At 68.1% G+C, this 230,686-nt stretch carries 193 protein-coding genes, 1 tRNA gene, 6 pseudogenes and 2 riboswitches (1 of these 202 running past the window's edge); of the genes and pseudogenes, 116 read left to right on the forward strand and 84 right to left on the reverse strand.

The annotated features are described in order from the left end of the window. Positions 1–579, reverse strand: the 5' portion of a protein-coding gene (locus tag GOY17_RS15030) for a TetR/AcrR family transcriptional regulator (protein WP_115843397.1). The gene continues 84 nt to the left of window position 1, outside the view; the window shows 579 of its 663 coding nt (coding positions 1–579); it begins with the start codon at positions 577–579; its stop codon lies off the left edge, out of view. Between the two features lie 272 nt (positions 580–851). Between GOY17_RS15030 and GOY17_RS15035 the strand changes: the two genes are divergently transcribed. Both GOY17_RS15035 and GOY17_RS15040 read left to right on the forward strand, forming a co-directional pair. Then, positions 852–3,320 (forward strand): acyl-CoA dehydrogenase, encoded by a 2,469-nt coding sequence (locus GOY17_RS15035; protein ID WP_115843399.1) that lies wholly within the window; start codon positions 852–854, stop codon positions 3,318–3,320. 73 nt (positions 3,321–3,393) lie between these two features. Further along, positions 3,394–3,861: a hotdog fold domain-containing protein gene (locus tag GOY17_RS15040; protein WP_157031007.1), complete on the forward strand. Its 468-nt coding sequence runs from the start codon at positions 3,394–3,396 to the stop codon at positions 3,859–3,861. Between the two features lie 10 nt (positions 3,862–3,871). Here the strand turns inward: GOY17_RS15040 and GOY17_RS15045 are convergent, their stop codons facing one another. Both GOY17_RS15045 and GOY17_RS15050 read right to left on the reverse strand, forming a co-directional pair. Then, on the reverse strand, positions 3,872–4,225 hold the full coding sequence (locus GOY17_RS15045) for a DUF1304 domain-containing protein (RefSeq protein ID WP_157031008.1): 354 nt from the start codon (positions 4,223–4,225) through the stop codon (positions 3,872–3,874). 230 nt (positions 4,226–4,455) lie between these two features. Then, entirely contained in the window at positions 4,456–5,763 is a 1,308-nt protein-coding gene (locus GOY17_RS15050; RefSeq protein ID WP_198173705.1) for an NTP/NDP exchange transporter, read from the reverse strand. Positions 5,764–5,983: 220 nt separating this feature from the next. Between GOY17_RS15050 and GOY17_RS15055 the strand changes: the two genes are divergently transcribed. From GOY17_RS15055 to GOY17_RS18995, 3 genes are all read left to right on the forward strand, one after another. After that, positions 5,984–7,564: a GMC family oxidoreductase gene (locus GOY17_RS15055; protein ID WP_157031010.1), complete on the forward strand. Its 1,581-nt coding sequence runs from the start codon at positions 5,984–5,986 to the stop codon at positions 7,562–7,564. Positions 7,565–8,051: 487 nt separating this feature from the next. Continuing rightward, positions 8,052–9,152: a serine hydrolase domain-containing protein gene (locus GOY17_RS15060; RefSeq protein WP_425482310.1), complete on the forward strand. Its 1,101-nt coding sequence runs from the start codon at positions 8,052–8,054 to the stop codon at positions 9,150–9,152. A 619-nt stretch (positions 9,153–9,771) separates the two neighbouring features. After that, a complete protein-coding gene (locus GOY17_RS18995; protein WP_386840412.1) occupies positions 9,772–10,230 on the forward strand; it encodes a hypothetical protein in 459 nt (152 codons plus the stop codon). A 1,019-nt stretch (positions 10,231–11,249) separates the two neighbouring features. On the opposite strand, the gene gcvH is transcribed toward GOY17_RS18995, so the two are convergent. The 5 genes from gcvH to GOY17_RS15090 all read right to left on the reverse strand — a co-directional run bounded on the left by gcvH (position 11,250) and on the right by GOY17_RS15090 (position 14,934). Beyond that, positions 11,250–11,645 (reverse strand): glycine cleavage system protein GcvH, encoded by a 396-nt coding sequence (gcvH, locus tag GOY17_RS15070; protein WP_115843413.1) that lies wholly within the window; start codon positions 11,643–11,645, stop codon positions 11,250–11,252. Between the two features lie 111 nt (positions 11,646–11,756). Further along, positions 11,757–12,878 carry a glycine cleavage system aminomethyltransferase GcvT gene (gene gcvT, locus GOY17_RS15075; RefSeq protein WP_157031012.1) on the reverse strand — a complete coding sequence of 374 codons (1,122 nt, stop codon included), beginning with the start codon at positions 12,876–12,878 and terminating at the stop codon, positions 11,757–11,759. Between the two features lie 122 nt (positions 12,879–13,000). Further along, positions 13,001–13,516 (reverse strand): hypothetical protein, encoded by a 516-nt coding sequence (locus GOY17_RS15080; RefSeq protein ID WP_157031013.1) that lies wholly within the window; start codon positions 13,514–13,516, stop codon positions 13,001–13,003. Beyond that, positions 13,513–13,953, reverse strand: a complete 441-nt coding sequence (locus tag GOY17_RS15085; RefSeq protein WP_157031014.1) for an NfeD family protein — start codon at positions 13,951–13,953, stop codon at positions 13,513–13,515. The genes GOY17_RS15080 and GOY17_RS15085 overlap by 4 nt, the downstream gene beginning before the upstream one ends. A 3-nt stretch (positions 13,954–13,956) precedes the next feature. Beyond that, positions 13,957–14,934, reverse strand: a complete 978-nt coding sequence (locus GOY17_RS15090; RefSeq protein ID WP_115843421.1) for an SPFH domain-containing protein — start codon at positions 14,932–14,934, stop codon at positions 13,957–13,959. 106 nt (positions 14,935–15,040) lie between these two features. Here GOY17_RS15090 and GOY17_RS15095 point away from each other — a divergent pair, with 106 nt between their 5' ends. The 3 genes from GOY17_RS15095 to GOY17_RS15105 are packed head-to-tail and all read left to right on the forward strand — an operon-like array spanning position 15,041 to position 17,672. Beyond that, positions 15,041–15,676, forward strand: coding sequence for an RNA polymerase sigma factor (locus tag GOY17_RS15095; RefSeq protein ID WP_157031015.1), 636 nt, complete (start codon positions 15,041–15,043; stop codon positions 15,674–15,676). After that, on the forward strand, positions 15,669–16,424 hold the full coding sequence (locus GOY17_RS15100) for a hypothetical protein (protein WP_157031016.1): 756 nt from the start codon (positions 15,669–15,671) through the stop codon (positions 16,422–16,424). Before GOY17_RS15095 ends, GOY17_RS15100 begins: the two co-directional genes overlap by 8 nt. A gap of 27 nt (positions 16,425–16,451) precedes the next feature. Continuing rightward, the gene (locus tag GOY17_RS15105) at positions 16,452–17,672 is read left to right on the forward strand and encodes a PDZ domain-containing protein (RefSeq protein WP_157031017.1); all 1,221 of its coding nucleotides are present in this window, start codon (positions 16,452–16,454) and stop codon (positions 17,670–17,672) included. A 239-nt stretch (positions 17,673–17,911) separates the two neighbouring features. On the opposite strand, the gene GOY17_RS15110 is transcribed toward GOY17_RS15105, so the two are convergent. The 4 genes from GOY17_RS15110 to GOY17_RS15125 form a co-directional block, all read right to left on the reverse strand. Then, the gene (locus tag GOY17_RS15110) at positions 17,912–18,859 is read right to left on the reverse strand and encodes a DUF6607 family protein (protein WP_157031018.1); all 948 of its coding nucleotides are present in this window, start codon (positions 18,857–18,859) and stop codon (positions 17,912–17,914) included. A 41-nt stretch (positions 18,860–18,900) separates the two neighbouring features. Next, positions 18,901–21,195, reverse strand: a complete 2,295-nt coding sequence (locus GOY17_RS15115) for a TonB-dependent hemoglobin/transferrin/lactoferrin family receptor (RefSeq protein WP_157031019.1) — start codon at positions 21,193–21,195, stop codon at positions 18,901–18,903. A gap of 187 nt (positions 21,196–21,382) precedes the next feature. Beyond that, positions 21,383–21,622, reverse strand: a complete 240-nt coding sequence (locus tag GOY17_RS15120; protein ID WP_157031020.1) for a hemin uptake protein HemP — start codon at positions 21,620–21,622, stop codon at positions 21,383–21,385. A gap of 74 nt (positions 21,623–21,696) precedes the next feature. Then, the gene (locus GOY17_RS15125) at positions 21,697–22,665 is read right to left on the reverse strand and encodes an aldo/keto reductase (RefSeq protein WP_157031021.1); all 969 of its coding nucleotides are present in this window, start codon (positions 22,663–22,665) and stop codon (positions 21,697–21,699) included. Between the two features lie 326 nt (positions 22,666–22,991). On the opposite strand from GOY17_RS15125, the gene GOY17_RS15130 reads away from it, so the two are divergent. The 9 genes from GOY17_RS15130 (at position 22,992) to GOY17_RS15170 (ending at position 33,196) form a co-directional block, all read left to right on the forward strand. Next, complete coding sequence (locus tag GOY17_RS15130; RefSeq protein WP_198173706.1) at positions 22,992–23,570, forward strand: TMEM165/GDT1 family protein; 579 nt, start codon at positions 22,992–22,994, stop codon at positions 23,568–23,570. 175 nt (positions 23,571–23,745) lie between these two features. Then, positions 23,746–24,816: a GGDEF domain-containing protein gene (locus GOY17_RS15135; protein ID WP_198173707.1), complete on the forward strand. Its 1,071-nt coding sequence runs from the start codon at positions 23,746–23,748 to the stop codon at positions 24,814–24,816. Between the two features lie 190 nt (positions 24,817–25,006). Beyond that, on the forward strand, positions 25,007–26,305 hold the full coding sequence (locus GOY17_RS15140; RefSeq protein ID WP_157031023.1) for a NupC/NupG family nucleoside CNT transporter: 1,299 nt from the start codon (positions 25,007–25,009) through the stop codon (positions 26,303–26,305). Between the two features lies 1 nt (position 26,306). Continuing rightward, entirely contained in the window at positions 26,307–27,275 is a 969-nt protein-coding gene (locus tag GOY17_RS15145) for a ribokinase (RefSeq protein ID WP_157031024.1), read from the forward strand. A gap of 142 nt (positions 27,276–27,417) precedes the next feature. Next, entirely contained in the window at positions 27,418–29,559 is a 2,142-nt protein-coding gene (locus GOY17_RS15150; RefSeq protein WP_198173708.1) for a TonB-dependent receptor, read from the forward strand. An 18-nt stretch (positions 29,560–29,577) separates the two neighbouring features. Continuing rightward, positions 29,578–30,660, forward strand: a complete 1,083-nt coding sequence (locus GOY17_RS15155) for a PepSY-associated TM helix domain-containing protein (protein ID WP_198173709.1) — start codon at positions 29,578–29,580, stop codon at positions 30,658–30,660. Between the two features lie 79 nt (positions 30,661–30,739). Then, positions 30,740–31,750 (forward strand): tRNA dihydrouridine synthase DusB, encoded by a 1,011-nt coding sequence (gene dusB / locus GOY17_RS15160; protein ID WP_157031027.1) that lies wholly within the window; start codon positions 30,740–30,742, stop codon positions 31,748–31,750. A gap of 78 nt (positions 31,751–31,828) precedes the next feature. Continuing rightward, the gene (locus GOY17_RS15165; protein WP_157031028.1) at positions 31,829–32,665 is read left to right on the forward strand and encodes a class I SAM-dependent methyltransferase; all 837 of its coding nucleotides are present in this window, start codon (positions 31,829–31,831) and stop codon (positions 32,663–32,665) included. 213 nt (positions 32,666–32,878) lie between these two features. After that, entirely contained in the window at positions 32,879–33,196 is a 318-nt protein-coding gene (locus GOY17_RS15170) for a hypothetical protein (protein ID WP_157031029.1), read from the forward strand. A gap of 143 nt (positions 33,197–33,339) precedes the next feature. On the opposite strand, the gene GOY17_RS15175 is transcribed toward GOY17_RS15170, so the two are convergent. Genes GOY17_RS15175 through olsF form a run of 3 tightly spaced genes read right to left on the reverse strand, consistent with a single transcriptional unit; the run spans position 33,340 to position 37,032 of the window. Continuing rightward, a complete protein-coding gene (locus tag GOY17_RS15175) occupies positions 33,340–34,413 on the reverse strand; it encodes a metal-dependent hydrolase (protein WP_157031030.1) in 1,074 nt (357 codons plus the stop codon). 55 nt (positions 34,414–34,468) lie between these two features. After that, positions 34,469–35,281: a UDP-2,3-diacylglucosamine diphosphatase gene (locus GOY17_RS15180; protein WP_425482311.1), complete on the reverse strand. Its 813-nt coding sequence runs from the start codon at positions 35,279–35,281 to the stop codon at positions 34,469–34,471. Positions 35,282–35,286: 5 nt separating this feature from the next. Further along, entirely contained in the window at positions 35,287–37,032 is a 1,746-nt protein-coding gene (gene olsF / locus GOY17_RS15185) for a bifunctional ornithine lipid synthase OlsF (RefSeq protein WP_198173710.1), read from the reverse strand. A 239-nt stretch (positions 37,033–37,271) separates the two neighbouring features. On the opposite strand from olsF, the gene metK reads away from it, so the two are divergent. The 6 genes from metK (at position 37,272) to GOY17_RS15215 (ending at position 43,579) form a co-directional block, all read left to right on the forward strand. Beyond that, on the forward strand, positions 37,272–38,492 hold the full coding sequence (metK, locus tag GOY17_RS15190; protein WP_115843457.1) for a methionine adenosyltransferase: 1,221 nt from the start codon (positions 37,272–37,274) through the stop codon (positions 38,490–38,492). A gap of 133 nt (positions 38,493–38,625) precedes the next feature. Continuing rightward, a riboswitch (S-adenosyl-L-homocysteine riboswitch) is annotated at positions 38,626–38,720 on the forward strand. A gap of 72 nt (positions 38,721–38,792) precedes the next feature. Beyond that, positions 38,793–40,238 (forward strand): adenosylhomocysteinase, encoded by a 1,446-nt coding sequence (ahcY, locus tag GOY17_RS15195; protein ID WP_115843459.1) that lies wholly within the window; start codon positions 38,793–38,795, stop codon positions 40,236–40,238. Between the two features lie 139 nt (positions 40,239–40,377). Next, positions 40,378–41,205 carry a methylenetetrahydrofolate reductase [NAD(P)H] gene (gene metF, locus GOY17_RS15200; protein WP_115843461.1) on the forward strand — a complete coding sequence of 276 codons (828 nt, stop codon included), beginning with the start codon at positions 40,378–40,380 and terminating at the stop codon, positions 41,203–41,205. Between the two features lie 86 nt (positions 41,206–41,291). Next, positions 41,292–41,909, forward strand: a complete 618-nt coding sequence (locus tag GOY17_RS15205) for a hypothetical protein (RefSeq protein WP_157031032.1) — start codon at positions 41,292–41,294, stop codon at positions 41,907–41,909. Positions 41,910–42,088: 179 nt separating this feature from the next. Beyond that, entirely contained in the window at positions 42,089–42,583 is a 495-nt protein-coding gene (locus GOY17_RS15210; protein WP_157031033.1) for a hypothetical protein, read from the forward strand. 84 nt (positions 42,584–42,667) lie between these two features. Next, entirely contained in the window at positions 42,668–43,579 is a 912-nt protein-coding gene (locus tag GOY17_RS15215) for a branched-chain amino acid transaminase (RefSeq protein ID WP_115843467.1), read from the forward strand. A 69-nt stretch (positions 43,580–43,648) separates the two neighbouring features. Here GOY17_RS15215 and GOY17_RS15220 read toward each other — a convergent pair whose 3' ends face one another. The 6 genes from GOY17_RS15220 to GOY17_RS15245 all read right to left on the reverse strand — a co-directional run bounded on the left by GOY17_RS15220 (position 43,649) and on the right by GOY17_RS15245 (position 49,640). Beyond that, positions 43,649–45,001 carry a sensor histidine kinase gene (locus GOY17_RS15220; RefSeq protein WP_232338448.1) on the reverse strand — a complete coding sequence of 451 codons (1,353 nt, stop codon included), beginning with the start codon at positions 44,999–45,001 and terminating at the stop codon, positions 43,649–43,651. 4 nt (positions 45,002–45,005) lie between these two features. Continuing rightward, positions 45,006–45,686 (reverse strand): response regulator transcription factor, encoded by a 681-nt coding sequence (locus GOY17_RS15225; RefSeq protein WP_115843471.1) that lies wholly within the window; start codon positions 45,684–45,686, stop codon positions 45,006–45,008. Positions 45,687–46,144: 458 nt separating this feature from the next. Beyond that, positions 46,145–47,050 carry a 30S ribosomal protein S6--L-glutamate ligase gene (rimK, locus tag GOY17_RS15230; RefSeq protein WP_115843473.1) on the reverse strand — a complete coding sequence of 302 codons (906 nt, stop codon included), beginning with the start codon at positions 47,048–47,050 and terminating at the stop codon, positions 46,145–46,147. Continuing rightward, complete coding sequence (locus GOY17_RS15235; RefSeq protein ID WP_325050585.1) at positions 47,047–47,661, reverse strand: ATP-dependent zinc protease family protein; 615 nt, start codon at positions 47,659–47,661, stop codon at positions 47,047–47,049. The genes rimK and GOY17_RS15235 overlap by 4 nt, the downstream gene beginning before the upstream one ends. Next, positions 47,634–47,707 (reverse strand) — tRNA-Gly (locus tag GOY17_RS15240). The genes GOY17_RS15235 and GOY17_RS15240 overlap by 28 nt, the downstream gene beginning before the upstream one ends. Positions 47,708–47,804: 97 nt before the next feature. After that, positions 47,805–49,640 (reverse strand): autotransporter domain-containing protein, encoded by a 1,836-nt coding sequence (locus GOY17_RS15245; RefSeq protein WP_157031035.1) that lies wholly within the window; start codon positions 49,638–49,640, stop codon positions 47,805–47,807. A gap of 182 nt (positions 49,641–49,822) precedes the next feature. Between GOY17_RS15245 and thiS the strand changes: the two genes are divergently transcribed. The 4 genes from thiS (at position 49,823) to GOY17_RS15265 (ending at position 53,700) form a co-directional block, all read left to right on the forward strand. Beyond that, complete coding sequence (gene thiS / locus GOY17_RS15250) at positions 49,823–50,023, forward strand: sulfur carrier protein ThiS (protein WP_115843562.1); 201 nt, start codon at positions 49,823–49,825, stop codon at positions 50,021–50,023. Positions 50,024–50,206: 183 nt separating this feature from the next. After that, positions 50,207–51,013, forward strand: coding sequence for a thiazole synthase (locus tag GOY17_RS15255; protein ID WP_157031036.1), 807 nt, complete (start codon positions 50,207–50,209; stop codon positions 51,011–51,013). Then, complete coding sequence (gene trmB / locus GOY17_RS15260; RefSeq protein ID WP_157031037.1) at positions 51,013–51,741, forward strand: tRNA (guanosine(46)-N7)-methyltransferase TrmB; 729 nt, start codon at positions 51,013–51,015, stop codon at positions 51,739–51,741. Before GOY17_RS15255 ends, trmB begins: the two co-directional genes overlap by 1 nt. A 117-nt stretch (positions 51,742–51,858) precedes the next feature. Continuing rightward, the gene (locus GOY17_RS15265) at positions 51,859–53,700 is read left to right on the forward strand and encodes an SLC13 family permease (RefSeq protein ID WP_157031038.1); all 1,842 of its coding nucleotides are present in this window, start codon (positions 51,859–51,861) and stop codon (positions 53,698–53,700) included. A gap of 325 nt (positions 53,701–54,025) precedes the next feature. On the opposite strand, the gene GOY17_RS15270 is transcribed toward GOY17_RS15265, so the two are convergent. Genes GOY17_RS15270 through GOY17_RS15280 form a run of 3 tightly spaced genes read right to left on the reverse strand, consistent with a single transcriptional unit; the run spans position 54,026 to position 55,314 of the window. Then, positions 54,026–54,406: an MAPEG family protein gene (locus GOY17_RS15270; RefSeq protein ID WP_198173711.1), complete on the reverse strand. Its 381-nt coding sequence runs from the start codon at positions 54,404–54,406 to the stop codon at positions 54,026–54,028. A gap of 52 nt (positions 54,407–54,458) precedes the next feature. Further along, positions 54,459–54,878, reverse strand: coding sequence for a hypothetical protein (locus tag GOY17_RS15275; protein ID WP_157031040.1), 420 nt, complete (start codon positions 54,876–54,878; stop codon positions 54,459–54,461). A gap of 52 nt (positions 54,879–54,930) precedes the next feature. Then, a complete protein-coding gene (locus GOY17_RS15280) occupies positions 54,931–55,314 on the reverse strand; it encodes a Rieske (2Fe-2S) protein (RefSeq protein WP_157031041.1) in 384 nt (127 codons plus the stop codon). 60 nt (positions 55,315–55,374) lie between these two features. Here GOY17_RS15280 and GOY17_RS15285 point away from each other — a divergent pair, with 60 nt between their 5' ends. From GOY17_RS15285 to GOY17_RS15310, 6 genes are all read left to right on the forward strand, one after another. Next, positions 55,375–55,692: a hypothetical protein gene (locus GOY17_RS15285; RefSeq protein WP_157031042.1), complete on the forward strand. Its 318-nt coding sequence runs from the start codon at positions 55,375–55,377 to the stop codon at positions 55,690–55,692. Between the two features lie 8 nt (positions 55,693–55,700). Continuing rightward, on the forward strand, positions 55,701–56,420 hold the full coding sequence (locus GOY17_RS15290) for a fumarylacetoacetate hydrolase family protein (protein ID WP_157031043.1): 720 nt from the start codon (positions 55,701–55,703) through the stop codon (positions 56,418–56,420). 57 nt (positions 56,421–56,477) lie between these two features. After that, a complete protein-coding gene (gene mscL / locus GOY17_RS15295) occupies positions 56,478–56,879 on the forward strand; it encodes a large-conductance mechanosensitive channel protein MscL (RefSeq protein WP_157031044.1) in 402 nt (133 codons plus the stop codon). A gap of 13 nt (positions 56,880–56,892) precedes the next feature. Next, positions 56,893–57,111: a hypothetical protein gene (locus tag GOY17_RS15300; RefSeq protein ID WP_157031045.1), complete on the forward strand. Its 219-nt coding sequence runs from the start codon at positions 56,893–56,895 to the stop codon at positions 57,109–57,111. Positions 57,112–57,252: 141 nt separating this feature from the next. Further along, complete coding sequence (locus GOY17_RS15305) at positions 57,253–58,680, forward strand: M28 family peptidase (RefSeq protein WP_198173951.1); 1,428 nt, start codon at positions 57,253–57,255, stop codon at positions 58,678–58,680. 9 nt (positions 58,681–58,689) lie between these two features. Further along, entirely contained in the window at positions 58,690–60,426 is a 1,737-nt protein-coding gene (locus GOY17_RS15310) for an EAL domain-containing protein (protein ID WP_115843501.1), read from the forward strand. A 4-nt stretch (positions 60,427–60,430) separates the two neighbouring features. On the opposite strand, the gene GOY17_RS15315 is transcribed toward GOY17_RS15310, so the two are convergent. Continuing rightward, entirely contained in the window at positions 60,431–62,431 is a 2,001-nt protein-coding gene (locus tag GOY17_RS15315; RefSeq protein ID WP_157031047.1) for a S9 family peptidase, read from the reverse strand. On the opposite strand from GOY17_RS15315, the gene GOY17_RS15320 reads away from it, so the two are divergent. Beyond that, complete coding sequence (locus GOY17_RS15320) at positions 62,396–62,992, forward strand: hypothetical protein (protein ID WP_157031048.1); 597 nt, start codon at positions 62,396–62,398, stop codon at positions 62,990–62,992. The genes GOY17_RS15315 and GOY17_RS15320 overlap by 36 nt on opposite strands. A 227-nt stretch (positions 62,993–63,219) precedes the next feature. Here the strand turns inward: GOY17_RS15320 and GOY17_RS15325 are convergent, their stop codons facing one another. The 5 genes from GOY17_RS15325 to GOY17_RS15345 all read right to left on the reverse strand — a co-directional run bounded on the left by GOY17_RS15325 (position 63,220) and on the right by GOY17_RS15345 (position 72,611). After that, positions 63,220–65,781 carry a glycoside hydrolase family 3 protein gene (locus GOY17_RS15325; protein WP_232338449.1) on the reverse strand — a complete coding sequence of 854 codons (2,562 nt, stop codon included), beginning with the start codon at positions 65,779–65,781 and terminating at the stop codon, positions 63,220–63,222. A gap of 31 nt (positions 65,782–65,812) precedes the next feature. Next, a complete protein-coding gene (locus tag GOY17_RS15330) occupies positions 65,813–67,333 on the reverse strand; it encodes a tryptophan halogenase family protein (protein WP_157031050.1) in 1,521 nt (506 codons plus the stop codon). Positions 67,334–67,372: 39 nt separating this feature from the next. Then, positions 67,373–68,404: a cupin-like domain-containing protein gene (locus tag GOY17_RS15335; protein WP_157031753.1), complete on the reverse strand. Its 1,032-nt coding sequence runs from the start codon at positions 68,402–68,404 to the stop codon at positions 67,373–67,375. A 23-nt stretch (positions 68,405–68,427) separates the two neighbouring features. Next, entirely contained in the window at positions 68,428–69,165 is a 738-nt protein-coding gene (locus GOY17_RS15340) for a SapC family protein (RefSeq protein ID WP_157031754.1), read from the reverse strand. A gap of 254 nt (positions 69,166–69,419) precedes the next feature. Continuing rightward, a complete protein-coding gene (locus GOY17_RS15345) occupies positions 69,420–72,611 on the reverse strand; it encodes a TonB-dependent receptor (RefSeq protein ID WP_157031051.1) in 3,192 nt (1,063 codons plus the stop codon). An 894-nt stretch (positions 72,612–73,505) separates the two neighbouring features. Between GOY17_RS15345 and GOY17_RS15350 the strand changes: the two genes are divergently transcribed. Then, entirely contained in the window at positions 73,506–74,168 is a 663-nt protein-coding gene (locus GOY17_RS15350) for a hypothetical protein (protein ID WP_157031052.1), read from the forward strand. Positions 74,169–74,176: 8 nt separating this feature from the next. Here the strand turns inward: GOY17_RS15350 and GOY17_RS15355 are convergent, their stop codons facing one another. The 4 genes from GOY17_RS15355 to flgA all read right to left on the reverse strand — a co-directional run bounded on the left by GOY17_RS15355 (position 74,177) and on the right by flgA (position 77,044). Then, positions 74,177–75,424 (reverse strand): ATP-binding protein, encoded by a 1,248-nt coding sequence (locus GOY17_RS15355; protein ID WP_232338450.1) that lies wholly within the window; start codon positions 75,422–75,424, stop codon positions 74,177–74,179. 202 nt (positions 75,425–75,626) lie between these two features. Continuing rightward, complete coding sequence (locus GOY17_RS15360) at positions 75,627–75,959, reverse strand: flagellar protein FlgN (protein WP_157031053.1); 333 nt, start codon at positions 75,957–75,959, stop codon at positions 75,627–75,629. A gap of 10 nt (positions 75,960–75,969) precedes the next feature. Further along, the gene (gene flgM / locus GOY17_RS15365; protein ID WP_115843515.1) at positions 75,970–76,287 is read right to left on the reverse strand and encodes a flagellar biosynthesis anti-sigma factor FlgM; all 318 of its coding nucleotides are present in this window, start codon (positions 76,285–76,287) and stop codon (positions 75,970–75,972) included. A gap of 88 nt (positions 76,288–76,375) precedes the next feature. Further along, positions 76,376–77,044: a flagellar basal body P-ring formation chaperone FlgA gene (flgA, locus tag GOY17_RS15370; RefSeq protein ID WP_157031054.1), complete on the reverse strand. Its 669-nt coding sequence runs from the start codon at positions 77,042–77,044 to the stop codon at positions 76,376–76,378. A gap of 160 nt (positions 77,045–77,204) precedes the next feature. Here flgA and GOY17_RS15375 point away from each other — a divergent pair, with 160 nt between their 5' ends. The 55 genes and pseudogenes from GOY17_RS15375 (at position 77,205) to GOY17_RS15640 (ending at position 136,884) form a co-directional block, all read left to right on the forward strand. Beyond that, complete coding sequence (locus tag GOY17_RS15375; RefSeq protein WP_115843519.1) at positions 77,205–78,131, forward strand: chemotaxis protein; 927 nt, start codon at positions 77,205–77,207, stop codon at positions 78,129–78,131. A 188-nt stretch (positions 78,132–78,319) separates the two neighbouring features. Continuing rightward, a pseudogene (gene flgB, locus GOY17_RS19155) lies at positions 78,320–78,385 on the forward strand (flagellar basal body rod protein FlgB); the annotation flags it as partial. Next, positions 78,380–78,679, forward strand: a complete 300-nt coding sequence (gene flgB, locus GOY17_RS15380) for a flagellar basal body rod protein FlgB (RefSeq protein WP_425477954.1) — start codon at positions 78,380–78,382, stop codon at positions 78,677–78,679. The pseudogene flgB (GOY17_RS19155) and the gene flgB (GOY17_RS15380), both read left to right, overlap by 6 nt. An 11-nt stretch (positions 78,680–78,690) precedes the next feature. Further along, positions 78,691–79,098, forward strand: coding sequence for a flagellar basal body rod protein FlgC (gene flgC / locus GOY17_RS15385; protein ID WP_115843523.1), 408 nt, complete (start codon positions 78,691–78,693; stop codon positions 79,096–79,098). A gap of 32 nt (positions 79,099–79,130) precedes the next feature. Continuing rightward, positions 79,131–79,793 carry a flagellar hook capping FlgD N-terminal domain-containing protein gene (locus GOY17_RS15390; protein WP_157031055.1) on the forward strand — a complete coding sequence of 221 codons (663 nt, stop codon included), beginning with the start codon at positions 79,131–79,133 and terminating at the stop codon, positions 79,791–79,793. 73 nt (positions 79,794–79,866) lie between these two features. Then, complete coding sequence (gene flgE / locus GOY17_RS15395) at positions 79,867–81,090, forward strand: flagellar hook protein FlgE (protein ID WP_115843527.1); 1,224 nt, start codon at positions 79,867–79,869, stop codon at positions 81,088–81,090. A 30-nt stretch (positions 81,091–81,120) separates the two neighbouring features. Then, on the forward strand, positions 81,121–81,864 hold the full coding sequence (locus tag GOY17_RS15400) for a flagellar basal-body rod protein FlgF (RefSeq protein WP_115843529.1): 744 nt from the start codon (positions 81,121–81,123) through the stop codon (positions 81,862–81,864). Positions 81,865–82,036: 172 nt separating this feature from the next. Beyond that, the gene (gene flgG / locus GOY17_RS15405; RefSeq protein WP_115843532.1) at positions 82,037–82,822 is read left to right on the forward strand and encodes a flagellar basal-body rod protein FlgG; all 786 of its coding nucleotides are present in this window, start codon (positions 82,037–82,039) and stop codon (positions 82,820–82,822) included. Positions 82,823–82,830: 8 nt separating this feature from the next. Beyond that, on the forward strand, positions 82,831–83,514 hold the full coding sequence (flgH, locus tag GOY17_RS15410; RefSeq protein WP_115843570.1) for a flagellar basal body L-ring protein FlgH: 684 nt from the start codon (positions 82,831–82,833) through the stop codon (positions 83,512–83,514). A 192-nt stretch (positions 83,515–83,706) separates the two neighbouring features. Continuing rightward, entirely contained in the window at positions 83,707–84,858 is a 1,152-nt protein-coding gene (locus GOY17_RS15415; protein ID WP_157031056.1) for a flagellar basal body P-ring protein FlgI, read from the forward strand. Between the two features lie 183 nt (positions 84,859–85,041). Next, positions 85,042–85,989, forward strand: a complete 948-nt coding sequence (gene flgJ, locus GOY17_RS15420; protein WP_157031057.1) for a flagellar assembly peptidoglycan hydrolase FlgJ — start codon at positions 85,042–85,044, stop codon at positions 85,987–85,989. A gap of 2 nt (positions 85,990–85,991) precedes the next feature. After that, positions 85,992–87,872 (forward strand): flagellar hook-associated protein FlgK, encoded by a 1,881-nt coding sequence (gene flgK / locus GOY17_RS15425; RefSeq protein WP_157031058.1) that lies wholly within the window; start codon positions 85,992–85,994, stop codon positions 87,870–87,872. Further along, positions 87,869–89,068: a flagellar hook-associated protein FlgL gene (gene flgL, locus GOY17_RS15430; protein ID WP_115843538.1), complete on the forward strand. Its 1,200-nt coding sequence runs from the start codon at positions 87,869–87,871 to the stop codon at positions 89,066–89,068. The genes flgK and flgL overlap by 4 nt, the downstream gene beginning before the upstream one ends. A gap of 324 nt (positions 89,069–89,392) precedes the next feature. After that, complete coding sequence (locus GOY17_RS15435) at positions 89,393–90,574, forward strand: flagellin (protein WP_115843540.1); 1,182 nt, start codon at positions 89,393–89,395, stop codon at positions 90,572–90,574. A gap of 168 nt (positions 90,575–90,742) precedes the next feature. Next, positions 90,743–92,065, forward strand: coding sequence for a flagellar filament capping protein FliD (gene fliD, locus GOY17_RS15440; RefSeq protein ID WP_157031059.1), 1,323 nt, complete (start codon positions 90,743–90,745; stop codon positions 92,063–92,065). A 24-nt stretch (positions 92,066–92,089) separates the two neighbouring features. Further along, positions 92,090–92,482 (forward strand): flagellar export chaperone FliS, encoded by a 393-nt coding sequence (gene fliS, locus GOY17_RS15445; protein WP_115843544.1) that lies wholly within the window; start codon positions 92,090–92,092, stop codon positions 92,480–92,482. Between the two features lie 8 nt (positions 92,483–92,490). Beyond that, positions 92,491–92,793, forward strand: a complete 303-nt coding sequence (locus tag GOY17_RS15450; RefSeq protein WP_157031060.1) for a hypothetical protein — start codon at positions 92,491–92,493, stop codon at positions 92,791–92,793. Continuing rightward, on the forward strand, positions 92,790–93,350 hold the full coding sequence (locus GOY17_RS15455) for a PilZ domain-containing protein (RefSeq protein ID WP_157031061.1): 561 nt from the start codon (positions 92,790–92,792) through the stop codon (positions 93,348–93,350). The genes GOY17_RS15450 and GOY17_RS15455 overlap by 4 nt, the downstream gene beginning before the upstream one ends. A gap of 238 nt (positions 93,351–93,588) precedes the next feature. Continuing rightward, positions 93,589–94,218: a response regulator transcription factor gene (locus GOY17_RS15460; protein ID WP_115843574.1), complete on the forward strand. Its 630-nt coding sequence runs from the start codon at positions 93,589–93,591 to the stop codon at positions 94,216–94,218. Positions 94,219–95,410: 1,192 nt separating this feature from the next. Beyond that, on the forward strand, positions 95,411–96,799 hold the full coding sequence (gene rpoN, locus GOY17_RS15465) for an RNA polymerase factor sigma-54 (RefSeq protein WP_115845004.1): 1,389 nt from the start codon (positions 95,411–95,413) through the stop codon (positions 96,797–96,799). Positions 96,800–96,806: 7 nt separating this feature from the next. Beyond that, complete coding sequence (locus GOY17_RS15470; RefSeq protein ID WP_115845006.1) at positions 96,807–97,190, forward strand: response regulator; 384 nt, start codon at positions 96,807–96,809, stop codon at positions 97,188–97,190. Continuing rightward, complete coding sequence (locus GOY17_RS15475) at positions 97,187–98,656, forward strand: sigma-54 dependent transcriptional regulator (RefSeq protein WP_157031062.1); 1,470 nt, start codon at positions 97,187–97,189, stop codon at positions 98,654–98,656. Before GOY17_RS15470 ends, GOY17_RS15475 begins: the two co-directional genes overlap by 4 nt. 1,674 nt (positions 98,657–100,330) lie before the next feature. Next, entirely contained in the window at positions 100,331–100,699 is a 369-nt protein-coding gene (gene fliE / locus GOY17_RS15480) for a flagellar hook-basal body complex protein FliE (protein ID WP_115844879.1), read from the forward strand. Between the two features lie 50 nt (positions 100,700–100,749). Further along, a complete protein-coding gene (gene fliF, locus GOY17_RS15485) occupies positions 100,750–102,447 on the forward strand; it encodes a flagellar basal-body MS-ring/collar protein FliF (protein WP_157031063.1) in 1,698 nt (565 codons plus the stop codon). Positions 102,448–102,457: 10 nt separating this feature from the next. Further along, positions 102,458–103,444 carry a flagellar motor switch protein FliG gene (gene fliG / locus GOY17_RS15490; protein ID WP_115844938.1) on the forward strand — a complete coding sequence of 329 codons (987 nt, stop codon included), beginning with the start codon at positions 102,458–102,460 and terminating at the stop codon, positions 103,442–103,444. A gap of 41 nt (positions 103,445–103,485) precedes the next feature. Beyond that, entirely contained in the window at positions 103,486–104,088 is a 603-nt protein-coding gene (locus GOY17_RS15495) for a FliH/SctL family protein (protein ID WP_115844940.1), read from the forward strand. A 222-nt stretch (positions 104,089–104,310) separates the two neighbouring features. Beyond that, on the forward strand, positions 104,311–105,708 hold the full coding sequence (gene fliI / locus GOY17_RS15500; RefSeq protein ID WP_115844883.1) for a flagellar protein export ATPase FliI: 1,398 nt from the start codon (positions 104,311–104,313) through the stop codon (positions 105,706–105,708). Beyond that, positions 105,705–106,148 carry a flagellar export protein FliJ gene (gene fliJ, locus GOY17_RS15505; RefSeq protein WP_157031064.1) on the forward strand — a complete coding sequence of 148 codons (444 nt, stop codon included), beginning with the start codon at positions 105,705–105,707 and terminating at the stop codon, positions 106,146–106,148. The genes fliI and fliJ overlap by 4 nt, the downstream gene beginning before the upstream one ends. Then, a complete protein-coding gene (locus GOY17_RS15510) occupies positions 106,148–107,449 on the forward strand; it encodes a flagellar hook-length control protein FliK (protein ID WP_157031065.1) in 1,302 nt (433 codons plus the stop codon). The genes fliJ and GOY17_RS15510 overlap by 1 nt, the downstream gene beginning before the upstream one ends. 428 nt (positions 107,450–107,877) lie before the next feature. Next, entirely contained in the window at positions 107,878–108,372 is a 495-nt protein-coding gene (locus tag GOY17_RS15515) for a flagellar basal body-associated FliL family protein (protein ID WP_157031066.1), read from the forward strand. Between the two features lie 25 nt (positions 108,373–108,397). After that, positions 108,398–109,429: a flagellar motor switch protein FliM gene (gene fliM, locus GOY17_RS15520; protein WP_115844891.1), complete on the forward strand. Its 1,032-nt coding sequence runs from the start codon at positions 108,398–108,400 to the stop codon at positions 109,427–109,429. Positions 109,430–109,434: 5 nt separating this feature from the next. Continuing rightward, a complete protein-coding gene (gene fliN, locus GOY17_RS15525) occupies positions 109,435–109,767 on the forward strand; it encodes a flagellar motor switch protein FliN (protein WP_115844942.1) in 333 nt (110 codons plus the stop codon). A gap of 275 nt (positions 109,768–110,042) precedes the next feature. Further along, entirely contained in the window at positions 110,043–110,432 is a 390-nt protein-coding gene (fliO, locus tag GOY17_RS19160; protein WP_425482312.1) for a flagellar biosynthetic protein FliO, read from the forward strand. Positions 110,433–110,557: 125 nt separating this feature from the next. Then, positions 110,558–111,424, forward strand: a complete 867-nt coding sequence (gene fliP, locus GOY17_RS15535) for a flagellar type III secretion system pore protein FliP (RefSeq protein ID WP_232338451.1) — start codon at positions 110,558–110,560, stop codon at positions 111,422–111,424. A 10-nt stretch (positions 111,425–111,434) separates the two neighbouring features. Next, positions 111,435–111,704, forward strand: a complete 270-nt coding sequence (locus GOY17_RS15540; protein WP_115844895.1) for a flagellar biosynthetic protein FliQ — start codon at positions 111,435–111,437, stop codon at positions 111,702–111,704. Between the two features lie 205 nt (positions 111,705–111,909). Continuing rightward, positions 111,910–112,698, forward strand: a complete 789-nt coding sequence (gene fliR, locus GOY17_RS15545) for a flagellar biosynthetic protein FliR (RefSeq protein WP_157031068.1) — start codon at positions 111,910–111,912, stop codon at positions 112,696–112,698. Positions 112,699–112,810: 112 nt separating this feature from the next. Beyond that, positions 112,811–113,968: a flagellar biosynthesis protein FlhB gene (flhB, locus tag GOY17_RS15550; protein ID WP_157031069.1), complete on the forward strand. Its 1,158-nt coding sequence runs from the start codon at positions 112,811–112,813 to the stop codon at positions 113,966–113,968. Between the two features lie 38 nt (positions 113,969–114,006). After that, a complete protein-coding gene (gene flhA / locus GOY17_RS15555; protein ID WP_232338618.1) occupies positions 114,007–116,043 on the forward strand; it encodes a flagellar biosynthesis protein FlhA in 2,037 nt (678 codons plus the stop codon). A 55-nt stretch (positions 116,044–116,098) separates the two neighbouring features. After that, positions 116,099–118,246 (forward strand): AAA family ATPase, encoded by a 2,148-nt coding sequence (locus GOY17_RS15560; protein ID WP_157031071.1) that lies wholly within the window; start codon positions 116,099–116,101, stop codon positions 118,244–118,246. Beyond that, positions 118,230–119,132 (forward strand): MinD/ParA family protein, encoded by a 903-nt coding sequence (locus tag GOY17_RS15565; protein ID WP_115844905.1) that lies wholly within the window; start codon positions 118,230–118,232, stop codon positions 119,130–119,132. Before GOY17_RS15560 ends, GOY17_RS15565 begins: the two co-directional genes overlap by 17 nt. Beyond that, positions 119,129–119,896 carry an RNA polymerase sigma factor FliA gene (locus GOY17_RS15570; RefSeq protein WP_115844907.1) on the forward strand — a complete coding sequence of 256 codons (768 nt, stop codon included), beginning with the start codon at positions 119,129–119,131 and terminating at the stop codon, positions 119,894–119,896. The genes GOY17_RS15565 and GOY17_RS15570 overlap by 4 nt, the downstream gene beginning before the upstream one ends. Before the next feature lie 52 nt (positions 119,897–119,948). After that, positions 119,949–120,341, forward strand: a complete 393-nt coding sequence (cheY, locus tag GOY17_RS15575) for a chemotaxis response regulator CheY (protein WP_115844909.1) — start codon at positions 119,949–119,951, stop codon at positions 120,339–120,341. After that, a complete protein-coding gene (locus GOY17_RS15580) occupies positions 120,338–120,970 on the forward strand; it encodes a protein phosphatase CheZ (protein WP_157031072.1) in 633 nt (210 codons plus the stop codon). The genes cheY and GOY17_RS15580 overlap by 4 nt, the downstream gene beginning before the upstream one ends. A gap of 129 nt (positions 120,971–121,099) precedes the next feature. After that, positions 121,100–122,857, forward strand: coding sequence for a chemotaxis protein CheA (locus tag GOY17_RS15585; protein ID WP_157031073.1), 1,758 nt, complete (start codon positions 121,100–121,102; stop codon positions 122,855–122,857). Between the two features lie 141 nt (positions 122,858–122,998). After that, positions 122,999–123,739, forward strand: a complete 741-nt coding sequence (locus GOY17_RS15590) for a flagellar motor protein (protein ID WP_115844916.1) — start codon at positions 122,999–123,001, stop codon at positions 123,737–123,739. Between the two features lie 16 nt (positions 123,740–123,755). Continuing rightward, positions 123,756–124,835 carry a flagellar motor protein MotD gene (motD, locus tag GOY17_RS15595; protein WP_157031074.1) on the forward strand — a complete coding sequence of 360 codons (1,080 nt, stop codon included), beginning with the start codon at positions 123,756–123,758 and terminating at the stop codon, positions 124,833–124,835. Beyond that, positions 124,835–125,614 carry a ParA family protein gene (locus tag GOY17_RS15600; RefSeq protein ID WP_115844918.1) on the forward strand — a complete coding sequence of 260 codons (780 nt, stop codon included), beginning with the start codon at positions 124,835–124,837 and terminating at the stop codon, positions 125,612–125,614. Before motD ends, GOY17_RS15600 begins: the two co-directional genes overlap by 1 nt. Before the next feature lie 123 nt (positions 125,615–125,737). Beyond that, positions 125,738–126,793, forward strand: a complete 1,056-nt coding sequence (locus tag GOY17_RS15605; RefSeq protein WP_157031075.1) for a chemotaxis protein CheW — start codon at positions 125,738–125,740, stop codon at positions 126,791–126,793. A gap of 212 nt (positions 126,794–127,005) precedes the next feature. Beyond that, positions 127,006–127,287, forward strand: a complete 282-nt coding sequence (locus GOY17_RS15610) for an STAS domain-containing protein (RefSeq protein WP_115844922.1) — start codon at positions 127,006–127,008, stop codon at positions 127,285–127,287. Between the two features lie 46 nt (positions 127,288–127,333). Continuing rightward, the gene (locus GOY17_RS15615; RefSeq protein WP_115844924.1) at positions 127,334–127,699 is read left to right on the forward strand and encodes a response regulator; all 366 of its coding nucleotides are present in this window, start codon (positions 127,334–127,336) and stop codon (positions 127,697–127,699) included. 45 nt (positions 127,700–127,744) lie between these two features. Next, positions 127,745–129,727, forward strand: coding sequence for a chemotaxis protein CheW (locus GOY17_RS15620; RefSeq protein WP_157031076.1), 1,983 nt, complete (start codon positions 127,745–127,747; stop codon positions 129,725–129,727). 38 nt (positions 129,728–129,765) lie between these two features. After that, a complete protein-coding gene (locus tag GOY17_RS15625; protein ID WP_115844928.1) occupies positions 129,766–130,248 on the forward strand; it encodes a chemotaxis protein CheW in 483 nt (160 codons plus the stop codon). Positions 130,249–130,619: 371 nt separating this feature from the next. Continuing rightward, complete coding sequence (locus tag GOY17_RS15630) at positions 130,620–132,428, forward strand: methyl-accepting chemotaxis protein (protein WP_157031077.1); 1,809 nt, start codon at positions 130,620–130,622, stop codon at positions 132,426–132,428. Between the two features lie 901 nt (positions 132,429–133,329). Next, positions 133,330–135,489 carry a methyl-accepting chemotaxis protein gene (locus GOY17_RS15635; RefSeq protein WP_157031078.1) on the forward strand — a complete coding sequence of 720 codons (2,160 nt, stop codon included), beginning with the start codon at positions 133,330–133,332 and terminating at the stop codon, positions 135,487–135,489. Between the two features lie 963 nt (positions 135,490–136,452). Beyond that, positions 136,453–136,884: a hypothetical protein gene (locus tag GOY17_RS15640; protein WP_157031079.1), complete on the forward strand. Its 432-nt coding sequence runs from the start codon at positions 136,453–136,455 to the stop codon at positions 136,882–136,884. A gap of 89 nt (positions 136,885–136,973) precedes the next feature. Here GOY17_RS15640 and GOY17_RS15645 read toward each other — a convergent pair whose 3' ends face one another. Beyond that, on the reverse strand, positions 136,974–137,285 hold the full coding sequence (locus tag GOY17_RS15645; protein ID WP_115844936.1) for an energy transducer TonB: 312 nt from the start codon (positions 137,283–137,285) through the stop codon (positions 136,974–136,976). Positions 137,286–137,614: 329 nt separating this feature from the next. Here GOY17_RS15645 and GOY17_RS19065 point away from each other — a divergent pair, with 329 nt between their 5' ends. The 6 genes from GOY17_RS19065 (at position 137,615) to GOY17_RS15675 (ending at position 145,491) form a co-directional block, all read left to right on the forward strand. Then, positions 137,615–140,296: a methyl-accepting chemotaxis protein gene (locus GOY17_RS19065; protein ID WP_269750030.1), complete on the forward strand. Its 2,682-nt coding sequence runs from the start codon at positions 137,615–137,617 to the stop codon at positions 140,294–140,296. Between the two features lie 184 nt (positions 140,297–140,480). After that, complete coding sequence (locus GOY17_RS15655) at positions 140,481–141,323, forward strand: CheR family methyltransferase (RefSeq protein ID WP_157031081.1); 843 nt, start codon at positions 140,481–140,483, stop codon at positions 141,321–141,323. 17 nt (positions 141,324–141,340) lie between these two features. Beyond that, the gene (cheD, locus tag GOY17_RS15660; RefSeq protein ID WP_386840401.1) at positions 141,341–141,934 is read left to right on the forward strand and encodes a chemoreceptor glutamine deamidase CheD; all 594 of its coding nucleotides are present in this window, start codon (positions 141,341–141,343) and stop codon (positions 141,932–141,934) included. Continuing rightward, a complete protein-coding gene (locus tag GOY17_RS15665) occupies positions 141,934–143,016 on the forward strand; it encodes a protein-glutamate methylesterase/protein-glutamine glutaminase (protein WP_157031082.1) in 1,083 nt (360 codons plus the stop codon). The genes cheD and GOY17_RS15665 overlap by 1 nt, the downstream gene beginning before the upstream one ends. 311 nt (positions 143,017–143,327) lie before the next feature. Next, on the forward strand, positions 143,328–144,500 hold the full coding sequence (locus GOY17_RS15670) for a methyl-accepting chemotaxis protein (RefSeq protein ID WP_157031083.1): 1,173 nt from the start codon (positions 143,328–143,330) through the stop codon (positions 144,498–144,500). 88 nt (positions 144,501–144,588) lie between these two features. Next, positions 144,589–145,491, forward strand: coding sequence for a sensor histidine kinase (locus GOY17_RS15675; RefSeq protein ID WP_198173712.1), 903 nt, complete (start codon positions 144,589–144,591; stop codon positions 145,489–145,491). 357 nt (positions 145,492–145,848) lie between these two features. On the opposite strand, the gene GOY17_RS15680 is transcribed toward GOY17_RS15675, so the two are convergent. From GOY17_RS15680 to GOY17_RS15695, 4 genes are all read right to left on the reverse strand, one after another. Beyond that, positions 145,849–146,850: a TrmH family RNA methyltransferase gene (locus GOY17_RS15680; protein WP_232338452.1), complete on the reverse strand. Its 1,002-nt coding sequence runs from the start codon at positions 146,848–146,850 to the stop codon at positions 145,849–145,851. Continuing rightward, entirely contained in the window at positions 146,837–147,406 is a 570-nt protein-coding gene (locus GOY17_RS15685; protein ID WP_157031757.1) for a GNAT family N-acetyltransferase, read from the reverse strand. Before GOY17_RS15685 ends, GOY17_RS15680 begins: the two co-directional genes overlap by 14 nt. Positions 147,407–147,540: 134 nt before the next feature. Beyond that, positions 147,541–150,681, reverse strand: a complete 3,141-nt coding sequence (locus tag GOY17_RS15690; protein ID WP_157031085.1) for an efflux RND transporter permease subunit — start codon at positions 150,679–150,681, stop codon at positions 147,541–147,543. 16 nt (positions 150,682–150,697) lie between these two features. Further along, a complete protein-coding gene (locus GOY17_RS15695; protein WP_115843988.1) occupies positions 150,698–151,822 on the reverse strand; it encodes an efflux RND transporter periplasmic adaptor subunit in 1,125 nt (374 codons plus the stop codon). A 328-nt stretch (positions 151,823–152,150) separates the two neighbouring features. Here GOY17_RS15695 and cysK point away from each other — a divergent pair, with 328 nt between their 5' ends. Continuing rightward, positions 152,151–153,107 carry a cysteine synthase A gene (gene cysK / locus GOY17_RS15700; protein WP_157031086.1) on the forward strand — a complete coding sequence of 319 codons (957 nt, stop codon included), beginning with the start codon at positions 152,151–152,153 and terminating at the stop codon, positions 153,105–153,107. Positions 153,108–153,333: 226 nt separating this feature from the next. Then, positions 153,334–153,855 (forward strand): O-acetyl-ADP-ribose deacetylase, encoded by a 522-nt coding sequence (locus tag GOY17_RS15705; protein ID WP_157031087.1) that lies wholly within the window; start codon positions 153,334–153,336, stop codon positions 153,853–153,855. 349 nt (positions 153,856–154,204) lie between these two features. On the opposite strand, the gene GOY17_RS15710 is transcribed toward GOY17_RS15705, so the two are convergent. From GOY17_RS15710 to GOY17_RS15755, 10 genes and pseudogenes are all read right to left on the reverse strand, one after another. Further along, a complete protein-coding gene (locus GOY17_RS15710) occupies positions 154,205–154,813 on the reverse strand; it encodes a cytochrome c3 family protein (RefSeq protein WP_157031088.1) in 609 nt (202 codons plus the stop codon). Further along, positions 154,813–155,430: a nitrate reductase cytochrome c-type subunit gene (locus GOY17_RS15715; protein ID WP_232338453.1), complete on the reverse strand. Its 618-nt coding sequence runs from the start codon at positions 155,428–155,430 to the stop codon at positions 154,813–154,815. The genes GOY17_RS15710 and GOY17_RS15715 overlap by 1 nt, the downstream gene beginning before the upstream one ends. A gap of 10 nt (positions 155,431–155,440) precedes the next feature. Beyond that, complete coding sequence (napA, locus tag GOY17_RS15720; RefSeq protein WP_157031089.1) at positions 155,441–157,933, reverse strand: periplasmic nitrate reductase subunit alpha; 2,493 nt, start codon at positions 157,931–157,933, stop codon at positions 155,441–155,443. Continuing rightward, positions 157,930–158,250: a chaperone NapD gene (locus GOY17_RS15725; protein WP_157031090.1), complete on the reverse strand. Its 321-nt coding sequence runs from the start codon at positions 158,248–158,250 to the stop codon at positions 157,930–157,932. Before GOY17_RS15725 ends, napA begins: the two co-directional genes overlap by 4 nt. Next, positions 158,247–158,747 carry a ferredoxin-type protein NapF gene (gene napF / locus GOY17_RS15730; protein WP_157031091.1) on the reverse strand — a complete coding sequence of 167 codons (501 nt, stop codon included), beginning with the start codon at positions 158,745–158,747 and terminating at the stop codon, positions 158,247–158,249. The genes GOY17_RS15725 and napF overlap by 4 nt, the downstream gene beginning before the upstream one ends. Before the next feature lies 1 nt (position 158,748). Continuing rightward, positions 158,749–158,913: a periplasmic nitrate reductase, NapE protein gene (locus GOY17_RS15735; RefSeq protein WP_115844003.1), complete on the reverse strand. Its 165-nt coding sequence runs from the start codon at positions 158,911–158,913 to the stop codon at positions 158,749–158,751. A gap of 260 nt (positions 158,914–159,173) precedes the next feature. Next, positions 159,174–160,184: a class I fructose-bisphosphate aldolase gene (locus GOY17_RS15740; RefSeq protein WP_115844005.1), complete on the reverse strand. Its 1,011-nt coding sequence runs from the start codon at positions 160,182–160,184 to the stop codon at positions 159,174–159,176. A 211-nt stretch (positions 160,185–160,395) separates the two neighbouring features. Further along, positions 160,396–161,862: a pyruvate kinase gene (gene pyk, locus GOY17_RS15745; RefSeq protein ID WP_115844007.1), complete on the reverse strand. Its 1,467-nt coding sequence runs from the start codon at positions 161,860–161,862 to the stop codon at positions 160,396–160,398. Positions 161,863–162,171: 309 nt separating this feature from the next. Then, a pseudogene (locus GOY17_RS15750) lies at positions 162,172–162,807 on the reverse strand (HAD hydrolase-like protein). Positions 162,808–162,914: 107 nt separating this feature from the next. Continuing rightward, positions 162,915–164,071 (reverse strand): annotated as a pseudogene (locus tag GOY17_RS15755) (phosphoglycerate kinase). Positions 164,072–164,255: 184 nt separating this feature from the next. Beyond that, positions 164,256–164,466, forward strand: a riboswitch (cobalamin riboswitch). A gap of 271 nt (positions 164,467–164,737) precedes the next feature. Here GOY17_RS15755 and GOY17_RS15760 point away from each other — a divergent pair. The 3 genes and pseudogenes from GOY17_RS15760 (at position 164,738) to GOY17_RS15770 (ending at position 168,946) form a co-directional block, all read left to right on the forward strand. After that, positions 164,738–167,147, forward strand: a pseudogene (locus GOY17_RS15760) (ribonucleoside-diphosphate reductase subunit alpha). A 194-nt stretch (positions 167,148–167,341) separates the two neighbouring features. Beyond that, a pseudogene (locus GOY17_RS15765) lies at positions 167,342–168,362 on the forward strand (ribonucleotide-diphosphate reductase subunit beta). 230 nt (positions 168,363–168,592) lie between these two features. Beyond that, positions 168,593–168,946 (forward strand): DUF4019 domain-containing protein, encoded by a 354-nt coding sequence (locus GOY17_RS15770; RefSeq protein ID WP_198173713.1) that lies wholly within the window; start codon positions 168,593–168,595, stop codon positions 168,944–168,946. 22 nt (positions 168,947–168,968) lie between these two features. Here GOY17_RS15770 and GOY17_RS15775 read toward each other — a convergent pair whose 3' ends face one another. The 4 genes from GOY17_RS15775 to gap form a co-directional block, all read right to left on the reverse strand. Further along, on the reverse strand, positions 168,969–170,312 hold the full coding sequence (locus GOY17_RS15775; protein WP_157031093.1) for a DUF3999 domain-containing protein: 1,344 nt from the start codon (positions 170,310–170,312) through the stop codon (positions 168,969–168,971). Further along, on the reverse strand, positions 170,309–173,014 hold the full coding sequence (locus tag GOY17_RS15780) for a DUF2339 domain-containing protein (protein ID WP_157031094.1): 2,706 nt from the start codon (positions 173,012–173,014) through the stop codon (positions 170,309–170,311). The genes GOY17_RS15775 and GOY17_RS15780 overlap by 4 nt, the downstream gene beginning before the upstream one ends. A 119-nt stretch (positions 173,015–173,133) precedes the next feature. Beyond that, a complete protein-coding gene (locus GOY17_RS15785; RefSeq protein WP_157031095.1) occupies positions 173,134–173,544 on the reverse strand; it encodes a group III truncated hemoglobin in 411 nt (136 codons plus the stop codon). A gap of 136 nt (positions 173,545–173,680) precedes the next feature. Further along, a complete protein-coding gene (gene gap, locus GOY17_RS15790; protein ID WP_157031096.1) occupies positions 173,681–174,682 on the reverse strand; it encodes a type I glyceraldehyde-3-phosphate dehydrogenase in 1,002 nt (333 codons plus the stop codon). Between the two features lie 227 nt (positions 174,683–174,909). Between gap and GOY17_RS15795 the strand changes: the two genes are divergently transcribed. The 4 genes from GOY17_RS15795 (at position 174,910) to GOY17_RS15810 (ending at position 179,376) form a co-directional block, all read left to right on the forward strand. Further along, the gene (locus GOY17_RS15795; RefSeq protein WP_157031097.1) at positions 174,910–175,533 is read left to right on the forward strand and encodes an OmpW/AlkL family protein; all 624 of its coding nucleotides are present in this window, start codon (positions 174,910–174,912) and stop codon (positions 175,531–175,533) included. Between the two features lie 82 nt (positions 175,534–175,615). Next, positions 175,616–176,416, forward strand: a complete 801-nt coding sequence (locus GOY17_RS15800; protein WP_157031098.1) for a S1/P1 nuclease — start codon at positions 175,616–175,618, stop codon at positions 176,414–176,416. A 111-nt stretch (positions 176,417–176,527) separates the two neighbouring features. Further along, on the forward strand, positions 176,528–177,394 hold the full coding sequence (locus GOY17_RS15805) for an MBL fold metallo-hydrolase (RefSeq protein WP_157031099.1): 867 nt from the start codon (positions 176,528–176,530) through the stop codon (positions 177,392–177,394). A gap of 38 nt (positions 177,395–177,432) precedes the next feature. Next, complete coding sequence (locus GOY17_RS15810; RefSeq protein WP_157031100.1) at positions 177,433–179,376, forward strand: acetyl-CoA hydrolase/transferase C-terminal domain-containing protein; 1,944 nt, start codon at positions 177,433–177,435, stop codon at positions 179,374–179,376. Positions 179,377–179,443: 67 nt separating this feature from the next. Here GOY17_RS15810 and tkt read toward each other — a convergent pair whose 3' ends face one another. The 14 genes from tkt to GOY17_RS15880 all read right to left on the reverse strand — a co-directional run bounded on the left by tkt (position 179,444) and on the right by GOY17_RS15880 (position 196,953). Next, entirely contained in the window at positions 179,444–181,429 is a 1,986-nt protein-coding gene (tkt, locus tag GOY17_RS15815) for a transketolase (RefSeq protein ID WP_157031101.1), read from the reverse strand. 121 nt (positions 181,430–181,550) lie between these two features. Then, complete coding sequence (locus GOY17_RS15820) at positions 181,551–182,882, reverse strand: dicarboxylate/amino acid:cation symporter (protein WP_232338454.1); 1,332 nt, start codon at positions 182,880–182,882, stop codon at positions 181,551–181,553. A 162-nt stretch (positions 182,883–183,044) separates the two neighbouring features. Then, entirely contained in the window at positions 183,045–184,394 is a 1,350-nt protein-coding gene (locus tag GOY17_RS15825) for a dicarboxylate/amino acid:cation symporter (protein ID WP_232338455.1), read from the reverse strand. A 53-nt stretch (positions 184,395–184,447) separates the two neighbouring features. Next, positions 184,448–186,136, reverse strand: coding sequence for a BatD family protein (locus tag GOY17_RS15830; RefSeq protein ID WP_157031102.1), 1,689 nt, complete (start codon positions 186,134–186,136; stop codon positions 184,448–184,450). Positions 186,137–186,189: 53 nt separating this feature from the next. Next, positions 186,190–187,923, reverse strand: coding sequence for a VWA domain-containing protein (locus GOY17_RS15835; RefSeq protein ID WP_157031103.1), 1,734 nt, complete (start codon positions 187,921–187,923; stop codon positions 186,190–186,192). Further along, positions 187,920–188,882, reverse strand: a complete 963-nt coding sequence (locus tag GOY17_RS15840) for a vWA domain-containing protein (protein ID WP_157031761.1) — start codon at positions 188,880–188,882, stop codon at positions 187,920–187,922. The genes GOY17_RS15835 and GOY17_RS15840 overlap by 4 nt, the downstream gene beginning before the upstream one ends. A 56-nt stretch (positions 188,883–188,938) precedes the next feature. Continuing rightward, positions 188,939–189,424: a DUF4381 domain-containing protein gene (locus tag GOY17_RS15845; protein ID WP_115844038.1), complete on the reverse strand. Its 486-nt coding sequence runs from the start codon at positions 189,422–189,424 to the stop codon at positions 188,939–188,941. Next, positions 189,424–190,404 carry a DUF58 domain-containing protein gene (locus GOY17_RS15850; protein ID WP_425477959.1) on the reverse strand — a complete coding sequence of 327 codons (981 nt, stop codon included), beginning with the start codon at positions 190,402–190,404 and terminating at the stop codon, positions 189,424–189,426. Before GOY17_RS15850 ends, GOY17_RS15845 begins: the two co-directional genes overlap by 1 nt. A 64-nt stretch (positions 190,405–190,468) precedes the next feature. Continuing rightward, positions 190,469–191,461: an AAA family ATPase gene (locus GOY17_RS15855; protein ID WP_115844042.1), complete on the reverse strand. Its 993-nt coding sequence runs from the start codon at positions 191,459–191,461 to the stop codon at positions 190,469–190,471. Between the two features lie 444 nt (positions 191,462–191,905). Beyond that, the gene (locus GOY17_RS15860) at positions 191,906–193,840 is read right to left on the reverse strand and encodes a type IV pilus secretin PilQ (RefSeq protein WP_157031104.1); all 1,935 of its coding nucleotides are present in this window, start codon (positions 193,838–193,840) and stop codon (positions 191,906–191,908) included. 18 nt (positions 193,841–193,858) lie between these two features. Next, complete coding sequence (locus GOY17_RS15865; RefSeq protein ID WP_157031105.1) at positions 193,859–194,410, reverse strand: pilus assembly protein PilP; 552 nt, start codon at positions 194,408–194,410, stop codon at positions 193,859–193,861. A 1-nt stretch (position 194,411) separates the two neighbouring features. Continuing rightward, positions 194,412–195,113 carry a type IV pilus inner membrane component PilO gene (locus GOY17_RS15870; protein WP_157031106.1) on the reverse strand — a complete coding sequence of 234 codons (702 nt, stop codon included), beginning with the start codon at positions 195,111–195,113 and terminating at the stop codon, positions 194,412–194,414. Beyond that, on the reverse strand, positions 195,110–195,895 hold the full coding sequence (locus GOY17_RS15875; protein ID WP_157031107.1) for a PilN domain-containing protein: 786 nt from the start codon (positions 195,893–195,895) through the stop codon (positions 195,110–195,112). Before GOY17_RS15875 ends, GOY17_RS15870 begins: the two co-directional genes overlap by 4 nt. Further along, entirely contained in the window at positions 195,895–196,953 is a 1,059-nt protein-coding gene (locus GOY17_RS15880) for a pilus assembly protein PilM (protein ID WP_115844053.1), read from the reverse strand. Before GOY17_RS15880 ends, GOY17_RS15875 begins: the two co-directional genes overlap by 1 nt. A 281-nt stretch (positions 196,954–197,234) precedes the next feature. Between GOY17_RS15880 and GOY17_RS15885 the strand changes: the two genes are divergently transcribed. Together GOY17_RS15885 and GOY17_RS15890 are read left to right on the forward strand one after the other, a co-directional pair. Beyond that, complete coding sequence (locus GOY17_RS15885) at positions 197,235–199,727, forward strand: penicillin-binding protein 1A (RefSeq protein WP_157031108.1); 2,493 nt, start codon at positions 197,235–197,237, stop codon at positions 199,725–199,727. Between the two features lie 222 nt (positions 199,728–199,949). Continuing rightward, the gene (locus tag GOY17_RS15890; RefSeq protein ID WP_157031109.1) at positions 199,950–200,603 is read left to right on the forward strand and encodes a hypothetical protein; all 654 of its coding nucleotides are present in this window, start codon (positions 199,950–199,952) and stop codon (positions 200,601–200,603) included. Positions 200,604–200,624: 21 nt separating this feature from the next. Here GOY17_RS15890 and GOY17_RS15895 read toward each other — a convergent pair whose 3' ends face one another. The 11 genes from GOY17_RS15895 to GOY17_RS15945 form a co-directional block, all read right to left on the reverse strand. After that, on the reverse strand, positions 200,625–201,236 hold the full coding sequence (locus GOY17_RS15895) for a hypothetical protein (RefSeq protein WP_157031110.1): 612 nt from the start codon (positions 201,234–201,236) through the stop codon (positions 200,625–200,627). A gap of 13 nt (positions 201,237–201,249) precedes the next feature. Beyond that, entirely contained in the window at positions 201,250–202,554 is a 1,305-nt protein-coding gene (locus GOY17_RS15900) for a citrate synthase (RefSeq protein ID WP_115844061.1), read from the reverse strand. A 555-nt stretch (positions 202,555–203,109) separates the two neighbouring features. Then, positions 203,110–203,355, reverse strand: coding sequence for a type B 50S ribosomal protein L31 (locus GOY17_RS15905; RefSeq protein WP_115844063.1), 246 nt, complete (start codon positions 203,353–203,355; stop codon positions 203,110–203,112). A gap of 82 nt (positions 203,356–203,437) precedes the next feature. Then, entirely contained in the window at positions 203,438–204,370 is a 933-nt protein-coding gene (locus GOY17_RS15910; RefSeq protein ID WP_157031111.1) for a nucleoside hydrolase, read from the reverse strand. A 36-nt stretch (positions 204,371–204,406) separates the two neighbouring features. Next, a complete protein-coding gene (locus tag GOY17_RS15915) occupies positions 204,407–205,132 on the reverse strand; it encodes a copper homeostasis protein CutC (protein ID WP_157031112.1) in 726 nt (241 codons plus the stop codon). Then, complete coding sequence (locus tag GOY17_RS15920) at positions 205,129–206,136, reverse strand: glycosylasparaginase (protein ID WP_157031113.1); 1,008 nt, start codon at positions 206,134–206,136, stop codon at positions 205,129–205,131. Before GOY17_RS15920 ends, GOY17_RS15915 begins: the two co-directional genes overlap by 4 nt. Positions 206,137–206,181: 45 nt before the next feature. After that, positions 206,182–207,201: a glucokinase gene (locus tag GOY17_RS15925; RefSeq protein WP_232338457.1), complete on the reverse strand. Its 1,020-nt coding sequence runs from the start codon at positions 207,199–207,201 to the stop codon at positions 206,182–206,184. A 103-nt stretch (positions 207,202–207,304) separates the two neighbouring features. Further along, positions 207,305–209,422, reverse strand: coding sequence for an ATP-dependent DNA helicase RecG (recG, locus tag GOY17_RS15930; RefSeq protein ID WP_157031114.1), 2,118 nt, complete (start codon positions 209,420–209,422; stop codon positions 207,305–207,307). A gap of 120 nt (positions 209,423–209,542) precedes the next feature. Further along, positions 209,543–211,957, reverse strand: a complete 2,415-nt coding sequence (locus tag GOY17_RS15935) for a TonB-dependent receptor (protein WP_157031115.1) — start codon at positions 211,955–211,957, stop codon at positions 209,543–209,545. 97 nt (positions 211,958–212,054) lie between these two features. Beyond that, on the reverse strand, positions 212,055–213,203 hold the full coding sequence (locus GOY17_RS15940) for an SO2930 family diheme c-type cytochrome (RefSeq protein WP_157031116.1): 1,149 nt from the start codon (positions 213,201–213,203) through the stop codon (positions 212,055–212,057). A gap of 2 nt (positions 213,204–213,205) precedes the next feature. Beyond that, positions 213,206–214,453, reverse strand: a complete 1,248-nt coding sequence (locus GOY17_RS15945) for a parallel beta-helix domain-containing protein (protein WP_157031117.1) — start codon at positions 214,451–214,453, stop codon at positions 213,206–213,208. 215 nt (positions 214,454–214,668) lie between these two features. Between GOY17_RS15945 and GOY17_RS15950 the strand changes: the two genes are divergently transcribed. Beyond that, positions 214,669–215,718 carry an AraC family transcriptional regulator gene (locus GOY17_RS15950; protein ID WP_232338458.1) on the forward strand — a complete coding sequence of 350 codons (1,050 nt, stop codon included), beginning with the start codon at positions 214,669–214,671 and terminating at the stop codon, positions 215,716–215,718. Between the two features lie 8 nt (positions 215,719–215,726). Further along, positions 215,727–216,104: a YkvA family protein gene (locus GOY17_RS15955; RefSeq protein ID WP_157031119.1), complete on the forward strand. Its 378-nt coding sequence runs from the start codon at positions 215,727–215,729 to the stop codon at positions 216,102–216,104. A gap of 52 nt (positions 216,105–216,156) precedes the next feature. Here the strand turns inward: GOY17_RS15955 and GOY17_RS15960 are convergent, their stop codons facing one another. From GOY17_RS15960 to GOY17_RS15980, 5 genes are all read right to left on the reverse strand, one after another. After that, positions 216,157–216,540, reverse strand: coding sequence for a RidA family protein (locus GOY17_RS15960; protein WP_115844085.1), 384 nt, complete (start codon positions 216,538–216,540; stop codon positions 216,157–216,159). A gap of 74 nt (positions 216,541–216,614) precedes the next feature. Then, complete coding sequence (locus tag GOY17_RS15965; RefSeq protein ID WP_115844087.1) at positions 216,615–218,807, reverse strand: RelA/SpoT family protein; 2,193 nt, start codon at positions 218,805–218,807, stop codon at positions 216,615–216,617. A 272-nt stretch (positions 218,808–219,079) separates the two neighbouring features. Beyond that, entirely contained in the window at positions 219,080–219,379 is a 300-nt protein-coding gene (rpoZ, locus tag GOY17_RS15970; RefSeq protein WP_115844089.1) for a DNA-directed RNA polymerase subunit omega, read from the reverse strand. A gap of 152 nt (positions 219,380–219,531) precedes the next feature. Next, on the reverse strand, positions 219,532–220,158 hold the full coding sequence (gene gmk, locus GOY17_RS15975; protein ID WP_157031764.1) for a guanylate kinase: 627 nt from the start codon (positions 220,156–220,158) through the stop codon (positions 219,532–219,534). Between the two features lie 127 nt (positions 220,159–220,285). Next, on the reverse strand, positions 220,286–221,146 hold the full coding sequence (locus GOY17_RS15980) for a YicC/YloC family endoribonuclease (protein ID WP_115844139.1): 861 nt from the start codon (positions 221,144–221,146) through the stop codon (positions 220,286–220,288). A 90-nt stretch (positions 221,147–221,236) separates the two neighbouring features. Between GOY17_RS15980 and rph the strand changes: the two genes are divergently transcribed. The 7 genes and pseudogenes from rph to pepQ all read left to right on the forward strand — a co-directional run bounded on the left by rph (position 221,237) and on the right by pepQ (position 228,650). Next, positions 221,237–222,001, forward strand: coding sequence for a ribonuclease PH (gene rph, locus GOY17_RS15985; RefSeq protein WP_157031120.1), 765 nt, complete (start codon positions 221,237–221,239; stop codon positions 221,999–222,001). 8 nt (positions 222,002–222,009) lie between these two features. Next, a complete protein-coding gene (locus GOY17_RS15990) occupies positions 222,010–222,399 on the forward strand; it encodes a VOC family protein (RefSeq protein ID WP_157031121.1) in 390 nt (129 codons plus the stop codon). Beyond that, complete coding sequence (gene rdgB / locus GOY17_RS15995; RefSeq protein WP_157031122.1) at positions 222,396–222,995, forward strand: RdgB/HAM1 family non-canonical purine NTP pyrophosphatase; 600 nt, start codon at positions 222,396–222,398, stop codon at positions 222,993–222,995. The genes GOY17_RS15990 and rdgB overlap by 4 nt, the downstream gene beginning before the upstream one ends. Before the next feature lie 175 nt (positions 222,996–223,170). Further along, a pseudogene (gene hemW / locus GOY17_RS16000) lies at positions 223,171–224,316 on the forward strand (radical SAM family heme chaperone HemW); the annotation flags it as partial. A gap of 252 nt (positions 224,317–224,568) precedes the next feature. After that, the gene (locus tag GOY17_RS16005; RefSeq protein WP_157031124.1) at positions 224,569–226,827 is read left to right on the forward strand and encodes a DUF1631 domain-containing protein; all 2,259 of its coding nucleotides are present in this window, start codon (positions 224,569–224,571) and stop codon (positions 226,825–226,827) included. A 13-nt stretch (positions 226,828–226,840) separates the two neighbouring features. Beyond that, positions 226,841–227,191 (forward strand): PilZ domain-containing protein, encoded by a 351-nt coding sequence (locus GOY17_RS16010; protein WP_115844103.1) that lies wholly within the window; start codon positions 226,841–226,843, stop codon positions 227,189–227,191. 136 nt (positions 227,192–227,327) lie between these two features. After that, positions 227,328–228,650, forward strand: coding sequence for a Xaa-Pro dipeptidase (gene pepQ / locus GOY17_RS16015; protein WP_425482277.1), 1,323 nt, complete (start codon positions 227,328–227,330; stop codon positions 228,648–228,650). A 645-nt stretch (positions 228,651–229,295) separates the two neighbouring features. Here the strand turns inward: pepQ and GOY17_RS16020 are convergent. Further along, positions 229,296–230,624 carry an aminopeptidase P N-terminal domain-containing protein gene (locus GOY17_RS16020; protein ID WP_157031125.1) on the reverse strand — a complete coding sequence of 443 codons (1,329 nt, stop codon included), beginning with the start codon at positions 230,622–230,624 and terminating at the stop codon, positions 229,296–229,298. Between the last annotated feature and the right edge of the window lie 62 nt (positions 230,625–230,686).

Below are 230,686 nucleotides of genomic sequence, written 5' to 3' on the forward strand. Positions count from 1 at the left end.
CAGGTTCAGCTGCAGGAAGCCGACATAGGCGGCGTACAGCAGGCGCGCGCGGTGCTGGGCGTCGGTGCGGCTGAGCCCCGCCTGGCGGAACGATGCGGTGAGGTACTCCAGGCGACGCTCGGACACGCGACCGATCACCGGCTGCACCGCCGGATGGTCCAGCGCCTTGAGCAGCTCGGAATAGATGACGTGCGACTTGAATTCGTGCGCGACCAGCGTGAACAGCGCGCGCAGGCGCTCGCGCGGGTCGGAAATGGGTTCGAGCTGGCCGAAGACGGTTTCCTGCTCGACCTTCTCCCAGCGCTCCAGCGCCGCGACGAGCAGCGCATCGCGGGACGGGAAATGCCAGTAGAAGCTGCCCTTCGTCACGCCGAGCCGGCGCGCGAGCGGTTCGACCGCGACCGCGGCGACGCCCTGCTCGGCAATGAGGTCCAGCGCGGCCTGGGCCCAGTCGTCGGCGCTCAGGCGGCCGGTGCGTTCAGGCGCGGATCGTGCCTGTGCCGTCCTCTCGCCGGTTGCGCGTTCGCCGGGACGGTCCTGTCCGGCTCCTTCGTGCTTGGTCTGGGCGTCTGAGCTCATGGTTTCCAGTTTAACCATACGCCAGCGGCGGGAACAGTATGCAGGCCGTCAAGAACCCCGAAAGAAGGCATGAAGGCGGGCCGGTCTGGCAAAGGTGCGGTTGACAGTAGCGCGGCGATCTTACCATACTCGCCCGTATGGCAAGCGTTTGATGCGCGCGCTTGAATGCCGAGCGGTAAACGGGATGTTCCCGGAAAGGCACCTGCGCATCGCCGCGACCCGACCACACTTACCTTTAATACGTACCGCCGCACCGCTGCTGGAGCGCTGTCATGAGCATCGCGATTCCCTTCATTGCCTTCCTGCTGGTCGGCGCCATCGCCGCCTACCACCGCCTGCGACTGCCGGTCTGGGCGGCGCTGACCGCCACCGCACTGGTCGCCTGCTGGCTGCTCGGCGCCAATGGCACGGCCACCGTCGTCGCCGCCATCGTCACCGCGGTGATCGCGGTGCCGCTGCTGCTGCCGCAGTTCCGCCTGCCGTTCATTACCAAGCCGCTGCTGGGCTTCTACACGAAGATCCTGCCGCCGCTGTCGGAAACCGAACGCGTCGCGCTGGAAGCCGGCACCGTCGGCTGGGAAGGCCAGCTGTTCTCCGGCAAGCCCGACTGGGACGTGCTGCACAACCAGCCGCGCCCGACGCTGAGCGCCGACGAGCAGGCCTTCCTCGATGGCCCGGTCGAAGAGCTGTGCAAGATGATCGACGACTGGCAGATCACCCACGTCGACGCCGACCTCTCGCCGGAGCTGTGGGATTTCATCAAGAAGAACAAGTTCTTCGGCATGATCGTGCCGAAGGAATACGGCGGCCTGGGCTTCACCGCGCTGGGCAACCACAAGGTGATCCAGAAGCTCGCTTCGATGTCCTCGGTGGTGTCCTCCACCGTTGGCGTGCCGAACTCGCTCGGCCCGGCCGAGCTGCTGATGCACTACGGCACGCAGGAACAGAAGGACCATTACCTGCCGCGCCTGGCCGACGGCCGTGAAGTACCGTGCTTCGGCCTGACTGGCCCGTGGGCCGGTTCGGACGCGACGTCGATCCCCGACTACGGCATCGTCTGCATGGGCGAATGGAACGGCGCGCGCGTGGTCGGCGTGAAGCTGACCTTCGACAAGCGCTACATCACGCTCGCCCCGGTCGCGACGCTGATCGGCCTGGCGTTCCGCATGTACGACCCGGAAGGCCTGATCGGCGACAAGCAGGACATCGGCATCACGCTGGCACTGCTGCCGCGCGACACCGCCGGCGTCGAGATCGGCCGCCGCGCGATGCCGCTCAACAGCCCGTTCCAGAACGGCCCGATCCGCGGCAAGGACGTCTTCATTCCGCTGAGCCAGCTCATCGGCGGCGAAGCCTACGCCGGCAAGGGCTGGCAGATGCTGGTCGAGTGCCTGTCGATCGGCCGCTCGATCACGCTGCCGTCCACCGCGTCGGGCGGCTCGAAGTTCGGTGCGGTCGTCACCGGTTCGTATGCGCGCATCCGCAAGCAGTTCGGCCTGTCGGTCGGCCGCTTCGAAGGCGTGGAAGAAGCGCTGGCCCGCATCGGCGGCAACGCGTACACCATCAGCGCGCTGGCCGAAGCCTCGGCCGCAGCCGTGGCGCGCGGCGAACTGCCGGCGGTGCCGTCGACCATCTCGAAGTACCACTGCACCGAGCTGGGCCGTGAAGTCGCGCGCGACACGATGGACATCATCGGCGGCAAGGGCATCATCCTCGGCCCGCGCAACTTCGCCGGCCGCAACTGGCAGGCCGCGCCGATCATGATCACGGTGGAAGGCGCGAACATCATGACGCGCTCGCTGATGATCTTCGGCCAGGGCGCGATCCTGTGCCATCCGTGGGTGCTGAAGGAAATGAAGGCGGCGACGCTGCCCGATCCGGCCGAGCGCCTGCGCGAGTTCGACCGCAATCTGTTCGGCCATATCGGGTTTGCGATCTCCAACGCCGTGCGTTCGTTCTGGTTCGGCCTGACGTCGGCGCGCCTGGGCAAGGCGCCGGGCGATGCGTATACCCGCCGCTACTACCGCAAGCTCAACCGCTATTCGGCGGCGCTGGCGCTGTGCGCGGACACCTCGATGCTGCTGCTCGGCGGCAAGCTAAAGTTCAAGGAATCGCTGTCGGGCCGCCTGGGCGACGTGCTGAGCAACCTGTACATCGCCAGCGCGCTGCTCAAGCGCTACCAGGACGAAGGCTGCCCGGTCACCGACCAGCCGCTGCTGGCGTGGTCGATCCACAACGCGACCTTCAAGATCGAGAAGGCGTTCTCCGGCGCGCTGCGCAACTTCCCGATCCGTCCGGTCGGCTGGCTGCTGTGGGCGCTGGTGTTCCCGCTGGGTCGTCGCGCGCAGTACCCGAGCGATCGCCTGGGCCACAAGGTCGCTTCCTTGCTGATGTCGCCGAACGAAGCGCGCGATCGCCTCGGCAAGGGCGTGTTCCTGACGCCGACCGCCAACAACCCGGGCGGCCGCATTGCCAGCTACCTGCAGAAGGCCGTGCTCGCCGAGCCGGTGGAGCGCAAGTTCCTCAAGGCGCTCAAGCAGAAGGGCATCGAGGCGCACGATTTCGCCTCGCAGCTCGAGGAAGGCGTGCGCGAAGGCTGGATCACCGCCGACGAGCGCCGCCAGCTCGAAGAGCTGCGTGAGCTGACGATCGACACGATCAGCGTCGACGACTTCGATCCGTCCGAGCTGCGTGCCGCCACCTCGGAGATCGGCAAGCGCGACAGCCGCTACGCCGCCTGACGCTGCGATCTGAAACCAACGACGGCGGGCATGTCCCGCCGTCGTCGTATCTGGCCACTGGAACACGTCCGCCATGTCCACGCCCCTGCTCTCGCTGTATCGCAAATTCATGCGCTGGCCCGCCGGCCACTGGCTGTTCTCGCGCGCGATCTGTTTCAAGGCGCCCTACTTCGGCACGATCTCGCCGCGCATCGTGTCGCTGGAGCCGAACCGCTGCGAGGTGCGCATCGCCGACCGCCGCCGCGTGCACAACCACATCGGCACGGTGCACGCGATCGCGCTGTGCAACCTGGCCGAACTCGCCGCCGGCGTGATGACGGACGCAACGCTGCCTGCGTCGATGCGCTGGATTCCCAAGGGCATGACGGTCGAATACCTGAAGAAGGCGACCGGCACGATGCACGGCGTCGCGACGCCGGATGTTCCGGTGGTCGAATCCACGTCGGGTTACGAACTGCCCGTCACCGTCATCGTGAAGAACGACGCCGGTGACGCGGTATTCCGCGCGTCGATCGCGATGTGGGTGTCGCCGCGGAAGTAAGTTTTCCGCGTCAGCCGACGAACCACAGCGCGGCCAGCGCAAGCAGCGCCGGCACGGCCTGCACGAAGAAGATCCGCTTGTTGACCGTCGCCGCGCCGTAGACGCCGGCTACGACAACGCACGCGAGGAAGAACGTCGCCACGTCTCGGCGCTCGCCGATGATCGACCACACCAGGCCCGCGGCGAGGAAACCGTTGTAGAGGCCCTGGTTCGCGGCAAGGACCTTCGTCGACTCGGCCTTCTCGCGCGTGAGGCGGAAGACCTTCATGCCGAGCGGGCGCGTCCAGAGGAACATTTCGAGCACGAGGAAGTACGCGTGCAGGAGTGCGACGAGGGCGATCAGCAGCAGCACAAGCATGGACATTCCGATTCTCCGCGTGACTGCTTCTGGAAGCCGTCATCCCGGCGAAGGCCGGGATCCAGGCTGGCAAGCGCACCGTAGCGTTTGCTGCGGCGTGATGCACGTGTTCGTTCCAGCGTGCCAGGCCTGAAGCGAAGCGATGCGGCGGACGGCGTGATGGCCTGGATCCCGGCTTTCGCCGGGATGACGTTGTCTCGAAGAATGCGGCGAGCCCGCTCGATCCTGGCTGAAACTTACGACGTCGCCGGCTGCGCCTCCGCCGCCGGCGTCGCTTCCACGCGTCGCGACATGCGCCAGCCGATCGTCGCCGCGCTGAGCGCCGCCAGCGCGCTGATGCTCGCGAAGCCGCCCGTGGTCACGCCCAGCGTGCGCAGGGCGTTCATTCCGAGCGCGATGGCCGTGTCGCCGAAACGCCACACCGCCGTGTCCACCGCGTTCTGGCCCTTGTAGCGGACGTTGCGCGGCACGCGCGCGTAAAGGCTGTGGCGTGCGGGTTCCGCCATGCCGTACGCAAGTCCGCGGCTGACGATCAGCGCCAGCGCCACGGCGGGCAGCCCGAAGGCCATCGGCGCGTGCGGATCGGGCGAGAAGACGACCAGCGACAACGCGAGCATGCTCACGACCGCCCACACCAGGATCACCGGCCCCGGCCCGCGACGCGGCAGGAGCCAGCGCGTCAGCGTGAGCTGGGTGATCGCGGTCAGCAGGTTCGCCACCTGGTCCACGCGCGCGGCGAAGGCGGTGCGCGAGACTGCATCGGTCAACGCCGTGCCGGAATAGTCGGCCACCAGCGCGTAATTCACGGTGCCGATGCCGTCGGCGAGCAGCAGCAGGATCGCCATGTTCCGCATGAACGGATCGGTGAACACCTGCTTCAGGCCATCGAGCATGCCGCCGCCGATGGGCGCCTCCTGCGCGGCTTCGAAGCGGCGTTCGCCATGCGTTCGCGCCCACCGCCCGAGCAGCACGATGCACACCACCGCCAGCCCGAGCAGCGACGCCGACACCAGCAGCAGCGGCGCGACGCCGATGATGTTCACCAGCGTCGCGGTGAGGGTCGGGCCCGACAGTGCGCCCGCGGTGCCCGCCACCGCGATGATCGGGAATAGGCGCTTGGCCTGCTCGACGTTCCAGATGTCGGACATGAAGATCCAGAACACCGACACGACGAACAGGTTGAACACGCTCACCCAGACGAAGAACACCGTGCCGAGAGCGCGCGGACCGACGAGCGCCGGGTCGGCGAACAGCGGCACGAACGCAAACAGGCAGCCGATGAAGAACAGGTACACCAGCGGCACGACGATGCGCCGCGAGTAGCGGGCGATCAGCCACGCGAACACGGGCGTGAGGATGAGCGTCGCGATGAACGTCGCGCCGTAGAACCACGGCAGCTGCGTCGAACCGACCGCGGCCACGAGCTGCTCGCGCAGCGGCCGGATCACGTAGTACGCCGCGAGCACGCAGAAGAAGTAGGCGAACGACAGCGCCACCGCGGGCCACTCGCCACCGCGGACGCGGGCGCCCGTTGCTGCGGGCACGCCTTCTTCGTGAGCCTGCGGCATCGCGGTGGGAACTCCGGGGACGATGGCGCGAGTCTAACCGGCCCCGATGACCGGGCTTTGCCTTGCTCGCCTGTCCGCCCTGCCTGCCACGCCCGAAGCGGGCTGGGCGCGGGAACGGGTGCGCACGGGGAGCATTTGCTCTAATGGCGCCACTTACGGTCGGCCGGCAACTCGGCGGTTCGGGACAAGGGCACACGTGTTCGACTACATCATCATCGGCGCCGGCTCGGCCGGCTGCGTGCTCGCCAACCGGCTCTCCGCCGATCCCGACGTCAAGGTCCTGCTGCTGGAAGCCGGCCCGCGCGACAGCCACCCCTTCATCCACATGCCCGCCGGCCTGGCGAAGCTGGTGAACAACCGGCGCGTGAACTGGGATTACCACACCGCGCCGGAGCCGGCGCTCGACGACCGCACGCTGTGGTGGCCGCGCGGCAAGGTGCTGGGCGGTTCCAGCTCGATCAACGCCATGTGCTACACGCGCGGCGTGCCCGGCGATTACGACGAGTGGGCGACGCGGGGCGCGACGGGCTGGGACTGGAATTCGGTGCTGCCCTGGTTCCGCCGCAGCGAACGCAACACGCGCGGCGCCGACGCGCTGCACGGCGACGACGGCCCGCTGTACGTGTCCGACCTTCGCTACAGCAATCCGCTTTCGCATGTCTTCATCGAAGCCGGCCGGCAGGCGGGTTTCGCGGTCAACGACGACTTCAACGGCCCGCGGCAGGACGGCTTCGGCCTCTACCAGGTCACGCAGAAGGACGGTGCGCGTTGTTCGAGTGCCGTCGCCTACCTCGACCCGGTGCGCCGTCGCCCCAACCTCACCATCGTCACCGGCGCACAGGCCAACCGCATCACCTTCCAGCACGGACGCGCCAACGGCGTGGTGTACCGGGCGAATGGGCGCGCCTTCCACCAGGCTGCGGCGCGCGAAGTGTTGCTGTGCGGCGGCGCGCTCAACTCGCCGCAGATGCTGATGTTGTCGGGCATCGGCCCGGCGATGCAGCTGCGCCGGCACGGCATCGACGTCGTGGTGGATGCGCCGCAGGTCGGCGAGAACCTGCAGGACCACCTGGACATCTGCACGCTGCGGCATTGCCCGAAGCCGATCACCTACGACCGCCTCAGCGACGCGCGCATCGCGTTCGACTATTACCTGCGCGGGCACAGCGGCATCGGCTCGAGCAACATCGCCGAAGCCGGCGGCTTCGTGCGTTCGCGCCTTGCGCCGGACGAACGCCCCGACATCCAGCTGCACTTCGTGCCGGCGATGCTGGACGATCACGGACGCCATCGCCTGCCCGGCGACGGCTACACCGTGCACGCCTGTTTCCTGCGGCCGCGCAGTCGTGGTCGCGTGCGCCTGATGAGCGCGCATGCCGGCGACCACGTGCGCATCGAGGCGAACTACCTCAGCGACACGGAGGGCTTCGACCTGAAGATGATGGTCGAGTGCGCGAAGCTCTCACGCGAACTGCTCGCGCAGCCCGCCTTCGACGAATACCGCGGCGCGCCGATCTTCCCGGCGCGCGACGACCTCGATGACGACGATCTCGTCGCCTTCATCCGCGCGAAGGCGGAAACCATCTACCACCCCGTCGGCACGTGCCGGATGGGTTCGGACGCGTTGTCGGTGGTCGATCCGCAGTTGCGCGTGCGCGGCGTCGAAGGCCTGCGCGTGGTCGATGCATCGGTGATGCCGACGCTCATTGGCGGCAACACCAACGCGCCGACGATGGCGATCGCCGAGCGCGCGGCTGACCTGATCCGCGCCGGCTGATGGGCGTCAGCCGCGCAAGCTGAACGCGCCGGTTCGCGCAGTCTTCACGCAGGTGGGCGCATCCACAAAAGTGAATACGAAAAAGGGCGGCTCGCGAACTGCGACACAGTCCACTAAAGCCTGAAAAATCAGCGCTGTGTTGCGGAGTGTTGCGCTGCCCCCTGAGATTGGCGCTATGATCCCGCGAGATCGTGAAGCAGGGGCGAAGGCCATGAAAAGCAACGTGAAAAAGCCTTCGCGCAGCCTGCGCCGCATCGGTGCCATCGCGCTGCTGTTGCCGCTCACGCTTGGCTCGACCGCGCAGACGCCGCAGCACTCGGGCGCGCCGGTCGCCATGCCCAATGCCTTCACCACGGCGAACGTCCGCCCGGTCGCGGCACCGCTTCCGCCTGCCGTGCCGCTGCCTGCCGGCTTCGACGTGCGCCAGTTCGAATCTATGGCGCAGCAGCTCGTCGCCGGCCAGCGCGTGCCGGGCCTTGCGATGGCGATGGTGCACAACGGTCGCATCCTCAGCGCGCGTGGGTACGGCATCACCGATACCAGCCGCGCGACGCCGGTCGATTCGCACACCGTATTCCGCCTGGCCTCGCTGTCCAAGAGCTTCGCCGGCACGATGACGGGCCTGCTCGTCAATGACGGCTCGCTCCGCTGGGACAGCAAGCTCGTCGATTACCTGCCCTCCTTCCGCCTGAGCAATCCGGCCGCGTCGCAGCAGCTCACCGTCGCCGACCTGCTCAGCCATCGCGTCGGCCTGACGCATAACGCATTCGATCGCGACCTCGAGCAGTACGTCGATTTCCGCACGCTCACGCAGAAGCTCGCCTACGCGCCGCTGCAATGCGCGCCGGGCACCTGCTACAGCTACCAGAACGTCGCCTTCAGCCTGGTCGGCGACATGGTGTTCGCCGCCACCGGCGACTTCTATGCGCAGGAAGTGCAGCGTCGCATCTTCAAGCCGCTGGGCATGAACGATGCGAGCCTGGGCCTTGAAGGTATCCAGGCCAGCCCGAGCTGGGCGCGCCCGCATGTGCGCGGTCGCGGCGGCTGGGTGTCGATGATGCCCAAGACCACCTACTACCAGGTGTTGCCGGCCGCGGGCGTCAACGCCAGCGCCAGCGACATGGCGCAGTACCTGCTCGCGCACACCGGCCATCGTCCCGACGTGCTGCCCGCGCCGCTGCTGGCCACGCTGCACCACCAGCTGGTCGACACGCCGAGCGAGATCCGCGGTTCGTCGTGGCGTCGCACGCGCCTGACCGGCGCCGGCTACGCACTCGGCTGGCGCACGTACAAGTACGCCGGACACGACGTGGTCTTCCACGGCGGCGCCGTGCAGGGCTATCGCGGCCTGATCGCGATGGTGCCGGAGCTCGATTTCGGCGTGGCGCTGATGTGGAACAGCGAGAGCTCGCTGCCCTCCGGCATGCTGCCGACCATCCTCGACACCGCCCTCGGGCTGCCGCCGGGCCAGTGGCTGGACGACGACATCGACCCGACGCTGTACGCCGAGGCGACCGACGACACGTCGCCCGATGCCCCGCACGCACCGGGCGCGCACGCGTCGGCTTCGACCGCCGCGCCGCAGTAAGCGGCTTCGCTTCGACCCGCGCGACTCGCGCGTCATGGACGCCGGTGTAGTTCCCGGCGTCGTTCCCGTTTGATCCTTGTTCGCCGTCGGGCGCCGAAGCGTTCCGCGTTGGCAGTGGTGCGCGCGTCGCGATGCGAGGCCATGCGGCCACTCCAGCCTTTGTAGCCCGGGTAAGCGCAGCGCACCCGGGGCAGGCGTGACAGCGCCTGGCCGCGCGCCCGCTTATCCGGGCTGCAACAGCGTTCGGTTTCGAGCGCAGTGCGTCGGTGACGTGGCGGCGGCACTGCCCGGCCTGGCGCCGCGATGAGAGCCGGCAACCACCTATCACTGGTCCAGGCTATGCGTAGGGCAACCTGCTGCCGATGACGGCAACCGCGCCGTCCTTGGAGCCAACGCACTAGGCAGGTTCGTGGCTGCCACTCGGCGGGAGACCGGCTGTCGCCCGATCGTTCCGCGACATCGCGCCTGCGGGAACGCGCTGCCGGGCGCGCACCTGTGACGGAAGAGCCACGGCCGACGATGCGTCGCCCGCGCCTTTCGACCTCCCAAAAAAAAACTCTCCCCCCGCCTGGGCTGCGGGGAGAGAGCTCGATTACGGTCTTCGGGGCTTTCTTAGATCATCGGCGCCGGGGTGGCCGGCATCGCCGTCACAGCCGCCTTCTTGGCGGTCTTCTTGCGGCTCGACTTCTTGGCAGCCTTCTTCGGAGCCGCCTTCTTGGTCGCCTTCTTGGCGGTCTTCTTCGCGCCAGCCTTCTTGGCGGTCTTGCGCGCGCCGGCCTTCTTGGTGGCCTTCTTCGCGGTCTTCTTGGCGGCGGTCTTGCGGGCGCCAGTCTTCTTGGTGGCCTTCTTGGCGGCGGTCTTGCGGGTCGCCTTCTTCGCGGTCTTGCGGGCGCCGGTCTTCTTGGCGGCCTTCTTCGCGACCTTCTTGGCCGGACGCTTGGTCGCCTTCTTGGCGGCCTTCTTCACGGTCTTCTTCGCGCCAGCCTTCTTGGCGACCTTCTTCGTCGCCTTCTTGGCGGCGGTCTTTTTCTTCGCAGCTTTCTTCATGGCCATGGTATGGCTCCTCGTCAGTGGTTGATCAGCATTGATCAGTGGTCGTGCAGGTCTATCGCCCAGTAGAACCTAAGCCGCGGGAGTCGGACCCGCGAGCAGCCGCCGACGCGCGGACGCGCCGGTACGGATTTGGTGCCGCCCGCATGTGCGGGCAAACAAAAACCCGGCGCGCCATGAGCGGACCGGGTTGGATGGAGTGCCTGGCCTGCGTGTGCACGGTGCGCGTTTTCGCGGGGGAAACGAACCCTGCGTCCACCGTTTCGACAGCCCGGTCGGAGGTTCGTTTTGTGCCGCGAGTTGTCGCGTTGTCTGTACTCACTCTCTTCCGCAGGAGACGCTGCTGGGCGAAACCTAATCACGCTTTTTCGCACTGTCAACAACTTCGCTCATTTTTTTTTCAGGCAGGTCGGCGTGGCGTCACGGCCATCGCCGGTCCGGACGACGCGTCGAACGACGACGACGACGATCGCTGTTCGTCTGCATCGCTAACATGCTTTTCGCAAACCGCTTTTTTTAAGGGGTTTGCGAAAACGCATCGACGCAACGGCATGTTCGACGACGCGTTCGCATCGACGCGTGGCGGTCGCGACAGCCACCCGGAAAGCCGGTTCGAGACGCCCGAAAAAAATCTTCGACCACGCCCTCGTTTCGCGTCGCACAAACCCGATTTGCGCGAAAGTGCGCGAACTCCGACGAGGTGCCGACGTCGCTTCGACGACCATCCGACGCGTTCGCGAACATCGCATCGGGCATGTCGGCGACGACCTTCGCGATGCAGTCGATGCACTTCGACGCGCCACCCGCATCGCACCCGACGAACCCGTCGACACGGTTCGACGCGCGCCCGGAACGTGTCGCCCGTCGCGTCGCGCGGGTCCACCGATGCGCTTGATCCGGTGTTTTTCGCGGAGGCGTGCGATGGGTTGCTCACCGGACCGTCACTTTCCGCAACGCGCTTCGCGTGCCGCAAAAACAAAACCGGCCGCACGAGGCGGCCGGTCGGTGATCGCTTGCTCCCGCGCGTGGCGGGAATGCGCAGTTCGATCAGTGGTCTTCTTCTTCCAGCAGCTCGGCGTAGTCGTCCGGAGCGAGCAGCTCGTTGAGCTGGTCGGCGTCCTCGATCTCCAGCGTGTAGATCCAGCCTTCGCCGTAGGCGTCCTCGTTGATGGTCTCCGGCTTGTCGGTCAGCGCGGTGTTGACCGAGACGACCTTGCCGGTGACCGGTGCGTAGACGTCGGAAGCGGCCTTGACCGACTCGACGACGGCGGAAGCGGCGCCGGCTTCGACGCGGTCGCCGACGTTCGGCAGCTCGACGTACACCAGGTCGCCGAGCAGGCCCTGTGCGTGGTCGGAGATGCCGACGGTCACCTTGCCGTCGCCATCGACGCGGGCCCACTCATGGGACTTCATGAACTTCAGATCGCCGGGAATTTCACTCATGACGGGAGCCTCGAAACGTTTGCGGGGGCACGGGACAGCGGTTGTCGGCGCCTAGTCTAACGGCGCCGGATGGGGCGTGCGACAGGGGGCTTCCGTCGCGGAACATGGCACTCAGGCGAGCACGCCTTCCTGCGGCTGGCCATCGCGCACGAACGGGAACTTCACGACGCGAACCGGCACTTCCTTGCCGCGGATGTCGACGCGCACGTTGCCTGCCGTGCCCAGCGCGATCTTGCCCGCCGGCACGCGGGCGAACGCGATCGCCTTGCCGAGCGTCGGCGAGAAGGTGCCCGAGAGGATTTCGCCATCGCCGTGCTCGGTGATCACCTTCTGGCCGTGACGCAGCACGCCCTTCTCGTCCATCACCAGCGCGATCATCTGGCGCGGCGCACCGCCGGCCTTCTGCGCTTCGAGCACGTCGCGGCCGATGAAGTCCCGCCCTTCGTCGAGCGCCACCGTCCACGCGAGCGCGGCTTCATACGGCGAGACCGTGTCGTCCATGTCCTGCCCGTAGAGATTCATGCCGGCCTCGAGTCGCAGCGTGTCGCGCGCGCCCAGGCCCGCCGGCTTCACGCCCGCATCGAGCAGCGCGTTCCAGAACGCGACCGTCTGCGCTTCCGGAACCACGACTTCGAAACCGTCCTCCCCCGTGTAGCCGGTGCGCGCGACGAACACGTCGATGCCGCCGGTCGTCTTCGCTTCGCCGGCGGCGAACTTGCCGAGCTTGCCGATCGCGTCGCGGTCTTCCTCGCGCAGCAGGCCCAGCACCTTCGCGCGGGCGTTCGGGCCCTGCACGGCGATCATGCCGAAGTCGGGACGTTCGGTGACGGTCACGTCGAAGGCCTTCGCCTGCTCGGTGATCCACGCCAGGTCCTTCTCGCGCGTGGCGGCGTTGACGACCAGGCGGAAGAAGTCCTCGGCGCGGTAATAAATGATGAGGTCGTCGATCACGCCGCCCTGCGGGTTGAGCATGCAGGTGTACAGCGCCTTGCCCGGCACCTTGAGCTTGTCGACCGAGTTGGCGACCAGGCGACGCAGGAAGTCGCGCACCTTCGCGCCACGCAGGTCGACCACCGTCATGTGGCTCACGTCGAACATGCCGGCGTCGCGACGCACCTGGTGGTGTTCCTCGATCTGCGAGCCGTAGTGGATCGGCATGTCCCAGCCACCGAAGTCGACCATCTTGGCGCCGAGGTCGCGGTGGGTCTGGTTGAGGATGGTCTTCTGGGTCATGGCGCTGGGAACCTGTCTGCGGGAGCGAGCCCGCGATTATCCCAGAACCCGGCGGCGCCGGCTTTCGTGCGGACTCTGCTCGCGCCTACGCCGGCGAATGGTCGCCGTCGAAAACGGTTCCGCTACTCGCTCAGGCCTTCGTTGTAGCAGCGCACGCTCGACGGCGTGACACGCAGGAACTTGCCGGTACCGCGATCCAGCCGCATCGCCCAGCGCACGGCGGGGAGCATCTCCAGTCCGGACGCGCCGTCGGCACCGGTGTCGATGATCGCGACCACGCCGGTGTCGTCCACGCCGTTGCGCTGGCAGGTGGCGATGGCGACGAGCTCGTCGCGACGCAACGCCGGATACGGGACCGAATCGGTGATGCGCCAGCGCGGCTGGTCGCCCACGCGGTCGACGAACTGCGCGGCGAGCAGCTGGACCGTGCGGTCCTCCTCGTCGTCGAGCGTGGCGATGCTGCGTGCGCACAACTGGTCGATGCCGGTGCCCACGCCCACGCAACTGCCGGTGTTGGACCGGAAGCCTTCGGGATACGGCGGCACGACTTTGCCGATCATCATCGGATTGCCGCCCGCCCACGCGCTGCCCGCGACGCACAGCGTCGCGAGCCAGCATGCAGCGGACGTTCGCGTCATACGGCGGGCTCGACCAGCAGGCTCATGCCGCGACTGGAGACGATGCGCACCACCGTGCCGGCGGGAAGTTCGGGGCCGGTGACGTCCCAGAACGCGTCGGCGATCTGCACGCGACCGTGTCCGTTGACGATCGCGCGCTCCAGCGGCACGACCTGCCCGACCAGCGCCTCGGTGCGGCGGTTGAGCGTGGGTTTGTCGCTGCGCGGTTCGCGGCCGCGGAACCAGCTGCGGTACACCTGGATCGACACGAAGCTGAGCACGACGAATGCCGCCACCTGCGCGAGCACCGGCACGTTCGGGAGCAGCAGCACTATGGCGAACACCGCGGCCGCCGCGAAGCCGAGCCACAGCATGAAGGCGCCCGGCGCCATCGCCTCGGCGGCGAACAGCAGCAGCGCCACCACCGCCCAGGTCACCGTTTCGGTGTTCCATTGCATGGGTCAGCCTCCCGGGCGCGGCGACGGCGGCGGCGTGCGCGTGGTCGATGCCTGCGCGGCGAGCGCGTCGCTGCCCAGCGCGTTCTTCGCCAGTTCGGCGATGCCGGCGAGCGAGCCGATCACGCCGGTGGCTTCCATCGGCATCATCACGAACTTCTGGTTCGGCGCCTCGGCCAGCGCCTTGAACGCCTCGATGTACTTCTGCGCCACGAAATAGTTGATGGCGTTGACGTTGCCGCCGGCGATGGCGTCGGACACCAGCTGCGTCGCCTTGGCTTCGGCTTCGGCCAGGCGCTCGCGCGCCTCGGCTTCGCGGAACGCGGCTTCGCGCTTGCCTTCGGCTTCCAGGATCGCCGCCTGCTTGTCGCCTTCGGCGCGCAGGATTTCCGACTGCCGGTGACCCTCGGCTTCCAGGATGTTGGCGCGCTTCTCGCGCTCGGCCTTCATCTGGCGCGCCATCGAGTCGACCAGGTCGCGCGGCGGCTGGATGTCCTTGAGCTCGATGCGATTGACCTTCAGGCCCCACGGGTGCGTGGCCTGGTCCACGGCGACGAGCACCTTCGCGTTGATCTCGTCGCGCTTGGACAACGATTCGTCCAGGTCGAGCGAGCCGATCGCGGTGCGGATGTTGGTCATCACGAGGTTGAGGATGGCGACCTCGAGCTGCGCGACCTCGTAGGCGGCCTTGGCGGCGTCGAGCACCTGGAAGTAGACGATGCCGTCGACCTTCACCACGGCGTTGTCCTTGGTGATGACGTCCTGGCTGGGGACCTCCATCACCTGCTCCATCATGTTGATCTTGCGGCCCACGCCGTAGACGATCGGGATCAGGAAATGCAGGCCCGGGTCCATGGTGTGGGTGTAGCGGCCGAACCGCTCCACCGTCCATTCATAACCCTGCGGCACCATCCGCACGGCCTTCAGCACCAGGATGACGCCCGCGAACAGCAGGACGACGCTCAGCACCGCACTCAGTCCCATGATCCCCTCCTTGTTGTCGAGCCGAGTATAGGCCGACGGCTGCGACGGTTTCCGCGCCCCCTGCATCTAGGGGAAGGACGATCCAACAAACGCAGGACGCGAGCCCTTGCCCACCAGCGTGCCAACCGCCACCGACGCGCCCCGGAGCAGCTTCGCCATCGACGTCCCCGAGGCGTTGCTGGCGCGCGTTCGCGCCGGCGAACGGGCGGCATTCGAACAGATCTACCGCCGCTTCGAGCGGCCCGTGTTCAACCTGGCGCTGCGCATGCTCGGCGGCGCGCACGGGCCCGACGGCGTCGAGGAGGCGGCCGACGTGCTGCAGGAAACCATGCTCAAGGTGTTCAACAAGATCGGCGACTTCCGCGGCGCGGCGAGCGGCGGCAACGGCGACGGCGCCAGTCCGTTCTGGGGCTGGGTGCGGCAGATCGCCGTGAACGAAGCGTTGATGCGCCTGCGCGGCCAGCGTCGGCACCTGCACGACGTCGCGCTGGAAGACGACGAGTTCGCCGTCGACACCGGCCCGCTGCCCAGCGCGGCGGCCGACGCGGCCGCACTGAACCGTGCCCTCGCCCGCCTGCCCGCCGCCACGCGCAGCGTGCTGTGGCTGTACCACGCCGAGGGCTACACCCACGAGGAGATCGCGTCGCTGATGCAGCGCACGGCGAGCTTCTCGAAATCCCAGCTCGCACGCGGCGGTCGCCGCCTGCGAGAGCTACTCGAACCGGAGAAGGCCCATGCCTGACACCGACCGCAACGATTCGCCCGCCGACTGGAGCGGCGCCTTCGCCTCGCTGCCGATGGAAACGCCGCCGGCCGGCGGATGGCAGCGCATGCAGCGCGCGCTCGATGCGACGCCCACCCGCCGCACGCGACGCCAGTGGCCGATGTGGCTCGCCGCCGCCGCGATCGGCGCCGTCGCGCTCGTGCCGGTGCTTCGTCTCGCCGATCGCCAGGCTCCGTCGGAATCCACCGAACTGGCCGCCCGCAAGCGCGCGCCGATCGACACCTCGCGCCCGCCGCTTGCGGCGTCGAAGCGTCCGGAAACGCGCGTGGCGGACACGACCGAACCCGCGCCGTCCAACGACACCAAGCCCGCCGAAAGCGCACCGCCCGCCTCGAAGCCGGACGACGCGACCCGCGTCGCGACCACCACGAAGGACGACGCCGAGCGCGATGCACGCGCCGCGCAACTTCGCGACCACGTCGCCGCGCTGCAGTCCGAGTCGGCGCAGCTGGAAGCGCTGCTGGCCATTGCGCGCGACGACCGCGTCGCCTCGGCGAGCGGCGCGGCGCTCGCGGTCGAGTTCGATCGCCGCATCGGCCGCATCGACGCTTCGCTCTCGCAGCCGGGCCTGGACGACGTCGATCGCGCGGCGCTCTGGCAGGCGCGCGTGTCGACGATGCGCGAACTGGCCGGCATCGAAACCACCCAGCGCTGGCTGCAGTCCAGCGGCGAACGCTACGACGGCGCCCTCGTGAGCGTCGACTGACACCTTTCACCCGCAGGACCCACGCCCATGATCCGTACCCGCAACACGACGCGCCTGACCGCGACGATCGCCCTGCTCCTGATGTGCATGGGCGCCGGCGCGCAGACGCCGAAGGCCGATGCCGAACGTGCGCGCCAGGACGCCGCGAAGGCGCGGCAGGAAGCCGAGCACGCCCGGCAGGACGCCAGCAAGGCGCGACAGGATGCCGAACGCACGCGACAGATCGAAGCCGCACGCGCCGACCTCAACCGCGCCGCACAGCGCTACGCCGAACTCACGCGGCGCCACGCGGACTTCGACCGCGCGCAGTTCGAGCGCGAATTCGAAAAGCGCTTCGCACGCCAACCCGTGCTTGGCGTGGTGCTGTCACCCGATACGAAGTCCGGCGTGCGCATCGCGGCCGTGACGCCCGACAGCGCGGCGGCGAAGGCCGGCCTGCGCGCGGGCGACGTCCTCACCTCGATCGGCGACACACGGCTGGATACCGGCAGTCCGACAGCGCGCCTGGAGAAGGCGCGTTCGCGGCTGCGCCAGCTGGAAACCGGCAAGACGGTCGCGCTGAGCTACACGCGCGACGGCCGCACCGCGACCGCACGCGCCACGCCGATGCTTGGCGATCGCCTGGTGGTCGCACGCGATGCCGACGGCAACCCGCTCGCACGCTCGATGCCGATGGTCGCGCCGCAGGTGCGAAACGAACTCATCCGGCTGGATTGCGAAGACGGCGACAGCGACTGCCGCCTGCCGCTGCTGTCGGAGGCGTTCCGCTGGAACGGACTGAACCTGGCGACCGTCGACGCGCAGCTGGGCCGCTACTTCGGGGCCGATCGCGGCGTGCTGGTGCTGAGCACCGGACCGGACCTCGCCGGCCTGCAGACAGGCGACGTGATCCAGCGCATCGACGGCAAGCCGGTGAAGTCGCCGCGCGAGGCGATGGCCGCATTGCGCGACAAGCCGGCCGACAGCCGCGTCGCGGTGACCTACCTGCGCGATCGCAAGAGTGCGACGACGCAGATCACCGTGCCGAAGACCGCGATGCTGCGCATTCCGCGTCCGCCGATGCCGCCGGCGCCGCCCGCCGCGCCGAAGGCACCGGGCGCTCCGGCTGTGCCCACACCGCCTGCCGCTCCGGCCGCACCGCCCGCGCTCCCCAAACCCGCGCAGGTGATGACGCCGCCGGCGCCGCCCGCGCCACCGAAGGCGCCGGAGCCGCCGCAGGAGCTCGTGAATTACGCGATCTCGCTGTGAGCGGAGCGCAGCAATACACCGCACCAATAAGTAGTGAATAAAAAAGCCCTCCCCGCAGCGCGGGAGAGGGTTGGGGTGAGGGAGGGAGCCCGCAAGTTGTTCGGCGTCGATCGCGATTGCTGTCGGAGAGAGAAGCAGCGAGATCGGACGATGACGCCGTGAGTTCGAAAGGCGTGACGGCCTGGATCCCGGCCTTCCCCGGGATGACGGCTTCTTGAAGATGTAGGCTTACCTCGCGATCACCGCTGCGCCGAAGCCTCCGCCGGCGCGCGCTCGACCCACTTGTCGAACACCGCATCGATCTGCGCATCGCGCACCTTCCTGCCCTCTTCCAGCGAGCCGGCCTGTTCGAACAGCGGAATGATCATCGCCATGCCGTCGACCTTCGTCTTCAGGCGCACGCCCGGCGGCTGGCCGAGGTAACGCTCCCAGCGCGCGCGCACCTTCGCCCAGTAGTCCTTCGTCGCCGTCCAGTAGGTATAGGCCGGCTTGAAGTCGACTTCGGTGGTCTTCTGGTAGTCGTTGAAACCGAACTCACGCGCCAGTTCCACGTGCGTGCCGTCCGGCTTGCGCAGCACCTTGGAGTTGAACTGCTCGTGCGTCCAGCCGTTCGGCGTCAGCGTGTGGCGGTTGACTGCGCTGATGGCGTTGTAGTCGCTGCGCCTGGTGTATTCGCGACGCGGCAGCGGTCGCCAGCTCGTGTCGCTGGTCCACGTCGGCACGTTGTTGTCGTAAGTCCACCTGCCCGTGCCGCAATAGCGCGGCGCGTCGCTGACCTCGTACACGCACTGCGTCCACGCGCCACGCGTGAGTTCTGCCGGAATCGCGCGGACCTGCCAGGTCTGGTCGTCGCTGAACTCGAAACGCGTCGGCGCCTCGAACGTCCAGTCCTGCCGCCAGTGTTTGGTCACGTGGCCGCTCTTCCCGTCCACGAGGATGTGCTGCAGGACGATCTTCGTCGGCGTGTCCTGCACGACGATCACCGTCTCGTTGCCGCCGCTGCGCATCGCCGGATGGCGCTCGTAGCCCGGTTGCAGCAGCACGGTTTCATCGAAGGCGAAATCGACGATGTATTCGCCCTGCATCGCCAGGATCGAATCGTGGTCGCGCGAGGTGTCTGCGAACGCGGCTGGTGAAACGGCAGCGGCGAGGAGGCCCAGGTTCAGGGCGAGCGTGCGGATCTTCATGGCTGGCTCGTTTGGGTTGGTCGGAAGGAAGGAAAGACGGCTCACCAGCTGACCGCCAGGCTGACGCCGACGTTGCGACCCGAACTGGTGTAGCGGTCCAGCACCGTGCTCGACGCGAGTGTTCCGGACGGCACGTCCGCGGCGTCCCAGTACTTGCGGTCGGCCAGGTTGAACACGCCCACGTCGAACACCGCGCCCGGCGCGAAATTCCAGTGTGCGAGCAGGTCGAAGACGCCGTAGCCCGGCACTTCGAACTGGTTGGCTGCGGGCAGATCATCCTTGCGTGCGGCGAAGCGACCGGCGAGTTCGACACCCCACGCGTCGGCGTCGTACGCCACGCCAAACGTGGCGCGCAGCGGATCGATCGACGGTAACGGCTCGTTCGTCGTGCGGTCCTCGCCATTCGACCACGCGGCGGCGCCGCGAATGGACCAGCCCGCCAGCGCGTCGCTGTACGCGCCCAGGTCCACGCCCGCGCGCGCTTCGATGCCGTGGATTTCAGCATCCTCGATGTTCTGCGACTGGAACACGATCAACGGCGTCTGCGGCGGCGCGCTCACCTGCACGGACGATTCGATGAAGTCGTCGTAGCGGTTGTAGTAACCCGATACCTCGGCGTACACCGCCGCGTTCGAGAAGCGCAGGCCGAGTTCGACGCCATTGCTTTTCTCCGGCTTCAGGTCCGGATTCGGAATCGCGGTATAGCCGAACTGCAGATTGGTGAAGCCGAGGTTGACGTCGCTGTAGGGCGGCGCGCGGAAGCCATGCTGGTAGCCGCCGTAGAGCGACCAGCCCTCGCTGAAGTGCCAGACCGCGCCGAGCTTGGGCGACACGCTGGTCTCGCTGAGCTCCGCCACTTCGACGCCGGGGTTGTCGTCGGTGAAGATCGCGTCGGGCTTGGGTTCGAGCTTGTAGTAATCCACGCGCACGGCCGGGATCAGGCGGAACGTGCCGCCGGCGAACAACATCTCGTCCTGCACGAAGAGCGCGGCCTGCGTCGTGTCGCTGACGGGGAAGTCGCGCACCGGGAAGGTGTCGGGCGAAATCACGTTCGTCACGGTGCCGGCCAGCAGGTTGGTCGCGCGGCCGTCGCGCTTCTGCCTGAACTCGGTGCGCGTGAGTTCCACACCGTAGGTGATGGCGTGGTCGACCTGGCCGCTCGTGGCCTCCTTGTGCAGCACGGCGTCGAAACCGGTGAGGCGCTGGTCGAAGTTGAATTCGCGTTCGCGCAGCACCGGATTGATGGCAACGCCGTTGCGCAGCGTGGCGCGTTCCTCGCGCGTGCGCTGCGTGGTTTCGCTGTCCTGACGATAGAGCTGCCACTGCAGCGAATCGGCGAACGCGGCATCCAGCGCATCGACCTCATGCGAGAACGCAACGCGCGCCCGGGTCTGCTTGTCGTCGCCGGTCTGCGAGGCGACGCGCACCGACGGCGGCGTGCCGGGAATCGTCGAAGTGTCGCCGAGCGCGGAGAGTACGTCGGTATCGACATTGTCCTCGTTGCCTTCGACGGTCAGCTTGAAACGCTGGTTTTCACTGGTTTCGAACACCAGCTTCGCCAGCAGGCTGCGGCCGTCGTACTCCTGCGGGTTGGGCGCGGTGCGCGAAGAACCGCTGCTTCGGTTCTCGCCCATGTTCTCGCGCTCCTGGCCCTGGTGATGCCCGACCGCGACCAGGCCCGACCAGCGCTCGCCACCGAACGCCGCCGTCGCGCCGCCGAACAGGCCGTTGTCCTCGCCGAAGTAACCGAATTTCAGGCCGAAATAGGCGTCCTTTCCGTCCGTCAGGTAGTCCGACGGATCCTTCGTGACGAACGAAACCACGCCGCCCAGCGCGTCGGAACCGTACAGCGCGCTGCCCGGGCCGCGCACGACTTCGACGGCCTTGAGCGTGTCGAGATCAACGAAGTTGCGGTTCGCGCTGGAGAAGCTGCCGATCGAGAACGCGTCCGGCACCGCGATGCCGTCGGTTTCGATGCGCACGCGGTTGCCGCCGAGGCCGCGGATGCGGATGTCGCCCAGTCCGCCGAAACGTCCCGAACCGCCCGACACGGTGATGCCCGGCTCGTAGCGGAACAGGTCCTTCAGGTCGCGCACGAGGTTGCGGTCCATCTCGTCGCGATCGATCGCGGTGACGACGTTCGGCACGTCGTCCAGCGCACGCTCGGTGAGCGTGGCGGTGACGACGATGCGGTCGAATTCGTTGGCGGCGATGACGCCCGTGGCGGCGGCAGCAATCGAGGGATCGCTACCGTCAGGCGCTGCGTCGTTGGCGATCGCGACGGTTGGAATAGCCAGCATCAGGGCAAGGGCCAGGGTGTTGCGTACAGGGTGCATGCGCGGTCTCGGAGTGATTCCGAGGCGGCTGGCAGCCGTTGCCGGCGGGCTTGCTTGCCTTGGGAGAGAGAGTTGGATTGAGAGAGAGGGTTGAGCCGCCGGGTGCGGCCGTGCGCGGCGTCCTTCCCCAAGGATCGCCGCGCGGTCGTGCATTGCGGCGGCCGCAGGGGCCGCCGTCAGGGAAGGATTACTTGGTGAGGATCAGCTTGTCGTTGCGCGTGTGGCGCAGGCGATAGACCTCGTCGCCGTGGCGGATCAGCACTTCACGGCCACCGCGCAGCAGGTCGTCGCTGTCGAGCAGGCCCTGCGCGAACGGTGCGCTGGCGGGCATGGACGGGGCCGACGGGATCGCGGCTACGGACGCGATGGGCGGCGACAGGCGTTGGGTTCGGGGCTTGAGCTGCAGCAGCGTGGGGCGCGTCGACATGGGCGTGGCTCGTTCGAGGGCTCGCCACGAATGATAATGATTCTCATTTGCCAGTCAACCCGCCCCGCGACCGCTCATCCGACGGCGGCTTCGACCCGCTGCCAGTCGCCTTCGGCCAGGCGTTCGGCCAGCTCCAGCGCCTCAAGGTTCTGGATCAGCTGCTCCGGCCGGCTCGCACCGAGGATCACGCTCGACACATGCGGGTTGCGCAGGCACCACGCGATGGCGAGCGGCGCCGGCGCGACGCCGAGTTCCTGCGCGGTAGCGACGAAACGACGCGCGCGTTCGACGCGTGCGCCCTCCTCGCCGAGCACCGAACGCTGCAGCCAGCCGAGGCCTTCGCGCCCCAGGCGCGCTTCGGTCGGAACGCCGGCGTTGTACTTGCCCGTCAGCAGGCCCGACGCGAGCGGCGACCAGATCGTCGTACCCAGTCCGTATTCGGCGTACAGCGGCGCGTACTCGAGTTCGACGCGCTCGCGATGCAGCAGGTTGTACTGCGGCTGTTCCATCGTCGGCGCGTACCAGTTGCGCGCGTGCGCGATGCGGTGCGCGTCGCGGATCTGCGCCGCAGTCCATTCCGAGGTGCCCCAGTACAGCACCTTGCCCTGGCGGATCAGCGCGTCCATCGCGCCGACGGTTTCCTCGATGGGCGTGTCCGGATCGGGACGATGGCAGTAGTACAGATCGAGCGTCTCCACGCGCAGCCGCTTGAGCGCCGCGTGGCAGGCGTCGGTGACGTGCTTGCGCGACAGGCCGCGCTGCGTCGGGCCCGGAGCATCGACCGCGCCGAAGAACACTTTGCTTGAAACGCAGAAGCCGTCGCGCGGCAGGCGGAGGTCGGCGATCACGTCGCCCATGACCTTCTCGGCCTCGCCGTTGGCGTAGGTCTCGGCGTTGTCGAAGAAGTTGACGCCGTTGTCCCAGGCGGCGGCGACCAGGTCGCGCGCGGTCGAGCGCCCGATCTGCGCGCCGAAGGTGAGCCAGGCGCCGAAGGACAGCGCCGAAAGTTGCAGGCCGGATGAACCGAGGCGGCGGTATTGCATGTGGGGTGCTCCGGATTGGGGCTGGCGGGCGGAGTCGTTCAGTTTAGCCCTGCCGCCGTGCGCGTCCGGTCGGTACAATGCGCGCACTTCCTCCTCCGGGGAGTAGCCCCTCCGCCCGCGACACGCCGGCGGGGACCCGCGTCAACACACTTGGCCCACAGGCCATGGCGCGGGAGCGGCAGCCAGCCGGACGCCTTCGGGCACGGCCAGCGACCACGGGCAAGACCGAAGGCAGGCGTCGCACGCGCAACTGGCAATGAGCCGGGTCGGGCCGTGTGACGGCTGCCTTTCGCGTCCACGCGAAAGCCCGACCCCGGAGTTTCACGATGGATCACTTTCCCCTGATGACGGCCGCGATCTCCACCGGCACCGTCGCGCTGGCCGAGATCGGCGACAAGACGCAGCTGCTCGCGCTGCTGCTCGCCGCGCGCTTCCGCAAGCCGCTGCCGATCATCGCCGGCATCCTGGTCGCCACGCTGCTCAACCACGCGCTGGCCGGCTGGTTCGGCACGCTTGTGGCGCAATGGCTGACGCCGGACGTGCTGCGCTGGGTCGTGGCGATCAGCTTCCTGGCGGTCGCCATCTGGACGCTCAAGCCGGACAAGCTCGACGAAGGCGAGGAATCGCTGCCGGCACGCGGGGCGTTCGTCGCCACGACGTTCGCCTTCTTCCTGGCCGAGATCGGCGACAAGACGCAGGTCGCGACCGTGCTGCTGGCCGCCAAGTATTCGCCACTGTGGGAAGTGGTCGTCGGCACGACCGTCGGCATGCTGCTGGCCAACGTGCCGGTGGTGCTGCTGGGCAGCAAGCTGGCCGACCGCCTGCCGCTGAAGGCGGCGCGCTACACGGCGGCAGTGGTCTTCCTGGTGCTGGCGATCTGGGCCGCGGTGCGCGGCATCGGATAAGCCTGCGTCGGCGCGCTGCTTCAGGCCGAAGGAGCGCGCCACGCGGCAGGCCGCCCGGGCGCGTTATGCTCGGCGCGGCCCGTGACGGGCCGGCAAGCGGGGGAAGCGCATGCTCGGAACCGGCGGAAGGGTCCGCGACGTCGTCGCCGCGCTGCTGGCGCGGCCGGACGAAATCATGTTGGAGATCGGCGCCGGCGGCGAGCTGATGGTCGCGCGCCTGCGCGTGGTCATCGCCGCGATGCTGCTGGTGCTGCCGGTGACGAGCGCGCTCGCCGGCGGCAGCGTCAAGGACACCCTGATCGGCCTCGCCGGCGCGATCGTCATCAACATCTTCGCGCACCTGTGGCTGGCGCTCGCGCGTCGGCGGCGGCTGTTCCGCTGGCTGCCGTTCGCGTCGTCGGCGTTCGACGTCACCGCCACGACCGTACTGCTGATCATCCTCGCCGCCGACCACCTGCCCGCCGGCCTCAACAACCTCACCGCCTGGTGCGGCTACGTGGTGGCGATCGTGCTCACCGCGCCGCGCAGCGACGGCCGCATCGCACTGTTCGCGGGCGCGCTGGCGATCGGCCAGTACAGCCTGCTCGCGCTGTGGGCATTCGCTTCGGCCGGTTCGCCGGAGCAGCTGATTTCCAGCGACTATGGCGCGATCACCCTGCCCGGCCAGCTGCAGCGCGTGATCCTGCTGGGCGTGTTCACGCTGATCACCGCCATGGTGGTCTACCGGATGCAGCGGCTGGTCGAGATGTCCGGCACCGACGGCCTGACCCGCCTGCCCAACCGCACGTGGCTCATGTACCGCGTGCCGCGCCTGTTCGACAGCGTCCGCCACGACGGCGACAGCCTGACCCTGGCGCTGATCGACCTGGACCACTTCAAGCGCATCAACGACGCCCACGGCCACCACGCGGGCGACCGCGCGCTTCGCCACGTCGTGTCGGTGCTGCGCGAGCTGGCCGAACCGGGCGAATGGCTGGTGCGCATCGGCGGCGAGGAATTCGTGCTGCTGCTGCGCAAGCCGATCGGCACCGCCTGGGAACGCGTGGATGCGATCCGCCGCGCCCTCGGCGAGCGGCCGTTCGAACCCGAGCGCGGCGCCGACACCGTCGCGCTGAGCTTCAGCGCCGGGCTGGCGGGCTTCCCGCACGAGGGCTCGGACCTCTCGCGCCTGCTGCGCCGCGCCGACGGCCGTCTCCAGCAGGCCAAGCTCCAGGGACGGAACCGGGTCGTCGCGCGCGATACCTGACCCCACGACGCGCATTTTTCCGACACGCCGCCGCGGCGGTCCCCTCTGGAAGTACCGGCCCTCGCGGCCGGGCGGCCTCGTCGTAAACTACGCGCCGCCGCAGCCGTGACCCGCCCCCGCGAGGGCTCAGGCCGCATCATTCCTGAACGACAAGACTCGCTGCCGGCCGCCGGTTGCAGGGGAGAACTGAGTGGAAGCCATTACCCGGGTGGCCTTTGGCCTGTTTGGTCTTGCGGTGCTCATCGGCATCGCGTGGCTGTTCTCGAACAACAAGCGTCGCGTGGACTGGAAGCTGGTGGTCACCGGCGTCAGCCTGCAGGTCGCCTTCGCCGCGCTGGTGCTGCTGGTGCCCGGCGGCAAGGACGTCTTCGACGCGATCGGCCACGGCTTCGTGAAGGTGCTCAGCTTCGTCGGCGAAGGCTCGAAGTTCATCTTCGGCAACCTGATGGACGTGAACACCTACGGCTTCATCTTCGCGTTCCAGGTGTTGCCGACGATCATCTTCTTCGCCGCGCTGATGGGCGTGCTGTACCACCTGGGCGTGATGCAGGCGGTCGTGCGCGGCATGGCGTGGGTGATCACCAAGGTGATGCGCGTGTCCGGCGCGGAAACCACCAGCGTCTGCGCCAGCGTGTTCATCGGCCAGACCGAGGCGCCGCTGACGGTGCGCCCGTACATCCCGAAGATGACCGAGTCGGAGCTGATCACGATGATGATCGGCGGCATGGCGCACATTGCCGGCGGCGTGCTCGCGGCGTACGTGGGCATGCTCGGCGGCGGCGATCCGGAGCAGCAGGCGTTCTACGCCAAGCACCTGCTCGCGGCGTCGATCATGGCCGCGCCGGCGACGCTGGTCATCGCCAAGATCCTCATTCCCGAAACGGGCGAACCGCTCACGCGCGGCACGGTGAAGATGGAAGTGGAGAAGAACACCGCCAACATCATCGACGCCGCCGCGGCCGGCGCGGGCGACGGCCTGCGTCTGGCGCTGAACATCGGCGCGATGCTCCTGGCCTTCATCGCGCTGATCGCGCTGGTGAACTGGCCGCTGTCGTGGTTCGGCGAGGTCACCGGCATTTCGGCCGCCATCGGCAAGCCGTTCGACCTGGCGACCATCTTCGGCTACGTGCTCGCGCCGCTGGCGTGGGTGATCGGCACGCCGTGGCAGGACGCGTCCACCGTCGGCAGCCTGATCGGCCAGAAGATCGTCATCAATGAGTTCGTGGCGTACCTGCAGCTGGCCGACATCGTCAACGGCAAGGTCGCCGGCGTGACGCTGACCGACCAGGGCCGCCTGATCGCGACCTACGCGCTGTGCGGCTTCGCCAACTTCTCGTCGATCGCGATCCAGATCGGCGGCATCGGCGGCCTCGCGCCGGAACGTCGCCAGGACCTCGCCCGCTTCGGCCTGCGCGCGGTGCTCGGCGGTTCGATCGCGACCTTCATGACCGCGACGATCGCGGGCGTGCTGACGTGGTTTGGCAGCTGACATGACGGCTGCGCGCGTCGTCGTCGTCGGTTCGTTCAACGTCGACCACGTGTGGACCGTCGCGGCGCTGCCGCGGCCGGGCGAGACGCTCAGCGGGCAGTACCACACCGGCCCCGGCGGAAAGGGCTTCAACCAGGCCACCGCCGCGGTCCGCGCGGGCGCGGCGACGACGTTCGTGTGCGCCCTCGGCGAGGACCTCGGCGGGCAGCTCGCACGCGCGCTCGCCACCGCCGACGGGCTCGATCTTCGCGAGCACTCCAGCCAGGCGCCGACCGGCACCGCCGGCATCTACGTCGATCACGACGGCCGCAATTCCATCGTGATCGGCCCTGGTGCCAACGCCGACCTGCCGGTCGATTTCGTGCAGTCGCAACGCGACGTCATTCACGGCGCGCACGTGCTGCTGGCGCAGCTGGAATCGCCGCTGGCGTCGATCGAGGCCGCATTCGCGATCGCACGCGAGGCCGGCGTGTGCACGGTGCTCAATCCCGCACCGGCCGATGCGCGCGTGCCGGCGTCGCTGCTCGCGCTGAGCGACGTGATCACGCCGAACGAAAGCGAGTTCTGCGCGCAGTTGGAGCGCCACGTCGGCGAGCGCGTCGATGCGTCGCTCGTCGCCACGCAGCACGACGACACGCTGCACGCCTGGTGCCGCCGCCTGCTGCCGCACGGCACGGTGGTGGTGACGCTGGGCGCCGCGGGGTGCTTCGTTTCGCATGCGGACGGCGCACTGCATCGCGACGCCCGGACGCATTACCGCGTGCCCGGCGCGAAGGTGCAGCCGCAGGACACCACCGGCGCCGGCGATGCGTTCAACGGCGCGCTTGCGGCGTCGTGGGCGCTGCGACCAGACGCCGCGTTCGCCGACCACCTGCACTACGCGAACCGGTACGCAGCGTTGTCGACGGAAAATGCAGGCGCAGCCGCTTCGATGCCGCGCGATGCGGATGTCCAGAAGCGCTTCGGATGACGCTTGAGCCCTCTCCCACCGGGAGAGGGGCTTTAACCGCCGGGATCCGCGCGCCTGCCCGGCCCGCTACCACAAGCCCGCGCTCTATCAAATAAGAATTATTCGCATTACCATGGCGGGCTTCGAAAGCCCGGATTCCACGATGCTCCGCCGCCATGCCCTCGCCAGCGCCCTGCTGGCCGCCCTTGTCGTGCCCGTCGCCCATGCCGATGAGGCCACCGACATCGATCGCGTCACCGTCTCGGCCAGCACCAGCCGCGTTCCCGATTCCGAAGCCGCGCTGCCTAACACGATCACCGTAATCGACCAGGCGCAGCTGCAGCAGCAGCTCGCGCTGACGCAGGACGTCTCGCAGGTGCTGGCGAACCTGATTCCGTCCTTCGCGCCGTCGCGCCAGAAGCTCACCAACAGCGGCGAGACGCTGCGCGGCCGCAAGCCGCTGTATCTGGTGGACGGCGTGCCGCAGTCCACGCCACTGCGCGACGGCGGCCGCGACGGTCACACCATCGATCCGTCGATGATCGAACGCATCGAGGTCATCCACGGCGCCAACGCGCTGCAAGGCCTGGGCGCGTCGGGTGGCATCATCAACATCATCACCAAGCGCGCGCCGCGCGAGGATGGCGCGACGTTCCAGGACGTTTCCGTCGCCGCATCGACGGCCGTTCCGCACGAAAGCGACAGCACCGGCTATCGCGCCTCGTACCTCTTCGGCACGCGCTCGGGCGCGTTCGATTTCGTCGGCGGCGCGTCGTTCGCCAGCGAGGGCCTGTACTACGACGGCGACGGCGACTCCATCGCGGTCAACGACGTGCAGGGCGACCTGATGGACGCGGAGAGCTACAACCTCTTCGCGAAGGCCGGCTGGAACTTCGGCGAAACCCGCCGCCTGCAGCTCAGCGCGAACCGCTACGAACTGCAGGGCAACAACAACTACCACGCGGTCAACGGCAACCCCGCGACAGGCCAGCTGGCGACGTCCGCGCGCGGCGGCAGCATCGGCGAGGGCCCGCGCAACCGCTCCACCTCGCTGACACTGGACTACACCGACAGGGCGCTTGCCGGCGGCTACTTCCAGGCGCAGCTGTACTGGGTCGATTTCGAAGCCCTCTACGGCGGCAGCTACTGGGGCGATTTCTGGGGCGACGGCCGCGATCCGAACTGGTTCGACCAGTCGCAGAATCTTTCCGAGAAGCTCGGCGGCAAGTTCAGCTGGTCGCGTGGCGACCTGTTCGGCCTGCGCCTGCGCGCCACGGTCGGCCTGGACATCGCGCGCGATACGACCTCGCAGGAACTCGTGCGCGCCGGCATGGACTGGGTGCCGGAAACCTCGTACGAATCGGTGTCGCCATTCGTGCAGCTGGAATGGTGGGTGGCCGACTCGGTCATGCTCACCGGCGGCCTGCGCCACGAGCGCGGCAAGCTGGAGGTGGACGATTACCTCACCATTCCCGATCAGCGCCTCGCGCCCGCCGTGCACGGTCGCCGCTACCTGGTCGAAGGCGGCTCGCCGGAAACGAGCGAAACGCTGCCCAACGTCGGCATCGTGTGGGAAGCCGCCGACGCGCTGAAGCTCTACGCGTCGTATTCGGAAGGCTATACGGTGGCGGACATCGGCCGCGTGCTGCGCGCGATCAACACGCCGAACCAGCGCGTGGACACGCTCGTCGACCTGCAGCCGGTGATCGCCGACAACCAGGAAATCGGCCTGGATTACGACGACGGCCGCTGGCTGGTGCACCTGGCGGCGTACTGGTCGGATTCCGACCTCGGTTCGCGCCTCGCGTTCGACAACGCCACGCAGACGTACAACGTCGTGCGCGAGCGCACCGAGATCGACGGCTTCGAGGGCAGCGTCGCGTACCAGTTCACCGATGCCACGCGCGTCGGCATGGCCTACGCGAAGACCGACGGCCGCTACGACAGCAACGGCGACGACCGCGTCGACAGCGACCTTCCGGGCATCAACGTCGCGCCGGATCGCGCAACCGCGTTCTGGGACCAGACGTGGACACAGGCGGCCTCCACGCGCCTGCAGGCCAGCCATTCGTTCGATCGCGATTTCGACTATCGCGGCACCACGCTGCCGGACGACTTCGAGGGCTACACGACGGTCGACGTGCAGGCGCGCTTCCAGCTGCCGCTGGGCGCGCTGAACGTCGGCGTCGAGAACCTGTTCGGCGAGCAGTACACGACGTACTACTCGCAGACCACGCCGCGCGCCGACACCTACACCGCAGGCCGCGGCCGTGTGCTGACGGTGGGCTGGTCGCACCGGTTCTGATAAATCGCTCCGATGGACATGGCCGCGACAACGCCCGCCACGAAAGCAGTGCCGAAACGGCGGCTGCGGGCGGTGCTGTCGTGGCTGCATCTGTGGGCCGGGCTGACGGCGGGGCTGGTGTTCGCGCTGGCCTCGCTCGCCGGCACCGTGCTGGTATTCCATGTCGACCTGCTCAAGCTCCAGCATCCGCAACTCGCACAGCACGCACCCCTAGCCGATGGGCGCGTGCTCGCGCAGTTGATCGAACGCTGGGGCCCGGAGGGCATGCGCTCGCTCGACGTTCCGCGAGATGAACTGCCGGTCTGGCAGGCGTATTTCGAGGATGGTCATCGCCAGTACTTCGCGCCCGAAGACGGCGCGCTGCTGCTTTATCGCAGCCAGCACGATGACGTGCTGCTGTGGCTGCACGAATGGCACGTCGACCTGCTCGGCGGAAAGACCGGGCGCGAAGTGTGGGGCGTGATCGGCTGCATCAGCCTGGCGATGATCCTCATCGGCCTGTACCTGTGGTGGCCAAAGCGCGGGCGCCTCATTGCGCAGCTGAAGATGCACGCCGGCCCGCCGGTGCGGCGCTGGCTCACGTGGCATCGCAGCACCGGCGTGATCCTGCTTCCGTTGCTGTTGCTGGCGACGGTGACCGGCGTCGGCATGGTGTATTCCAAGGCCTTCCAGAAGGCGCTGACGGCAACATTCGGCGGCAAGAACGTGAAGGCGCCGGAACTGGCTGCCAGCGAGGCGGCGATCGACTGGACGACCGCGATCGCGCACGCGCGCGTCGCGATTCCCGAGGCACGGCTGGCGCGCGTGTCGGTGCCCGATGCGAGTGAAGGTGCGGTGTCGTTCCGCCTGCAGGCGAAGGGCGAATGGCACCCCGTCGGCCGCAGCACGGTGGTGATGTCGCGCGATGGCCGCGTCGTGCAGGCCTTCGACGCGACGACGCACAGGCTCGGCATGCGCATGAGCCAGGCCTTCTATCCGCTGCACGTCGGCGCGGTGGGCGGCACGGCGATGAAATGGATCACCGCGCTCACCGGCCTGTTGCCGATGTTCCTGCTGGTCACCGGTTTCCTGTTCTGGCGGCGGCGGCGCGGGAAGCGCTGATCCGGGCTCGCGGATGGTTCGGGGCCCCGGGTCCCGGCCTTCGCCGGGATGACGGTTGGGGGCCGGTACAATCGACCCAATGTCCGCCCTCTCCTTCCGCATCGGTCCGCACGAGATCGCCCCGCGCGTCGTCCTGGCGCCGATGGCGGGCGTGACCGACAAGCCCTTCCGCATCCTGTGCAAGCGCATGGGGGCCGGGCTGTGCGTGTCGGAGATGACGACGTCCGACCCGCGTTTCTGGTCGACCTCGAAGTCGCGCCATCGCATGGACCACGACGGCGAACCGTCGCCGATCAGCGTGCAGATCGCCGGCACGGTGCCCGAGGTGATGGCCGACGCGGCGCGCTACAACGTCGACCACGGCGCGCAGATCGTCGACATCAACATGGGCTGCCCCGCGAAGAAGGTGTGCAACGCATGGGCGGGCTCGGCGCTGATGCGCGAACCCGAACTCGTCGCGCGCATTCTCGACGCCGTCGTGCGCGCGGTGGAGGTGCCGGTCACGCTGAAGATCCGCACCGGCTGGGCCGAAGGCCAGCGCAACGCGCTGCAGATCGCCCGCATCGCGCAGGACGCCGGCATCGCCGCGCTCGCCGTGCACGGCCGCACGCGCGACCAGCAGTACACCGGCGTCGCCGAGTACGACACGATCGCCGAGGTGAAGGCCGCGCTGTCGATCCCGGTGTTCGCCAACGGAGACATCGATTCGCCGCAGAAGGCCGCGCAGGTGCTGGCGCATACGGGCTGCGACGCGGTGCTCGTCGGCCGCGCCGCGCAGGGCCGGCCGTGGATCTTCCGCGAGATCGCGCATTACCTCGAACACGGCGAAGTGCTTGCGGAGCCGACACTGGCCGAGGTGCGCGACGTGCTGCTCGGGCACCTGGAACACCTTCACGCGTTCTACGGCGAAGTGTCCGGCGTTCGCATCGCGCGCAAGCACCTGGGCTGGTACGCGAAGGACCGGCCGGAGAACGCGGCGTTCCGCGCTGTGGTCAATCGTGCGGAGACTGTCGAAGCGCAGCTGACGCTCACGCGCGACTACTTCGACGCGCTGATCGCGGGCGTGCAGCCGCTGGGCGTGGCGGCGTAGGCGCGAGGCCGCGACGACGGCCCGCCCTTAACTTCTCCCGTGCGAGCATCTGCGCATCCGAACGCCAAGGGTGCGGCCATGTCCGACACGTCGTCTTCCTGCTCCGACTTCCCCTATCTGCACGGCTTTTCCTCGACCGAACAGGCGCGCCTGGTGAAGCAGGCGCGGCTGGCCGAATCGACGATCTTCCACGACATCGACTACAGCAACGCGCGGCGACTGCTCGAAGTGGGGAGCGGCGTCGGCGCGCAGACCGAGATCCTGCTGCGCCGCTTTCCCGAACTGCACGCGACCTGCGTCGATCTCAACGAGGCGCAGCTCGACGCGGCTCGCACCAACCTCGACGCGATGCCGTGGCTGAAAGGGCGCTACGAACTGCACCAGTCCGACGCGACCAACCTGCCGTTCGAACCGCGGACCTTCGATGCCGCGTTCCTGTGCTGGGTGCTCGAACACGTGCCCTCACCGGCGCGCGTGCTCAACGAGGTGCGTCGCGTGCTCGCGCCGGGCTCGCCGGTCTACATCACCGAGGTGATGAACTCCTCGTTCCTGCTCGATCCGTACTCGCCGAACGTTTGGCGTTACTGGATGGCGTTCAACGATTTCCAGTACGACAGCGGCGGCGATCCGTTCGTCGGCGCCAAGCTCGGCAACCTGCTGCTTGCAGGCGGGTTCCGCGATGTCACCACCGACGTGAAGACGTTCTATTTCGACAACCGCGAACCCGCACGGCGCAAGACGATGATCGCGTTCTGGGAAGAGCTGCTGCTGTCCGCCGCCGACCAGCTCATCCAGTCCGGCAAGGTCACGCAGGAGGTCGTCGATGGCATGCGGCGCGAAATGCATCAGGTGCAGAACGATCCGAACGCGGTGTTCTTCTATGCGTTCGTGCAGGCGCGCGCGGTGGTTTACTGAAGTTTCCGGTTTTGTGAGAAAGGTGAAGAAGGCGAAGCGCTTTCGCATGAAACCTTCATGTGTGCGCTCGTCGCGCTCGCGACGAGCGGTGCAGGTCGAAAGTAACAGCCCCCTTCGGCCGATGTTTTTCTGGTCCGCATGACCCAACCTGCAAGCGTCGGGGCGTCCCCTCTGCGGGCCACCGCAGCGTCCCGGCGGACCAGGAGGCCACACATGAAAGCCAAGATTGCATTCATCGCGCTGGCGATGGCGGTAACGGCGACGGCATGGGCCGCCGATCCGGTGGGCGATCTGTCGAAGATCACCGGACTGTCCGAGCGCAAGGTACAGATGATCGTCGGCAACCGCACCGCGTTTGCCGAGTATCCGTATACCTACGATCGCGCGCTTGACAAGTTCGTCGCCGCCATCGGCAAGGACAACTACAACCGCCTCATGGACGGCGAAGCCGTCGCGCTGCACGACGCCAAGGGCAACGAGTACATCGTGCAGATCGACGACGCGTTGCTGGAAGCGCACAACGCGCTGTGAGTCGGTTCGGGGCGCACGCGACGCGCGCGCTCCGGACCGGCCGGGTTTCGTCCTTCACAAGGTGCTGAAAGTGAACAGCTCAACGTCCGCCTGAAGGGACCGCGTGTGCACGCCACGCGGCCCCGGCGGCAAGGTTCGCTTCGTCAGCTTCCAGATTCCGGGGATCGTTCCATCGTCACGCCATTGGCGTCGGCTGCAGCGGTTGCGTCCGCGGGTTCGTGCCAGATGCGCTCCCACATCGTGCGCAGGCGACGCCCTGCTTCCCATGGCCACTGCAGCTGTCGCGACGGAATCTGCGCCCAGCGGCCGTCGGCGTCCTTGCGCGCGACGGCGAAACGGAAGCTGTAGTCGGGCTCGGCGCCCATGCGCAGGTCGGAGAGCACGAGTTCGCCTTCACGTACCTGCGCCTTCATGAACCCGCGGTTGAACCACTGCAGCCGCTGCACGGCGGGAAAGTCGCGCACCTGCTCCATCGCGGCCACATCCGATGCATGACGGCGAAACTGCATCGGTCCGGAGTCGGCCACCAGTGACCGCTCGCCTTCGACAAAGCCCTCCGGCGTCATCGCCACCACGCGCCACAGCAGGATGTTGAACGGCATCGGCACGGAAAACCTCGTCGCGGTCGCGAGGTCCTGCGAGGCCAGCGCCTGTTCCGCCGCGCGTTCGACCTGGTGTTTCGCGACGAGTGACAGGCCCAGGTACAGCGAACTCAAGGCCAGACCTGCGACGAGCGCTGGCTGCGCGATCCGGCGCTCGCGCGCGAACCATGCGACGACGCACGCGAGCAGCAGCCACACCGTATAGAGCGGATCGATGATGAACACGCTGGACCACATTACCGGCTGCGTCGGCAACGGCCAGAGCAGCTGCGTGCCGTAGACGGTGAAGGCGTCCAGCAGCGGATGCGTCAGCAACGCGCCCTGCATCGCCCAGAACCACCGCGTTGGCGATTGGGCCACACGGCCGCCGCGCGACCGGAACCACGCCCACAGCGCCCACGCGACGAACGGCAGCACGAGCAACGAATGGCTCCAGCTGCGATGCCAGGTCATGCGCGCGACCGGGTCGTCGGTGATCAGGTTGATGGGCAACACGTCGAGGTCGGGCAAGGTGCCGAGCGCTGCTCCTGCGAGCAGTGCGGCACGACGGTGTTGAGGCGGGGCGATGGCGGCGGCAACGGCCGCGCCGAGGACGATCTGCGTGAAGGAATCCATCGGGCGATGCTAGCGGCTTCCCGACGCCAGGTCGTCACCGCGGCGAACCGGCGACTCACGCTGCCCGCGACTGCTCCGTCGCCATGGGACGATGACGCGGTCCGATCAGTGCGCGCGTCTCGCCCGTATGCGTCAGAAGACGCAACGTCCCGTCCGGATCCTCCGCGAGCGCGCTGAGGCTTTCGACCCAGTCGCCGTCATTGGCGTAGATCAGGCCGTCGCGTTCGATGAGCGCCGCGCGGTGGATGTGGCCGCAGACGATGCCGTCCAGGCCTCGACGCCGCGCGTCATCGAGGCCCGCATGGACGAAGCGTTCGATGTAGCGCTCGGCCGCGCCACTCTGCCGCTTCAGGAATTCCGACAGCGACCAGTAGCGTTGGCCGGCGAGGCGTCGCGCCCGGTTGAGCCACTGGTTGCCGGTGAGGATGCGGTAGTACAGCCAGTCGCCGAACTGCTCCTGCAGCCCGCCGAAATGCGTGATGCCGTCGTAGTCGTCGCCGTGCGTGACGAGCAGGCGGCGTCCGTCGGCGGTGACGTGCACCATGCGTCGGCGCACCCGCATGCGCGGCAACGCGAGACCGCAGAAGCGGCGGATCGGGCGATCGTGGTTGCCCGGCACGTAGATCAGTTCGGTGCCGCTGCGACGCAGCCCGTGCAGCGCCTCGACCACGCGGTTGTGCGGCGCGCCCCAGCGCGCGCGGCGTTGCGCCATCCACCACAGGTCGACGATGTCGCCGACCAGGTACAGGCGATCGCAGCGGAGTCCGCCGAGGAAGTCGGCGAATTCGGCGGCGTGGCAGTGTTTTGAACCCAGGTGGACGTCGGACACGAAGACCGCGCGACGGCGCGGCGGCAACACGGTCGGCATCGACGTCATCCTGCGGTCTCCATGCACGGTTGGGCGGGTGCGATGCCGAGGTAGCGTTCGCGTTTCTTCGGACGAAGCAGGTCCAGGTCGACTTCGATCAATCCATCGACCGCATCGCTGAAGGCCGGGTCCACGCCGAACGCGAGGAAGCGCGCGCCGCCCGGCTCGCACAGGTCGGTGTATTGCTTGTAGAGCATCGGCAGCGTGGCGCCGAGCGCGTCGAGGTTGGTCTTCAGCACGCGGAACGCCGTGGCCGCATCGACCTCGCCGAACTGCGGCGGCGCGGCCTGGTAGACGAATGGCTGTCGCGATACCGCGCGCGTGGCCTCGCTACCGTAGTAGCGCGCGTAGTACGCGACGATCTGCTCGCGCGCCGCGGCCGGCAGCGCGGCGCTGATCGACACCGGGCCGAACAGGTAGCGCACGCTCGGATGCCTGCTCAGGTACGCGCCGATGCCCTGCCACAGGTAGTCGATGCTGCGGCTTCCCCAGTAATCGGGCACGACGAAGCTGCGCCCCAGCTCCATGCCCTGCGCGATGCGCGGCACCGCGTCGTCGGCGTACCGGAAGAGCGAGGCGGTGTAGAAGCCGGCCAGGCCGCGTTCGGCCAGCACGCTCGCGCCGCGCGCGATGCGGTATGCGCCGGCAATCTTCGACACCTCCGCATCCCACAGCACGATGTGTTCGTACCAGCTGTCGTAGAGGTCGACGTCCAGCCGCTGGCCGGTGCCCTCGCCCACCGCGCGGAACGTGAGTTCGCGCAGGCGGCCGATTTCCTGCAACAGCGGCGAGCCGGCGGCAAGTCGCCCGACGCGGATCTGCTTGCCGTCGACAGTGCGGCCGAGCAGCGCTAGTGCCTCGATGCCGTCGCGCACCTGCGTCGCATCGACTGGATCGATCAGCGGCGCGATGAGCGGGACGACATTCGTTTCGACAGGCGCGGCATGCGGGCCCGCGCGACGCCGGCCGAGCGAGAACAGCTCGCGGCGCACCTCGCGCAGCAGTTGCTGGGGGTCGCCCTCCGCCGGCAGCGTCAGCGGATGGCCGATGCGCAGCGCGATGCGGTGCGCACGGCGCGCGAACATCTCCCGCGCCAGCAACGCGGTACCGACGGGCTTGAACAAGGCCGACGCGCCATAGAACAGCGCCGAGTTGCGCGCCTCGATGCGCACCGGCAGCACCGGCGCATCGGCCGTGCGCGCGAAACGCAGGAAACCGCGGCGCCAGCGTCCGTCCGTTACACCGCGCAGGCCGAGCCGTGCCACTTCGCCGGCCGGAAACACGATCACGCACTGGTCGGCGCGCAGCGCGTCGTCGATAGCGGAAAGGCTGTGCGGCGTCGGACGGCCGCCCAGGATGCGCACCGGCAGCAGCAGGCCCGCGAGCGGCTCCAGCGCGCCGAGCAGGTCGTTCGCGACGATGCGCACGTCGCGCCGCACGCGGCCGACGGCGTCCAGCAGCGCCAGCGCGTCGAGCGCACCGGACGGATGGTTGGCGACGATCAGCAGCCGGCCGGTGGCGGGAATCCGCCCCAGTTCCGCGGAATCGACCACGTAGCGCGCCTGAAGGTGATCCAGCCCGGCGGCGACGAAATCGAAATCGCGCAGGTGGCCGTTGGCCGACAGGAACGCCTCGACCTGGTCGAAGCGCGACCAGCGGCCGATCGTGCGCAGCAAGGGCCGGGCGACGTTCGCACGGCGTCCCCGGAACCAGTGCGGAAAGCGTTCTTGCAGGCGGCGTTCGAGTGGCATGCGTCGGCGCGGATCGCCCCGGCGGGGCTTTCGCCGCGGAAGGTTGGGATGCCCCGGCGACAGGGCGGTGGCGGTTTCGCGTCAGGACCGTGACAGCCGCGCCGGCAGCCGGAAGCCCGCCACGGCGGGCTCGCGCTTAACCACCGCGCAACATCTCCGTGGCGCACAATGCGCCGACCGGGACAAGCCTGTATCATGCCCGGCCATCCTTTCATCCGAATCAAGGGATATTGACCTCGATGTCCAGCTACCTGTTCACCTCCGAATCCGTCTCCGAAGGCCATCCGGACAAGATCGCCGACCAGATCTCCGATGCCGTCCTGGACGCGATCCTGGCCCAGGACAAGCGCGCGCGCGTGGCCTGCGAGACGCTGGTGAAGACCGGCGCCGCCATCGTCGCCGGCGAGGTCACCACCACCGCGTGGGTCGACATCGAGTCGCTGGCGCGCCGCGTCATCAACGAGATCGGCTACAACAATTCCGACGTCGGCTTCGACGGCCACACCTGCGCGATCATCAACATGCTCGGCAAGCAGTCGCCGGACATCGCCGCGGGCGTCGACCGCAAGAAGCCGGAAGAACAGGGCGCGGGCGACCAGGGCCTGATGTTCGGCTACGCCTGCAACGAGGCGCCGGAATTCATGCCGGCCCCGATCTACTACTCGCACCGCCTGGTCGAGCAGCAGGCCAAGATCCGCAAGAAGAAGAACTCGCCGCTGCCGTGGCTGCGTCCGGACGCCAAGTCGCAGGTCACCCTGCGCTACGACGCCAACCACAACGTCGCCGGCCTCGACGCCGTCGTGCTGTCGACGCAGCACGATCCGGGCATCAAGCAGAAGGATCTGGTCGAAGGCGTGTACGAGAACATCCTGCGCCCGGTGCTGCCGAAGAAGTGGCTCGAGTCGCTGCCGAAGAACAAGATCCACATCAACCCGACCGGCATCTTCGTGATCGGCGGCCCGGTGGGCGACTGCGGCCTGACCGGCCGCAAGATCATCGTCGACAGCTACGGCGGCATGGCCCGTCACGGCGGTGGCGCGTTCTCGGGCAAGGATCCCTCGAAGGTCGACCGTTCGGCCGCCTACGCCGCGCGTTACGTCGCCAAGAACATCGTGGCCGCCGGCCTGGCCGACCGCTGCGAGGTGCAGGTTTCCTACGCCATCGGCGTGGCTGAGCCGACCTCGATCTCGGTCACCACCTTCGGCACCGGCAAGATCCCGGACGAGAAGATCGAGAAGCTGATCCGCAAGCACTTCGACCTGCGTCCGTACGGCATCGTGAAGATGCTGGACCTGATCCACCCGGTCTATCAGGACACGGCCGCCTACGGCCACTTCGGCCGCAAGCCGAAGGAAGTGACCTACGTCGACGGCGCCGGCAAGAAGCAGACCGCCACGGCCTTCTCGTGGGAGAAGACCGACCGCGCCGACGCGCTGCGCAGCGACGCGAAGCTGAAGTAAGCGCCGCGTCCCGCAAGGGGCTGCGACATGGAAAAAGGCCGCGAAAGCGGCCTTTTTTCATTGCTGCGGGAAGCGCCGGGCGGCCCGTCCGGATTCACTCATCACGCCCCGTGAACGGCTAGAATGTCGCGTTCCCGCCGAGGGGCGCTGCAAGTCCGGATTCCACCATCGCGTGGCTCCCGGAATCAGGCTCGGCAGGACCTACACGAACAACGGCGCCCGGTTTGGCAGCCTTCGCGGCCTGCCCTCACCCCACCCTCTTCCCTTGCGGGAGAACGGGAAACAAACCGGAGCAATCTGATGAACGCACAGATCAAGACCTTCTCGACCGAAGGCGACTACAAGGTCGCCGACATCTCGCTGGCCGACTGGGGCCGCAAGGAGCTCGACATCGCCGAGCACGAGATGCCGGGCCTGATGTCCATCCGCAAGAAGTACGCCGCCGCGCAGTCGCTCAAGGGCGTTCGCGTGACCGGCTCGCTGCACATGACGATCCAGACCGCCGTGCTGATCGAGACGCTGCGCGACCTCGGCGCCGACGTGCGCTGGGCCTCGTGCAACATCTTCTCGACGCAGGACCATGCCGCCGCCGCCATCGCCAAGTCCGGCACGCCCGTCTTCGCGTGGAAGGGCGAGACGCTGGAGGAATACTGGGACTGCACGCTCGCCGCGCTGACCTTCCCGGGTTCGGGCGCCGACAAGTACCTCGGCCCGGAGCTGGTGGTCGACGACGGCGGCGACGTCACGCTGCTGATCCACAAGGGCTATGAGCTCGAGAACGGCAGCGACTGGGTCAACACCCCGTCGGGCAACCACGAAGAGCAGGTCATCAAGAACCTGCTGAAGAAGGTGCATGCCGAGCGTCCGGGCTTCTGGCACACCGTCGTGCGCGACTGGAAGGGCGTTTCGGAAGAGACCACCACCGGCGTGCACCGCCTGTACCAGCTGGCCGAAGCCGGCAAGCTGCTGGTGCCGGCGATCAACGTCAACGACTCGGTCACCAAGAGCAAGTTCGACAACCTCTACGGCTGCCGCGAGTCGCTGGCCGACGGCCTCAAGCGCGCGATGGACGTGATGCTCGCCGGCAAGGTCGCGGTCGTGTGCGGCTACGGCGACGTCGGCAAGGGTTCGGCGCACTCGCTGCGTGCCTACGGCGCGCGCGTTGTCGTCACCGAAATCGATCCGATCAACGCCCTGCAGGCGGCGATGGAAGGCTTCGAGGTCAACACCGTCGAATCGACGCTGGGCCGTGGCGACATCTACGTCACCACCACCGGCAACAAGGACGTGCTGACGCTCGAGCACATGTCGCAGATGAAGGACCAGGCGATCGTCTGCAACATCGGCCACTTCGACAACGAGATCCAGGTCGACCGCCTCAACGAGTCGGGCGCCACGCGCCTGAACATCAAGCCGCAGGTGGACAAGTACACCTTCAAGAACGGCAATTCGATCTTCCTGCTGGCCGAAGGCCGCCTGGTGAACCTGGGCTGCGCCACGGGCCATCCGAGCTTCGTGATGTCGAACTCGTTCTCGAACCAGACGCTCGCGCAGATCGACCTGTGGGCGAACAAGGACAGCTACGAGCCGAAGGTCTACATCCTGCCGAAGAAGCTCGACGAGGAAGTCGCGCGCCTGCACCTGGAGAAGATCGGCGTGAAGCTGACCACGCTGACCGACGAGCAGGCCGCCTATCTCGGCGTGCCGGTCGAAGGCCCGTACAAGCCGGATCACTACCGCTACTGATCCACGGCGGTATCGCGGTACATGGAAAACGGGCGCTTCGGCGCCCGTTTTCTTTTGGACGGCCTCTCGCGCCGCCCAAGTCCGTTCAATTCATCGCGATGAAGCGATAAACTCCCCGAAACCTCCGCGAGCGGACCGCATGCCCACGCCCATCAGCTTCGAGTTCTATCCGCCCAAGACCGACGAGCAGCGCGCGCAGCTGGACAAGACCGCGGCGAAGTTGAAATCGCAAAAGCCCGAGTACGTGTCGTGCACTTTCGGCGCGGGCGGTTCGACGCTGAGCTACACGCCCGAAACCGTCGAGCGCCTGCATCGCGAACACGGGCTGGATGCGGCGCCGCATCTGTCGTGCGTCGGCGGCACGCGCGAGGAGCTCGGCGAACTGCTCGAGCGCTACAAGGCGATGGGTTGCCGGCGCATCGTCGCGCTGCGCGGCGACCTGCCCTCGGGCATGGGCCACACCGGCGATTTCCGCTACGCGACCGAGCTGGTGGAGTTCATCCGCCGCGAGCACGACGGCTATTTCCACATCGAAGTCGGCTGCTATCCCGAGTGCCATCCGCAATCCGATGACGCGCTCGCCGACCTGCGCCACTTCAAGGCGAAGGTGGATGCCGGCGCGGACGGCGCGATCACGCAGTATTTCTACAACGCCGACGCGTATTTCCGTTTCGTCGACGACGCACGCAAGCTCGGTGTCGACATTCCGATCGTGCCGGGCATCATGCCGATCTCGAACTTCTCGCAGCTGCGCCGCTTCTCCGATGCGTGCGGCGCGGAGATCCCGCGCTGGATCGGCAAGCGCATGCAGGCCTACGGCGACGACGTCGAAGCGATCCGCGATTTCGCCGCCGACTTCGTCGCGGACATGTGCCGGCGCCTGATCGACGGCGGCGCACCGGGCCTGCATTTCTACACGCTGAACCTGACCAAACCGACCCTGTCGGTACTCGCGCGGATTCGCTGAATCCGCGGGAAAACGCGGGAATCTCACACGCGACATTGACGGTTCCGGGCGGACGATGAGCGCACCCGCTCCCCCCGGGAACCGACATGAACACGTTACACCACCGCGCGCGCATCGACCGCGCGCTGCGTCATCGCATGACACGCGCGATGGTCGCCTGGAGTCCGGTGTTGCTGCTGTTGTGCGCACTCGCCCCCGCGCACGCAGCAGGCGGCCTTCATCGCTGCGAAGCGCCCGACGGCTCGGCCGTCTATACCGACAGTGCCTGCGCCGCGTTCGATGCGAAGCCCGCACCCATGTCGACCGAACTGCTGAACCGCCTTGCGATGGACGACGCGGTGTTCAACGCCGACTCGTCGCGTGCGCGCTCACTGTCGACGGCCATCCGCGTGCGTCGCGCGCCGCAGGCGGGATGCGCGCGCAGCCCCGGGCAACTGTCGATGGACCTGCTGGCCTCCTTCGCCATGGGCGATGTGAATCGCATCGCCGAAAGCGTGCACTGGCCCGGCCTGCGTCACCGCCAGGCGCAGGTCGTGATGAACCGGCTGATGCAGCTCGCGCGCACGTCGCTGGTCGACGCCAGCTTCTGGCCGGGACTGGCTGATGGAAGCGGCGGCGCGATGCAGCTGACCTTCGATCGCCCGCAACGCGTGATGGAAGTCGGCGTGGAGCGTTACGCCGGTTGCTATTTCGTGCGGTTTTGAACGCCGGCGCCAGGACTGCGATGCACGCACTGTCTGCGGACGCGCCGCCCCGCTAGGCTGCGCGGATGCACGCCCCGTACTTTCGTTCGATCGCCGCACTCTCCGCGTTTGTCCTGCTCGCCTGGTGCGCGCCGGCCGCGGCCGACGTCCGCCACTGCGTGTTGCCCGACGGGCAGAGCGTGTTCACCGATCGCGGATGCGCGGAAGTCGGCGGCGTCGAACAGACGGAGCAGCGCCCGGTCGTGGGCAATGTCGAAAAGAAGCGCGCGCCCGGCTGTGCCCGCAACATCGACGACCTGCTGTTCGAGATGAACACCGCCTTCAGCGCGCACGACGCGAACCGGCTGGCCGGGGTCTACCACTGGACCGGCATGTCGGGCAGCACGGCCTACAACGTGATGGAACGGCTCGATGCGATCGTCCAGCGGCCGCTGGTGGACATCGTTCCGGTGATGCCGGAGGAGGTCGCACCGGTCGTCGACGACGCGCCGCCCTACCCCGCCTTCACCGATGCAGCGGGGTCGCCCGTCGCCCCGGAGGCGCCCGCCGCGCCGCCGCGTCCACGCACGCCGGTGGCGGTGCGCGTCGAGCAGACGCAGGAAAACGGGATCACGCCGTCGCGGACCGTGTTCGGGCTGCAGAAGCACTTCGGCTGCTGGTGGATCAAGGGCTGAGCGGCCCGGACCGGCAAGCCCGACGGTTTGGGAAGCGGGGGCGCCGCGAGGCACAATAGCGGTTTCCCCTGACGGACGGCCGCGATGCAATACCCCGACTGGATCTGGCACAACGGCGCGATCAAGCGCTGGGCCGAGGCCACCACGCACGTGATGTCGCACGCGCTGCACTACGGTTCGTCCGTCTTCGAGGGCATCCGCTGCTACCAGACGCCCAACGGCCCGGTGATCTTCCGCCTGACCGACCACAACACGCGACTGTTCGCCTCGGCCAAGATCTACGACATGGCGATGCCGTACTCGCTGGAGCAGATCAATGCGGCCTGCCGCGAAGTGCTCAAGGCCAACGAGAACACCACCGACTACCTGCGCCCCGTCGCGTACCGCGGTCTGGGCGGTTTCGGGCTGTCCGCCGACACGCCGACCGACGTCGCCGTCGCCACGTGGAAGATGGGCCAGTACCTGGGCGCGAGCGTGCTCGAACAGGGCATCGACGCCTGCGTGTCGAGCTGGCAGCGCTTCGCTCCGAACACGTTGCCGGCCGGTGCCAAGGCGGGCGGCAATTACCTGTCCGGCCAGCTGGTCGCGCGCGAGGCGCGTCGCCTGGGCTTCGGCGAAGGCATCGCCCTGGCGTCCACCGGCCTGCTGTCGGAAGGCGCTGGCGAAAACCTGTTCCTCGTCTTCGACGGCGCGCTGCACACCACGCCGGTGAGCGCGGCGCTGCTCAACGGCATCACGCGCAACACGATCATCACCCTCGCCCGCGACGCCGGCATCGAAGTGATCGAACGCGACCTGCCGCGCGAATACCTGTACCTGTGCGACGAGCTCTTCATGTGCGGCACCGCGGCAGAAATCACGCCGATCCGCTCGGTCGACGGCCGCCAGGTCGGGGCCGGCAAGCCGGGTTCGGTGACGCGCCGCATCCAGGAGCTGTTCTTCGGCCTGTTCGACGGCAAGACGCCGGACAAGTACGGCTGGCTGGAGGCGGTGTAAGCGCTCCGGCTTCCGCTCACGAAAAAGGCGCCGCAAGGCGCCTTTTTTGTTTCGTGCGGCTTGCAGGCCTTATGCCTTGCCGATCGAAAGCATGGGCGCATCGAACGTGAGCGTCGCGATGACGCCGCGCGGCTTGCCCGGGCGTACCTGCACTTCCCACGAGTACAGCGTGCACAGGCGTCGCACGATCGACAGGCCGATGCCGCCGCCCTGCGAATGCCCGGCGTGCGTGCCGCGATAGCCGCGCTGGAAGAGTTTCGCCGCATCTTCCTCGCTGAGCCCGGGTCCGGAATCGACCACGTCCACCGAACGCTTGCCGATGCGCACTTCGACCTCGCCTTCGGTCGTGTACTTCACCGCGTTGCCGATGAGATTGCCCAGCGCGACCGACACCGCCGCCTCCGGCGCATCGACGATCAGGCTCGGCTCGCCGACGACACGAAGCTCCATCGGTTTGCCGCCAAGTTGCGCGCGGTGCGCGTCGAGCAATTGTTCGGCGACCTTCGCCACGTCCGTCGCGCCGTGGCCGCGCTCGTTGCGCGAGAGCAGCAGCAACGCGCTGATCAGGTCCGTGCATTGCTGTTCAGCGCGCTGGATGCGCTGCAGGCGACTGCGCGTCTTCTCGTCGACGTCCGGCCGCGACAGCAGCAATTCGACCGCGCCCTTGATCACCGCCAGCGGCGTGCGCAGTTCGTGGCTGACGTCGGCGTTGAACTCGCGGTCGCGCTGCACCACTTCGGTCAGGCGTTCGGCGTAATCGTCCAGCGCCTCGGCGAGCTGGCCGACCTCGTCGCTCGGGAAGTGCGACGCCAGGCCTTCGGGCTCCGCGCTGCGGCCGGACTGCTTGAGCCGGTTGGCCAGTTCGGTCACCGGGCTCATCACGCGCGAGGCCGACCACCAGCCGACCAGCAACGACAGCAGGGTAAAGAGGAACACCGCGGCCCAGATCGCCCGCTGGAACTGCGCCTCGCCGCGCGTCGCCTGCGACATGTCGTAGGCGAGGAAAAACCACGCCTTCGGCGTCTTGCGCACCGCGAGCTTGTATGCGAACGGCTCGCCGTTGGCGACGCCGGTCATGCCGTAGATGCCGTCGCGCAGTTCGTACCACTCCGGCCAGTTCACGCGCACCGAATCGATCTTGTCGATCGGATAGACGTAGGCACGGATCTGGTCGACGGCGAACTGCGGATTTTCCGGATCCAGTTCGAACTGGCGCGCGGCCATCTCGATGTTCCGGTTCATCACGTCCTCGACCAGCTGGTTCTCCACGCGGTTGCGCGTCCAGTTGGTCGCCCACGCGAACATCGCCGTCAGGCCAAAGCCCAGCAGCACGAAGGCCAGGATGATTCGACTGCGAAGCTGCCGCCGGTAGCGCGTTCGCCTGCGCGGCGGCGTGGGCTCCTGCGGGGACGCTTCGGCCATCCGGTCAGCCGTTGTCGGGGGCGGCGATGCGGTAACCGATGCCATGGCGGGTCTGGATCAGCGGCACGTCGAAGGGCTTGTCGACCACGGCGCGCAGGCCATGGATGTGCACGCGCAGGCTGTCCGAATCGGGAAGCTCCTCGCCCCACACGCGCGTTTCGAGTTCCTGGCGCGTGACCACCGCGGGCGAGGCTTCCATCAGCGCCTGCAGGATCTTCAGCGCGGTCGGGTTGAGCTGCAGCAGCTTGCCCTGGCGACGGACTTCGAGCGTGTCGAGGTTGTATTCCAGGTCCGCGACATTGAGCACGCGCGTCTGCACGCCGCGGCCGCGGCGCGAGAGTGCGTTGAGGCGTACTTCCACTTCCTGCAGCGCGAAGGGCTTGATGAGGTAGTCGTCGGCGCCGGAATCGAAGCCGGCCAGCTTGTTCTCGAGCGAATCGCGCGCGGTGAGCATCAGCACCGGCGTCTGCTTGCGCGCTTCGTTGCGCAGCTTGCGGCAGACCTCCAAGCCGTCCAGGCCCGGAAGGTTGAGGTCGAGGACGATCGCGTCGAAGTCGTGGACCACGGCCAGGTGCAGGCCGGTGACGCCGTCGGCGGCGAAGTCGACGGTGTGGCCGCGGTCCTCGAGAAAGTCGCCGAGGTTCGCCGCGATGTCCTGGTTGTCTTCGATGACGAGAATGCGCATGTGACCTTTCCTGGGTAATGGGCCTTCGACCGGCGTGCGCCGCGGCAGTTCCGGAGGTGCGAGAACTGAATGCGCGCGCGATGGCGTTGCCGGGGAGCTTAACGATTCTGCCAGAGCCGCTGGAGTGCGCCGATCACCGCGCGCTGACGTCGCAACGCACGTTTGCCATGACGCGAAACGAAGCTTCGGACGGAGAGCAGCCAAAACAAAGGCCCAGACACGGGGCCACCGTGCCTGGGCCAAAAAGGTATTGCCCCGATTACCGTAACCTGCATCGACCTGTTGCTGACGAGGAAGAGCGGCAGTGCTGCGGTAGGGACAGGCTACGCCGATTTCGATTAAAGCGTCGTTAAAAACGACCGTTAAATCGATGTTATTCAGCTCAGAAAATAGCCGCTGAACCCGCCACAATCGCCGAAGTTCGCCGAACGTGCCGTCATTCGTCGCCAACACCGGACTCAGCGGGCGGCGGCCCGTTTCGCGGCTTTCCGCCGGACGCGCTCGGCCAGGTAGGTGACGATCTCGCCGGCCACGTCCACGCCGCTGGCCTCCTCGATCCCCTCCAGTCCGGGCGATGCATTGACCTCCAGCACCAGCGGACCGCGCTTGGAGCGGATGAGATCCACACCGGCGATGCCGAGGCCAAGCACGCGTGCGGCGCGGATCGCGACATCTTCTTCCGCCGCACTCGCGCTGACGCCCTTGGCGGTGCCGCCGCGATGCAGGTTCGAACGGAAGTCGCCCTTGGGCGCCTGCCGCTTCATCGCCGCCACCACGCGACCGCCCACCACGAAGCAGCGCAGGTCGGCGCCGCGCGCTTCCTCGATGAACTCCTGCACCAGGAAATTCGCGTACAGGCCGCGCAGTGCTTCGATCACGCCCTGCGACGCCGAGGGCTTCTCGGTGAGCATGACGCCTGCGCCCTGCGTGCCTTCGTTGAGTTTGATGACGTGCGGCGGCGCGCCCAGCATCGACAGCAGGTCGTGCGTGTCGTCGGGGTTGTCGCCGAAGACCGTCGTCGGCAGGCCGATGCGTTCGGCCGCGAGCAGCTGGTGGCAGCGCAGCTTGTCGCGCGCGCGCAGCACGGCGTCGGACGAATTGGGCGTAAGCGTGCCCATCAGTTCGAACTGCCGCAGCACCGCCGAGCCGTAGCGCGTGATCGACGCACCGATGCGCGGGATCACCGCCTGGTAGCCGGAAATCGGCTTGCCCTTGTAGCGCATGCTGAATCCGTCGCTGGCGATGCGCATGTAGCAGCGCAGCGGGTCGAGCACGCGCACGCTATGGCCCTGGTCGCGCGAGGCTTCCACCAGACGGCGCGTCGAATACAGCTTGCTGTTGCGCGAGAGGATCGCCAGTTTCATGAAGGGCGGCGGTGTGGGGGCTGAGTGGGAAAGGGAAGCGCCTCGCCGGGAGCGGCGGGACGCGAGATGACACCCGGCTCGCGCCGGCTGAGCCGGCCGTGCAGGAAGGATCGTCCCGGATCGACCGTGAAGGCACGTGCGAGCGCGGTACGCCCGAGCAGCATCGGGAACAGCATCCCGCGGCGATCGGACAGATTGATTTCAATCTCGCGCTCGATGCCGGCCACCGCCAGCGTCGTGCGCACGAACACGCGGCGCGTGCAGTGGCCGCCCGAATCGGTGACCTCGCGTTCGTCGAACACCGGAGCCGCCGCTTCGATCACGCGCGCGCCGTGCCCGGGACTCAGGCAGAAACCCACCCACGGACTACCGCGTTCGGTGAACCGCCACTGCGTGTCGACGTGGAGCGCGGAGCTGCGCGCGCCGCTGTCCACCTTCGCCCGCAACCGTTCGATACCCAGTTCCGGCAGGGCTATCCACTCACGCCAGCCGAGCACGATCTTGCTTGCCATCGCGCCTCCAGGACCTCGCCTGAAAGACAAAAACGGCGGCCACTGTAAAGCAGGCCGCCGTCGCAATTGTTTGGAGCGGGTGATGGGAATCGAACCCACGCTAGCAGCTTGGGAAGCTGCAGTTCTACCATTGAACTACACCCGCGTCGCGATGAAGTCTATGCCCCCGCACGGAGGCTTGGCAACGCGGCGCCGGGACATCCCCGCGGCGCCGCGTGCCGGTTCAGCGTGTCGTCGTCGACTTAGAAGCCGCCGCCGAAGCTGACGAACAGCGTCGCGTCGTTGCCGCCCTTCTGGCCGACCGTGACGTTGGCGCCGATGTCGGTGCGCAGGCCGAACAGCTCCGTGCGCGCGCCCATCACCAGCGTGCCGTAGTCCTGGTCGTATTCCAGGCCGCGAACCGCGTACGCGCCGACGCCCGGCAGCGAACGCAGCGAGGCGGTGGCTTCCTTCGGGGCGTCCTCGAACTCGTGGTCGTAGGTCAGCTTGGCGTACGGCTGCAGGTGTTCGTTGATCGCGTAGTTGACCTGCCAGCCGAGGCTGCCGATCAGCGAATCGAATTCCTGGTCGCCGAAGGAGAGCGCGGTGGACTCGTTGCTGTTCTCGTCGAAGCCGTCGACTTCGATCGTCTGCGACACCAGCTGCATCACCGGGCCGTGCTTGAGCGAGCCTTCGCCGAAGTTCCAGCCGGCCGCGAACGCGGCGGTCAGGTTCGTGCCGTCGGCCGAGCCGCTGTGCACGCGCGAGGTCGGGCCGAGGTTCACGCGACGGTCGATGTCGTAGGAGACCCAGGTGTAGCTCAGCTGGCCGTTGATCCACGCCGAACCGGCCGACCACGCGAGGTAGCCGCCGAGGGTCGCGTCGTCCTGGTCGAACTGGCCGCCACTACGGCCCCAGTCCATCTTCTGCTGGCCCCAGCCGGCGAAACCGCCGTACACCAGGTTGCCGCTGGCCCAGTCGAGGCCGGCGGTCAGCGTCGGGCCGAAGCCGTCGTAGTTGTCGCCGCCGCCGTAACGCTGCGAATCGCCGCGAACGTCGGCCCACCAGCGCATGCCGTCGCCTTCGGGACGCGTGGCCGCCTGCGCGCCGACGCGTTCGGCACGGGCGCGACCGACCATCGCTTCGCTATGCGGCAGCACGGCGATCTGGCGCGGCGCTTCCAGCAGCGACAGCGCGTAGTCGGCGACGATCTCGTGGGCACGCGACGAGGGATGCACGCCGTCGGCGAAGACGTAGGTGTTCGCCGCATCCGGCGAGACCATGCTGCCCGGCGTCACCGGGTTGCAGGTGATCGACTGCGCGGTGATCTGCGGATTGCAGGCCGTGCCGGTGGTGTTGGTGAAGCCGTACGGCGCCGGGTTGGCGACGATTTCCTGCAGCAGGTGGAAGGTGTCGACCGGGATGAAGCGCGCGCCGGCCGACGCCAGGCCCGCGTACAGACCGTTGTTGTAGCCCGTCGCCAGCGCCGTGCCGGCGGCCGCGCCCGCAGCGCCCTGCGCGCGGAACTGCGGCGTGATGCCGAGGTCCGGCACGTTCGGCACGAGGATGTACTGCGCGCCGGCGTTCTGCAGCGTCATGACGTTGGTGACCTGCCCGGTGACCGCCGCGCCGACGATCGCCTGCGCCGACGCCGGAGCAGCGGCCGCGGCGAACAGGTCGTTCGCGCCGCCCCACACGGTGTAGAGCGCATTCGGATCGGCGGCACCGCCGTTGGCGGCGAGGTAGCGCGTGATCTGCGAACGCACGGAGAGCGTCGGCAGCTGCGCGGTCAGGCCGGCGCGGTCGGTGGTGACCATCGCGCCGCCGATGGCGTAGTTGGTGCCGCCGGCGTTGAACGGGCTGGCGTTGGTGCCCAGCTCCGTCGCGAGCTGTTCGGACCACACCAGGCCCGGGTTGGTCGTGAATTTGCCCAGCAGCGCGCCGGCCGAGCCGGCCTGGGCGATGATCGCCGGGCGGAAGTAACCCGCGTCCGTCAGGCTGTCGCCGAAGAACACGGTCTGCGAATAGTCCTGCGCGAAAGCCGGCGCGGTCGCCAGCGCAAGGGCGGCGGCGAGCACGGAGCGGACGGGTTTGGTCATCTTCGATTCCTTGGTGGATGAGCTTTGATGGACGTGTCGTGAAGCCGTGGGAGGCGGATCCGGGAGTACATACGCCCGCGGATGGCGGCATCGAACCACGCGGCGTGAACGCACTCACGCCGCACTGCGTCAAAAACCGTGCCGACTGGCCCGCCACTGCGGCGAGCGGCGACAATACGCGAATGCAGATCCAATTGAACGGCGAGCCGCGCGCGATCGCGGCGCAGACCACCGTGCTCCAGCTCGTGCAGGCCGAGGGCCTGGGCGAGCGCCGCGTCGCGGTGGAGGTCAACGGCGAAATCGTGCCGCGCGGGCGGCATGGCGAACACGCGCTCAGCGATGGGGATCGGGTGGAGATCGTGCACGCCCTCGGCGGAGGGTGAGGCCGCGCGCTTGCGAACCACTGGTTCGCGCGCGGCCGAACGCACGTCCATGGATGGACGGGCCGGGCGCTCCGAAGCCATGGCGCCTCGCCATGGATGGCCGCGATGCCCACGCAGAACGCGGTGCTTCTCCCGCGCACCAGCACGCCGGGCTGCCGTCACCCCGGCTGCTAAACTAGCGAAATGACCGCCCCGCACTCCCCCCAGTTTCCGGCCGATCCGCTGGTTATCGCCGGCAAGGCTTACGCGTCGCGCCTGCTCACCGGCACCGGCAAGTTCACCGACCTCGAGCAGACCCGCCTGGCCACCGAAGCCGCCGGCGCGCAGATCGTCACCGTCGCGATCCGCCGCAGCAACATCGGCCAGAACCCCGGCGAGCCGAACCTGCTCGACGTCCTCCCGCCCGATCGCTACACGATCCTTCCCAACACCGCCGGCTGCTACACCGCCGACGACGCGGTGCGCACCTGCCGCCTCGCGCGCGAACTGCTCGACGGCCACTCGCTGGTGAAGCTGGAAGTGCTCGGCGACCAGAAGACGCTCTACCCCGACGTCGTGCAGACGCTGGCCGCCGCCGAGCTGCTGGTGAAGGACGGCTTCGACGTCATGGTTTACACCTCCGACGATCCGATCCTCGCCCGACGCCTGGAAGAGATCGGCTGCGTCGCGGTGATGCCGCTGGCCGCGCCGATCGGCTCGGGCCTGGGCGTGCAGAACAAGTACAACCTGCTGGAGATCGTCGAGAACGCCAGGGTGCCGATCATCGTCGACGCCGGCGTGGGCACCGCGTCCGATGCGGCCATCGCGATGGAGCTCGGCTGCGACGGCGTGCTGATGAACACCGCGATCGCCGGCGCGAAGGATCCGGTGCTGATGGCGCACGCGATGAAGCTCGCCGTCGACGCCGGTCGCGCCGCCTTCAAGGCCGGCCGCATCCCGCGCAAGCGCTTCGCGTCGGCGTCGAGCCCGGTCGACGGACTCATCGGGTGATGAGCGACACCCCCAAGGGCAAGCTTCCGCCCAAGCCCTTCACCCTCGAGGAAGGCCGTCGCCAGGTACGCAGTTTCGTGCTGCGCCAGGGCCGCTTCACCGAAGCGCAGCAGCGCGCGTTCGATACGTTGTGGCCGCGCTACGGCCTCGACTACACCGGCACGCCGCGCGATTTCGACGCCGCTTTCGGCCGCAGCGCGCCGCGCGTGCTGGAGATCGGCTTCGGCAACGGCGAAGCGCTGCGCTTTGCCGCACAGCACGACCACGCGCGCGACCTGATCGGCATCGAGGTGCATGCACCCGGCGTCGGCCGCCTGCTCAACGCGCTCGCGCAGGACGAAGCGCAGCACGTGCGCCTCTACCACCACGATGCGGTGGAAGTGCTGCGCAACGAGATCGCCGACGGCGCGCTCGACGAGATCCGCATCTACTTCCCCGATCCCTGGCACAAGAAGCGGCACAACAAGCGCCGGCTGGTGCAGCCGGAGTTCGCAAACCTGCTCGTGGCCAAACTGGCGCCGGGCGGCCGCTTGCACCTCGCCACCGATTGGCAGGACTATGCCGAGCAGATGTGGGACGTGCTCGATGCCACGCCCGGCCTGGTGAATCGCGCCGGTCCGCGCGGCAGCGTCGAGCGGCCGCAGTGGCGACCGCAAACGCATTTCGAAACCCGCGGCCAGAAGCTCGGCCACGGGGTATGGGATCTGCTGTACGACAAAGCACCGTGATTCGAGATTCGGAATTCGTGATTCGCAATGCAGGCGCGCGCGCCCGCCACGATGCACCGGATTGGTCGATAACGGTCCTTCCGAATCACCAATCACGAATCACAAATCACGGATCTGATGGACACCGCGCTGACGCTCACCACCGACATGAAGCTCGTGCTCGGGCTGGTGGGCTTCACGATGGTGATGTTCCTCTTCGAACGCATCCGCGCCGACGTCGTCGCGCTCGTGGTGCTCGTGCTGCTGGGCCTGTCGGGCCTGGTCGAACCGGACGAACTGTTCAACGGTTTTTCCGGTAACGCGGTGATCAGCATCGTGGCGACGATGATCCTCGGCGCCGGCCTGGATCGCACCGGCGCGCTGAACCGCCTCGCCGGCTGGCTGCTGCGCCGCGCGAAAGGCATGGAGAGCCGGCTGCTGCTGCTCACCAGCGGCGTGGCCGGCATCAATTCCTCGATCATGCAGAACCCGTCGGTGATGGCGCTCTACATGCCGGTCGCCGCGCGGTTGTCCTCGCGTACGGGCATCGCGCTGCCGCGCCTGCTGCTGCCGCTCGCCGCGGCGATCGTGATGGGCGGCGCGCTGACGATGGTCGGCAACTCGCCGCTCATCCTGCTCAACGACCTGCTGATCGCGGCCAACAGCAACCTGCCCTCGGGTGCGGCGACGCTGGAACCGCTGAAGATGTTCGCGCCGCTGCCCATCGGCATCGCGCTGCTCGCTGCGTCGTTGGCGTACTTCCACTTCTTCGGCGACAAGCGCCTGCGCCAGGACGACGACGGCACCGGCGCTACGCCCGCGCGCACGCAGAGCTATTTCGCGAAGGCCTACGGCATCGACGGCGACGTGTATGAACTTACCGTCACCGCCGACAGCCCGCTGGTGGGCATGTCGCTGGGCGAAGCCGAAGCGCTGCACCACGCGCCGCTGCTGTTGGCGCTGAAAAGCGATGGCGAAGCGCGCCTGGCGCCGGCGGCTGACACGCGCATCTGGGTCGGCAGCGTGCTCGGCGCGATGGGCCCGAAGCAGCAGGTGAGCGACTTCGCGCAGAACCATTTCCTGCGCCTGTCCTCGCGCCTGCGCAACTTCGGCGACCTGTTCAATCCCAGCCGCGCGGGCATTTCCGAAGCGGTGGTGCCGGCCACGTCCAAGTTCATCGGCAAGAACGGCCGCGACCTGCAGCTGCGCAAGCAGATGGGCCTGAGCCTGCTGGCCATCAACCGCGACAAGGCCGTGCTGCGCGAGAACGTGCGCGACGTGAACCTGCGCGCCGGCGACATGCTGGTCTTCCACAGCATCTGGACCGACCTGCACGAAGCGGCCGCGAGCAAGGACCTCGTGGTCGTCACCGACTACCCCAAGGGCGAGCAGCGCCCGCACAAGTTCAAGATCGCGATGGCGATCTTCGCCGTGTCGATGCTGCTGGCGCTGTCCTCGCGACTGCCGGTGTCCATCGCGCTGATGACCGGCGTGGCCGGCATGCTCATCGCCGGCGTGATCCACATCGACGAGGCGTACGCCGCGATCAACTGGAAGACCGTCTTCCTGATGGCGTGCCTGATTCCACTGGGCTGGGCGATGGATTCCAGCGGCGCGGCGGCGTGGGTCGCCGGCCACACCATCGAGCGATTACCCACCGGCACGCCGGTGTGGCTGCTGGAAATCCTGGTCGGGTTGTTCACGACCTTGTTCTCGCTGGTGATCAGCCACGTCGGCGCGACGATCGTCACCGTCCCGCTGGCGATCAACCTCGCGCTGGCCGCGGGCGGCAACCCGACGGCGTTCGCGCTGATCGTGGCGCTGTCGGCATCGAACAACTTCATGACCGCGTCCAACCCGGTCATCTCGATGATCACCGGCCCTGCCGGCTACAGCGGCAAGGAGCTTTGGAAGATCGGCGGCCCGCTCTCGCTCATCTACACCGTCGTCGCCGTGGCGATGGTGAATCTGCTGTATTGATCGATTCGGGATTCGGGATTCGGGATTCGGGATTCGGGATTCGGGATTCGGGATTCGGGATTCGGGATTCGGGATTCGGGATTCGGGATTCGGGATTCGGCAACAGCGTTCGCGATCCGTCATCCCGGCGAAAGCCGGGACCCAGGCCCGCAGCGCCTGGCGACACCCTCACCTGCAAACCACACCATCGTCATTCCCGCGAAGCCGGGAATCCAGCCGTATCAGCGCGGCGAACGTGATGCGACCGACGCATGGATCCCCGCCTTCGCGGGGAAGACGGCTCAAGCGGAGTGGTTCGTCCAGCGCGCCTGCGCCGAGGCACTTCTCAAGCCAGAAGCGATCTTCCGACCACCACCGCCCACAGCGCGAGCACGGCGAGGAAGTTCACCATGAACACCAGTCCTCGCAGCCGCACGTTGGCCGTGCAGATCTGCACCACGCTGTGCAGCACGCGACCTGCGACGAAGATCCACGCGAGCATCTGCGGCAGAGGCCCGATGTCGCGGGCCACGATCAGCAGCACGCAGGCGACGTGGAAGAACAGCGGCCACTCGAACTGGTTCGACAGATTGGCGCTGATGCGCGGTTCGAGCTTCGCCCACGGATTGCCGCCGTCGGGGCGCCGCCCGATGCCCCACACGGCGGGCGCGCGGGCGATGGTCAGCAGCACGTACAGGAAGGCGACCCACGCGACGTGGGCGGCCATTGGAACGATCAGCGGGTTCGGCATGGGGCCTCGCTGCGGCTGTACGACCGGATCACATCACGACGGCGAAGTTGAACCGCTCCGCGTCCGGCTGCGAACGCACGAACGCGATCACGCCGGCAAGCTCGTCCACGACGGTCGCGTGCTGGTCGCTCAGCAGCCCGAAGCGGGGCTTGGTCTCGCGGATGTGCGCGTGCAATCCCTCCAGCATCGCCAGCGCGTCGGCGCGCGCAAGCCAGGCACCGTCGGCGGCCATCACCTCGTTGGTCGAGGTCATGCCAGCCGGCAGCTCCAGGTCCTGGAGGTTGTAGCGCATGTCGGTCTCGTCGCAGGCGGCCATGAACGACGGCAGCCGCAGCGACTTTGAGATCGCATCGAGTTTCTTCGCGTGCCGGTACAGCGCCGCGCGATCCTCCTGATCGGAACACACCTCTCCACCGACCAGGCAATTGGCCCACAACACCGTGCTCATGTCGTCCCCTGTTGCGTCTGTTATCAATGCGGCGCTGCCGCGTTGCGGTACTTCAGTCGCCCAGCCAGACCGCGCCGTCGCGCACCGTCACTCCGACCGCACGCAACGATTCCCCGCGACACGGCCCGGCGACGCATTCGCCACCGGTCAATTCGAAGCTCGCCCCATGCGCGGCACATACCAGATGGCCGTCCTTGCTTTTGAGGAACTGGCCCGGCGCCCAGTCGAGGCGGCGACCGGCGTGCGGGCAGATGTTGAGCCAGGCCCGGACGTGATCGCCGTCACGATACACAATCAGGCTTTCCGCATCGCCGTCGACGACCGCCTCGACCTCGGCGAAGGCCCCGTCGGGCAAGCGTTCCAGCCTCACGAGCGGCTCCGCTGAACGGTCGACATCGTGTGAAATGCTTAACGAAGTTCTCACACCCTCGCTCATGGCTGGCCCGATACTCGCCTCCCCGGCGCTTGTTGCCGCATTGTGTCACGACGCAATCCGATGTTTGCCCAGACCTTCCGCTTCGGTACCTCCCACTTCCATTCGCGCGTGCGTTCGGCGTTCGAGCCACGCAAGCCGCGCCATCGCCTGCTGCGTTTCGCGCTCGGCGTCGTCGGCCTGGGCGTGCTCGCGGTGCTGGTCGCGTTCTCGATGGCGCTGGGCGCGGCGATGATCGCCGCCGGCATGCTCTACAAGCTGTGGAAGCAGCGCGGCAAGCGCCTGGCGCGCTCGCAGCAGGACGCGCGCATCGTCGAAGGCGAATTCCGCGTCGTCGGCCAGCCGGCGATCGAACAGCCCCGCTCGCACACCACCCTCTAAGGGCCCGCATGAGCGACGTGATCGCGGCCCTGCCGCAGCCGCGCGTTCCGGTCCGCGGGACGGACCAGACTTTCCCCGTACACCGCATCTACTGCGTCGGCCGCAATTTCGCCGACCACGCACGCGAGATGGGCGCCGCCGTTCCGGCTTCGCCCGCCGACCGCGGCACGCCGGTGTTCTTCCTCAAGCCGGCCGACGCGATCGCGCTGCAGTCCGAAGTGCCTTACCCGCCCGGCACGCAGGACCTGCACCACGAGGTCGAACTGGTCGTCGCGCTTGGCAAGGACGCGCCCGCAGGCGTGCTCGATCCTGTCGACGCTATGAACCTCGTCTACGGCTACGCCGTCGGCCTGGACCTCACGCGCCGCGACCTGCAGGGCAACGCAAAGGCCAAGGGCCTGCCGTGGGACACCGGCAAGGCGTTCGACCATGCCGCGCCGATCAGCGCGATCGTGCCCGCCACCGAAGTCGGTGAACTCGGCGCGCGCCGCATCCGCCTTTCGATCAACGACCAGGTGAAACAGGACGGCTCGCTCGCCGACCTCATCTGGACGGTGCCCGACATCCTGCACGAGCTGTCGAAGCTGTATGCCCTTCGCGCCGGCGACCTGATCTTCATGGGCACGCCTGCCGGCGTCGGTCCGCTGCAACCGGGCGACCGCTTCCACGCCGCCATCGAAGGCATCGCCGAACATTCCGGGACGATCGTCACCGGTCGGACGGTATAGTCCGAAGCCGCGCGGCGCGCGCCGCCGTCTAACGTCAACGCTGGAGACCACGACGCCATGGGCCTGATCACCGAGTTCAAGGAATTCATCTCACGCGGCAACGTGGTCGACCTGGCCGTCGGTGTCGTGATCGGTGCAGCCTTCGGCAAGATCGTCACCGCGCTGGTGGACGGCATCGTGATGCCGGCGATCGGCGCGTTCACCAAGGGCGTGAGCGTCAGCGACTGGAAGTACGTGATCAAGCCGGCGCAGCTGGATTCGGCCGGCAAGGAGGTCGCGACCGAGCTGGCGATCCGCTACGGCATGTTCGTGCAGACGATCATCGATTTCCTGCTGATCGCGCTGGTGATCTTCCTGATCCTCAAGGCGTACAACCGCGTGCGCGCACCGGCCGTCGCAGCTGCCATCCCGGAAGAAGTGCTGCTGCTTCGCGAGATCCGCGACGAATTGAAGAAGTAAGCGCGATCGCATCGTGCTCGACGCACTGTGGTCGTGGGCCGGCTCGCATCTGCTGTTCGGGCTGGCGTGTATGGCAGTGGGCGTCATCGTGGTCGCCCCATTGCTGCTCAGCCATCGTTTCCGGCGCTGGTTCGCGCGCAGTGATATCGATCTGGAATACGTCGGGCTCGGTGTTCTGATCCTGGTGGTGCTGTGCGTCGGCGTGTCGAATTACCTGCGCGGTCCCGCGTAACCGCGCTTCGCGCGAAGCGACCGATCCCGCAAACTCCAGCGCGTGACTGACGACACCCTGCCCGCCCGACGCGAGTTGCTACGCTCGCGGTTTCGTCGTCCTTTCGACGCCGTCTTCCAGGGGAGTTGTTCGATGCGCGCAATGCTGTCGGTGGCGATCGCCACCTGTCTGTTCGCCGCCGCCGCAAGCGGTCACGCAGCCGAGCGCGAGACGCGCATTCCCGACAAGGCCATCGCCACCGCCGCGCAGCTGCGCGAAACCGCGCTGAAGAGCGACCTGGGCTACCGCATCACCGAATCGCTCACCACCGAAGTCGGCCCGCGCCTGGCCGGCAGCGAGGCCGACGCGCGCGCCGTCGCGTGGGCGGTGGCCAAGTTCAAGGAACTGGGCTTCGACAAGGTCTGGACCGAACCGGTCACGTTTCCGAAGTGGGAACGCCGCAGCGAGTCGGCGCATGTCGTCGGCGCGAACGCACAGCCGCTGCACCTGACCGCGCTCGGCGGCAGCCCGGCGGGCAACGTCGAAGGCGAAGTCGTGCGCTTCGCCGACCTCGCCGCACTGGAAGCCGCGCCCGCCGGTTCGCTCGCCGGCAAGATCGCCTTCATCGACTACAGGATGGAACGCGCGCGCGACGGCGCCGGCTATGGCCCGGGCTCGCGCGTGCGCAGCAAGGGGCCGTCGGCGGCGATCCGCGCCGGCGCGATCGGCTACCTGATGCGCTCGGCCGGTACCGATTCGCATCGCAATCCGCACACCGGCATCACCCGTTTCGATGAGGGCCTCAAGCCGATTCCCTCCGCCGCGCTCGCGGTGCCCGACGCCGACCAGCTCGGCCGCCTGCTCGCGCTCGGCAAGCCGGTGAAGGTGAAGCTCGCGCTGGATTGCGGCTGGGACGGCACGTACACCTCGCAGAATGTGATCGGCGAGATCCGCGGTTCGAAGAAGCCGGACGAAGTGGTCGTGATCGGCGGCCACCTGGACTCGTGGGACCTCGGCACCGGCGCGATCGACGATGGCGCCGGCGTCGGCCTGACGATGGCGGCCGGCAAGCTCATCGGCGACCTCAAGCAGCATCCGGCCCGCACCATCCGCGTGGTCGCGTTCGCCAACGAGGAACAGGGGCTGTACGGCGGCAAGGCCTACGCCGACGCGCACATGAAGGACGTGGCCAAGCACCAGATCGGTGCCGAAAGCGACTTCGGCGCCGGCCGCATCTACGCCTATTCCAGCTCCGCGCCGGAGCATGCGAAGGCTGCCGATGCGCAGATCGCGCAGGCGCTCGCGCCGCTGGGCATCGAATACGTGCCCGGCCAGGGCGGCCCGGGGCCGGACGTCGGTCCGTCGGCCGAGAAGGGCATGGCGTGGGCGCGCCTGGCGCAGGACGGCACCGATTACTTCGATCTTCACCACACCCCGGACGACACGTTCGATAAGATCGACCCGCAGGCGCTGGCGCAGAACGTCGCGGCCTATGCGGTCTTCGCCTACCTGGCGGCCTCCGCGGACGGCGACTTCGGCAGCGGCACGCCCCCGCAGAAACCCGCAACTCCCCCGGCAACAAAGAAGTAGTCCGAAGAAATGGCGCAGCGGTACGACGAGAAGGTTGATACCGCGGTCGATCCCATCACCGGGCTCCACCGCCTCGGCGCCAACGGACCCAGCCTGGCGACCGCCATCGCGGTCGCCGGCGCGACGCGACGACGCATCGCGCTGCTGCACATCGACGTGGACATGTTCCGCTCGATCAACACCAACATGGGCACGGCGACTGGCGACCAGGCACTGGCCGCCATCGCCCAGCGCCTGCGCCGCGCGGTGCCGCGCGACGGCTGGATCTGGCGCCTGACCAGCGACGAGTTCGTCATCGGCATCGGCTACCGCGAAGGCGAACTGGACGGCGCCGGCCTCGCGGAACGTCTGCGCGACGCCTTCGAAACGCCGCTGTCGATCCCGCCGTACACGCTGCCGGTGACGCTCTCCATCGGCATCGCCGTCTTCCCCGACCACGCGCCCAACGCCGCGACGTTGCTGTCCAAGGCCGAGGAAGCGCTGCGTCGCGTGAAGCAGGACGGCCTGAACAACGTCGGCCTGTATTCGGCGGCGTCGGAGGATCGCGGCGCACCCAACGATGGTTTCGCGCAGCGGTTCATCGAGGCGCTCGATCGCGGCGAGTTCCGCCTGTACTACCAGCCGCAGGTCGCCGCGCACGACGGCAGCGTCACCGGTTTCGCCGCGTTGCTGCGCTGGCAGACCGATCGCGGGCTGCTGCGCCCCAGCCAGTTCCTCGAGCCGATCAACCGCGTCGGCCTCGCCGCGCGACTTGGCGCGTGGGTGGTGGAATCGGCGATCGCGCAGCTCGCGCAATGGCGCGCCGAAGGCCTGGATTACCTGTCGATGTCGGTGCACCTGTCCGGCCCGCTGCTGGTGCAGCGCGACTGCCTGGACCGCATCGGCGAGCTGCTGCATCGCTACGGACTGCCGGGCAACGCGCTGGAGTTCGAGATTCCCGAGAGCGTGCTGGTCACCGACAGCCATCGCGTGCACGACACGCTCGCCGGCCTGCGCGCGATGGGCGCGACGCTCACCGTGCAGGACTTCGGCCTGGGCGGGCTGTCCTTCGCCGCGCTCGGCCAATACCCGCTGGATCGCATCAAGATTGATCGCAGCTTCATCCGCAATGTCGCCAGCGATCCACGCAGCGCCGCGATCGTGCGCGGCATCATCGCGATGGGCCACCAGCTGGGCATGAAAGTGATCGCCAAGGGCGTGGAAAGCGAGGCCGAACTCGGCTTCCTGCGCCGCAACCATTGCGATTTCTTCCAGGGTTATCTGTTCAGTCCGTCCGCACCGGCGGACCAGCTCGGCGAAATGGTGAGCAAGCGCTTCCTGCTCCCGGGCGCGTTTGCTGCGACGCGTCCGGAACGCACGCTGCTACTGCTGGACGACGAGGAAAACGTGCTGCGCTCGCTCGTGCGCCTGTTCCGCCGCGATGGCTACCAGATCCTCACCGCCAACAGCGTGCGCGAAGCCTTCGACCTGCTGGCGAGCAACACCGCGCAGGTGATCCTGTCCGACCAGCGCATGGCCGACATGAGCGGCACCGAATTCCTCACGCGTGTGCGCGACCTCTACCCCGACACCATCCGCATGGTGCTGTCGGGGTATACGGACCTGGCGACGATCACCGAGGCGATCAACCGCGGCGCGATCTACCGCTTCCTGACCAAGCCGTGGAACGACGAGGAACTGCGCGAGCACATCCTTGATGCCTTCCGCGCGCACGAACGACGCGCGGCCGGCGAATCGGTGTACTGACGCGTCACGACGCTTTCGCAGCCGCGGTGGCGGCTTCGTCTTCCTCGGGCTGCGCCTGCTGTTCCGACGATTCCCCCGCGTGGCGCATCACCCAGTCCACGAGACGCCGGTGGAAGTCCACGCGATGGCTCGGCCGCCCGCTGCCGGACAGGCCGTGGCTGCCGCCGGGATACACGACCATGGTCGGCGCCTTGCGGGAGAGTCGCAGCAGGTTCGCGTACAACTCCTCCGATTGCCCGAGCGGACAGCGCTCGTCGTCCTGCCCCTGCAGCATCAGCACGGCCGCATCGACGTGCGCGCAGTACTCGATGGGCGACAGGCGGTGATAGCGTTCGCGCGCTTCGTCGATCTCGCCGCCCATCGCATAGGGCGTCACGTAGAACCCCGTATCCGACGTTCCCGTGTGGGACTCGACGTCGCTGATCGGCGCACACACCACGGCCGCGCGGAACACGTCGCTGTTGCCCACGGCCCACGCGCTGAGGAAGCCGCCGTACGACTTGCCGGCGCACGCGATGCGATCGGCGATGAGGCCGTCCTTGCGCAGGCGGTCGAGGATGGCGAGGTACTGCGGCAGATCGCGCTCGCCCCAGTGCCCGATCAGTCGCTTGGCGAACTCCGCGCCGTAGCTGGCCGAACCCACGGCGTTGGGCGCGACGATCATCCATCCGCGCGACACCAGTTCGTACCAGTACACGTGGCTGGGGTAATCCACGAGCACCGTGCTCTGCGGGCCGCCGTGCATGTCGACCAAGACCGGAAACGGGCCCTTTCCCGGCGGACGCAGCAACCACGCATCGATGCGCTCGGTTCCACCTTCGCCATCGGGCACGTCGAATGCGCGAACCGTCACGCGCGGCGCCGCACGCTCGCGGATCCACGGACGGTTGAAACTGGTGTGGCGCTGCTGCGATCCGCCGTCCCAGTCGCAGCTGAACACTTCTTCGGGCTTGCGCATCGTCGCGCACGAGAAGATCAGACGGCCGTTGCTTTCGCCCAGTTGCATCACGTGGCGCAGCCGGCGCGGGAAGTGATGCACGCGATTGTGCTCGCTGTCGATCACGCAGATGTCCTGCATGCCGCGGATCGACACGACGGTGGCGATGCGCACGCCGTCCTCGTGCCAGAAGAACTGGTCGCCTTCCAGGTGCAGGTCGTCGTTGCCGAGCTGGGTGAGCGTGCCGTCGGCCACGCGCAGCAACCACGGGTGATCCAGCGAATCGCCCGGCGTCGTGTTCCCGCCGAAGACCAGCCGGCTCGAGTCGGGCGACCACTGCAGTCCCTGCACGGCCGCGAGCGCGGTCGTGACGCGACGTGCGTTGCCGCCATCGACGTCCGCCAGCCACAGGTCGGCGCGATGTCGTTGCTTTTCCTCGCGCGTGCGCACGAACGCCAGGCGCTTTCCATCGCGCGAACAGCAGGCTTCCTTCACGTCGAAGTCGCCGTGCGTGATCTGTGTCGCCTCACCGCTGTCCGCATCGATGCGGAACACGTGCGTGCGCTTGCCGACGGAGGGGCCGCTGCCGTCCATCTTGTACGGAAGATGCGTGACGACGAGCGGGCGCGTGCCATCGGCAAGGCTTGCATCGTCCTGCGCGTCTTCGGCCCAGGGCACCGACGCGCTCACCAGCAGCGCGCTTCCGTCAGGCGTCCAGCCGTGGATGATTTCCGGCGAGTGTTCGAGCGAGGTCAGCCGACGTGCCTCGCCGCCGGAGAGCGGCAGCAGGTACACCTGCGTGCCCTGCTTCTGTTGCCGGTTCGACAGGAACGCGAGCGTTTTTCCGTCGTGGGAAAGCCTTGGCGAGCGGGCACTGGATTCGTTAGAGGTCAGCTCGCGCGGCGCGGCATCGCCCGAGGTGTCCACGCACCATGCCGTGGAGCTGTAGCCGTCGCGTTTGCGCGAAGGCCGCGAGCGTGCGAATACCGCGATCGAATGCCCCGGCGCGCCCTGCACCGAAAGCAGCGTGGAATGCAGGTACAGATCATCGACAGCGAATGGCTTCATCCGTGGTCCTCTTTGCTGCGAACAGCGAAGCGCCCGGAATCTTTCCGGGCGCCGTTGCCTGACCAGTGGCTTTACTCAGCGACGCTGGCTTCCACCGCGCTCTTCGTCGCGCTGGCTGCCGCCGCGGCCGCCGCCATCCTCGCGCTGACCGCCCTGCTGGCCGCCGCCGCCCTGACCGCCACCCTGCTGGCCGCCACCACCCTGCTGGCCGCCCTGCTGACCGCCACCACCCTGCTGCCCGCCCTGCTGGCCGCCGCCACCCTGCTGGCCGCCCTGCTGACCGCCGCCACCCTGCTGGCCGCCGCCCTGCTGGCCACCACCGCCCTGGCCCTGCATGCCGCCCTGTCCACCCTGGTTCTGGTTCTGGCCGCCCTGGTTCTGCTCACGCTGGTTGTTGTTAGCCATTACTGCATCTCCGATGTTCAGGCGGATTGCCTGACAACATGGACAACGCAAGCGTCATGCCAGCGATTTTTCGCGCGATGCATGCACGTCGCAGTCGCGTCCGCTACGCATTCAGTGTGCGCGCGACGAGATGCGTGTCGCGATGGCACATGGTAGGTCCAACGGCAGTGAAGAACGCGACGCGCGCGCACTGCGGAACAATGTGCAAGCAGCGCGCAAGAGGTGCGGACTCGGCCGTAGCACGCTTGCGCTGCGCGTGACGATCACGCGACGCGTGTGATCGTTCATGCGCTCACGCGTTCGTGAGGGAACCTGCGCATCGCGCGACGGAAAAAAGAAGGCCGGCAATCGCCGGCCTTCTGCTCAACGCATTGGGATTGGATTCACCACTTGCAGGGCAGCACGTGCTCGGCTTCGTTCGATGCGCCCAACGCGATGCGTGATACCGACATCTGCAGCTTGCCCTTGCTTTCCAGCACCAGCACCGAGTCGAGCTTGCGCATGTCCGCGCCCGCCGTCGCCAGGCACTTCAGCGGCACGCCGAACGTCGTCCACTGCCCGGCAGGCAGCTTCGCCAGCGCGTCGCGCGCGGGCAGGCTCGCAGGCTTGCAGCCGGCGCCGCAGGTCACGCCGACGGACACATCGCCTGCCGGCGCGGCTTCCAAGCGCGTGGTCAGCACGATCATCACCTCGCCGTTGGTTTCGCGCATGAGGTTCATCGGCTTGTCGGTGAGCAGCGTCGCCGTCGCGGCCTGCGCGCCGGACCAGTCGAGGCGTCGTGCGTCTTCCTGCGCTTCATGGTCGACCGCGGTGACGGCGAGGCTGCCGTCGGGCAGCTTCGCCGGCAGCGTCGTCACGTCGACGTTCTGCCCTGCCGCGTTGCCCAGGCGAAGACGCAGGCCATCGGCGAGCGTGCCGCGCGCGTAGAACGTGCCGGCTTCGGTCTGGCCGGGCTTCACGCCGGATTCCTCCGGCAGCGGCGCGAGGTTGCCGTCGTCGGCATACGTCAGGCCGAAGCCGAACGCGAACTGCGGGTCGTAATCCTTCTGCCCGACGTTGTTGGCGACCTGGATCGCCGTGCGCGGCCAGCTGAAACCGAGTTTGCCCTTGAAGTCGTTCTGCACGCTGCCGTCGGCCTTGCGCAGGATCACGTCGGCGACGCCCGCGCCTTCCGAACCCGGCAGCCACGCGGCGACGAACGCATCGCTCGCGTTGATCTCGCGGTTCATCCACAACGGGCGGCCGCTCAGGAACACCGACACCACCGGAATGCCCGCGGCCTTCAGGCGCTTGATCAGTTCGAGATCGGAATCGTCGCCCGGGCGATACATCAGGTTCGGAATGTCGCCCTGGAACTCGGCGTACGGATCCTCGCCGAAGACGACGACGGCCACGTCCGGCTTCTGCGTGAACTTTCCGTCCACCGCCATCGTCGCTTCGCCGCCGGCGGCCTTGGCCTGCTGCGCGATGCCTTCGAAGATCGTGTCGGCGTTGGGGAAGTCCTCGCGCTTGCTGCCCGAACCCTGCCAGCTGTACGTCCAGCCGCCGACCTGCTTGGTCATGTCGTTCGCGCCGCTGCCGGCAACGAGGATGCGCTTGCGCGGATCCAGCGGCAGCACGCCGCCCTGGTTCTTCAGCAGCACCAGCGATTCGCGCACGGCCTGTCGCGCGACGGCGCGATGTTCCGGCGCGCCGAGCAGTTCGAACTTGCCGCCGACCGCACGCTGCGACGGCTTGCCCGCTTCGAACAGACCGAGGCGGAACTTCACGCGCAGGATGCGGCGCACCGCGTCGTCCAGGCGTTCCTGCGAAATCGTGCCGGCCTTCGCCGCGGCGAGTGCGGTGTCGTAGAAGCCCTTCCAGCTGTCCGGCGCCATCGCCATGTCGAGGCCGGCGTTGATCGTCGCCGGACAGTCGCTCGGCGTGCAGCCGTCGACCTGGCCGTGGCCGTTCCAGTCGCCGACGACGAAGCCGCCAAAATTCATGCGGCCCTTCAGCGCGTCGGTCAGGAAGGCCTTGTTGCCGTGCATCTTCACGCCGTTGACGCTGTTGAACGACGCCATCACCGACTGCGCGCCGGCGGCGATCGCCGGCGGATAACCCGCGGCATGGATGCGCACGAGGTCGGCTTCGCTGAGCTTCGTGTCGCCCTGGTCCTCGCCGTTGGTGGTGCCGCCGTCGCCGAGGAAATGCTTCACCGACGAGATGACGTGGCGACCGTCGAGGAATTCCTTCGTGCCGACCTTGCCCTGCAGGCCTTCGACCATCGCGCCGGCGAAACTGGCGACGACCTCGGGCGATTCCGAATAGCCTTCGTACGAACGGCCCCAGCGATCGTCCTGCGGCACGGCGACGGTAGGCGCGAACGCCCATTCCATGCCGGTGGTGCGCGTTTCCAGCGCGGTGATCTCGCCGATGCGGCGCAGCAGTTCGGGATTGCGCGTCGCACCCAGGGCGATGTTGTGCGGGAAGATCGTCGCGCCGACGATGTTGCTCTGCCCGTGCACAGCATCGATGCCGAACATCACCGGGATGCCCTTGCCGCCTTTCGACTTGTCGATCGACGCTTCGTAGAACGCGTCGGCGAGCGCGAGCCATTCGGCCGGCGTCGCGTTGTAGCGCCCGCCCGGATCGGAATTGCCGCCGGCCAGCACGGAGCCGAGGTGATAGGTGCGCACGTCTTCGGGCGTGATGCTGCTGATGTCGCCCTGCACGATCTGGCCGACCTTCTCCTCGACCGTCATCGACGCCAGCAGATCGTTCACGCGCTTCTCCAGCGCGGGATCCTCGGGCAGCGGCCACTTCACTTCCGGCCACGGCGATGCGCCGGCCTGCGGCTGCGCGCCGGCCTGCGGCCTGTCGTCGCCCTTGCATGCGGCCAGCGCCAGCAACAGCGCCGACACCAGTACGCCACTTCCGATCCGACCGAGGTTCCCTGCTTTCACCGTACCGCCTCCTGTGTGTCGTGCGATGTCGTCATGCCTGGACCGCCGGCCGCCGCGCGCCCCACACTTCCGGCGCGGCCTTGCAGTAGCGGTCGATGAATTCCTGCTGCGTCGGGAACTTCGCCACCGCATCAAAGATGGGCTTGCGGATCTGGTCGAGGAAGCGGCGCATCTGGTCGTCCGGCAGCGCGCGCGTGAGCGGATGGTGCTGTTGCGGCTCAAGCCCCTGGCCGAGCATCACGTGCGTCCACGAATCCACGCGGAACAGCTCGTTCGCGCCCTGCCACGCGTGCGCGCGATCGCGCCATGCGCGCAGCCGGATCGACAGCGAATCGGGAATCTCCATCTCGCGGCACTGCTTCCACATCGGCTCGTCGCGCTGGTTGGCGTGGTAGTGCAGGATGATGAAGTCGCGCACGTGTTCCATCTCGCGACGGCCGGTGTCGTTGTAGATCTCCGTCAGCGACTCGGGAATGCCGTCGAACGGGAAGGCCTCGATCAGCCGGATGATCGACGTCATCGACAGGTGCAGGCTGGTCGATTCCAGCGGCTCGATGAAACCGCTCGCCAGTCCGAGCGACACCACGTTCTTGTTCCACGCCTTCAGGCGACGACCGCTGCGGAACGGCACGCGCCACGGATCGCGGATTGGGGGCGCCGCCGCGTCCTTCAGCAATCGCGCCGTGGCCTCGTCGTCGGACATGTGCTGGCTGGAATACACCCAGCCCGTGCCGACGCGATGCTGCAACGGAATGTGCCAGCGCCAGCCGGCGTCGTGCGCGATGGCGCGCGTGTACGGCACCGGTCCGCCGGTCGATTCGGTCTGCACCGCGACCGCGCGATCGCACGGCAGCCACTGGTGCCAGTCCTCGTAACCGGACTTGAGCGTCTGTTCGATCAGCAATCCACGGAAGCCCGTGCAGTCGATGAACAGATCGCCTTCGATGGCCTGGTCGTCTTCCAGCACCAGCGCTTCGACGAAACCCGATTCGCCGTTCTGCCGCACCTCGCGGATCTTGCCTTCGATGCGCTTGAGCCCGAATGCTTCCGAACGCTTGCGCAGGAAGCGCGCGTACAGGCCGGCATCGAGGTGATACGCGTAGTTGACCTGCGGCTGCGCCGGCAGCGCGAAGCGGTCGGCGAGCGCGGCCTGCGTTTCCAGGCAGTAGTCGCCGAGCTTCGAGTCCATGCCGCGCTGCAGGCTTTCGAGCCAGAAGTGGTGGAAGGCCGCGACCAGCGTGCCCTGCCCGGTGATGCCGAACGGGTGGATGTAGCGCTCGCCATGCCGGCGCCAGTTCTCGAACGAGATCGCCAGCTTGAACGTGCCGGCGACTTCGCGCAGGAACTCCTGCTCGTCGATCTGCAAAAAACGATGGAAATTGCGGATCGGCGGCACCGTCGATTCACCGACGCCCACGGTGCCGATCTGCTCGGATTCGATCAGCACCACGTCGAGCAGATCGCGGAACTGGTGCGTCAGCGCCGCTGCGGCCAGCCAGCCGGCGGTGCCGCCACCGGCGATCACGACCCTGCGGATCCTGCCCTTCTCCATCTTCACTCCCTCGTGTGACGTGATGTCGAGCGCATGCGCTCAGCGGTTGAGTTTGGCAAGCAGCATCGCGCGCAGTTGCCGCGCGAGCATGTCGTCGACGGGCGCGAGCGCGCCACGCGCCTGCGCCGGAAGATGCGCGCCGGCCTGCTCCGGATCTCCGAACACGTAGTAATCGAACACTTCGCGCCACGCCTGCTTCTCGCGCTCGGGGCGATCACGCAATGCCCAGATCGCGTGATGCAGCGCATGCATCGGCGTGGGCACGTACGCCGGCACGCTGCTCCACCACGTGTTCACCAGCACGTTGAATGCTTCCAGCGCCTGCACGTGGTGCCACCACAGGCTCGGCATGAAGATCGCATCGCCCGGTTCGAGCACGGCAGTACGCGCGACGGCGAGCGCATCGCGGAAACGCGGATAGCGCGCGAAATCCGGTGCGTCGAAATCGACCACGCTGACCTGCTGCCCGCCCGGCGTCGGTTCCAGCGGACCCGGATAGAGGTTGTGGATCTGCTCCGGCGGAAACAGCGTGAAGCGGCGACGGCCGACCGCGCACACGGCGATGTTGTTCATCGCATCGTAGTGGCACGACGCGGTGACGCGATTGCCGATCCAGATGCTCGGCGGTGCGTCGATGCCCTGCGTTGCGAGCCCGATGTCGTTCTTCGCGCGAAATCCGGGCAGGCGCGTGTCGATGAGCAGCGAGGCGACGTACCAGGTCGGAGGCGTCGCGTCGTTCGCGTGCGACGCGATCTCGTCCAGCACTTGCGACAGCACGCCGCGACGCACCTCGAAATTGAGCTGCGTGAAATCGTCGTTGTAGAACGGACGTCCGCGGATCTCCGGCGCGCCCCACGAGTACGTCACCGGCTGGCCGTTGTCGTGACGACGCAGGTAGTCCATCGCCGATTGCATCGACTGCTCGCCGGCCTTTACCAGCTCCCAGTCGCGCGCGATGCCGCGCAGCACCACCGGTTCGCCGCCCGCGAGCAGTTCGTCGATCGGCAACGTGTCCGCGCGCAGGCCGTGCCGCTCGGCGATCGGCTGCGTCGCGCCGGCGCGCGCATGCATCGTCGCGTCGCCGGCCAATGCGTTCACTGCGCGGTCTCTCGCAGCCGCCGCTGCTTTTCGGCCATCAGCCGGCGCAGGTTGTGGACGGAGGCGAGCACGAGGTACACGCCTTCGAGATAATTAGCGCGATGAAGCGCGTGCAGCTGTTCGGCATCGAGCGCGGCCAACCGGTCGCGGTCGATGTTGTGCAGGCCCGCCAGGCTCACGCGATGACCTTCGTCGAGCGTGATTTCCAGCGACACCGGCTGGATGAGTCCGAGCGCGTCGAGCGCGGCGTACATCGCCTGACCGGCATCGACGCCGTCGCGGATGCCGCGCAACACGGTGGAAATGTGGTCGAGGTAGGCGCTGTTGCCGCCCTGCGGGAGGAACACCGCCTCGCCGTCGCCGGCCTGGATGCGCGGGTGGTCCATGTCCACGTGCACGACCGGTTCGCGGCGGAGTTCGCCTTCGATGCGCTGCTCCTGGAAGCCGATCAGGAACGGTCCCTTCGCGATCGCACCGGGCAGGTAGGCGGCATTCCAGCGTTCGCCCTGCAGGAAGAGGTTTTCCTTCGCGTCGAAACCGAGCAACGCGACCGCCTGCCACTGGCCGCTGTCGCGATCCTTGCGGAAGAAGATCGGGTATTCGCGCTGCAACTCGGCGAACTCGGTCGGAAACGCCATGACCATGCCGACGTCGTCGCCGAATTCGCGACCGAAGCGCGTGGCCACGCGCAGGTCCTTGTGCGTGATGTTGTTGAGCAGTTCGTATCGGGCCATGTCGGGCTGGCAATGGGCAGGCTTTCGCACGTTATGCGCCTGCCGTTCGACGGAAGCAAGGGTTTCGGAATGTCGCGATTGCGGCGCCGCAAACGAGAAGCGAGAAACGCGGGATCGCGAGCGTCACGGGAGGGAGAGCGTCCTCCGTGCCGCGTGCGATGGTCCCTCGTTCCTCGCGTTGGATGGGGTCCGGGAAACGGGAGGACGCATCGCGCCTCCCGTCCCCGCACCCGCGTTTCCTCGTACGCGTGCCGTCAGTAGCGCCAGCGCACGCCCAGCATGTAACGCGGGCTCTGGTCGACCAGCTTGATCATCTGCTTCTCGGAACGGCCGTGCCAACGCACGTCCTCGCCGGTCAGGTTGATCGCTTCAAAGCCGACCTGCCAGTTGTCGTTGAACGAGTAGTTGACGCTCAGATCCCACTGCTCGTATTCCTCGACGTAGAACGGATTGCGGTTGGAGCCGTTCTCGTTGGCCGCGATCAGGTACTCGTCGCGCCAGTTCCAGGCCAGTCGCGCGGACCAGCCGTACTTCTCGTACATGAACATCACGTTGGCCGTGTCGCTCAGGCCGAGCAGCGCGAACTGGTCGCGATCGACCACGGTGTTGTCGAACGCGACGTCGCCGTCCACCAGCGTGTAGTTCGCGAAGATGCCGAAGCCCGACTCCCCGAAGAAGTACTGGCCACCCATTTCCCAACCGTGCAGGTTGGCGTTGTTCTGGTTGACCGGACGCTGCACGTCGAACTCGTACAACGGATCATCCGCTTCGCCGACCAGGTCGTAGGCGTTCTCCATCGCCAGCGACTGCGCGGACGTACCGTTGTACGCGCCCAGGCCGCCGGTTTCCGGATTGCGCAGCATCGCCACCGCCGTGAACAGCGCGGTGTCGTTGGCCGAACACGCCTGCGCGAGATCCGCGCCTGCTGCCGTGGCCTGCGTGGCGCACGCCTGGCTGGTGAGGAACGCGAGCGCCGCCTGTGCATCCGGACCGGAGGTCGGATCGCGCAGGCCGTACAGGTTCTCGCGCACCACCGAGCTGCCGACGAAGTTCTTCACGTCCTTGTTCCAGAACGTGACCGAGACGAAGCTCGCGTCGGCGAAGTACCACTCCACCGCCAGGTCGAGGTTGTCCGATTCCAGCGGATCCAGTTCCGGGTTCTGCGCATCGCCGTCCGCACGCGTGGACGGGTTGATCAGGATCGAACCGGTCGGCTGGTTCGGCGTGGGGCCGGCGTACAGGCTGCCGTACGGCGCACGCGCGATGGTCTGGCTGAACGACGCGCGACCCTTGATCTCATCGGTGAAATCGATGCTGAAATCCAGGTTCGGCAGCACGTAGTCGTAGCTGTGCGTTTCCTTGAAGGGCTGCGTGTCCTCGCCGCGCAGGATGCGGAAGTCGTTGTTCGCCTGCCACTGGATCGCGGTGGGGATGGCGACCTGCGAGGTCGAGGTCAGGTAGGTCTTCTCGTAACGCACGCCGATGCGCGTGTGCGTCGGGAAACCGCCGAGCGTGCCGTCCATTTCGACCTGGCCGTACACCGAGTCGGTGTCTTCCTCGATCTCGTTGTCGGCGGCCAGCTGGTCGTTGCGACGCGTCTGCGCGCCGTAGAAATCGCCCGCCCACAAGGCGCCGGCCGTGGCGTTGCCGCGCCATGCACCGCGCGCGGCGCCGTCGGTGTTCCAGTCCTCGAACATGCCGACGATGCTGATCGGCGTCAGCAGTTCCTGCAGGCCCGGTTCGTTGCCGGTGTTGGCCACGCCCCAGTCGCCGAGCGTGGAATACGCCTCGGTCGCCTGCATGCGCCTCATGGTGACGTTGGACGAATCCACGCCGAACAGGAAGCGGCCGTCATCGAAGTTGTATTCGCCGTCGATGCGGCCCTGCTTGACCTCGGTTTCCTGGCGCTGCGAGTTGATGCGCAGCACCTGCGAACCGATCTGCTCCGGCGGGAAGTCCGGATTGACCGTGCCGTTGGCGCCGCTCGCGGCCGAAACCGGATCGGTGTACCACGTGCGCGCACCGATCGGCAGGCCGTTGTTGAACCACAGCTCCTGCGCCCAGTTGCCGCCGCAGTACGGGCCCACGGTGCAGTTGTTGGTGCCGGCGATGGAGAAGAACGTCGAACCGCCGCCGGTGACCGGATCGTTCGGCAAGCTCTTGGACGTCGTGTTGTGCGCATCGAAGGCCAGGCGGAAGCGGTCGGTGACGTCCCACTTCACGTTCAGGCCGAGCGAATCGAGCGTGTATTCCTGCTCCTGGCGCTGCTGCTCGTAGCCGAAGTCCTTGGTGCCGACGATGTCGCGAAGGTAGATCGGCGTGGCGACCTCCTCGTCGGTATCGAAGGTGAGGTGGCTGAAGCTGTTGGCGCGCTGCAGCCAGATCGTCTGCTCGCCGCGGTCTTCGGTGATCTCGTTGCTGGAGTAGGTGTAGTCCAGCGTGAAGGTCAGCGCGTCGGTCGGCGCGAACTGCAGCACGGCCTGGCCGTTGATGCGTTCGCGTTCGAAATCGGCGAAGGCGTAGCGCAGGTCGTTCGGCATGCCGTACAGCTGGCCGATCGCCGGCGCGTTGGTCACGATCGCGTCCGGACGCAATGCCGGATCGGTGCCGGTCCAGCGCTGCATGTTCCAGGCGTTCTCGGTCGACTGCACCGAACCGCCGTGGCGCTTCTGGTAGCTCGCCGACAGGCCCACGCCCCACGTCTTGTCGGCGTTGGCGTAGCTGAAGATGCCCGAGACTTCCGGCGTGATGTCGGTTTCGAACGGCTGCGATTCGTCGTAGACGGCCTTGGCGCCGAGGTTGGCGATGACATTGCCGCCCTGGTGGTTGAACGGGCGATCGGTCTGGATGTCGATCGTCGCGCCGATGCCGCCGCTGGGCACGGTCGCCTGGCCGGTCTTGTAGACCACCAGCGTGTCGATCGCTTCCGATGCCAGCTGCGCGAAGTTGAACGCGCGCGTGCCGCCGTCGACGCCGCCGATCGGGATCTGGCCCGGCGCACCGAAGGCGTCCGCGCCCGGGATCTGGCGACCGTTGAGGGTGACCATGTTGAACTGCGGGCCGAAGCCGCGCGCGGTGATCTGCGCGCCTTCGCCGTCGCGGCGCTCGATCGAGATGCCGGTGATGCGCTGCAGCGATTCGGCCAGGTTCGTGTCGGGGAACTTGCCGATGTCTTCGGAACTGATCGCGTCGACGACGCCGGCGGCCTCGCGCTTGAGCTCCATCGACTGGTTGAGCGAGTTGCGAAGACCGGTGACGGTCACCGAATCGAGCGTGGTGGCCTCGTCCGCGGGGTTCTGTGCCTGTAGCACCTGCCCCTGCGTCGCCTGCGTGGCGTCCTGCGCGAACGCGGGATTGATCACCAGCATGCCGCCGACGAAGGTGAACATCGCCGTGCGCTTGAGGATGCGGCTGTTGAACTTCGTGTTGGACGTCCTGCGGCTCATGGCGCGGCCCTCCGCTGGACGGCTCGTTGATCGGAAAAAACCTTGTCCTGCGACGGCGGCTCGATGGTGGCCGCTTGCTTGCAGGACGCGCTTGCTGCGTCGGACCGGAACCAAATCATGTGGTCTGCCCTCTACTTCGATCGATGAATGTCTCGCCCCTCCCCAGGGCACCCGCGGGCATCGCCCGCACGCTTTCAAACCGGGCGCTCGAGTCGCCCGTCCCGCACCTCGAAAACCGACTTCCCTTGCGGTTCCAGTGACCCGTGCAGTCGCAGTAATCGCGTGTTCCCGGCGTCGGGTGGCCCACCCCTGTGATAGCGCTACCACGACGCCTTAACCAAAACTAAGCAAAGTGTGCCGAGTTTGTCATCGTGCAATGCAGCAACGGGCTGGTGGGCCTACAGGGTTCGGTTGAAACCTTACGCACCGCGTGAGGTGTGCCCGCGGCTGAATGGGGTGGGTTTCGGGGATTCCGTGAGGTTTGCAGCGGGTGCGGTGCGTGGTGCTGGATGTGAGGGACTAGCGCGCGGGAAGCCTGACAGCGGACTGATCGCGCGTGCAGCATGGCCTCTGCGCGCCGGGCTTGCCTCTCGACATTTGCGGCGCGGTAGCGGGCTCATGCGGCGGGATGCGTTTGCGATGCGTGGATCGCGGCGGGCGATCGGAAGCTTGGCTCGTGGTTCTTCTTTGCTTTGATTTGCTCTGACGGGCTGCAGGGAAAGCGTGAAAAGTCCCTGGATTCCCGCCTTCGCGGGAATGACGAGCAAGAGCAAGGGCGAGGGCAAGCGCAACGGCAGCCGCACGCAGCCGCAGGCGCCCGCAACCGCAACCGCAACCGCAGTCGCAGTCGCAGTCGCAAGATCAGGATCAAGATGGATTCCAGCGGTCGCTGGAATGACGATTCTGTCGCTGCCGCTGTTGCTGTTGCTGTTGCTGTCGCTGTTGCTGTCGCTGTTGCTGTCGCTGTTGCTGTCGCTGTTGCTGTCGCTGTTGCTGTCGCTGTTGCTGTCGCTGTCGCTGTTGCTGTTGCTGTTGCTGTTGCTGTTGCTGTTGCTGTCGAAGAGCCTATTCGTCACTAGCCCCAAAGGGCGCCGCACAGGATGTGCGGCGGTGAGCGCTGAGCCATGGATGGCGAATCGCGAACGCGCCTATTCGCTTTCCGGTCGTGGGATTGGGTTGGACTTGTACGCACTTTCTTTGGGTTACTTTTCTTTGTGCGAGCAAAGAAAAGTGACCCGAGCGCCGCAGGCGATCGGAAGCTTGGCGGGTGATTCTTCTTTGCTCTTAAGCGTTGAAGGGAAAGCGTGGAAAGTCCACGGATGGTGCCGCCATGCGGCGGCCCAGAAGCGGCCCGCCTTCGCGGGAATGACGAGCAAGAGCAACGGCAAGATGGATTCCAGCTTTCGCTGGAATGACGGTGATGTGGCTCACCGCTGCCGGAGTGCCCGGATGTTGCGGGCCTGGATCCCGGCTTTCGCCGGGATGACGGTGAGGTTTGGAGCCGTCGAGAGAGTGCCCGGACGCTACGGGCCTGGGTCCCGGCTTTCGCCGGGATGACGGTGAGGCTACTTCCCCCGCGGCCGCGACAGCACCGGCTGCGAGATCGGCAGTACCACGCGGAACGTGCTGCCTTCGCCCGGGCGGCTGTGCACCTCGATGCGGCCGTGGTGCTTGGCGACGATGCGATACGCGATCGCCAGCCCGAGGCCCGTGCCGCGGCCGATCGGCTTGGTCGTGTAGAACGGATCGAAGATCCGCTGCAACGCTTCTTCGGGAATGCCGACGCCGTCGTCGGCCACGCTCACCCACACCTCGTCACCTTCGACGCCCATCGCAAGCGTGATCAGCCCGCGGTCGTCGATCGCCTGCCCCGCGTTGATCAGCAGGTTCATGAAGACCTGGTTGATCTCCGACAGGTAGCACTCCACCAGCGGCACGTCGTGGTAGTGCTTCTCGACCTTCGCCTTGTACTTGAGGTCGTTCCACACGATGTTGAGCGTGGATTCCAGGCCTTTGCGAAGATCCGACGGACGCATCGGCTCGTCGCGCTCGACGTGCGAGAACTCCTTCAGGTCCTGCACGATCTTGGTGACGCGCTCGATGCCTTCGCGCGATTCCTCCAGCAGCTTCGGCAGGTCGCCGACGATGAAATCGACGTCGAGGCGGTCGCGCATCTGCTTCAGCAACGGGCGGCTCGATGCCGGATCGCTGGACTGCAGCGCGTCGGCGTAACCGTCGACGAGCGCGAGCAGCGCGCTGGTGTATTCCTGCAACGTGCCGAGGTTGGAGTGCACGTAGCCGATGGGGTTGTTGATTTCGTGCGCGACGCCCGCGGCGAGCTGGCCGATGGACGCCATCTTCTCCGACTGCAGCAGTTGTTCCTGCGCGCTGGCGAGACGGTCGTAGGTCGACTGGAGTTCGTCGTGGCGACGACGCAGTTCGCCCTCGCGCGCCGAACGCACCGAGATGTCGGTCATCACCGTGTAGCGCCGGCAGCGGCCGCGATCGCGACCGGCGAACGCCTTGATCTCCAGCACCAGGCCGGGGAGCGCGGTGGGCACCTCGCCGATCCAGCGACCGTCGCGCTGCGCGATCTGCCAGCCCTGTTCGGGGATGTACGACAGCAGGATCGCGGGATCCGGATGCGGCTCGTCCGGATGCAGTCGCATCGCGAGCACGCGCCCGGCGTCGTTGCTGTGCAGCAGCCGCCCCTGGTCGTCGAGCAGGAAGACCGCAAGGTCCGACATGGCGACCGCCCAGAGCATGTCTTCGCTCCAGGTGTCGACGGTGGTGGTGTTCGTGGTTTCGCTCATCCCGCTCCGGGCCTGCTGCGTGTGGCCGGGCCAACTTATCGCATGCGGGGTGTCGGAATCACGCGGGAAGGCCGTGATTCGTGATTCGTGATGGGTGATTCGCGAAAAGCAGGCCGCCAGATGCGCGAAGGCCCACCGGACGGCGGGCCTTGAGGCATCTACAAATCACGAATCACGAATCACCAATCACGAATGAAGGCACTCAGACCGACACGTTGAGCCGGCTGTGCGGCTTGGCGCCGGACTGCCCGGTGGCGTCGTAGGTGGTGTCGGCGTCCAGGCGGCCGAGGTGGCGCAGCGCCCAGTTCACTTCGCGGCGGCGACGCGCCAGCAGTGCGCCGTTGGCATGGTTGAGCTCGCTCAGGGCGAGCACGCGCGGTGCATCGTTGGCAGCCGCGCCGGCGCGTTCGGCCGCGCGCAGCGCTTCGAGCTTGGCCTGCGTGGAACGCAGCAGCGCCTCGACGTCGTGGTCGAGCAGCGCGCGGCGCTCCTCGTTGAGGGCGACCTCGAGTGCGTCCAGCGGGTGCGCGTTCATCCGCGGTGGCTCACTTGGACAGCGCGTTCTCGAGCGACAGCATGCGATCGGCGATCGCCTGCGGGTCGACCTTGTAGCTGCCGTCGGCGAGCGAGGTGCGGATGGCGTTGACCTTCGCCACGTCGATGCCGGCCGGGGCCGCGCCGAGCTCGCGCTCCAGCGCCTGCAGGTTCGTGGCATCGCCGGTCAGGCGCATCTGGTCGGCCGCGGCGGTGGCGCCGACAGGCTGGCCGCGGTCGGCACCGGAGCGCGACTGCACGGACGTGCTGCCGGTCGCTTCGATCTGGCGCAGGGCGGGCGACATGGCGCCGTCGATCTTGTGGGTCATGGCTGACTCCTTGAGAACGTGTTCGAACTGGATAACGGCCGCCCGCGGCCGGACTTGAGGGGAAAACCTGACAACTTTGTAAGGAACGTCACAAATTGACTTCCACGAGCCCGGGACCCGCCACGCGGCCCCGGATGATACGGCGCGAGGCGGTGTTCTCGACCGAGATGGTCGATCCCAGCTTCCCCGCGCCCATCGCGCGGCCGCCCATGCGCACTTCCATGCCGCCGGCGCGCGACACCAGCGTGACCGGGTCGCCGCGTTTGAGCGCGTCGTTCCCGCCCACATCGTCGGCCTGCAGCACCGCACCGGCCGGCATCGCCTTGCGGAGGCGCTTGCCGACCAGGGCGGCCGGGTCGGTCACGGCCGGGCCGTCGCTGGCGCCCAGTTCGCGACGCTGCACGGCCAGGTGTTCCGGCCCGATCGGCTCGTCGCCGCGGACGGGCCGGGCGAGGACGACCACGTCGGCTTCGCGCCGCACCCGCACCGGCACGTAGAGCTGCCACCCCGGGGTATCGGCACAACGCACGGCCACTGAAGTCGGCCCGGTGACGGTCGCCGCCAGCGGCTGCGCGCACGCGGGCATGCGCAGGCGCGAATCGACGGACGCCTCGGCCTGCCCGTTCGCGGCCGTCGCGCCGAGGGCGGCGATCGCGGCGTCGCGGATGGACCCGACTGGCTGGAACTCGCCCGCGATCGCCCACGACGGCGCCAGCGCCACGAGGGCGGTCAGCAGGACGTTGAGGATGGCGCGCATGGCAGGGCTCCGGAGAGATTCGGAGGGTGCGTGCAGGATTTGTGCCGGAACGCCTTCCCGCCACGCCACCGCTCACCGTCACTGTCGCGAAGCTCCGGCCCGCCCCTTGCACCGCCGCCGGCATGCTCAAGTCCCGCCGTCCCCGGCCGACAACCCGACCATGAGTCAGGACCTGCTCGACCGCATCGACCAACGCACCCGCCTGGCCGGCCACAACCGGCTGGCGCTGCTGCTGTTCCGCCTGGGAACGCGTCAGCTTTTTGGCGTGAACGTCTTCAAGGTGCAGGAGGTCCTCCCGCGCCCGCCGCTGTTCACCCTGCCACAGCTGCCGCCGGCCTTCAGCGGCGCGGCCGACGTGCGTGGGCGCAGCATCCCGGTGCTCGATCTGGCGCGCGCCATCGGCCATGGCGACGCCGACTCGGTCGAACCGAAGTACCTGGTGGTCACCGAATTCAACCGATCGGTCCAGGGCTTCCTGGTTTCGGCGGTCGACCGCATCGTCAACATCGCGGTGCAGGACATCCACCCGCCGCCGGAGCACGGCGCCGAGCAGCACTACCTCACGGGCGTCACGCGCCACCACGGCGAGCTGATCCAGCTGATCGACGTGGAAAGCGTGCTGGCCGAGTCCGCGCCGCGTGCCAGCGACGCGGACCGCATCGCCCCGCTTGCCGCCACCAGCCCGACGGCTCCGCGCGAAGTGCTGGTGGTCGACGACTCGCGCGTGGCGCGCAACCAGATCCGCCTGGTGCTGGAGCAGCTGGGCCTGGGTTCGACCCTGCTGTCCGACGGCCGCCAGGCGCTGGAGCACCTGCAGGCGCTGGTCCTCAGCGGCATCGACCCGCACGAGCGTTACGCCATGGTCATCTCCGACATCGAGATGCCCGCCATGGACGGCTACACCCTGACGACGGAAATCCGACGCGACCCGGCCCTGCGCGACATGTTCGTGCTGCTGCACACCTCGCTGTCGGGCGTGTTCAACCAGGCGATGGTCGAGCGCGTGGGCGCGGACGACTTCGTGCCCAAGTACTCCGAACACGAGCTGGCGCAGCGCGTGGCGGCACGGGTGAATGCGCTGGCGTAAAGGCGTTCTGGCTGTCATTCCCGCGATGGCCGGAATCCACTTGCCAGATGCTTCAAGCCCCCCGTCGAGCGTGCGGCCGCGGACGCATGGATCCCCGCCTTCGCGGGGATGACAGCAAAAAGGCCGCCGCGAAGCCCTCTGGCACGCGCCTTGCCTCTGCTCCGGGTGAACCCGACCCCGGAGGCGTCATGTCCGATTTCCTTGGCATCCACGGCACTGCGCTGGCCCTGCGCGAGCAGCGGCTGCAGTTGCTGTCGGCCAACCTCGCCAACGCCGATACCCCCGGCTTCAAGGCGCAGGACCTGGACTTCACCTCGGCGCTGCAGTCGGCGCTCCAGCCCAATGCCGCCGCCGGCGACGCCATCGACGCCGCATCGCAGGGCGCGCGTTTCGCCCGGCCCAGCAGCCAGCCCAGCGTCGACGGCAACACCGTCGATGGCGAGCGCGAGCACGCGCTGTTCGCGCAGGCGGCGCTGGAGTACCGCGCCTCGCTGACCTTCGTCGAATCCAAGGTGCGCGGAATGCTCACCGCGATCACAGGCCAGTAAGGGGAACGCGCATGAGCAACCTGCCCATTTTCGATGTCGCCGGTTCGGCGATGAACGCGCAGTCCGTGCGGCTGTCGACGATCGCCTCCAACCTCGCCAACGCCGACTCCGTCGCGGGCAATCCCGACGAGGTCTATCGCGCCAAGCAGCCGGTGTTCCGCGCCGAAGGCGTGCCGGGCGATCCCTCGCTCGCCGGCGTCAACGTCACCGAGGTGCGCGAGAGCACCGACGCGCCGCTCAAGCGCTACGAACCCGGCCACCCGCTCGCCGACGCCCAGGGCTACGTGTACGCGCCCGCGGTCGATCCGGTGGCGCAGATGGTCGACCTCATTTCCGCCTCGCGCAGCTACCAGGCCAACGTCGAGGTGTTCAACAGCGCCAAGGAACTGGCGTTGTCGACGTTGCAGATGGGCCGTTGACCGCGCGCCGCCGAACCTGACCAGGACTTCCGATGACCTCCATATCCGACTTCGTCTCGACTTACGGCGCCAGCACCACCGGCACCGACACCACCAAGAAGTCCGACTCGCTCGGGCAGGCCGATTTCCTGCGCCTGATGACCGAACAGCTGCAGCACCAGGATCCGCTCAATCCGATGGAGAACAGCGAATTCCTCGGGCAGCTCGCGCAGTTCTCCACCGTGCAGGGCATCCAGGGCCTGCAGACGTCGATGGATGGCTTCAAGGGATCGCTCGCCACCGACCAGATGCTGCGCGGCGCCTCGCTCGTGGGCCGCAGCGTGCTGGTGCCGTCGGCCAAGATGGCGCTGGGCGCCGAGGGCAGCGTCAACGGCGTCGTCGCCGCACCCGATGCGGGCACCGTCACCTTCGACATCACCGATGCCAACGGCCAGAGCGTCCGCAAGATCACCGTGCAGGCCGAAAAGGCCGGCGAAGTGGCCTTCGAATGGGACGGCAAGGACGCGGAAGGCAATCGCCTCGCGGCCGGCACCTACGGCGTCACCGCGACGATTGGCTCGGGCGAAACGAAGAAGGACCTGAGCACCTACGTCGAATCGCGCGTGGACAGCGTGACCGTCGGCAGCGACGGCGTGTTCCTCGACCTGGCGGGGCTGGGCACGGCACCGCTGGATTACGTGCTCCGCATCCGCTGACGAACCGCAGCCCTCACCCCAAACCCCTCTCCCGCTCGCGGGAGAGGGGCTTCCTCTCTCCGGAGAACATCCAATGGGTTTCAACACTTCGCTGTCCGGCATCAACGCCGCCAACGCCGACCTCAACGTCACGGCGAACAACATCGCCAACGTCAACACGACCGGCTTCAAGGAATCGCGCGCCGAGTTCGCCGACCTGTTCTCGTCGACCGCGTACGGCCTGTCGCGCAACGCGATCGGCTCGGGCGTGAAGCTGAGCAACGTCGCGCAGCAGTTCTCGCAGGGCAACATCGATCCGACCGGCCGCGGCCTGGACGTCGCGATCGACGGCGAAGGCTTCTTCGTGCTGAACGACAACGGCGCGCGCGTGTATTCGCGCGCGGGCAACTTCCAGCCCGATCCGAACGGCTTCATCGGCACGCCCGACGGCAAGCGCCTGCAGGTGTTCGCGCCCAACGCCAACGGCAACGGTTTCGACGTGGGCCGCCTGGTCGACCTGCAGCTGCTCACCACGACGAGCCCGCCGCAGGCGTCGGGCAACGTCGACATGCAGGTGACGCTGCCGGGCAACGCGGCCGCGCCGACGGTCACGCCGTTCGATCCGACCGACACCAACACCTACAACCACTCCACTGGCGGCGCGACGGTGTACGACTCGCTCGGCGTCGGCCACGTGCAGACGTCCTACTTCGTGAAGACCGCCAACCCGAACGAGTGGCAGGTGCACAACTACATCGACGGCACGGCCGTCGGCGCGCCGACGACGCTGCAGTTCAACGGCTCAGGCGCGCTGGTGACGCCGGCGAACGGCCAGATCACGATGGCGCCGTTCACCCCGACCACCGGCGCCGGCGTCATGAACCTGACGCTGAACCTGTCCGGCTCGGCGCAGTACGGCTCGGCCTTCGCGCTGCGCGAGATCAACCCCGACGGTTATGCCGCCGGCAAGCTCAACGAGATCGACATCGACTCCACCGGCGTGGTCTACGCGCGCTTCTCCAACGGCGCCGACCAGGCGCTGGGCCAGGTCGCGCTGAGCACGTTCACCAATCCGCAGGGCCTGCAGCCGCAGGGCAACAACGTGTGGGCCGAAACCTACGCGTCGGGCGATCCGCGCATCGGTGCGCCGGACACCGCCGACTTCGGCGTGCTGCAGTCCGGCGCGCTGGAAGCGTCCACGGTCGACCTCACCGAACAGCTGGTCAACATGATCACCGCGCAGCGCAACTTCCAGGCGAACGCGCAGATGATCTCGACGCAGGACCAGGTCACCCAGACGATCATCAACATCCGCTAAGCGCGGGTGGGATGACACAGGAGGTCCGCCATGACCGACCGCGCGCTCTACATCGCGATGACCGGCGCCAGCACGTCGCTGAAGACGCAGGCGTCGGTGTCGCACAACCTCGCCAACGCGAACACGGTGGGGTTCCAGGCGACGCTCGCCGGTTCCACCGCCACGCCGGTGAAGGGCAACGGCCACGCCTCGCGCGTGGCCGCCGCATCCCAGACCTACGGCGTCAGCGACACGCACGGCGCGATCCTCAACACCGGCAACACGCTGGACGTCGCGCTGAACCAGGATCGCTGGCTCACCGTGCAGGACGCGCAGGGCAACCCCGCGTACACGCGCGCCGGAAACCTGGCGATGAACGCCAACGGCCTGCTGACGAGCAACGGGCGCCCGGTGCTCGGTGCCGACGGCGCGCCGCTCACCGTGCCGCCGTACCAGTCGATGGACATCGCCAGCGACGGCACGATCTCGATCGTTCCCCAGGGCCAGCCCGCCAACACCATCGCCGAAGCCGGACGCCTGGGCGTCGTGCAGGCGCGCACCGCCGAACTGGTGCGCGGCGACGACGGCCTGATGCGCCCGGCGAACGGCCAGCCGCCCGCCCCCGCCGCGGGCGATTCGCTCACGCCCGGCGCGGTGGAGAACAGCAACGTCGAGGCGACCTCGATGCTGGTGCAGATGATCCAGACCGCCCGCGCATTCGAGATGCAGGTACGCGTCTTGCAGAGCGTGGATGAGAACGCACGCAGCGCGAATTCCCTACTTGGTTCGCGCTGATGGCTGTTCCTGAAGCGCCGCGCCCTGGCCGTCATCCCGGCGAAGGCCGGGACCCAGGCCCGTAACGCATCGATCGAAAACCGCGACACAACTGAAGCCTTGCCAGCCTGGGTCCCGGCGTTCGCCGGGATGACGGAAGAGGAAAAGCTTCAACGAACAGGAGACACACGCCATGACCCAGGCTCTATGGATCGCCAAGACCGGCCTCGACGCGCAGCAGACGCGCATGGCGGTGATTTCGAACAACCTGTCCAACGTCAACACGACCGGTTTCAAGCGCGATCGCGCCGAGTTCCAGGACCTGCTGTACCAGACGGTCCGCCAGCCCGGCGGCGCGACGTCCGAGCAGACGCAGGCGCCGACCGGCCTGTCGACCGGTACCGGCGTGCGCGTGGCGGCGACGGCGAAGGAGTTCTCGCAGGGCAACCTCAACGTCACCGGCGGCGCGCTCGACGTCGGCATCGACGGCCGCGGCTTCTTCGAAGTGCTGATGCCCGACGGCAGCAGCGCCTACACGCGCGACGGCAGCTTCAAGCGCAATTCGCAGGGCGAGATGGTGACCAGCGACGGTTATCCGGTGCAGCCGGGCATCCAGTTTCCCGAAGGCACGCAGAGCGTGACCATCGGCGCCGACGGCACCGTGTCGGTGAAGGTGCAGGGCCAGGCCGACGACGTACAGGTCGGCGCGCTGACGCTGGCCGACTTCGTCAATCCGTCGGGCCTGCAGGCCATCGGCAAGAACCTGTTCGTCGAGACCGGCGCCAGCGGCCCGGCGCAGCAGGGCGCGCCGGGCACCAACGGCATCGGCCAGCTCGCGCAGGGCCAGCTGGAAGGCTCCAACGTCAACGTCGTGGAAGAGCTGGTGTCGATGATCGAAACCCAGCGCGCGTACGAGACCAACGCCAAGGCGATCTCGACCACCGACTCGATGCTGGGCTTCCTCAACAACAATCTGTGAGTGCAGCCGTGAACGCGTTCTTCCGTCTTTCCATCGCCGGCGCGACGCTCGCGCTGGCCGGCTGCGCCGCCGTCGTCGGCGACGTGCGCCCGTTCGCGCCGATGGCCGCGCCGCCCGCGGCGATCGTCGCCCCGGCCGCGCCCGCCAGCGAAGGCTCCATCTACGCCAGCCGCAGCCTGCGCCTGTTCGAGGACAACAAGGCCCGCGACGTCGGCGACCTCGTCACAATCGTGCTGGTGGAGAACACCAGCGCGCGCGCGCAGGCGAACACGTCGGTGAGCAAGGAATCGGGCATCGATATGGCCGCGCCGACCATCGCCGGCGTGCCGATCACCTATAAGGGCAACCCGATCCTGGAAGCCTCGGTCGAGGGCTCGCGCGACTTCCAGGGCGCCGGCAACAGCACGCAGAGCAACCGCCTCAGCGGCTCGGTGACGGCGACCGTCGTACAGAACCTGGGCAACGGCAACCTGCTGGTGCGCGGGCAGAAGCAGCTGCGCCTGAACCAGGGCGACGAGCTGATCCAGGTTCAAGGAATCGTGCGGACGGCCGATATCGGTCCCGACAACCGCATTTCCTCCGATCGCGTGGGCGACGCGCAGATCGTCTATGGCGGCCGCGGCACGCTCGCGCGTTCCAACGCGATGGGCTGGCTCGGCCGGTTCTTCAATTCCGCCGTTTACCCGTACTGAGGAGGGGCCATGGATACGCGTGATTCCTCCTCGTCGGCGCATGCTTCGTCGCACTCGCCTTCGCGCGCCCCTTCGTCGTCATCCCGGCGAAAGCCGGGACCCAGGCTGGACGCGCCTGAAGTTGCGGCACACCCCCATCGGACGCTGAGGGCCTGGGTCCCGGCGTTCGCCGGGATGACGGTTTTGAAAGTCATGGCGGCCGTTACGAAGCCGCGCCTGCCCAAAGGCTCCGGCCTCATCGCCTACGCCCTCGCCTGCACCATCGCCGGCCTCGCGCTCACGCTCGCCGTCGTTCCGCCGGCGCGTGCCGAGCGCATCAAGGACCTCGCGCAGGTTGCCGGCGTGCGCGGCAATCCGCTGATCGGCTACGGCCTGGTCGTCGGCCTGGACGGCAGCGGCGACCGCACCAGCCAGACGCCCTTCACCGTGCAGAGCCTGAAGACGATGCTCGACCAGCTCGGCGTCAGCATTCCGCCGGGCGTGAACCCGCAGCTGAAGAACGTCGCCGCCGTCGCGATCCACGCCGAACTTCCGCCGTACGCCAAGCCGGGCCAGCCGATCGACGTCACCGTGTCGTCCATCGGCAACGCCGGTTCGCTGCGCGGCGGCAGCCTGCTGATGGCGCCGCTGAAGGGCGTCGACGGCCAGGTCTACGCCATCGCGCAGGGCAGCCTGGTCGTGTCGGGCTTCGGCGCGTCGGGCAAGGACGGCTCGCGCATTTCGGTCAACGCGCCCAACGGCGGCCGCATTCCCAATGGCGCGATCGTCGAGCGCGCCGTCGCCGGGGCGCCGGCGTCGGGCAACGTCACGCTCAACCTGCACGAAGCCGACTTCACCACCGCAGCGCACATCGTCGACGCGGTCAACCGCGAGTTCGGCAACGGCCGCGCCCGCGCCGTGGACGCGGTGACCATCGAGGTCGCGCCGCCCGCCGACGGCGACCGCGTCGGTTTCCTGGCGAAGCTCGAATCGCTGGACGTGAGCCCGGGCGCCGCGGCGTCGAAGGTCATCGTCAATTCGCGCACCGGCACCGTCGTGATGGGCGGCAACGTCAGCGTGTTGCCGGCGGCCGTGTCGCACGGCTCGCTCACGGTGTCGATCTCCGAGAACACGCAGGTCAACCAGCCCAACGAATTCAGCCGCGGCCAGACCGTGGTGACGCCGCAATCCACCGTCGAAGCCAGCCAGGACGGCGGTCGCATGTTCCTGTTCCAGGGCGGCACGTCGCTGGAGCAGATCGTCCGCGCGGTGAACGCCGTGGGCGCCGCGCCCGGCGACATCGTCGCGATCCTGGAAGCGCTCAAGCGCGCCGGCGCGCTTCGGGCGGAGCTGGAGGTGATCTGATGGGGCGGGAGCGCATCTGCTCCCTCCCCTGCTTGCAGGGGAGGGTTGGGGAGGGGTCGCGAGGCATGCAGTGCCGAGCGCTTCCGTCCCCGACTTCACCCCTCCCCAACCCTCCCCTGCAGTCGCAGGGGAGGGAGTCGCATTTCTGGCGTTCAACGGCACAACTCTTGCCTTGACCCCACCATGCACCTGCGCCCGACCACCGCACAGCCGCTCTCCACGACCGACGCCCCGCGCGCCGATCGTTCGCGCGTGGAATACGCGGCGCAGCAGCTGGAGGCGCAGTTCGCGCAGATGCTGGTCAAGTCGATGCGCAGCGCGTCCTTCGGCGACTCGCTGATGGGCGACAACTCGACCTACCGCGACATGTACGACCAGCAGCTCTCGCGCGAGATCGCCAAGGGCCGCGGCCTGGGCCTGGCGCCGATCATCGTCCAGCAGCTCACGCGCAACGCCGGCGGCGCCAGCGCCACCGTGACGCCCGAAGGCGGCTTCCCGATGACGCCGGCCGCCTCGCCGATGCCGCTGTCGCTCACGCCCAGCAGCGGCGGCGTGTCGCTGCCCGGCATCGCCGCGCCCGCCTTGCCGCGCGTGGAAACGCCGCAGGTCGAATGCGATCCCAACGCGAAGCTCGACTGCTCCAGCCCCGAAGCCTTCGTGCGTTCGGTTTGGCCGCACGCGCAGCGCACGGCGCAGGAACTGGGCGTCGATCCCAAGGCGCTGGTCGCACAGGCCGCGCTGGAAACCGGCTGGGGCCGTCGCCTGGCGAAGGACGGCGGTGATGCCACCTCGCACAACCTGTTCGGCATCAAGGCCGGTTCGAAGTGGAGCGGCAACCGCGTCAACGCCGGCACGCACGAATACGTGGACGGCCAGCGCGTCAGCGAGCGCGCCGACTTCCGCGCCTACGGTTCCATCGGCGAGAGCTTCGCCGACTACGCGAAGCTGCTGAACAACCCGCGCTACGCGCAGGCGCGCGCGGCCGGCGGCGACACGCGCCAGTTCGCGCAGGCGCTGCAGAAGGCCGGCTACGCCACCGACCCCGCCTACGCCGCGAAGATCAACGCGATCGCCGAAGGCGCCACGCTCAACCGCGCGCTCGCCGCGCTCGATGGCAACACGAGAGGCTGACGATGGCCAATGTCCTGTCCACCGGCACCGGCGCCCTGATCGCGTTCCAGCGCGCGCTGGCGACCGTGAGCCACAACGTCGCCAACGTCGCGACCGAAGGCTATTCGCGCCAGCGCGTCGAACTGTCGACGCGCTCGCCCACCGACATGGGCTACGGCTACGTCGGCAACGGCGTGCAGGTGGCCGACGTGCGCCGCATCGCCGACCAGCTCGCGAACACGCGGCTGCTGGAAAGCGGCGGCGAACTCGCCCGCGCGCAGCAGCTGTCGGGCCTGGCCTCGCGCGTCGACACGCTGTTCTCCGACAAGGCCACCGGCCTTGCCGGCGTGTGGTCGAACTTCTTCGACGCCACGACCGGACTGACCAGCAATGCGGCATCGTCCGCCGCGCGCGAGGACGTGCTGTCGGACGCCAAGGCGCTCACCGCGCGCTTCAAGCAGCTCAACAACCAGCTCGATTCGCTGAGCAATGAAGTCAACAGCGGCCTGCGCAGCAGCGCCGAGGAAGTCAACCGCATCGGTGCGGAGATCGCGCGCCTCAACGGGGAGATCGTCAGCAACCCGAACAACGTCTCCAACGACCTGCTCGACCAGCGCGACCGTCTGGTCTCGCAGATGGTCGGCTTCACCGGCGGCACCGCCGTGCAGCAGGGCGACGGCTCGCTCAACGTCTTCACTTCCGGCGGACAGGCGCTGGTGGTGGGCAACACGTCCTCCAAGCTCACCGTCGCGACCGATCCCTATCGTCCCGAACGCGTGCGTCTTGCACTGGACGGCAACGGCCAGCAGATCCAGCTCAACGATTCCTCGCTGGGCGGCAAGATCGGCGGCCTGATGGATTTCCGCAGCGACGTGCTCGATCCGGCGCAGTCGGAACTGGGCCGCATCGCGGTGGGGCTGGCCGAGGCGTTCAACCAGCAGCACCGCGCCGGCATGGACCTCAACGGCCAGATGGGCACGGACTTCTTCACCGTGCCCGCGCCGCGCGTGAACGGCAACGCCAACAACACCGGCACCGGCACGCTGACGGCGAGCGTCGGCGATCTGTCCAAGCTCGACGCGCAGAACGTCGTGCTGAAATTCGACGGCACCGCGTGGAGCGCCACGCGTTCCGACACCGGCGCCAACGTGCCGCTTACCGGCACCGGTACCGCAGCCGATCCGCTGGTGATCAACGGCGTCGAACTTGTCGTCGGCGGCGCGCCGGCCTCGGGCGACCGCTTCCTGCTGCAGCCCACCGCGGGCGCGGCCGGCGGCATCAACGTCGCCATCGACGATCCCAACCGGATAGCAGCCGCCACTCCGGTGAAGGCGAAGGCCGAGCTGGACAACGTCGGCACCGGCCGGATCGGTTCGGTGAAGGTCACCGATTCGACCAACGCCAACCTGCTGACGCCGGCCGACATCGAGTTCATCGACGGCACGCAGTACACCGTCAACGGCACCGGACCCTTCACCTACACGCCGGGCCAGCCGATCAACGCGAACGGCTGGAGCCTCAGCCTCGACGGCGTGCCCGCCGCGGGCGACAGGTTCAGCGTGGGCAGCACCGGCGCCGGTTCCAGCGACAACGGCAACGCGATCGCGCTGGGCAACCTCGACGATGCGAAGGCCTTGAACGGCGGCACGGTGTCGCTCAACGGCGCGATCGGCGGCCTCACCACCACCATTGGTTCGGCCGCACGACAGGCCGACTACGCCGCCGACGCGCAGCAGGTGCTGTACGACCAGGCGCAGGCCGCGCGCGATTCGATTTCCGGCGTGAACCTCGACGAGGAGGCGGCGAACATGCTGCGATTCCAGCAGGCCTACCAGGCCGCTGCGCAGGTGATTTCCACCGCCGACACCATGTTCCAGTCCCTGCTCAGCGCGGTGCGCGGATGAACAATCGCATTTCCACGGCCGGCGCGTACGCGCTGCAACTGGGCACGATGCTGCGCAAGCAGGCGGGCCTGTCGCACACGCAGCAGCAGCTCGCACTCGGCCAGCGCCTGGTCACGGCGAAGGACGATCCGGTCGCCGCCGGCACCGCGGTGTCGCTCGATCGCGCCACGGCCGAACTCGAACGCTTCGGCGAGAACGCGAACCTGCTCGGCAATCGCCTGAACCTTCAGGAAAGCGTGCTCGCGCAGGCCGGCGACCGGCTGGCGCGCGTGCGCGAGCTCACCATCCAGGCCAACAACGCCGCGATGTCGAGCGACGACAAGAAGGCGATCACCGCCGAACTGAAGGTGATCCGCGAAGAACTCATCGGCCTGGCCAACAGCCAGGACGGCAGCGGTCGTTATCTGTTCGGCGGCACTGCCGACGATCACGCGCCGTTCGTGGTGAGCGGCGGCAACGTCAGCTACACCGGCGACCAGCGCCAGCGCGAGGTCGAGATCGCACCTGACCAGTTCGTGTCCGACACGCTGCCGGGCAGCGAGTTGTTCATGCGCGTCAAGACCGGCGACGGCCGCATCGACGGCAGCGCCGCCACGACCAACGCCGGCAGCGGCGTGCTGATGGAATTCGGCCTGGACGATTCGGGCAGCTGGAACGGCGCGAGCTACAGCGTCGTGTTCACCGCGCCCGACGCGTACGAACTGCGCGACGCGGGCGGTGCGGTGATCGGCACCGGCACCTACGCCAGCGGCGAAGGCATCAACGTCGGTGGCCTGAACCTGCGCATCGACGGCGCACCGGCCGCGGGCGACAGCTTCTCCGTCGGCCCGGCCAAGACCAACGACGTGTTCGGCATGATCGACGACCTCGTCGGCGCGCTGGAAATGCCCGACGACTCCCCGCAGCAGCGCGCGGCGCAGCAGAACGCGCTGCAAGCCTCCTTGCGCGATGCGGCGACGGCGCAGGAGCACTTCATCGACGGGCGCGCCACCGGCGGCGCCCAGCTGGCGGCGATGGACAGTGCGGCCGACCTGCGCGAAGCGCAGTCGGTCACGCTGGAAACCACGCTGTCGGGCATCCGCGACCTGGACTACGCCGAGGCGATCAGCCGCTTCCAGCTGGAAAGCACGGCATTGCAGGCGGCGCAGCAGGCCTTCATGCGGCTGCAGTCGAGTTCGCTGTTCGATCTGATGTGACGCGAAGGCGGGAATCCGGCGGCCCGGAATGTCAGGCCCGCCGGAGTCTTGAGCGTTTAAGCGATGGATTCCGCTTCGCGGGAATGACGGCGAAGAAGCAGGGTTGGAACCAGGATCGACGTCGAAACCGTGACGTTTCACACGAATCCCGAATCCCGACTCCCCAATCACGGCTTGTGTCAACCAGGAGCTAAAGGTTTCCCCAGGGGCACCGATATCTAGGTCAGCAGCGGCAAGGGCCGGCAACACCGACCAACCACTGCGGTATTTGCCGGCCGGCGAGCGCTTCGCCGGTGCCCTAACCGAAACCTACGGAGAATCACCATGGCACAAGTCATCAACAGCAACGTGATGTCGCTCAACGCCCAGCGCAACCTGGGTACCAGCAGCGCCAGCCTCGGCACCACCATCCAGCGCCTGTCGTCGGGCCTGCGCATCAACAGCGCGAAGGACGACGCGGCCGGCCTGGCGATCTCGGAGCGCTTCAGCACGCAGATCCGCGGCCTCGACGTCGCCGTGCGCAACGCGAACGACGGCATCTCGCTGGCCCAGTCGGCCGAAGGCGCGATGGTCGAAATCGGCAACAACCTGCAGCGCGTCCGCGAGCTGTCGGTGCAGTCGGCCAACGCCACCAACTCGCAGTCCGACCGTGACGCGCTGAACGCCGAAGTCACGCAGCTGGTCTCGGAAATCGACCGCGTCGCCAACCAGACCAACTTCAACGGCACCAAGCTGCTCGACGGCTCCTTCGCCGGCGCGCTGTTCCAGGTCGGCGCCAACTCGGGCCAGACCATCGCCGTCAACAGCATCGTCGACGCCAACGCCAACGCCCTGGGCAAGGCCCAGTTCGCCGCCGCGCAGACCTCGACCGCCGCCGTTTCGACCGGCACGGCGACCGCCACCGGCACGCTGGCCAGCATGGCCGTCAACGGCGTCACGATCGACACCGTCGACATCGGCGTGGGCGACACGGGCGGCGACGTGGCCAAGAAGATGGCCGCTTCGATCAACGACAAGATGGACCAGACCGGCGTCTACGCCTCGCTGGATTCCAGCAACAAGCTGACGCTGACCTCGATCACCGCGGGCAAGGATTTCTCCTTCACCGCCGGCACGCTGACGGGCGGCACGGGCATCACGATGGCCGAAGCCGGCATCGCCGCCACCGCCACCGCCTCGGCGGGCAGCACGAAGTACATCAAGGACCTCGACATCTCCAGCTTCACCGGCGCGCAGCAGGCCATGGAAATCGTCGACAAGGCCCTGACCAGCGTCAACTCCGCCCGCGCCGACATGGGTGCGGTGCAGAACCGCTTCACCTCGACCATCGCCAACCTGCAGGCGACGAGCGAGAACCTGAGCGCCTCGCGCAGCCGCATCCGTGACGCGGACTACGCCAAGGAAACCGCCGAGCTGACCCGCACGCAGATCCTCAGCCAGGCCGGTACCGCGATGCTCGCCCAGGCCAATGCCGTACCGCAGAACGTCCTCAGCCTGCTGGGCTGATCCACCGCCGGAAGGGGCGCGCGAACCGCGCCCCGATGGCACCCCGGTGGGATGCGCGCGAACGCATCCCTCCGGCTTTTTCCGAAAGGAGTCGCCATGACCGCTCATCGTTCGCCCCGTCCCCTGCCGCCGCGCGCGGTGCACGGTCGACGCGGAGGGTAAGCGGTCATGGCCATTTCCACGCTCGGTTCGGGCATCGACATCCCGTCGCTGGTGTCCCAGCTCGTCGCCGCCGAACGCTCGCCGATCGAAAGCCGCATCGCGCGCGGCGAGAACGCCGCCAAGACGCAGTTGTCGGCGATGGGCTCGCTCAAGAGCATCTTCTCCAGCCTGCAGTCCTCGCTGGAGAAGCTGCGCAAGGACGGCGGCACCGACGCCCGCACGGCGACCGTGCAGGACAAGGCGGGCTTCACCGCCTCGGCCGACACCACCGCGACCGTCGGCGAATACAAGATCGAAGTCGAATCGCTCGCCAGCGCGCACCGCCTCACCTCGCCGGCGAAGGCCGCCGACGCGAAGATCGGCACCGGCAAGCTCGTCATCGAGGCCGGCGACACGAAGATCGAAGTGGACATCGCCGACGGCCGCAACACGCTGTCGGACATCCGCACCGCCATCAACACCGCCGCCGCCGGCAAGGGCGTGCAGGCGAGTCTGGTCAACGCCGACGGCGGCCAGCACCTGGTGCTCACGGCGGTCGATTCGGGCCTGGAAGGCAAGCTGCGCGTGACCACCAGCGGTGGCGACGGCGGGTTGTCGGCGCTGGTCTACGACCCGGGCGTGCAGACGTCCATGACCGAAACCGTCGCGGCGAAGGACGCCGTGGTGAAGGTCGACGGCCTGACGCGCACGTCCAGCAGCAACAGCCTCACCGACCTGCTGCCCGGCGTGACGCTCAACCTCACCGAAGCCAAGCCCGGCGAAACCTTCAGCCTGAAGGTCGCCACCGACGACGCCGCCGTGCAGAAGACGCTGCAGGCGTTCGTCACCGCATACAACGCCTCGATCAGCCTCACCAAGTCGCTCACCGCCTACAACGCCGAGACCAAGACCGCCTCGGCGCTCACCGGCGATTCGATGGTGCGCGGCCTGCAGAGCTCGCTGCGCAACATGGCCAGCGAGAACGTCGTCGCCTTCAAGGCGCTGGGTCTGTCGATCAACACCGACGGCACGCTCGCGCTCAACACCAGCACGCTGACCAAGGCGCTGGGCGAGGATCCGGGCGCGCTGTCGCGGCTGTTCTCGGGCGAGGAAGGCTACGGCGCCGACCTGGAAGGCATGCTCGACAGCGTGCTGGAAACCGACGGCCTGCTCGACTCGCGCAGCGACAGCCTCAACGCGCGCCTGAAGACGTACGACAAGCAGTACGAGGACCTGGATCGCCGCATGGAATCGCTGCAGACCCGCTACACCGCGCAGTTCACCGCGATGGAGCAGATGGTCACCCAGCTCCAGGGCTCCAGCGGCTTCCTTTCGCAGCAATTCGGCTAAAAGAAATACCAGGAGCTCATCGTCATGCTCGGCGCCAACCGCAATTACGCCAACCAGTACCGCAGCACCGGCGTCAGCGCCGCCGTGCTGGAGGCCGATCCGCATCGCCTCGTCGCGCTGATGCTGTCGGGTGCGCGCGATCGCATCCGCCTGGCCGGCGCGTGCCTGGAACGCGGCGACATCCCGCGCAAGGCCAAGGCCATCAGCGACGCCAGCGGCCTGATCACCGGCCTGAGCGGCGCGCTCAACCTCGACGCCGGCGGCGAGATCGCGCAGGGCCTGCAGTCGCTGTACGACTACGCGCAGCAGCGCCTGCTGATCGCCAACAGCGACAACGACGCCGCCGCGCTGACCGAAGTGGACGGCCTGCTGGGCGACATCGAATCGGCCTGGCTCGCCATCGCGCCCAAGCCGTGAGCCACGCCATGACCCACGCCGCCACGCCTGCCGTTCCCGCCCTGCCCGAAGCGCAGGTGCGCGCGGCGATGCACGCGCAGCAGTGGGAGCTGGCGATCGAACTGCTCGCCGAGCACGACCGCGTGCTCCGCGAGACGCTCGGTTCGGAAAAGCTGTCGGGCCTGTCGGCCGAACCGTGGCGCGACCTGCTGGCGCAGCAGCAGGCGCTGCTGGCCGACCTGGTGGTGATGCGCGACGAAACCGCGGCGATCCTCGCGCGCATGGGCCGCGAACGTCGCGGCGCCCTCGCCTACCGGAGCCTGGCCGGATGACCTCGCAGTCGGCGGACCTGGAACTGTTCGACGACGTGCTGGTCCACCAGGACCGGCGCCCGGCGGCGTTCCTGCCCGGTCCGACCAACACCGCCGCCGCGCACGTCGCCGCGGCGCATGCGGAAATGCTGCTCACCTCGCTGGCGCTGAGCGACAACGCGCGCAGCGAGGACGGCGACGAACACGCCGAACCGTCCTCCGCGCTGCAACGCGTCGAGGCCAAGCTCGACCTGGTGCTCGGCCTGCTCGGCACGATGCTGCGCGACCGCGGCGACCTTCCGCCGCCGACCGTGCTGCGCTGGTCCACGCGCGGCGCGCGCATCGACGTCCTCGGCGACGCGCTGGCGATCCGTCCCGGCGCCCGCGGCACGTTGCGCGTGCAGCCGGCCGACTGGCTGCCGGATTGCATCGAACTGCCGGCGCACGTGATCGCCGCCGAAGGCGCCCGCGTCTGGATCGCCTTCGAGCCGATGGCCGCGACGCTGGCCGACGCCCTGGAGCGTCACCTGTTCCGCCTGCACCGCAAGCAGGTCGCCGAAAGCCGGCGCCTGCGCTGATCCCCGACGCCCGGAGCGTGGAACATTCGCGTTCGCCCGGCTGCGAAACCCCAAAATGAATGCGACAGGCCTGACAAAAAGGCCCATACCGGTGCGTCCGGTGCTCGCGGGCACGGTGGAACATTTGTCAGACCCGTCACATTCCGGAAGTGAGCGAATGGTCCCTTCGCGTCACCTCGGCTAAGGTGCCCCGACGGAGAGTTGACGCTTTTGGGGAACGGAGTTGGGCTCGGGGCTGTTGCGCGTACTGATATGCGACGACCACACACTGGTGCGGGCTGGACTGCGGCGTCTGCTGGAGTCCTTCGCCGACATCGAAGTCGTGGCCGAAGCCGCCAATGCCGACCAGGCCGTGGTCGGCTCGCGCCAGCACCAGCCGGACATCGTCCTGCTGGACCTCTCCATGCCCGGCCGCAGCGGTTTCGAGGCGCTGGTGGAACTGCGCCGCGACCATCCGGACTGCCGCGTGGTGGTGATGTCGATGCATGACGATCCCACCCACGTGCGTGAAGCCCTGGCCCGTGGCGCGAGCGGTTTCGTCGTCAAGGAAGCCGCGCCGGCGGAACTGGAAATCGCCATCCGCGCGGCGGCCGCCGGCCGGACCTACCTCAGCCCGCAGGTCTCGGCGCCGCAGTTGTTCGCGCGCCCGCGCAGCGAGGAAGGCGTCGACGCCCTGCCCCCGCGCCAGCGCGAGATCCTCGCCGCATTGGGCGCTGGCCGCACCAGCAAGCAGATCGCCGCCGACCTCGGCATCAGCGTCAAGACGGTGGAAACCCACCGCGCCCGCATCATGGCCACCCTCGGCTGCCGCAACGCGATCGAACTGCTGCGCATGGCGATGCGGTTGCACGATCGGCCGGCGGGCTGAGGTTTTTCTTCGCCGCCGGGTGGCGGCGGTAGCGCCAGCTGCGCGCAGGGTCGGCGCACTTCTGTGTTTCCCGTAGCTGGCATTCTTCATTTGCCGCGGCCTTAAAGAACCCCGTCATCCCGGCGAAAGCCGGGATCCAGGCTTGTAGGGTTTGGGCACTCCGACGTGGCGAACCATCTTCGTCGTCATTCCAGCGGAAGCTGGAATCCATTTCGCTTTTGCGTTCGATCGAGAAGCCAACAGCGCAGCGCTGTTCAGCAACGGCCGTTCACCGCTGAGGCTTCGTTACCCCTCACCCCAACCCCTCTCCCGGCGGGAGAGGGGCTCAAAGCCGTAGCCCCGGCTGTTGCTTATGCTCTACCGCTTTTGCGGTTGCTTCTGCCTTTCCCAGCGACTTAAAGCGAGCCGAGCACCGGAGTCGGAAAAGGGCGAAGAGTCGCCCGCTGTCTGAGCGGAGCGCAGCGTAGCGAGTTCGGGCGACGTCCCTTTTCCGGCGAGGAGCGCAGGGCACCGCCGCGCAGCGGCGGCTCGCGTCAGGAGCGAACGGTTTTGGTTACTTTTGCCAAGACAAAAGTAACCCGCCCTTCAGGGCGGAAGCTGTTGCTCGTGATGTTGATCTTGTTGTTGCCGGGCCGCCCCTCAAGCAGCAGCAAAGCAACAGCATTCAAGCAAGTGCAAAGCTTCCGCTCGCAAGCGAGCGGGTTACTTTTGTTTCGGCAAAAGTAACCAAAACCACCCGCTCCTGACGCGAGCCGGCGCCGCTACGCGACGCCGGTCCCCTGCGCTCCTCACCAAAGAGGGGTCGTCGCCAAAACTCGCGGTGCTCGGCTCGCTTTAAGCGCTGATCAAGGCGCAAGCAACAGCCACAGCAACGGCAAAGGCAAAAGCAAAAGGCAGGGCCCCTTCTGGCCCACCCCTTGCAACACCCCCGCGACGCCACGAACCCGTCACACCCCAAGCGCCAATTCCTCGTCACAAAGCCAAATTGTGACCGCCATCTCCGTGCCCACCCGCGTCACTGCCTGACGCAGGCGCACAGGGCCAGTCAGGAACACGTCGCAAAGTAAGGGCGGCCCCTACAACACGACAGGTTTGCCCCGAGAGATGTCCGGGCACGCCCTGATTCGTTTGCCGTCACCTTCACATCACGATGACTTCCGTGCCGCCGGCTCCGGCGGATGGGGACACAACCGTGAAAGCAACGATGAGCCCGAAGCTCGGGCTGGGCGTCAACCTGACGCCGCAACTGCTGCAGTCGATCCGCCTGTTGCAGCTCACCGCGCCGCAGCTCGAACTCGAGCTTCGCCAGGCGCTGGAGCGCAACCCGCTGCTCGAACAGGACGAAGCCGAGGACGAGGGGGTCGACTCGGCGACGGACGCGCAGCAGGAAGCGGCCGCATGGGACGAGCTTCCGGAGCCGTCGTTCCTGTCCGGCGGCAACGGCGGCGGCGAGTTCGACGACGACGCCGCTTCGCGGATCGCCGACGGGGAATCGAGCGATCCGCGCGTGCGCCTGCTGCAGTCGCTGTCGCTGCAGTGGAAGCCGCGCGACGTCGAACTGGCCGCGTGGTGGCTGGACCAGTGCGACGATCGCGGCTACCTCGAAGCCCCGCTCGACGAACTGCACCTGCTCGGTGCCAGCTCCTGCAATGTCGATGCCACGGAACTGGAAATCGTCCGCCAGCGCCTGCTCCACGGCGAATGGCCGGGCGTGGCCGCGCGCGACGCCGCCGAATGCCTCGATGCGCAGCTCTCGCTGCAGCCCGAATCCGAAGCCCGCACGCTCGCCGCGCGCATCCTGGCCGATCACATCGACCTGCTCGCGATGCACGACGAAGCCGCGCTCGCCAGGGCGCTGAAGGTCGACGCCGAGGCCGTGCGCGCCGCCGTCGCGCTGATCCTCACCCTGCGCGCCCATCCCATCGCCGATGCCGCCGTGAACGAACGCGACATCGTGGTGCCCGACGTCGTCGCCTGGCGCGCCGACGGCCGCTGGCACGTCGCGTTGAACGGCCGCACCGCGCCGCGCCTGCGCATCGCGCCGCATTGCGAACGCGCCCTGGCCGATGCGCCCGGCGACGTGTCCGCGCTGCGCGGCCTGCTCGACGAAGCGCGCTGGCTGGTGCGCGGCGTGGCGATGCGCAACGACACGCTGCTGCGCACCACGCAGGTGCTGGTCGAACGCCAGCGCGCGTTCCTGGAGCGCGGCGAGGAAGCCATCGCCCCGCTGACGCTGCGCGAAGTCGCCGACGCCATCGGCATGCACGAATCCACCGTCTCGCGCATCACCAGCGGCAAGTACCTGCAGACGCCGCGCGGCACGATCGAACTCAAGCGGCTATTCGCCGTACGCCTGGACGGCGCGGAAGTCTCCGGCAGCGCGGTCAAGGCGATGGTCAAGCGCCTGATCGACGACGAGCCCTCGCACGCGCCGCTCGCCGACGACACCATCGCCGGCCTGCTCGCCCGCCAGGGCGTGCGCGTGGCGCGCCGCACCGTCGCCAAGTACCGTGACCAGCTGGCCATCGCGCCGGCGCGCCAGCGCCGCCGTCCGGCCGCTCTCATGGCGAAGGCGGGCTGAAACCATCATGCGTGAACTGCGAATCCTCATCGTCGACGACCATCCGGGCTTCATCAGCGCGGCGATCCGCCACCTGCGCAAGCAGCCGTGGGCGAATGTCGTCGGCACTGCCGGCAACGGCATCGAAGCCATCACCCAGTGCGAGACGCTGCGTCCGGACGTGGTGCTGATGGACATGGCGATGCCGGAGATGGGCGGCCTTCAGGCCGCGCGCCTGATCAAGGCGCAGGACGAACCCCTGCCCTTCATCGTCATCGCAAGCCATTTCGACGACACCGAGCACCGCGAGCACGCCCTGCGCGCCGGTGCCGATGCCTTCGTCAGCAAGCTGGCCTACATCCAGGACGTGCTCCCGCTGCTGGAGCGCCTGGCCACGGAAGAAACCCCATGAGCGAGTCCCGCATCCTCCTGATCGACAACGACCTCGCGCGCGCCGAGCGCGTGGCGACGCTGCTCGAGTTCATGGACTTCACCCCGCGCATCGCGGCCGACGCGAGCGAGATCAACCTCGATCGCGCGCGCGCCACCGACTGGGTCGCCGTCATCGCCGGCGACACCAGCGGCGACGCGGCCGCATGGGACCGTTTTGCCGCGTGGCTGGGCTCGCACCCGATGCATCCGCCGGTGCTCGAACTGCCGGGCCATGGCGACAACGCCAGCTGGCGCGTGCAGATCCACCCCGATTCGGTCTGGGCGCTGGATTACCCGATCCGTCGCACGCAGCTGCAGGACGTGCTGCGTCGCGCGAGCCTCAAGCGCCTGGACGACGACGCGCGCCGCGAGATCCCGCAGGTCGGCCCGACCGGCCGCAGCGCCGCCGTGCTGCGCCTGAACCGCATGATCGATCAGGTCGCCAACTTCGACACGACCGTGCTGATCCTGGGCGAATCCGGCACCGGCAAGGAAGTCGCCGCGCGCGCGATCCATGCGCGTTCCAAGCGTCGCGAGAAGCCGTTCGTCGCGATCAACTGCGGCGCGATCCCGCCGGACCTGCTGGAAAGCGAACTTTTCGGCCACGAGAAGGGCGCTTTCACCGGCGCGCTGACGCAGCGCAAGGGCCGTTTCGAGATGGCCGAAGGCGGCACGCTGCTGCTGGACGAAATCGGCGACATGCCGATGGCGATGCAGGTCAAGCTGCTGCGCGTGCTGCAGGAACGCTGCTTCGAGCGCGTCGGCGGCGGCGCGACGATGAAGTGCGACGTGCGCGTGATCGCCGCGACGCACCGCAACCTGGAATCGCACATCGCCGAAGGCAAGTTCCGCGAGGACCTGTTCTACCGCCTCAACGTGTTCCCCATCGAAATGCCGTCGCTGCGCGAGCGCGCCGCCGACCTGCCGGACCTGATCAACGCGATCTCGCGCCAGCTGTCCGACAGCGGCCGCGGCCGCGTGACGCTGGCCGGCGATGCGGTCGCGATGCTGCAGCAGTACGCGTGGCCGGGCAACGTGCGCGAGCTGAGCAATCTGCTGGAGCGTCTGTCCGTGCTGCATCCCAATGGCCTGGTGCGTGCCGACGACCTGCCGGCGCGCTACCGCTGCACGCTGCCGGCCGAAACGCTGGCCTCGATCGACGCGATCCAGCCGGAAGAACCGGCCCCGGTAATGGCGCTGATGCGCGAAGCCGAGGCGCCGGATCCGTCGACGTTGTCGCCGACCACGACGCTCCCGCCGCAGGGCATCGACCTGCGCGGCCACATCGCGAACATCGAACTGGACCTGATCCGCGCCGCGCTCGCCCAGACCGGCGGCGTCGTCGCCCACGCCGCACCGCTGCTCGGCCTGCGTCGCACGACCCTGGTGGAAAAGCTGCGCAAGTACGGCATCGAACGCGACACGATGGAGCTGGCGGAGCTCTGATTTTTTTGGGCGGGCGGTGGTAGCGCTCGCAACGTGATTCGTGATTCGTGATTCGTGATTCGTGATTCGTGATTCGTGATTCGTGATTCGTGATTCGTGATTCGTGATTCGTGATTCGTGATTCGTGATTCGTGATTCGTGATTCGTGATGCGTGATTCGTGATGCGTGATGCGTGATGCGTGATGCGGGAAGCGTCACCGAAGCCGTCATCTCGGCGAAAGCCGGGACCCAGGCCCGTAACGCACGGGCACTCCTTGTACGGTGAACCACATCGCCGTCGTTACAGCGGAAGCTGGAATCCATTTGCTCTGTGGGGATTTGCGGCAGCGTTGAGCAGGCAACAGCGCAGCGCTGTGCGGCAAAGGTTGTTCACCGCTGAAACTTCGTTACCCCTCACCCCAACCCCTCTCCCGATGGGAGAGGGGCTGAAAGCCGTCATCCCGGCGAGAGCCGGGACCCAGGCCCGTAACGCACGGGCACTCGTTGTACGGTGAACCACATCGCCGTCATTCCAGCGGAAGCTGGAATCCGTTTGGCGTCTGCGTTCGGTCGATAAGAAACACCGCAGCGCTGTGTTGCAAAAGGTTGTTCACCGCTGAGGCTTCGTTACCCCTCACCCCAACCCCTCTCCCGATGGGAGAGGGGCTGAAAGCCGTCATCCCGGCGAAAGCCGGGACCCAGGCCCGTAACGCACGGGCACTCCCTGCACGGCGAACCACATCGCCGTCATTCCAGCGGAAGCTGGAATCCATTTGCTCTGTGGGGATTGCGGCAGCGTTGAGCGGGCAACAGCGCAGCGCTGTGCGGCAACGATCGTTCAACGGTGAGGCTTCGTTACCCCTCACCCCAACCCCTCTCCCGATGGGAGAGGGGCTCAAAGCGGCGCCGTCGCTCCAGTAGCGTCAAGCCTGCTCTTGCTGTAGCTCTTGCTGTAGCTCTCGCTGTTGCTGGGCTTACCGCTGTTGCAGTTGCCCTCGCTTTTCCCAGCGACTTAAAGCGAGCCGAGCACCGGAGCCGGAAAAGGGCGAAGAGTCGCCCGTTGTCTGAGCGCAGCGAGTTCGGGCGACGTCCCTTTTCCGGGGAGGAGCGCAGGGGACCGGCGTCGCGCAGCGGCGCCGGCTCGCGTCAGGAGCGGATGGTTTTGGTTACTTTTTCCGAAACAAAAGTAACCCGCTCGTTTACGAGCGGAAGCTTTGCACTTGCTTGAGTGCTGTTGCTTTGCTGCTGCTTGAGGGGCGGCCCCTCAACAACAAGATCAACATCACGAGCAATAGCTTCCGCCCTGAAGGGCGGGTTACTTTTGTCTTGGCAAAAGTAACCAAAACCGTTCGCTCCTGACGCGAGCCGCCGCTACGCGGCGGTGCCCTGCGCTCCTCACTGGAAAGGGAGCGCCGCGCGAACTCGCTCCGCTGCGCTGCGCTCAGACAGCGCGCGGCTCTTCGTCCCTTTCCAGCTCCGGTGCTCGGCTCGCTTTAAGTCGCTGGGAAAGAGCGACCAGCAACGGCCACAGCAGCAACAGCAAACGCCTGTGCGGGGACCTGCAAGAGCCGCCAAACCAAGCGCCGACCTTCCGTCGCAGAACCAAACCCCCGCGCCAATAACCCGTTCATGAACCGTGGCACGCCGCTTGCCTGTACCTCGCAGGACGACCCGAACGTGCCACGCCACGGACCATGACCGACGCCATCTCCTCCATCCTGTCCCAGATCCGCGCGCACGAAATGCGCATGCGCGGGCCGGACGCCGCGCCGGGCAATGCCATTGCCCCGTCGGCGCTCGCCCCGGGAGCGGCGTCCGGTGCGACGGGGGCGGCCGGCGCGCCGGGATTCCAGCAGACGCTCAACAACGCCATCGACAGCGTCAGCCGCGCGCAGAACACCTCGGGCGCATTGCAGCAGGCATTCGAGCTGGGCGATCCGCGCGCGGATCTGGCTCGCGTCATGGTCGCCATGCAGCAATCGCAGGTCGCCTTCCGCGCCACGGTCGAAGTCCGCAACCGGCTGGTGCAGGCGTACCAGGACGTCATGAACATGCCGGTCTGACGACGGCACACCGCGCTTCCACGAATCCGAATCCCGACACCTAGACCGACATGGCCGTCATCACCCTCCCCAACCAATCCAAGCTGCGCGAACTGCGCGGGCTGCAGGACATCCCGGTCGTGCGGCAGCTGGGGCTGTTCGCGCTGGTGGCGGCGGTCATCGCGCTGGGGCTGTGGATGTTCTTCTGGACGCAGAAGCCCGACTACGTGCCGGTCTTCGCCGGGCTCGATCCGAAGTCGACCAGCGAAGCCTCCGAGCTGCTGACCACCGCGCAGATTCCCTTCCGCATCGATCCGGGTTCGGGCGCATTGGCCGTACCGCAGGACCAGTTGGGCAACGCGAAGCTCGCGCTCGCCGCGGCCGGCCTGCCGGCCAAGACCGATTCCGGCTTCGAGGCCATCAAGGGCGACCAGGGCTTTGGCACCAGCCAGTTCATCGAGAACGCGCGCTACCAGCACGCGCTGGAATCCGAACTCGCCCGAACGATCGCCAACCTGCGCCCGGTGCGCGAGGCGCGCGTGCACCTGGCGATGCCCAAGCCGTCGGCGTTCACGCGGCAGAAGGAGCCGGCCAGCGCGTCGGTTGTCCTGCAGCTGCACAGCGGCGCGGCGCTCGAACAGGGCCAGGTCGACGCCATCGTGCACCTGGTCGCCTCGAGCATCCCCGGCCTGCCGCCGGAACGCGTCACCGTCGTAGACCAGTACGGCCGCATGCTGTCGAACGTCGATCCGGATTCGGACGCGGCGATCAGCGCCAAGCAGTTCGACCAGCAGCATCGCCTCGAAGCGACCTACGTCCAGCGCATCCACGAACTGCTCGAACCGATGACCGGCAACGGCCGCGTCAGCGCGCAGGTCAGCGTCGACATGGACTTCGCGCAGACCGAGGAGGCGCGCGAGGTCTACGGCCCGCAGCAGCCGATGATCCGCAGCGAGCAGCTGTCCGAATCCAGCGCCGGTGGCGGCAACGCGCCGCAGGGCGTGCCGGGCAGCGCGAGCAACACGCCGGCCGCGGCACCGCCGGCCAATGCCGCGCCGAATGCCAACGCGCCCAACGCGGCCGCCGTCGCGCAGCAACAGCAGCAGGCCGCGCCGAACGGACCGTCCTCGCGCAGCTCGGTGCGCAACTACGAAATCGACCGCACGCTGACGCACACGCGCCAAGGGCCGGGCCGCGTGCGTCGCGTCACCGCCGCGGTGCTGGTGGACAACGTGCCCGCCGCGATCGGGAAGGACGGCAAGCCGTCGCTGCGCGCGCTCAACGAGGCCGAACTCAAGCGAATCGAGTCGCTCGTGCAGCAGGCCATCGGCTTCGACCAGCAGCGCGGCGACGCGGTGTCGGTGGTCAACGCGCCGTTCGCCCGCGACATCACGGCGATGGGCGAGGAGGAGAACACGCCGCTGTGGGAACACCCGCGCGCGATGGAATTCCTGCGCATCATCGTCGGCGGCCTCGCCGTGCTCGCGCTGATCCTGTTCGTGCTGCGCCCGATGTTCCGCCAGCTCATGGGCGCCAAACCCGACACGAAGAAGAACAAAAAGGCCCTGGCCGAAGCCACCGTGATCCCGGTGGACGACGAGGAAATCTCCGTCGCGCTGTCCGCGCCGGCGCAGGAAGCCGCGACGCCCGCGCTGCCGCCGGGCGCGATGACCTTCGACGACAAGCTGGAAGTGGCGCGCGCGGCGGTCAGCAACGACTCCAAGCGTGTGGCGCAGGTGGTACGCGACTGGGTGGAATCCGATGCCTGATACGACCGGACTGAGTGGCGTGCAGCGCGCCGCGGTGGTGCTGCTTTCGCTGGGCGAAGCGCAGGCCGCCGAGGTGCTCAAGCACATGAGCGCCAAGGAAGTGCAGAAGCTGGGCGTGGCGATGACCTCCGTCAGCGGCGTCTCGCGCGAATCGGTGGGCAAGGTGATCGACCAGTTCGTCGACACGCTCGCGCAGCCGAGCGGGCTGGGTTCGGGCGCCGACGAATACGTGCGCGCCGTGCTCGTGCAGGCGCTGGGCGAGGAACGCGCGAGCGGCCTGATCGACCGCATCCTGCTGGGCCGCAATACGTCGGGCCTGGACACGCTGAAGTGGATGGAACCGCGCGCGATCGCCGACCTGGTGCGCAACGAACACCCGCAGATCATCGCGATCGTCATGGCGCACCTGGAAAGCGACCAGGCCGCCGAGGCGCTCAAGTGCCTGCCCGACCGCGTGCGCGCCGACGTGCTGCTGCGCATCGCCACGCTCGACGGCATTCCGCCCAACGCGCTGAACGAACTCAACGACGTCATGGCGCGCCAGTTCGCCGGCGCGCAGAACCTGAAGTCGTCCTCCGTCGGCGGCGTGAAGGTGGCGGCGAACATCCTCAACTTCATGGATTCGGGCCAGGACGAGCAGATCCTCGGCGCGATCGGTGAGGTCGACGGCGAACTCGGCGTGCGCATCCGCGACCTGATGTTCGTCTTCGACAACCTCGCCGAGATCGACGACCGCGCGATGCAGGCGATCCTGCGCGAAGTGCCCAACGACAAGCTGTCCGTCGCGCTGCGCGGCGCCGAGGCGAAGGTGCGCGAGAAGATCACCTCGAACATGTCGCAGCGCGCGGCCGAAATCCTCGTGGAAGACATGGAAGCGCGCGGTCCGGTGCGCCTGGCCGAAGTCGAGGCGGCGCAGAAGGAAATCCTCTCGCTCGTGCGCAAGATGGCCGACGCCGGCACGATCCAGCTCGCGGCCAAGGCTGAAGCGTTCGTATGAGTCCGGCCTTCGCGAGTGCCGCCGCGGCGTGGAACACCGAAATGGCCGGCGCGGTGCGCTGGACCGCGCCGGGACTGGAGCCGGTCGAGCCCGAGCCCGTCGTCGAACTTCCGCCGCCGCCGAGCGTGGAAGAGCTGCAGCAGATCGAACAGGCCGCGCACGACCAGGGCTACGCCGACGGCCTCGCCCGCGGCCACGCGGAAGGCTTCGCGACGGGCCAGGCCGAAGTTCGCCGACTGGTCGCGCAGATCGAAGGCATCCTCGACGGCTTCACGCGTCCGCTCGCGCGGCTGGACGACGAGGTTTCCGAAGCGCTCGCCGAACTGGCCGTGCGCGTGGCCGGCTCGCTGATCGGCCCGGCGTACACGGCCGATCCGTCGCTGCTGGCCGACCTGGTGCGCGAAGCGCTCGACGCCGTCGGCACCAGCCAGCGCGGCGTCGAACTGCGCCTGCACCCGGACGACATGGGCGTGCTGTACCCGCACCTGGCCGGCCTGGACGGCGTGCGCCTGACCAACGACACCACGCTGGCGCGCGGCGAACTGCGCGTGCACAGCGAGAGCGTGCGCATCGACGGCACGCTCGCCGCCCGCCTGCAGGCGGCGCTGGAGAGCACCATCGCGGCGCATGGGGTGGCGCGGTGACGGGGCTTTTCTCCCCTGCTTCTGGCTCCCTCCCCTGCTCGCAGGGGAGGGTTGGGGAGGGGTCGCGAAGCCGCACAGCGGCGAGCTCCTTGCGGATGCGTCGAAGCAAAGCGCTTCTGACGGATACGTTTCCGATCGCCACTTCACCCCTCCCCAACCCTCCCCTGCATTCGCAGGGGAGGGAGCAGAAGCGAGGGCACGGGACTTGCAGCGCCTGACCCCATGACCACCCCCGCCTCCCACTGGCAGGACGCCCGCAATCTCCGCCTCGCCGCGCGGCTGGGCGCTTCGTCGTCGCAGCCGGTCTCGATGGGACTGGCGCGCGAAGGCGTGCTGCGTCGTGCCGTCGGCCTGACGCTCGAAGCCTCCGGCTGCAGCGCGCCGCTCGGTTCGCGCTGCCGCGTGGAAACGCACGGCGGCGTGTGGGTCGATGCCGAAGTCGTCGGCTTCTCGGGCGACCGCACCTTCCTCATGCCCAGCGCGCACCTGGAAGGCCTGCTTCCGAACGCGCGCGTCGTGCCCTCGCGCCAGCGTGGCGAAGTCGCCGTCGGCGAAGGCCTGCTCGGCCGCGTCATCGACTCCGACGGCGTGCCGCTCGACGGCCGCGGCCCGATCCGCGCCGAAAGCTGGGTCGGCCTGGCCGGCAAATCCGTCAATCCGCTGATGCGCGAACCGATCACGCGTTCGCTCGACGTCGGCGTGCGCGCGATCAACGCGCTGCTGCCCATCGGCCGCGGCCAGCGCGTGGGCCTGTTCGCCGGTTCCGGCGTCGGTAAATCCACGCTGCTGGGCATGATGACCCGCTTCACCGCCGCCGACGTGATCGTGGTGGGGCTGATCGGCGAACGAGGCCGCGAAGTGCGCGACTTCGTCGAAGCCACGCTCGGCGAGGAAGGCCTGCGTCGCGCCGTCGTCGTCGCGGCACCCGCCGACCGCCCGCCGCTCGCGCGACTGCACGGCGCGCTGCGCGCCACGGCGATCGCCGAGTGGTATCGCGACCAGGGCCTGCACGTGCTGCTGCTGATGGATTCGCTCACCCGCTACGCGCACGCGCAGCGCGAGATCGGCCTGTCCGTCGGCGAGCCGCCGACCACGCGCGGTTATCCGCCGTCGGTCTTCGCGAAACTGCCGGCGCTGGTCGAACGCGCGGGCAACGGCGCCGACGGGCGCGGCTCGATCACCGCGTTCTACACCGTGCTCACCGAAGGCGACGACCAGCAGGAACCCATCGCCGACGCCGCGCGCGCGATCCTCGACGGCCACATCGTACTGACGCGCCGCATCGCCGATGCCGGCCAGTACCCGGCGATCGACGTGGAAGTCTCGGTCAGCCGCGTGATGCAGGACATCACCGACGCGCCGTGGCGCGAGCGCATCCGCAAGCTCAAGCGCCTGATGTCCGCCTACAACGCGCAGCGCGACCTCATCGCCATCGGCGCCTACCAGCGCGGCAACGACCCGGTCGTCGACGAAGCGCTGGCGCGCTGGCCGGCGATCCTGAATTTCCTGGGCCAGGACGTGAGCGAGGCGTCGGATGTCGCCGCCAGCCGCGACGCGCTCGCCCGCCTGCTCGACGATGTCCGAGAACCCGTTGTCGCCCGACAGATGGAGACTGCATGACCCGCTCCCAACGCCTCGATCCGCTCCTGAACCTGATGCAGCAGCGCCAGGACGCCGCCGCGCGCGACGTCGCCGAGCGCGACCGCCAGCTGGCCGAACAGGAACAGCGCCTGGACGCGCTGCGCCGCTACGCCGAGGAATACGCGATCACGCCCAGCGAGGCGACCATCGCCCCGGCGCTGCTCGCCAACCGCATCGCGTTCCGCGCCAAGCTCGAAACCGCCGTGGACCAGCAGACGCGCATCGTCGATTCCAGCCGCCAGAACCGCGACGTCGAACGCACGCGCCTGATGCTCGCCAGCCGCGACAACAAGGTGCTGGAGAAGCTGGCCGACAGCTACCGCGCGCAGGAATCGCGCGTGGCCGAACAGCGCGTGCAGCGCGAACTGGACGACCTCGGCGGCCGTCGCCGCACCAACGGCAACGACGGAGCGGAGTGATGCAGGCGTTCGACGCCCTCTTCGGCGGGCAGCGCGCGAATTCGGCGCGCAACACGACTCCGGATGCCTCGCGTGCTTCTAACGCGCAGGACGACGCAGCTTCGTCGGGCGGATTCGACCGGATGCTGCAGGCGCAGGGTTCGCGCGGGTCGACCACGGCATCGCGCATGAACGAATCGCCGAATGCGTCCGCGCAGGCGAAGGGGAAGGACATGTCGCCGCGCGATGCGGATTCGCCGCGTGCAGCGGAGGAATCGAAGTCGTCGGAAACGAAGTCCAACGAGACGAAATCGAACGACGCGTCGCGCGAGACCGCGCGTGCCGAGTCCAGGGACGATGCACCGCGCGACGCGAGCGATGGCGGTTCCGGGTCCGACACCGCGGCGACCGCTTCGGAAGACACGACGGCTCCCAGCGACACGACCTCGACCGCTCCGACGGCCGCGCCCGGCGATGCAACGGCGCCGGCGCTTCCCGAACAGATGCTGGCGCTGCTCAACGGCCTGGCGGGCGCCAGCACGGGTGCCGCCGCGACGTCGTTCGCCGTTGCCCCCGAAGCGCAGCCGCCCGGCCTGCTGCGTGACGTTGCCGTGGCGACGGCTTCCGATCCGCGCGGCGGCAATGCCACCGCGCCGGTCCTGCCGACGCTGCCCGCTGCGCAAGCGGCGACTGCTGCGCCGACCGATGGCGACGCCACGGCGGCGTTCGCGATGGCGATGGGCGCGGCCGCTTCGGCGGACACGAAGACCTCGGGCGCTACCGATACCGCCGCGCTGGATTCGATCGGCATCGGCGATACGGCTTCGACGTCCGCGTCGCTGCCCTCGGTGTCGACGATGACGAACCATCCGCTTCCGCGCGGTGTCGCGGCGGCGGTCCAGGCGAACACGCCGATCCCGCTGGACAACGGTTTCGACGATGGCTTCTCCTCGCGCATCGCGTGGCTGGCCGACCAGAAGATCGGCCACGCCGAAATCCGCATCACGCCCGATCACCTCGGCGCGATCGACGTGCGCCTGCAACTGGACGGCAACCGGGTGAACGCCGAATTCCACAGCGCCCAGCCCGACGTGCGCCACGCCCTGGAATCCAGCCTGCCGCGCCTGAAGGAAATGCTCGGCCAGCAGGGTTTGCAGCTCGGCCAGGCCGACGTGGGGCAGCGCCAGGCGCAGCAGCAGTCGAACGGGCAGACGGCTTCGTTCGGCGGTTCGAACGAGCGTGGCGAGGCGGCGAACGACGCCGGCTGGTCGCGCGGCCCGGCGGTGAGGGCGTCGCGGGGGTTGCTGGACGAGTACGCGTAAGGGGTCGCGAGGGGCTGTCGGGAGTCTGACGCGGGCGCTCCGTCAAAAGCCCGACGCCTTCAGTCAGCCAACCACCACACCGCTCCCGCGGTGTTAAGCCCCTCTCCCACCGGGAGAGGGGTTGGGGTGAGGGGCAACGAAGCCGTAGCGCTGGTAAGCCCATGCATCTGCAGCGCTAGGTTTTTTTGCTTTCTCTAAGAAAGCAGGGCATCGACGACCTGCGACTTCCCCACTCCGCCACCCCTCACCCCAACCCCTCTCCCGGAGGGAGAGGGGCTAAAACCGCGCGGCCGGTGACGCCGACACTCCGCCGACCCTCACCCCCAACCCCTCTCCCGCAGGGAGAGGGGCCAACACCGGGCGATCGGCAACCCACCGGCACACCCCTTGCACGGATCCGGCATCCCCATTCGCCGAGTTCCACCGCAATGTCCAAGCCTGCCGCCCAAGCCGCTCCGCCCGCGCCCAAGAGCAACAACCTCGCGCTGTGGATCCTGATCGCCCTGCTGGCGATCGGCCTGGCCGGTGCCGGTGCGTTCTGGTTCCTGCAGGGCCGCGGCGGCGAAGCGCATGCCGCCGACAAGCCCGAATCCGCCGCCACGCAGCCGGCGCGTTACTACGCGCTGGAGCCGGCGTTCGTGGTGAACCTCGCCGACACCTCCTCGGTGCGCTACCTGCAGGCCGACGTGCAGGTGATGACGCGCGATGAAGCCACCGGCGCCGCGCTCGAACTGCACACGCCGGCCATCCGCAACCGCCTGCTGCTCCTGTTCGGGCAGCAGACCGCCGCGCAGCTCGCGCAGCGCTCGGCCAAGGAACGCCTGCAGCAGCAGGCGCTGGCCGAAGTGCGCAACGTGCTGAAGGCCGAACGCGCGCCCGACAAGGTCGAAGCCGTGTTCTTCACCAGCCTGGTCACGCAGTAAACAGCGCCGGAGCGCGATTTCGATGATGACCGACCTGCTTTCACAGGACGAGATCGACGCCCTGCTCCACGGCGTGGACAGCGGCGCGGTCGAGACCGAGCCGCCGCCGGCGCCGGGCGAGGCACGCAATTACGACTTCGCCAGCCAGGACCGCATCGTCCGCGGCAAGCTGCCGACGCTGGAGATGATCAACGAGCGCTTCGCGCGCACCTGGCGCATCGGCCTGTTCAACCTGCTGCGGCGTTCGGCCGACCTGTCGGTGCGCGGCATCGACCTGATCCGCTTCGGTGAGTACATGCACTCGCTGCAGGTCCCGACCAACCTCAACCTGGTGAAGATGAAGCCGCTGCGCGGCACGGCGCTGGTGATGTTCGAACCGCGCCTGGTGTTCACCGTGGTGGACAACTTCTTCGGCGGCTCGGGCAAGTACCACACCCGCATCGAAGGCCGCGAGTTCACGCCCACCGAGATGCGCGTGATCCAGCTGCTGCTCAAGCAGACCTTCGCCGACCTGGTGGACGCGTGGGCGCCGGTGATGCCGGTGGAGTTCGAATACCTCAATTCCGAGGTGAACCCGCACTTCGCCAACATCATCAGCCCGCGCGAGTACATCGTGGTGTGCCGCTTCCACGTCGAACTGGAAGGCGGCGGCGGCGAGTTCCACGTGTCCTTCCCGTACGCGATGCTCGAACCGATCCGCGAGCAGCTCGACGCCGGCGTGCAGAGCGACCGCATCGAACGCGACGAAAGCTGGACGGTCGCGCTGCGCTCGCAGCTGCACGACGCGGAGATCGAGCTGTCCAGCGTGCTGGCGCAGCGCTCGATCAGCCTGCGCGACCTGTGCCGCCTGCGCGTGGGCGACGTGATCCCGATCGAGATCCCCGGCACGGCCACGCTGAAGGTCGAGCAGATGCCGCTGTTCTCCGGCGAATTCGGCACGCACAACGGCCGCAACGCCATCAAGGTCAACGCCGTGCACGCCGTGCGCGAGAAGCCGGTGTTCGATCCGACCAATCCCGATTCCATCGCGGTCCACACCGCGCTCACCCAGGCCTGATGCCGATGAACAACCAAGATTCCGCCGCACGCGCCGCGTTCGACCCGCTCACCGCCGAAACCGGCGGCCTGACGAGCGACCTCAACCTGGACGTGATCCTCGACGTGCCGGTGACGCTGTCGCTGGAAGTCGGCCGCGCGCGCATCCCGATCCGCAACCTGCTGCAGCTCAACCAGGGTTCGGTCGTGGAACTGGAGCGCGCCGCCGGTGAACCGCTGGACCTGTACGTCAACGGCACGCTGATCGCGCAGGGCGAAGTGGTGGTGGTGAACGACCGCTTCGGCGTGCGCCTGACCGACGTCGTCAGCCCGGCGGAACGGATCAAGAGGCTGCGATGAGCGGTTCGGGTTCCGTCGAGTCGGCCGCCGCGGTGGCCCTCACCCCAACCCCGCTCCCGCAGGCGGAAGACGGGCTTCGCTCCGGCTCCGACATCGTGATCGGCACGACGGTGAACACGGTCGAGGCCGCTGCTCCTGCCCCCGCTCCCGCTCCTGCGGGAGAGGGCCGGGGTGAGGGCACGAGCGAAGCCGTCGCGTCGAATCCGGCAGAACCGCAAGCCGCACCCACGGCGGCGCAGGTCCTGAAAAAGCCCGCGACCGCGCACACCGCAACCGTGGGCCAGCCCACCAAACCGCAAACCTTCGCCAAGCCCGCCGAGGGCCCCGGCGTCGGCGGCGCGGTGTTCGCGTTGATCCTGGTCGTCTCGCTGATCCTTGGCCTCGGCTGGCTCGCCAAGCGCATGCCGGGTTTCGGTCGCGTGGCCGGCGGCAACGGCCTGCGCGTGGTCGGCTCGCTCAGCCTCGGACCGCGCGATCGCGTCGTCGTGGTGGACGTGGGCGGCACGCAGTTGCTGCTCGGCGTCGGCCAGAACGGCATGACGACGCTGCACACGCTCAGCGAACCGCTCCCCGTGGCACAACCTTCGCAGGGAACGCCCAACCTGCAGAACCTCGCGACGCCTTTCGCGCAGCTGCTGGCCAAGCATCTTGGGAAGAAGCCGTGACGTTCTCGCATCGCCATCCGACTACCTCGTCGGCGCTCCAGCGCGACGAAGCCTTTGGGGAATCCGTCATTCCCGCGAACGCGGGAACCCAGGCCGTGATGGCCTGGGTCCCGGCCTTCGCCGGGATGACGGCTCCTTTTTTCTCCAGCGCCCCGTGGCGCCGCTTCGCTGTCGCGCTGTCGCTCGCGGTCGCGCTGATCCTGATGGCCACGGCCTTCGCGCCGCTCCACGCCCAGGCCCTCCCCGACCCCGTCGCCGCGCAGGCGACCGCACAACCCGCCGCGCCGCTGTCCGCACCGGGCCTGCCTTCGCTGAACAAGCCGCTGCCGTCGGTCACCGTCGGCAAGGTCGGTGGCGAACCGGTCAGCATGCCGATGCAGGTGCTGCTGCTGATGACCGGCATCACGCTGCTGCCGGCGGCGCTGCTCGGGCTCACTGCGTTCACGCGCATCATCATCGTGCTGGGCCTGCTGCGTCAGGCGCTCGGCACCGGGCAGACGCCGAGCAACCAGGTGCTGCTCGCGCTGGCGCTGTTCCTCACCGCGATGGTGATGACGCCGGTGTTCGACCAGGCCTGGGCCGCGGGCATCGCGCCGTACCTCAACGACCAGATGGATTTCCGCAGCGCGTGGACCGCCGCATCGGAGCCGTTCCGCGGCTTCATGCTCGCGCAGATCCGCGAGAACGACCTGATGACCTTCGCCGGGCTATCGAATAGCGGCCCGTACGCGACGCCGCAGGACGTGCCCTTTAGCGTGCTCGCTGCGTCCTTCCTCACCAGCGAGCTGAAGACCGCGTTCGAGATCGCGTTCCTGATCTACATCCCGTTCGTGATCATCGACCTGGTCGTGGCCAGCGTGCTGATGTCGATGGGCATGATGATGCTCTCGCCGATGCTGATCTCGGCGCCGTTCAAGATCCTGCTGTTCGTGCTGGTGGACGGCTGGGTGCTGGTGGTGGGCTCGCTCGCCGCCTCGTTCAACCCGGTCTGAGGGCGCCGCCATGACGCCCGAAACCGCACTCACCGAAATCGGCCGCGGCCTGCAGATGGCGCTGCTGCTCGGCGCGCCGCCGCTGATCGCCGTGCTCGTGGTCGGCGTGGTCGTCGGCATCGTGCAGGCCGCCACGCAGCTCAACGAACCGACGATCGGCTTCGTCGTGAAGGCCATCGCCCTGGTGGCGACGCTGGCGCTGACGGGCAACTTCCTGCTCGGAAAGCTCGTCGGGTTCACGACGGATCTGTTTCATCGCATTCCGCATATTGTTGGGTGATGGCGGTGGCTCCGCGTGATTGCCGCCACCCTTCTGCTCGTCATTCCCGCGAAGGCGGGCTCGCGCTTCACTTCGGCGAAGCCGAACATCCATCCATCCGACGTGTCACCGCCTACGTCAGGCCTGATGCGGCTGAGACATGGATTCCCGCCTTCGCGGGAATGACGAGCGAAAACGCAGGCGCGCCTGTCCGGAGCGCCGGCTGATGGAACCCACCTCCGCCACCATCATCGACGGCCTCAACCTGTTCGGCATGCTCGCCACGGTGCTGTGGCATGCCATCCGCATCGGCGCGGCCATGCAGGCGATGCCGATGATCGGCGGGCGCGGCGTGCCGATGCGCGCGCGGCTGATGATCACGCTGGCGCTGTCGGGCGCGCTGTCGGCGCTGCTGCCCACGCCGCCGGCGGCGGGCGTGGATGCCGCCACGGTGCTCACGGTCGTGCGCGAATTCGCCGTGGGCCTTGCGATCGGCACCGTGCTGCGGCTCGCGTTCGAGGCCGGGCAGTTCGCCGGCGAACTGGTGTCGCAGGGCATGGGCCTGTCGTTCGCGACGATGGCCGATCCGCTGTCCGGTGCGTCCTCGCCGGTGCTCTCGCAGTGGTTCTACCTCGTCTTCGGGCTGCTGTTCTTCGCCTTCGACGCGCACCTGGCGCTGGTGCGGCTGCTGCTGGACAGCTACCACGCGCTGCCGCTGGGCACGCCGATCCCCGACGTGCAGCAGTTCCTGTCGGTGGTGCCGACGTTCTTCACCGCCGCCTTGCAGGCCGGCCTGCTGCTGGCGCTGCCGGTGATCGTGGCGATGCTCGCGGTGAACCTCGCCTTCGGCGTGCTGGCCCGCGCGGCGCCGCAGCTCAACCCGGTGCAGCTGGGCCTTCCGGTCGCGCTGCTGGTCGGCCTGGTGCTGCTGATGCTGCTGGCACGCGAGATGCAGGGTCCGGTGGAGCGTCTGTTCGATTCCGCCTTCGAGGCGGCACGCGCAGTCACCGCATGACGAAGATCTTCGTCATTCCCGCGAAAGCGGGAACCCAGCGCCTTCGCTTCTGATGGACTGAACGTCGCTGGGTCCCCGCGTTCGCGGGGATGACGGTTAACGGAACCGCACCGTGTCCAGCGAAGACCAGGAAGACAAAACCGAACAGCCATCAGAGAAACGATTGCGCGAGGCGCGCGAACGCGGCGACGTCCCGCGATCGCGCGAACTGGGCAACGTGGCGGTGCTGGGCTGCGCGGCGATGGCGCTGGTGGCGACCGGCTCGGGCATCGGCAGCGCATCGCAGGACTGGCTGCGGCAGGCGCTGACCATCGATCCGGCGATCCTCGACCAGCCCGACCGCCTCGTCCCGCATGCCGCTTCGCTGTTGCTGGGTTTGTTGAAGCCCATGCTGCCCGTGCTGCTCGCCGCGCTCGGCGCCTGCTTCATCGCGCCGATGGTGATGGGCGGGCTGCGGTTCGCCAGCAAGTCGTTGGCGCCGGATTTCGCGCGCCTGAGCCCCATGAACGGCTTCAAGCGCATGTACGGCAAGGAGAGCCTCGCCGAACTGGTGCGCTCGGTGCTGCGCGTGCTGCTGATCGGCGGGCTGGCCGGCATGGTCGTGTGGGGCGCGTTCCGCCATCTCACCGACATGGCCGGCATGTCGCTGCACGAAGGCGTGGCCGTCGGGCTGTCGCTGATCACCAAGGCGGTGATGGCGATGGTCGGCGCGCTGGGCCTGCTCGCGCTGATCGACGTGCCGTGGCAGCACTGGTCGTACCGCAATCGCCTGAAGATGAGCAAGCAGGAGCTGCGCGACGAATACAAGGAAAGCGAAGGCAACCCGGAAGTGAAGGCGCGCGTGCGCCAGATCGCCGCGCAGCTGTCGCGCCGCCAGCAGATGGAAGCCGTGCCCACCGCCGACGTGGTGGTCACCAACCCGACCCACTACGCCGTCGCCCTCAAATACGAGGCCGGGAAGATGCGCGCGCCCAAGGTCGTGGCCAAGGGCGTGGACGAGATCGCCCTGGCGATCCGCGACGTCGCCGGCAAGCACCGCGTCTCGATCATCGAGGCACCGCCGCTGGCACGCGCCTTGTATCGGCATGCGCAGATCGACCAGGAGATCCCGGTGAAGCTCTACGCCGCCGTCGCGCAGGTGCTGTCCTACGTCTACCAGCTCAAGCGCTGGCACCCGGCGCATGGGCCGATGCCGACGCTGGGCGATGTGTCGGTCGAAAAGGGCCTGGCCGACGGTGAAGCCGGCCCTGACGGAAAGCCGACAGCATGAGCAGTCAGGCTTCCGGCGGAGGTTTCTCCCTCTCCAGCATGGGCCACGCCGTGAAGAGCGGCCTGGCCACGCCCATCGTCGTCCTCGCCATGCTGGCGATGGTCATCGTCCCGCTGTCGCCGCTGGTGCTGGACGCGCTGTTCACCATCAACATCGCCATGTCGCTGGTGGTGCTGCTGGCGGTGGTGTACGTCCGGCGGCCGCTGGAGTTCTCGATCTTCCCCAGCGTCCTGCTGCTGGTCACGCTGCTGCGCCTGGCGCTGAACGTGGCCTCCACCCGAGTGGTGCTGCTGCACGGCCACCAGGGCCCGGCGGCGGCGGGCCACGTCATCGAATCCTTCGGCCAGTTCGTCATCGGCGGCAGCTTCGCGGTCGGCATCGTGGTCTTCGCGATCCTGACCATCGTCAACTTCGTCGTCGTCACCAAGGGCGCCGGGCGCATCTCGGAAGTGTCGGCGCGCTTCATCCTCGACGCCCTGCCCGGCAAGCAGATGGCGATCGACGCCGACCTCAACGCCGGCCTGCTGTCGCGCGAGGACGCCAAGCTGCGCCGCGAGGAAGTGCGCGCCGAAGCCGACTTCTACGGTTCCATGGACGGTGCCAGCAAGTTCGTGCGCGGCGATGCCATCGCGGGCCTTCTGATCCTGGCGATCAACATCATCGGCGGCGTGCTGATCGGCGTGCTCCAGCACGACATGGCGCTGAAGGACGCCGGCACCACCTACGTATTGCTCGCCATCGGCGACGGCCTGGTCGCGCAGTTGCCGGCGCTGCTGATCTCCACCGCGGTCGCGATGCTGGTCACGCGCGCCACGCGCGAACAGGAAATGGGCCAGGCGGTCACCACGCAGGTGCTGCATCCGCGTGCGCTGGCGGTCTCGGCCGCGCTGCTCGGGCTGGTCGGCATCGTGCCGGGCATGCCGAACCTGCCCTTCCTGACGCTGGCGGCGCTGCTCGGCTTTGCCGCGTGGAAGATGCACAAGCGCGCGCTCTCGCCGAAGGAAGACACGCCCGAAGCCGAAGCGGCCGCCACCGCCGCCGCGCAGCCGGAACTGAGCTGGGACGAACTGCGTCCGGTCGAGCCGCTGGGGCTGGAAGTCGGCTATCGCCTGATCGCGCTGGTCGACAAACACCAGGGCGGCGAACTGCTGGCGCGCCTGAAGGGCGTGCGCCGCAAGCTCACGCAGGACCTGGGGTTCCTCATTCCCGCCGTGCACGTGCGCGACAACCTCGAGCTCGCGCCGGGCACCTACCGCGTGCTGGTGCACGGCGTGCCGATCGCCAGCGGCGAGATCCATCCCGATCGCCACCTCGCGCTCGATCCGGGCCACGTGTACGGAAAGATCGAAGGCATTCCCGGCAAGGATCCGGCGTTCGGACTCGACGCGGTGTGGATCCAGCCCAGCCAGCGCGCGCAGGCCGAGTCGCTGGGCTACACCGTCGTCGATGCCGCCACCGTGGTCGCCACGCACCTCTCGCACCTGGTGCGCGAGCGCGCCGCCGAGCTGCTCGGCCACGAGGAAGTGCAGCAGCTGCTCGCCACGCTCGCCAAGGCCTCGCCGCGCCTGGTCGAAGACCTGACGCCGAAGCTGCTGCCGCTGTCGACGATCGTGCGCGTGCTGCAGTCGCTGCTGGCCGAACGCGTGCCGGTGCGCCAGCTGCGGCAGATCGTCGAGGCGCTGCTGGAGCACGGTCCGCACACGCAGGACCCGGCGCTGCTGACGGCCGCCGTCCGCACGGCGCTGGGCCGCTTCATCGTCCAGGAACTCAACGGACTGGGCGCCGAGCTGCCCGTCTATACCTTGGCGCCGGCTCTGGAACGGGTATTGCAGGACTCCGTCAGCGGCCAGGGCGCCGCGCTGGAACCCGGACTCGCCGAGCGTCTGCATCAGAACCTCAGCGAGTGCGTCACCCGCCAGGAAGGCCGCGGCGAACCCGCGGTGCTGCTGGTCCCAGGCGGGATTCGTTCGGCGATCGCCCGGCTCGTGCGGCACAGCGTCCCCGCGCTGACCGTGTTGGCCTACGGCGAGGTGCCGGAGGACAAGCGGTTGCGGTTGGTGGGGGCGGTGGGGTGAATCCCGACGCTTCGCCGAATAACTAAACCCGAATCACGAATCCCGGCTTTCGACCATGCGAATCAAACGTTTCACCGCTCCCGACATGCGCACCGCGCTGCGCATGGTGCGCGACGAACAGGGTCCCGACGCGGTGATCCTGTCGAACCGTCCGACCGAGGACGGCATCGAGATCGTCGCGGCCACCGACTACGACGAATCGCTGGCGCAGCAGGCCCTGCGCGCCGCGTTGCCGTCGATGCCGGCCGCGCCGTCGCCGGTGGCCTCGCCGGTCACGCCGGCGACGGTGGCCGCGGTGCCGACGATGCGTACGTCGCAGCCGGCGATGGACGCGTCGCGCGCATCCATCTCCAGCGAGGCCGAAGCGCTGCGCGCGGCCGCGAACACCGAAGAGAAGACCCGCTTCGGTTCGCTCGCCGCACTGCTCACCAAGCCGTCGAAGTCCAAGCCCGCGTGGACGGCGCCGTCGAACGACGCGCCGGCCACCGACGCAACGCAGCAGGCCGACACCCGCGCCACCGTGGAGCGCATCGAGATGACGCAATCCGAACCCGCGCACGCCACGCGCGTGGAAGTCGAACGCGAGGAACCGGCCGTGGTCGCGCTGTCGGCCAAGGCGAAGGCGAAGGTCGCCGAGTCGCCGATCCGCGGCCGCGCCGTGTTCGCCATCGGCGACGGCACGCCGGTGCCGACCGCGCCGCGCGCATCGAAGGACGAAACGCGGGTCGCGGCATCGCTGCCGCCGCCGGACACCTCGCGCTTCGACGCGATGATGGCCGCACTGATTCCGCAGGGCGAAAAGTTCGAGGCGACCGCAGCTGCGCTTGCGCAGGCCGCGGTCGCACAAGAAGCAACAAGGGACAGCGTCACCGATCCGACACGGGTCGCGCCCACGGCTGCGGTCGTGATCGGTGACGCTGCACCCTCTCTATCGGCGCAGGCGGCGGAGTTTGAAGTGCCGGCGGCGCTTTCCGCGACGCAGGTCGCAGCGTCCGACCCGGCGCACGAATATCGCAGCCTGGCGGATCTGTGGAGCGATGAGGCTGTGCTTCCCTCTCCCGTCGGGAGAGGGATCGAGGGTAAGGGGCGCAATCACGATCACGGCTCCGATGTCGCTGCCGCTGGGGGTTCTGCCTCTTACGTCGATCTGCTGACGACCCACTCCGTTGCCCCTCACCCCAACCCCTCTCCCGAGGGGAGAGGGGCTGAAGCCGCCCCGACCCACCTTCACGCCGTCGCCGACCAACGCGATCCCTCGTTCATCGCCATGCGCGACGAACTGGCGACGATGCGTGCGCTGATCGAGCGCGAGCTCGGGCAGCTCACCGTCGAGCGTCTGCGCGGTTCGCCGGCGCGTGCGGCGGCGTTCGACATGCTGGTCGGGTACGGCTGCGACGAAAATCTGGCGCAGACGATCGCCGGCCGCATCGACGCCCGTCTCGACCCGGCACAGGTCCGCGAACCGATGCTGGAAGAACTGGCGCGCGCGATTTCCGTCGCCCGCCACGAACCCATCGACGACGGCGGCGTGATCGCCCTGGTCGGTCCGACCGGCGCCGGCAAGACGACCACCGCCGCCAAGCTCGCCGCGCGCTTCGCCCAGCGCCACCGCGCACGCGACGTCGCCTTGGTCACCACCGACACCGAACGCCCCGGCGCCACGGAGCAACTGCACATCCTCGGCCGCCGCCTCGGCGTGACCGTGTGCGAAGCCGCCGGCCCGGAGGCGCTGAACGACGCGCTCGACCAGCTGGCCGACTACCCGCTGGTGCTGGTCGATACCGCCGGCCACGGCCTGCGCGATCGCGCCCTGCTCGGCCAGATCCTCTGGCTGCGCGCCGCCAAGCGCGTGCGCAGCCTGCTGGTCCTGCCGGCCAACACCAACGCCCACGACCTGGGCGAAGTGGTCCGCCGCTACCGCCCGGCCTCGCCGGAAGGCGTGGTCCTGACCAAGCTCGACGAGACCGGCCGCCTGGGTTCGCCCCTGTCGGTGCTGGTCCAGCAGGGCCTGAGCCTGGCCTACACCACTGACGGACAGGCCGTCCCGACGGACATCGCCGCCGCCGACGCAACTCGTCTGGTTTCGACCCTCGAGAAAGTGCGACGTGCTGCCGATAACCCCCTCGGGTCTCTCGAACTGACGCAACTCAAGCCCCGCCCCGTGACCCTCCCCACCGAGGACCGACATGCATTCGCCAGCTGATATCAACGCCATTCCCGCCGCCAACGGCACCGCACGCCCGCCCGTGCGCGTGATCGCCGTGGCCAGCGGCAAGGGCGGCGTCGGCAAGACCTCGGTATCGGTGAACCTCGCCATGGCGCTGGTCCACGCCGGCCAGCGCACGTTGCTGCTGGACACCGACCTGGGCCTTGCGAACGTCGACGTGATGCTCGGCCTGTCGCCGCAGTTCACGCTCGCCGACGTCTTCGCCGGCCGCTGCGAGCTGCAGGACACGCTGCTCGAAGGCCCGCGCGGCCTCTGGGTCGTGCCGGCCGCCTCGGGCAAGCGCCACATGACCGAACTGCTCCCGCAGCAGCACATCGGCCTGGTGCACGCCTTCTGCCAGCTCGACCTGCCGCTGGACGCGATGGTGGTCGACAACGCCGCCGGCATCTCCGACAGCGTGCTGACCTTCTGCCAGGCCGCGCAGGACGTGATCGTGGTGGTCTGCGACGAACCGGCTTCGGTCACCGACGCCTACGCGCTGATCAAGGTGCTCAGCCGCGAGCGCGGCGTGACCCGCGTGCAGGTGCTCGCCAACCAGGTCAACAACGCCATCGAGGGCAAGCAGCTGTTCGAGAAGCTCGAACGCGTCAGCGCGCGCTTCCTCGACGTCACGCTGCATTACCTCGGCGCGGTGCCGCGCGACGAATGGCTGCGCCGCGCGATCCAGCGCCAGGAAGCCGTCGTCGAAGCCTTCCCGGGCTGCCCGTCGGCACTGGCCTTCCGCGACATCGCGCGCCGCGCCAACAGCTGGCAGTCGCCGGTCGGCCCGCGCGGCGGCGTGGAGTTCTTCATGGAGCGCCTCGTCGCCCACGGCGCCAGCGCCGCCAGCACCAACGATCCGTTGAGGAGCGCCGTCGCATGAACGCCGCCGCCCAGCACTACAAGGCGACCCAGCGCGCGGCCGACACGGTCAACGCGACGGAAGTCGTCGAGAAGCATGGCGAACTGGTGCGCCGCATCGCGCACCACCTCGCCGCGCGACTGCCCGCCAGCGTCGAGATCGACGACCTGATCCAGGCCGGCATGCTCGGCCTGATCGACGCCGCCCGGAATTTCCAGGCCGACCAGGGCGCCGCGTTCGAGACGTACGCGTCGATCCGCATCCGCGGCGCGATGATCGACGAGATCCGCCGCGGCGACTGGGTGCCGCGCTCGGTGCATCGCCGTTATCGCGACGTCGTCGCCGCCACGCGCGAGGTCGAGCAGAGCACCGGCCGTGCCGCGACCGCGCAGGAAGTGGCCACCCGGCTCGCCGTTCCGCTCGACGAATACCACCGCATGCTCGAGGACGCCGCGCGCGGCCAGCTCATCAGCCTGGAAGCGCACGTCGACGAACACGATGGCGAACCGCACCTGGGCGGCCACGCCGGTGCGACGCCCGCGCGCGAGTTCGAACAGGTCGCCTTCAAGCAGGCGCTCGGCGCCGCGATCGGCAACCTGCCCGAACGCGAGCAGCTGGTGCTGTCGCTGTACTACGAGCAGGAACTGAACCTGCGCGAGATCGGCGCGGTGCTCAACGTTTCCGAATCGCGCGTCTGCCAGATCCACGGCCAGGCGATGTTGCGCCTGCGTTCGCGACTGGGCGAATGGCGCGGCTCGCACAACGACGACGACGACGAGTTCTGACCCGCTTCCGCATCAACGCCTGATATCCCCTTTCGCACCAGAGCAAGCCCACATGGACAAGAACATCCGCATCCTCATCGTCGACGACTTCTCGACCATGCGCCGCATCGTCAAGAACCTGCTCAACGACCTGGGCTTCTTCAACACCGCCGAAGCCGACGACGGCATGACCGCGCTGGTGGAACTGAAGAAGGCGCCGTACGACCTGGTCGTGACCGACTGGAACATGCCGGGCATGCCGGGCATCGACCTGCTCAAGGCGATCCGCGCCGACGCGTCGCTGGCGAAGATCCCGGTGCTGATGGTCACCGCCGAGGCCAAGCGCGAGCAGATCATCGAAGCCGCGCAGGCCGGCGTGAACGGCTACGTCATCAAGCCCTTCACCGCCGCGACCCTGGAAGACAAGCTCAACAAGGTGTTCGAACGCCTGGGAGCGGCCGCGTGATCGACGCGCCCTCCTGCGAGAAGGCGCTCGGCGGTGAAGACAGGCAGGCCGTCATCGGTCGCCTGCATGCGGCGCTGTGGGCGCTGGAACACGACGACCTCGCCGGTTGGCGCAGCAACGTCGACGCGCTGATCCAGTGGCGCAGCCAGCCGCTGGTGCAGGGCCTGGCGAAGCTCGCGCGCGAACTCGACACCGCGCTCGGCAACGGCAGCGCGAATCCGAACGCCTCGCTGCCGGAAGCCTGCGCGCGCCTCGAGCACGTCGTGCACGTGAGCGAGGACGCGAGCCACCGCACGCTCGACCTCATCCAGGAATGCGGCGTGCTGCTGGGCACGCTGCCGGATGCGTCGACCGAGGAACAGGCCGCGACCATCGCCGCGATCCGCTCGCGCATGTCGGAAATGACCGCCGCGCAGGGTTACCAGGACCTGACGGGCCAGATCATCCGCCGCGTTGTCGAACTCGTCCGCGCGGTGCACGCCGGCCTGGGCGAGATCACCGACAGCGAGGCGACGCCCATCCACCTCAACCACAACAACCGCGGCTACGGCCCGTCGGTGGCGGGCGTGGACCCGACGCCCGCGACGCAGGAAGACGCGAACGACCTGCTGTCGTCGCTGGGGCTTTGAGATGCACTCAGTGCCTTCGCTCCTGCTCGTCATTCCCGCGAAGGCGGGAATCCAGCGCCTTGCGTGCGCCGGGGCGAAGTCACTGGATTCCCGCTTCCGCGGGAATGACGTAACTGGAATGAGATCCACATGAGCGCCATCGCCAACGACATCGCCGCCGACTTCCTGATCGAAGCGCGCGAGATCCTCGACCAGCTCGGCGAGCAGATGGTCGCGCTGGAACACGCGCACACCGATCGCGACGCGCTCAACGCCGTCTTCCGCGGTTTCCACACCATCAAGGGCGGCGCGGGCTTCCTCGACTTCGGCCCGATGGTGGAGATCTGCCACGCCGTGGAGGATCGCCTCAACGTCGCGCGCGACGGCACCGTGCCGATGGACGCCGAGGCGTTCGACGGCGCGCAGCAGTCGCTGGACCTTCTGGTGGACATGCTCGCCGCCATTTCCAACGGCGAGGAACCCGAACATGCGCCGCCGGCGCTGCTGAAGTCCCTGCGCGACGGCACCGGCGCCGGCGCGACGCACATGCCGACGCTGTCGCCCAGGCCGGCGAAAGCCGCGCCCGCGCACGGCGACCTCGACGCCGAATTCGACGCGATGCTCGACCAGTTTCACGGTGCTCCCGGCACGGCGCCGAAGCCGGCCGCCGCGCCGGCGCCCGCGCGACAGGCGAAGGCGCCCGCCGCGAACGCACCTGCGAAGGCCGAAGACCCCACCGTCCGCGTCGACGTGCGCCGCCTGGACGCGATGGTCGATCTCGTCGGCGAACTCGTGCTCGCGCGCAATCGCCTCAAGACCATCCGCCCGCGCCTGCGCGACGAAGACCTCGACCGCGCCGTGACCGCGCTCGACGTCGCCACTTCGCGCTTGCAGTCGGCGGTGATGATGGTGCGCATGCAGCCGGTCGGCCGCGTGTTCGCGCGCTTCCCGAAACTCGCGCGCGACGTCGCCCGTCAGGTGAAGAAGTCGGTCGAACTGGAAATCGTCGGCGCCGAGACCGAACTGGACCGCAACCTCGTCGAAGCGCTGGCCGATCCGCTGGTGCACCTGGTGCGCAACGCGATCGACCACGGCATCGAATCGCCCGAGGCACGCCGCGCGGCCGGCAAGCCCGAACAGGGCACCGTGCGCCTGTCGGCGCAGCAGGAAGGCGACCACGTTTCGATCGAAGTCAGCGACGACGGCGCCGGCATCGACCCGGAAAAGATCCGCCGCAGCGCGATCAAGAAGGGGCTGATCGATTCCGATGCCGCCGCGCGCCTGACCGCGGACGAATGCCTCAACCTCATCTTCATGGCGGGTTTTTCCACGCGCAGCGAAGTCAGCGACCTGTCCGGGCGCGGCGTCGGCATGGACGTGGTGCAGTCGAAGATCCGCGAACTGTCCGGCCAGGTGCAGATCCATTCGGAAGTCGGCCGCGGTTCGCGCTTCGCGATCCGCGTGCCGCTGACGCTGGCGATCCTGCCGACGCTGCTGATCGAACTGGAAGAGGACGTCTACGCGCTGCCGCTGGTGCGCGTGGTCGAAGTGCTCGCGCACGACCGAATCGAACCGCTGTGGGTGGACGGCCAGCGCATGCTCGACCTGCGCGACCAGCCGCTGCCGCTGATCGAGCTGCGCACCTGGCTCGGCCTTGCGCCGCAACCCGGCGCGGCGACGACCTGCGTGGTGCTGCAGTCGGGCGATTCGCGCTTCTGCCTGACGGTCGATCGCGTGCGCGGTCGCGAGGAAGTGGTCATCAAGGCCCTGCCCCGCACCCTGCGCGGCCTGGCCGGTTACGCCGGCGCCAGCCTGGTCGGCGACGGCCGCATGGCGCTGATCCTGGATGTCGACGCGCTGCTCAGAACGGGACTGCGCGGCTCAAGTAGTGCGGGCAGGGACCGTTAAGACTCCTGACGCATCCGATCCGTAAACCACACGTCATTCCCGCGAAAGCGGGAATCCAGCGTCTTCCGCATGCCGGGCAAGGCACTGGATCCCCGCTTTCGCGGGGATGACGAGGACAAAACCCCACGGACGTTCCCAACGATGGACAGACTCAGCCTCATAGGCATCGTACTGGCGCTGGTGGCGCTGATCGGCGGCAGCATCCTCAAGGGTGCGGGCCTGTCCGGCCTGTGGTCGCCGGCGGCGTTCGTCATCGTGATCCTGGGCACCATCGCCGCGATCCTGGTGCAGACGCCGATGGCGACGTTCAAGCGTGCGCTGAACATCGTGCGCTGGGTGTTCCGTCCGCCGGTGCAGGATCGCCCGGCGATGATCGCGCGCCTGGTCGAGTGGTCCACCGTCGCGCGCCGCCAGGGCCTGCTGGGCCTGGAGGCCGAAGTCGCCGCGCAGGACGATCCGTTCGTGCGCAAGGGCCTGCAGATGGTCGTCGACGGCGTGGAGCCGGAGCACATCCGCTCGATGCTGGAAATCGAACTGCACGGCCAGTCGCAGCGCGACCTCGCCGCGGCGAAGGTGTTCGAGGGCGCCGGCATCTATTCGCCGACGCTGGGCATCATCGGTGCGGTGCTGGGCCTGATGGCGGTGATGAAGAACCTCGCCGACCCGAGCAAGCTCGGCCACGGCATCGCCGCCGCGTTCACCGCGACGATCTACGGCATTGGCCTTGCGAACCTGATGCTGCTGCCGATGGCGGCCAAGCTGAAGGGCCTGGTGAACCAGCAGGCCGACGAGCGCGAGATGATCATCGAAGGCCTCATCGGCATCGCCCAGGGCGAGAACCCGCGCAACATCGAAGCGCGCCTCAACGGCTTCGTGGTCTGACGGAGCACGCACAGCCATGGCCGGGCGCCGCCGCCACCAGCACGAAGAACACGCCAACCACGAAGCGTGGGCCATTCCGTATGGCGACCTGATCACGCTGCTGCTGGCCTTCTTCGTGGTGATGTACGCGATCTCCTCGATCAACGAGGGCAAGTACCGCGTGCTGGCCGACGCGCTGTCCTCGGCGTTCGGCGGCCCGCCGCGCACGGTCTCGCCGATCCAGCTGGGCATGCACCAGCTGCGCGGTTCGGCGTTCGACCGGCCGTCGCTGGTGACGCCAGGCTCGAAGTCCGGCCCCTCCTCGTCCACGCCCATCGCCTCGCCGCGCATGAAGCAGGTGCTGGACATGCCGACCTTCGGCGCGAGCGGGAAGGACGCCGCGCGCGAAGTGTCGGAGCGCGAATCCGCGCAGGGCGAGCAGCTGCATTCGATCGGCCGCCGCATCCAGGAAGCGCTGTCGGAACTGGTGAAGCAGAAGCTGGTCACCGTGCGCCGCAGCTACAACTTCCTGGAAGTCGAGATCCAGAGCGACATCCTCTTCGCCAGCGGCGTCGCCGCGCCCAACCCGCAGGCCGTGGACACCGTGCGCCGCATCGCCACCGTGCTGGCCGGCGAACCCAACGCGATGCGCGTGGAGGGTTACACCGACAACATGCCGATCGCGACGGCGCAGTTCCCGTCGAACTGGGAACTGTCGACCGCGCGCGCGGCGAGCATCGTCCATGTGATGTCGCAGGCCGGCATTTCGCCGAGCCGGCTCGCGGTGGTCGGTTACGGCCAGTACCAGCCGATCGCCGACAACGCCACGCCCGAAGGCCGCAACGCGAACCGCCGCGTGCTGCTGGTGATCCTCGCCAGCCCGCAGGGGCCGGATGCGATCGAAGACCGCGGCCCGGCGAGCATCGCGATGGACGAGCCGGCCGACGAAGCACCGGGCGTCGATGCCGATCTCTACCCGGCCGTGAAGGCGCCCGGCGCCGCGGCCGCCGCCGCACGCGCGCATGCCGCCGGAAACGAAGGCATCGCCGCCGACACCGCACGCGCCGCCGCCGCGGCACGAACCAATTCCTCCACCACTCAACCGGGAGCGGGCTGATGCGCGCCTGGGCTATCGCCAACCAGAAGGGCGGCGTCGGCAAGACGACCACGTCGCTTTGCCTCGCACGCGGGCTTGCTACCGCGGGAAACCGCGTGCTGCTGCTCGACCTCGATCCGCACGCTTCGCTGACGCGCGCCTTCGAGATCCCCGCCGATCCGCCGCCGTCCGGCACCCACGACCTGTTCGTCGGCAACGGCGTGGGCCTGCTCGAACTGGCGCGCTACACGCACGTGCCCGACCTGCAGGTCGTGGCCGCGCAGCCGGCGCTGGCGACGCTGGAACGCCGCGGCGCGACGCAGCCGGGCCTCGGCCTCGCGCTGGGTCGCGCGCTGCACACCGTGCGCGAGGTCTACGACTACGTGCTGATGGACTGCCCGCCCACGCTCGGCCTGCTGATGGTCAACGCGCTGGCGGCGGCCGATCGCCTGATCGTGCCGACGCAGACCGATCCGCTCGCGCTGCACGGCCTGGCCGACATGCTGCGCACGGCGGAGATGGTCGAGCGTTCGCGCCGTCGCCCGCTGCCGCGCCACGTGCTGCCGACGCTGTTCGACCGCCGCACGCGCACCGGCGTTGCGAGCCTGTACGAGCTGCAGGACCGCTACGGCGACCGCGTCTGGCCGTATGCCGTGCCGATGGACACGCGCCTGCGCGACGCCTCGGCGCTGGTGCAGGCCGCGCCGCCGGATGGCCGCGGCGTCGACATGTACCGCCGCGCGCTGAAGTGGCTGCTGGAGCAGGAAGCCGCCGGCGAACAGCACAAGGAAGCGGCGTGACCCCTCACCGTCGTTCCCGCGAAGGCGGGAACCCTTGGCCGTCCGCTGGCATGCGATTCGCAGGGCAACGTCCATGGCTCCCCGCCCGCGCGGGGACGACGCGCTCTTTGCTGGACATCTGACATGAACCACCCCGCCCTCGACGCCTACCTCGACGAACTGCTCGACCTCAACGTCGACGCGGTCGCGCCCGCGCCCGTCGCGGCGAACGCGCCGGTGATGGCGGTCGATGAGCCCGCTTCCGATCCGGTCGATGCCGACATTCCGGCACCGGTCGCGATGCCGCCCGGCATCGATGCGAATCTGCTGGCGGAGCTGGATTCGGATCCGCTGTTCGCCGCGCAGCAGCCGCCTGAAGCATCCGCGGCGCCGCTCATCGACGCGGGCCTGCTCGCCGAGCTCGACAACGACCCCCTGTTCGCCGCGCTGACACCCGCGGTCGCGAACGACGTCGCGCCCGCGGTGCCGCAGATCGATCCAGGCCTGCTGGCCGAACTGGATTCCGATCCGCTGTTCGCCGCGATGCTGGCGTCGAACGAAGCCTCGACGCCGGACATTCCGGGCATCGACCCGGGCCTGCTCGCCGAACTCGAATCCGACCCGCTCTTCGCCGCGGCCATGGCCGAACCGTCGCCGCCGCCCGCGCCGCCGATGCCTGTCGCAGCGCCGAGGCCGGCACCGGCGGCGCCGCGCAACGCGATGCCACCGGCCGAGCCGCGCGGCCTGCGCCCGGTCGAAGTAACGCCGCCCGCGCTGATGCCGACAGTGACGACCACGCACCGCTGGCTGCGCGTGGCCGTGGGCGAGGACAGCTACGCCGTCGAACTGCTGCGCGTGCAGGAAGTCGGCCGCACCGTGCCGATCGTCGCCATGCGCGGCGCCGCGCCGTCGGTGCTGGGCGCGATGAACCTGCGCGGCCGCATCGTGCCGGTGTTCGACCTGGGCCTGTGGCTGGGCACCGGTCGCGTCACGCCCGACGAGCGCGCGCGCATCGTCGTGGTGGAACGCGACAACGAACTGATCGGCGCGCTGGTGAGCGCGGTCGACGACGTCGTGACGCTGGGCCCGGACCGCATCGAACCGCCGCTGATGGCCTCGCCGTCGCGGGCGATCGTCGGCGTGGCGCGCGTGGTGGCGAAGCCGACGGTGTTGCTGGATGCGAATGCGCTGTTTGGGTGAGGCAGGCCGCTTACGCGGCACTGCCGCGTGGCCTGCCGAACGACCGGCCATGGATGGACGGGCCGGGCGTTCCGGGACCTGAAGCGTCGCGCCATGGATGGCAGCAGTGGGTCCGATCGAAGCGGTTGCAAACGCCCGCCACGCCGCCGCTCAAGTCCCCGCTTCCCGCGCCGTTATCCCCTTCGAATGACCACGGCGAACCGCACACAGCCATGAACGCACTGTCCCTACCCTCCGACCTCGGCATCGAACACGTCGCCGACCTGCAGGCCGCGCTGCGCCCGCACCTGGAGGACGCCGAACCGCTTTCGCTCACCGGCGATGCCGTCGAGCGCGTGCACACGGCCGGGCTGCAGATGCTCCATGCCTTCGTGCGCGAACGCGCCGCGCTTGGCCTCGCGACCGTCGTGACCGGCGCATCGCCGGTGCTCGCCGACGCCGCGCGCCAGCTCGCGCTCGCCAAGAGCCTCGGCGTCGACGCGCCGACGGCCTGATCCCATCCCCACCTCTCCTTTCAACTTCCAACAGAAGCCGGCCACGATGTCCAAGAACCTGCTGATCGTCGACGACTCCACCTCCATGCGGCAGATGGTCGCCTTCGCCCTGACCGGCGGCGGCTTCAACGTCCGCGAAGCCGAGGACGGCCAGGCCGCGCTCGACGTCGCCAAGACCCAGCGTTTCGACGCCGTGGTGACCGACGTGAACATGCCGCGCATGGACGGCATCGAACTGATCCGCCAGCTGCGCCAGCTGCCGGACTACCGCTTCACGCCGCTGCTGATGCTCACCACCGAATCCGGCGGCGACAAGAAGGCCGAAGGCAAGGCCGCCGGCGCGACCGGCTGGCTGGTCAAGCCGTTCGATCCGGAGCAGCTGCTCGCCACGGTCCGCAAGGTCCTGGGCTGATCCGTCTCCGTCCTTCCGCCTGATCCGACCAACCGAGCCGTCACGATGGACATCACCCGCTTCCACGCCGCCTTCTTCGAGGAAAGCCGCGAAAACCTCGATGCCATGGAGGCGGGCCTGCTCGCGATGGAATCCGGCTCGGCCGACGGCGAGACCATCAACGTCGTCTTCCGCGCCGCGCATTCGATCAAGGGCGGCGCGGCGACGTTCGGCTTCACCGCCATCAGCGAACTGACGCACCAGCTGGAAACGCTGCTGGACGAAGCGCGCAGCGGCCGCCGCCAGCTCGACGCCGACGCGATCGGCGCGCTGCTGGTCTCGGGCGACGCGCTGCGCGGCCTGCTCGCCGCCGCCGAACACGGCGATGCGATCGACACCGAAGGCCTCAAGCGCGCGCACGACGGCCTGGCGAAGATGATGGGCCGCGAAGTCGCCGCGACGACGAAGGCCGCATCGAAGGAGCCGGAAATCGCCGAATGGCGCATCGGCTTCAAGCCGGCGCCGTCGCTGTTCCTGTCCGGCAACGACCCGCTGCGCATCCTGCGCGAACTGGCCGGCCACGGCGAACTGGGCGTCACCGCGCTCGACAACACGCTGCCGAAGTTCTCCGAACTCGATCCGTACGAAGCCTACATCGCGTGGGACCTCATGCTGCCCGGCAGCGTGCCGCGCAGCGCCATCGACGACGCGTTCGCGTGGGTCGAGGACCAGTGCGAACTGGCGATCGAAGGCATTCCCGCGACATCCGCCATCGCGCCGCCGCCGGCGCCGGTCGACAGCGACAACGTCGTCGCGCTCGACACGCGCGCGAACAGCGACGCGCGCAAGGCCACGACCGCCGACGCGGGCGATACCTCGATCCGCGTCGCCGTCAACAAGGTCGATGCGCTGATCAACCTGGTGGGCGAACTCGTGATCACCCAGGCGATGCTGCGCCAGCGCTCCACGCAGCTGGACCCGGTTGCCAACGAACTGCTGCTGTCCGGCCTGGAACTGCTCGATCGCAACACGCGCGACCTGCAGGAAGCCGTGATGGGCGTGCGCATGCTGCCGGTGGAGTTCGCCTTCAGCCGCTTCCCGCGCATGGTGCGCGACCTCGCCGCGCGCCTGGACAAGAAGGTGCGCCTGCGCACCAGCGGTGAAGCGACCGAGCTGGACAAGGGCGTGATCGAGAAGATCGTCGATCCGCTCGTGCACCTGGTGCGCAACTCGATCGACCATGGCCTGGAATCGCCCGCCGACCGCCGCGCGGCCGGCAAGGACGAAACCGGCACGATCAGCCTCAACGCGCAGCACCAGGGCGGCCACATCGTCATCGAAATCACCGACGACGGCCGCGGCCTGGATCGCGAACGCATCCTGCGCAAGGCCGCCGAACGCGGCCTGCCGATCGGCGACAACCCCACCGACGCGCAGGTGTGGGACCTCGTGTTCCACCCGGGCTTCTCCACCGCCGAACAGCTCACCGACCTCTCAGGTCGCGGCGTCGGCATGGACGTGGTCAAGAAGAACATCGCCGCGCTCGGCGGCCAGGTCGAGATCCGCTCGAAGAAGGGCACCGGCACCACGGTGTCGATCCGCCTGCCGCTGACGCTCGCCATCCTCGACGGCATGACCGTTGCCGTCGGCGGCGAAGTCTTCATCCTGCCGCTGAATTCGGTGATCGAATCGCTGCAGCCGGCCGCGGGCGACATCCGCACCATCGCCGGCGAGGCGCGCGTGCTGCGCGTTCGCGAGGACTACCTGCCGCTGGTCGACCTCGCCGCGCAGTACGGACTGTCCGGGTCGCATCAGGGCACCCACGCCAGCAACGGCATCGCGGTCGTGGTGGAAGCCGACGGCCAGCGCCTGTCGCTGGAAGTGGACGAACTGCTCGGCCAGCAGCAGGTCGTGGTGAAGAACCTGGAAGCCAATTACCGCCGCGTGCAGGGCATTTCCGGCGCGACGATCCTGGGCGACGGCCGCGTCGCGCTGATCGTCGACGTCGGCGGCCTGGTGCAGGCGCAGCGCATGCCGCAGGCGGCGTGATCGAACAGCAGCAAACCGGATACGAACGAGACACCCACATGAACGACATCACCGCCACCATCGAATCGGCCGACGAGTACCTCACCTTCGCACTGGGCGAGGAGGAGTACGGCGTGGAGATCCTGAAAGTCCAGGAAATCCGCGGCTACGACACCGTCACCCGCCTCCCCGACGCGCCCGAGTACATCAAGGGCGTGATCAACCTGCGCGGCACCATCGTGCCGGTCATCGACATGCGCCTGAAGTTCCGCCTCGCGAAGGCCGAATACAACGCGCTGACGGTGATGATCGTGCTCAACGTCGCCGACCGCGTCGTGGGCATGGTCGTGGACAGCGTCTCCGACGTGGTCCGCCTGGAATCCGAACAGATCCGCCCGGTGCCGGAAATCGGCGCGACGATCGACCGCCAGTTCATCACCGGCATCGGCACGCACGGCGAACGCATGCTGATCCTGCTGGAAATCGAGAAGCTGATGACCAGCGCCGAGATGGGCCTGGTCGCGCACGCGAACGCGGCTTGATGATTAAAACGAAACGCCCCCTCTCCCGCTTGCGGGAGAGGGCTGGGGTGAGGGCGAGTAGGACGACATCGCTGGATTGCCCTCACCCCAACCCCTCTCCCGCACGCGGGAGAGGGGCTTAGCAACAGCACGAAGCGACACAGAACAGCAAAACAACACGCATCACGCATCACGCAGTACCGAAAACAAAAACAACGCCAAAAAGCACGCCAGGCGGAGCGAATCCGCCAAGCCAGCCGCGTTGTGCCCCACCCAAGGTCCGCCGCCCCCAGGGCGATCTTTCGTGAGTCCACAAATCAACGCTATGTCCTGCGCCGCATGGGATCTGCGGCGCGTTCGATTTGTTTCACAGGGAATGAAGAGGACCCGCCATGCGTTCCAATCGCCAGCCAGCCGCGGCAGCGCTTTCCGTGCCCGCGGCCCCGTCGCTTCTCCGTCGCCTCGTCTCGGCGTTCTCCGCCACCCGCGCGCCCTCGTCGGCCAACGACGCGCGCATCCATGACATGGAAGGCCGCATCCGCGCGATCGACCGCGTGCAGGCGGTGATCGAATTCGACCTCGACGGCACGATCACGCACGCCAACGAGAACTTCCTGCGCACGCTGGGTTACCGGCTCGACGAGATCCAGGGCCGCCATCATTCGATGTTCGTCGACCGCGAGCACGCAGGCAGCGACGAGTACCGCGCTTTCTGGGCCAAGCTCGCGCGCGGCGAGTTCGATGCCGGGCAGTACCGCCGCTTCGGCAAGGATGGTCGCGAGATCTGGATCCAGGCCTCGTACAACCCGGTGTTCGACAGTGCGGGCCGTCCGCGCAAGGTCGTGAAGTTCGCCACCGACATCACCGCGCAGAAGATGCAGGCGGCCGATTTCGCCGGGCAGCTGGCGGCGATCAGCAAGTCGCAGGCGGTGATCGAATTCGACCTGACCGGCCGCATCCTCTCGGCGAACGAGAACTTCCTGGCCACCACCGGCTACACGCTGGACGAAGTGCGCGGCCAGCATCACTCGATGTTCGCCGAGGAGGCCTACCGCAACAGCGCCGAGTACCGCGAGTTCTGGACCAAGCTCGGTCGTGGGCAGTTCGACGCCGGTGTGTACCGGCGCCTCGGCAAGGGCGGTCGCGAAGTGTGGATCCAGGCCTCGTACAACCCGATCTTCGACATGAACGGAAAGCCGTTCAAGGTCGTCAAGTACGCTGCCGACATCACCGCGCAGGTGCGCGACACGCATGCGCTGCAGCGCGCGGTCGAGCAGACGCACGTGGTGGTGAACGCGGCGAAGGACGGAGACCTCACGCGCCGCATCGAGACCGCCGACAAGACCGGTTCGATCGCGCAGCTGTGCGAGGGCATCAATTCGCTCGTCGATGCGATGGCCGGCATCCTCGGCCAGATCAAGGTCGCCGCCGACACCATCGGCGAGGGCGCGCGCGAGATCGCCGCGGGCAACACCGACCTGTCGCAGCGCACCGAATCGCAGGCGGCGTCGCTGGAGGAAACGGCCTCGTCGATGGACGAGATCACCAGCACCGTGCGCCACACCGCCGACAACGCGCGCCAGGCGAACCAGCTCGCGATCGAGGCCACCGCGATCGCCTCGCGCGGTGGCGATGCGGTGCACGGCGTGGTCGACACCATGTCGCAGATCAGCCAGTCGTCGAAGAAGATCGCCGACATCATCGGCGTGATCGACGGCATCGCGTTCCAGACCAACATCCTCGCGCTCAACGCCGCCGTGGAAGCCGCGCGCGCCGGCGAACAGGGCCGCGGATTCGCGGTGGTCGCCAGCGAAGTGCGCTCGCTCGCGCAGCGTTCGGCGACGGCGGCCAAGGAGATCAAGCACCTCATCGGCGATTCGGTCGAACGCGTGGGTGCCGGCACGCGACTGGTGGAAAGCGCGGGCCGCACGATGGACGAGATCGTCGGCAGCGTGAAGCGCGTGGCCGATCTCATCGGCGACATCAGCGCCGCGACGCTGCAGCAGAGCGCCGGCATCGAGCAGATCAACCAGGCCATCGCGCACATGGACCAGAGCACGCAGCAGAACGCCGCGCTGGTCGAGGAAGCCTCCGCCGCCGCCCGCAGCATGGAGGAACAGGCATCGGACCTGATGCAGACCGTCGCGTCCTTCCGCCTGAGTTCTAACGCGCCGCAGTATCTGCGGGCGGCGAATGATTGACGGATGAGCCTCTGCCAACGATAGACGTACGCCGCTTGAGCCCCTCTCCCATCGGGAGAGGGGTTGGGGTGAGGGGTAACGGAGCGACTGTGGTGAACAGCCACTGCCGCAAAGCGCTGCGTTGTTACTTCGTACGTTCGGTGCAGAAGCCAAATGGATTCCAGCTTTCGCTGGAATGACGGAAGCGGTGGTTCGCCCACGCCCGGAGTGCCCACACGCTGTAGGCCTGGATCCCGGCCTTCGTCGGGATGACGGTGCCTTGAGCCCCTCGCCCATCGGGAGAGGGGTTGGGGGTGAGGGGTAACGGAGCGGTTGTGGTGAACAGCTGCTGCCGCACAGCGCTGCGCCGTTGCTCGTACGTCGAACAGCAGAAGCCAAATGGATTCCAGCTTTCGCTGGAATGACGAAAGCGGTGGTTCGCCCACGCCCGGAGTGCCCACACGCTACAGGCCTGGATCCCGGCCTTCGCCGGGATGACGGTGCACTAGCCCCTCTCCCATCGGGAGAGGGGTTGGGGTGAGGGGCAACGAAGCCGTACCGGTGAACAGCCACTGCCGCACAGCGCTGCGCTGTTGGTCGAAGAGCGCAAGCCAAATGGATTCCAGCTTCCGCTGGAATGACGAATGTGGTCATTTGCCCACGCCCGGAGTGCCCACACGCTACAGGCCTGGATCCCGGCCTACGCCGGGATGACGGTGCCCATGGGATGACGGCGCTTGATGCGTTCGCGTTAGCGTTCGGGCTCGCGTAGGCACTCCCCAACCGCGACCCACACCCCACTTCGCCCATTCAGCCAGAAACTTGCCCAATCCAGCGGATTTGATCTGCATCAAACGCGCCTGCTGCCGATAACACGTGCAAGACGCGCTCCCGCGTCGAGTAACCAATCGCGGTGTAGTGCATGTCGAACCTGTTCCGCTTCTCTTCCCTTTCGCTGCGCGCGAAGTTCGCGTGGATGATCGTCACGCTGTCGCTGGGGCTGGTGGTGCTCACCGGCATCGCCGTCGAACGCAACTACCACGGCCAGATCGCCGATGAACGCGCGCGGCTGCATACGCGTGTCGGCGCCGGTCTCGCGCTCGTGCAGCGCTATGCCGACCTCGCGCAGGCCGGAAAGCTTCCCGAGGACGTCGCAAAGCGCGAGGCGCTCCACGCGCTCTCCACGCTGCGCAGCAAGGGCGGCACCGATTACCTCTGGGTCAACGACGAGCATCCGCGCATGCTCATGCATCCGCACCAGAAGCAGCTCGACGGCAAGGACCTCACCGACTACGTGAGCCCCGACGGCAAGCGCATCTTCGTGGAGATGGCGAAGGTCGCGCGCGCGGGCGGCGGTTTCGTCGACTACCAGTGGGCCAAGCCCGGCGTCGAAGGGCCGGTCGAAAAGATTTCCTACGTCGAACACTTGCCGCGCTGGGGCTGGGTCATCGGCAGCGGCGAGTACACCGACGACATCGCCGCGCGCGCATGGCGTTTCGGCGGCACGCTGCTGATCGCCGCGTTCTTCGCGCTGGCCGCCGTGATCGCGCTGAGCGTGCTGATCGCTCGCAACATCGCCGGTTCGGTGCGCGGCGCGACGCAGGCGGCGCAGGCGATGGCCGACGGACGATTCGACCTGGTGATCCATACCGAACAGCGCGACGAGATCGGCCAGCTGCAGCAGGCGCTCGAGCGCATGTGCCGCCGCCTGGAGGACTACTCGCTCGCGCAGGGCGAGATGGCGCGCCGTCACGATGAAGGCGAAATCAGCTTCCGCATCGACGAATCGGCCTTCCCCGGCGCGTACGGCACGATGGTGCGCGATACCAACGGGCTGGTCGCCTCCCACATCGAGTCGATCCAGCGTGCGCTGCGCATCATGGAGCGCTACGCGGTCGGCGACCTGTCGCAGGACATGGACCGCCTGCCCGGCGAGAAGGCAGTGCTGACGCGAACCATGGATTCGGTGAAGGCCAACCTGCGTGCGATCAACGCGGAAATCCAGCGGCTTTCGGCCGCCGCCGCGGACGGCGATTTCACCGCGCGCGGCGACGCGACGCGCTTCGACCATGATTTCCGCACGATGGTGGAGACGCTCAATCGCCTTATGTCGACCGCCGACGGAAACCTGACGGCGCTGTCGTCGCTGCTGCGCGGACTGGCGCAGGGCGACCTGCAGTCGCGGATGCGCGGGGATTTCAACGGCGTGTTCGCGCGCATGAGCCAGGACGCGAACGAGACCGTGGATCGTCTTGCGCAGATCGTGGGCGGCATCCGCGAAGGCGCCGACGCGATCGGCAGCGCGGCGTCGGAAATCGCCGCCGGCAACGACGACCTGTCGCGACGCACCGAATCCCAGGCGGCCGCGCTGGAGGAAACGGCCTCGTCGATGGAGGAACTGACCTCCACCGTGCGCCAGAACGCCGACAGCGCGCGCGACGCGAACGAGCTGGCGCGCGAGGCGGCGCAGGTCGCGTCCGAGGGCGGCGCGATCGTCAACCGCGTGGTGCGCACGATGAGCGCGATCAGTGAATCGTCCAGCCGCATCGGCGACATCATCGGCGTGATCGACGGCATCGCGTTCCAGACCAACATCCTGGCGCTGAACGCCGCGGTGGAAGCCGCGCGTGCGGGCGAACAGGGCCGCGGCTTCGCGGTCGTCGCCGGCGAGGTGCGTTCGCTCGCGCAGCGTTCGGCGAACGCGGCCAAGGAGATCAAGCAGCTGATCACCGACTCGGTGGTGGAAGTGCAGCAGGGCACGCAGCTGGTCGACCAGGCCGGCCGCACGATGCAGGGCATCGTGACCAGCGTGCGCAAGGTGAGCGACATCATCGCCGACATTTCGGCTGCATCGAACGAACAGACGGCGGGCATCGAGCAGGTCAACGGCGCGATCACGCAGATGGACGAAGGCACGCAGCAGAACGCCGCGCTGGTCGAGCAGTCCGCCGCGGCCGCCCGCAGCCTGGAACAGCAGGCCGCGCAACTGGTGGAAGCGGTAGCGGTGTTCCGCGTCGGCCGCGCGGGCCCGAGCGCCGTCGCCGTGGGCGCGGAACTGGCGCGGATCGCGGGGCGGCGGTGAGGTTGGTGTCGAAGGCTGACGCTGGCGTTTGATCCCGCTTTCGCGCGGTGCTCTTAGCCCCTCTCCCACCGGGAGAGGGGTTGGGGTGAGGGGTAACGAAGCGGCACCGGCGAACGACCGTTGCCGCACAGCGCTGCGATGTTGCTTCTCACGTCGAGCGCAGAAGGAAAATGGATTCCAGCTTTCGCTGGAATGACGGTGCGGTTGGTTCGCCGTTGCCAGAGTGCCCACACGTAACGAGCCTGGATCCCGGCTTCCGCCGGGATGACGGCGGTCAAGCCCCTCTCCCACCGGGAGAGGGGTTGGGGTGAGGGGTAACGGAGCGGTAGCGGTGAACGACATTTCCGCACGGCGCTGCGGTGTTGCTTCGTGACGCAGCCGCAGAATCAAAATGGATTCCAGCTTTCGCTGGAATGACGGTGCGGTGGTTCGTCGCCTCCGGAGTGCCCACACGTGACCGCCCTGGATCCCGGCTTTCGCCGGGATGACGACGTGGTTGTTCACTTCCTAGAGCCCGAACGTTGCGCGCCTGGGTCCCGGCGTTCGCCGGGATGACGGAAGTTGAGCCCCTCTCCCGCCGGGAGAGGGGTTGGGGTGAGGGGCAACGAAGCGGTAGCGGTGAACGACGATTCCCGCACAGCGCTGCGATGTTGCTTCGTGACTAAGCCGCAGAATCAAAATGGATTCCAGCTTTCGCTGGAATGACGGTGCGGTGGTTCGCCGCATACGGAGTGCCCACACGTGACCGGCCTGGATCCAGGCTTTCGCCGGAATGACGACGTGGTCGTTCACTCCCTATAGCCCCAACGTTACGGGCCTGGGTCCCGGCTTTCGCCGGGATGACGGTGTGGTTGTTCTGACGGATCACGGACGACAGAACGACAGAACGACCGATAGCGGCCCCGTCAGACGCTCGGGTTAAGCTCCCCGCTCGCGGCACGAAGCCGCACAGGGGAAAACTCGATGGACCACATCCGCATCACCACGACGCTGCGTGCGTCGTTCGCCAGCTTGCTGCTCGCCAGCGCCTTCGCCGCCGTCGCGAAGGACGACGGAACGAGACAACTCCCGCCCGACGTGCAGGCCACCGCGGAGGGCATCGCCCAGGGGCTGCTGCAGGTGCAGGAGACCGACGTCGAGCTGTCCTGCGGCAAGGCCGTCGAGAACGCCCGCTACGGGCTGGAGACGATGCTCGAGGTCGGCCAGAAGAACGCCGACGGCGGCTACATCGACCGCGCCGGCTTCGAGGCCCAGGCGGTCAAGCTGCGGGCGGCGCTGGCCGAAGTGACGCCGCAGGATTGCGCCGATGCCACCGGCGAGAAGCAGGCCTTCTACCGCTGCATGTCCAGCGACTACAACCACGTCGCCGCCTGCGCGAACGCCCACCGCTTCTGAGCGGCGCGCGACGCTTGGACAAAAGAAAAGCGCGCCGTTTCCGGCGCGCCTTCCTGTAAACGGCGATGTCGGGAGAGGCCGTCGATCGCTTACAGCGAGAAGTCGAGGCGGACCTTGCCCTTGCCGCCGCCCGGAGCGAACTCCCACTGCTTCACGGCGCGCACGGCCGACTGCTCGAACACGCGGGCCGGCTTGGCGTTGACGACCGAGACGCTGGCGACCTTGCCGCCTTCGTCCACGACGAATTCGACTTCGACGAAGCCCTGGGTGCCGGCACGCGCGGCTTCGGCCGGGTACTGCGGCTCGACGCGCTTGGTCGGCTTGAGGTCGGCCGAAGCCGGGGCGGCGAAGGACAGGGCCAGCACGGCGAGGCCGGTGGCGGTCAGAAGGGAACGGCGCATGGGATGACTCCTTGGGGATGATGTCGGGCGACATCGGGGTCATCGGCATGAGTTGGGGAATCTTTAGGGCCAGCTCTTGCCCCTGCTCCTGCTTTTGCCCCTCCCCCTGCGTGCAGGGGGAGGTTGGGAGGGGGTGTGAGGCGCGCGAGCGCCGAGCTCGCCGCGATGCGGCTTCGCGACCCCTCCCCAACCCTCCCCTGCGAGCAGGGGAGGGAGGACCCGGCCGCACGCAGAGGACGGAGCACTCCACCTCCCACCTAAAGTTTCCTCGCGCGGCGCCGATGCAACGGGTGTCGACCCGAAAGGGTCCGTTCCGTCCGAGAGGATCCATGTCCACGCTTGCCCACACCCGGCCGTCCGCCACGTTGCTGGACCGCTTCCTGGCCCCGGCCACCCGCCTGATGTCCCAGCTTCGCTTCAACCAGAAGGCGATGGTCATCGGTGCGGCTTTCATGCTCACCTGCGGCGTGCTCGCCGGCATCCTGGTGGTGCGCTCCAATGCCGAGGTCAACGCCGCGACGAAGCAGCGCGACGCGGTCCAGGGCCTGTCGCACCTGCACCGCGCGATGCTGGCGATCCAGCAGCACGAGCTGCAGGTCGTGCGCAAGTTCGCCAAGGACGAAGTGTCCGACCAGACGCTGCAGGAATCGGCCGCGGTGGTGAACCGCGAGCTCGACGCCCTCACCGCCTGGCAGACGCGCAACCTGGCCGAGTCGGCGCTGCCGGCCGCGCTGAAGGACGCGCGCGCCGCGTGGGACAAGGCCAACGGCGACCACGCCGATTCGGCCGCCGCCGCGACCGACCACGCCGCCGCCGTGCGCAAGCTCGGTGAAGTGCACGGCCTGATCGCCGACGAAACCGGCCTGGCACAGGCGCAGAACGCCGCCGTGCTCTACATGGGCCGCGCCGCCACCGTGTGGGTGCCCACGCTCGCCGAATACACCCAGCAGCAGAGCGCCACCGCGCTGCGCGTGCTGGGCGACGGCGCGATCTGGGTCGACGACCGCACGGGCCTTGCCGTCTCGCGCAACATGCAGGACTACGTCCGCACGCGTTCGGAAATCGAGATCAAGGACGCCGAGGAAGAAATGGCGTCGCTCGGCGCGAGCATGGGCGCGCCGTTCCGCAAGGCGCTCGACGCGGTCGCCAAGCAGAACGCCGACATCCAGAAGCACATCCTCGACGCCGAAACGCCGGTGCTTCCGGTGAAGATCATGGCCGCGCGCACCGAGGCCACGCGCCTTGCGCTGGCTTCCGCGCTGTCGGCGTCGAGCACCTCGCTCAACCACGCCGCCACGACCGAGATCGCGCGCCTGCAGCAGCGCACCGCGTGGACGCTGGGCTCGTGCATCCTGATCCTCGCGCTGGCCACGTACCTGTTCCTGGGCTTCAGCCGCAGCACGCGTTCGGCGCTGAAGGAAGTGCAGGACGCCTCCGACCTGCTCGCCCGCGGCGAATTCCCCGACGCGGTGCGCGTGGACAGCCGCGACGAAGTGCGCGACATCGCGCGCGGCCTGGAACGCGCCATCAACACGCTGCGCAATTTCGCCGGCGCGCAGCGCGACCTGTTCGAAGCGCACCAGGCGGGCGAGATCGACCGCCGCCTGCGCAGCGAGGATTTCCCGGGCGCCTACGGCCAGATGGCCGGTGAAGTGAACACGCTGGTGGACTCGCACATCCAGGTGAACACGCGCGCCATCGAGATCGTCGCTTCCTACGCGCGCGGCGACCTGTCGCACGACATGGACCGCCTGCCGGGCCAGAAGGCGCGCATCACCGATGCCGTCGACTCGGTCAAGAACGGCATGAACGCGATCAACGCCGAGATCAAGACGCTGGTCGACGCCGCCGTCGCCGGCGACTTCAGCCGCCGCGGCGATGCTTCGCGCTTCGAGTTCGTCTACCACGACGTGGTGCAGTCGCTGAACCAGCTGATGGCCACCGCCGAGGAAGGCCTGCACGAAGTCGGCACGCTGCTGTCGGCCGTGGCCGATGGCGACCTCAACCGCCGCGTCGAAGTGGAACTGCCGGGCCAGTTCGGCCGCCTGGCCAGCGACGCGAACCGCACCGTCGACCAGCTCGCGCAGATCGTCGGCCAGATCCGCCAGGGTTCGGACGCGATCAGCTCGGCCGCCGCGGAAATCGCCGCCGGCAACAACGACCTGTCGCAGCGCACCGAGCAGCAGGCCGCGTCGCTGGAAGAAACCGCCTCGTCGATGGAAGAGCTGACCAGCACGGTCCGCCAGAACGCCGACAACGCGCGCCAGGCCAACCAGCTGGCGCAGAGCGCGGCGGAAGTCGCGGGCCAGGGCGGCGTGGTGGTGGGCGAAGTCGTGAACACGATGAACGCCATCAACCAGTCGTCGAAGAAGATCGCCGACATCATCGGCGTGATCGACGGCATCGCGTTCCAGACCAACATCCTGGCGCTGAACGCCGCGGTGGAAGCCGCGCGCGCCGGCGAACAGGGCCGCGGCTTCGCGGTGGTCGCCAGCGAAGTGCGCTCGCTCGCGCAGCGTTCGGCGAACGCGGCGAAGGAGATCAAGCAGCTGATCGGCGACTCGGTCGGCAAGGTCGAGGAAGGCAGCCAGCTGGTCGACCAGGCCGGCCGCACGATGCACGAGATCGTGACCAGCGTGAAGAAGGTCACCGACATCATCGCCGACATCTCGGCGGCGTCGCAGGAGCAGAGCTCGGGCATCGAGCAGGTCAACAACGCGATCACGCAGATGGACGAAGGCACGCAGCAGAACGCGGCGCTGGTCGAACAGGCGTCGGCCGCCGCGCGCAGCCTGGAGCAGCAGTCCGAGCAACTGGTGCAGACGGTCGCGGTATTCCGCCTGGCGCATTCGGCCCAGGCCGTGCGCGCCGCGCAGGCCACCGTGGTCGAGATGCCCCAGGCCAAGCCCGCGCGCGCCCGCACCGCCGCACCGGCCGCCAAGCCCGCCGCCCGCAAGGTCCGCGCCACCGCCGCCGCGAACAGCGCGGACGGGGATTGGCAGGAGTTCTGATCCAACAGTTCCACATGCAGTGACTCCCTCCCCTGCCTGCAGGGGAGGGTTGGGGAGGGGTCGCGACGCCGCAACGCGGCGAGCTCGGCGCTGACGCGCCTCACGACCCCCTCCCAACCTCCCCCTGCGCGCAGGGGGAGGAGCCGGAACGCAGGCGCTTGATCGCACCCACTCCATCACGCCCATGCGTCCTTCCCCGCGCACCTCCGACGACCGCGAATTCACCTTCGACGACCGCGATTTCCGCCGCGTCTGCAAGATGATCCGCGAGTACGCCGGCATCCACCTGCATCCGCACAAGCGCGACATGGTGTACAGCCGTCTCGCACGGCGCGTGCGCGCGCTCGACCTGGACCGCTTCGGCGATTACCTCGACTACGTCGAGTCCGATCCCGACGCCGAGCTGCAGGGCTTCATCAACGCGCTCACGACCAACCTCACCTCCTTCTTCCGCGAGTCGCACCACTTCGACATGCTCGCCGACCACCTGCGCACGCATTGCAGGGATGGCGCGTCGATCTGGTGCAACGCCGCCTCCACCGGCGAGGAGCCGTACACGCTGGCGATCACCGCCTGCGAGGCATACGGCACCATGACGCCGCCGGTGCGCATCCTGGCCACCGACATCGACACCAACGTGCTGCAGACCGCGGCGCGCGGCGTCTATCCGGTGGAACGCATCAACGGCCTGTCGCTGCAGCGGCGACGCCAGTTCTTCCAGCGCGGCAGCGGCGACAACGCCGGCCTGTGCCGCGTGAAGCGCGAACTGCAGGCGCTGATCGAATTCCGCCCGCTCAACCTGCTCGACGACGACTACGGCCTGCGCGGCGGCTTCGATGCGGTGTTCTGCCGCAACGTGATGATCTATTTCGACAAGGCCACGCAGTACCAGGTGCTCTCGCGCATCGCGCCGCTGATCGCCTCCGACGGCCTGCTCTTCGCCGGGCATTCGGAAAGCTTCGGCCACGCGCACGACCTGGTCACCGCGTGCGGACGCACGACCTACCGCCCCGCCGGCCGCAAGTGACCGCCATGAACGTCGCCATCAGCCCCGCCCGCCCCGCCGTCGAACCGGGCAGCTATTTCGATCCGGTCCTGCAGACCGAGGCGATCAAGCTGCTGCCGGCCGACTACCGCGTCACCGACCGCCCGATCGCGCTGGTCACGCTGCTGGGTTCGTGCGTGGCCGCGTGCCTGTACGACCCGCTGGTGCAGGTCGGCGGCATGAACCACTTCATGCTGCCCGGCGGCGAAGCCGGTTCGGTGTCCTCGCGTTACGGCGCGCACGCGATGGAACTGCTGATCAACGACCTGCTCAAGCGCGGCGCGCGACGCTCGCGCCTGATGGCGAAGGTCTTCGGCGGCGGGAACGTGCTCTCGGGCTTCTACAGCGATCCCATCGGCACGCGCAACGCGAGTTTCGTGCTCGAGTACCTTAGCGCCGAACAGATCCCCGTGATGGCGCAGGACCTGGGCGACATCCATCCTCGCAAGGTCTGCTTCTTCGCGCAGACCGGGCGCACGCTGGTCAAGCGTTTGCCGTCGGCACGCAACGACGTGATCGTCGACGCCGAACGCGCCTACTACGGTCGCCTCGCCCGCGAGCCGGTCGCCAGCGGCAGCGTGGAGTTGTTCTGATGAACGCGGTCCGTATTTCCGAGCGGGGCAATCCCGCCGCGCGTGGCCCGATCCGCGTGCTCGTCGTCGACGACTCGGCGCTGGTGCGCCAGCTGATGACGCAGCTGCTGGAAGAGGATCCCGGCATCCGCGTCGTCGGCAGCGCGGCCGATCCGTACATCGCGCGTGACAAGATCAAGCAGCTCGATCCGGACGTGCTCACGCTCGACGTCGAGATGCCGCGCATGGACGGCCTGACGTTCCTGCGCAACCTCATGCGCCTGCGGCCGATGCCGGTGGTGATGGTGTCCACGCTGACCGAGCGCGGCGCGCAGGTCACGCTGGACGCGCTCGCGCTGGGCGCGGTGGATTTCATCGCCAAGCCCAAGCTCGACGTCGCGCGCGGCCTGACCGAATACGCCGGGCTGCTGATCGAGAAGATCAAGCAGGCCGCGAAGGCGCGCGTCGTCGCGCCGGCACCGGTGCGCGCGGGCGAAACGATCGCGACGCCTCCGGTGGCGTATCGCACGACGCACCGGCTGATCGCCATCGGCGCCTCCACCGGCGGCACCGAGGCGATCCGCGAAGTGCTCTCGCAGATGCCCGCCGACGCGCCCGCGACGGTGATCGCGCAGCACATCCCGGGCGCATTCAGCGCGCCCTTCGCCGACCGCCTGGACCGCCACAGCCGCATGACGGTCATCCACGTCGAGCGCGACCAGGAACTGTTGCCCGGTCACGCCTACGTCGCCCCGGGCGGCCGCCACCTGCGCGTGTACCGCAGCGGTGCGCGATGGCATTGCCGCCTTGGCGACGACGATCCGGTGCGCCGCCATCGCCCGAGTGTGGACGCGCTGTTCGACTCGGTCGCCGAACACGTCGGCGCCAACGCCAGCGCCGCTTTGCTCACGGGCATGGGCGACGACGGCGCGCGCGGCCTGCTCGCGCTGCGCAAGGCCGGCGCGGCCACGATCGCGCAGGACGAAGCCAGCAGCGTCGTCTGGGGGATGCCCGGCGCCGCGGTCGCGCTGGGCGCCGCGCAGGAAACCGTGCCGCTGTCGCTGGTCGCGCAGAAGCTGCTGGCGGGAACGGCGCACGAGTAAGGGTTCAAACCGGACGGCGTTCGGATGTTTGCCGTCATTCCCGCGAAGGCGGGAATCCATGTCTCCGGCGCGCCACGTCCTTCGAAAGCGTTGACGCGCGCAAGCCTGGATCCCCGCCTTCGCGGGGATGACAGCAAGGAAACGAACGCACCGCGACGTGGTTCGCCTGCCCGCACCCGAGCGCTGTCGAAGAAACGTCAAAACGCGCAGCACGTCACAGCCACGACACGCCGCGCAAGCCAGGCGCTTTTCACCTAAAGCACCGCCCCCGCCCGCCGTTATCTAGGTTGCCCCATTCGGTGAGATCGAAGATGGATTCCCGCGTACTGATTCGCCTTGCAGCACCGCTGGTGCTGACGACCCTGCTCATTGCCGCCGAAGCGATGGAGTGGCCCGCCGCCGTGCAATGGGGTGCCCTCGTCGCCATGACGCTCGCGTGGCTGGGCTTCGCCTGGACCATGCAGCGGCCCAGCCATAACGACTCGGCGATGCTGCGCGAACAGACGCGCCTGCTCGACGACCTGCGCAACTTCGTCAATTCCGAAGTGCAGGGTTCGCGCGGCGAGATCGACCGCACCCGCGTGCTCATCCGCGAATCGGTCGCCAAGCTCGGCACCAGTTTCGAAGCGGTGAACCGCAAGTCGCGCGAACAGAGCGAAGTGGTCTCGCGCATCATCGACCGCACCGACGGCGAACACGGCGGCGTGGACGTCTCGCGCTTCGCCCTGCAGGCCAGCCAGCAGATGGAACAGCTGGTGGAAGCGCTGGAAGCCGTCAGCGGCCAGAGCACCACCACCGTCACGCACATCGACGCGATGGCCGAGCACCTGGACGGCATCTTCGCGCTGCTGGAAGACGTCAAGTCCATCGCCGACCAGACCAACCTGCTCGCGCTGAATGCCGCGATCGAAGCGGCGCGTGCCGGCGAGGCGGGCCGCGGCTTCGCGGTCGTCGCCGACGAGGTGCGCAACCTGTCCGAGCGCTCGACCGCGTTCAACGAACAGATCCGCAAGCTCGCGCACAGCTCGAAGGACGCCATCGCCCGCGTCCGCGACACGGTCACCACGATGGCGTCCCGCGACATGGACCGCTCCCGCGGCGCCCGCGCCGAAGCCGCCGCGATGCTGGAACGCGTGGACGGCATCAACCGTGGGCTAGGCAACGGCATGCGCGAGATCGCCGACTGCGGTCGCGCCATCGATGGCTCCGTCGCCGAGGCCGTGCGTTCGCTGCAGTTCGAGGACATCGCCACCCAGGCCCTGGGCGCGGCCACCACGCACCTGGACCGCCTGAGCGCGATCAACCGCGAAGCCACCGCCCTGCACCAGCTGCTGCACAACGCCGACCGCGCCGACGCCGAGGTCCGTCAGGCCCTGCACCAGCTCGGCCAGCGCATCGCCCAGATGAAGTCCGAGTGGGAGCGTCCGCCTCACAAGGCCGTGATGCAGCAGTCGATGGATGCTGGTAGCGTCGAACTCTTCTGATCCTCCACATGACGGGATGAACCAGATCCCTCCATCGCCGACGGGACCCACCGGGTCTCCAGGGCACACCCCGGACGGGCGCGCAGGTTTGCGCGCCCGTTTGCGTGGGCGCAACGGGTTCCTGCTGTCGCTGGCGATGGCCGCGCTGGCGGTGGTGTGGATGGCGCTCGTCGCGCCCGCGCTGGCGCTGGAACTGCGCCGCTTCTTCGGCGACGCCGCGCACTGGATCGCCAATGCGTTGTCGCTGCCGCTGGTGGCGGTGCTGCTGTTCGCGATGCTGCGGCGCACGTGTTCGGACACGCGGGAGGTCGAACTGGCCGCGCACCTGCAACGCCAGCAGGAAGAACTGCATGCACTCAACGCGCGCTTGATCGACGTGCAGGAAAACGAACGCCGCACGCTCTCGCGCGAACTGCACGACGACATTGGCCAGGCGATCTCGGCGATGAAGATGTCGGCGACGTCCCTCGAAGGCGAGGACGAGGCGGGCCGCCGCGAGATCGTCGAAGAGATCGTCGGCATCGCCGATTCGACGATCGCCAAGCTGCGCGACCTCTCGATCCTGCTGCGTCCGCCGCAGCTGGACGCGCTCGGCCTCGTCGCGGCGCTGCGCTGGCAGTGCGAGCGGCTCTTCCGCCGCGGCGGCACGCCCGCGCTGGAGCTGGACCTCGCGCCCTTGCTGGATCGCCCGGACCCCAGGGTCGAACTGGCGTGTTTCCGCATCGCGCAGGAAGCGCTGACCAACGTGCTGCGCCATTCCGGCGCGACGCAGGTGACGGTGCTGCTCGCGCCGCGTGGCGATCAGATCCTGCTGTCGATCATCGACGACGGCCGCGGCTTCGATCCCGACCACGTCCACGGCCTGGGCCTGATCGCCATGCGCGAACGCGCCACGCACCTGGGCGGCACGTTCGACATCGAAACGGTGCCGGGCGCGGGGACGTGCATACGGGCGTGCTTGCCGGTGCGGGTGGGCGACGCGCGTTCGTAGGGCGGCATGCGTTCGCAGGCTGCGTGCGTTCGCAGGCTGCGCACCTCGACAAACAGTTGCCGTCATCCCGGCGAAAGCCGGGACCCAGGCCCGTACATTTCGGGCACTCCGCGTGAGGTGAACCACATCACCGTCATTCCAGCGAAAGCTGGAATCCATCTTGATTATTGCTCTGGCTCGCGAAGCAACATCGCAGCGCTGTGTCGCAATGACGGTTCAACGCCATCCTCCGTTGCCCCTCCCCGGCCCGAACGCATGGCGTTCGGGCGTTCGAAGGCGCGCGAACCAGTGGTTCGCAAGCAGCGCCTTCTCACCCCCAACCCCTCTCCCGAAGGGAGAGGGGCTCAAAGCGCGGCCTCAGCCCCGCTTCGCCTTCCACGCCGCCAGCAGCACCGCCGCTGCCGACGCCACGTTGAGGCTTTCCACCAGCCCCGTTCCCGGGATCGACAGACGCAGGTCGCACGCCGCGGCGAGTTCGCGATCCATGCCCTCCCCTTCGGCGCCCAGCACGTAGATCGTGCGTTCGGGCAACGGCGCAGCGAAGACGTCGGTGCCGCCGTTCACCACGGTGGCGGCGAGCGTGAAACCGGCGCTGCGCAACTGCGCGATGGCGTTGTCCTCGCGGCCCAGGCGCACGAGCAGGACGGCTTCGGCACCGCCTTCGGCCACGCGCGCGGCGGCGCCCGACAGCGCGAGGTTGGAATGTTTCGGCAACAGGATCGCGGACACGCCGAAGTGAGCCGCCGAACGCAGGATGGCGCCGAAGTTGTGCGGATTGCCCACGCCGTCGAGCCAGATCGCACATTGCGGGCCGGACGGCAGGTCGCGCAGCCACGTCGAGAGCGCGGCCGGCTCCTCGCGCAGCACGTCGGCGACCACGCCTTCGTGATGGCTGCTCGCGGCGAGCTTGTGCAGGTCGGTTTCGTCGACGACGCGATAGCCCACGCGGTTGGCGACGCACCACTTCAGCAGCGGCTGCAACGCGGGGATGCGCGATTCGGCGAGGTACAGCTTGCGGATCGCCTGCGGCCGGCGCGAGAACACCGCGTGGATCGCGTTGAGCCCATACAGACGAAGCTCCGCGCTGCGACGTTCGCGCGCGGGATGCGCGGCGTGTTCGCCGTCGTGCTCGCCTTCATGCGCACGCGTGTCGTGTGCAGGCGCATCGCGGTGACGGCCGCCGTGCGTCTGCGCCTCGTGTTCGGCGCGATCGCGGCGGAAGCGCGTGGTGTTGTCCTCGAAGCGCTCCTTGCGGCTGCGCACGTGCGTGCCGCCCCACGGGGAGGCGGCATCGCGCGAGGGCGGGCCGGGCGGACGCGGCCCGCGCGGCGGGCGGCTGGGGGGATCACGGTGCGTCACACAGACTCCTTCTCACTTTGGCGAACACGCGCAGGTCGTGCGGTTCGCCGTTCTTCAACAGGGCGCAGCGCGCGACGCCCTCTTCGATGAAACCGTTCTTCAGCAGCACGCGCGCGGAGGCCTCGTTGAAATCGAGGACCGTCGCCTGCAGGCGGAACAGCGCCATGCGCTGCATCGCCCACGGCGCATACAGCGCGACCACGCGCGTCATCAGCCCGCGGCCCCACAGCGAGCGGCCGAGCCAGTAACCCAGTTCGGCCGACTGCCCGCGTTCGCCGTCGCCGGGGCGCGCGGCGATACCGCCGCAGGCGTGTCCGTCGACTTCGATGGCGAACACCGGATCGTCCAGGTCGACCACTTCGCCGGAGAGAAAGCGCTCGCCGTCGCGCCGCGTGTATGGATGCGGGAAGCGGCTGCTCAGGCCGCGCACGACCTGCGCGTCGTTCGCGTGGTGCAGCAGCGATTCCAGGTCCGCCGGACGCCAGGGCCGCAGGACGAAGCCGTCGCCGGTCAGGCGTTCGGATTCGAAACGGGAGCTGGGCGCGAGGGCGGGCATGCGCACAGGGTAACCGGCCGGGCGCAGGGTGGCGGAATGGCGGTTCAGGTCGAACGGAAGCGCCGCGCTCATAGCCCCTCTCCCGCGAGCGGGAGAGGGGACAGAATCATCCGAGCAGAGAAGGAGCTGTCACATCAAGCGTGCCCGCCCACCGACGGCGTGCTCGCCTCCAGCTTCTCCAGCTCCTGGCTCACTGCTTCCGGCGAACGCGTGTATTTGGCCAGCAGCACGTAGAACGCCGGGACGACGAACAGCGACAGCAGCGTCGAGAACGACACGCCGAAGATGACCACGATGCCGATGGTCGCGCGGCTGGCCGAGCCCGGGCCGCCGGCCAGTACCAGCGGAACGGCGCCGACGACGGTCGCGATCGAGGTCATCAGGATCGGGCGCAGGCGCACCGACGAGGACTCGACGATCGCGTCGCGGATGCTGCGGCCTTCATCGCGCAGCTGGTTGGCGAACTCGACGATCAGGATGCCGTTCTTCGCCGCCAGGCCCACCAGCATCACGATGCCGATCTGGCTGAACAGGTTGAGCGTGCCGCCGGTCGCGGCCAGGCCGATCAGCGCACCGAGCACGCCCAGCGGCACCGTCAGCATGATCACGAACGGATGGATGAAGCTTTCGAACTGCGCGGCAAGCACCAGGTACACCACTAGCAACGCAAGCGTGAAGGTCAGCAGCACCGCGCCGCCGGCCTGGATGTATTCGCGCGATTCGCCCTTCCAGTCGATCTGCGCGTGGTCCGGCAGCTCCGTGCGCACGCTGTCTTCCAGCCACTTGATCGCCTCGCCCATCGGATAGCCCGGCGTCAGGCCGGCGCTGATGGTGATCGCGCGCAGGCGGTTGAAGCGGTTGAGGCTGCCGGGTTCGGCGAGCTCGCGCAGCGTCACCAGGTTCGACAGCGGAATCAGCCCGCCGTCGCGCGAACGCACCTGGATCGCCGCGAGGTCTTCCGGCGAGGCGCGCAGTTCGCGGTCGGACTGCACGATCACGTCGTACTCCTCGCCGTTCTGCACGAAGGTGGTGACGCGACGGCTGCCCATCATGGTTTCCAGCGCGTGGCCGATGTCGGTCACTGGCACGCCGAGGTCGGCCGCACGCTGGCGGTCGATCTCCACGCGCATCTGCGGACGCGTTTCCTTGTAGTCCGAGTCGACCGAGAAGAAGCCCGGGTTGGCTTCCATCTTCGCGATGAGCTTGTCGCGCCACTGCGCCAGTTCGGCGTATTCCGGGCCGCCGAGCACGATGTTGATCGGCTGGCCGCGCGAACGCACCAGGCCGCCGGAGACCTGCGGCATCGCGCGCACGCCGGGCAGCTTGCCCAGTTCGGCGCGCAGCGAATCGGCGACCTCGGCGGTGGAGGTCTTGCGATCCTTCCAGTCCTGCAGGAACACCGCGATGCGGCCGGTGTGCATTTCCTCGCTCGCGCCGAAACCGCCCGGCACGCGCGGGTTGTAGCGCTGGATCGTCTGGCCTTCGCCGGTATGCGCGGCGACGATCTTCTCGACCTGCTGCACCTGGTTCACGGTGTAGTCGAAACCGGCGCCTTCCGGGCCCTGGATCATGATCTGGAACGAGCCGCGGTCTTCGGCCGGCGCGAGTTCGGACGGCACCAGCTTCAGCAGCAGACCGCTCACGACGATCGTCGCCAGCATCACGCCGACGACGAGCAGCCAGATGCGCGAGGTCGCCAGCGCCGTCGTGCGCGAGAGCAGTCCGCGATAGCGCGTGGTGATGCCGTCCAGACGCGCGTTCACCCAGCGGTGGATGAAGTTCGACTTCTCCTGGTTGTGCGGGCGCACGAGCTTGGAGGACATCATCGGCGTCAGCGTCAGCGCGACGAAGGCCGAGATCGCGACCGCGCCGGCGAGCGCGACCGACAGCTCGCGGAACAGGCGTCCCGTGTTGCCTTCCATGAAGCCTACCGGCAGGAACACCGCGACCAGCACGGCGGTCGTCGCGATCACCGCGAATGCCACCTGCTGCGTGCCGCGCTTGGCGGCGACCAGGCGCGGCTCGCCGAGGTCGGTGCGTCGCTGGATGTTTTCCAGCACGACGATGGCGTCGTCGACCACCAGGCCGATCGCGAGTACCAACGCGAGCAGCGTCAGCAGGTTGATCGAGAACCCGAACAGGTACAGCGGGATGAACGCGGCAATCAGGCACACCGGCACGGTGACTGCCGGGATGAGTGCAGCGCGGAAGCTGCCGAGGAACAGCCAGATCACCACCAGCACCAGCACGATCGCCTCGATCAGCGTGTGGTACACGCGCTCGACGGCGGACTCGATGAAGATCGTCGTGTCGAAGGCGACGAAGATCTTCGTGCCTTCCGGCAGCGTCTTCTGCACCTTCTCGGCTTCCTCGCGCACGGCGCGCGCGACGTCGAGGCTGTTGGCAGTGGAGGTCTTGACGATGCCGAGGCCGATGTTCGGCTCGCCGTTGCTGCGGTAGTACGCGCGGCGTTCGGCCGAGGCCAGCTCGATGCGCGAGACGTCGCCCAGGCGCACGACGTAGCCGTCGGTGCCCTTGCCCAGCGGGATCTGCGCGAAGTCTTCCGGCTTCTGGTAGCTGCGCGCCACGCGCAGGGTGAAGTCGCGCGCGTTGGATTCGATGCGACCGGCGGGAAGCTCGACGTTCTCCGCTTCCAGCGCGTTTTCCACTTCGTTGACGGTGATGCCGCGCGCGGCGAGCGCGTCGCGATCGAGCCACACGCGCATCGCGTAGCGCTGCTGGCCGCCGATGCGCACCTGCGCGACACCGTCGACGGACGACAGGCGATCGACCACGTAGCGCTCGGCGTAGTCCGACAGCTGCAGCGTGTCCATACGCGTGGAGCTCATGTTCAGCCACAGGATCGGATCGGCGTCGGATTCGACCTTCTCCACTTCCGGCGGATCGGCCTCGTCCGGCATGCGGTCGAGCACGCGGCTCACCGCGTCGCGCACGTCGTTGGCGGCCGCTTCGATCTCGCGGTTGAGCGTGAACTCGATGCTGATCGAGGCGCGCCCGTTGACGCTGCGCGATTCGATGGTCTCGATGCCTTCGATGCCGGCGAGCGCGTCTTCCAGGATCTGCGTGATGCGCGTTTCCACCACCGCCGCCGAAGCGCCGGGGTATTCCACCTGCACCGACACGATGGGCGGATCGATCGCCGGCAGTTCGCGCAGCGTCAGTCGCGAGAACGCCATCACGCCGAGCACGATGATGAGCAGGCTCATCACCGTGGCGAAGACGGGTCGTCGGATCGAAAGGTCGGACAGGTTCATCGCATGCGCCCTGTGGTCAGCCGGCCTTGGCCGAACTGCTCTTGGTGGCCGCGCCGACTTCGCCCGCCGGCACCTTGTCTCCGGCGGCGTCGACGATGCGCGCGCCGACACGCAGCTTGCCGGTGCCATCGACGACGATGCGGTCGCCGACCTTCAGTCCTTCGGTGACTTCGGCCAGGCCTTCGCGGCGCGCGCCGATCTTCACGTCGACGCGTTCGACCGACGAATCGGGTTTCACGCGGTACACGAACGAATCGGTGCCGACCTGCACGATGGAGATTTCCGGAACGAGCAGCGCCTGGCGTTCCGGGCGCGAGAGTCGCACCTGCAGCAGCATGCCCGGGCGCAGGGCGCGGTCGGGGTTGGCGAAATCGCCGCGCACCACGACCGAACGCGTGGCTTCGTCCACGCGCGCGTCGACCGTGCTGACCTGGCCTTCGAACGTGCGGCCCGGATACGCCGTGCTCGTGCCGGCGACCTGCTGGCCGACGCCGAGCGTGGCGATCATCGCCTCGGGAACGGGGAAATCGACGTAGACGCGTGCGGTGTCGTCGAGCGTGGCGATCGCCGTGCCCGGCGTCACCAGCGCACCCGGGCTGACCTGGCGGATGCCGAGCACGCCGGCGAACGGCGCGCGGATCACGCGATCGCCGATGTCGGCGCGCATCTGCGCGACGCGCGCACGTGCGGCATCGCGCAACGCCACCTGCGTATCGAGCGTGGAGCGCGCGACCAGCTGCTGGTCGGCGAGTTCACGCTGGCGCTGGTAGAGGCGCTCGGCTTCGTTCGCGGTGGCCTGCGCCTGTTCGAACGCGGCCTGCTGCTGGCGGCCGGTGAGCGTGACCAGCGGTGCGCCGGCGGCCACCACGTCGCCGCTTTCGAAATGCACCTGCTGCACCGTCTCGCTGACCTTCGCCGTGACGGTGATGGATTCGCGCGCCTTCACGTTGCCCAGCGCCAGCAGCGTGTCGCTGAAGGGCTGCATGCGCACCTGCTGCGTGGTAACGGGGATCGGGCGATCGCCGCCACCGTCCTTGCGTTGCTCGGCGCCATTGCTGCCGCATGCGACGGTCGCACCGACAAGGGCCAGCACGAGGCCGGCACGAAGGGCGCGAAAACTGAATCTGGAACAAGGTCGCATGCGATCGCCTGGAGGGAACTGACGTGGTGTGACGTTGGAGCCCGGGGATTCTAGCGGTCGGGCATCAACGGCTGCGTAGCCCATTGGTTGACAACTCATTGCGCAAACGGCCGCAGGCGCCAGAACGTGCAAGGCCGGCTTCCGACCGGCGGCCCGGCTTCCGGACGGTACCGAACGGGATCTGACACCCGACTGTGGCACTCTCCGATGACGGTCTCGTGGACGGCCGCGACGGCGCATCCGCGCCTGCGATGGCCGATTCCGGCCGCGTCCTGCGTCCCCGCTCCAGGCCCCTTCGCCCTCAGGCCCCGACCCCAGGAGTTTCCCGATGATCCACGACAGCATCCTCGACACCATCGGCCGCACCCCGGTGGTCCGCCTGCACCGCCTCGCGCCGAAGCACGTGACGCTCTACGCGAAGGTCGAAGCCTTCAATCCCGGCGGCTCGGTGAAGGATCGCCTCGCGCTGGCGATCATCCTGGACGCCGAAGCGCGCGGCCAGCTCAAGCCCGGCGACACGGTGATCGAAGCGACCTCGGGCAACACGGGCGTCGCGCTGGCGATGGTGTGCGCGGCGCGCGGCTACAAGTTCGTGGCGGTGATGAGCGATTCGTTCTCGATGGAACGCCGCAAGCTCATGCGCGCCTACGGCGCGAAACTCATCCTCACGCCCGCCGCCGAGCGCGGCAGCGGCATGGTGCGCCGCGCCGCCGAACTGGCCGAGAAGCACGGCTGGTTCCTCGCGCGGCAATTCACCAACCCGGCCAATCCCGCTTACCACCGGCAGACGACCGCGGCGGAAATCCTGCGCGATTTCGCCGGCCGCCGGCTCGACCACTTCGTCACCGGCTGGGGCACGGGCGGCACGCTCACCGGCGTGGGCGAAGTGCTGAAGGTCGCGCGCCCCGAAGTGCGCGTGACGACCTGCGAACCGGCGGGCGCGTCGCTGCTGGCCGGCAAGGAATGGCAGCCGCACAAGATCCAGGGCTGGACGCCGGACTTCGTGCCGGAAGTGCTCAATCGCGATGTCGCCGACGCGATCCTGCCGATCGACGACGTCCTCGCCCGCGACACCGCGCGCCGCCTCGCGCAGGAAGAAGGCATCTTCGTCGGCATCTCCTCCGGCGCCACGGCCGCCGCGGCGCTGGAAGTCGCGCGCAACGCCGAGGAAGGCTCGGTGATCCTCACGATGCTGCCCGACACCGGCGAACGCTACCTGTCCACGTTCCTGTTCGAAGGCGTGAACGAGGGGTCGGATGATGAGTGGTTGGCGTCGTTGCCCTAAGTGGGATCCAGCGCGGGACGAGTCATCTCCGTTCGCGCTTGAAGCCCCTCTCCCACCGGGAGAGGGGTTGGGGGTGAGAAGGCGCTGCTTGCGAACCACTGGTTCGCGCGCCTTCGAACGCCCGAACGCTATGCGTTCGGGCCGGGAAGGGGTAACGAAGCGGAAACGGCGACCTGTCGTTGCCGAACAGCGCTGCGCTGTTTCCTTCCGACCAACCAAACCCACCATGCCCATCGAAGTCCGCCAAACCGACATCACCACTCTCGACGTAGACGCCATCGTCAACGCCGCGAATGAAAGCCTGCTCGGTGGTGGCGGCGTGGACGGCGCGATCCATCGCGCGGCAGGCCCCGACTTGCTCGACGAATGCCGCGCACTGCCGCAGGTGCGCCCCGGCGTGCGCTGCCCGACGGGCGAGGCACGCATCACCGGTGGCCACCGGCTGCTCGCGCGGCATGTCATCCACACCGTCGGGCCGATCTGGCACGGCGGCAGTTCCGACGAAGCCGCCCTGCTCGCCTCGTGCTATCGCGAGTCGCTGCGGTTGGCGATGGAGCAGCGCGTCGCGTCGATCGCGTTTCCGGCGATCAGTTGCGGCATCTACGGCTATCCGCCCGAACGCGCGGTGCCGATCGCGGTGCGCGAGGTGCGGGCATGGCTCGGTGCGCACGACGCGCCGGTCCGCGTGGTATTCGCATGTTTCGGCGAGGAGATGGCCGGGACCTATCGGAAGGTTCTGGCGGAGTGAGGGCGCGTGCGATGGGGGGCGCGCTTCCTCCCGGCGCTCAGCGGCCCTCTTGAAACCGCCGTCCCGGGAGAGGGGCTAAAGCGCGCGAAGCCAGGATCGACGCTCCACACGCTTGGGCACCCCCGTACCGGCAAACCACATCACCGTCATTCCCGCGAAGGCGGGAATCCAGGGACTTTTCACGCTTTAGCGGAAGCGCGAGGCCATGGGGCGGAAATCCTTGCGTGAAAGCATGGAACGTCCCTGGATTCCCGCCTTCGCGGGAATGACGGTGAGGGCACGTGACCTGCCCTGCCTCCCGCCCGGACCTTCGTCGCGGCGCGCGCCAATGGCGCGCAAGCGCCGCTCCTCACCCTTGAGGAATCCCCGCCATGTCCGGCAGGTGATGCGCGATGCCCTTGTGGCAATCGATGCAGGTCTTCTCGCGCGTGACCAGCCAGCGCTGGTGGATCTGCGCGGCGCGTGCGCTCTGGCGCGTCAGGTCCATCGATTCATAGTTGTGGCAGTTGCGGCATTCCAGCGAATCGTTGGCCTTCAGCCGCGCCCATTCGTGCATCGCCAGTTCCAGCCGGTGGTCGAGGAACTTCTCGCGCGTGTTCACCGTGCCGAAGATCTTGCCCCACACTTCCTTCGACGCCTGCATCTTGCGTGCGATCTTGTCGGTCCACTTGTGCGGCACGTGGCAGTCCGGGCACGTCGCGCGAACGCCGGAGCGGTTGGTGTAGTGGATCGTCGTCTTCAGTTCCTGGAACACGTTGTCGCGCATCTCGTGGCAACTGGTGCAGAACTCCTCCGTGTTGGTCGCCTCCAGCGCGGTGTTGAAACCGCCCCAGAACACGATGCCGGCGACGAAGCCCGCCGCCACCAGGAAACCCAGGCTGTAATGCACGCTCGGCCGGCGCAACGTCAGCCAGTACGGCTGGAACCAGCGCCAGAACCACTGCCACAGCCGGCGCATCACGGCCGCCCCTTCGCGGCTTCCGCGGTGGCGGTGCCCGCTTCCGCCGCGGCGAGCACCGCGTCGATCGTCTGGAAGGTGTTGCCGACCAGCAGCGGCGCGTCGGTCTGCACGACGTGGCACTGGTTGCAGAAGTAGCGACGCGACGAGATCGTCGCCAGGAACTGGTCGTCGCGATCCATGTAGTGCGTGACGCTCACCGGCGGCGCCTGGAATTTCTCGGCGTTCGCGCGCGCATGGCAAAGCATGCAGCGGTTGCTGTTCCTGTCGACCTGATAGCCGTCGATCGCGTGCGGGATCGTCGGCGGCTGCATCGGATACGCGCGCTCGCGCTTCACGTCCATGTTCTGTACGTGCCACAACGGTTGTGGCGCCGCTTCCTGGTCGATGGGAATGCCGCGGCGCAACGCATCGATCTGGCGACGATCGGTGCGGCCGAGCGCCGAATCCGGGCTGACCACGTGCGCGGGCTGCGCGGCGACCTCGCGCCGCGCCTCACGCTTCTTCTCGCTGCCGCTGCCGAAGAGCCAGCCGGCGATGAACACCAGCACCATCACCGCGACGGTGAGCGCGCCTGCGATCCACAGTGGGCGATTGCGCGCGAATGCGTTGCTCATGGCCGGCCTCCTATGCGCCCAGGATCTTGACCGCGCACTTCTTGTAGTCGGTCTGCTTGGAAATCGGATCGGTCGCGTCCAGCGTCACCTTGTTGATGAGCTGCCCGGCATCGAACCACGGCACGAACACTACGCCTTCGGGCATGCGGTTGCGGCCGCGCGTCTCCACGCGCGTTCGCATCTCGCCGCGACGCGACACGATGCGCACGTCGTCGCCCCGCTTGAGGCCGCGTTTGCGCGCGTCGTCCGGGTTCATGAAGACCATCGCGGTGGGAAAGCTGCGGAACAGTTCCGGCACGCGCATCGTCATCGAGCCCGAATGCCAGTGCTCCAGCACGCGACCCGTGACCAGCCACAGGTCGAATTCCGCATCCGGCGATTCGGCGGCCGGCTCGTACGGCAGCGCCCAGATCACCGCGCGTCCGTCCTTGTTGCCGTAGAAGCGGAACCCCTCGCCCGGTGGTACGTATACATCGCTGCCTTCGCGATAGCGCCAGCGCGTCTCGCGTCCCTCCACGACCGGCCAGCGCAGGCCGCGCGTCTTGTGGTACGCGTCGAACGGCGCGAGATCGTGGCCGTGGCCGCGACCGAACGTCGCGTATTCCTCGAACAGACCCTTCTGCACGTAGAAGCCGAAGTGCGTGGATTCGTCGTTCGCGTAGCCTTGCTGGATGTCGCTGACGGGATAGCGGTCGACGTTGCCGTTCCTGTAGAGCACGTCGAACAGCGTCTTGCCCTTGAACTGCGGATTCGCCGCAAGGATGTCGGCCGGCCAGCATTCGTCTGTGGTGAAGCGCTTGGAGAACTCCATCAGCTGCCACAGGTCCGAACGCGCCTGTGCCGGCGCATTCACCAGCTGGTGCCAGAACTGCGTGCGCCGCTCGGCGTTGCCGTACGCGCCTTCCTTTTCCACCCACATCGCGGCGGGCAGGATCAGGTCGGCGGCTTGCGCCGTCACCGTCGGATACGCGTCTGACACGACGATGAAATTCTGCGGATTGCGATAGCCCGGCCAGGTTTCCTCGTAAAGGTTCGCCGCGGCCTGCATGTTGTTGTTGACCTGCACCCAGTACGCGTTGAGCTTGCCGTCCTTGAGCATGCGGTTCTGTTCGACCGCGTGGTAGCCGGGCTTGGGATTGATGATGCCGTGCGGGATCTTCCAGATTTCCTCGGCGTGCTTGCGATGCTCGGGATTGGCCACGAGCATGTCGGCCGGCAGGCGATGGCTGAACGTGCCGACTTCGCGCGCCGTGCCGCATGCCGACGGCTGCCCCGTCAGCGAGAACGGGCTGTTGCCGGGCATGGCGATCTTCCCGGTCAGCAGGTGGATGTTGTAGACCATGTTGTTGCACCACACGCCGCGCGTGTGCTGGTTGAAACCCATGGTCCAGAACGACATCACCTTGACGTCCGGATCGGCGTAGAGGTTGGCGAGTTTCTCCAGCCAGCCGCGTTCCACGCCGGTCATCTCGACCGCCTTGTCGAGCGTGTACGGTTTTACGAATGCGGCGAACTGGTCGAAGTCGATGACCTCGCCGCCGTTCGCATCCTTCGCGTTCTTCGCCTTGAGTTCCAGCGGATTGTCGGGACGCAGGCCGTAGCCGATGTCGTCGTTGCCGCGCTTGAAGCTGGTATGGCGATCGACGAACTGCCGGTTGACCTTGCCGCTGGTGATGATGTGGTTGGCGATGTAGTTGAGGATCACCAGATCGGTCTGCGGCTTGAAGACGATCGGGATGTCGGCCAGTTCGAAGCTGCGATGCTCGAACGTCGACAGCACGGCGACCTTCACGTGCGGATGCGTGAGGCGGCGGTCGGTCACGCGCGTCCACAGGATCGGATGCATCTCCGCCATGTTCGAGCCCCACAGCACGAACGCGTCGGCGGCTTCGATGTCGTCGTAGCAGCCCATCGGCTCGTCCATGCCGAAGGTGCGCATGAAGCCCATCACCGCCGAGGCCATGCAATGACGCGCGTTCGGATCGATGTGGTTGCTGCGGAAGCCGGCCTTCATCAGCTTGTTGGCGGCGTAGCCTTCCCAGATCGTCCACTGGCCCGAGCCGAACATGCCGATGTGGTCGGCCCCTTTCTCCTTCAGCACCTTCTTGAACTGCGCGGCCATCACGTCGAAGGCTTCGTCCCACGTGACTTCCGTGAACTCGCCGTCCTTCGCGTAGACGCCGTTCTTCTTGCGCAGCAGCGGCGAGGTCAGGCGATCGCTGCCGTACATGATCTTCGACAGGAAGTAACCCTTGACGCAGTTGATGCCGCGGTTGACCTCGGCGTGCACGTCGCCGTGCGTGGCGACCACGCGCCCTTCCTTCACCGCGACGTTGACGCCGCAACCGGTGCCGCAGAAGCGGCACGGCGCCTTGTCCCACTTCAGCGCGGTCAGGTCGCCTTCGGTCAGCACGTTGGCGGTATCGCCCGGCAGCGGGAGTCCGGCGGCGGCCGCGGCGGTGGCGACGGCGGTGTTGCGGATGAACTCGCGGCGTGTGGTCATGGCGCGACTCCGGAAGCCTGGATATCGGAAGCCGAACGCACCGGCGCGTCGAGCGCCTCGCGCGGTTCGGCGTGGTGGTAGACGAGCGCGAGGTTGAGCACGCCGGGCAGCGCGCGCAACGCGTCGATGCGGTCGAGCACCGCGTACTGGTCGGCGCATTCGCACAGCACGACGCTGCGCGTGTCCGCGCGCAGCGCGAGGTCGAGGTCGTCGCTCGCGGCGATGTGTGCGTCGATCGCGTCGGCGGCTTCGACGCGGTGCTGCACCACGAAGCTGGCGATGTGGACGTCGCCGGATGCGTTGTCGTCGGGTTTCATGCGGCCTCCGTGGCACGCGCCGAAAGTGCGATGGCCTGCGCCGGGCACACGCCGACGCAGGCGCCGCAGCCGGTGCAGCGTTCGGGATCGATGGTGGGAAGCGGGACGCGCGCGGTGAGCGGGAACGCGATCGCGCGCTCGGGGCACGCGTCGCGACAGCTCGAACAGACCACACCTTGGCGCGGCAGGCAGGTGTCGGCGACGAGCGCTTTCAAGGTCCACGGTTCGTTCGCCATGGCGCGATCCAGCGCGCGCGGCGTGCAGGCACTTTCGCAATCGCCGCAGAAGGTGCATTCGCCCAGTCGCGGATCGAACACCGGGCGTCCGTTCGTGCCGCGCACGAGCACGCGCTCCGGGCAGCGATCGACGCACGCGCCGCAGGCGGTGCAGGCGTCGAGGAAGTCGTTTTCGTCCAGCGCCCATGGCGGGCGCAGCGGCGCGGTCGCCGCACGACGGCCGAACAGCAATGCGCGTCGGGACCGGTCCGGCGCCGCCATGTCAGTGCCCCGTCGGCGGGCCGGAGACGAACATCTGCCAGAACCACACGATGAAGCCGTAGCTGGCGACGATCATCACCGTGAGCAGCGGGAACACCACCGCCGTCAGCAGCAGGAAGGCCGCGCGTTCTCTCCGCTTGATGACGTTGTCATCTGGCTGGTCCATGGCCGCTCCTGTCGTTCGCTTGCGCGAGGACACCGGTGCCTTGGCGTCCGTGACGTCCAGTCTGCTGATGGGCCCGGGGAGCGGACTTGATCCGGATCAACGGGATCCGTTCCCGCGTGCCTGCAGGCCGGATGCTCGTCTACACGGCGTGCACGTCGCGTAGAGGCGATGTGTGCGCGCTCATCCGAATCGGGCAGCCCATAAAGGAAAAGCCGGCGCGGGGCCGGCTTTTCGGTACTGCTTGCGATGGTCGCCGGCGCTTAGGCGGCCTGCTTCCACTGGCCCAGCGCGGCGAGGCCGTTGTCGCGGGCACGCTCGTATACGGTCTGCTGGGCGCGGGCGAAGTTGTTCACCAGGTCCTGCGACCACAGCTTCAGCGCGGCGGCCTGCATGGCGCGGCCGTACGAGAACGACAGCGGCCACGGGTTCGGACCCATCTGGTTCATCGCGTTCAGGTGCGCGGTGGCGGCTTCGTCCGACTGGCCGCCCGACAGGAACACGATGCCCGGCAGCGTCGCCGGCACGGTGGACTTCAGGCACTGCAGCGTGGCGGCGGCCACTTCGTCGTAGCCCACGTCTTCGCCGCTGGTGGTGCCCGGCACGACCATCGAGGCTTTCAGGATCGTGCCTTCCAGCATGACGCTGTGCTCGTACAGCGAGGCGAACAGCGAACGCAGCGTGACTTCGGTGACTTCGTAGCAGGTGTCGAGGTCGTGGCTGCCGTCCATGATCACTTCCGGCTCGACCATCGGCACCAGGCCCTGCTCCTGGCACAGCGCGGCGTAACGGGCGAGCGCGTGCGTGTTGGCGTCGATGCAGGTGCCCGACGGGATGTCCTCGCCGATGTTGATCACCGCGCGCCACTTGGCGAAGCGGGCGCCGAGCTTGTAGTACTCCTCCAGGCGCGCGCGCAGGCCGTCGAGGCCTTCGGTGACCACTTCGCCCGGGAAGCCGGCGAGGTTGTGCGTGCCCTTGTCGACCTTGATGCCCGGGATCATGCCGTGCTCGCTCATGTACTTGGCGAACGGCACGCCGTCGGAGGTCGACTGGCGGATGGTTTCGTCGAACAGGATCGCGCCGGAGATGTAGTCGCTCAGCTTCGGCGTGGTGAGCAGCAGCTCGCGGTAGCGGCGGCGGTTTTCTTCGGTGTTCTCGATGCCGACGCCGGCGAAACGCTTGGCGCAGGTCGCGCCCGACTCGTCGATGGCGATGATGCCCTTGCCCGGGGCCACCATGGCCTGGGCGGTTTCGGCAAGCTGTTCGATGCTCATGGGTCGTCCTGCGGGAGCGGTGGGAAGCCCATCATTATAGCCACGTCGCCGTGCAAAGAGCCGGTTAACGCGACGAAAAATCAACCACTTGCAGACCGGACACCCCGGATTTCAATACCACTTGGGATGTATGCGTTTACATGCCCCGCGGTGGTCCGCAGGCAACGTGGCGCCATCGTGGACGCCACGTCGCAATCGCGAGCGCGTCCGGTTACAGCTCGCCCAGCCCCTCGGCCGAACCGCCCTCGCCCACCTGCAGCAGGCGCAGCGTGTTGGTCGCGCCCAGCTGCTCCATGTGGTCGCCGCTGGTGAACATCACGCGTTCGCCGACGCTGAGCAGGTTCTGCTCGAAGAGCGCCTTGACCGCCTTGCGCGCGGCATCGCGCGAGGTCAGGCCGCGGCTGTCGAAGTTGTAGGCGACGACGTCGCGCATCAGGCCCATGCGGCGGCGCGCGCCGTCGTGGCGCGAGAGCGCGTAGATCGGCACCTGCGAACGGAAGCGCGACAGGAAGCGCGCGGTGCCGCCCGATTCGGTCATCGCTATGATCGCGCGCACGCCGATGTGTTCGGACAGGAACATCGCCGCCATGGCGATGGCCTGGTCGGCGCGTTCGAGGTTGCGCGGTGCGGCTTCGAAATCGGTGTCGTGGTTGAACTGGCGTTCGGCACCCAGGCAGATGCGCGCCATCGCCTCGACCGCCTTGATCGGATAGCGGCCAGCGGCCGATTCCTGCGAGAGCATGACCGCGTCGGTGCCGTCGATGACCGCGTTGGCGACGTCGAGCACTTCGGCGCGCGTCGGGATCGGGCTGTCGACCATCGACTGCAGCATCTGCGTGGCGGTGATGACGACCTTGTTGCGCTCCAGCGCCTCGCGGATGATCTTCTTCTGCAGGCCCGGCAGTTCGGCGTCGCCGATCTCCACGCCCAGGTCGCCGCGCGCGACCATCACCACGTCGGAGGCATCGACGATCTCGGTGAGGTTCTCGATTGCCTCGGCGCGCTCGATCTTCGACACCAGCGCGGCATCGCTGCCGTGGCTGCGCGCGATCTCGCGCGCGTCGTGCATGTCCTGCGCGTTGCGGCAGAACGACACGGCGATGAAGTCCGCGCCCAGTTCGGCGGCGACGGCGATCAGTTCCTTGTCGCGCTCGGTCAGCGCGCCCAGCGACAGGCCGCCGCCCTGCTTGTTCAGGCCCTTGCGATCGGACAGCACGCCATCGTTGAGCACGGTGGTGACGATGCGCTCGCCTTCGACCGCGCCCACGCGCAGTTGCAGGAGGCCGTCGTCGAGCAGCAGCACGTCGCCGGGACGCACGTCGTTGGGCAGGCCGAGGTAGCTCACGCCGACTTCGCGCAGATTGCCCGGCGGTGCGTCATTGCTGGCGACCAGGTCGAAGCGGTCGCCCGTCTTGAGCAGCACGCGCCCTTCGGCGAAACGTTCGATGCGGATCTTCGGGCCGGGCAGGTCGGCGAGGATGCCGACTTCCACGCCGACGCGTTGCGCAGCGTCGCGCACGGCCTGCGCGCGGGCGATCTGCGAGGACGGATCGCCATGCGAGAAATTGAGGCGGACAACGTCGACGCCGGCGGAGAGCAGTGCGTCAAGGACGCCCGGCGGATCGGTGGCCGGGCCGAGGGTAGCGAGGATCTTGGTGCGGCGTTTTGTAGTCGTCATCGAATGGCGGTCCCTGGAACCCCGCGACGCTAGCACAGCTGTCCGCCGTTTCGGTTCGACCGCTCCAGTCACGCCGCCATACACCATCGCATCCATCCAAGTGGTCTGAAAAACCCGGGTGGAAAGCAGACCACCATCGGGCGCAAGGCCGTGTGGAGAGGATCGCGACGCGAGGGCGTGCGCGGGGCGCATGCGACTTGAACCGGGGCGCGGCGCGCTGGAGCGCGTTGCGGCGCGTATTGCCCCGATCAGAGCGGTTGGCTGATCCGTGAAATCCGTGTGATCCGCATCACGCGAGGCGACACGCGCTCACGCCGCGAGCAGCACCGGAATGTCGCCCGGCGCCTGCGCCAGATGAAGCGCGCCGGCTTCGCGCAGCTCGGCTTCGCCGCCGAAACCCCACAGCCCCGATGTTGCGCATGCCGTGATGGCGCGCGCCTTCGATGTCCATGCGGCGGTCGCCGATCATCCAGCACGCGTCGGCGGGAAGCTCGAACCGGCGCAGCGCTTCGGCGATGAGCTGGTCCTTGTGGCTGATGCGGCCGTCGAGCGTCGCGCCGATGACGTCGTCGAAGCGATGGCCGAACGGCAGGTGGTCGACGATCTTGCGCGCGTGCGGCTCGTTCTTCGCGGTGACCACGGCGAGGCGATGTCCGGCCGCGTGCAGCGCTTCGATCGTCTCGCCGATGCCGGCGTAGACCTCGTGCTCGGCCCAGCCGTGCGTCTCGAAGCGGTCGCGGTAATGCAGCACGGCCTGCTCGACCTTCGCATCGTCGTTGAGCAGCGGGCCGAAGCTGGTGCGCAGCGCGGGGCCGATCCAGCGGCGCAGTTCCTCGTGTGGCGGCACCGGAAGGCCCATCTGCACATGGCGTGCTCCACGCAGCGCGTGATGCCGACGGCCGAATCGATGAGGGTGCCGTCCATGTCGAAGAAGAGCGTGGTCATGCGGGTACTCGAATGCTTTTGTATCCCGGGTGAGCGAAGCGCCCGGGTGATGCGTGACGGTGCGGGCAACCGGGTGCGCTTCGCTTGCCCGGGCTACATCGCGGTAGTTACGCCCGCGCCTTCAGCGCCGCGACCGCCGGCAGTTCCTTGCCTTCCAGGAACTCCAGGAACGCGCCGCCGCCGGTGGAGATGTACGACACGTCGTCCTCGATGCCGTACTTGTCCACGGCCGCAAGCGTGTCGCCGCCGCCGGCGATCGAGAACGCCTTCGATGCGGCGATCGCGCGCGCCAGCACTTCGGTGCCCTTGCCGAAGGCGTCGAATTCGAACACGCCGACCGGGCCGTTCCACACGACGGTGCCGGCGGCCTTGATCAGTTCGGCGTAACGCGCGGCGGTCTGCGGGCCGATATCGAGGATCATGTCGTCCGCGCCCACGGCGTCGACGGCCTTCACCGTCGCCGGCGCATCGGCGGCGAACGCCGGCGCGACGACGACGTCGACCGGCACCGGGATGTCCGCGCCGCGCGCCTTCGCATCGGCCATGATCTTCTTCGCCGTGTCGATGAGGTCCATCTCGACCAGCGACTTGCCGACGCCGTGGCCCATCGCGGCGATGAACGTGTTGGCGATGCCGCCACCGACGATCAGCTGGTCGACCTTCGAGACCAGCGACGACAGGAGTTCGAGCTTGGTCGACACCTTGGAGCCGGCGACGATCGCCAGCAGCGGGCGCGCCGGGTTGTCGAGCGCCTTGGCGAGCGCGTCGAGTTCGGCCATCAGCAGCGGGCCGCCGGCGGCGACCTTCGCGTGGCGGATCGCGCCGTGCGTGGACGCCTGTGCGCGATGCGCGGTGCCGAACGCGTCCATGACGTACACGTCGCACAGCGCGGCGTACTTCTTCGACAGCGCCTCGTCGTCCTTGCCCTCGCCGACGTTCATGCGGCAGTTCTCCAGCAGCACGAGCTGGCCCGGCTTCACGTCGACGCCGTCGACCCAGTCCTTCACCAGCGGCACGTCGATGCCGAGCAGTTCCGACAGGCGCTTCGCGACCGGCGCCAGCGAGTCCTCCTGCGTCCACGTGCCTTCCTTCGGACGGCCCAGGTGCGAGGTGACCATCACCGCGGCGCCCTTCTCCAACGCCAGCTTCATCGTCGGCAGCGCGGCGGTGATGCGCTGTTCGGAGGTGATGCGCCCGCCGTCGATCGGCACGTCTTTCAGAGAGCACCGTGGAGGTCGAGGTCGGACATGCGGACGATGGACATGGAAGCTTCCTCTGCGGCCCTTCGATGGAAGGGCGGGATGGGGGTGAGACGACGGCGCGGCGCAGCGTGCGGGCGCGGCGCGAGGGCGTGCATTGTCCCCTGCCGCATCCGCATGGGCAAATCTCGCGCATGTTCGATTCTGCTGTTATCCACAAGATTTGCGTTGACGGATCCACTCACCCCCACTATGTTGTGGCCCGTCGGTGCCGACCTTCGCAGGTCGGCTTAAAACGGGAAGCTGGTGGGAATCCAGCACTGCCCCGCAGCGGTATGGGAAACGAAGGTGGCCATGGCACTGGGCGAGATGCCCGGGAAGCGGCCACCGGTAGGCGATGCGACCTTCGTGTTCGCGTCATGTCCCGAGTCCGAAGACCTGCCGACAACCGCGCGTTGCACACCGCGCGGTGACCGGCCACGGAGTCTTCGGAGGGAAGACGGTCGGTGTCGCTGCACGCGACGGTTCGCGCCGTCGCCCGCCCGGTCTCGGGCTGCGCGACACCCCGCATTCACGCTTCGACTCCCGCGCCCGCGTCGTCCTTCGAGGGAGAGGACGGCCAGACGTGCGCCCACGCACCGGAGTCGCCGATGACCACCACCACGCAAGCCCCCGTCGCCACGCCTGCCCGCGAGAGCGCGACGCGTCCGCCCGAGACCCGCGCATCCGACATGGATCCCGGTTTCGCGCTGACGCCGCCCGCCGCCAACCTCACCATGACGGTGACCAAGCGCAGCGGCCGTCGCGAACCGGTCGACCTCAACAAGATCGTCCGCGCCGTGACGCGTGCGTGCGAAGGCCTGTTCTCGTCGATCCGATGCGCGTGGCCACGCGCACGATTTCCGGCCTGTACGACGGCGCGACCACGCGCGAACTGGACGAACTGTCGATCCGTACCGCCGCGCTGCTGACGGCCGAAGAGCCCGAGTACGGCCGACTGGCCGCGCGCCTGCTCGCGGGCGTGATCGAGAAGGAAGTCGCAGGCATCGAGATCCACGCGTTCTCGCAATCCGTGCAGCGCGGGCATGAGCTGGGGCTGATCAACGATCGCCTGCTCTCGTTCGTGCAGGCGCACGCGCGCAAGCTCAACGACGCGATCGACAACGCGCACAACCAGCGCTTCGACTACTTCGGCCTGCGCACGCTCTACGACCGCTACCTGCTGCGCCACCCGACCGCGCGCACGGTGATCGAAACGCCGCAGCAGTTCTTCCTGCGCATCGCCTGCGCGCTGAGCGAGGACGTGGGCGAAGCGCTCGCGCTGTACAAGCGCATGGCGCAGCTGGACTACATCCCGTCCTCGCCCACGCTGTTCAACTCGGGCACCACGCACGAGCAGCTCTCCAGCTGCTTCCTGCTCGATTCGCCGGACGATTCGCTCGAAGGCATCTACAAGCGCTACATGGACGTGGCGAAGCTGTCGAAGTTCAGCGGCGGCATCGGCCTGTCGTACACGCGCATCCGCTCGCGCGGCTCGCTGATCCGTTCCACGAACGGTTTATCGAACGGCATCGTGCCGTGGCTGAAGACGCTGGACGCGTCCGTCGCCGCGGTGAACCAGGGCGGCAAGCGCAAGGGCGCCGCGTGCGTGTACCTGGAGCCGTGGCATGCGGACGTCGAGGAATTCCTCGAACTGCGCGACAACACCGGCGACGAGGCGCGCCGCACGCACAACCTCAATCTCGCGAACTGGATCCCCGACGAATTCATGCGCCGCGTCGAAGCCGACGGCGAGTGGTCGCTGTTCGATCCCGCCAAGGTGCCGCAGCTGACCGACCTGTGGGGCGAGGCGTTCGATCGCGCGTACCGCGCCGCGGAAGTCGCCGGACTGGCCACCAAGCAGGTAAAGGCGCGCGACATCTACGCGCGGATGATGCGCACGCTCGCGCAGACCGGCAACGGCTGGATGAACTTCAAGGACAAGTCCAACCGCGCGTGCAACCAGACCGCTCGCGACGGCAACGTCGTGCACCTATCGAACCTGTGCACGGAGATCCTGGAAGTCACGTCTCAGGACGAGACCGCGGTGTGCAACCTGGGGTCGATCAATCTCTCGCACCACGTCGAGGTGTTCGCCGACGGGCCCGCTGCATGGCGATGCCGGCCGCTTCGATTTCGACAAGCTCGCCGAGACCGTGCGCCTTGCGGTGCGCCAGCTCGACCGCGTCATCGACCTCAACTTCTATCCCATCGAAACGGCGCGTCGCGCGAACCTGAAGTGGCGCCCGGTCGGCCTGGGCGTGATGGGCCTGCAGGACGTGTTCTTCAAGCTGCGCCTGCCGTTCGATTCCGACGCGGCACGTGCGTTGTCGGCGCGCATCGCCGAGGCGATCTATTTCCACGCGTTGTCGGCGTCCAATGAATTGGCGATGGAGCGTGGCCGCCATCCCAGCTTCGAGGACACGCGCGCGGCGCAGGGCGAGCTGCAGTTCGATGCGTGGGGCGTGGTGCCTGAAGACGGCGAACGCTGGGACGCGCTGCGTGCGCGCATCCGCGAGCACGGCCTGCGCAACTCGCTTCTGGTCGCGATCGCGCCGACGGCGACCATCGCATCGATCGCCGGCTGCTACGAATGCATCGAGCCGCAGGTGTCGAAACCTGTTCAAGCGCGAGACGCTGTCGGGCGACTTCCTCGTCGTGAACCGTTATCTCGTCGAGGAACTGAAGGCGCTGGGCCTGTGGACGCCGGAACTGCGCGACCGCATCAAGATGTCCGAAGGCTCGATCCAGGGCGTCGACGCGATTCCCGAATCGCTGCGCGCGGTGTATCGCACGTCGTGGGAACTGCCGATGCGTTCGCTCATCGACATGGCCGCCGAGCGCGGCGCCTTCATCGACCAGAGCCAGTCGCTCAACCTCTTCATCGAAAGCCCGAACATCGGCCAGCTGTCGTCGATGTACATGTACGCGTGGAAGAAGGGCTTGAAGACGACGTACTACCTGCGCTCGCGACCGGCGACGAAGATCGCGAAGGCGACGGTGAGCGGCGCGGCCGCGCAGGCGCCGAAGCCGGAAGTCACGCCGGCCGACGCGGTGGCGTGCTCGCTCGAGAATCCGGAAGCGTGCGAGGCGTGCCAGTGATCCCATCGTCATCCCCGCGAACGCGGGGATCCAGCGACTTCGAACGAAAGCCTCAAGGCACTGGATTCCCGCTTCCGCGGGAATGACGAAACCCCAACCTTCCCTTCAGCCGGCAGCCGATGCGTGGCTTGCCTCCCTCCCCTTCCGCAGGATCGCGGAACGGCTGCCGCTGAAGGGCAAGGTCCCAGACGAGAATGACCATGTCGCACACGCCCCGCCTGCTCGACCCCGGCTTCGACCTCACGCTGCGGCCGATGCGCTACCCGCAGTTCTACGAGATGTACCGCGACGCGATCCGCAACACGTGGACCGTCGAGGAAGTCGACTTCTCACTCGACGTCAACGACCTCAAGCACAAGCTCGGGCCGGCCGAGCGCCACCTGATCGAACGCCTCGTCGCGTTCTTCGCCACGGGCGATTCGATCGTGGCGAACAACCTCGTGCTGAACCTCTACCAGCACATCAACGCGCCCGAAGCGCGCATGTACCTGTCGCGCCAGCTGTACGAGGAAGCGCTGCACGTGCAGTTCTACCTCACGCTGCTGGACACCTACCTGCCCGATCCGGTCGCGCGCGCGAAGGCCTTCGCGGCGGTGGAGAACATTCCGTCGATCCGCGCGAAGGCGGAGTTCTGCTTCAAGTGGATAGATTCGATCCAGGGTTTGCAGCGCATCGAAACCGCCGAACAGCGTCGCCAGTTCCTGCTCAACCTGATCTGTTTCGCCTGCTGCATCGAAGGCCTGTTCTTCTTCGCGGCGTTTGCCTATGTCTACTACCTGCGCTCGCGCGGGCTGCTGCACGGGCTGGCGTCGGGCACGAACTGGGTGTTCCGCGACGAAAGCTGCCACATGGCGTTCGCGTTCGAAGTGATCCGCACCGCGCGCAGCGAGGGAGCCGCACCTGTTCGACGAGGAACTGAAGGCGCAGGTCGTGCGCATGCTGGAGGAAGCGGTGGAATGCGAGATGCAGTTCGCGCAGGACGTGCTGTCCGGTGGCGTCGCGGGGCTGTCGCCGAAGGACATGCGTCAGTACCTGCAGTACTGCGCCGACCAGCGCCTCGCGCAGCTGGGCCTGCCGAAGCATTTCAACGCGACCAATCCGTTCGCCTTCATGGACCTGCAGGACGTGCAGGAAGTGACGAACTTCTTCGAACGCCGCGTGTCGGCCTACCAGGTCGGCGTGGAAGGCGAAGTGGCGTTCGACGCCGCGTTCTGAGCGAGGGCGGCGCGGGGACGATCGTTCTCGCGTCGCCTTTACATCGCCCCGGCGAGACTTCCGGCTCCGCGCGCCACACCGACGGAGCCACGCCATGAACGCACGCCTTCCGCTGGCCATCGCGCTGCTGTTTCAGCGCCTCGTTCGCCGCCATCGCGCAGACCCGCCCCGCGGCCCCGCCGCAGCCCGCTCCCGCAAACCCCGCGGCGGTCGCGCGCGCCGCGCCGTCGGTGGATCCCAACGCCGTCGTGCAGGCCGCGCTCACGGTCGCGCAGCTGATCGACCAGGGACAGACGGCGCATGTCTGGCAAGGCGCATCGCCCGTCGCGCGCGCCGCCGCCACCGAAAAACAGTTCGTCGACGGCATCGCCACCCGCCGCAACGCGCTGGGCACGCCGGTATCGCGCGAATGGACGTCGGTGTCGCGGAACCTCGTGCCCGCCGGCGGCAACGTGCCGGCCGGCGCATACGTCAGCGCGCGCTTCCAGACGCGCTTCTCGACCAATCGCGTCGCCGAGGAACTCGTCTCGCTCCATTACGACGACGACAACACCTGGCGCCTGGCCGGCTACACGATCAACTGACCGGGCGGCGCGCGCGTCGCGCCTATCGCGGCTTGCGAAGCAGGCTGATGGCGAAGCCGGCGACGAGCGCCGCGCCGGCAACCAGCAGGCCCCACAGCAACCACGTTTTCCAGTCGCGCTGCACCGGCGCGGGCGTGAGCGCCGAGGCACCGCCGCGCTCGGTCGATTCGCCCAGTGTCGCGATCGCCGGCTGCCACTGCGCGCCACGCTGCGTACGCATGGCCTCGACGAGCGGTTCGATCGGCGCATCGGCACGGGTCGAGCGCGCACTGCCGGCGACCAGCGCGAACGGGCCTTCGCCGCGCGCGACGAACACCAGCGTCTCCGGCTGGTAGCCGAGACGAAGCTGCGGAACATCCGTCGGCCGCGCGCCACCGATGGGCGTCAGTCGCCAGTAGCGTTCGCGATGGAGGCCGGACAGCGGCTGCGGCGGCGAGGCATCGCCATTGCCCTGCCCTTGCAGGCGGAAGGCGAGCCACGGTGCGGCGACGTCGCGCCACGGCTGCGTCGCGTCGTCGCGCGCCTGCAGTCGCCACTGGCCGGTGCTGTTGCCGGGCAGCGCGATGTCCGCCCGCGCGACCGGGAATCGGCCATCGAGTTCGTACTCGTAATGCACGTCGCCGTCGGCGTCGTCCACCCGCCTGCCCGACAGCACGTTCCACTGCCACTGCGCCGCGACGGGCGTCGCCTGGAGTTCGGCGACGACCGCCGAGACGCGCAGCGGCTGCGCCTGAGGTTCCAGCGGCATCACGCGGAGGTAGCGCGCCTTCACCGGCGCGAGTTCGATGCGGTCGCGCACGACGCGCTGGCCGGCATTGGTCAGTTCGACCAGGCGCGCCCCGTCGGCGACGACGCGCCACTCTCGCAGGTCGTCCGACGCGCTCACGCTCACGCCGATATCTAACGGCGCCTGCCCTGCGTCCCACTTCACGCGAATTGCGTCGATCGGCAACTCGACGCCGCTGGCATCGAGCAGGAACCCGTTGCCCGCAACGGAACCACCGCCACCGTCGCGCAGTTCGACGCGGCGCAGGCGACCGTCGGTGTCGATTTCGCTGATCGAGGCCACATCGTTCCCGCGGAAGCGCGGCGGCAGCGGAAACCACGGCAGCTCGGCCGTGCGCACTTCCGGCACCGCAGGCGTGGACGGATCGAGCAATGCCGCCGGCACGGGTTCGCCCCGCGCGTCGAGCACGTCGAGATCGGCGAGCGCGGGCGACTGCAACTGCCGGTAGACGGACGCATCGAGCTCGACGCGATACGCGCCGGCATCAGGCGTGTCCAGTTGCAGGGGCCACTCGCGCGCGTACTGCGCGCCGGCGGTTGCGGCGAACGGCACCAGGAGGAGCAGGAGCCACTTCTTCATGCAGGTTCGGTCCCCACGTGGTCGGTGTTGGAAGCGTGGCGCGGTGGCACCGGCGCGATGTAACCCACCACGGTGCACAGCAGCCCGTAGGCGATGAACGAGGCGATGCCCAGGCCGTTGCCGAGATTGCCGCGGTCGATCAGCAGCAGCTTCGCGAGCACGACGCCCATCAGCACCGCGCCGGCCAGCCATAGTCCGCGCTGTCCGCGGCGCGAGCCGAGCACCCAGCCGATCACGCCGAGCACGCTCCACGTGACGCTCAGGCTCGTCTGCGCGAGGCTGGTGTGCAGCATCGCGTCGCTCCAGGCGACGCCTCCCCAATGGTGCACGGTGCGCAGCACGCTCGCGGTCACGAGCGCGAAGCCGGCCAGTGACAGGGTGATCGGCCGCAGACGGCGCAGCGCGTCCGGCGCCTCGTCGGTGACCAGCCAGCACGCGAACAGCACAAGCACCGCAAGCTGCGCGAGCTCGAGCGGGTTGAGCAGCGGAATCCATGGCAGCGGCGCGCCACTGTCGGCGCTGAAGAGCGCGAGCAGCCAGCCCACCGCCAGCACCGTGAAGCCCGCCGCCTGCAACCCGGCGCGACTGCCATCGAAACGCTCGCCCAGCGGCATCGACAGCCATCGCCAGCGGAACAGGCTCAACGCGGCGAGCGTGCACCACGGCAGCGCGAGGCCCAGCACGCGCCACCCGCCGGCCAGCGCGAAGCGGACGCAGAGCCAGTCGAGCAGCAACGAGATCGCCAGCGGCCACACCAGCAGCCACACGAACTGCGCCCGTGCGGCGACTGCGTGCGCGCTCGCGCGCAGGCACACGAGCGATCGCAATCCGAGCGCGGCGTACACCAGCCAGCTCCACGCGCCGTGGCCGGCGAACGGATGCGCGTGTACCTGCGCCTGCACCCACGCGATCGGACCCGCCGCGACGAGCGCGCCCAGCGTGGTCCAGGCGAGCGCGGTGGCCGGACGGCGTCGCTGCACTTCGGCCGCGATCCAGCCAGTTACCGCGATCAACGCGAGCAGCACGTCGGCGCGGTGCATCGGCGCCACGAAACGCTCGATTTCGTTCACGGCATTGCCGAGCCACCACGCAAGACCCCACAGGTAGAACGCCGCGGCGAACGTTTCGTGGCCCGGCCGGCTGCGGTAACTCCACGCACTCGCCAATCCCGCCAGCGCGATGAGCAGTGCGCTCATGAACACCGGATTGGCGATGGCGACCTCGCCCGCGGGCGCGTAGCCGACGACGAACGCGAACGCGGCGAGCAACTGCAGCAAGGTGCCGCCGAACTGCGGCCATCGACGCTGCTGGTACAGGCCGAGCCACACCAGCGCCGCGCCTTCCAGCGCGAACACGCTGGCCGTCGCGCTCGCGGACAACGCGAGCGGCACCGCGAGCGTCGCGAAACCGACCGCCAGCAGCGCGTACATCGGCGTGAGTGCGCCGTAGCCGTCGCGGCGACGCAGCCACGCGGCGAGCAGTGCGTAGATCGCCGCCAGGCCCAGCGCGTTGAACGCGAGCGGCAGGCGATCGCCCGCCAGCAGTCCCGCCTGCATCGAGAAGGCGACCAGCGGCGTGCCGAACATCAGGCAGCCTTCGACCAGGCCGCGACGACCTTCCGGCTGGCGCCGCGCGTGCAGCAGCGGAATCGCCAGATAGATCGCGAAGAACAACAGCAGGAAGGGTTCAGTCGTCGCGAACTTCTCGGGCCGGTACGCCGACACGCCCCACAGCGCGCCGATGCCGAAGGTGAAAACGAAACCGAGCACGTTGAGCACGCGCCACGATTTCCACCACGCCACGCCGGCGATAGCGAGATTGAGCACGGCGTAGTAGGAGAACAGCGCGACGTGGTTGCCGCTGCCGGTCGACAGCCAGATCGGCGCGAGGAATCCGGCGAGCAGCGCGAACACCGCCAGCGCCTTCGCGTCCTGCAGGACCGCCAGCGCACCGGCGCCGGCGATCAACAGCACGCTGAGCGCGAACGCAGGCCCGGCATCCAGCAGACCGTAGAGCTTGAACGCGGCGAACACGGTGAGCAGCAGGATGCCGATCGCCCCGCCCTGCAGGCTCAGCGCGAAGACGCGGTTGCGCTCGCGCTTGCGCCACGCGAAGACCAGCGCGGCGAGCGACGCGCCCGCGATGCCGGCCAGCCGCAATTCGATCGGCATGCGCATCCAGCCCTGGTCGCTCGCGTATTTCAGCAGCGATGCGACGCCTGCGAACAGCACGAGGATGCCGATCTTCACCGGCACGTTCCCCGTCATGAACCAGCGCTGCACCATGCGCAGGCCCATCGTGACGATGTCCGGACGCGCGGGCGCGACGCGGGCCCCCGGCGGCGGCGCACGTGGGGCTTCCAGTTCGGCTCGGGTTTCGGCTTCGGGTTCGGATGCCTGGACGCGCCAGGCTTCGGGCAGGTCCGCGGGCGTCGGCCTGGGCGTGGGACGCGGCGTTTCGCGCGGTGGCGCGGCTTCGGGAACAGGAGGCGGCGTGACCGGTGGCGCCGGCGTGGCCACAGGCGTTTCGCGCGGCGGTGCCGTGACGGTTTCGCGCGCGCTGGCCGCGCGGCGCATCGCATCGAGCTGTCGCTCCAGCTCCGCGACGCGCGTCTTCACTCCGCCCAGCGATAGCAGCGTGACGATCAGCAGCACAGGCACGGCAAGCACCGCGAGCGCAACCAGAACCAGCAACCCTTCCATGCGATGTCCCCGGGCCGGTTGCCGCCGTCGGCGGTCCTGTCGTTCCGGCCCCTTCGGGATCGCAGCCTCGGCGAATCAACGGCGCATTGCAACCGCGCCGCGATGGGTGAATGTCGGCCTCAGACGGTCGGCAGGCCGAGCGGCAACGCGCCCTTGCGCTCCATCAACCCCAGGCCGTAGCGCAGGCTGTAGCCGATCTTCTCCGCGTATGCGCAGACGCGTTCGACCTGGTCGGCGGGCAGTACTTCGCGTGCGGTCTGCCGCCAAAGCGAAAGCCAGCGGTCGAAATGTTCGACGCGGATCGGATGCGGACGATGCGCCGCCATCGGATTGCCGCGATACCGCTTCGTGCCCAGCGCGACCGACGACCAGAACGCGGTGAGCATGCGCTTGTGTTCGGGCCAGTCGTCGATGGCGGCGTTGAAGACGGGACCGAGTTCGGCATCGGCACGAACGCGTTCGTAGAAGCGGTCGACCAGTTCGGCCAGGTGCCGCTCGGTAAGGGCGTCTTCGGCGGTTGGACCGGGCATGTCGCGCGTGTCGTTCATGACGGTGTAGTGCGGGTCAAAGCGGTCGAAAACAAGGGGTTTGGCGCGATTCGCCGAGCACGGAAACAGCAAGGGCCGGCATCGAGCCGGCCCTTGCGGGTATTGCGTCGGTCGCAGGTTACTTCGCGACGACCTTGACCATTTCCAGGCACTTGTTCGAGTAGCCCCACTCGTTGTCGTACCAGCTGACGAGCTTGACGAAGGTGCCGTCGAGCGCGATGCCGGCTTCGGCGTCGAAGATCGAGGTGCGCGCATCGCCGCGGAAATCGGTGGCGACGACCTTGTCTTCGGTGTAGCCGAGGATGCCCTTCAGCGCGCCTTCGGACTGGGCCTTCATTTCGGCGCAGATCTCGGCGTACGTCGCGGAGTTCTCGAGTTCGACGGTGAGGTCGACGACGGACACGTCCGAGGTCGGCACGCGGAACGACATGCCGGTGAGCTTCTTGTTGAGCTCCGGGATCACCACGCCGACGGCCTTCGCCGCGCCGGTGCTGGACGGGATGATGTTCTCCAGGATGCCGCGGCCGCCGCGCCAGTCCTTGTTGGACGGACCGTCGACGGTCTTCTGCGTCGCCGTGGTGGCGTGCACGGTGGTCATCAGGCCACGCTTGATGCCCCACTTGTCGTGCAGCACCTTCGCCAGCGGCGCGAGGCAGTTGGTCGTGCACGACGCGTTGGAGATGATCGCCTCGCCCTTGTAGGTCGTGTGGTTCACGCCGTAGACGAACATCGGCGTGTCGTCCTTCGACGGCGCCGACTGGATGACCTTCTTCGCGCCCGCGTCGAGGTGCTTCTGGCAGGTTTCCTTGGTGAGGAACAGGCCGGTGGATTCGATGACGACGTCGGCGCCGACCTCGTCCCACTTCAGCGCGGCCGGATCCTTCTCCTGCGTCAGGCGGATCTTCTTGCCGTTGACGATCAGCGTGTTGCCCTCGACCGACACCTCGCCCTTGAAGCGGCCGTGCACGGAGTCGTAACGCAGCATGTAGGCCAGGTACTCCGGCTCCAGCAGGTCGTTGATGGCGACGATCTCGATCTCGCCAGCGAAGTTCTGCACGGCCGAGCGCAGCACGTTGCGCCCGATGCGGCCAAAGCCGTTGATGCCAACCTTGATGGTCATGAGTTCCAAGCTCCTGCGGCCGCGACGCGCGCGGCGGGTGGTCGTGAAAAGCCCGGGCGAGCGAGCCCGGACGAGGGGAAACCGCGAGCGCCCATTCTAACAGGGCAGTCCCGTTTCGCCGGCCGCGCCCGGGCCTGCGGGACTGAATTGATCATGATCAAGCGCCCGTTTGATCCGCTGCGGAGACTGGAAGCGTTCCCACACACGCTTCCCAACGAGACGCTCCCATGCAAAAGACCTTCCTCGCCTGCGCGCTGGCGCTGTCCCTGGCCGGTGCCGCCACGCCCGTTCTCGCCCAGTCCAAAGGCGACTGGACGCTGGGCGTCGGCGTCCACGCGGTCGATCCGAAATCCGGCAACGGCCGCCTGGCCGACGGCACCCTGCCGGTGCGCGTCGACACCGACGTGAAGCCGACGCTCACCTTCGAGTACTTCGTCCGCGACAACCTCGGCGTGGAAGTCATCGCCGCGTGGCCGTTCGAGCACGACGTCAGCATCGCCGGCCTGGGCACGGTGGGCAGCACCAGGCAGCTGCCGCCGACCGTGTCGCTGCAGTACCACTTCAACACCAAGGGCAAGGTGTCGCCGTTCCTCGGCGCCGGCGTGAACTACACGACGTTCTTCAGCGAGGACACGCGTGGCGCGCTGGCCGGATCGAAGCTCAAGCTCGACGATTCCTGGGGCCTGGCGGCGCACGCCGGCGTGGACTTCGCACTGAACGAACGCAGCGCGATCCGCATCGACGCACGCTGGATCGACATCGACACCGACGTGAAGCTGGACGGCGCGGACCTGGGCACGGTGAACATCGATCCGATCGTCTACGGCGCGGCGTATGTCATGAAGTTCTGATAGCGCGACGGTGCATCGTCCGACGCGCGAATGCGCTCGGACGGCAATCCTTCCGCAGGGCCGTGCCGGCTAAAATGCCGGCATGGCCCGCATTCTTTCCGCCCTCGTCATCGCCCTGCTCCTCGTGCCGCATCCGGCGCACGCGTGGGGCCGTCTCGGCCATCGCCTCGTCGCCGCGCTCGCGTGGGACGACCTCACGCCGCAGGCGCGCGCGCAGATCGCCCGGCTGCTGGAAGGCGAAGCCGATCCGACGCTGCCCGGCATCGCGAGCTGGGCCGACGAACTGCGCGAACACGATCCCGACCTCGGCAAGCGCAGCAGCCGCTGGCATTACGTGAACATCGCGGAGGACGACTGCCGGTACGACGCCGCGAAACACTGCAAGGACGGCGACTGCGTGGTCGAGGCGATCCGCGCGCAGACCGCGATCCTCGCCGACGCCTCGCGCAGCAAGGCCGAACGCCTGCAGGCGCTGAAGTTCGTCGTGCATTTCGTCGGCGATGCGCACCAGCCGCTGCACGCGGGTTTCGGGCGTGACAAGGGCGGCAACGATTTCCAGGTCCAGTTCGACGGCCGCGGCACCAACCTGCACTCGCTGTGGGACAGCGGCATGCTCAAGGCGGCCAACCTCGAGGAAGCCGCGTGGCTGCAGCGCCTGCGCGCGATACCGCTCGCCGTGGACCTGCCGCCGCAGCCGTTGTCGCCGCCGTCGGCGCAGTGGGCGGAAGCTTCATGCCGCATCGTGCTTCGTCCGGGCTTCTATCCGGCGAAGGCGACGATCGGCGATGCGTACGTGCAGACCTGGCGGCCGCTGGCCGAAGAGCAGCTGCGTCGTGGCGGCGCGGAACTGGCCGTGACGCTCAACGCCGCACTGTCGCGCTGATCGCGCTCGCGCCGGCCTGGTCTCGGCGGTCTTAACGAGGCCGCATCACAACGGTCGCGGCGATCCGCTAGATTGGCGCCGCGGGGCGTCCGGCCCCGCGCGGAGATCGTGATGAAGCCCGACATCCAGCCGTTCTTCCACGCCGACAGCAACACGTGGACGTACCTGGTCCGCGATCCGTCTGGCATCGCCGCGGCCATCATCGATCCCGTGCTCGATTTCGACGCGAAGGCTGCACGCACGTCGACCACGTCGGCGCAGAAGGTCGTCGACGCCGCACGCGAACGCGGCCTCGATGTGCAGTGGATCCTGGAAACGCACGCGCATGCCGATCACCTGAGCGCTGCGCAATGGCTGAAATCGCAGTGGCCGAACGCGCAGGTCGCCATCGGTGCGGGCATCGTCGACGTGCAGAAATCCTTCGCACCGGTGTTCAACCTCGATGACAGCTTCCGCACCGACGGCTCGCAGTTCGACCGCCTGTTCGCCGACGGCGACACGTTCCGCATCGGCGCCATCGACGCGCGCGTCATCGCGGTACCCGGCCACACCAGCGACAGCTGCGCCTACCTGGTCGGCGATGCGCTGTTCACCGGTGACTCGCTGTTCATGCCCGACGGCGGCACGGCGCGCTGCGATTTTCCCGGCGGCGATGCGCGCACACTGTTCCGGTCGATCCGCCGGCTGTTCGACTCGCTACCCGACGACACGCGCGTGTTCGTCTGCCACGACTACGGCCCGGGCGGGCGCGAGGTCGCGTGCGAGACCACGATCGGCGCGCAGCGTCGCGACAACATCCACGTGCGCGATGGAATCCCGGAGGACGATTACGTCGCGCAGCGCAATGCGCGCGATGCGACGCTGGCGATGCCGGCGCTGATCCTGCCGGCCGTGCAGACCAACATCCGGGCGGGCGCGCTGCCGCCGCCGGACACCAACGGCGTTCGCTACCTCCGGATTCCCATCGACCGAATCTGAGCGATCCGGAAACGCGTCGATCACGTTAGGCTTCCGCCATGGAACCCCGCCCCGCTCCCCTCACCTTCGATTCGGTCGATACCGCGGCCGATTTCCTGCTCAAGCGCATCGCCGGCCCGCTGCACATCGGCGCGCCGCTTGGCCTCGGCAAGCCGCACCGGCTCCTCAACGCGCTGTATGCGCGGATCGAGAACGACACCTCGCGTCCGCTGCACCTGTACACCGCGCTGTCGCTCGATCCGCCCGGCGGCGGAAAGGGACTCGAAGGCCGTTTCGTGAAGCCGTTCATCGAGCGTCATTTCGGCGCGGATTTCCCGCGACTGGCGTACGTGCAGGCGCTCAAGCGCAATGCGCTGCCGGCGCACGTCGAGATCGAGGAGTTCTACCTGCAATCGGGCGCGATGCTGAACTCCGTGCCGGTGCAGCGCCGTTACGCGAGCCTGAACTACACGCACGTCGCCCGGGCGCTCGCCGACCGCGGACTCAATGCGATCGTGCAGAAGGTCGCGCGCTCGCCCGACGGGTCGCGCCTGTCGCTGTCGTGCAACACCGACCTGACCTTCGACGCGGTCGATGCCGTCGTGGCGCGCGGGTTGCCCCGCCCGCTGCTGATCGCCGAAGTCGATCCGCGCCTGCCGTGGCTCGGTGGCAGCGCGACGGTCGTGCCGGATTACTTCGACGCGATCGTGACGCCGCCCGGCCCGTATCCCCGGTTGTTCGGCCTGCCGCGCCAGCCGGTCACCGACGCCGACTACGCCATCGGCTTCCACGCGAGCACGCTGGTGGTCGACGGCGGCACCTTGCAGATCGGCATCGGCGCGCTTGCCGATGCGCTCTGCCATGCGCTCGTGCTGCGCCACGTCGACAACGAGGCGTATCGCGACGTGTTGCGCGCACTCGGCTCGCCGCGTGCGGATGACGACACGCTGTCGCCCTTCGAGCGCGGCCTGTACGGCTGCAGCGAGATGATCAACGAAGGCTTCCGCAAGCTGGTCGAAGTCGGCGTGATCAAACGTCGCGTGGTGGACGATCTGGCGGCGATGCAGCGCATCGAACGCGGCGGCCCGAGCGCGCACGATCTGGCGCTGCTCGAACAGCAGGGCGAATTCCTGCACGGCGCGTTCTATCTCGGCTCGCCGGAGTTCTACGCCTGGATGCGCGACCTGCCGCCGGACACGCGCCGCGCGATCGGCATGCGTCGCGTCGGCGAAGTGAACGACCTGGTCGGCGACATCGAACTGGAGCGCCTGCAACGTCGCGACGCGCGCTTCTTCAACACCTGCATGATGGCCACCGCGCTCGGCGCCGCGACGTCGGACGCACTGGAAGACGGACGCGTCGTGTCCGGCGTCGGCGGGCAGTACAACTTCGTGGCGATGGCGCATGCGCTGCCGGATGCGCGCTCGGTGCTGATGGTGCGTTCGGTGCGTGAATCCGGGGGCCGCGTCACGTCGAATGTCGTATGGAACTACGGGCACACGACGATCCCGCGCCACCTGCGCGACGTGTACATCAGCGAATACGGGATCGCCGACATCCGCGGACGTTGCGACGAGGATTGCGTGATGGCGATGACGGCCATCGCCGATGCGCGTTTCCAGCAGGGCCTTGTCGATGTCGCCAAGCGCGAGGGCAAGCTGCGCGCCGACTTCGCGCTGCAGGCGTCCGCTTCGCGCAATACGCCTGAACGTCTCGCCGCTGCGTTGCGACCGTTCCACAAGAACGGCGCGCTGCCGGACTACCCGCTGGGCAGCGATTTCACGCCGGTCGAGCAGCGGCTGGTGAAGGCCTTGGCCTGGCTGAAGTCGAACACCGCGACGCGAGGCGCGAAGCTGCGTACGGTATGGCGCGCGTTGGGAGCGAAGGCACTCGATCGCGAAGCGCTGGAACGCATGGATCTTGCGTCGCCGCAGGGATTTGGCGAGCGACTGGAAGCGAGGCTGGTGTCGTTGGCGCTGGTGGAGAGCAGCCGCGGTTCGTAGCGCGAGGCCCAAACGAAAGAAGCGGCCGAAGCCGCTTCTTTCAAGTCGTCGATGTCGAGGATCGCCGTTACAGCGAACGCGCCGCCTCGACCACCTTCTCGACCGTGAAGCCGAAGTACGGGAACAGCTGTTCGGCCGGGGCCGAGGCGCCGAACTCGTCGATGCCGATCACCGCGCCGTCCAGGCCCACGTACTTGCGCCAGAAATCGGTGACGCCCGCTTCGATCGCCACGCGCTTGCGGCAGGCCTTCGGCAGGACCGATTCGCGGTACGCCGGGTCCTGGCGATCGAACACCGTCGTCGACGGCATCGACACCACGCGCACCTGGTCGCCCAGCTGCTTCGCGGCATCCATGGCCAGGCCGACTTCCGAACCGGTCGCGATGATGATCAGCTCCGGTGCGCCAACCGAATCCTTCAGGACGTAACCGCCGCGCTCGATGTCGGCGACCTGCTGCGCGCTGCGCTGCTGGTGGGCGAGGTTCTGGCGCGAGAAGATCAGGCAGCTCGGGCCGTCGTTGCGCAGGATCGCGGCCTTCCAGCACGCCGCCGATTCGACCGCGTCGCACGGGCGCCACACGTCGTTGTGCGGGATGTAGCGCAGCGAGGCGATGTGCTCGATCGGCTGGTGCGTCGGACCGTCCTCGCCCAGGCCGATGGAGTCGTGCGTGTAGACGTGGATGGCGTGCGAGCCCATCAGCGCGCTCATGCGCACGGCGTTGCGCGCGTAATCGCTGAACACCAGGAAGGTCGCGTCGAACGGGATGAAGCACTCGTGCAGGCCGAGGCCGTTGCTGATCGCGGTCATGCCGAACTCGCGCACGCCGTAGTAGACGTAGTTCGCGTTCGGATCGTCGGTCGCGACGGACTTGCTGCCCTTCCACAGGGTCAGGTTGGAGTGCGCGAGGTCGGCCGAGCCGCCGATCAGTTCCGGCAGCAGCGGCGCGAAGGTTTCGATCGCCATCTGCGAGGCCTTGCGCGAGGCGATGGTCGGGCCGTCGGCCTGCAGCTTGGCGATGTACTCGTCGGCCGCCTTGACGAAACCGTCCGGCAGCTGGCCGCGCGAGCGGCGCGTCAATTCGGCGGCGAGTTCCGGGAACTGCTTGGCATACGCGTCGAACAGCTTGTTCCAGGCCTTCTCTTCGCCGGCGTGGTCGCGCTTGCGCCAACCATCGTAGATCGCCTGCGGGATCTCGAACTCGCCGTAGTTCCAGTTGAGCGCGGCGCGCGTGGCGGCCACTTCGTCCTTGCCCAGCGCGGCGCCGTGCGAGGACTCCTTGCCGGCCTTGTTCGGCGAACCAAAACCAATGGTGGTGCGGCAGCAGATCAGCGTCGGCTTGTCGGTCGACTTCAGCGCCTGCTCGATGGCGGCCTTGATCTTCTCCGCGTCATGCCCGTCGACGCCGCGGATCACGTTCCAGCCGTAGGCTTCGAAACGCTTCGGCGTGTCGTCGGTGAACCAGCCGTCGGTGTTGCCGTCGATGGAAATCTTGTTGTCGTCCCAGAAGGCGACCAGCTTGTGCAGGCCCCAGGTGCCGGCGAGCGAGGCCGCTTCGTGCGAGATGCCTTCCATCAGGCAGCCGTCGCCCATGAACACCCAGGTGCGGCTGTCGACGACGGAGAAGTCGGGCTTGTTGAAGCGCTGGGAGAGCAGCTTCTCGGCCAGCGCCATGCCGACCGAGTTGGCGAAGCCCTGGCCGAGCGGACCGGTGGTGGTCTCGATGCCGGGCGTCATGAAGTTTTCCGGATGGCCCGGCGTCTTCGAGTGCAGCTGGCGGAAGTTCTTCAGCTCCTCGATCGGCAGGTCGTAGCCGGACAGGTGCAGCAGCGCGTACTGCAGCATCGAGCCGTGGCCGTTGGACAGCACGAAGTGGTCGCGGTTGAACCAGTCCGGATTGGCCGGGTTGTGGCGCAGGTAGTCGTTCCAGAGCACCTCGGCGATGTCCGCCATGCCCATCGGCATGCCCGGATGGCCGGAATTGGCGGCCTGCACCGCGTCGATGGCGAGGAATCGGATGGCGTTGGCGAGGTCGCGGCGGCTGGGCGTCGTCATGGCGTCGGGCGGTCTTCGGCTGCGGGAGGAGGCCGCGCGGGGGCTCCGGGCGCGCTGCCCGGCCGGCGGACGCCCATTGTCACACCCCGGGCCGGGGATGTCGCCCCGGCCCTCGCCCCGATCAGGCGTCTTCCAGTGCCCCAGGCCCGTCCGGTTCGCCCTTCGACACCACGGTGGCCAGCATGAGGTCGCCGGTGACGTTGAGCGTCGTGCGGCACATGTCGAGGAAGCGGTCGACGCCCAGGATCAGGCCGATGCCTTCCGGCGGCACGCCGACCATGCCGCAGATCAGCGCGACGACCGGCAGCGAGCCCGCCGGTACGCCCGCGGTGCCGATGCCGCCGAGGATGCAGACGAACATCACCGTGAACTGCTGCGCGAGCGTCAGCTCCACGCCGAAGAACTGCGCGAGGAACAGCACGGTGACGCCTTCGAACAGCGCCGTGCCGTTCTGGTTCGCCGTCGCGCCGACGGTCAGCACGAAGCGCGACACGCGACTGGGCAGGCCGAGCTTCTCGTCGGCCACGCGCAGCGACGTCGGCAACGTCGCGTTCGACGACGCCGTGGAGAACGCCATCACCATCGCTTCCTGCACGCCGCGGAAGAACCGCACCGGCGAGTAGCCGGCGGCGAACTTCAGCACCAGCGAATAGACGACGAACTGGTGCAGCGCCAGCGCGAGCACGACCACGCCGACGTACGCGCCCAGGCTGCGCAGCAGTTCCCAGCCGAACAGCGCGGCGAGGTTGAACATGAAGCAGAACACCGCGTACGGCGCCAGGCGGATGACCAGTCCGATCAGCGTCATCGACACGTCGAACAGGCCTTCGATGCCGCGTTGCAGCGTTTCGGTCGCCTTCGTGCGCGTGAGCACGAGCCCGATGCCGAGCATCAACGCGAAGAACATCACCGCGAGGATGGTGTTGTCGGCGGCGGCCTTGACCACGTTGTCGGGGACGATGGACACCAGCATGTCCAAGCCCTTGGGCTGGTCGCTGGCGCTGCCGACGATGGCGCTGGCGCGTTCGGCGCCTTCGTTGAGCAGGGCCTGTGCGCGCGCCGGATCGACGCCCGCGCCCGGCTGCAGCCAGTTGACCAGCACCAGGCCGAGGATCACCGCGATGCCCGACACGACAATCGTGTAGGCCAGCGTGCGCCAGCCGATGCGGCCGAGCGATCGGACGTCGCCCATTTCCGCCACGCCCATCACCAGTGCCGAGAACAGCAGCGGGATGACGAGCATGAAGATCAGCCGCAGGAACAGCGTGCCGGCCGGCGTCGTGACGTTGCTGGTGATCCACTGCACCCACGGGGCGTCGGCGCCGACGGTGGAATGCACGATGAGCCCGAGGACCAGGCCGGCGACGAAACCGATCGCCATCTTCCAGTGGAGCGGCATCCGGCCGTTATCGGTGCCTTTCGTGTTCGTGTCGCGGTCGCGTTCGGGCGTCATCCCGGAACTCCACGCTGCGGCGGGAATCCAGCATGATGCAGAAACCGGCGTGGAGGGCGTCTTCATCCCTCACTTCGCGTGCGACGCCCGATTGGGCATGCGCGATGCACGGATCGCGCACGCACTGCCGATGCCGCCGGGCGATGCCGGCGGCGATGCGCGTCAGCCGACGGCTTCCGGCGCGGTTTCGGCCGGCATCACGACCTCGCTTTCGGCGACGTCGCCGCTGCGGTTCGCCACGACGACGGCAGTCGCCAGATCGCCGGTGACGTTGAGCGCGGTGCGGCACATGTCGAGGAAGCGATCGACGCCGAGGATGATGCCGACGCCTTCGGCCGGGATGCCGAGCACGGCGCAGATCATGGCGATCACGGGCAGCGAACCGGCCGGCACGCCCGCGGTGCCGATGCCGCCGAGCAGGCACAGGCCCAGCACCATCACCTGGTGCATCAGCGTCAGTTCGACGCCGAACGCCTGCGCGAGGAACAGCACCGTGATGCCTTCGAACAGCGCGGTGCCGTGGTGGTTCGCCGACGCGCCGACGGTCAGCACGAAGCGCGCGACCTTGCGCGGCAGCTTCAGGTTCTGCTCGGCCACGCGCAGCGTCACCGGCAGCGTGCCGGTCGACGAGGCGGTGGCGAACGCGGTCAGCAGCGCTTCCTGGCTGCCGCGGAAGAACGCGCGCGGGCTCATGCCGCCGGCGAACTTCACCCACAGCGGCAGCACGATGAACATGTGCACGGCGATCGCCAGCACCACGGTCAGCGCGAACTTGCCCAGCACCAGCAGCAGCTCCCAGCCGAACTGCGCGCACAACGCGAACATCAGGCACGCCACCGCGTACGGGGCGAGCTTGATGATCATGCCGATCAGGCGCATGCAGATTTCGAACAGGCCCTGCACCGCATTCTTGAACGCCTGCGTATGCGGGCTGGGCGTCATCACCAGGCCGATGCCGAGCATGAGCGCGAAGAACATCACGCCGAGCTTCTGCTTGTCGTCGACGGCGGCGGCGAGCACGTTCTTCGGCACGATGCCCAGCAGCATCTTCATGAAGTCCAGCTGCTGGCCGGTGGCGGCGATCTCGCCCGCCTTCTGCGCGCCCTGCGCCATCGCCTGGTCGAGCATGCCGCGATCCATACCCTGGCCCGGCGCGATGAGGTTCACCATCACCAGGCCGATCGCGACCGCGATGAGCGTGACCACCGCGGTGTAGATCAGCGTGCGCCAGCCCAGGCGGCCGAGGCTCGCGACGTCGCCCAATTCCGCCACGCCCAGCACCAGCGCCGAGAACATCAGCGGCAGCACGAGCATGAAGAGCAGCGCGAGGAAGATCTGGCCGATCGGCTGCGCGACGTAGCTCACCGCGCCGAGCACGAAGGGCGAGCCCGGCGCGATGAAGTGCGCGAACAGGCCCAGCACCGCGCCTGCGATGAAGCCCAGCAGCACCTTGATGTGGAGGGGCATCCCCTTCGCCGGCATGCGGGCTTCGGGCAGGGCGATGTGGCTCATTCGGCGCGTCTCGTCGGCAAAATCAGCCGGCGAGATTACACCAGCTCGGCGCCTCAGCCTTCCTGCTGCGGCCCGCTGCCCGGGTACAGCGGTGGCAGCGGCGACGCCGTCCGGGTGGGTACGGAACGCCAGATCGGCCCCTTGGCGAAGGCGCGACGCAGCGCCTCGCGCGCGGTGACTGCGCTGCCGCCGCCCCAGCGGGCGCGCTGGAGTTCATCCACGGCCTCGCGCTGGTCGGCGTCGGCCAGGCGGGCGCGGACTTCGTCCAGGTCGCGCGCGGGCGGGTGGGCCAGCGCGCACAGGGCGTCGGCCACGTCGCCGAGGTCGCCGCGGTCGATCAGGCGCTTGAGGTCGACATGCCCGCCGGCCGAGGGCGGCGCGGGCGCGTCGCCCTGCGCTTTGGGCACGACCTTCGCCGCGTCGCCGCGATGCAGGCCCCACACCAGCGTGACGAGCCACAGCGCCGCGAACAGCAGCGCGACGAGCACCCAGGCCCGGTTCGCGCCGCCCAGATCGGTGAAGCGCGCGGCGGTGCCCGACGTGTCCGTGCCGCCCGGCGTTGTCGAAATCGTTCCCGAGGGCGACGTCGCCGCGCCCGGCGAGCCGTTGCCCGCATTGGCGGGGGTGCCCGGCAACACCGTCCATGACAGCGGCGGCAGGTTCGACGTCTGCGCCTGCCCGGCGCGTACGTCCCACCAGCGCAGTTGCAGGCCGGCCATGCTCGCCTTGCCCTCCCGCGCCGGCACGAGCGAGAAGCGCCGCGTGAGCTTCACCCGTGGGCGCCCGTCGACGAAACGTTCGTCGGCCTGCACCGGTTCGGCGAACACCTGCACGCCGTCGATTGGCGGCAGTTGCAGCTCCGGCATCTGCGCGGCGGTAGCGCCATCGGCGAGCGCTTCGACGGTGACCGTCGCGGCGTTGCCGACGCGCAGTTCCTGCGGCGTGGACTGGTAGCGCAGCGTCAGGTTCTGCAGCGGCAGCCACGGCTGCGGTGCGTTCGCCGGCGCGGGTTGGACGTCGAGCTTGCGCGGCGTGCCCTGTGCTTCGAGCGCGCCGCCACGTCCGCCACCGAGCAGGTCATCGAAGAAACCGCCCGCACCGCGGCCTTCGAAACGCGCCGGTGGCACCGTCAGCGTGCCGCTGCGCTCGGGCACCAGCAGGAAGCGGCGTTCGACCACGTGATAGCGACGCCCGCCGATGTCGCGCTGGTATTGCGCGTCGTCGCCCACGCGCTGCAGCGATGCGCCGTCGGGCGCGTCCTGGTCGAGCTGCCCCGAAATCAGCGGCGTCGCCGAATACAACCGGACGACCCAGCCGACCGACTGCTGCACGTACGGATCGGGGTCATCGGCTTCGCTTTCGATGAACACCTCTTCGGTGCGCGTCGGCGACGGCGCGGCCGAAGGCGCGACCGTCAGCGGGATCGGCTGCGTGCGCAGGCTGCCGACGTTGAGCGCGGGCACGGTAATCACGCCGTCGCGGCGCGGACGCAGGGCCACGGCGTACAGCGTTCGCACCGTGCTGCCGCCGGTGCCCATCACGAATTCGCGTCGGCTCGTGCGCCCGCTGACGAAGAAATCGCTGAGCAGCGGTGCGTAGTCGGGTTCGGTCGAGGTCGTCGCGGCGGTGCTTTCGATGTTGAGCGTGACCGTCTCGCCCATCGCGATGCGGTCGCGATCGAGCCACGCGCGCACCTGCGCCGCGGCGTTCATGCTGGCCAGCGCGAGCAGCAGCAAGAGCATCGCGCGCGCGAACCAGCGGGGCCGGACAGCCGGTGACGGGAAGCTCGCGACGTTCATTCGTTGCCCTCGCCGCGGTTGTTGCGGCGCTCGTACTCGATGCGGAATTTCTCGCGCAGCAGGCCACCCGGATCGTCCGGCACGCGGCGCAGCCATGCTTCGTTCGCCAGGCGTTGTTCGCGCTGCTGCGGTGTTTCGTTGCGCGACGGGCCGTCCTGCGGCGGCTTCGCCTGACCTTGCTGTTGCAGCGCGCGTTGCATGCGTTCGCGCTGCGCGGCGTCGGCCTCGCGCTGCTTCTGCGCATCCGCCGGCGAGCCTTCCGATGACGGCTTGTCGGCCGGATCCTGCTTCTGCGAATCCTGCGGTTGTGGCTCGGACTGCTGCGATTTGTCCTGCTGCGATTGCGGGCCCTGCTGCCCCTGTCCGGACTGCGGCTTCTGGTCGGACTTCGATTTGTCCTGGTCCTTCGACTGCCCGCCACCGCCCTGCGGCGGCTTGCGCTTCATTGCCGCCTGCACCGCGCGCTTGTTGGCGACCGCGTCCGGCATGTTCGGCTGGCGCTTCAGCGCCTCGTCGTAGGCGGCGATCGCCTGCGGATATTGGCCGGCCTTCGCCAGTGCATTGCCGCGGTTGTAGTGCGCGTCGGCGCTGTCGGCGGACTGGTACGCCTGTGCGGCGGCGTTGAAATCGCCGCGCCGGAACGCCTCGTTGCCCTGCGCGATGTGCGCGTGTTCGATCTGGTCGGCGCGGCGCCACAGGTCGGCGGCCTTCACCGGCGTCCACAGCACGCACATCGCGATCATCGCCAGCGCCGCGCGACGCCGGAACGCGAACAACGCCAGCAGCATCAACGGCGGCAGCAGCCAGTAACCCTCGTCCTGCCACGCGCTGCCACGCTTGCCGTCCACGCGCGTGGCGTCCTCGGTGTCGGTGGGATCGAGCACGCCCAGCGCGCGCAGGTCGCCATCGTCGCTGGCGATGCGCGCGTATCTGCCGTTGCCGGCGGAGGCGAGACCGCGCAACGAGCCTTCGTCGAGCCGCGCGTTGGCGAAGGTGCCGTCGCCGCGGCGGTACGGGGCGCCGGCTTCGGCGCCGACACCGAGCACGTCTACGCGGAAACCCTGCTTCGCCGCAGCCGAGGCGGCATCGTTCGCGCCGTCGCCAGCGTGGTCGGTCATCAGCAGGATGCGGCCGCGATCGAAACCGGACTGCTTCAGCAACTGCACCGAAGATTCGATCGCGCGATCGGCGCGCTGGCCGTCGACGGGCATGACGTCGGGCGACAGTGCGTCGAGGAACAGCGCGACGTTGGCGGCGTCTTCGGTGAGCGGCGCGACGGTGAACGCATCGTCGGCGAACGCCACGAGCGCGACCTGCCCGCCCTGGCGTTCGCGCAGCAGCGTGGACAGCTTGGCGCGCGATTGCGCCAGTCGCGACGGCGGTAGATCGGCCGCGAGCGCCGCGCCGGACAGATCGACCGCAACCACCAGCGGCGTGCGGCTCTGCCACAGCGGTTGCGGCGTCTGCCGCCAGCTCGGCCCGGCGAGCGCGAACACCGCGAGGACGTACGCAAGCCCCGCGACCCATGCGCCCCAGCGAACGCGCGCACCGCCGCGTTCGACGAGCAGGTGCGGCAGCAGATGCGCATCGACGTTCTCGCGCCAGACGCTGGCGCGACGTCGCCGAACGCGCCACAAACCGAGCAGCACCGGCAACGCGAGCAGCGCCCACAACCATTGCGGGCGCAGCAGGTGCAGCGATGCGAGCGAGAGGTCGGCGAACGGATTCATGCGCGCCTCCGCTGCGGCCAGGCGAAGGCGAGCAACGCCAGCGCGAACGCGGCGCCGAGCGGCCACGGATAACGTTCGATGCGCGGGCGCACTGCCTGCCCGGGACGTTCGATCGGTTCGAGCCGGTCGATTTCGGCGTAGATGCCGGCGAGCTGTGCGGTGTCGCGCGCGCGGAAGAAGCGGCCGCCGGTGCTGCTGGCGATCTCGCGCAGCGTCGCTTCATCGATCTCGTCGCCGGCGCCGGGCATCGGCACCGGCAGGCCGAACAGCGACATCGTGCCTTCGCCGCCGAACGCGATGGTGTGGATGCGCACGCCTTCGGCTTTCGCGATTTCGGCTGCCTTCTTCGGTTCGAGCAGGCCCGCGGTGTTCACGCCGTCGGTGAGCAGCACCAGCACGCGCTGCTCCGCCGGCTGCCCGCGCAGACGCTTGGTCGCCAGCGCGATGGTGTCTCCGATGGCGGTTTCCTGGCCGGCCAGACCAATCACGCTGTCTTCGAGTTGCTGGCGCACCGAGGCGAGATCGAGCGTGAGCGGCGTCAACGCATACGCGCGACGACCGAACACGATCAGGCCGACGCGATCGCCGCGGCGGCGATCGAGGAAGTCGGCGAGCACCGCTTTCGCTGCGGTAAGACGATCGACGGTATTGCCGCCAAGTTCCATGTCGGGCTCGCGCATGCTGCCGGAGAGGTCGAGCGCGAGCATCAGGTCGCGACCCACCTGCGGCGGTTGCACCGCGTCGCCAAGTTGCTGCGGGCGCGCCGCGGCGATGCACAGCGCGATCCACGCCAGCCATACCAGCCAGCTCGCGCGCGAACCAAAGGCCGTGCGCCCACCGGCATGCGCGACGCGATCCAGCCGGTCGCCGAACGGCGCGCGCAACGCGGCCGACGACGCATGACGTGCCGGGGGCAGCAGCCATCGCGCGAACCACGGCAACGGCAGCGCGAGCAGCATCCACGGCCACGCGAAGTGCTCGTGCAGCGAGAGGAACGGAGCGAGCAGCGCGTCGATCACCGGGGCGCGCCCATCCAGTGCAGGAAGCGTTCGCGCGCGAGCGCGCGCAGCACGGCGACGTCGCCGGGATTCACATCGCGACGGAATCCGCCGTCGAGCAGCAACCGGCCGGGGCCTTCGGAAAAATCGGTTCGGGCAGGCGCCTTGCGCTTGCGCTTCGGCGCGGCGGCGTCGAGATGACGCAGCCAGTCTTCGCCATGCAGCGTGTCGGCCCGCGCGTCCCGCGTCCGTGCGGCTCGGCGCAGCAGCTCGGACATCGCCGCGACCTGTTGCGGCGGCGTCGATGCGGCGTCCACTTCGCGATCGAACAAGGCGGCGATAGCGGCACGACGACGGCGCACGCGCGCACGCCACCACGCGATGGCAACGAACGTCGCGACCACCACCCCGGCGACGATCCACCAGCCCGGCGCGGGCGGCCACCACGACGGCGCCGTCGTGGCGTGGATGTCGCGCAGCACGAGCGATGCGGGCGCGGCCATCACGCCACCAGCGGCCGGTTTCGGCCGAGCAGCGGCAGCCATGACGCGCTCTCGGCCTGCGTCGACAACGCCTGCACGCGCACGCCGCGCGCGGGCAGCTGCGCCAGCGCGGCCTCGAGCGGACGACCGAATTCGTTGCGCCACGCCTGTCGCTGCGCCGCGACGGAGAGGTCGACATCGATGCGGTGTGCATCGCGCGCCATGTCGACGCTGCTGCCGCCGAGGAACGGCAACGACGCCTTGGGTGGCGCGACTTCCAGCGGATCGGTCAGCAACAGCACGATCACTTCGTGATGGTGCGCGAGCGCGGGCCATCGTTGCGCGGGCAACGCCGCGATGCTCGCCGGATCGGCAAGCACGACCAGCCGCGAGCCCGGACGCAGCAGGCGCTGCGCATGATCGAGCGCGACGCCGAGGCCGGCGTCGTCCTCCGGCGGACGCGCATACCAGCGCACCAGCGCGTCGAGCACACGCAACGCGCCACGCGGACCGGCGGCGGGCGGGATCGGCGCTTCGCGCTGGCTGCCGCGCAACGCGGCGATGCGATCGCCGTCGCGCACCGCGGCCCATGCGGCCACCGCGCCGGCGCGCGCCGCCTGCACCGACTTGAAGCGCACACGCGTGCCGAAGTAGAGCGAGGGCGAGGTGTCGGCGACGATCAGGCTCAGGCGCTCGCGCTCGGCCTGGAAGAGCTTGGTGTGCGCGCGGCCTGTGCGCGCGGTGAGGCGCCAGTCGATGTGGCGCGCGTCGTCGCCGGCCACGTACTCGCGCGACTCGGCGTATTCCATGCCACGGCCGCGCAACGGCGACAGGGCGTGGCCGCTCACGCCGAAGCGGCCGCGCTGTGCCGGACGCCGTCCCGCGACGGCCTGCCGCAATGCGACCAGTTCCGGCAGCGTCGGCACGACGCCGTTGCCGGAGGTGTCTTCGCGGGGTGGCGTGGAGGTGGACACGATCGATTCGGGAGCGTTGGACGTCAGGGTCGATTGAAGCCGCTGGAGCGCAGACCTGGAGTGAGCGACGCGCGACGCGTCACGCGAAGCCTTACGGCAACGGGACGCGCTGGAGCAGCTCGACGACCAGGCGCTCGCCGTCCCAGCCTTCGGCGGTGGCTTCGTAGCTGGGCAGGATGCGATGGCGCAGCACGTCGGGCGCGACGGCGCGCACGTCGTCGGGCGTGACGAAATCTCGCCCGGCGAGCCACGCGTGCGCACGCGCGCAGCGTTCCAGCGCGATCGAGCCGCGTGGGCTGGCGCCCCAGGCGATGCGGCGTGCGAGCGTCGCGTCGTAGCGCGCGGCATCGCGTGAGGCGAGCACCAGTTCGATCAGATAGCGTTCGACCGCGGGCGCCAGGTGCAGGTCGAGCACGGCGTTGCGCGCGGCGAAGACATCGTCCATCGGCATGCGTTCGACGGCGGCGGCTACCTGCTGCGTGGCCTGGCGTGCGCGCTCGCGGGCGAGCCGGAGGATTTCGGTCTCGGCGGCGGCCTGCGGATACCCGATGCGCACGTACATCAGGAAGCGGTCGAGCTGCGCTTCCGGCAGCGGGAAGGTGCCTTCCTGCTCGATCGGGTTCTGCGTCGCCATCACCAGGAACAGCGGCGGCAGCGCGTAGGTCGCGCGGCCGACGGTGACCTGCCGCTCGCCCATTGCTTCGAGCAGGGCGGACTGGACCTTGGCGGGCGCGCGGTTGATTTCGTCGGCCAGCAGGATCGGATGGAAGATCGGACCGGGCTGGAATTCGAAGCGGCCCTCCTGCGGACGCCACACCTCGGTGCCGGTGAGGTCGGCCGGGAGCAGGTCGGGCGTGAACTGGACGCGGGCGAAATCGGCTTCCAGGCGGGATGCGAGGGCGCGGATCGCGCTGGTCTTCGCCAGGCCGGGGGCGCCCTCGACCAGCAGGTGGCCGTCGGCCAGCAGGGCGATCAGCAGGCGGTCGATCAGGGCCGACTGGCCGACGATCTCGGCCGATAGGGCATCCCGCAGGGCGCGGAAGGCGTCGTGCAGACGGGACAGATCGTCGCTGCGGCGGTCCATGGCGGTCTCGGTGGGGAATCCGGGCCAGTTTGACCGAAGACGGACGATGCAGTTCACGCATCGCGTCATTCATTCAGCAATGAAAAGCAGAAGGGCCCCGAGGGGGCCCTTTGGCGTTCGCGTCCGGCGCTGGAGCCGCCATGGGCCGCCAAGGTGCCGAACCCCGCCTGGCGTTCGGCGGGCCGCGCGGCAGTGCCGCGTAGCACCGGATGCTGTAGCGCTACTGCTGCCATCCATGGCGATGCGTTACGAGCTTCGGATCGCCCAGCCCGGTCATCCTGACCGGGCGTTCGTCAGGCCACGCGGCAGTGCCGCGTGGCACCGGATGCTGTAGCGCTACTGCTGCCATCCATGGCGAAGTGTTACGAGCTTCGGATCGCCCGGCCCGGCCATCCTGGCCGGGCGTTCGTCAGGCCACGCGGCAGTGCCGCGTAGCGGCCTGCCTCACCCGCGCTGTTCGACCTTCATCACCTTCGGGGTGACCATGATCAGCAGCTCGGCCTTGTCCTTGTTGCGGCCCTTCTTCTTGAACAGGTTGCCCAGGAAGGGGATGTCGCCCAGGAACGGCACCTTCGAGATGTCGCTGCGATCACGGAACTCGTAGACACCGCCGATGACGACGGTCTGACCGTCCTCGACGAGCACCGCGGTGTTGACCTCGCGCTTGGCGATGGTCGGCACCTGGCCGATCGACGTGTCGACGTAGCCTTCGACTTCGTCCTTCTTGACGTTCATGTTCAGGAACACGCGGCCGTCGTGGGTGATGGTCGGCGTGACCTTCAGCTCCAGCAGCACGTCCTTGAACTGCACGTTCGGGATCGGAATCGTCGTGCTGCCCTGCGACGGCGAGATCGTCACGTAGCCCACTTCCTGGCCCTGGCGGATCACCGCCTCACGCTGGTTGCTGGTGACCAGTCGCGGGTTGGAGATCACTTCGCCGCGACCTTCTTCCTGCATGGCCGACAGTTCGATGTCGAGCGCGTAGCCGGCATTGAGGATCTGCAGCGCCACCGAGCCGGCCGGGTTCAGCACGCCCAGGTTGCTCATCGGGCCCTTGAACAGCGTCGGCAGGTCGCCGGTCTGGGCGGCCTCCGCGAACGAGCCGCGCGTCTGGTCGTTGTTCTCGATGGTGTCGTTGAAGAAGTACTTGCCGTCCTTCGTGCCGGCGATGCCGAAACGTGCGCCGAGCTCGCGGGCGAAGGTGTCCTGCGCGATGACCACGCGACCTTCGATCAGCACCTGGTCGACCGGACGGTCGATCACGTGGATCAGCTGCTTCATCTCCGCGACCTTCTTCGGGATGTCGCTGATCATCAGGGTGTTGGTGCGTTCATCGGCGACCAGGCGACCGCGCGGCGAGAGGAAGCCGCTGTCGTTGTTGGTGCTGCCGCCAGCGCCGCCGCCCTGCCCACCGCCGCCCGAACCGCCGATGCCCTTGGCTTCCGTCAGCGCTTTGAAGATCTGCGCGGCGTTGTGGTAGTTGATCTGGATGTATTCGGTCGTCAGGTCGACGCGGTTGTCCAGCGCGATGCGCGCGTCTTCCTTGTCCTGCTCGTACTTGGCGATCTCGGCCTGCGGGGCGACCCACACGACGTTGCCGCTGCGACGCTTGTCCAGGCCCTTGGCCTGCAGGACGATGTCGAGCGCCTGATCCCACGGCACGTTCATCAGGCGCAGGGTGACATTGCCCGACACTGTGTCGGCGGCCACGATGTTCAGGCCGGACTCTTCGGCGATCAGCTGCAGCACGGTGCGAACCGGCACGTCCTGGAAGTTGAACGTCACCGGACGGCCGCTGTAGCTGCGCGCACCGGTCGCGGGCGCCTTGCCCGTCGTCGACTGGCCGACGGCACGACCCGTGGCGGCGCCGGTGCGCGGCACGATCTCGACGATGTACTCGCGACCGGTCTGGTACGCCATCGATTCGAAGTTGCCGCTCATGTCGAGCACGAGCTGCGTGCCGGCGCCGCTGGTGCGCGCGTCGATGCGCTGCACCGGCGTGGCGAAATCGACCACGTTCAGCGGCTTGCGCAGCGAGTCGGGCAGCTTGGCGTTGCCGACGTTGACCACCACGCTCTGGCCCTGGTTGCGCAGGTCCGGCGCGGCGCCATCGCCGCTGAACTTCACGACCAGGCGGCCGGAACCGTCGCTGCCCCGCTTGAAGTCGATGTTGGACACCTCGACGGTGCCCGGCAGCTGCTTGGACGGATCCAGGCTGGCCGGCGGCGCGACGGCCGTCGGCGCAGCCGGTGCCGGCGTTGCGGCATGGACGGCGCTGACGGCGGCGATCGCGCCGATCAGCAGGCCAATGGACCCGCTACGCAGCAGGGGGCGACGATCAGCGCGCGCGCTGAAGCTACCCGGTTCAAAAACGGTCATCGTGCATTCCCCCAAGAATCATTGATCTTCAAGCGCGACCGTGGCCGGACGCTCCAACCATCCACCCGCGCCATCCGGCACCAGTTCCACCAGCTCGATGCGGTCTTCGAACACGCCGGTCACGCGACCGTCGCTTTGCCCCATGTAGTTCCCCGGCGTCACGCGGTAGGTCACCTTGTCCGGTGCCATCACCAGCGCGATCACGCCGTTCCCCTTGCCGAGCGTGCCAACCATGTCGAGGCTGTCGAGCGGGAACTGCTCCAGCGTCTGCTTGCGGCGGCCTGCATCCGGACGCGGACCATTGCCGCCGCCTTCGTCGGTGAAGGCCGTGCTGAACGGATCGCGCAAGGCGTAGGCGTTGTACTCGAACGTCTCGAACTGCTGCATCACCGGAAGCGGATCCAGCGGCGGCGCCGGACGCGCCTTGACTTCGGCAATCCACTTCTCGAGGTTCGGCGCCTCGCCCGGCGTGCTGGTGATGCCGCGCGAACACGCGGCCAGGCCGAGCACCAGGGCGATCGCCGTCAGGGCACGCAGCGGAGCGGCGCCTTCAATCAGGAGTGCGCGCATCTCAGGTCCCCTCCTTGCCATTGCCAGCCTTGCCGGTCCCGGCCTTGCCGTTCGCAGCATCTGCGGCCGCTTCCTGCTTCTGGACTTCTTCCTCGTCCAGATAGCGATAGGTCTTGACCGTGCCGGCGAGTTCCAGCGGGCTGTTGGGCGTGATCGCTGCGCCTTCCTTTCCGCGCGGCTTCAGCGAGATGTCGTGCATGGTCATGATGACCACGCGCGGCAGCGAAGCCACGCCGCTGACGAATCCGCCGAACTGGTGGTAGCTGCCCACCATGCGCAGCGCGATCGGCTTTTCGGCGTAGAACTCCTTGGGTTCTTCCGGACCAGGCTGGAACAGCTCGTTGGTGATGCCCGTGGCCAGCGCGGTCTGCGAGATGTCGACGATCAGGTCGGGCATCTCGGTCTTGCTGGGCAGCTGTCGCAGCATCTGCTGGAGCTGCTGCTCCATCTGCGCGAGCTGCTGCTTGAGCGGTTCCAGGTTGGCGGCTTTGCCCTGCTCGGTCTCGAACTCGGCGCGCAGGGTCACTTCCTTCGCTTCGAGGCTTTCCAGCTCGGTGCGCTTGTCGCTGACGAACAGGTACCAGGCCAGGCCGACGATCACCACGACGATCACGCCGCAAAGACCGATCTTCGCCTGCTGCGGCCAGCCGCCGATGTTGTTGAAGTCCAGCTCGTTGAGCTTGATGGGTTTCTTCTTGCTCATGACGCCGCTCCCTGGGCCGGCGTGGCATTCGGCGCCGTGGGCGCAGTGGCAGGCGTGGCGGCCGGAGCGCCCGGCGTGGCGGCAGGCTGTGCGGCGGAGCCAGCCGGGACGGCCGGCGTGGTGGCTGCCGGCGGGGTAGCGGCCGGAGCCGCGCCCGCGGTCGCGGCGGCATCGCCCGACTGTGCGATCTGCGCGGCCGGCGCATCCGGCACGCCGTCGCCGTCCTCGTCCTTCGGCGCGTTCGGATTGGCGAGCTTGACCTGCAGCTTGAACACGTACGGCAGGCCCTTGTCGGCGCCCTTGGCCTCGATGATCGACAGGTCGGGGCTGGTCATCCAGCCAGAGCCCTCGAGGTTGCGCATGTAGGTACTGACGCGGGCATTGGACTGTGCGCGACCTTCCAGCGTGAGCGTCTCGCTGTCCTGCTTGATCGAGGTCAGCACCGCACCGTCGGGGATCGTGCGCACCAGCGAATCGAACAGGTGCACCATCTGCGAGCGGTTGGCCTGCAGCTTCTCGATCACTTCCTTGCGTGCGAGCAGCTTGGCCTTCTTCTCTTCGAGGACCTTGATTTCCTCGTTCTTCTTCTTGACGTCGTCGATCTGGCTCTGGACGAACGCGTTGCGCTCGTTCTGGCCGTCGATCTGGCCGTTGTAGTAGCTGACGATCACGAACGACAGGAGCAGCGCGCCGATGGCCGCCGCGCCGAGCATCAGCCCGGTTTCCTTCTGCCGCTGCTTGCGGCGCTCTTCGCGCCACGGGAGGAGGTTGATGCGTGCCATCAGTCGAAGCTCCTCAGGGCCAGGCCGCAGGCGATCATCAGGGCCGGGGCGTCCTGCGCCAGCGCATGCGCCTGCACGCGCGGGCCGAGCGTCATGTGCGCCAGCGGGTTGGCGATGGTGGTCGGCACGCCGAGCTGTTCCTCGACCATCTCGGCGATGCCGGCGATGGACGCGCAACCGCCGGCCAGGACGATCTGGTCGACGCGGTTGAATTCGCTGCCCGCGTAGAAGAACTGCAGCAGGCGGCTGATCTGCTGGACCATCGCCTCCTTGAAGGGCTCCAGCACTTCGGCTTCGTAGCTCTCCGGCAGGCCACCCTGGCGCTTGGCCAGGCCGGCTTCCTCGTAGCTCAGGCCGTAGCGGCGCATCACTTCGTCGGTGAGCTGCTTGCCACCGAAGACCTGCTCGCGCGCATACAGGCTGCGACCGTTGCGCAGGACGTTGAGCGTGGTCATCGTCGCGCCGGAATCGACCAGCGCGATGAGGCCGTCGCGCGGACCGCCGAGCTGGTCGGCGACCAGCGCGAAGGCGTTCTCGAGCGCGAAGGCCTCCACGTCCATCACCTTCGGGGTGAGGCCGCCGATCTCCAGCGCCGAGGCGCGCACTTCGACGTTCTCCGAACGCGACGCCGCAAGCAGCACCTGCAGCATGTCCGGGCTGCCGGGCATCGGGCCCAGCACTTCGAAATCGTGGTTGACCTCTTCGATCGGATACGGGACGTAGTTCACCGCCTCCAGCTCGACCTGCGACTCGAGGTCGTCCTCATCCAGGTCGCCCGGCATCGGGATGACCTTGGTGATGACCGACGAACCCGCGACCGCGGCGGCAGCGTGCTTGGCGCGAGTGCCCGAACGCGCGACGGCGCGACGGATCGCCTCGCCGACGGCCTCGACCTCGACGATGCTCTTCTCGACGACGGCGTTGGGCGGCAGCGGCTCGACCGCGTAATGCTCGACGCGATAGCGGTTGCCGGCCTTGGAGAGCTGCAACAGCTTTACGGCAGTCGAACTGATATCCACGCCGACGACCGCCGGCTGGCTTTTTGTGACGATCCCCACGATATTTTCCCCTTGCCACAGGCGCTTACGTGCGCCTTGTGTGACCCTGCTTTAAATAACCAAGTTTGCACAGGCTGGCAACCTTTTCCTTCCGAATTGCCTTACTGCGTCACTTTCCAACCCCTCGCGGCGCCCTCCGGCCGGGTCGACCCACCCCTGGGTCCCCGTGTCCGCCCAGCCTTGCGGCCCGGGCGTTTGGCCGGTGTGCTTGCGCTCAAAAAACCCCCTTCCCTGCTCCTCTATACTCCACGCCCACTACACCCGCAATCGGAATCTGCTTGATGCCCCGTATACGTCGCCTGCTGCGCTGGGCGCTGTTCGCGCTGGCCGGCCTGGCCCTGCTCGGCGCCATCGCGCTGGGCACCCTGTACTACCTCGTGGCCCCCAAGCTGCCCGACGTGGAAACCCTGCGCGCGGTCGAGATGCAGGAGCCGATGTACGTCTACGCGAAGGACGGACGCCTGATGGCGCTGTTCGGCGAGACGCGCCGCTACCCGGTGTCGATCCAGGATGTCCCGGAGCGCCAGAAGCAGGCCTTCCTCGCCATCGAGGACGCGCGCTTCTACAAGCACCACGGCGTCGACTTCAAGGGCGTCGCGCGCGCGGTGTGGCTCATCGCCACGACCGATGCGAAGCGCGTGCCGGGTGGTTCGACCATCACCCAGCAGGTCGCGCGCCAGTTCTTCCTCAGCAACGAATACAGCTACACGCGCAAGCTCGCCGAGATGCTCACGGCGATGCGCATGGAGCGCGAGCTGAGCAAGGACGAGATATTCGAGCTGTACTTGAACAAGAGCTTCTTCGGCAATCGCGCCTACGGCGTCGCGGCCGCGGCGGAGTTCTATTACGGCAAGAAGCTCAATGAGCTTTCGCTCGACGAGATGGCCTCGCTCGCGGGCATTCCGAAGTTTCCGTCCAGCGGCAATCCGCTGACCAATCCCGAGCGCGCGAAGGTGCGCCGCGACTACATCCTCGATCGCATGGTCGAGCTGAAGTTCGTGAGCGCAGCCGAAGCGGCGCAGGCGAAGGCCGTGCCGATGCACGCCACGCCGCACGAGCGCCCCGTCGAGGTGTACGCGCCCTACGTGGCCGAGATGGTCCGCCAGGAGATGGTCGCCCGCTTCGGCAACGAGGCGCTGACCAAGGGCTACCACGTCACCACGACCATCGACCCGGTGCTGCAGGCCTCGGCCGACAAGGCCGTGCGCGATGGCCTGCACGTCTACGACCGCCGCCACGGCTGGCACGGCGTGGAACAGCATTTCGACCTCGCACCGAACGAGGACGTCGCCGCGGTTCGTGCGCGCCTTCGCAACATCGCCCCGCAGGCGGCGCTGATGCCCGCCATCGTCACCGGCGTGAGCGGCAGCCAGGTGCAGCTGGTGCTCGGCGATGGCACGCAGATCGAACTCGGCAATGGCCAGGGCTTCGGCGATCGCGCGCCGGCCAGCCTGGTCAAGCGTGGCGATCTCGTGCGCGTGAGCCGCATCGAATCCAACGCCGAGGTGAAGCCGGGCGAAGTGCCGCCGCCGGCACGCTGGCGCCTCGACCAGGTGCCGCAGGCGCAGGCCGCGCTGGTGTCGCTGGAACCGGCCAACGGCGCGTTGCGCGCGCTCTCCGGCGGTTACAGCTTCGCGGGCGCGAAGTTCAACCGCGCCACGCAGGCGCGCCGCCAGCCGGGTTCGAGCTTCAAGCCGTTCGTCTACGCGGCTTCGTTCGAGCGTGGCTTCAATCCGGCGTCCGTCGTGCTCGACGCACCGGTGGTCTTCAAGGATCGCCGCGGCCACATCTGGCGTCCGCAGAACGACAGCGGCAACTTCGCCGGCCCCATGCGCCTACGCGAGGCGATGGTCCAGTCGCGCAACCTCGTCTCGGTGCGCCTGCTCGACGCCATCGGCGTGGACTACGCGCGCAAGTACATCAGCCACTTCGGTTTCGACGAAGCCGAGCTGCCGCCGAACCTGTCGATGTCGCTGGGCACCGCGTCGCTGACGCCGCTGTCGGTGGCGCGCGGCTTCGCGGTGTTCGCCAACGGCGGCTTCCGCATCACGCCGTGGTTCATCGATGAAGTGAAGGATCGCGAAGGCGCGGTGGTGTTCAAGGAAAAGCCCGCCGTCGCCTGCCCGGAATGCGGCGTGCCCGGCACCGTCGGCCGCGCGGTGCAGAACACCACGGTCGTCGATGGCTTCAACCTCGGCCCCGCCGGTTCCGCCGCGCCCGCCGCGACGCCCGAAGCGCCGAAGGACGAGCCGAAGAAGCCGGTCATCGACACCAGCAACATGGTGCTCGCGCCGCGGGCGATCGACGGCCGCATCGCCTACCAGATCGTTTCGATGCTGCGCGACGTGGTCAAGCGCGGCACGGGCACGCCGGCAAAGGTGCTCGAACGCGACGACGTCGGCGGCAAGACCGGTTCGACCAATGATCACCGCGACGCGTGGTTCTCCGGCGTGGGTGGCCCGTACGTCACCACCGTCTGGGTGGGCCGCGACAACTACAAGTCGCTCGGCTATCGCGAGTACGGCGGCAAGGCCGCGCTGCCGATCTGGATCGACTACATGCGCGTGGCGCTGAAGGACCAGCCGCTGGCGTTGAACGATCCGCCGGAAGGCATGGTCAAGGTGTCGGTCGCCGGCAACGGCGCGCTGATCCCGGGCGGCGAAGGCGGCATCATCGAATGGGTGAAGGCCGAAGACCTCGACCGCATGCAGAGCTACGTCGACTACGGTCCGCAGGAAACCGCGCCGACGGAAGAAGCGTTCGACATCTTCTGATCGCCGCCATCGATACGCATGAGAACGCCCGGCATGTCCCGGCGTTTTCTTTTTGGGCGTCGCGTCACGGATGGGCTGCGTTCATCCTCGGGCGAGCGCGTCCACGAAACCGACACGCCAGCGAAGGTAACGTGCGTGCGCCAGGAAACATGCTAGCTTCGCCATGCCGGCGCTGCCGGCCGCGGCGAATTCCGCCACGTCGTGCCAGCCGCGGAGGTCCTCATGCCCCACGCTCGACAGCACGCCCACCAGCACGCGCTCACCCGCACACGCGAACGCCGGCATCGCCTCGCCCACGAAGCCGCGCGCCTGATGGCCGAAGGCGGCATTCGCGACTATCACCAGGCCAAGCTCAAGGCCGCCGAACGACTTGGCATCTTCGATGACGCTTCGCTGCCGCGGAATCGCGAGATCGAAGACGCGCTGCGCGAATACCAGCGCCTGTTCCAGCGCGAGAACGTGCCCGCGTTGCGCCAGCGTCGCGAAGCCGCACTGCGCGCGATGGAATTCTTCCAGGCGTTCCAGCCGCGGCTGGTCGGATCGGTGCTCGACGGCACGGCCGATACACGCAGCCCGGTCGCGCTCCATCTGTTCAGCGACGACCCCGATGCGCCGCCGCGCTTCCTCGAACAGCACGGCATTCCAGCCGAATCGCGCAGCCGTCGCGTGCGACTGGATCGCGAACGCATCGCCGACGTGCCGGTGTGGGTGTTCAGTGCCGAAGAAATTGCGTTCGATCTGACGGTATTGCCGCTCGACGGCCTGCGCCAGGCGCCGTTGTCGAATCTGGACGAGAAGCCGATGAAGCGCGCCAGCGCGGCGCAGCTTCGCCAGATGCTGGCCGAGGAAGAGATCGAGGGTTACACGGGGGTCTGACGGAACCGGAACGCCCGGCGCTCAGCGCGGCGCGTTCGCCAGCCCCGTCCTGCGTGGCCTCGCGCCCGCATCGCGCGCGCCGAACACGTTGAGTTCGATCACCACGAATGCCACCAGCCACAGCAAGGCGTCCCACGTGTCGAGCCACGCCGCCTGCGGGTTTTCGTCGCCAAAACCCATCACCGCCCAGGTGAGCAGGAACCCGACCAGCGCGACATACAGCGCCGCGGCGATCGCGCGACGTATGCGATGCAGTCGCACGGCCCCGCGCGGCAGGCGCACTTCGAGCTCGAGCAGCGCGACCACGCCGAGCCACGTCATTTCGTTGAAGAAATCCAGCCACACGCGTTCGAGCGCGTAGCCCGCCACGGCGATCACCACGGCGATGCTCGCCAGCAGGCGCACGCCGTGCAGCGCTGGAATCCAGCGCGCGCGCAGCGGCCAGCCGCCGGTTTCCCACTCGAACAGCATCAGCAGGACCAGCCACGCCGCGGTGTCGATCAGCTCCGTGAGCCGACCGTACAACGAGTACAGGACGACGTCGCCCGCGAGCAGCGCGTAGATCGACCACTTGAATACGACGAAGCCGCGGCGTGGCCGCGGCTTCGAAGGGTCGACAGTGACGCGAGCCACCGGCGCGATGGACTCAGCGCTTGGCCAGGTCGGTGTAATCGCGCTGCGGCGAGCCGATGTAGATCTGGCGCGGGCGGCCGATCTTGTTTTCCGGATCGTTCTGCTGCTCCAGCCAGTGCGAGACCCAGCCGGCGGTCCGCGCAATGGCGAACATCACGGTGAACATTTCCACCGGGATGCCGAGCGCCTTGTAGATGATGCCGGAATAGAAGTCGACGTTCGGGTAGAGCTTGCGCTGCACGAAGTACTCGTCCTTCAGCGCGGCCTCTTCCAGCTTCATGGCCACTTCGAGCAGCGGATCGTTGATGCCGAGCTCGCCGAGCACCTTGTGCGTCATCTCGCGGATGATCTTGGCGCGCGGGTCGAAGTTCTTGTAGACGCGGTGGCCGAAGCCCATCAGGCGGAAGCCCGATTCCTTGTCCTTCGCCTTGGCGACGGCGGAACCGACGTTCTCCGGACGGCCGATCTCTTCCAGCATCTTCAGCACGGCTTCGTTCGCACCGCCATGCGCCGGGCCCCACAGCGCGGCGACGCCGGCGGCGACGCACGCATACGGGTTGGCGCCGGTGGAGCCGACCAGGCGCACGGTCGAGGTCGACGCGTTCTGCTCGTGGTCGGCGTGCAGGATGAAGAGCAGGTCCAGCGCCTTGGCGGCGACCGGGTTGAGCTCGAGCGGCTCGCTCGGCACTTCCTTCATCATGTGCAGGAAGCGCGTGGTGTATTCGAGGTTGTTCTTCGGATAGCGCATCGGCCAGCCGATCGAATAACGGTGACAGGCGGCGGCGATCGTCGGCACCTTGGCGATCAGGCGGATCGCGGCCAGGCGGCGCTGTTCCGGATCTTCCAGGTCGAGATCGTTGTGGTAGAAGCTCGCCATCGAGCCGAGCATGCCGACCAGCATCGCCATCGGATGCGCGTCATGGCGGAAGCCGTAGAGGAACGTGCGGAAGGCCTCATGCATCATCGTGTGATGCGTGACCTCGTGTTCGAACGAATCGAACTCGCCCTTGCTCGGCAGTTCGCCGTTCATCAGCAGGTACGCGACTTCGAGGAAGCTCGACTTCTCGGCGAGCTGCTCGATCGGGTAGCCGCGATACAGCAGCACGCCGGCATCGCCGTCGATGTAGGTGACGGCCGACTTGCAGCTGGCGGTGGCCGTGAAGCCGTTGTCGTAGGTGAAGGCGCCGGTTTCCTTGGGCAGCTTCGCGATGTCGATGCACGGCTGGCCGAGGACGGGATGGTGGACCGGCAGGGTCACGGTCTTGTCGCCGGCGGTCAGGGAGACCTGATCGAAGCCGGATTTGTTGGAATCGGACACGAAACACTCCTCAAGTCTGCATGCCGCCGGGAAACACGGCACGGAGCGGGGGACGGGGGTCACGGCACAGATCGGCGCCGCGATCCGTGAATTATCGCACAACGCCCTTCGAGCGCTGACTCGGACTTTGGTGGCAGGCCACGCTCGGGCGCATCCCGGCGGGTTCCCTCCGTTACGAGGGAATGGGCGCAGGAAGCGGCCAGATGGCGAAAAAGCGCGCGCCCATCGGCCAGTGGGGACGCAGGGCATGGGCGCTCATTGATGGCCGACCACCCGTCGTCCTGGCCGCCCTCCCTTCGGCGCACTGGCTGCAGCGCCCGGGAATTTGGACGGCCGCCCGGCCCGACGCCCTCAGACGACTTGCGACGGGACCGGTCTCGCAAATCCGACGCCGCACTCGTGCGGACACGAAAAAACCGACGGCCGCCTTTCGGCAGCCGTCGGCTGATTTCTGCGCGAAGCTTCGTCGCAATCCGGGACGCCGCGGGCAACCGCGAGGCCGGCGAGTCGTCGTGCGAAGTCCCGTGGGTCGCGCTCGAAAGCGCGGACCGCGGATTACTTCTGCGCGTAACGCTTGCGGAACTTGTCGACGCGACCGCTGGTGTCGACGATCTTGTGCTTGCCCGTGTAGAACGGATGCGAAGCCGAGCTGATATCGACCTTGATCAGCGGGTACTCGTTACCGTCTTCCCACTTGATCGTCTCCTTGCTGCCAAGGGTCGAACGCGTCAGGAACTGGTAATCGGTGGTGACGTCCTGGAAAACGACGTCGCGGTAGTCGGGATGGATGCCGGCCTTCATGGCACTCACCAATTCATTCGGGGAAAGCGCGGCAGTATAGCGGCCGCCCCTACCCTCGCGCAAGTCGCCCCGGAGGCGGATTTCAACCCGCCGCCAGCGCCGCCCGGATCAGCCCCTCGAACCGGGCCTGGTCGTAGCGCATGAGGATCCGGAAACGGTCCGGCTGGCCGTTCTGGCGGTTCCAGTCGACCACCGTCATGCCGCGCGCGTGGCCGTGGCCCAGCGCGACCACGACCGGGCGATCGACCAACTCCGTCGCGCCGTCCGGCTCCAGCGCGTACGCCATCGCCAGCGCGTCGGCCGAATGCCAGTAGTCGCCGCGGCGGTCGGCGGACCATTCGCGCGTCTTCTTCGAAATGCGCTCATAGAAGCGCGCGCGGGGTGAGTCGGCGGCGAGCCACTCGACCACGTGGTCGTGCAGCAGGCCATGCGCGATGGTGCCTTCCCAGTCGGCCAGGTCGATCTGCGGGAACGCCTCGAAGACGATGTGCGCCGCCTCCGGGTCGAAGTACACGTTGAACTCCGCCCCCGGCGTGATGTTGCCGTGGCCGGTCACCGCGCCGCCCATCACCACGATGCGGCCGACGCGTTCGGGCAGCGTCGGATCGAGCTTGAGGGCGAGCGCGACGTTGGTCAGCGGACCGAGCGCGACCAGCAGCAGCTTGCCAGCGTGTTCGTGCGAGAGCCGCAGGATGGCCTGCGCGGCGTGCTCGCGTTCCGCGGCGCGCTGCGCGGGCTCGTAGCCCACGTCGCCGAAGCCGTCCTCGCCATGCACGTAACCCGCATCCGGTGCGGGATGCAGCAGCGGGCCCGGGCAGCCGGCGAACACCGGCGCCTCGATGCCCGCGACTTCGCAGAGCTTCAGCGCGTTGGCGACGGTGTGCTTCAGGCCGACGTTGCCGGCGGCGATGGTGAGGCCGACGACCTCATGACGCGGGTCGTTGAACGCCATCAGCAGGGCCAGCGCGTCGTCCACGCCAGGGTCGGTATCGATCAGGAGAGGGATCTTGTTCATCGGCCGATTATCACCGCGACGCGTGTCGAGCGCTTTTCACGATTCCAGCGCTTGCCGGAGCGCGCGCACGACCGCTGCGCCCGTCTGCCATCGCTGCGCTTCCAGTCCGGAAAGCCGGCGCGTTAGCGCCAGGGTTGATTCGACCAGCGTTTTCGCCGAGGCATGCACCTCGCGAACGCCAGTGCGCTGCACGAGATCGCGCACGTTTTCGGGCGTCACACCCGCTCCGGCCATCACGCCGATGCGCCCGGCAGCACGCTGCACGAGCGCAGCGATGACGTCCGCGCCCTCCATCGCGGTGGCATGCGCGCCCGACGTCAGCACGCGCTCGCAACCCAGCGCGATCGCCGCCTCCAGCGCAGCCTGCGGATCGCGTGCGACGTCGATCGCGCGATGGAACGTCACGCCGAGCGGGCGCGCAGCGTCGACGAGATCACGACACAGTGCGACATCGACGTCGCCATTCCCATCGAGCGCACCGATCACCACACCATCGCAACCCAGACGCACGCACAGTTCGATATCGCGCAGCATCGTGTCGCGTTCGAGCGCGTCGAAGCGGAAGTCGCCGGCGCGCGGACGGATCAGCACGTACAGGGGGATGCGCAGGCGTTCGCGCGCCATCGCCAGCGTCCCGTACGACGGCGTGCAGCCGCCTTCGCCGAGGTTCTCGCAAAGCTCGACGCGGTCGGCGCTGCCTTCCTGCGCTGCCAGCGCGGAGGCAAGCGAATTGGCCGCGATTTCAAGCGTTACCGGCGTCACTTCTGCTCGGTCCGGTACACCGACGCCGCGTCAAACAGGCGATCGTGCGGGCCCGGCGATGCGTCCTGCGCGGCATAGACGAAGCCGCGATGCAGCGCGAATGCGCCGACATCGCCATCCTTGTTCATTGCGAGGAAGCACACCTGCAGCGTCTTGCTGGCTTCCGGACGCTTGCGCACGACGCGGTCGATCGCTTCGCGGCACGCGTCGGCCGGCGAGCGGCCCTGCCGCATCAGTTCGACGACGAGGAAGCTCGCCGCGTTGCGGATCATCTCCTCGCCGACGCCCGAGGCGGTCGCTGCCCCGACTTCGTTGTCGACATACAGACCGGCGCCGACGATCGGGCTGTCGCCGACGCGGCCGTGCAGCTTCCACGCCATGCCGCTGGTCGTGCACGCGCCGGCGAGCCGACCTTGCGCGTCGCGCGCGAGGATGCCGAGCGTGTCGTGGTTGGTCTTGTCGCCGGGCCGCGTCTGGCGCTCGGCGTTGATCTGCGGCGCGTACTTCGACGTCTTCAGCCACTCGCGCCATGCATCGCGCGCCTGATCGGTCAGCAGCGGCGTCTTCTCGAAACCCTGCGCGATGGCGAACTGCTGCGCGCCGGCGCCGACGAGCATGACGTGCGGGGTCTTCTCCATCACCGCGCGCGCGACGGAAACCGGATGCGCGATGTCCTCCAGTGCCGCCACCGCCCCGCAACGGCCGTCGCCGTCCATGATGCTGGCGTCGAGCGTCAGCACGCCGTCGCGATCGGGGTTGCCGCAGCGGCCGACGGTGGGGTTGCACAGGTCGGCCTCGGCCCAGCGCGCGCCGGCTTCCACCGCATCCAGCGCGCTGCCGCCGCGTGCGAGCACCGGCCATGCAGCCGCGTTCGCTCCGACACCGAAGTCCCACGTGGACACCACGCGCGCACCGCCTGCGACCGGTGTGCTTTCCACGCGCGGGAGAACGGCGGCGCCGGCCGCGAGCATCGTGGCCTGCAGGAACTGTCGGCGATTGCCCATCAGGGTTTCCCGGAAAGTTTGATCGGCCGAGCAAGGCCGATCGGGTCAGAAGCCGGAATGGCGCTCGTAATACCAGGCGGCGGCGCCGACAAGGCCCAGCTGGCCGTGGTCGACCAGCCACACCGGCACGCGTGCGAGCACCTCGCCCAGCACGCCCTTGTTGCGGAAGCGCTCTGCGAAGTCGCTATCGAGCAGGAACGGGCGGATCTGCGCGGGAATGCCGCCGGCGAGGTAAACCGCATCCGCGCCGAACGTCACCGCGAGATCGCCCGCGAGGCTGCCCAGCAGGCTGCAGAACAGCTGCAGCGATTCGCGCGCCTGCGCGTCGCCACCGGCCTGCGCAGCTGCCGCGATGGCCTCGGGCGTGGCGAGCTTCGGCGTCACGCCGTCGAGCTCGCACAGCGCGGTGTAGGTGTTCACCAGGCCGGGCCCGGACAGGACGCGCTCGTTGTCCACGTGCGGCCAGCGCTGGAGCAGGCGCGTGAGCAGCGCGATCTCGCGCGGCGTGCCGACGGCGAGCGACGCGTGCCCGGCCTCGCTCGCCAGCACGCGCAGCGGCACGCCCTGCTGGAGCGTGCGCGGCAGGCACAGCGACGCACCGAACCCGGTGCCCGGACCGAGCACGAGCGCGGGGCCGTCGCCGGCCTGGACCGGGCCGCAGACGCGCGTCATCGCGGCCACGTCGATGTAGGGCATTGCGCAGGCCACGGCCTCGAAATCGTTGAGCAGCGCGAAGTAGGCGATGCCGGCCTCGCGGCGTGTGCGCTCCAGCGAGACCGGCCACTGCAGGTTGGCGTTGATCAGCGTGTCGCCTTCGAGCCTGCCCGCGATGGCGACCACGACGTGCGTGCGCTCGGCGCCCTGGGTCTTCGCGAAGTCGTCGACGATGGCGGCGAGCGAGGGGAATTCGGCGCAGACGTAGCGGTGGTAGGCCAGCACGTCGACCTTGCCGCCGGGTCGCACGTGGACTAGCCCCAGCCGCGCATGGGTGCCGCCGACGTCGGCGGCGATGAACGGCTGCGAGCCGTGCCGTCCGACGGGATGTTCGGTTGGAGCGGGGATCACGATCGGCGGGTTCGAAGGCTACGACGGGCGTTCATGATGCCCGTTTCGGGCCGCGGGCTGCAGGTTCGGCCTTCACGCAGCGGTTTCGGCGGGCGGCGGCGACTCACGCGGAGGCGAAGCGGACGGCGCCGCCGACCCAGCGCGCGACGATCCGCTCGGCCAGTTCCGGCGATTCGCGCAGCAGCTTCTCGCCCATCTCGTGCACCTGCGGGAGCAGGTCGGCGTCGCGGGCGAGATCGGCCACGCGGAACTGCGCCAGGCCGGTCTGGCGGGTGCCGAGCAGTTCGCCGGGCCCGCGCAGTTCCAGATCCTTCTCGGCGATGACGAAGCCGTCGTTGGTCTCGCGCATCGTCTCCAGGCGCTGGCGCGCCATCTGCGACAGCGGCGCCTGGTAGAGCAGCACGCAACTGGACGCCGCGCTGCCGCGACCCACGCGCCCGCGCAGCTGGTGCAGCTGCGCGAGACCCAGGCGCTCGGCGTTCTCGATGATCATCAGCGACGCGTTGGGCACGTCGACGCCGACTTCGATCACCGTCGTCGCCACGAGCAGGCCGATCTCGCCGTCCTTGAACGCGCGCATCGTGGCCTGCTTCTCGGCGGCCTTCATGCGGCCGTGCACCAGGCCGACGCGCACTTCGGGCAGACGCTTGCACAGATCCTCGTAGGTCGTTTGTGCGGCCTGCGCCACCACCTCGTCGCTGTCGTCGATCAGCGTGCACACCCAGTACGCCTGCCGCCCTTCGGCGCAGGCCTTGCGGATGCGCTCGACGAGTTCGGGCCGGCGCTCGGCGCTCAGCGCGACCGTCTGCACGGGCGTGCGCCCGGGCGGAAGTTCGTCGATGGCCGAAACGTCGAGGTCTGCGTACGCGGCCATCGCGAGCGTGCGCGGGATAGGTGTCGCGGTCATGACGAGCTGGTGCGGCACGATCGCATCGCCATTGCCGCTGCCGCCGCTGCCCTTGTCGCGCAGCGCCAGGCGCTGGTGCACGCCGAAGCGGTGCTGTTCGTCGACGATCGCCAGCGCGAGGTCATGGAAGGCCACGCCTTCCTGCATCAGCGCGTGCGTGCCGACGACGACCTGCGCCTCGCCTGAAGCGACCTCTTCCAGGACCTTCGCGCGCGCCTTGCCGGTGACCTTGCCGGCGAGCCACGCGACGCGAATGCCGAGCGGTTCGAGCCAGCCGCGCAGGTTGTTGAGGTGCTGCTCGGCGAGCAGTTCCGTCGGCGCCATCAACGCGGCCTGCCGGCCGGCTTCCACCGCGCACATCGCGGCGAGTGCGGCGACGACCGTCTTGCCGCTGCCGACGTCGCCCTGCACCAGGCGCAGCATCGGGTGCGGCTGCGCGAGGTCATGGCGGATCTGTTCGAACACGCGCTGCTGCGCGCCGGTGAGCGCGAACGGCAGCCGCTTGCGCAAGGTGTCCGCCAGCGCGATCCGGTCCAGCACCGGCGCGGCGTGTGCCTGCTGCGCGATGCGCTGGCGACGCAGGCTCAGGTGGTGCGCGAGCAGTTCCTCGATCGCGAGGCGGCGCTGCGCCGGGTGACGCCCAGCGAGCAACGCGGCGACGTCGGCATCCTGCGGCGGCCGATGCACCGTCAGCAGCGCTTCGCGCAACGAAGGCAGGTTCGAACCGTCGCGCAGCTCGCGCGGAAGCAGTTCCAGCGCGTCTTCGTCGGGCAGGCGATCGAGCGCCTGGCCGATCAGGCGCCGCAGCGACACCGGCCCGAGGCCCTCGATCGCCGGATACACCGGATCCAGGCTGGTGCCCAGCGCGTCGTCGCCGGCCTCGTCGATCATCCGATAGCTCGGATGGACGATCTCCAGCCCGTGCTGGCCCGGTCGCGGCGTGCCGTAGCAGCGCACGCGCGCGCCGACCTGGAACTGCGCCACCTGCGCGGCACGGAAATGGAAGAAGCGCAGCACCAGCGTGCCGTGGGAATCGTCGCCGAGCGCCACGCGCAGCATCGGGCGGTAACGGAATCCGCGTTCGACCGCTTCCACGCGTCCTTCCACCTGCACCGCCACGCCCGGCTGCAACAGGCGGATCGGCGTCAGCGCGGTGCGGTCCTCGTACTGGCGCGGCAGTTGCAGCCAGAGGTCCTGCAGCGTGGCGAGCCCGCGCGCGGCGAGCTTCTCGGCCACGCGCGGCCCGACGCCCTTCAGGGCGCTGATCGGCTGCTGTTGAAGATCGACGGACGCCCCGCCCTTGCGAATCGGCATCGGGAAAGGATGCCGCGAAAGGCGCGTCGGTAGAAAGAGGGAAAGTGGGCGGCGCCGTGTCGGAAGGCCCTCACCCCGCCCCCTCTCCCGCGTGCGGGAGAGGGGTCTTGCCTGGTGCGATCAGAAGTTTGCCGTCAGCTCCACGCCGTAGGTGCGCGGCTGGGTCATGCGCGCGCCGACGGTGCCCAGCACGGTCATGCCGTAGGTGCCGAACGAGTTCACGTACTGGTTGTCGAGCAGGTTGTTGCCGTAGACCGCAACGCCCCAGTGCCCCGTGGCCGACGTCCAGCCGATGCGTGCGTCGAGGATTTCCTGCGCCTCGCCCGCCTCGGCCTGGCCGAAGCGGCCGCAGCCCAGCACCGACACGGATTCATCATTCGTGCGGCACTTGCCGACGTACGAGTAACGCGCCGAAGCACGCACGTCGCCGGCATCAGCCAGACGCCACACGTAGTTCGCGCCGGCGGCGAAGGACCATTCCGGCGCGCCGGTCGGCTGGCCGCCGAGGTCCAGGCCCTGCGGGTTCACGTAGGTCTTGAAGGTCGAATCCAGGTACTCGGCGTTGAAGTCGAAGCCGAGTCCGTCGGTGGCCTGCCAGCGCAGGTCGAAGTCGACGCCGTACGCTTCCTGGTCGGACGTGTTGACCAGGAAACGCGGGATGTCGGTCGTCATGTCCAGCGTGACGGCCTGGCGGTTGTCGTAGACGTAGTAGAACGCCGACACGTTGTACGCGAGGCGATAGTCCGGCAGCGCGTGCTTGATGCCCGTCTCGAAGTTCCAGACGTCCTCGTTCTCGAACTCGCTGCCGATCTGCAGTGCGTTGAAGCCGCCGGCCTTGTAGCCCTTGGCGAGCGAGGCGAAGCCCATCAGGTTGTCGTTGAAGTGGTAGTCGACGACGAAACGCGGGCTCCAGTCGTCCCAGGACTTCTTCGCGCGATTGAGCACGCCCTTGTTCGCCAACGCCGGCGGATCGATGAAGGCGATGTCGAACACGAGCATTTCCAGCGGAATGCCGGCCGCATCGAGGAAACCGATGCGGTCGAGCAGCGCCAGCTGCGCGTCGAGTTCCGGCGCACTGCGCAGGTCGTTGAACCAGGTGAAGTCCTTCTCGTCGCGCGTGTAGCGCAAGCCGACGGTGAGGTTGGTCTTGTCGTTGACATGCCAGATCACGTCGCCGAACGCAGCGTATGCCTTCGTGTCGAGCGAGTTCACGAACTTCTCGTTCCACGGCAGGCCGGTGAGATCCACCGGAATCCCGAACATGTTCGCCGCCATCGTCAGCGGACCGTACAGGCCACCCGGCGCGAGACCGAGGTTGTTGGCGATGGTGTCCACCGAATCGGTCAGCGCGTTGACTTCGCTGGTCTGGTCGGCGTCTTCCTGGAAGTAGCTCAGGCCCGCGACCCAGTCGATGCGGTCGGTCGAACCGTTGAACTTGAACTCCTGGTAGAAGTTCGTGTTGCTCTCGGTGTTCGTCGAATCGACGTAGAGATAGCTCAGGTTCGTGCCGTCTTCCTCGACGCGGTTGAGCGAATCGTAGTCATGCCACGCGCTCGTCGAGGTCAGGCTGAAGCCGCCGAAGTTGTGGTCGACGATCAGCGTTACGCCATCGAACGTGCGCGTTTCCGCATCCGGCGCGTCGGTCCTGTACGGCTGGCGTTCCGGATCCAGGAACGAATCCGGTTCCGCCGGCGCCGTCGGCAACGCGGGCAGTGCCGGGATCGGCACGACGCTGGTCGTCGCCTGGCCGCGCTGGTCGAGGCTTTCGTGGTCCCACGAAATCCATGCGCGCGTGTTGTCGCCGAAGCGCGTCTGGAACGCGGCGCGCGTGGCCCAGTTGTCTTCCGGCGCGAGGTCCTCGCCGGTGTCCGCGTCGCGTATCCAGCCGTCGCTGTGGTTGAAGATGCCGTTGAAGCGGAAGGCCGACGTATCGCTCACGGCGATGTTCGCCATGCCTTCGAAGTAGGTCTTGTTGTCGTTGCCCAGGCGCAGCTTGCCGCGCGCGTGGTTGCCGTCGGTGTCGGGACGGTGCGTGATGATCGAGATCGCACCGGCCGCGGTGTTGCGTCCGAACAGCGTGCCCTGCGGGCCCTTCAGCACTTCGATGCGCTGCACGTCGGTGAACGGCAGCAGCACGCCGCCGCCGCGTCCGGCGTACACGCCATCGACGTACACACCGACGGCCGGATCGGTGCCGATGCCGAAGTCGTCGGTCTCGATGCCGCGCAGCTGGAAGCTCGGCTGCGTCGGCTGGAGGCTGTTGACGCGCAATCCGGGTACGAAGCTGTCGATGTCGCCGAGGTCTTCGGCGGCCACGTCATCGATCAGCTGTTCGGTGACGACCTGCAACGCAATCGGCACGTCGAGCAGTTCCTGCTCGCGGCTCTGCGCGGTGACGGTGATCGTGTCCAGCTGCGTGGCGTCCGTCGTGGTGGACGCGGCTTGCGCGAATGCCAGCGGCGAGGCCGCGACGGCGAAACATCCAAAGAGCGCGCGGCCTAGACCGACCGCGAGCCTGCTCTTGCGTGGCGACATCGGAACTCCCCTCCCAATGGCTTTCTAGTTTTGTAGCGGCTCACTTCGTTGCTGCAGTGCCGCGTCGCACGCCCCTGTTCCGCGCGACGAAGGCACCTTACCTCATCGCGACGTGCGCGCCATCGCTGGTGCAATTGCCCAGCCAGGCGGCGATCCAGTCGCGCACCACGGCCACGCCTTCCTCGTGCACGGTGGCGCGCCCGACCTCGGGCATCATCGCGCCGGGATCCAGGCTGCTCATGCGGTAGATCAGGATCGACTCATCCGGCTTGCCGGGCACGATGTCGAACAGGTGGTCGCCCGTGCCCTGCCCCGCCGCGACCGGCGGCTTGCACAGGCCCAGGCGGCGCGCCTCGTCGGTACCGGCGTCGAGCCACAGGCCCGAGGTATCGGCCGGCCCAACCTGGCTGTGGCAATGGCCGCAGTTCACGTCGAGATACGCACGCGCGCGGCTTTCGATCGACGCGCTCGCATCGTCGAAACGTGCGTTGTGCGGAACGCCCGTCGCCGGCAGGCCTTCGAGCCGTCCGAGCGAGACCATGCGCGCGAGCTGGTTCTGGCCTTCGTGCCAGGGATCGTCGCGATTGAGATGCCGCGCCTTCGGTCCGATCGGATGCAGTTCGCGCGTGGTGTTGTTGGTCGAATGACAGCCGGCGCACTGGTTTTCGTCGGGCACCATGTAAGCGAACGAGGTCTTCGCGCTGCCGTCGGGCTTGTGCATCGTCAGCGGCACGACGTCGCCGGCGCGCGCGAGCGTCGCTTCGGTCTGCTCTTCGTTCCACACGTACGGCAGCGCGACCCAGCCCGTCTCGCGACGCACGAGCAGCCGCGTTTCGATCAGGCGCACTTTCGACAAATCGAGCCCGTTCGCGGATTCGCCCTTCTGTTCGGCCACGCGCAGCACCGCGCCGTCCTGTCCGCGCGGGTAGTAGAACGTCTTGCTGATGATGGTGCCGACCGGGAAGTCGAACGCGTCATTCGCGCTGTACTTCGCCTTCCTGCCTTCCGGCATCCAGATCGTGCGCAGCTTGTGCGCGTAATCGCTGAACAGCGCGCTGTTCAGCGCATACGGTTCGACGCCGTGGTTGAGCTTCAACTGCTTTCCGTCGGAGGACAGCACATGCCATTCGCCCAGCGTCTGCGGCTGGCCCTGCGGGTGGAACAGCACCGGCGCTTCGCTACGCTGGCAACCGCCGAGGAACATCGCGGCCACCAGCAGGGCCGCGTGGATCACGAACTGCTTCATGCCTACGGAGCCGCCTTCGCGGTCGTCGCCGCGGCCTTGGCAGGAAGCGTCACCACCGGCAGCGGCGGCAGCGTGCAGCGCACCTTGTCGGTGACCACGCTCGGATTCTTGTACTTGTTCGGACCGTCGGCGTTGAGCGTCTGCGCCTGTCCGTTGTCGATGCAGACCTGCGCGCCGCCAGCGCGCTGCGCGTTGACGTAACCATCCCACAGCACGTCGGGCAAGCGCCCGTTGAGGCCGAACATCGCGACCTTCAACGCCTTCAGGTCGAAGCCGTCGGGCTTGTCGCCACCGCCCTTGAAGCGGTTGCCGTGGATCGCGATCTCTTCCGGATACGGATCGAAGCTTTTCGCCACGCCCTTGTCGGTCATGTAGCCGGTGGAGAAATAGCTCGACACAATGACGTTCGCCGTCTGGTTGTCGGCGATGTCGTTGTCGAAGATCTCGACCTTGTCGTTGGAATTGATGACCACGCCCGAGCCGGCCGGCACGCTCGCAACCGCCGCGCCCTTCGCGGCGAAGTTGTCGGTGTTGTTCTCGAAAACCTTGTTGTTGTAGACGCGCGTGGTGTGGCCCGGCTGCGGCAGGTTCGGCATGTTGAAGACGAGGATGCCGCCGGTGTTCTGCGTCGCGATGTTCTCGTAGACGTCGGCGCCGATGGTGTTCTCGATCTCGATGCCGGCGACGTTGCGTTCGGCGCGATTGCGGCGCACGACGACGTTCTTCGACTGGCCGACGTAGATACCCGCGTCTGACGCGCCGATCGCGACCGAATCCTCGATCAGCACGTTGGTGGTCTGCACCGGATAGATGCCGTACGCGCCGTTGGTCGTCTTCGGCCCGCCCGTCCATTCCACGCGCACGCCGCGGATGGTGATGTTGTCGCCTTCGTTGATCTTCAGGCCGTCGCCCTTGCTGTCCTCGATGGCGAGGTTCTCCAGCGTGAAATCGCCGGCGTTTACCAGCAGCCCTTCGGCGCCGGCCTTCTGGTCCTTGAAGCTCAGGATGGTCTTGTCCATGCCCTGGCCGCGGATCGTCACGCCGTTCACGCGCAGCGTCAGGCTGCGGTCGAATGCGTGGCGGCCGGCGGGAATGTCGATGACGTCGCCGGGCTTGGCGTCGAGCAGGCGCTCGATCAGCACCTTCTGGAAGTCCGGGCTGGCCGCGGGCGCGGCCGGCTGTTGCTGCTGGCAGGCGGCCAGTGCCGCCAGTCCCATGGTGACCGCCACGCCGAGCACGATGCGCTTCATCCGACTCCAGTCCTGTCCTGCGACGGACTTCCCGTCGCGAATATCCCCGCCGAAAACAGGCCACGCCGACCCTGCGGCGTGGCCCCTCCCCGGCCCCCTTCGGGAGTCTGTGACCTTCCGGCGATCCCGGTGGAGGGCAAAGCCGGCATACTCAGGGGGGAAAACCGGACAAGCTACGCCAGCGTATGCCGAGCCAGCACCGCGACGATCCCCGATTGAACAACGCCACGATCAAGAGCGGCATCGTCGCCGGGCTGGTCGCGATGGCGCGCGAGCACGGCGTCGCCTGCGAACACTGGTTCTCGGGATTGCGGCTCGGCCCGGCCGCGTTCGACGGCGATGCGCCGGTCTATCTCTCCTACCGGCAGGCGTGCCAGATCATCCGCCGCGCGGTGCGCAGCCTGCCGGTGCACGGGCCCGGGCTGGTGCTCGGGCAGCGGCAGGGCATCGGGCATTTCGGCCTGCTTGGTCTAGCGATGCTGACCGCGCCACAGTTTGCGCAGGCCATGCAGCTGGGCATCCGCTACGCGCCGATCACCGGCGCGATGATGGAACTGGAACTGGACGAATACGACGACGGCTCGATGGGCGTGGTCGCGCGCATGCAGTCGCCGGAGCCGGAACTGGAGCCGTTCCTGTGCGAGGAACTGTTCGCCAGTTCGCTGATGCTGTGCCGTGGCCTGCTCGGCGCGGAGTTCCGCCCGCGCGTGCTCGAGCTGACGTATCCCGCGCCGTCGTACGCGGCCGATTACGTGCATGTATTCGCCTGCGAGGTGCGCTTCGAAGCGCCGCGCAACCGCGTGGTGATCGATCCGCGCTGGCTGCAGGCGGCGATGCCGGCGAACAACAGCGCCAGCGCGCAGCAGATCATCGCGCTGTGCGAGGAGCAGATGCCGGCCGGGCAGCCGCGCAGCGAGATCGTGGCTGTGGTCGAACGCCTGCTGCGCCAGCGCATCGCCGACAACCCGCGCGAGGTGCAGATCGCCGCGGAACTGCATCTGACCGAACGCACGCTGCGCCGCCAGCTGCACGCGGCGCACACCAGCTTCAGCGAACTGCACGACCGCGTGCGCAGCGAATCGGCGCGCGCATTGCTGGCCGACGCGCGACTGAGCATCGCGCACGTCGGCGCGGCGGTGGGATTCAAGGACGCGCGCGAATTCCGACGCGCGTTCAAGCGCTGGACCGGCGTCGCGCCTCGCGAGATGCGCGCGGGCGAGAAGCAGGACGCTAGCGCCGTCGAACACGCAACGCCTGGCGGCTGATCGGACGCATGTCGCGCCTGCGCAATTGGGCTCGCGGCTTGAAGCGGCAGACGCTCGTCGTCTGGTTCGCGGCGCGCGATCCGCGCACGCCGTGGTTTCCGCGCCTGCTCGCGCTCGCCGTCGCGGCGTACGCGCTCAGTCCGATCGACCTGATCCCCGACTTCATCCCGGTGCTGGGCTACCTGGACGACGTCATCCTCGTGCCGCTTGGCGTGTGGCTGGTGTTGCGGATGGTGCCGGCCGGGGTCATCGCCGATTCGCAGGCGAAAGCGGCGGCAGTGGCGGACCGGCCGGTGAGCCGCGGCATGGCAGTGGTGATCGTGGCGATCTGGGCGGTCGCGCTTGCGGTGCTCGGCCTGTGGGCGTGGCGGACGTTCCGCCACTGATGCAACTGCAGCCCGGATGCGCTCCGCATACCGGGCTGCGAAACGCGGTCGATCAGTCCAGCACCATCACCGCATCGACTTCGAAGCGCGCGCCGCGCGGCAGGCCGGACACTTCGACGGTGGAGCGCGCCGGATACGGCGCCTGGAAGAACTCGCTCATCACCGCGTTCACCGCGGCGAAGTTGTCGAGGTCGGTGAGATAAAGACCCAGGCGCACGATGTCGCCGAGCGAACCGCCGGCGGCTTCGCACACGGCCTTGAGGTTCTCGAACGAACGACGCGCCTGCGCGGTAATGTCGCCTTCCACCAGCAGCCCGGTGCTCGGATCGAGCGGAATCTGGCCGGAGAGGTACACGGTGTCGCCGGCGCGCACGGCCTGCGAATAGGGGCCGATCGCGGCCGGCGCCTTGTCGGTCTGGATGATCTGGCGGGACATGGGCGGGTTCCTGATTGCGAAAGCGCGAGGTTAGCGCAGATGCGACGACGCGCGCCTGTCCCGCGCAGCCACAGTCACATCCGCTGCACGCCGAGCACCACCGCGAGGCGTCGCACGCGCCGCATCACGTCGGCCAGATGGCGACGATCGCTGACTTCGATGGCGAAGCGCATCACCGCGATGTTCGCGTCGCGTTCGAGGTATTCGACACGATCGATGTTCGACTCGGCTTCGGCGATGGCGGCTGCCACCTGCGCGAGTGAGCCCGGACGGTTGTCCACTTCGATGCGCAGCGCGGCGGAGAAATCGCCGGCGACCTGGCGGTCCCAGCCGATCGGCACCCAGCGATCGGGCGACTTGCGGTAGTCGGCGACGTTGGGGCAGTCCAGGCGGTGCACCACGATGCCCTTGCCGGCCGTGTGGTAGCCCATGATCTCGTCGCCGGGAATCGGCAGGCAGCAGTTGGCGAAACTGATCACGCCGCGTTCGGCGCCGGTGATCAGGATCTTGTCCTGCGACATCGGCAGCATGTTGCCGCCCGGCGTGCGCAGCGGCTTGCCCGGCGCTTCGCGCGCGAGCGCCATCGCAACCTGCTGCGGCATGCGGTTGCCCAGCGCGATGTCGGCCAGCAGCGCCTCAAGCCGCGGGTAGCGGAATTCGTTGAGATACGCATCCATGCGCACGGCGGGCACGCGGTCGAGCGAGATGCCGAGCGCTTCCAGCGCGCGATCGAGCATGCGATGGCCCAGCTGCACCGCGTCCTCGTGTTCGAGCTGCTTGAGCTGCTGGCGGATCGACGTGCGCGCCTTGCCGGAGACGACGAACTCCAGCCACTGCGGCTTCGGCGTCGACGATTTCGCGGTGATGATCTCCACGCGCTGGCCGCTGGCGAGCTTGGTGCGCAGCGGCACCAGTCGCCCGTCCACGCGCGCGGCGACCGCGCGGTTGCCGACGTCGGTGTGCACGGCGTAGGCGAAATCCAGCGCGGTGGAATTGCGCGGCAGCGACATGATGTCGCCCTTCGGCGTGAACAGGTACACCTCGTCGGGGAAGAGGTCGACCTTCACGTTCTCGAGGAATTCCAGCGACGAGCCGGTGGCGCGCTGCGATTCGACGAGATTGGCGATCCAGCTGTGCGCGCGGGTCTGCGCGCTGTTCGGGCCGTCGCCGCCGTGCTTGTACGACCAGTGCGCCGCGATGCCGCGTTCGGCGATGAGGTCCATTTCCTCGGTGCGGATCTGCACTTCGATCGGAGAGCCATACGGGCCGAACAGCACCGTGTGCAGCGACTGGTAACCGTTGGCCTTCGGAATGGCGATGAAGTCGCGGAAGCGCGAATCCAGCGGTTTGTATGCGGCGTGCACGACGCCGAGCGCGTGGTAACAGTCCGGCACCGTGCGCACGACGATGCGGAAACCGAACACGTCCATCACCTGCGCGAAGGTTTTGTGCTCCGCGCGCATCTTCGTGTAGATGCTCCACGGCGACTTCACGCGACTGACGAGCCGGTGCGCGAGTTTCTCCTTCGCCAGACGCTGCGCGAGCTGCGCCTCGATCTGCACCAGCGATTCGCGCCGCACGACCGGCTGCGTGCGAAGGCGCTTTTCGATCACCGCGTGGCGCCACGGATGCAGCGCGCGGAAGCCGAGGTCCTGCAGCTCGGCCTTGATCAAATTCATGCCCAGTCGCTGCGCGATGGGCGCGTAGATTTCCAGCGTCTCGCGCGCGATGCGATGGCGCGCTTCCATGCTCTGCGCGCCGAGCGTGCGCATGTTGTGCAGGCGGTCGGCAAGCTTGATCAGGATCACGCGCAGGTCGCGCGACATCGCCAGCAGCATCTTGCGGAAGCTTTCCGCCGCGGCTTCCTGGCGATCGCGGAACTGGATCTTGTCCAGCTTGGTGACGCCATCGACCAGTTCGGCCACGGTTTCGCCGAACTCGCTCACCAGGCCGTCGTAGGTGAGCGGCGTGTCCTCGATGGTGTCGTGCAGGATCGCCGCGATCAGCGTCTCGACGTCCAGGCCCTGGTCGGCCAGCACCTTCGCGACGGCAACCGGGTGGGTGATGTACGGCTCGCCCGACTTGCGCGTCTGCCCGACGTGCGCGGCCGCGCCCACCGCCCACGCCCGCCGCAGTTGTGCGCGCTGGTCGTCGGGCAGGTAGTCGGCCGCCTGTTCCAGCTCGCGCACGTAGTCAGGGACCTGTGCGTCGTCGTGGAGCGGCGGCACCGGAAGCGGAGCGGTCGGTGCGGGTTGTGCGGGGGTCATGTAAGGAATCTAAGCGCGGTGGTCCATGTGCGCAATGCGAGCGGATCGATGCGCTGAATAGGTGCCGTTTATGGCTATCCCACGGTCAGGAACGGACCTGCGCGCGAAGATCCCCCGCTAGACGGCTCACGCCGTGTCGCAGCCTGCGAAAAGTGGAACGCCGGTCGCCGTCTTCACGTCGTCGGATCAAGGCACCGCCCAAACGAAAACGGCCCCGCGCAGGCGGGGCCGTTCGTGCAGCAGGCCAGCAGAACCGGCCGCGACGGGTTGGATCAGTCGTCGCCCTTGGACAGGTCGTCGTCGGCGACCACTTCGGCGGCGGCCCACTCCAGCGCCTCGCGCTCCTTGCGCTCGCGCTCGGCCTTCTCGACGGCGTCGATGTAGTCGGTGTCGATGCGGCGCGCGGCGATCTCACGCAGCGCCAGCACGGTCGGCTTGTCGTTGGCTTCGCTGTTGTCCAGCTGCGGATCCACGCCATTGGCCAGCTGGCGCGCGCGCTTGGCGGCCATCATGACGAGTTCGAAGCGGTTGTTGACCACTTCCAGGCAATCTTCAACGGTAATGCGGGCCATGGGGCTCCTGGCGGCCGGCGGGCCGTCGTGCGTCTAAATGGGACCGCGAAGTCTACCCGGGCAGTTGTCCACAGGCAAGCCGCGCTTTATGAATCAGTAGGTTACGGGCCTCAGGCGCCGCTTTCGGTGGCCTGACAGGCGGCGGGAGTCGATCAGGACCCGGGATCGTCCGCCAGCAGGGCCGTGATCAGCCGCGAATGGCGGGCCACCTGCTGGTCCTTGCGGACGCGGCTGGCGATGAAGATCGAGCACATCTCGGTCACGGCCGTCTCGAAGTCCTCGTTGACGATCACGAAGTCGAACTCGCCGTAATGGGACATCTCCTCGCGCGCGGCGGCCAGGCGCTGGGCGATAACCTCCTCGCTGTCCTGGCCGCGATTGCGCATGCGCTGCTCCAGCGCCTGCCGCGATGGCGGCAGGATGAACACGCTGACCGCGTCGGGCACCTTCTCGCGCACCTGGCGCGCGCCCTGCCAGTCGATCTCCAGCAGCACGTCCTTGCCCGACGCCAGCTGCGGCTCCACCGACTGCCGGGCCGAGCCCTTCCAGTCGCCGTGCACGAGCGCGTGCTCGAAGAAATCGCCGGCGGCGACCATGCCCTCGAACTCTTCCCTGCTCACGAAGTGGTAGTGCTCGGCGTGCCGCTCGCCCGGCCGCGGCTTGCGGGAGGTGAACGAGATCGACAGGCAGATGTTCGGATCGCGCGCCAGCACGGCGTTGACGATGCTGGATTTTCCGGCGCCGGAAGGGGCCGCGACGATGAAGAGGGTTCCGCGCATTGGGTCGGGATTCGTGATTGGTGACGCGTGTTCAAAAAACGGAGCGAGCGGTACCGGCCAAGGGCATTCGGAATCGTGGCGCGCTTCGGCTCTGCGCGAATCACGAATCACGAATCACCCATCACGGCTACTCGATGTTCTGTATCTGCTCGCGAACCTGGTCGATGAGCACCTTCAGTTCGACGGCGGCCGCCGAACTGCGTGCGTCGACCGACTTGGAGCCGAGCGTGTTCGCTTCGCGGTTGAATTCCTGCAGCAGGAAATCCAGGCGGCGGCCGACGGCTTCCTTCAGCTTCAGCACGCGGCGCGCTTCGGCGACGTGCGAGTCGAGGCGATCGAGTTCCTCGTCCACGTCGAGCTTCTGCAGCCACATCACCAGTTCCTGCTCCAGCCGGCCGTTGTCCAGCGGCTGCGCGAGATCGGCGAGTCGCGCTTCCAGCTTGGTGCGCTGGCCGGCGCGGATCTGCGGCATCATCGCGCGCACTTCGGACGCGAGCGCGGCGATGCCGTCGACGCGTTCGGTGATCACCGCGGCGAGCTTGCCGCCCTCGCGCTCGCGAGCGCGCACGAATTCGTCGAGCACCTCGTCCAGCAGCGACAGCGCCTGCGCCTGCAGTTCGGCCGGATCGGTCGCCTGCGACTGCAACACGCCGGGGAACTGCAGCAGTTCGGTCAGCTCGGTGCGCAGGCGCGGGAAACGCGAATCCAGGTCCAGCGCCAGCTCGCTGAGTTCGCGCAGGCGCGCGGCGTTGAGCTGGAGCGCGCCCTCGCCTTCGGGCGAGCGCAGGCGCAGCGTGAGGTCGATCTTGCCGCGCGCGACGCGGCCGGCGACGCGTTCGCGCAGCGCCGGTTCCAGCGCGCGCAGTTCGTCGGGCAGGCGTACGCCGAGTTCGAGGAAGCGGTGGTTGACCGAGCGCAGCTCGCAACCCAGCGTGCCCCACGGGGTGGCGCGTTCGCCGCTCGCAAAGGCGGTCATGCTGCGGATCATCGACAAATCCAGCGTCGTCGGGCAGGGCCGACCGGGAGCGAATGGTAAACTCGCGCGCCTCCGAACGGTACAAACCAAGGTATTCAGGCCATGTCCGGCACGCCCGTCGCCCCCTCCGCCGGCCTCCCGGCCTCCGTCGCGCGCCCCAGCGGCCGCGCGCCCGCACAGATGCGCGAAGTCCGCATCGAACGCGGCTACACCCGCCACGCCGAAGGTTCGGTGCTGGTGAGCTTCGGCGAAACCCGCGTGCTGTGCACCGCAAGCGTCGAGAACAAGGCGCCGCCGTTCCTGCGCGGCAAGGGCGAAGGCTGGGTCACCGCCGAGTACGGCATGCTCCCGCGCGCCACGCATTCGCGCTCCGACCGCGAGGCCGCGCGCGGCAAGCAGGGCGGACGCACGCTGGAGATCCAGCGCCTCATCGGCCGCTCGCTGCGCGCCTGCATCGATCGCAAGGTGCTGGGCGAGCGCACCATCACGCTCGATTGCGACGTCCTGCAGGCCGACGGCGGCACGCGCACGGCGGCGATCACCGGCGCCTACGTCGCGCTGGTCGACGCGGTGCAGTGGCTGCTCAAGCGCCGCGAGATCGCGCGCGATCCGGTCTTCGGCGCCGTCGCGGCGGTATCGGTCGGCATCTACCGCGGCGTGCCGGTGCTGGATCTGGATTACGCCGAAGACAGCGCCTGCGACACCGACATGAACGTCGTGATGAACGATGGCGGCGGTTTCATCGAACTGCAGGGCACGGCCGAAGGCCACGCGTTCCGTCGCGAGGAACTCGATGCGCTGACCTCGCTGGCCGAAGCCGGCATCGCCGAGCTCATCGCCAAGCAGCGCGAAGCGCTCGGGCTCTGACGCCGGACATGCAAAAGCACGTCGCCTGTTTCGCTCTGGTGGTCGCCGATTACGACGAGGCCATCGACTTCTACGTGCGCAAGCTCGGCTTCGAACTGCGCGAAGACACCGACATGGGCGATGGCAAGCGCTGGGTGCTCGTCGCCCCGCGCGGCGCGCAGACGGCGATCCTGCTGGCGCGCGCGGTCGACGACGAGCAGCGCGCGGCGATCGGCCGGCAAACCGGCGGCCGCGTCGGCTTCTTCCTGCACACCGACGATTTCGCGCGCGACCACGCGTCGATGCTCGCGCATGGCGTGCGCTTCCACGAGGAACCGCGCCGCGAGCCCTACGGCACCGTCGCGGTGTTCGAGGATCTGTACGGCAACCGCTGGGACCTGCTGGAGCCGGCCGCATGAGCGCGCGCGAACGCTGGGTCATCGCCAGCAGCAACCAGGGCAAGCTGCGCGAGATCCGCGAACTGCTGGGCGACACCGGCATCGAGATCGTCACGCAGGGCGAACTCGGCGTCGCCGATGCCGACGAAACGGGCCTGACCTTCGTCGAGAACGCGCTGCTGAAGGCGCGCAAGGCGTCGCGTGAAACCGGCCTGCCCGCGCTCGGCGACGACAGCGGGCTATGCGTGGATGCGCTCGGCGGCGCGCCCGGGCTGTATTCGGCGCGTTATGCCGGCGAACACGGCAATGCCGACGCAAACATCGACAAGCTGCTGCACGAACTGCGCGATGTACCCGATGCGCAGCGCACGGCGCACTTCTATGCGGTGATCGTGCTGCTGCGCCACGCGGAGGATCCGCAGCCGGTCATCGCCGAAGGCCTCTGGCGAGGACGCGTGCTGCACGAACGCCGCGGCGCTGGCGGCTTCGGCTACGACCCGGTGTTCCTCGACGTCGAGCAGGGCAAGTCGGCGGCCGAACTGGACAAGGATTTCAAGAACCGCATCAGCCATCGCGGGCTCGCGCTCGCAGCGTTGAAGCGGCAGCTGATGCTTTGAGGCCTGGCTTTGGCCCCTCTCCCAATGGGAGAGGGGTTGGGGTGAGGGTCGGCGGAGCTGGCGTGTCGCCGATCATCGCAGCGGTGATCGGCTCGCTTCCTGATGGCGCCCCAGCCTGGGTCCCGGCTTTCGCCGGGATGACGGCTCTTTAATCCCGAAGGCTCAGAATTCCCGAATGCTCACCACCCCGCCCCTCTCGCTCTACGTCCACCTGCCCTGGTGCGTACGCAAGTGCCCGTACTGCGATTTCAATTCGCACGAGGGGCGCGGGCCGCTTCCGTTCGACGCGTACGTGGACGCGCTGCTGGCCGACCTGGACTACGACCTGCCGCTGGTGTGGGGTCGCACGATCCATTCGGTTTTCTTCGGTGGCGGTACGCCGAGCCTGTTCCCCCCGGAATTCATCGACCGCTTCCTGCAGGCGGCGAGCAGCCGCCTCCGCTTCGCGCCCGCCTGCGAGATCACGCTGGAAACCAACCCGGGCACCGCCGAGCACGGCCGCTTCGAGCTCTACCGCGCCGCGGGCGTGAACCGGTTGAGCTTCGGCGTCCAGACCTTCGACGATGAAACCCTCAAGCGGCTGGGCCGCATCCACGACAGCGGCGAGGCCGAGGCGGCGGTGAAGCTCGCGCAGGACGCGGGCTTCGACAACTTCAACCTCGACCTGATGTACGCCCTGCCTGGCCAGACGCTGGCGATGGCCGAGCGCGACCTCGAACGCGCCTTCGCACTGGATCCGACGCACGTCAGCCATTACCAGCTGACGCTCGAACCGAACACGGTGTTCGCGGCGCGTCCGCCGCGCGACATCCCCGACGACGACGCGAGCTGGGACATGCAGGAGCACTGCCAGGCGATGCTCGCGCAGGCGGGCTACGCGCAATATGAAGTCAGCGCCTATGCGCGGCCCGGCCGGCAGTGCCTGCACAACGTCAACTACTGGCAGTACGGCGACTACCTCGGCATCGGCGCGGGTGCGCACGGCAAGATCACACTCGGCGCCGAGCAGGACATCCTGCGCCGCTGGAAGACCAAGCATCCGACGCGCTATCTCGCCGCGGCGGGTCATGCCGAGGCGATCGGCGGCGACGACCGCATCGCGCCGGCGCGTCGTCCGTTCGAATACATGCTCAATGCGCTGCGGCTGGTCGACGGGTTCGCGCTCGACGCGTTCGAAGCACGCACCGGCCTGCCGCGCACGATGATCGCCCCCGCCCTTGAGCAGGCGCAAGCGCAAGGCTGGCTGTCGGTCGATGGCGACCGCGTCCGGCCGACGGAACTCGGCCGCCGCTTTACCAACGACGTGATCGAACTGTTCCTCGACGAGGACGCGGCCGATGGCGCAAATCCTGCCGCACTGCCGCATGAGGTGGCCGGCTACACCGTCGACTGAGCCGGGCCGACCACTACGCGCATGTCCCGGGACAAGCCACGGTCGCAAGCGGCTCTGGCCGCTGTTTAGGTCGTCCGACGTTTCATCGAGTGCGCCCCCTGAGGGACCACGCTGGAGCGACAAGGCTGGCGGGGCACGGATGGGTCGATGCATGATCGTCCGATCTGAGACGGTGATCCCATGTCCGCCACGTTCGAACCCCTAGGCAGTTCGATCCCTCGTCCTACCCTGGCTTCGGCGGCGTTGCCGCCGCGCGTGCGCCGCGTTCTCGAACATCTCTATGCGCTGGTCTCCGACGAAATGTCGCGCCAGCTCGAAGCGATGCTCGGCGAATTCGAGCAGCAGCTGTTCAAGCACGCCGACCTCGCGCGCAATCCCGCGCAGCAGGCCAGCCATCTCGAAACCCTGCGCACCACGCGCCTCAACCGCGCCGACCTGGTGCCGCGCTACCTCGCGCTGGTCGAAAGCGAGCTGACGACGATCCGCGATCCCGTCGGCGCCCCGCTGGAAAGCAACGGCAGCGCGCCGGCGTTCCGCGACCTCAAGCTGGTCGAGCACGGCGAGGTCGACGAATCGCTGCTGCTGCGCACGATCGCCGCGCGCCAGGAATCGCGCGCCGGCCTTCCGCTGCTGCTGCTCGGCCAGCGCTTCGGCGTGCTGGCGGGCCAGCCGGCCTTCGATGCCGAACGCCTGCCAGTCGGGCCGTACGCGCTGGGCAAGATCCTGTCCGATGCCGCGCACGCGCTGCAGATCAGCCCCGAGGCCCGGCTGCACCTCTACAAGGTCTTCGACCACCAGGTCATGACCGGCTACGCGCAGCTGGTGGAAACCATGAACGCCCTGCTCGCGCGCGAGAACGTGCTGCCGAGCCTGTCGTTCGTGCCGATCCGCCCGCGCTCGCCGCAGCGTCAGGAAGGCCAGCGTCGCGTCGCCGAGCCGGGCGAGGCGGTCGATGCGCCGCAGCGACAGCGCCCGATGACGGACTGGCCCGGGAACCACGACGGCGGCAACGGTCCGGCGCTGGAAAGCGAGACCTTCAACCTGCTGCAGCAGCTGCTGGCCGCGCGTCGCGATGCGATGAACCGGCTGCGGCCGGGCGCCGGCGGCTCCGATGCCGGTGCGCCGCGCCCGACGCTCACGCGCGAGGAACTGGCCAACGCGCTGTCGGCACTGCAGGACGTCCCCCTGCACCAGGCGCCGCCGCGCAACCTCACCGACGTCCGCCAGACCCTGCTCGCGCAGGCGCGGCAGCAGCGCGGCGAAGCGACGTTCCTGTCGCGCGACGATGCCGATACCTTCGAACTGCTCGACCTGTTCTACAACGAGATCGGCCGCGAGCTGCGCTCCGACGCCGCCGTCGGCACGCTGCTCAACCGCCTGCAGGTGCCGCTGGTGCGCCTGGCGTTGCAGGACCGCGGCTTCTTCGTCCGCAACGAACACCCGGCTCGCCAGCTGCTCAACGCCGTTGCAGAAGCCGGCGCCCACTGGGTGCCCAGGGACGAGGCCGACCCGCAGCTCAACGACCAGCTGCGCCGCGCGGTCGACCACGTCGTGGAGAACTACGACGGCGACAACGGCGTGTTCGAGAACGCCAACCGCCAGCTCCAGGAACACCTGCGTGCGATGGCGCGCAAGGCCGAGGTCGCCGAACGGCGGCATGTCGAGGCCGCGCGCGGCAAGGAGAAGCTGGTGCTGGCCAAGCGCCAGGCCAGCGATGCGATCGAGGCGATCATCAGCGAGCACAAGCTCCCGCGCTTCGTGCAGACGCTGCTGAGCCAGGCGTGGACCGACGTGCTGACCCTGACGCTGCTGCGCAGCGGCGAGGATTCGGAAGAATGGCAGCGCCAGCTGGACGCCACCCGGGAGATCGTCGCCGCCAACGCGGCGGGACAACTCGGGCAGGTGTCGAGTGCGCTCGGCGAGGACATCGAGGCCGCGCTGACGCAGGTCGGCTACCACGTCGAGGACGCAGGCGCGATCTCGCGCCAGCTCGTCACCGGCACGGTGGCGGCCAACGACGATGCGGCCTCGCGCACGGAACTGGCGCTCAAGCTCAAGGCGCGCACGCGCCTGGGCACGGACGACGCACCCGCGCCGAAAGCCGCCGAGCGCACCCCGAAGGAACAGGAATGCTGGCGCCACCTGCGCACGCTTCCGTTCGGCACGTGGTTCGAGTTCGACATCGGCGATGCGGGCGAAGTCGTGCGCCGACGACTGTCGTGGTTCAGCCCGGTGACCGACAACGCGCTGTTCGTGAACCAGCGCGGGCAGCGCGTGGCCGAGCAGTCGCTGGACAGCCTCGCGCGCCAGGTCGCCGCCGGTCGCGCACGCGTGGTCACCGAGGAAAAGAGCCGCCTGGTCGACCGCGCATGGAGCGCGGTGATGGGCGCGCTCGGCCAGCTGGTCGGGCACAACAACCACTCCGAAGCCCACGCCTGAAGGGGATGCCCGCATGATGGAAGAGTTCCGCCGCGCCCGCCGCCGTGCGATCCAGGAACCGGTGCAGGTCGTCGACACCATGACCGACACGGTGATCGGCCAGCTCAGCAACCTGTCGGAAACCGGCATGCTCCTCATCGCCACCGCGCCACTGGTCGAGGACGGCCTCTACCAGCTGCGCTTCAACCTGCGCGGCGCACCGCACCAGTCCTCGCCCATCGAGGTCGGCGCGCACCTGCTCTGGCAGGACAGCACCAGCACGCCCGGGCAAACGTGGTCGGGCTTCCGCTTCATCACGATGCTGGAGAGCGAACTCCAGCAGCTGCGCCACTGGCTGGAATCGGGGCACGGCAAGCCGATGTGACACGGCCAAATGGCGCCGCGGCTTGCAGCGCGCGGCCCTGCGGCTCGCGTGATCCGTCGATTGCCTTGGCTGAATACGGACGCGTCGACGCCATGCGGCACAATGGGCGGTGTTCCCGCCTTTCGACCGCATCCGAATGACCACTGCCGCCGCGCTGTACCCGAACCACATCGCCGAACTGCACCGCCGCACCGAGCAGGCCCTCGCCCGCGGCGGCTTCGACCATCTCGTCATTCCCAGCGGCACGTCGCACTACCAGGTGTTCGACGACCGCGACTACCCATACGCGGTTAATCCGCAGTTCAAGGCATGGCTGCCGCTCACGCGCGCGCCGGGCAGCTGGCTGGTCGCCACGCCGGGCCAGAAGCCCAAGCTGATCTTCCTGCAGCCGTTCGATTACTGGCACGTCGTGCCGTCGGCGCCGAGCGGCTACTGGGTCGAGCATTTCGACATCGTCACCATCCGCACGCCGGACGAAGCGCTGCAGCACCTGCCGGCGAACCCGGCGCGCTGCGCGATCCTGGGCGAGGCGAACAGCACGGTGGGCAATTTCGCGCCGAACAACCCGGCGTCGGTCGTGAACTACCTGGAATACCACCGCGCATTCAAGACGCCGTACGAAGTGCAGATGATGCGCGAGGCCTCGCGTCGCGGCGTGCGCGCGCACCGTGCGGCCGAGCGCGCCTTCCGCGCCGGCGCGAGCGAGTTCGGCATCCACCTGGTGTATTGCCAGGCCGCCGCGCAGGACGCGAACGACCTGCCCTACAGCAACATCATCGCGATCAACGAGCACGGCGCGGTCCTGCACTACACCGATCGCGACACGATCGCGCCGCAGTCGCCGCGCAGCTTCCTGATCGACGCCGGCGCCGCGCACGGCGGCTACGCCTGCGACATCACGCGCAGCTACGCCTACGACGCCGGCAGCGAGTTCCAGGCGATGATCGACGCGGTGGATGCCGCGCAGCTGAAGATGTGCGACCAGGTACGCGCCGGCACGGACTACAAGCAGATCCACCTCGATGCGCACCTTGCGCTCGCCGGCGTGCTGAAGGACTTCGGCGTCATCAACGTCTCGCCCGAAGCCGCCGTCGCTACCGGCGTGAGCAGCGCGTTCTTCCCGCACGGCATCGGCCACGGCATCGGCCTGCAGGTGCACGACGTCGCCGGTTTCGCGGCAAGCGACGAAGGCGGCACCATCGCCAAGCCCGACGGCCACCCGTACCTGCGCCTCACGCGCGTGCTCGAGCCGGGCATGGCGGTGACGATCGAGCCGGGCCTGTACTTCATCGACATGCTGCTGGACGAGGTGAAGAAGAACGGCCACGCCGACAGCGTCGACTGGTCGCGCGTGGACGCGTTCAAGCCCTTCGGCGGCATCCGCATCGAGGACGACGTCGTGTGCACGGATGACGCGCCGATCAACCTGACGCGCGAAGCCTTCGACGAAGCGGCCTGATTCGCTTCGCTCGTCATCCACGAGCGCCGCGACCGATTCTTTGGTTGCGGCGTTCTTGTTTGGGCGGTTGGTGTTTCGAGGCGTCGGCGGGCCGACGGCTTTGCTTCGAGCGCTTTGATTTGAGCAGTTGCTTCGAGCTGTTCCTGTTGCTGTTGCTGTTGCTCTTGAACAGCCTATTCGTTGCTAGCCCCGGAGGGCGCCGCGCAGGATGTGCGGTGGTGAGCGCTGAGCCATGGATGGCGAATCGCGAACGCGCCCTTGCTCTGTCCGGTCGTAGGATTGGGTTGGACTTGTACGCACTTTCTTTGGGTTACTTTTCTTTGTGCGAGCAAAGAAAAGTGACCCGAGCGTCGCAGGCGATCGGAAGCTTGGCGAGTGATTCTTCTTTGCTCTTCAAACGTCACAGGAAAGCATGAAACGTCCATGTATGGTGCCGCCATTCGGCGGCCCAGAAGCGGCCCGCCTTCGCGGGAATGACGGGCAAGAGCAAGAGCAACGGCAAGATGGATTCCAGCCTTCGCTGGAATGACGGTGAAGTCGTTCACCGTTGAAGGAGTGCCCATGTGAGTCGGGCCTGGGTCCCGGCTTTCGCCGGGATGACAGGGAGGGCGGGACGCCGGTGCGGCGGAATGCTGCCAGCCAACCTCAGCCGCGCGAAGCCATCAACGCCTCGATCTCGTCGGCACTGCGCGCGAGCGCATTCGTCAGCACCTGCGGTTCGTCGCGCGTGACCAGCACGTCGTCTTCGGTGCGGATGCCAATGCCGCGCCACTTCGCATCCACGGTGGCGTCGTCGGGCGAGATGTAGACGCCCGGTTCGATGGTGAACACCATGCCGGGTTCGAGCAGCCGCGATTCGCCGTCGAAGCGGTATTCGCCAACGTCGTGGACGTCGAGGCCGAGCCAGTGGCCGGTCTTGTGGCGATAGAAACGACGGTAGCTCCCGTCAGCCAGGTTCTTCTCCAGCTTGCCCTTCAGCAGGCCGAGGCGAAGCAGGCCTTCGGTCAGCGTTTCCACCGCGGCGACGTGGCCGGTCTCGTACGGAATGCCCGGCCGCGCCTGCGCGAGCGCCGCGGCCTGCGCTTCGCCGACGAGGTCGTGCAGCGCGCGCTGTTCCCTGGTGAAGCGGCCATTGACCGGAAACGTTCGCGTGATATCGGCCGCGTAGCCGCGGTATTCGGCGCCGGCGTCGATGAGCACCAGGTCGCCGTCCTTCGCCTGCGCCGCGTTCGCACGGTAATGCAGTACGCACGCGTTGCTGCCGGCGCCGACGATGCTGCTGTACGCGGGATCGGCGTCGTGCGAACGGAACACGCGTTCGACTTCCGCCTGCAACTGGTATTCGTGGATGCCGGGGCGCGCGGCGAGCATCGCGGCTTCGTGCGCGAGCACGCTGATGTCGGCGGCGCGCTGCATCAGGCGGATTTCGTCGCGATCCTTGAACAGGCGCAGCTCGTCGAGCAGATGGCCGAGTTCGAGGAACTCGTGCGGCGGCTGCGCGCCCTGTCGCACCATGGCGCGAACGCGATTGAGCCAGCCGATGAGCTTGAGGTCGAATTCCTGGTCGCGTCCGAAGTGGTAGTACACGCGCGAACGGCCTTCGAGCAGGCCGGGCAGGATGTCGTCGAGGTCGGCGATCGGGTACGCATCGTCCAGGCCGAATGCCTCCACCGCGCCTTCCGGACCAAAACGCGGTCCGTCCCAGCCTTCGCGCTCGGGATCGCGCTCGCGGCAGAACAGGATCACCTCGCCGTGCTTGCGACCGGGCACCAGCACGAGCACCGCTTCGGGCTCGGGAAAACCGGTGAGGTACAGCAGGTCCGAATCCTGACGATACGGATAGTGCGTGTCGCGGCTGCGGATGCGCTCGGGCGCCGACGGCAGGATTGCGATCGCGTCGTCGCCGGCCATGCGCATGAGCTGCTTGCGCCGCTTCGCGTAGGCCTTGTCGGGAATGCGGAGGGGTTTGTGCATTTGAGGCTCGTCATTCCCGCGCGGGCGGGAATCCAGTGACTCGGCTTGCGCTACGCGCAACC

Origin of the sequence: Lysobacter soli (genome assembly GCF_009755585.1) — a bacterium.
GTDB lineage: Bacteria > Pseudomonadota > Gammaproteobacteria > Xanthomonadales > Xanthomonadaceae > Lysobacter_J > Lysobacter_J soli.

What these genes read in the sequence shown, in the direction of transcription:
- GOY17_RS15035 (WP_115843399.1), top strand. Translation starts at nt 852, where the DNA reads ATGAGCATCGCGATTCCCTTCATTGCCTTCCTGCTGGTCGGCGCCATC.
- GOY17_RS15040 (WP_157031007.1), top strand. Translation starts at nt 3,394, where the DNA reads ATGTCCACGCCCCTGCTCTCGCTGTATCGCAAATTCATGCGCTGGCCC.
- GOY17_RS15045 (WP_157031008.1), bottom strand. Translation starts at nt 4,225, where the DNA reads ATGTCCATGCTTGTGCTGCTGCTGATCGCCCTCGTCGCACTCCTGCAC.
- GOY17_RS15060 (WP_425482310.1), top strand. Translation starts at nt 8,052, where the DNA reads ATGGTGCACAACGGTCGCATCCTCAGCGCGCGTGGGTACGGCATCACC.
- gcvH (WP_115843413.1), bottom strand. Translation starts at nt 11,645, where the DNA reads ATGAGTGAAATTCCCGGCGATCTGAAGTTCATGAAGTCCCATGAGTGG.
- gcvT (WP_157031012.1), bottom strand. Translation starts at nt 12,878, where the DNA reads ATGACCCAGAAGACCATCCTCAACCAGACCCACCGCGACCTCGGCGCC.
- GOY17_RS15080 (WP_157031013.1), bottom strand. Translation starts at nt 13,516, where the DNA reads ATGACGCGAACGTCCGCTGCATGCTGGCTCGCGACGCTGTGCGTCGCG.
- GOY17_RS15085 (WP_157031014.1), bottom strand. Translation starts at nt 13,953, where the DNA reads ATGCAATGGAACACCGAAACGGTGACCTGGGCGGTGGTGGCGCTGCTG.
- GOY17_RS15090 (WP_115843421.1), bottom strand. Translation starts at nt 14,934, where the DNA reads ATGGGACTGAGTGCGGTGCTGAGCGTCGTCCTGCTGTTCGCGGGCGTC.
- GOY17_RS15100 (WP_157031016.1), top strand. Translation starts at nt 15,669, where the DNA reads ATGCCTGACACCGACCGCAACGATTCGCCCGCCGACTGGAGCGGCGCC.
- GOY17_RS15105 (WP_157031017.1), top strand. Translation starts at nt 16,452, where the DNA reads ATGATCCGTACCCGCAACACGACGCGCCTGACCGCGACGATCGCCCTG.
- GOY17_RS15110 (WP_157031018.1), bottom strand. Translation starts at nt 18,859, where the DNA reads ATGAAGATCCGCACGCTCGCCCTGAACCTGGGCCTCCTCGCCGCTGCC.
- GOY17_RS15115 (WP_157031019.1), bottom strand. Translation starts at nt 21,195, where the DNA reads ATGCACCCTGTACGCAACACCCTGGCCCTTGCCCTGATGCTGGCTATT.
- GOY17_RS15120 (WP_157031020.1), bottom strand. Translation starts at nt 21,622, where the DNA reads ATGTCGACGCGCCCCACGCTGCTGCAGCTCAAGCCCCGAACCCAACGC.
- GOY17_RS15125 (WP_157031021.1), bottom strand. Translation starts at nt 22,665, where the DNA reads ATGCAATACCGCCGCCTCGGTTCATCCGGCCTGCAACTTTCGGCGCTG.
- GOY17_RS15130 (WP_198173706.1), top strand. Translation starts at nt 22,992, where the DNA reads ATGGATCACTTTCCCCTGATGACGGCCGCGATCTCCACCGGCACCGTC.
- GOY17_RS15135 (WP_198173707.1), top strand. Translation starts at nt 23,746, where the DNA reads ATGTTGGAGATCGGCGCCGGCGGCGAGCTGATGGTCGCGCGCCTGCGC.
- GOY17_RS15145 (WP_157031024.1), top strand. Translation starts at nt 26,307, where the DNA reads ATGACGGCTGCGCGCGTCGTCGTCGTCGGTTCGTTCAACGTCGACCAC.
- GOY17_RS15150 (WP_198173708.1), top strand. Translation starts at nt 27,418, where the DNA reads ATGCTCCGCCGCCATGCCCTCGCCAGCGCCCTGCTGGCCGCCCTTGTC.
- GOY17_RS15155 (WP_198173709.1), top strand. Translation starts at nt 29,578, where the DNA reads ATGGCCGCGACAACGCCCGCCACGAAAGCAGTGCCGAAACGGCGGCTG.
- dusB (WP_157031027.1), top strand. Translation starts at nt 30,740, where the DNA reads ATGTCCGCCCTCTCCTTCCGCATCGGTCCGCACGAGATCGCCCCGCGC.
- GOY17_RS15165 (WP_157031028.1), top strand. Translation starts at nt 31,829, where the DNA reads ATGTCCGACACGTCGTCTTCCTGCTCCGACTTCCCCTATCTGCACGGC.
- GOY17_RS15170 (WP_157031029.1), top strand. Translation starts at nt 32,879, where the DNA reads ATGAAAGCCAAGATTGCATTCATCGCGCTGGCGATGGCGGTAACGGCG.
- GOY17_RS15175 (WP_157031030.1), bottom strand. Translation starts at nt 34,413, where the DNA reads ATGGATTCCTTCACGCAGATCGTCCTCGGCGCGGCCGTTGCCGCCGCC.
- GOY17_RS15180 (WP_425482311.1), bottom strand. Translation starts at nt 35,281, where the DNA reads ATGCCGACCGTGTTGCCGCCGCGCCGTCGCGCGGTCTTCGTGTCCGAC.
- olsF (WP_198173710.1), bottom strand. Translation starts at nt 37,032, where the DNA reads ATGCCACTCGAACGCCGCCTGCAAGAACGCTTTCCGCACTGGTTCCGG.
- metK (WP_115843457.1), top strand. Translation starts at nt 37,272, where the DNA reads ATGTCCAGCTACCTGTTCACCTCCGAATCCGTCTCCGAAGGCCATCCG.
- ahcY (WP_115843459.1), top strand. Translation starts at nt 38,793, where the DNA reads ATGAACGCACAGATCAAGACCTTCTCGACCGAAGGCGACTACAAGGTC.
- metF (WP_115843461.1), top strand. Translation starts at nt 40,378, where the DNA reads ATGCCCACGCCCATCAGCTTCGAGTTCTATCCGCCCAAGACCGACGAG.
- GOY17_RS15205 (WP_157031032.1), top strand. Translation starts at nt 41,292, where the DNA reads ATGAACACGTTACACCACCGCGCGCGCATCGACCGCGCGCTGCGTCAT.
- GOY17_RS15215 (WP_115843467.1), top strand. Translation starts at nt 42,668, where the DNA reads ATGCAATACCCCGACTGGATCTGGCACAACGGCGCGATCAAGCGCTGG.
- GOY17_RS15220 (WP_232338448.1), bottom strand. Translation starts at nt 45,001, where the DNA reads ATGGCCGAAGCGTCCCCGCAGGAGCCCACGCCGCCGCGCAGGCGAACG.
- GOY17_RS15225 (WP_115843471.1), bottom strand. Translation starts at nt 45,686, where the DNA reads ATGCGCATTCTCGTCATCGAAGACAACCAGGACATCGCGGCGAACCTC.
- rimK (WP_115843473.1), bottom strand. Translation starts at nt 47,050, where the DNA reads ATGAAACTGGCGATCCTCTCGCGCAACAGCAAGCTGTATTCGACGCGC.
- GOY17_RS15245 (WP_157031035.1), bottom strand. Translation starts at nt 49,640, where the DNA reads ATGACCAAACCCGTCCGCTCCGTGCTCGCCGCCGCCCTTGCGCTGGCG.
- thiS (WP_115843562.1), top strand. Translation starts at nt 49,823, where the DNA reads ATGCAGATCCAATTGAACGGCGAGCCGCGCGCGATCGCGGCGCAGACC.
- GOY17_RS15255 (WP_157031036.1), top strand. Translation starts at nt 50,207, where the DNA reads ATGACCGCCCCGCACTCCCCCCAGTTTCCGGCCGATCCGCTGGTTATC.
- trmB (WP_157031037.1), top strand. Translation starts at nt 51,013, where the DNA reads ATGAGCGACACCCCCAAGGGCAAGCTTCCGCCCAAGCCCTTCACCCTC.
- GOY17_RS15265 (WP_157031038.1), top strand. Translation starts at nt 51,859, where the DNA reads ATGGACACCGCGCTGACGCTCACCACCGACATGAAGCTCGTGCTCGGG.
- GOY17_RS15270 (WP_198173711.1), bottom strand. Translation starts at nt 54,406, where the DNA reads ATGGCCGCCCACGTCGCGTGGGTCGCCTTCCTGTACGTGCTGCTGACC.
- GOY17_RS15275 (WP_157031040.1), bottom strand. Translation starts at nt 54,878, where the DNA reads ATGAGCACGGTGTTGTGGGCCAATTGCCTGGTCGGTGGAGAGGTGTGT.
- GOY17_RS15280 (WP_157031041.1), bottom strand. Translation starts at nt 55,314, where the DNA reads ATGAGCGAGGGTGTGAGAACTTCGTTAAGCATTTCACACGATGTCGAC.
- GOY17_RS15285 (WP_157031042.1), top strand. Translation starts at nt 55,375, where the DNA reads ATGTTTGCCCAGACCTTCCGCTTCGGTACCTCCCACTTCCATTCGCGC.
- GOY17_RS15290 (WP_157031043.1), top strand. Translation starts at nt 55,701, where the DNA reads ATGAGCGACGTGATCGCGGCCCTGCCGCAGCCGCGCGTTCCGGTCCGC.
- mscL (WP_157031044.1), top strand. Translation starts at nt 56,478, where the DNA reads ATGGGCCTGATCACCGAGTTCAAGGAATTCATCTCACGCGGCAACGTG.
- GOY17_RS15305 (WP_198173951.1), top strand. Translation starts at nt 57,253, where the DNA reads ATGCTGTCGGTGGCGATCGCCACCTGTCTGTTCGCCGCCGCCGCAAGC.
- GOY17_RS15310 (WP_115843501.1), top strand. Translation starts at nt 58,690, where the DNA reads ATGGCGCAGCGGTACGACGAGAAGGTTGATACCGCGGTCGATCCCATC.
- GOY17_RS15320 (WP_157031048.1), top strand. Translation starts at nt 62,396, where the DNA reads ATGCAGGTACAGATCATCGACAGCGAATGGCTTCATCCGTGGTCCTCT.
- GOY17_RS15315 (WP_157031047.1), bottom strand. Translation starts at nt 62,431, where the DNA reads ATGAAGCCATTCGCTGTCGATGATCTGTACCTGCATTCCACGCTGCTT.
- GOY17_RS15330 (WP_157031050.1), bottom strand. Translation starts at nt 67,333, where the DNA reads ATGGAGAAGGGCAGGATCCGCAGGGTCGTGATCGCCGGTGGCGGCACC.
- GOY17_RS15335 (WP_157031753.1), bottom strand. Translation starts at nt 68,404, where the DNA reads ATGCATGCGCGCGCCGGCGCGACGCAGCCGATCGCCGAGCGGCACGGC.
- GOY17_RS15340 (WP_157031754.1), bottom strand. Translation starts at nt 69,165, where the DNA reads ATGGCCCGATACGAACTGCTCAACAACATCACGCACAAGGACCTGCGC.
- GOY17_RS15345 (WP_157031051.1), bottom strand. Translation starts at nt 72,611, where the DNA reads ATGAGCCGCAGGACGTCCAACACGAAGTTCAACAGCCGCATCCTCAAG.
- GOY17_RS15350 (WP_157031052.1), top strand. Translation starts at nt 73,506, where the DNA reads ATGACGATTCTGTCGCTGCCGCTGTTGCTGTTGCTGTTGCTGTCGCTG.
- GOY17_RS15355 (WP_232338450.1), bottom strand. Translation starts at nt 75,424, where the DNA reads ATGAGCGAAACCACGAACACCACCACCGTCGACACCTGGAGCGAAGAC.
- GOY17_RS15360 (WP_157031053.1), bottom strand. Translation starts at nt 75,959, where the DNA reads ATGAACGCGCACCCGCTGGACGCACTCGAGGTCGCCCTCAACGAGGAG.
- flgM (WP_115843515.1), bottom strand. Translation starts at nt 76,287, where the DNA reads ATGACCCACAAGATCGACGGCGCCATGTCGCCCGCCCTGCGCCAGATC.
- flgA (WP_157031054.1), bottom strand. Translation starts at nt 77,044, where the DNA reads ATGCGCGCCATCCTCAACGTCCTGCTGACCGCCCTCGTGGCGCTGGCG.
- GOY17_RS15375 (WP_115843519.1), top strand. Translation starts at nt 77,205, where the DNA reads ATGAGTCAGGACCTGCTCGACCGCATCGACCAACGCACCCGCCTGGCC.
- flgC (WP_115843523.1), top strand. Translation starts at nt 78,691, where the DNA reads ATGAGCAACCTGCCCATTTTCGATGTCGCCGGTTCGGCGATGAACGCG.
- GOY17_RS15390 (WP_157031055.1), top strand. Translation starts at nt 79,131, where the DNA reads ATGACCTCCATATCCGACTTCGTCTCGACTTACGGCGCCAGCACCACC.
- flgE (WP_115843527.1), top strand. Translation starts at nt 79,867, where the DNA reads ATGGGTTTCAACACTTCGCTGTCCGGCATCAACGCCGCCAACGCCGAC.
- GOY17_RS15400 (WP_115843529.1), top strand. Translation starts at nt 81,121, where the DNA reads ATGACCGACCGCGCGCTCTACATCGCGATGACCGGCGCCAGCACGTCG.
- flgG (WP_115843532.1), top strand. Translation starts at nt 82,037, where the DNA reads ATGACCCAGGCTCTATGGATCGCCAAGACCGGCCTCGACGCGCAGCAG.
- GOY17_RS15415 (WP_157031056.1), top strand. Translation starts at nt 83,707, where the DNA reads ATGGCGGCCGTTACGAAGCCGCGCCTGCCCAAAGGCTCCGGCCTCATC.
- flgJ (WP_157031057.1), top strand. Translation starts at nt 85,042, where the DNA reads ATGCACCTGCGCCCGACCACCGCACAGCCGCTCTCCACGACCGACGCC.
- flgK (WP_157031058.1), top strand. Translation starts at nt 85,992, where the DNA reads ATGGCCAATGTCCTGTCCACCGGCACCGGCGCCCTGATCGCGTTCCAG.
- flgL (WP_115843538.1), top strand. Translation starts at nt 87,869, where the DNA reads ATGAACAATCGCATTTCCACGGCCGGCGCGTACGCGCTGCAACTGGGC.
- GOY17_RS15435 (WP_115843540.1), top strand. Translation starts at nt 89,393, where the DNA reads ATGGCACAAGTCATCAACAGCAACGTGATGTCGCTCAACGCCCAGCGC.
- fliD (WP_157031059.1), top strand. Translation starts at nt 90,743, where the DNA reads ATGGCCATTTCCACGCTCGGTTCGGGCATCGACATCCCGTCGCTGGTG.
- fliS (WP_115843544.1), top strand. Translation starts at nt 92,090, where the DNA reads ATGCTCGGCGCCAACCGCAATTACGCCAACCAGTACCGCAGCACCGGC.
- GOY17_RS15450 (WP_157031060.1), top strand. Translation starts at nt 92,491, where the DNA reads ATGACCCACGCCGCCACGCCTGCCGTTCCCGCCCTGCCCGAAGCGCAG.
- GOY17_RS15455 (WP_157031061.1), top strand. Translation starts at nt 92,790, where the DNA reads ATGACCTCGCAGTCGGCGGACCTGGAACTGTTCGACGACGTGCTGGTC.
- GOY17_RS15470 (WP_115845006.1), top strand. Translation starts at nt 96,807, where the DNA reads ATGCGTGAACTGCGAATCCTCATCGTCGACGACCATCCGGGCTTCATC.
- GOY17_RS15475 (WP_157031062.1), top strand. Translation starts at nt 97,187, where the DNA reads ATGAGCGAGTCCCGCATCCTCCTGATCGACAACGACCTCGCGCGCGCC.
- fliE (WP_115844879.1), top strand. Translation starts at nt 100,331, where the DNA reads ATGACCGACGCCATCTCCTCCATCCTGTCCCAGATCCGCGCGCACGAA.
- fliF (WP_157031063.1), top strand. Translation starts at nt 100,750, where the DNA reads ATGGCCGTCATCACCCTCCCCAACCAATCCAAGCTGCGCGAACTGCGC.
- GOY17_RS15495 (WP_115844940.1), top strand. Translation starts at nt 103,486, where the DNA reads ATGGCCGGCGCGGTGCGCTGGACCGCGCCGGGACTGGAGCCGGTCGAG.
- fliI (WP_115844883.1), top strand. Translation starts at nt 104,311, where the DNA reads ATGACCACCCCCGCCTCCCACTGGCAGGACGCCCGCAATCTCCGCCTC.
- fliJ (WP_157031064.1), top strand. Translation starts at nt 105,705, where the DNA reads ATGACCCGCTCCCAACGCCTCGATCCGCTCCTGAACCTGATGCAGCAG.
- GOY17_RS15510 (WP_157031065.1), top strand. Translation starts at nt 106,148, where the DNA reads ATGCAGGCGTTCGACGCCCTCTTCGGCGGGCAGCGCGCGAATTCGGCG.
- GOY17_RS15515 (WP_157031066.1), top strand. Translation starts at nt 107,878, where the DNA reads ATGTCCAAGCCTGCCGCCCAAGCCGCTCCGCCCGCGCCCAAGAGCAAC.
- fliM (WP_115844891.1), top strand. Translation starts at nt 108,398, where the DNA reads ATGACCGACCTGCTTTCACAGGACGAGATCGACGCCCTGCTCCACGGC.
- fliN (WP_115844942.1), top strand. Translation starts at nt 109,435, where the DNA reads ATGAACAACCAAGATTCCGCCGCACGCGCCGCGTTCGACCCGCTCACC.
- fliP (WP_232338451.1), top strand. Translation starts at nt 110,558, where the DNA reads ATGACGGCTCCTTTTTTCTCCAGCGCCCCGTGGCGCCGCTTCGCTGTC.
- GOY17_RS15540 (WP_115844895.1), top strand. Translation starts at nt 111,435, where the DNA reads ATGACGCCCGAAACCGCACTCACCGAAATCGGCCGCGGCCTGCAGATG.
- fliR (WP_157031068.1), top strand. Translation starts at nt 111,910, where the DNA reads ATGGAACCCACCTCCGCCACCATCATCGACGGCCTCAACCTGTTCGGC.
- flhA (WP_232338618.1), top strand. Translation starts at nt 114,007, where the DNA reads ATGGGCCACGCCGTGAAGAGCGGCCTGGCCACGCCCATCGTCGTCCTC.
- GOY17_RS15560 (WP_157031071.1), top strand. Translation starts at nt 116,099, where the DNA reads ATGCGAATCAAACGTTTCACCGCTCCCGACATGCGCACCGCGCTGCGC.
- GOY17_RS15565 (WP_115844905.1), top strand. Translation starts at nt 118,230, where the DNA reads ATGCATTCGCCAGCTGATATCAACGCCATTCCCGCCGCCAACGGCACC.
- GOY17_RS15570 (WP_115844907.1), top strand. Translation starts at nt 119,129, where the DNA reads ATGAACGCCGCCGCCCAGCACTACAAGGCGACCCAGCGCGCGGCCGAC.
- cheY (WP_115844909.1), top strand. Translation starts at nt 119,949, where the DNA reads ATGGACAAGAACATCCGCATCCTCATCGTCGACGACTTCTCGACCATG.
- GOY17_RS15585 (WP_157031073.1), top strand. Translation starts at nt 121,100, where the DNA reads ATGAGCGCCATCGCCAACGACATCGCCGCCGACTTCCTGATCGAAGCG.
- GOY17_RS15590 (WP_115844916.1), top strand. Translation starts at nt 122,999, where the DNA reads ATGGACAGACTCAGCCTCATAGGCATCGTACTGGCGCTGGTGGCGCTG.
- motD (WP_157031074.1), top strand. Translation starts at nt 123,756, where the DNA reads ATGGCCGGGCGCCGCCGCCACCAGCACGAAGAACACGCCAACCACGAA.
- GOY17_RS15600 (WP_115844918.1), top strand. Translation starts at nt 124,835, where the DNA reads ATGCGCGCCTGGGCTATCGCCAACCAGAAGGGCGGCGTCGGCAAGACG.
- GOY17_RS15605 (WP_157031075.1), top strand. Translation starts at nt 125,738, where the DNA reads ATGAACCACCCCGCCCTCGACGCCTACCTCGACGAACTGCTCGACCTC.
- GOY17_RS15610 (WP_115844922.1), top strand. Translation starts at nt 127,006, where the DNA reads ATGAACGCACTGTCCCTACCCTCCGACCTCGGCATCGAACACGTCGCC.
- GOY17_RS15615 (WP_115844924.1), top strand. Translation starts at nt 127,334, where the DNA reads ATGTCCAAGAACCTGCTGATCGTCGACGACTCCACCTCCATGCGGCAG.
- GOY17_RS15620 (WP_157031076.1), top strand. Translation starts at nt 127,745, where the DNA reads ATGGACATCACCCGCTTCCACGCCGCCTTCTTCGAGGAAAGCCGCGAA.
- GOY17_RS15625 (WP_115844928.1), top strand. Translation starts at nt 129,766, where the DNA reads ATGAACGACATCACCGCCACCATCGAATCGGCCGACGAGTACCTCACC.
- GOY17_RS15630 (WP_157031077.1), top strand. Translation starts at nt 130,620, where the DNA reads ATGCGTTCCAATCGCCAGCCAGCCGCGGCAGCGCTTTCCGTGCCCGCG.
- GOY17_RS15635 (WP_157031078.1), top strand. Translation starts at nt 133,330, where the DNA reads ATGTCGAACCTGTTCCGCTTCTCTTCCCTTTCGCTGCGCGCGAAGTTC.
- GOY17_RS15640 (WP_157031079.1), top strand. Translation starts at nt 136,453, where the DNA reads ATGGACCACATCCGCATCACCACGACGCTGCGTGCGTCGTTCGCCAGC.
- GOY17_RS15645 (WP_115844936.1), bottom strand. Translation starts at nt 137,285, where the DNA reads ATGCGCCGTTCCCTTCTGACCGCCACCGGCCTCGCCGTGCTGGCCCTG.
- GOY17_RS19065 (WP_269750030.1), top strand. Translation starts at nt 137,615, where the DNA reads ATGTCCACGCTTGCCCACACCCGGCCGTCCGCCACGTTGCTGGACCGC.
- GOY17_RS15655 (WP_157031081.1), top strand. Translation starts at nt 140,481, where the DNA reads ATGCGTCCTTCCCCGCGCACCTCCGACGACCGCGAATTCACCTTCGAC.
- GOY17_RS15665 (WP_157031082.1), top strand. Translation starts at nt 141,934, where the DNA reads ATGAACGCGGTCCGTATTTCCGAGCGGGGCAATCCCGCCGCGCGTGGC.
- GOY17_RS15670 (WP_157031083.1), top strand. Translation starts at nt 143,328, where the DNA reads ATGGATTCCCGCGTACTGATTCGCCTTGCAGCACCGCTGGTGCTGACG.
- GOY17_RS15685 (WP_157031757.1), bottom strand. Translation starts at nt 147,406, where the DNA reads ATGCCCGCCCTCGCGCCCAGCTCCCGTTTCGAATCCGAACGCCTGACC.
- GOY17_RS15690 (WP_157031085.1), bottom strand. Translation starts at nt 150,681, where the DNA reads ATGAACCTGTCCGACCTTTCGATCCGACGACCCGTCTTCGCCACGGTG.
- GOY17_RS15695 (WP_115843988.1), bottom strand. Translation starts at nt 151,822, where the DNA reads ATGCGACCTTGTTCCAGATTCAGTTTTCGCGCCCTTCGTGCCGGCCTC.
- cysK (WP_157031086.1), top strand. Translation starts at nt 152,151, where the DNA reads ATGATCCACGACAGCATCCTCGACACCATCGGCCGCACCCCGGTGGTC.
- GOY17_RS15705 (WP_157031087.1), top strand. Translation starts at nt 153,334, where the DNA reads ATGCCCATCGAAGTCCGCCAAACCGACATCACCACTCTCGACGTAGAC.
- GOY17_RS15710 (WP_157031088.1), bottom strand. Translation starts at nt 154,813, where the DNA reads ATGCGCCGGCTGTGGCAGTGGTTCTGGCGCTGGTTCCAGCCGTACTGG.
- GOY17_RS15715 (WP_232338453.1), bottom strand. Translation starts at nt 155,430, where the DNA reads ATGAGCAACGCATTCGCGCGCAATCGCCCACTGTGGATCGCAGGCGCG.
- napA (WP_157031089.1), bottom strand. Translation starts at nt 157,933, where the DNA reads ATGACCACACGCCGCGAGTTCATCCGCAACACCGCCGTCGCCACCGCC.
- GOY17_RS15725 (WP_157031090.1), bottom strand. Translation starts at nt 158,250, where the DNA reads ATGAAACCCGACGACAACGCATCCGGCGACGTCCACATCGCCAGCTTC.
- napF (WP_157031091.1), bottom strand. Translation starts at nt 158,747, where the DNA reads ATGGCGGCGCCGGACCGGTCCCGACGCGCATTGCTGTTCGGCCGTCGT.
- GOY17_RS15735 (WP_115844003.1), bottom strand. Translation starts at nt 158,913, where the DNA reads ATGGACCAGCCAGATGACAACGTCATCAAGCGGAGAGAACGCGCGGCC.
- GOY17_RS15740 (WP_115844005.1), bottom strand. Translation starts at nt 160,184, where the DNA reads ATGAGCATCGAACAGCTTGCCGAAACCGCCCAGGCCATGGTGGCCCCG.
- pyk (WP_115844007.1), bottom strand. Translation starts at nt 161,862, where the DNA reads ATGACGACTACAAAACGCCGCACCAAGATCCTCGCTACCCTCGGCCCG.
- GOY17_RS15775 (WP_157031093.1), bottom strand. Translation starts at nt 170,312, where the DNA reads ATGAAGAAGTGGCTCCTGCTCCTCCTGGTGCCGTTCGCCGCAACCGCC.
- GOY17_RS15780 (WP_157031094.1), bottom strand. Translation starts at nt 173,014, where the DNA reads ATGGAAGGGTTGCTGGTTCTGGTTGCGCTCGCGGTGCTTGCCGTGCCT.
- GOY17_RS15785 (WP_157031095.1), bottom strand. Translation starts at nt 173,544, where the DNA reads ATGCCCGGTCCAACCGCCGAAGACGCCCTTACCGAGCGGCACCTGGCC.
- gap (WP_157031096.1), bottom strand. Translation starts at nt 174,682, where the DNA reads ATGACCATCAAGGTTGGCATCAACGGCTTTGGCCGCATCGGGCGCAAC.
- GOY17_RS15795 (WP_157031097.1), top strand. Translation starts at nt 174,910, where the DNA reads ATGCAAAAGACCTTCCTCGCCTGCGCGCTGGCGCTGTCCCTGGCCGGT.
- GOY17_RS15800 (WP_157031098.1), top strand. Translation starts at nt 175,616, where the DNA reads ATGGCCCGCATTCTTTCCGCCCTCGTCATCGCCCTGCTCCTCGTGCCG.
- GOY17_RS15805 (WP_157031099.1), top strand. Translation starts at nt 176,528, where the DNA reads ATGAAGCCCGACATCCAGCCGTTCTTCCACGCCGACAGCAACACGTGG.
- GOY17_RS15810 (WP_157031100.1), top strand. Translation starts at nt 177,433, where the DNA reads ATGGAACCCCGCCCCGCTCCCCTCACCTTCGATTCGGTCGATACCGCG.
- tkt (WP_157031101.1), bottom strand. Translation starts at nt 181,429, where the DNA reads ATGACGACGCCCAGCCGCCGCGACCTCGCCAACGCCATCCGATTCCTC.
- GOY17_RS15820 (WP_232338454.1), bottom strand. Translation starts at nt 182,882, where the DNA reads ATGACGCCCGAACGCGACCGCGACACGAACACGAAAGGCACCGATAAC.
- GOY17_RS15825 (WP_232338455.1), bottom strand. Translation starts at nt 184,394, where the DNA reads ATGAGCCACATCGCCCTGCCCGAAGCCCGCATGCCGGCGAAGGGGATG.
- GOY17_RS15830 (WP_157031102.1), bottom strand. Translation starts at nt 186,136, where the DNA reads ATGCTCTTGCTGCTGCTCGCGCTGGCCAGCATGAACGCCGCGGCGCAG.
- GOY17_RS15835 (WP_157031103.1), bottom strand. Translation starts at nt 187,923, where the DNA reads ATGAATCCGTTCGCCGACCTCTCGCTCGCATCGCTGCACCTGCTGCGC.
- GOY17_RS15840 (WP_157031761.1), bottom strand. Translation starts at nt 188,882, where the DNA reads ATGCTGCTCGCGCTGCCGTTGCCGTGGTTCGCGCGATGGCTGCTGCCC.
- GOY17_RS15845 (WP_115844038.1), bottom strand. Translation starts at nt 189,424, where the DNA reads ATGGCCGCGCCCGCATCGCTCGTGCTGCGCGACATCCACGCCACGACG.
- GOY17_RS15855 (WP_115844042.1), bottom strand. Translation starts at nt 191,461, where the DNA reads ATGGACCGCCGCAGCGACGATCTGTCCCGTCTGCACGACGCCTTCCGC.
- GOY17_RS15860 (WP_157031104.1), bottom strand. Translation starts at nt 193,840, where the DNA reads ATGACCGTTTTTGAACCGGGTAGCTTCAGCGCGCGCGCTGATCGTCGC.
- GOY17_RS15865 (WP_157031105.1), bottom strand. Translation starts at nt 194,410, where the DNA reads ATGCGCGCACTCCTGATTGAAGGCGCCGCTCCGCTGCGTGCCCTGACG.
- GOY17_RS15870 (WP_157031106.1), bottom strand. Translation starts at nt 195,113, where the DNA reads ATGAGCAAGAAGAAACCCATCAAGCTCAACGAGCTGGACTTCAACAAC.
- GOY17_RS15875 (WP_157031107.1), bottom strand. Translation starts at nt 195,895, where the DNA reads ATGGCACGCATCAACCTCCTCCCGTGGCGCGAAGAGCGCCGCAAGCAG.
- GOY17_RS15885 (WP_157031108.1), top strand. Translation starts at nt 197,235, where the DNA reads ATGCCCCGTATACGTCGCCTGCTGCGCTGGGCGCTGTTCGCGCTGGCC.
- GOY17_RS15890 (WP_157031109.1), top strand. Translation starts at nt 199,950, where the DNA reads ATGCCCCACGCTCGACAGCACGCCCACCAGCACGCGCTCACCCGCACA.
- GOY17_RS15905 (WP_115844063.1), bottom strand. Translation starts at nt 203,355, where the DNA reads ATGAAGGCCGGCATCCATCCCGACTACCGCGACGTCGTTTTCCAGGAC.
- GOY17_RS15910 (WP_157031111.1), bottom strand. Translation starts at nt 204,370, where the DNA reads ATGAACAAGATCCCTCTCCTGATCGATACCGACCCTGGCGTGGACGAC.
- GOY17_RS15920 (WP_157031113.1), bottom strand. Translation starts at nt 206,136, where the DNA reads ATGGGCAATCGCCGACAGTTCCTGCAGGCCACGATGCTCGCGGCCGGC.
- recG (WP_157031114.1), bottom strand. Translation starts at nt 209,422, where the DNA reads ATGCCGATTCGCAAGGGCGGGGCGTCCGTCGATCTTCAACAGCAGCCG.
- GOY17_RS15935 (WP_157031115.1), bottom strand. Translation starts at nt 211,957, where the DNA reads ATGTCGCCACGCAAGAGCAGGCTCGCGGTCGGTCTAGGCCGCGCGCTC.
- GOY17_RS15940 (WP_157031116.1), bottom strand. Translation starts at nt 213,203, where the DNA reads ATGAAGCAGTTCGTGATCCACGCGGCCCTGCTGGTGGCCGCGATGTTC.
- GOY17_RS15945 (WP_157031117.1), bottom strand. Translation starts at nt 214,453, where the DNA reads ATGAAGCGCATCGTGCTCGGCGTGGCGGTCACCATGGGACTGGCGGCA.
- GOY17_RS15955 (WP_157031119.1), top strand. Translation starts at nt 215,727, where the DNA reads ATGTCGCGCCTGCGCAATTGGGCTCGCGGCTTGAAGCGGCAGACGCTC.
- GOY17_RS15960 (WP_115844085.1), bottom strand. Translation starts at nt 216,540, where the DNA reads ATGTCCCGCCAGATCATCCAGACCGACAAGGCGCCGGCCGCGATCGGC.
- GOY17_RS15965 (WP_115844087.1), bottom strand. Translation starts at nt 218,807, where the DNA reads ATGACCCCCGCACAACCCGCACCGACCGCTCCGCTTCCGGTGCCGCCG.
- rpoZ (WP_115844089.1), bottom strand. Translation starts at nt 219,379, where the DNA reads ATGGCCCGCATTACCGTTGAAGATTGCCTGGAAGTGGTCAACAACCGC.
- gmk (WP_157031764.1), bottom strand. Translation starts at nt 220,158, where the DNA reads ATGCGCGGAACCCTCTTCATCGTCGCGGCCCCTTCCGGCGCCGGAAAA.
- GOY17_RS15980 (WP_115844139.1), bottom strand. Translation starts at nt 221,146, where the DNA reads ATGATCCGCAGCATGACCGCCTTTGCGAGCGGCGAACGCGCCACCCCG.
- rph (WP_157031120.1), top strand. Translation starts at nt 221,237, where the DNA reads ATGTCCGGCACGCCCGTCGCCCCCTCCGCCGGCCTCCCGGCCTCCGTC.
- GOY17_RS15990 (WP_157031121.1), top strand. Translation starts at nt 222,010, where the DNA reads ATGCAAAAGCACGTCGCCTGTTTCGCTCTGGTGGTCGCCGATTACGAC.
- rdgB (WP_157031122.1), top strand. Translation starts at nt 222,396, where the DNA reads ATGAGCGCGCGCGAACGCTGGGTCATCGCCAGCAGCAACCAGGGCAAG.
- GOY17_RS16005 (WP_157031124.1), top strand. Translation starts at nt 224,569, where the DNA reads ATGTCCGCCACGTTCGAACCCCTAGGCAGTTCGATCCCTCGTCCTACC.
- GOY17_RS16010 (WP_115844103.1), top strand. Translation starts at nt 226,841, where the DNA reads ATGATGGAAGAGTTCCGCCGCGCCCGCCGCCGTGCGATCCAGGAACCG.
- pepQ (WP_425482277.1), top strand. Translation starts at nt 227,328, where the DNA reads ATGACCACTGCCGCCGCGCTGTACCCGAACCACATCGCCGAACTGCAC.
- GOY17_RS16020 (WP_157031125.1), bottom strand. Translation starts at nt 230,624, where the DNA reads ATGCACAAACCCCTCCGCATTCCCGACAAGGCCTACGCGAAGCGGCGC.